This window comes from Mesorhizobium sp. WSM4817, from assembly GCF_055811135.1.
Genome location: NZ_JBVVQQ010000002.1, coordinates 186,749 through 416,954, shown reverse-complemented (window position 1 = coordinate 416,954; position 230,206 = coordinate 186,749). Strand labels below are relative to the sequence as shown.

The window sequence follows — 230,206 nt, the reverse complement described above, 5'->3', positions numbered from 1 at the left end:
CCCGGCCGGCGCGGCTGCCGATATTCGGCGCGCTCAGGCGTCCTCAGTCAGGCATCCTGCCATGGCGTGTGCAGGATATCGGCGCCCGGCTGCTCGTCGAAAAGGACCGCGCAGCCGCGCGCCCACGCCACCGGCGACAGTGCGTTGGCCACGATTTCGTCCGGCGAGATGAAATCACCGGTCAGCACCCGCAACTCTTCGACGGCTTTGGCCATCGACACCAATCGCCCTGCGGCGCGGTCGGTGGTGCAGGCGTCGATGACGGAAACGAGATCGATCATTTGGAACTGGCCCATCATAGGCCTCCGCAAACAGCATCCCTTCGCAGCTATGAACGTCGCAACGATCTACAATGTTCCCGGCCGGCCGAACGCATCGGCACTAAGCCTGGTCTATCGCGTCCTGGAGCTTGCTCAGGAATGCCACCAGAGCATCCTCCGGCCGATCGGCCTCGTCGGTCAGCATGTCGATACCCCAGCGTCCGAGGACCGCTTCCTGGACGACGCTCGGTTGCGGCATGAAGACGAACGATTTCGGACGATTCCTTTCATAACCGGACCGGCGCCAGGTTTCCCAAAGCCGATACAGCAACAGACGGATGTTCATGTCGGACATGCTGTAGCCGATGAACAGGACAGTGCGCCCCAGTGCGTCGGCGCGAAACTTCACATCCAACGGCGACTCGAACGACAGCCGCTCGAAATAGTCGGACTCCGCCAGGACGAGAGACGCGTCGTCGTCGAAATCGCCGTGGTATTTGATGATCTGGGTAACCTCGCCGTTCACCTTGGGGATATCCTTGGCATTGGCCACTTTCACGAACGCGCGGTCGTGGACTTCGAACGCAACCTCAAGGTTTCGATCATAGTTGGTGGTGTAGATGATCGGAAAATCGAGTGACACGATCAGCTTGTGGATCGCCGATCCCTTGACTTTTTCCCGCGAGACGCTCCATTCGCGATCCATCCAGCTGCGCAAGGGGCCGAGACTGCCATGCTTCAGCCGGTAATATTCGGCAAGAGCCTGGTAACTGGACTCAGGGCCGGCGACCACGTCTCGATCGAGGCCGAGTTCATCCACCATATGCTCGATGAGCTTCCCCCAGGATGGCAGGCCGACGCTCATCGACACACCCGCCCCAACGAACAAGATCGCTCGTCGCTCTTTCACGGATTGAGCCAGTTGCTCAAGTGCAGACGGCATGGCCAACTCACCAGGCGATGATCCAAACACAACTGCGAAAGCCGCCCTCTGTTCCGCAGAAGCCGGATCAGCGCCAAGTCTGTTCAGAAACCGGGTCTGTTCGGAAAATCGGGTGTGTTCAGCAAATGCGGCGCAGACTGGAACCGCTGAGCCAGATCGAAGTTTGGTGTCAGGGAGACACCATGATGGCCGTCCGACGAGATCAGACCAAAGCGAGAGGCGATATTCAGGCCGGGGCGACACAGGACAAGACCCCGGGGTTCGACCCTGCGGCGGCACCTGAAAAGACCGACGCCGAAGCGGCCGGTATGCCAAATCCTGTCGCCGAGGCTCGTCCACGGCGACAGCCTGAGTTCACGAATGAAGCAAGCTTCGGCGATGCGATGCGGCCGGCAGCAAGCGAGCCTGGTCTTCAGCCTGGCAAGAACTGGCCGGTGCTGGTGATTGCCGCAGTCGTTCTCGTAGCCGCCGCGGCCTTCCTGCTGGCAGCCCTGCTGCGCTAGCGAGATTGGTTTCGAGAGCTTATGGTCCCGAACATGAAACGGGCACAGGCACCCAAGTAAATCGATTCACCAATTCACAAGCCACTCATGATCATTTTCCCGACTGCCAAAAGGCTCGGGTAATAGCCGCTGTACTTGGGCAGGCTACCGGGCACGTCCAGCACACGATGGTGATAGAATATATCCATCCGAACCGGCGGCAGCCGGGCCTCGGGCTCGAAATTGCTGACCGGGATGAACATCACCTTGAGCGGCCCGACGCCGGCAACCTCCACAACCGGCTTGCCGCAGGTCCGGCAGACCCCGCGATTGAAGTTCGGCGGCGGACGGTATTTCTTGAATGAAATATTGCCGGCGTTTTTCAGCACGACACCCTTGGCGCGAACGGCGACCACATCCGCGAACGGTTTGCCGTTGGAAGGCCTGGCAGATCAAACAGTGGCACCGGGAACCTGGCTTTCGGCAACGTATGCACCTCGAACGAGCAAGCGCTGCATTCGCAGGAGCCGCGTAGCGCCAACGATGGGTCGATGGTCATGTGCTGATGCTCCTCGTTGTCATTGGGAAACGGAATTCCAATCGCCGAAGCATCGATGTCCGAAATCGGCATTGATGGCATCTTCGATCGCTTTGCGACGCCCGATGATCGTGACCCTGAACTTGGCCAGATCAGCGCGTCGCTGCGCCAGCGAAGGCGCAGCATCATGCATGAAGGCAGCACGCTGGCCGGCGAGGAGACTGCCTAGCCGATCTGCATCGGTGATTTTTGCGATTGCGTTCATGGTCCACTCCGATGTAGACAGAAGAAACTTACGCCCTGATGTAGTCCCTTAAGTAGCCAGTGTCAACAATGTATTCGCAAGAAACTTTGAGGTAGCATGCAGGACGCACCCAACCGCCCCTATCACCACGGCGATCTCCGCCGTGCGGTTATCGAGACAGCGCTGGATATGCTTCGGGAGGAGAAGGGCTGGCAGTTTACGCTGCGGGAAGTCGCCCGCCGGGCTGGCGTAAGCCACGCGGCACCGTACAAGCACTTCCCCGATAAGTCCGCGCTGCTTGCGGAGATCGCTATGATTGGGTTCGACCGGCTGCGCGTGTCCCTATCGGCGGCGAACGCTGAAGCGCCGAAAACTCTGCGCGAGGAAATTACTCCGATAGCTCGAGCCTACGTCGCGTTCGGAACGGACAACCCGGCTCTCTACCGCCTAATGTTTAGCGCGGAGGAGGGAAAAGCGGTGGGAATGCATCTCAATGAGCGGGCGCTGGCGGTATTCGACGTTCTCCTCGAAATCCTCCGGCGCGGCCAGGCCGCGGGGAGCATTCGCAAGCGGCCGATAGAAGGTCAGGCGGCAGCCGGCTGGGGGCTCATCCACGGCATGACCATGCTTGCGATCGATGGACTCCTGGTGCCCGAGAAGGTGGGATCGGCCCCCTTGGATGCGGCCTTGAGCACACTGTTGGAGGGGCTGGGAAACCCAGCACCACAACAATAGCTGGTGCCATCCCGCTCGCCCCGCCTACCGTATATCTGTGCCCTTTAATGTTCAGGGGCCTTATTCGTAGCCGAGGGCCAGGTCATTGTGAACATCTGTCGCGGCGATCGCAGCCTGGCCGAAGGCGACTGCGATCTGGTTCAGAGCCTTGACCAGGTCGCCGATGGCATACACCCCCTCGACCGAAGTCCGCTGATGCTTGTCGACGATGACATAGCCCTCGTCGCAGCATTTGACGCCCATTGCCAGCGCAAGGTCGGAACGCACCTGGCATCCCATCGCCGGATAGATGACGTCGAAATGGCGCACCTCGCCGTCCTTGAGGATGGCCTGGTAGCCGCTGTCGGTGGGAACAAACTTTTTGAATGCGTCGCAAATAGCAATGTTCTCTTCCGTGGCCACGCGTCGTGTGCTGGCGGAAAAATCTGGAAGATAGCGTGCGATCATTGTGACGTGCTGCGTATACTGCTTGAGGAACAAGGCCTCTCGCAGCACCTGCGCCTCGTGACCGATGACCGCGACCTGACGATCTATGACTTCGTAGCCGTCACAAACCGGGCAAAGGCGTACGCTGCCTTTGGCGATGGCCTCGCGCAGACGCGGAATTGCAGGCACGACATCGACGATACCTGTCGCCAGGAATACCTTTCGGGCGACGATCCGCCCGCCGTTGGTTTCGGCGCCGAACCCGCCTACGGTCGGCTCGACCGATGACGCGTGATCCTGGATCAGTGTCGCTCCGAACTTGGCGGCCTGGGAACGAAGCCGCTGCAGAAGATCGGGGCCGCTGATCCCTTCCGGAAATCCCGGACAGTTGCGGCTTTCCGCAATCAGCCTCGCGCGCGGTTCACCCGCGTCGACCACGACGACCCGATGGCGGAACCTGGCGAGATAGACAGCCGCCGCCAGCCCCGCAGGTCCACCGCCAACGATGAGAACATCCGCTTCAGTCGCGGACGAGGCTGAATGTCGGCGTTTGCGCACGGGTTGATCCATCCGCGCCGAACGCATTCATGGGAAAGATGTTCCAGCGCCGAAATCGAAGCCACGGCATCCAAAGCGCGTCGCAATTTGAACGGATTCATGTGACGCGCTATAAGTTGTTGTTTATGCATGTTGTTGTCGCAAAACCGCTGCGCACCCTCGGTTCAAGCCCGAGGGCATGCTTTCGCGACATGCATTATCGCGGCAAGGCGTCACCACTCGACCGTCGGCCGCGCGATCATCAGCCAGAAAATCCCGAGGACGGCAGCAAAGGCGGGAAAGCCGAAGGCGAACCACAGCCGGAAAAGCCTGGTATACCGGGCCGGCAGCGGCCCCCCCGTTTTGGCGGCTTCGGACGCCAGCTTGCGCATTTCGATCTGCATCCACACCACCGGCAGCCAGAACACGCCGGTGACGATATAGAGCGCGATGGACAGCACGATCCAGCCTTCGGAGAGCGAGTAACCCGCCAGCCAGGCGAGCGCGACACCGGTTATCGGCTGCGCCACGACGGCGGTTGCCGTGAAGAGGAAGTCGGCGACCACGACGATGCGCGCCACTGCCGCAATTGTAGCCGCATTGCCGGTCCTGTGGGCGAGAAGCATGAAGAAGGCGATGCCGGCGCCGGTGCCAAGCAGCACGCTGGCACCGACGACATGCAGGAACTTCAGCACGAAATAGAGCATCAGCGCTCCTCCATGATCGCCAAGGCGACGACGTGAAGGACGATGATCGGCAGGACCTTCAGGAATGGCCCGAGTGGTTCGTTCCACAGGTCCGGGCGCAGGAAAGTGCCCACGACCAGATAGAACAGCGACAGCGCGATGCCGGAGTAGAGACCTTTCCGCGCCGTTGGCCGCCAGGCTACGAGTGCGCCGACGACGATGTCGGCAAGAGCGCCGGCGATCACGGCCGGCGCCGACAACATACCAGCCCCCGTGCTTTCCATGAGGTCGATGCCGTTGCCGTAGCCAGTGGTCAGCGACACAATCCCTGTCATGATCCAGAACAACGGCAGCACGACGAAGATTGCAGGCTTGATGACATAAAGCCCGGCAAACCATTTTTCCTGCACCGTCGCAGGATTGAGCGCGAGGAACTGCGCCAGGCTTTGTGGCCGCATGCCGGTCAGGGAAATCCAGTCCGACGGATCTCCGAGCGCCCCCCGTGCGATCTCCCTGGCAGCGTTGGTGCGCATCGGAGGCCGCCAGCCGAGCGTCGCGGCAAGATCGCCGAGGCGGTAGAGAATCCGCGCACCCCAACCCGGCAAGACCAGCCTGGCTGCAGGAGCCCAGCCGAGCCAGCGGCGGAAAGTACCGACGATCTCATCGATGGTCAGCTGTTCGGGACCGGCAAGTTCCAGCGCCATACGAGATGGACTGCCGGGATTGAGAAAGAAGAGCACCGTCGAGATCACATCCTCGAGCTGCACGACCTGCAGCCGGCCGGTATCTGGCATTGACGGCAGGATCGGCAGCGAGGCCAGACCGCGAAACAATGCACTGGCCCCAAACACAGGCCGGCCGAGCACCACGGAAGGGCGAAGGATTATCCAGTCCAGATCAAGTGCCATGAGCGCCTGATCGCCGGCATATTTCGTCGCCGAGAACGACGAAGGCTGTGCCCGATCCACACCCATTGCCGAGAAGTGGATCACCTTGGCAACGCCTGCCCGCGCGCAGGCGAGAAAAAGAGCCGCCGCCGCATCGCGATGGACTTGCCCGGTCTTTTCGCGCGGGCTGTCCTGCAGAACGCCGGCACAGTTCACCACGGCATCGACGCCAGTCAGATGCGGCAGCCAATCTTCAGGGCGTAGCGCGGCTGCCATATCCAGCACCAATGTCTGGTAATCACGGGCGGCATTTGCCCGCGGGCTACGGGCGATGCCGACCACCTCATGTCCTTGGGAAACGAGGCGGGCGCAGATCGAAGCGCCGATCAAGCCGGTGGCTCCAACAACGAGAATTCTCATCGGACCCCGATCTCCGGCAGCCACGAGATCGTCGCCGTTCTATTCGGCGCGTATCTCCGCCACATCGTCGATGTTTTTCCGGCGCTGCGAAAGCACACGTCTTTCGGCCATCTGCTCAGGGTTGATGATGACCATAGGCGTTCAATCCTCATTCCTGTACTCATGAATGAGAGCAAGGATTTGCGAGCGGACCAACTCGCGAGCCTCGGGCTGAACGAACGGCATCAAGAGTTCGACGCGTTCCTCGACGCTCTCGGGAAGATCCGCAGCAGGATCGACGAGGTCGTTGCCGTGCGCGTAGAGATTTTCCGTCAGTTTTTTATCAAGGTCGGAAAAAATGCCCATTGATCTGCTCCAAACCAGCTCCTCTGCTTAATTGAAGGCTGACGAAAATGTTCCCCGGATGATCGATCACAACAGCTGCTTCTCCGGCCGAAGCGCTGGGACTGGTCCAGCTCCACTTGTCCGGGCGGCAAGGAATTCAGGCAGTATCTTAATGTGGGAGAATTAGAGAGACATTTGCGCGAGGTGCGAAAAAGCAACGCCAATACAGCTGATTAGTGACGACGTAGGTACTCTCGCAGATGTGGTATTGGCCGTCCGGCGATTCCTGCACACGGTCCCGTGGGATGTTGAAATTATGCGGCAAGTAAGTGTAACCACCGTCTATCCTGGACCGTACCGACGACCGAGGTATGGCGCGGCAATCAGAGCCACCGCAACACTTGAATTTCGTCAGTGGGTCAATCCTGTCCTCGTACCAATCATGCGCGCTGGCGGCAGTTGCGGTGGCGATACACATCGTGAAGACGAGGCTTCGCATGGCGTTCCCCAGGTATTTGGCAGGCGCTGCTCGTTCGAGCGTCCATGTATATTAGCGTTCGATTAGAAACACCATTGGCCTCCGACCGACCACGCAGCTCCAGCAAGCGATGCTCGCAACTGGGCGTCGTCTCATTCGTTTCCGTGTCGGCCAGGACGCGGTGAGAATGCGTTGGATTGAGGGCTAAATGCGCGCTCCCGATTATTGCGGTAGGCGATTGCTGCAGGTCCGTTTGTTTGCAGCCCCACATTGAAATCCCGTCACACTTGTAACTCTCACCTCTCCGGCTGCCCGAGATAGCGTCTTTTTATCGAAACCGTGGAAACGGCGAATTCGACCGCAGGACCGGAAATGACGATGTTTGCAGCAAAAGAGAAAGCCACTTCGTTGCTCGGGCAGGCGGTCGGTTTTGCCCGCTGGCTCGGGCTCGTCGCCGCACCGACCTTGCACTGATGGCCTGGATTTCTACTGTCGGCTCGAGCATGACCATGTGCTCTGCCGCCTCGCTTTTCATGCCGATCAACGACATGGCCCTGATGTACCTGGTGATGAGCCTCTTTCACTTATCGCCGTGGCTGAAGCTCTTTTCCGCCCGTTCGCAGTACTGCAACACTTCCGTCGCCAAACCCAAGGAGACTGACAATGCAACACGCTGTTGTTTCACGCGATAACTGGCTGACCGCCCGCCGGGACCTCCTGCGAGCGGAGAAGGAACTCACGCAGCTTCGCGACAAGGTCGCACGCGAGCGGCTCGCGCTGCCATGGGTGCGTATCGACAAGGAATATTTGTTTGACACGCCGGACGGTCCGCGTGCGCTCGCCGACCTCTTCGACGGCCGCTCGCAACTTCTCGTGCAACATTTCATGTTCGCGCCGGGATGGAAGGAAGGCTGCCCAAGTTGCTCGTTCATGGCTGATCACACCGACGGCATGAACAGGCATCTGGCGCATCACGATGTAACCATGATCGCCGTCTCGCGCGCGCCGCTGGCCGATATTGAGCGCTACCGCAGACGTATGGGCTGGCAGTTCCGATGGGTGTCCTCGAACGGCAGTCCGTTCAACTACGATTTCCGGGTCAGTTTCATGCCCGAAGAGGTCGCTACCGGGCACATCGACTACAACTACGGCGAATGGCGGGAAACCGGCGAGGAATGGCCTGGCCTGAGCGCCTTCTACAAGGATGAGGCTGGCACCGTCTTTCACACCTACTCCACCTACGGCCGCGGTGTGGAGGTGATGATGGGCACCTACGCCATGCTCGACCTGATGCCAAAGGGCCGCAACGAAGCTGAGGGAATGGACTGGGTGCGCCGCCACGACCGCTACGCGTAGACCCGCGAATGAGCCCGGACGGAAAACGAGAAATATCCGTCGCATCTACAAGCCGCTGCCCTGGAGCCATCAGCCTGGCTCCTCACGAATTTCCGATATCGCCGCCCTTGGGCCGGCGGGCCGACCAAACACTTCGGCGCTTGCGGCTTCGAGCTCGCTCAGAGACCTGGAGAGGGTCGCGCCCCAGACGACATGGACGGCCAGCATCAGAAGATTTCGGTAGAAGGGGTGCCGCCAGGCTGGCGCGAGGATATGGGCAGCGGGAATCCATCCGAGATAGCTGAGCGCCCACACGCCCAGGCCATAAAGGATGCCGTTGCCACGGCGCGTGGGCAGAAGCGCGAAAATCGAGCCGGTCAGGGCTCCAAAGCCGAAATGGGCAAGCAGCGTGCTGGTTCGCGCGCCCTGCTCGTCACCGGCGGTGGCAACGCGCTCGACGATCTCGCGCGGTGGCAAAGGATAACGGTCCCGGTTGTCGAGCAACGGATGAAGGCGCCGCATGGCGATGGTCATCGCCAGCGTTGCCGCAAATCCCGCCAGAGCTCCTGATACGATCCGCTGCAACACCTCCTCCCACGATGATACTGCCAAACGGCAGTCTGGCGTGATTGTTCCGGACTGCCGCTGCGCGCGAGATCGTGGGCGGCCACTCGCCGCAAGGAAACGCGACGAGACTGGCCGAGGGACAATGCAGGAAAAAGTGATGTTGCCGCCGGCGGGCTACTGCTTAGTCGGCGCCGCGGCGGAGTCGGCGATCGCTTGGCTTGCCAGTTCCGCCTTGATGTCGCGCGCCAGTTGCAGATGCTCGAGCACCGTCGGCAAAGTCTCGGAGGCGAAATGCTGAAGGTCGGCATCCTGTCCCGACCCTATCTCCCATTCAAGCAGCTGCACCGTCTTCTGATGATCGGTGATCTGCCCGCTGATATAGGCAATATCAAACCTCGCCCCGTCGAGCTTTTCAAGCTCGGCCCGTTGCCTCTCGTGCTCCTCGTCGAGCCCTTCCGGCAGCGGGATCTTGTTGGTCTCAGCGAGAGATTTCAGTCTCGCGTTCGCCGCCGAGTGGTCGTCGACCATGCGGCCGGCAAATGCCGTGACGGCGGAGTTGCCGGACTTTTTCGCGAGCTTGCCGAATTCGACCTCGGCTGCGCCGCCGGCGGCGGCCAGTTGCGCGAACAGCCGGTCCTGGTAGTTGGTCTGATGAGGCGCCGGCTGGCCCGGCGCCTCCATCCTGGTATCCGGGGCCATGCCGGCCGGGTTTCCGATCTGGGCCAAAAGGGGCGATACCGAGAGGGGCGAAGCGGAAAGCGCCACCAACCCCAAAACAGTTGCACTAGCACGCATGAGAAACTCCATCGAAGATGTGCCGGGATCGGTCGGCCTGCCGCGATCAAAGCGCGAGCATATAGGCAACGAGGTCATTCTTTTCGTCTTGGGTGAGCTTGGTGCCGAGCACCAGGTTGAAAAACTCCACCGTGTCGGGGAGCGTCATCAGACGGCCGTCATGCAGATAGGGCGGCGTGTCCTTTATGCCGCGCAGCGTAAACGTCTTGATCGGCCCGTCCGGCAATTCCACCATGTCGTTGAAGGTCTGCCCCGGTCTATAGAAGCGCTCCAGCTTCAGATCGTGCATGTTGTTGTCCATGAACGACGTTTGCGGGACATGGCATTGCGCGCAGCGGCCCTTGCCCATGAACACGCGCTCGCCCGCCAGTTCCTGCTCGCTGGCCAAGGCGGGATCGAGCCGGCCGAACGGGTCGAGCTTCGGCGCCGGCGGAAAATCGATGATGTTCTGCATCTGCGCCATCATCGCCACCTGGTTCGTGCGATCGGGCAGGTTGACGCCCTTCCTGGTAGCGCTGACATGATCGCCGTTGAAGTATGCGGTGCGCTGCTCGAACTCGGTAAAATCCTCGACCGAGCGCAGCGCGACCGTTTCGACCCATGGATCTGCTGGTTGAACAGACCGCGCAGGCTGGTCGTGTCAAGACGGAAGCGCGCGGCCTGCGGCCTGACATCGGGCGTCAGATGAAAGGCAGCGTTGGTGTTGAAGTTGGCATGGCAATCGAGGCAGGTTACGCCCAGGCTCTGCGCCGCCACCTGCGGTCCTCGGTCTGATTGAATTCTTCCTGCGGGAATGGCGTCAGGAGTAGCCGCAGCCCTTCCATCTGAACCGGCGTGATGATGCCGTTCATGATTTCATAGTAGTTGCGGATCGTCAGCAACTCGCCGCGGGAAACGTCGCCCAGCTCCGGATGGGTGGTCAGGAATATCGGTGACGGGAACTCTGGCGTAAGGTGATCGGGAAGATCGAAATCGACGTCGAAGCGTCGGAGATCGCGCCCCTCCTGCCGGCCGATCTCACGAATTTCCTGTTCCGGAAAAACCTGTCCTCCGGTCGCCTGTTTGACGTGGGGCAGCGGCAGAAGCCCATGGGGCAGCAGGTTGCGGTCACGTATCTCGCCAGGGCTCATCTCGGCCAGGCCCTGCCAGGTCTGGCCATTCGCCAGCTTGACCCGGACGCCGTCCTGGACAGGTTTTGCCCCGCCCGACATCATTGTGCCTGGCATTGGGCGATCCGACAGGTCGTATCGCTCCTCCAGCAAAGCCCTCTGGCGTGCCGTGACGCGCGGCTTCTGCGCTTCGTCGTCAGCCTTGACAGCGGAGAATGGACGGGCGGGCAATGGTCGGTAGGTTGTATCGGGCGGCAGTGGATCCGACAGTGCGCTGAGGCTGGCGGCAACAACGACAAGAGCGCACGGAATGCCTGCATTCAACACTCTGCGCATTTTTCCCTCCATGGCTGAAGTGCCCCGAACCGCGCTGCGCGTGATTTGTTCCCGCAGCGAGCGGCCCATCCGGATCGACCAGTTCGGTGCATGCGTGCAGTGCCGGAAACTAGCGAGGCTCGCCTGGCGTCTCCCGTTTGCCCCGCCTTGCCAGCGCCAGGCCGCCGATCAGCATCAACGCACCCCAAACCAGGAACCCGATGTCCCAGTAGATCCACTGGTCCGGCGGGACGGTTTCGTTGACATGGTGGATGCCGAGAAGCTGGTGATTGATCACCCCTTCGACCAAATTGAATATACCGAAGCCCATGAGCATCGTCCCAAGCAACATCTTTCCCGACCACCAGAGATGAGATTTGTGAGCGGTGCGCCAGAGCACGGCCAAACCAAGCACGACGAAGATGTATGTGCCGGCGTGGAACAGGCCATCGAAAAGCGTGTTGAACTGAAGGTTCTCAACACTGTCGGCGGGATAGCCGGCGCTGGTCGCTATATGGTGCCACTGGAGCAACTGGTGCAGCACGATTCCATCGAAGAACCCGCCCAGGCCAAGCCCCAGCAGAATACCTGCGGACGTCGGAAAACGGCGATGCTGCGAAGCCGTGGTCGCCATCCCTCGCTCCTTTGGCACTCCCAACTTTGGGCCAGACCATGTGTTCCCTACCCTACCCCGCCTTTGGTATGCGTGGCTCCAGGTCGCAACCACGGCGTAACAATTGTTAGCGCGGGCTCACCGCCTAAACGACTCCAGCGTTTGCGCGCGCCTTCCTCGCGACAGGCTGCATCGCCGGCACCAGACTCCAAGCCTTGGGAGATCACTAAAATCAACATCGGCGCGGATTGTCGACTGCATGGGTGGGGCCGGCTGGACGCGCGGCGAGATCATGCGCTCGCTACCCCGGCTGATCGGTGCCGACAATAAGACCCAAACGGAAAATGCCAGGCTTGAAGACGAGCTTGCAATCGTTCGCGCCTGACGCGCGGCGGCCGGCAGGCTTGACACGCTACGTTGCCAAACGCGTACACTTCACAGGTCGCGCGCACTTACACGGCAAGCTGGCGCTTGATAGCCAACTCAGGTGCTGCCGCCCCATCTAAGCGGGAGACTGAAATGGCACAAACCAATCAGAATTTGGAGTATCGGCTCCAAGTGCGATGTCCTGAATATCCCCAGTGCCGATTGCGGTCACACGCCAGACTACTCGTGAGTGAGCTGACCGAGCATGTCGATTTGGATGCGCTGGACTGGCTTGTGCGCAAGTAGGTCGGGCGAGGCTACGTCCGAATCGCGCCGAAGATCGACCCGACTAGTCCTCCTTCTTCAAATCTTCAGCTTCGTCCTTCAGCCGCTGCCAGTCAGCGCCGTGCTTGCGAAGCAATGCCCGCGCTTGTTTGGGCGTCACGCCTGTCACCTCCGCGAGGTGCTCAACTTCTAGTTCTGCACCCTTCTTAACTCGGCTCGCGTCGCTCGTGCTCTTGTCCGCCATCTGTTGCGTCCTCCTTGGCCCAAGGTCGTTGGCAACGAATGTTGAACGTTGTGGTTCCGTCCCTGTGGAACTAACTGCCGGCCGTGTAGTTCTACCGCCGAAGGAGATCTCAATGCTTCGATTCTTAATCAGTCTTGGCGCGCTGTACGCGGCATTTCAAATTGGCCGTGAGTTCGGCCGCACCGAGTCGGAGGTCATCCAGATTCCACCCGACGATCGTCGTGCGACGGGAAATGGGACAGAGTTCGGCGAGCGGACCTAAGGGTTCTGGTAGCCCCCTAAAGCTTGCGCTATCACGCGACATTGGCGCGAGCAAAACCAGTTACTCGTCGCCGAAATCCAACGAGGACGCGGCCTGCTTCGGAACAACGCCGCGGCGATGTGGTTTTGTAGGATGACCTACAACGAAACGACCAACCCCGTCCTAACCGGTATCAGGGGACGTTGCCCGCGCTGCCAACAGGGGCATCTGTTCAGCACGTATCTCAAGCTGGCGCGGCGTTGCGAGGTATGCGGATTGAATTTCTCGTTCGCCGATCCGGCTGACGGGCCGGCCTTCTTTTCCATGTCAATTGTGGCATTCCCGGCGCTGGCTTTCGCACTATGGTTTCAGCTCACGTATGAGCCGTCCTATTGGATGCATGCGCTCACAACCTTACCCCTCACCGTTGGCGCGTGTGTTGCATTGCTAAGACCCCTCAAAGGCTGGCTAGTTTGCTCGCAGTACTTCCACAAGGCTGAGGAAGGCTCCATCGACCGAGAATGGCATGCAGCCGAAGCCGAGCGCCAACGGCAGCAGCCGCCGAATACGTGAAGTCTATGAGGCCAAGAAACGTATGTAGAGCTGCCGCACCTTTTGGCCCGCCAAATGCTCCCAACTACCTCGGTTCCTATTCGTCGCTGATACCGGCACAGAACTATGTCGGATATGGCCATGTTCGCCGCGGAGGTGCTTTATATGCAGCTTCACCGCCTCTGGCCCACTGCTTCGCCGGCCGTTTCTTCAACTCTTTGGGCGGTAGACCGGCGTTGTCCTGATCGATAATCGCATTCTCGATCTCAAGCTCACTGGCGGCTTCGAATGAGCAGTGTATTTGCGCGCCCAATCTGCATCGGTTTCCCTGAAGACCAGGGTAGGCACGTTCGGAACAAATCCGCGATCCGCCGCTTGGAGAACTCTGGAGCCATCGGCATGGGCTCGCGAGGACCAAACGTGGCGAATTATCTGACACTGCCTACGACTACATCGAAGGATCGGATCAAGGGTGGTCGTGGAAACGCCGCGTGGTACCGAAGCAAAGTTGACGTACAAACCCAAGAAGAAGCTGTTCGAGTATACGCGGCCGCTTCCAGCAGGCCTAGCCTACCCCTACGACTGGAGCTTTCTGCCTTCTACACTGGGCGATGATGGCGATGCCCTCGACGGTCTGGTTATCCATGAGGCAGCCAGCGCTCCCGGTGTTGTCATCAAATGCGATCTGCTGGCGGCCCTTCGTGTCATGCGGACGGAGAACGCCGAGACCGTGAGAAACGATCGCTATGTATTTTGCCCGCACAGGCAAGATGCGCATAGCGGGTCTCTCCTTGGCGAGAATGTTCCGGATCGGTTGCGATCCGAGATTGAGCAGTTTTTCCTCGCGTCAGTGTCCGGCACCGACAAGCAGATCGAATTCGAAGGGTGGCACGATTCCAGCCAAGCTCTCCGGAACATCCATCGGGCCATGAGAACTTTCGAGCGGAAACAGCGAGCGGCCCAATATGAGAGGAATGTAGGCTTGAGAACACAGGCTGCCTGGGGGCCGGTGGCGGGCATTTGCGCCGCCCCTTACCGCAGACAATGCTCTCCCGGAAACTCGCGAGATCGCCAGCTCAGACCTTTTGACCGTCGAGGCTCTGGCAATGCGAACGGGCATAAGCAGTGACCAGGCACAAGAACTGATCGATAGGCTTGGCAATGATCGCGCGGCCATCGAGGAAGCCGCGCGGAGCCTTAAGGCGGCGGGAGGGTGACCTCAGCAGCCAATCCCTGTTATCTCACGGCTCGGAATGTTCGCCGCGCCTTATTCGTCTTGTAGGTAAGCCCAGTTGGTGCCTCAATCGGCGCCGGTCCAAATAAAAAGGACAACAGCCAACCAGGCCACAGGTGGCAAACACCACGACCACCCGGTCCGGCCGCGGGCGGACCATTTCGAGTATTGTCCAGTGTGCGGACAAGACTTCGAGAAGCGCGACCTGGGCCAGCTGGGTCATCGTGCTAAGATCGAGCACCAGTTGCTGCAGCCTGTGAATTAAACTGCGCCTTGCGGAGACCGCCAGGAATGAGTGGAAAGCGCCAGGTGCAGCGTGCCTACTACGACTTCTTCGAATTCCTCTTCGGTGCCGGTGCCCCAGAAAGAGCGGTTTCAGTCCTCAGTCGTCGTTCCCGGAGCCGAGCTGTCTTTGCATCTCGTGCCGCGCGCTCGACCTCGATCAATTCCCGCGCAGCATCCGTCGTACGCTCCTTTCTGTCTCGTTTTTTCTTTTCAGTGAATGCTTGCCTTTGCCGCATTGTTCTCCCCGATCTGACAGCACAGCGCTGTGTTGCCGCACCGAACCATCGTCGCCAGATCGGGTTCCACCCGCACAGCAAAAAGGTTGCCATATCCTTCGGCACGGCGGACTGCATCGCATCGCCAACGACCGCGCCCCGAGGGAATGGGAAGGACGCGGGCTGATCGGAGAGGGTTCAGCACTAGGTCAAAGTGTGCCCGACCCGAACGCATTTGGCTCGGCGGGGTCCCCGAACGAAAGACAAACCGCCTGCTAACAAGCCCCGTCCAACGGTCGTCTCGCAAAGAAGCTCTACTCGTCCGCCCTTCTGCCATGTAATTTGCAACAATCCGAGACGCGAGCACTTCACGTCGTTTTCCAGATTGAGCCTCGACCCTTTGGCCGGTCGAACATGCGGCTCAGTAGCGCCATTCGGGAGGGGCGGGACGCACCCCTCCTTTAGCTTGTCGGTATCGCCACGACACCTGCGCCCTGCCCACCGCCAGAACCTGCCCTCGGTCTATTCAGCCAAGCCTCCTCGACCGTCTCCCCGAATTCCAGGTCGGAAGAATGGACGAGGTCAGCAACCGGGAGCGATCACGGCTGAGTTCTGGAGGAACGAGTTCCAGAACTTCTATCCCGTCCAGACTCCAGCCGTGCCTGCCTGCCACAGCGGCGCTTGGCCTGCCGTTCAGGAACAACAACGCCCAAGCGAAGTTTGGTGGTCCAGGAGGTAACGACAATGCGCATACTGACAACATTCTTTGGATACTTGTGGCGCTCGAACAGCAAGTCGCCGCCCGACCTTGCGCCGCCCGTCGACGCGATTGTTCGGCTGCTGAAAGAAAAGCAAAAACTCCCTACAAAGAAAGGGCTTGGTCGACCAGATCAGACTACTGGCGGCTGACCGCGCTGCGACGCAGGATGTGGCGACGGGGCAGACGGCATCACCCGTCACCCTCTGTAGCTTGGGGGACGGATCGGCATCATGCCCGGCTACGACGGCGACGCCGAGAGAAGGAGATCAGGTTCGCGCCACTTAGCCACCGCTCAATTCCGGCTGGCAGGTCACATGTCTTTACGCGCAAGGCCGCGCGCAGCCTCAAGACCCCGCGGGAAGCCGCTGCGGTCACCGAAATCCTGAGGTTGCCGGCGGCCTCGACCGTGCGGGCGGTTACAGAGGAGTGTTGCGATGTCGAGCCCATCACCGGCTACACGGCTCCAAAGCCCCGGTCACTGAAAATCGGCATCGGCGCGAAGTTGCCTCCCTAGATCCGGCGGACGGCAAGTGCGGCATCTGCGGAGAACGGCGGCACCTCAAGCCTCAGCCAGCCGTCCGAATTCGCCTGCCATTCCGCTGTTTGCCTGCCGGCCGCGGTATCCCAGGCGATGACGCGATAGGTCCCGCGAGCAAACCTCGGCAGCTCCAAGGTGGCCGGAACCGGCGCCGCGCCGGCGCGAAGCATACCGTTTCGCCCGATCGTGTCGCGGCGAACCAGCCAGACCACCGCCTGGGAATCGTCACCGCAGGCAACAGCCGCGGCGTCGGGACTGGAAACCCGCATCTTGTTGCCGAGATGGGCACGCCGGAACGAAATCCAGTCGATCAGAGGGAGGAAATCGGCCAGCGAACGCTGCGCCCGCCGCATGCCGGGGGTAAGCACATGCGGGGTGCGGTTTGGCCACCGCATGCCGCCACCCGCGCCCCCCGCTGCCAGGTGAGCCCATTGCAAATGGCGGAAATATTCGTCGTCGAAAGGTTCGGGGAGTGTGATCTTCTTGTCTTTGAACGAGTGGATCGGGCCGTGCTCGGAATCGAGAAAAGGGCGGCCGTCATGAATTTCACCAAGCGCCTCTCCGACGATTCGCGCCATGCCGAGCGCCGGCCCCACCGTGTCACTGGGGTCGTCAATTGTGCCCTCCTCGTAGAGATGGAGGGAGGCGAAATCGAGGTCGGGGTGGCGGAAGATCGGTGCAGCCAGCGGCATTTGCGGCCGCCAGCGAAGCTCAGGTCCGAACAGCGAAACGGTCTGCGGGTGAGAGCGGCCGTAAAGTGACGTTTCCAGGCGGCGCACAAAATCGCTGAGATCATGGATGAAAGCGCCGAAGCCATCCGCGCTGCCCTGAGCCTGCTCGGGATGGATCTCGTTCCAGAGGTCCCATGCGAAAAGGGCTCCGCTGCCGCTCCATCTGCGAACCACGAATTCCAGTCTCGCCTTGATCGCGCGGCGCGTATCGGCGCAGACTAGGAATCGCGACGGGTGGTCCAGCACGCCTCCGTTGTGGCGGTTGTAGGGATGGTGGCGCCAGTGGAGCCACTGCCAGAACGTATCAAAGGGGGTGAGCAGGATTCTCAAGCCCTGTTTTTCGCACAGACGAAAAAGATCGTCCCACAGCTGCACCATCGCCGGGACGAAGCGGCCCTGCGGCTTCTCGAAGTAGCGGTGGCGAACCTGGGCGTATTCCAGCATCAGCCTAAGACAGGTGACGCCGCTTTCCTTCAGCCAACGGAGATGATCTTCCACGCCGGCCATATCGGCGCGCCGGAACAAACCATTGAGTTCGGGCCAGCTTACCGCATCATTCTGCCCGATCGGCGTCCATGCCTCGCCGTCCTCGGTGACGAAATAGGAACCGGCTATCTTGATCCAAGGCAGGCCCGCAGCCGATCTCGGCGCGGAGTCTTCCACTTCGCCGACCAGCGGTATCGCCAATCTAATGTCGTTCAAGGCATGCTCGAATTTCGTCCGCGGAGCAGTATAACTGCCGTGGTGGCAAAATGTTTCGCCGGGCTTGGCAGGCCAATGCTCCTTTCGCCCCATTTTGCAGTAAATCGATGCCCTGTCTCGACGCAGCGGCGCCTTGCCTCAAGAGCGGCGCGGAGCTGGTGATGTCGACCGATCACCCAGAGAAGTTGCAGGCGCAGAACGCACGCTCGGTTCTGATAGCGATGTGAGAACCCTCGCTGCGAACATGACGAGGGAGCGGAAGTGTCGTGCGTCGCTTCGTCGACAAGGGCAGAATTTCAGGTTGGCGGTCGTCTGCCGACCAGACAAACTTCAGCCGAAGGGGAACCTCACGGTCCCAGGCAAGTTCGGTAGGATTGTGGGGGAGATTGCGTGTGCTTTCATCTCATCAGCTTTATAGTTGTCGTGCGTGCGATCTTCTCCTTCCTCGGATTCCATCATCCAGCCCGACAACGGATTGGCGAGGCGCGGCTTCAGAGCGCCAGTCTTTCATCCTGAGGTCAACGTCTGCTCACCGACAACACCTGGACTCGGCTCCGCTCACGCTTGCTTGGTCAACAGTCTACGCTTGCACGGCATTTACCGCTCAGGGGACGACGTGATGGAGGCCCGAAGGAAATTGTGGCGGTCGAGACTGGCAATGGCCGGCCGCCCGGCGGGAGCGCCGGCGCGAGCCCTGGCCGAGGGGTTGCACGTATGAGCAGCAATCCGGCGCGTCCGCCAGGCGAGTACCGGTCCGTGTTTGCCAGCTTCTTCATGGCTGGTTTCGAGTGCTCATCGCATCGGCGCGGCGACGGAGTGCGCCTCGATTTGATCCGCGCGACTGCACACGACACGCACGCCCTCGGCGACTATCGCAGTTGTGCTGCCCTTGGGCTTCGCACGATTCGCGACGGCTTGCGCTGGCACCTGATTGAAACAGCGCCAGGAGTTTTCGATTGGTCGGGTTGGATATCGATGATCGAAGCAGCTCAGGCCGCCGGTGTGCAGGTCATCTGGGATATCTTTCACTACGGCTCGCCGGATCATGTCGACCAGGGTGGCTCAGGCTTCACCGAGGCCTATGTGCGATTCGCCGCTGAGGCTGTCCGGGTTCACCGCTCAGTTGCAGGGACAGCTCCCCTGGTATGTCCCATCAATGAAATCTCATTCTTTGCATGGGCGATAGAGGTCGGCTATTTCCCGCGCGTGGGGCCGAAGAAGCGGGGATGGTTCAAGCGGCAGCTTGTGAGGGCAGCGGTTGCGGGCGTCAAAGCCATGCGGGATGCCGAACCTGATTGCAGGTTCATCTGGGCTGAACCGCTAATCCATGTCGCTCCTCGCGACCGCACTCGCGCCGAGCAGCGGCGCGCAGAAAGTGTTCGTCAGGGCCAGTTTGAAGCCTATGACATGCTGACGGGCCGTGCCGAGCCCGAACTGGGCGGCAGCGAGGACTGTGTCGACGTCATCGGGCTCAACTTTTATCCGCACAATCAATGGTACTTTCAGGGGCCAACGATACCAATGGGTCACCACGAATACCGGGCACTTTCGGACATGTTGGTCGAGGTCGCTGAGCGCTACAGGAAACCTATGTTTATCGCCGAGACGGGTGCTGAAGGGTCAGGCCGGCCGGCATGGCTCCACTATGTTTGCGATGAGGTCCGCGGCGCGATGAGCCTTGGTACGCCGGTCCAGGGCATATGCCTTTACCCGGTGACCGCGTATCCCGGCTGGGACAATTCGCGCCACGCGGAAGTCGGCTTGTTCTCGACGATACATGCCGATGGTTCGCGCAGTCTTCGCCAGCCGGTTGCAAATGAATTGGAGCGCCAGCGCGCATTGTTCACGGCAGGTGTTTAGTAGCCGTCGAAAAAAAGGCGCGACGTTGGCCACTTCTCGCGGCGGATCGCGGCAAGGCACGCCTTGGCTACCACTATCCGAAATCAGTATAGATGTTCGCCGCGAGCCCTGCCCGATGAATCGAGCGTCGCTCGCTGCGTTGGCAGCTGCGCCACGCCATTTGCCGGCAGGCTTTGTTGAATTCGCGCGAACGTCGCCAAGGCCTGGCCGACGACCTGATCCATGTTGTAATAGCGGTACGTCGCCAGGCGCCCGACGAACCAGACGTCGGGGCACGCGGCAGCCAGTGCTTCATAACGTTTGTATAGCGCCTCGTTTTCCGCCCGTGGCACCGGATAATAGGGATCTCCGATATCGGTTGGATATTCGTAGGTCAGGCTGGTTTTCGGGTTCTGCTGGCCGGTCAGATGCTTGTACTCGGTGATGCGGGTATAGTTTTCCGTCTGCGGATAATTGACTACCGCGACCGGTTGAAACTGCTCGCAGTCAAGCGTCACGTGCTCGAACCGCAGTGACCGATAAGGTAGACGACCAAGGCTCCAGTCGAAATATTCATCGATCGGCCCGGTGTAGATCATGCGCTGAAAGGGGATCGTGTCGCGAATTTCGCGATAGTCGGTTTGCAGCATGATCTTGATCTTTGGCTTGTCCAGCATGCGCTGGAACATGCGTGTATACCCGCCAGCCGGCATACTCTGGAAGATGTCGCCAAAGTAGCGGTCATCGCGGTTGGTTCGGGTAGGAACCCGCGCCGTCACCGACTTGCTCAACTGGGCCGGATCGACACCCCACTGCTTCCTTGTATAGCCGCGAAAGAATTTCTCGTAGAGTTCCCTGCCGACCGTGCTCACAACCACGTCTTCGGCGGTGCGAACTTCTTCGACCGTTTCCCGCCGGGAAACGAAGAACTCCTCCAACTGCTCGGAATTGAATTCAAAGCCGTACAGGCGGTTAATGGTGTCGAGATTTATCGGTATCGGCAGCAGTTTTCCGTCGACCGAAGCCAGTACGCGATGTTCGTAAGGCCTCCATTCGGTGAACTGCGACAGATAGTCGATTATCGATCGGGCGTTGGTGTGGAATATATGCGGCCCATAGCGGTGGATCAGAATTCCCGCCTCATCATAGCAGTCATAAGCGTTGCCGCCGACGTGATTTCGACGGTCGATGAGCAGAACGCTTTCATGCCGTTGCGATGCGATGCGTTCGGCAAGCACGCTGCCGGCGAAGCCGGCGCCGACAATGAGCCAATCGAACATGGTCAGGCTCCCCGGCGCAACGGCACAATGCTCTTCATGGCATAGGCGCGCTGGATGTGGGCAGCCATTGCCTCCCACGTCCGCTCCCACGACATGTTGGCGAGGTAGGCGTCGACTTTGTTCAGCAGGAAGTCGCGCGGGCGCGATAAAACAGACCGAAGCTTGGGTTCGAGATCTTCGGCGTCGACGATATCGACCAGGCCTTCCGCACCATAGGTGCGCACGACATCCACAATCGCCGTGGACACCACCGGCAGTCCGGCCGCCAGGAACTCGGGAGTTTTGGTCGGGCTGATGTAGCGTGTCGCCTCATTGAGCGCGAAGGGCATCCAACCGGCGCTCCAGTGCCTGAGATAGCGAGGCAGATCGGCGTAGGACTTGGCACCCAGCCAATGCAAGTTAGCTGCGCGCGGCAGGCTTAGCGGGTCGATCTTGACCACCGGGCCGAGCATGACGAAATGCACGTCGGACATTGCCGCAGCCGCCTGCGCGATCATCTCGATGTCGAGCCGCTCGTCGATCACGCCGAAGAAGCCAACTCTCGGGTGAGGTATGTCGACCTGATCTACAGGGTCATCGCCGGGCTGTCTTGCCTTGTGAAAATGCGCCACGTCGATGCTGCTTGGGAAGGGAAAGATCGACTTGTGGAGGCATCGTTTGGCCTCGTACAGGCTCAGTCCGCCCGTGAACACGACATCGGCGCGCTGAAACAGCTCCTTTTCCATCTGCGTCAACTCTGCCGGCGCGTTCTTGAAGGCGGAGAGTTCATCCATGCAGTCGTAGACGCACACGTCGCAGCGGAGATGATCGCTGAAACGCAGCGCCATCGGCGTGTAATACCATACGGTAAGCCGGTCGTGCGGGGCTGAGGTGAGGATCTGGTCGACGAACCTGCGCTGGATGGCGTCCGCCTTTGTTGCGGAGATCCCGGCCGGAAGAACCGGGGTTACGGTTCGGATCATCGGCGTCTCATCATTCACCCGCATGAAGGGGTAGTGTCTTTCCTCGAAGACCGGTTCCTCAAAGTAAATTAGCTGCTGCTGTTTTGAAGCGAGCGTCAGAATGTGCTGTGGGCGTTGGTGTACGAAATTCCATCTTAGGTGAGAAAAGCAAAGTAATATTGACGATTTTACGGGTATGTTAGGTGATATTTGCTTGCCGCCCGCCATTTCCATACAAGTTTTTCCTTCGTTATAGTGCGCTATTCACTCGAAGTAACATATGTTAATCGAGGCTCGTTGGACCTGAGGCCCGTAGGCGCACATCTAACTTCCATTGAAGTAAGTTGTTCCACAGAGTTGAACTGCGTGCGTGTCCGAGCAGTGGCGCCGCACTTGCGCGATTGATCCACCGATGAATGGAGCGGCCAGCCACAGATGCCCGAACCATCCTGACCACGCGGGCGCCTCGGCCATGCGTGATCTCAACAAATGTGGCGCATTGCCACAAAACGGTTGAGAACGTTTGGTCGTTCAACAAGCGTTAATCGGGGGAGCTATAAGTTAACGGTCTGTGAATCGATTCGGCCGAGTGGCGCACGGGCCCGCGACCGCCGACGAAACACGCCGTGAGCGAGCCAAGAGATGAAATTCAACTTCGAAACCGACGTCTTTCCGCTGTTTCACCCGCAGGCCGTGGATGATCTGAAGGATCCTTGTCCGGTGTTCGACGGCACGCTTTGGCACGTCTTCGGCTCGAGCGGCACCGTCACGACCGAGAGCTGGAAAATACTACATGCCACGGCTCCGGACCTTTATGGGCCGTGGACTGAGCATGAGGCGCTCGACTTGGCGGTAGCCGGATCGGGCATAGCGGCACCCGGCGTCATTCATGAATGCGGCGTCTTCCATATGTTTATCCAGACCGAATTCATGAAGTCGGGCGGACGTTGCGAACATGCGGTTTCCAATGAGGGTTTCAACTGGGTGGTGCTGAATCCGGCGATATTGTCGCTGCCGGACACCGATGAGGACGGTATCTACGATCCCCATCCGGCGGTTATCGGCGGCAGGCGCTACATCGTCTATTCAGGCATGCCTAAATTCACCAGGGTGCCGCAGCCTGACGTCTATCTGGCGCGCAGCCAATCCGATTCCTGGTTCGGGCCATGGAAACGTCTCGGCAAGATATTGGATCATCTCGACGTTCCCCATCACAATGCGCGCGAGCATCCGGACTACGAATGGGGGATCGAGGGCGCCCAACTGGTCGAATTGCCTGACGGTCGGGTGCTTCTCAACGCCACCTGCTTCCTTCCCGACGGTCCGCGCGGAAGTCGTCAGCGCGTATTCTTCGCCATAGCCGAGGACGTCCAGGGTCCCTACGTCTCGATCGGCCCCGTGCTCGATCCTGGTGAGCCTGGCGAGAACGGCCATTCGACGGTGATGATCGAGGGCGGGAAACTGACCTTGTTCTACCAGAGCAGACGTGAGGCAACGAACCATCGCTGGCGTTTCGGACTCGCTAGATGCGATCTCGATCAGCAAGCCCTTTCGCGAGTCGCCTAACAAGAAGGACGGCACGAGGCGTCGTAGCTGCGCCATGACCATTTACCCGCGTCCCTGTCAGGGCGACGGGGGCTTCTCGTCAGCCAGCTCTTGCTCTCGCCGCTCAAGCTCCTTCTGAAGCTTTTGAGCTAATGCGACAAGCCTCGGCGACAGAGTTTGATCGCCCTCCAGTCCTAATCGCTTGCGCAGGCTCCGACGATTGTCTTTCGAACGGACCAGATCTCGGAAGCCACGATCGCTCTCTCTGGTTGCCATGACGGTCACCTTCAGCTTTAAACGCAACTCGCCGATTACTAAAGGGTTCCATCAGGGGCGGAATATTTCGCTAGAACCTTCCGAGCGGTGATCGGATAACTAAACGGGATTGAGCGGATACTGCTCGTTGTCATCGAAAGCTACGAACAGGCCCAGGGCAGCAGCGACTTCGAGGATAGCTTCGGTCAGATCGTCATTGGATGCGACCAAATCAGGTGCGGCCTGCCGAACCAGGTTTAATGCCGCTTTGACCGAGACGGTATCCCCAAAGCCGGCCCTGTTGAGGACTGCGGCAATTGCCTGATCTAGAATTGGACCGACACTATGGACGATGCTCATCCACCTTCCCCCCCGGGAATGCGAGACAGTATAATAGCGCGTCTGTGGCTGCGATGCAACCGACGCGCGAAATCGCATGGACCAGGGGCTGCTGCTCGGGCGCAACACAGGAGTATCTGGTGGAAATCTCCGAGCGGCGATCGGGTAACCGGCTCGCGCGAGGCCTCTTATTCCATCGAGCGCTTTGATCCGCCTTCTCGCCTCCCGAACTCCTTTGTACCGGCAACGTCCCCTCACCCGCGGTCCCTCGATTCTAGAGCTGCCTCCTATCCGGCCGCCCCACGGCGTGAAGAAGATCATCGAAGAGGCCCTTGGGGCAGCGGGCTTGATACGCCAGAGCAACCGAGCGCAACGCCCGCACTTCATCCTGCTACTTACGGACGTGCCTGCCGGCTATTTGCGCAATTGCTCAAGGCCGGACATGAAGCCAACTGCCTTAGTCGGGTGTCAGCTTGCAGCCGCTGATCGAGTGAAGACGATCGTCACCTTCGTCCCTTTGCTGGCGCTCGAGTCGACCGCGAGCCGCGCCTTGGCGTTCTCGGTCAGCGAGTGCGCGATCAGGGCTCCGAGCTTGCCTGGCTTGGGCCACGTCTCGCCTTCCGGCAGTCCAATTCCGTCGTCAGCCACTATGACCCGGCAGCCGTCGCCATCGACGATGCTGTGCAGCGTTATCGTGCCGCCTTCGCGCCCCTGGAAAGCATGTTTTAGCGAATTGGTCAGCAATTCGTTGACCACCAGTCCAGCCGGCATGGCGACGTTGATTGACACCGGATATGTGTCCACCCTCATATCGAGGCGGATCCCCTCGACTGCATGCGAGCTCATCACCGCGGACGCGATCTGGCTGAGATAGACGCCAAGATCGACCTCTTCCTTCTGCTCGTCGGCCGTCAGCGTCTGGTAGAGGATCGCCAGGGCGTCGACGCGACCGGCGAGCCGTTCAAACCGTCTCCGGTCGGCCTCAGTCGCATTGCGGCTTTCAAGCCGTATCAGGGCGGTGATCATCTGCAGGTTATTCTTCACCCGGTGCTGCAGTTCGCGCAGCAGCGTGTCTTTCTCGCTGACACGCTCCTCCACCGAGGGCTGATCCGCCGCTTCGCCATGGGCGGATACGTCGACCAGCGCCACCAACCGGAAGCAGATCTTGCCGTTGTCGTCCTCGATGACATTGGAATAAACGTCGACGATCGGCAGCTTGTCCTCGTTGTGCTCCAGCCTGTAGGTGCCGACCAAATCGGTCTCCCGGACCACGGCCTCGGCCAGCGGGCGGTCCTTCTGCTGGTAGAGGCCTGTGCCCGAAAGGGCCGACCAGTTTTCTCGAGTTAGCCTAGCGACCGTCAGGCCTGACAGTTTCTCGAACTCCGGATTGGCGTAGACTACACGCTCCTCAGCGGCCAGGTCTGCAACGGCTATGGCGATCGGCACCTGGTCAAGGAATTTCTTGAACTGTTCGCTTTCCAGTGCGGTTGCGAGTTCAGGTGTGTCAAGCAACTGCTCGACCGCATCGGCCTTGTCTGAAGTGGATGTCATTTGCGCGCCTGTTCTGGGCGTACAATATCAATAATGCAGTGCGCCCGCCATCGCCAAAGCTGGAGCTGCATCGCGCCGTGTCAGGCATCTGACCATAAGACGTGCCTCGCGCAACGGTCCTGGGTAAAACGACATCTTCCGATCGGCCGGCTCCGGCATGCTGACGGCGGGCCGCGAAACCCACCGCGCAGCCGGTCCAGCCCGCCGAGTGAATCGGGGTCCCACGTTCTGCTCAGCTATTCGAAGGAATAGGTGAAACCTCCTTCGGAGGCTCCGACCGTCACCTTCGTCATTTTTTCGCCCTCGAGCGACCGGTTCAGCACGCCACGGCTCAATTCGGGCAGAAGCGTGTTTGTCAAAATGGCGTCGATCATTCGGCCGCCGGATTCGATCTCGGTGCAGCGGGCTTTGACCAGATCCATGACACCGTCACCGATCACCAACTCCGCATCGTTGCTCGAGCGCAGGCGGCGGGCGATCTTGGCGAACTGATGGCGGGTGATCGCTTCGATCATCATGTCCGAGAGCGGGTAGTAAGGGATGGTCACCACCCGGCCCAAGAAGGCCGCTGGAAAAACCTTCAGCAGCGGGGCGCGCAATGCTGTGTCGAGATCGTCGAGCCCCGCCCGCACCGTGCCACTGTTGGTCCGGTCCATGATGACTTCGGAGCCAACGTTCGAGGTGAGCAGGATCAGCGTGTTTTTGAAATCGATCCGGCGGCCTTCACTGTCGTCCATCATTCCCTTGTCGAAGACCTGGAAGAAGATTTCATGCACGTCCGGATGCGCCTTCTCGACCTCGTCAAGCAGGATCACCGAGTAGGGCTTGCGCCGGACCGCCTCGGTGAGGATGCCGCCCTTGCCGTAGCCGACATATCCGGGTGGCGCGCCCTTCAAGGTAGAGACGGTGTGCGCCTCCTGGAACTCGGACATGTTGATCGAAATGAGGTTCTGCTCGCCGCCATAGAGCGTCTCGGCCAGGGCCAGCGCGGTTTCGGTCTTGCCGACGCCCGAGGGACCGCAGAGCAGAAAAACCCCCACCGGCTTTTCGGGCGCGCCGAGCCCGGCGCGGCTGGTCTGCACGCGCTTGGCAATCATTTCCATAGCGTGATCCTGACCGACCACGCGCTCGGACAGCGTGACGGCGAGCCGCAGCGCCTTTTCGGTCTGGCTCGACAGCATCCGGCCAGTCGGGATGCCGGTCCAGTCCTGCACCACCGCCGCCACGGCGTTGCGGTCGACCGACGGCAGGATCAGCGGCGTCTCGCCCTGCGCTTCTGCGAGTTCGGCCATCAGCTCGCGCAGCCGCGCGAGATCGGCAGCCGGGTCGGGTGGAGAAGGACCGGCAGCGGCCGTTGCTTCCGCATCGGGTTCGGGCGCATCGGGTTCGGGCGCTTTGATCTCAGATACATCGGCGCCTGCGGTTTCGGCCACCGCCCCCGAAGGCTCCACGGCGTCGAGCGGCACACCCTCGCCGCGCAGCCTGGCGCGCAGTTCGAGTATCTCGCCAACCAGCGCCTTTTCCCGATCCCAGCGTTGCTGCGCGGCAGCAAGCGTGAGTTCGGTCTCGGCAAGCCCGGTTTCGACCCGAGCCTGCCGGTCGGCCACGTCGATGCCAATCGCTGCCTCGCGGCCGATGATGGCGCGCTCGACCTCCAGCCCCTGGCGGCGGCGCATGATGTCCTCGACCTCGGCCGGGGTGGCATGCTGCGAAATGGCGACACGGGCGCAGGCGGTGTCGAGAAGGCTCACGGCCTTGTCGGGCAGTTGCCGTGCCGGGATGTAGCGGTGGGACAGGCTGACCGCCGCCTCGATCGCCTCATCGAGTATCTGCACCTTGTGATGCTGCTCGAGGACACCGGCGACACCACGCAGCATGAGAACGGCGACCGCTTCCGACGGCTCATCTATCTTGACGACCTGGAAGCGACGGGTAAGCGCCGGGTCCTTCTCGATGTGCTGCTTGTATTCGGCCCAGGTCGTCGCCGCGATCGTGCGAAGCTCGCCGCGCGCCAGCGCCGGCTTCAGCAGATTGGCCGCATCACCGGTTCCTGCCGCGCCGCCGGCGCCGATCAAGGTGTGCGCTTCATCGATGAAGAGGATGACCGGCGTTTCCGAGGATTGCACCTCGTCAATGACCGCCTTCAGCCGTTTTTCAAATTCGCCCTTTACGCTGGCGCCCGCCTGCATCAGGCCGACATCGAGCATGCGCACGCTGACGCCCTGCAGCGTCGGCGGCACGTCGCCCTCGGCAATGCGCAAGGCAAAGCCCTCGACGACCGCGGTTTTGCCGACCCCCGCCTCGCCGGTCAGGATCGGGTTGTTTTGCCGGCGCCGCATCAGGATATCGACGATCTGCCTGATCTCGGGATCGCGGCCGACGACCGGATCGATCTTGCCGTCGCGGGCGCGCTGGGTCAGGTCGGTGGCATATTTGGCCAGCGCCGAATCCGCGCCCGGAGCCCGCCGCGGTGTTTCGGCGGCGGCAACCGCAGTCGAGGCGCCGGCTTCGAGCGAACCCTCCATGACGTCCGCGAACCGCGCAATAACGGCCTGCGCATCGATCTTGTCGAATTCGCCGCTGATCTTCGACAGCAGGCCTTCCAGCACCGGCGTCTTCAGGCAGGCGAGCAGAATATGCGCACTTCGCACTTCCTCGACGCTGAATTCCAGTCCCGCCAGGCCCCAGGCCTCCTGGATGGCGTGAAAGATATGATCGGAGAATTCCTCGATCGAAGTGGCGCCGTAAGGCAGCTTGTCGACGGCGCGGGTCATATCGGCCGTGAGCCGGCTCGCATCCACCCCGGCGTCTGCCAGTATCAGCTGCACATCCGATCGCTCTGAAAGCACCAGCTGCTCGATGAAGTGAACGAGCTCGACATAAGGATTGCCGCGCAGCTTGGCGGTGTCGGCCGCAGCCTTGAAGGCGCGCAAACAGATGGGGTTGAGCTTGCCGACCAGTTCCTTGCGTTTAAAGCTCTGCGACGACCGGCGCTGTTCCATCGAACTTGCCCCTCCAATCTGCCAGCCAACAAACTGCCACATAAGCAGCGACTTGACAAAGAGCGTTTATGAGCGGGGCGTCCGGGTGTGCGATTCAGTCGATTTCTTCCGTCCCGGCAGGCGCCGGCGCCATCGGCTGCAACGCCATCGAACGCCCCGCCTGTTGGCGATGCGTTCACCGACAGGGTTCGACAAATCCGCCAGCACTTTTGAGCCCAGCGCGCCGGTTGCAGGCTCGTATTAAGATTGAGCATCAACTAAATTGTGGTAAAGTGTCGCAGTGTGGTAACGTTGGGTCAGGCACGGCCCACGAGCCGCGCGCTGGGGGATGGTGTGCTTGATCTCGCACTCTGGCTGAATCCGCTGGACGGTGAAAATCCGTCAGGGGAGGATTTGCGCAACGATCCAGCCTTTCATGAGCTGGAGCGTCTCACCGAGCCGCAGGTCAAGGTCGTCCATGGCGGCCACAACCAGCCCTCGTCGCAAAGCACCATTCCGGTCGACTGGCCTGCCGTCCTCGACAAGGCGGAGGAATTGCGTGCGCATGGCCGGGATCTGCGCCTGCTCGTCATTGTCACGCGCGCGCTGGCCAATGAGCAGCGGCTCGCCGGGCTCGCACATGGCCTGACCCTTGTTGCGCGGAGCTTCGATCAGCATTGGGAGACCATGCACCCGGCCCTGCGGCCCAGTGCTTCACCCCGCGACGCCGCCTTGCGTCGCATCAACGCCCTGCTCGACCTCCAGAATGGCCAGGACGGGCTGCTGGCGGACTTGCGGCGAATGATTTTCTTCGCGCCGCGCCCTATGGGACCGATCAGCGGACGCGATCTGGAACAAGCCGCACTCGACGAGCGGGTCATGCTTCTGGAAGCGGCTTCGGGATTGAATGCGGCGGAAAAGGCAACGCTGGCCAGCGCGCACGGTCAACTGCTGAACCGGGTTCATAGCGGGTGCAAGGCGCAGGCCGATCAAGCCAATGCGGAGATGATGTCGCTCATTGCCGATGCTCATGCGGCGATCACGGCTCTTGATGCGGTCGAGACGGCTCTCAACGGCCGTCTGCAGGGCGGTGGCGTCGCTGTTCCGGAATTGAAACGGTTTCTGCAGCGTTTGCTGTCGACCCTCGAACGGAATTCGGCAATCGAAACGGCGACGAACGGCGCGGCCGAGCCAGCCCCCACGACTGCAGATCCGGAAATGCCTGCTCGAAACGGTCAAATGCCTGCAAAGGGCCATGGAGCCGATACTATGGCAAGTGTGGCGGGTTACGCGGAACCGAGCACGGGGCTGCCGGAGCGGATTTCCTCGCGCGACGACGTCGTGAAATGCCTCGACCTCGTCGTCGCCTTTTATGACCGCACCGAACCGTCGAGCCCGATCCCGCACCTGGCCCGCCGGGTGCGCCGGATGGTGCATATGGATTTCGTTGAACTGATGGAAGATCTCGCCCCGTCGGGGCTGAAGGAATTCCGGCTGCTTGCCGGCGTTCCCGATGCCAAGAAGACGGCCCAGAAGGATGAAAGGTAACGAGCCATGGCAGCTGAAAGCAAAGCGAAAGTCATCGAACGGAACCGCGCTCCGCGCGTGCAGATCGCCTATGACGTGGAAACCTATGGCAGCCCGACGACGATCGAATTGCCGTTCGTCATGGGCGTGATGGCCGACCTCTCCGGCGCTTCACAGACCAGGGAAGCGATGAAGTCGGTACTGGACCGCTCCTTTGTCGAGACTGACGCCAACCGCTTCCCCCGTTTCATGGAGGCGCTCGGGCCGCGCGTCAAAGCCCGTGTGAAGAATACGCTGCCCCAGGCTGAGGGCGCCGAGCGGGACGAAGAGCTAGCACTCGATCTTACCTTCACCAAAATGGGCGATTTCGCCCCGGACAAGATCGCCGAACAAGTCCCGCAATTGGCCGAGATCCTCAAGATGCGTCGTCAGCTCGAGGAGCTGCTCGGTTTCATGGACGGCCGTGTCGACGCCGAAAAGCGCATCGCGCAACTTCTGAACAACGAGCCGCTTCTCGGCAAGATCGCCAACCAGGCATTATCCGACGACGACAAGGTTCAGGAGTAAATCATGGCCGAACAACAAAAAACCGCAGCCGTCGCCGCTGAGGCGGAAGCCATAGACCTCGGAGAATTCAGCGGGCTCCTCGAGAAGGATTTCAAGGTCAAGAAGGACGACAGCGAGAAGCTGCAGCAGCTCGTCCGTAATCTCGCGCTGGCGGCGCAGTCCCGCTCCGATACCACGACCATCTCGTCCAACGCGATCAAATCGATCAAGTCGCTGATAGCAGGCATCGACAAGATGCTGACTACCCAGGTGAACGAGATTCTGCATGCGCCGGAAGTGCGCGAAATGGAAGGCACATGGCGCGGCCTATGGTATCTCGTCAACAACACCGAGACGGATCAGAAGCTGAAGATCCGGGTGATGAACATTTCCAAGGTTCAGCTTGCCGACACGCTTGAAGACTACGAAGGCCAGATGTGGGATCAAAGCCCGATCTTCAAGAAGGTCTATACGGACGAGTATTCGATGCTGGGTGGCGAGCCGATCGGCTGCCTGATCGGCGCCTACGAATTCTCGAACCATCCGCGTGACGTCGGCCTGTTGCGTAACATCTCGGGCATCTGTGCCTCCGCGCATACGCCGTTCATCGCAGCCGCCGACCCGCGGCTGTTCCGCATGGACAGCTGGCAGGAACTGCCGAACCCGCAGGACCTGCAGATGATCGTCTCCAACCCGGCCTATGCCTCGTGGCAATCGCTGCGCGAGAGCGAGGACGCGCGCTACATCGGCCTGACCATGCCACGTGTTCTGGCGCGACTGCCGTATGGCTCGGAAACCGTTCCGGTGAAGGGCTTCACTTTCGAGGAAGAAGTGCAGGGCGACCACAACAAATATGTCTGGATGAACGCCGCCTTCCCGATGGGCGTCAACATAAACCGCAGTCACAAGCTCTATGGCTGGGGCACGCAGATCCGCGGAGTCGAGAACGGCGGCACAGTGATCAACCTGCCGGTGCACTCCTTCCCCACGGACGACGGATCGATCGCGATGAAATGCCCGACGGAAGTTGCCATCGACGACCGGCGCGAGGCGGAACTGGCCAAGCTCGGCCTGATGCCCATTCTGCACCGCAAGAACACCGATCTCGCAGCCTTTATCGGTGCGCATTCGCTGCAGGACGACGAGACGCGCGCCGGGCGGCTGGTCGATCCCGACGCCCAGTCAAATGAACGGCTGAGCGCCAACCTGCCCTATCTTTTCCCGGTTTCGCGCTTTGCGCACTACCTCAAGGCCATTGCGCGCGACAAGATAGGGTCGTTCAAGGAGCGCTCCGACATGCAGATCTGGTTGACCGAGTGGATCAACCGCTACGTGCTGGCCAACCCGGCCTTTGCCGACGACAAGGCGCGCGCCAAGCGCCCGCTTGCCGCCGCTGAAGTCCAGGTGGACAGCGTCGAGGGGCGGCCGGGCTACTACAACGCCCGCTTCTATCTGCGCCCGCATTACCAATTGGAGGGCATCAACGCCTCGCTTCGACTGGTGTCAGAACTACCGTCCGTAAAGGCTTGATTTTGCAGCAACATCCACCTTGTTTTGTTTTGAAAGCGCTGGAGGAAGACAATGCCCGTGAAAATTGATGGTTTTCTAAAAGTTCCGGATATCAAAGGGCCAAGCGTTCGCGACGGTCATGAGGACGAAATCGAAGTCCACGGGGTCGATTACAAGATAATCGCGCCATACGATCCGAATTCGCTCTCACGCCGCGGTCGCGTGTCGCTGGGGATGATCAAGTTCACCAAGCATTATGACAAGTCATCGCCCTATCTGAAAAAGGCGCTGTTCGACAACAAGGCGCTGGACGAAGTTGTGTTCTCCGCCCGCCGGACCATCGATGGCGAGACCAGCGATTATCTGGTCGTCACCCTCACCGACGCTTCGATCATGGAATACGACATGTCGCAGGCCGAGGACGAGGAAGACCTGATCGAGGAGGAGGTCAGCTTCGCCTACAAGAAGATCAAGTTCGTCTATGACAAGGATGACGAAATCGAAATGGATGTCTATGTCGGCAAGTGAGGCGCGGCGGCCCGGCGCCGACAAGCTGCAGGTAACCGGCAGTTCGCGAGCAAAACGCGAGGCGGTCCAGCCCTCTCTTTGGGACCGCCTCGTCAACGACCTGCCGGGCGTCACCTCCGAGATAGACGGGCTGCGCCAGACCTTGCAGGACGAGTTGGGCGCGGACCGGCTGGACACGCTGCTGGCGGGCAGCGCGCGGCTGATCGACGCCGACGCGGAGCTGACTCCCGATCAGAAGCGGCGTCTGCACCGCCTGGCCTTTCAGACCCAACACCGCGCCGAGATCGAAAGCCGTGGCGTGGTTGTATCGGCCCGCGTCCTCAGGGAGGCGGTGCGGCGCGACATCGAGGCCTTGTTCAACACCGAGCGTTTTGAAGCTGTTCCGCTTCTTTCCGATTTCGAAAGCGAACAGGCCGCAGACAATCCGCCGTCGCTGGCCGATTTTCCGGAGGTGCGCCGAAGTGTGGTCAACTACGGCGTGCCGTCGTTTTCGGGCCGTTCGTCCCGCGACTTTGATCGCGAGACCCTGGCGCGCGAGATCCGCTCGGTCCTTGCCACCTTCGAGCCCCGTCTCAAGGAAAGCGCAACCAAGGTAACGGTGACCCTCGGTGACAAAAGTGTCGGCCTGAAGATCGAGATAGACGCCGTTCTGATCATGACGCCGACGCCGGAACGCATGCGCCTGCGCACCACGATCAATCTCGATAACGGCCTGGCGCGGACCGAATTCAGGGACAGCTGAGATGGATCGGGTCTTCGTAGAATATTACGAGGAGGAACTGACCCATATCCGCGGACTCGCGGCGGAATTTGCCGACATGCATCCGGCGGTGGCGCGCAATCTTTCTCTCGATACCGTCCCGTGCCCGGATCCGTATGTCGAGCGGCTGCTTGACGGCGTCGCTTTCCTCGCTGCACGCACCCGGTTGAAAGTCGACGCCGAGCGTTCGCGGTTTTCACGCAGCGTGCTGGATGTGCTGTATCCCGATCTGGTTACCCCGGCCCCGGCTACGGCAATGGCAGTGCTGAAACCCGGCCAGCAGGTCCAGTCGATGATTGCCGGCCATGTCATCAAGCGGAACACGCGGCTGGTGTCCAGTCTGCAACCCGGCCTGTCGACGCGTTGCACATTCACCACCGCGCAGGAAATCACGCTGTGGCCGATAACCATCAATTCGGTCAGCTATTTCCAGGATCGCAGCGGGTTGGCGGCGGCCGGCATAACACCGATCGGCGGCGCAGGCGGCGAGGCGGCGCTGCGCATCACGCTGGGTCGGACCGGAAAAGGCAAGCTCGGCGAACTGGCGCTCGACCGGCTTGATTTCTATTTTGCCGGGCGCACCAAGGCGCCATTGCTGTTCGACGCGATTTTCGGCGCCTGCTCGGCGGTTGGCGCCCGCGCCGAGGGCAAGGCCAATCCGCTGTCGCGGTTGCCGGAACCCGAAATGGTCGGCATCAGCGACGACGAGGCGTTGATGCCTCGTACCCGGCCGACATTCGAAGGCTACCGCCTGCTGCGTGAATATTTCATGATGCCCGAGCGCTTTCACTACGTGCGGGTTTCAGGACTGCAACCGGTCGTGCGCCGATGCGAGGCCGGGGTCGAGATCATCTTCATGTTCCGGCGCCCGGTGCCCGAGCTTGCCGATGTGACGCCGGCGGATTTCGAACTTTTCGCGACACCGATCATCAACCTGTTCGAGCGTGACTGCAACGTCATCGAACTTGATCCGCGCAGAACGCGGCAGGTGTTGCATGCCGACCGCACGCGGGCGCGCGACTTCGAAATCTATCGGGTGACCCATGTCGAGGACGCCGATGCCGAGGGTCCTGACGCCGAAATTCCAGAACTCTTCAGCCTGGGGCAAAACCGCAGCAATGGCTGGGTCTATTCCACCGAACGGCGCCCTCGCCGGGCCACCGAAGATGAACGGCGCGACGGACTGACCCGCACTTCCTACACCGGAGACGACGTTTTCCTTTCGGTTTCCCGGCCGGCCGGAAGCCCGGCGAACCGGCCGCTGAAGCGGCTCGACATCATGGCGCTTTGCACCAACCGCGATCTGCCGATCCTCGACGACAACCCTACCCTGACGCTGGAGACAGGCGATCCGGTCGAAACGGTCCGGCTTATCGGTGCTTTGCGCCCGCCCCAGCCGGCGATCCCGGCCGCGCTGCCCGCCGGCGCCGAAGGCGAATCTCGAGCCGACAATCTCGCATGGCGGCTGGTGGCGCAGTTGGCCCTCAACTTTCTCAGCCTCGCCAAGGAAGGCCGCGGTGTCGATCCGCTGCATGCGCTGCTCGATCTTTATGCCGACCGGGGAGATCCGAGCCTGGCTCGCAACGTGCACTCGATCGTTCGCATCGACTCGCGATCCGTCATCGAACGGCTGCAGATCGATGGGCCGATGTGCTTCGGACGGGGCACGGAAGTGACATTGCATGTGGACCAGTCGGTCCTGGCCGGGCAAAGCACATTGCTGCTTTCAGCCTTGCTTGCCCGGCTGTTTGCCCGTCACGCCGGGATAAACGGCTTTGTGCGGACCCGCACGCGGTTGCTGCAGAAGCAGGAGGATGTGCCATGGCCGATGACGCCCGGCAATCGCTACCTGATCTAGGCAAGCTCGACCCGGTCTGGGCCGAAGAACTGGATGATACGTTCGACTTCTTCGAACTGTTGCGCCGGCTCGAACAACGGGGCGGGCTGTTTGGCTATTCCGGCCGCGCAGATCGCGAGCCGGCAAGGCTCGGGCAGCATGTGCGTCTTAGCTTTTCCGCCAAGGACGTGGTCGAATTCCGCGAAGCTAAGGACGATTCGCCGGGGAAAGACCGAATGCCGGCCCGGGTCACCGTTGCAAATCTCGGGCTGATGGGACCGGAAGGCCCGATGCCGCTTCATTTGACACGTTGGGTGCTCGATCGTCTGTCGCAGCGCTGGTTCACCGGCGCTGACGCACGGCAGACCAGCGACACGACGTTCGTGGACTTCGTCAATATTCTCCAGCACCGCTTGATCGCCCTGTACTATCGAGCCTGGGCCGACGCGCATCCGGCGGTACAGGTCGAACGTGCGGTCGGCGGCCGAGTAAGGGCCATGCTTGAAGCGATGGCGGGAACCGGACTTCCCGGCACCCAAAATTCCGATCTCGACGCCGTAAAGCTTCGCCAGGCCGCGTCGCTCGCCAGCCAGGTCGACGGCCCGGAGCGGCTGACGCTGTTCCTGGCGGAAGCGTTCAAGGTGCCGGTCGCGATCAAGGAGTTCGTTGCCACCTGGATGACCATACCAGCGACGCTCCAGACCCGGCTTACCCAGGCTTACGCAGTGCTGGGTCGCGGGGCGACGATCGGCCCGCGCGTTTTCAGCCGCCAAAGCAGGATCGAGCTGCGCGTCGGCCCAGTCGGCTATGAGGAGTTCAAGACGTTCCTGCCGGGCGGTCAACGTCTGAAGATGTTCGAGCAGGCGGTTCGCGACATGGTCGGGGAATCGCTCGACGTCGATCTGCGGATCGTGCTGGCGCGTGAAGCGGTGCCGCCGCCGCGTATCGGAGCGGTACAGCTCGGCCGAACCACCTGGCTTGCGCGGCCCACTGAAAGGGGCGATGCTGACGATATGCGGCTGCGGACAATCGTCGGATGGCGGCCGGAAATGGCGGAGGTCGCGGCATGAGTCTGCTGCTGACGCTGGAGCACGGGCCACGCACCCAGGCGGTACGGCAGACCCGGCTGGACGAGGGTGAACTGGTGATCGGCCGTAGCGCGGACGCGGACTGGCAGATCGACGATCCCGACATGTTCGTTTCACGCGCCCATTGCAGGATCAGCGGCGGGCCGGATGGATATTTCGTCACCGACACATCAAGCAGCGGATTGTTCATAAACGATTCCGACAGCCCGCTCGGCACCGGCACGTCGGTCCGTCTTCAGAACGGCATGCGGCTGAGGCTGGGTGACTACATAGTATGCGTCGATCTGCAGACGCCGGTCGCTCACGCACCAGCGGCCAGCCAAACGTTCACAGAGCGGTCACCGCCGGCATCGCGAGCGCCGGTAAGCATCGGCCGCGATGACTTCTTCTCAGCCACGGTCGAAGAAGAGCCGCGCCGGCCGCGTCCCGCCGACCTGCCGAACCCGTTCGAGCAACCCGTTCCAGGAGCGTTCGAGCGCGCCAACCAGCGCAGTTCGCCTGCCTTCGACGACCCGTTCAGCCTCGACCCGGTAGCAACGCCGGCGCCGAATGGCGCCAGCTATTCCGAACCGCGTGGTGCGCCGGACGCCGCAGACCCATTCAGCTTCGATCCGGTGCCTTCCGGTGCAAGCGAGCCCGTTCCAGGCCAGCCCGTTTCAAGCCAGTCTGTTTCAAGAAAGTCGTCCGAATTCGATGACGGTTTCGGTTTCGGGCCGGCCGCGTCGCCCGATTTGAGAAACGGCGCCGGCCCGGCCGGTCAACGCAAACACGTCGCCGGAGAGCCGGCCCATCCCTGGGATTTGCCTGGCCCCGCGGCAGCTATCCCTGCTCAGCCACGTGCTGGCGGTGCCCCCAAACCCGCCCCCTCCCCGGCAGCGGCGCAACCGGCGAACACGGCCTTTCGCACCGCGTTCTTGCGAGGCATGGGTGTTGAGGAAGCCGATTTTCCCGGACGCGACAGCATCGCGGAAATGGAGAAGTTCGGTCGCGAGTATCGGCTGATGATGGAAGGCCTGATGCAGCTGCTGCGCAAGCGGGCCGAGGAAAAAGGCAACGCTCGCGTCGCCCAGACGGTGGTTGGGGCCTCTGAAGTCAATCCGCTAAAATTTCTGCCGACGGTCGACGACGCCATCGTGACCCTCATCGCCGAGCGCAGCCCCGGATTTCTGGCCGGTGAAGCGGCAATCGCCGACGCGGTCCGCGATCTCGCGCAACATCATGTGCGCGCCTGGCGAGGCGTGCAGTCCGCCTTGCGGCGAATGATTGACCGTTTTGACCCGGCAGCGATCGAGGAAGAGCTCAAATCGAGTTCCGCGATCGGCACCGTGCTTTCGGGCGGGCGCCGCGCCAGGCTGTGGGAGCTTTACCAGAAACGCCATCGTGAAATCGCCCAGAGTGCGGAATCGAGCTTTTTGGGCGAAATCGGCGCTGATTTTCGGGATGCATATGAGGAGGAGTGAAACATGATCGATCGCCGCGAATTTATCGTTGCCCTGGGCGCAACCGGGCTGCTTGCTGCTTGCCAGAGCGGTCCGCCAAAACCATCCGCGGTGACCGTCAACCTGACCGGCGCGGCCGGCATGAACCCGGGACCAGGCGGCGGCGACCGGCCGGTGACGGTCCTCGTGATGCGGCTGCGCAGCACCGGCAAATTCAATTCGGCCGATTATTTCGCGCTGCAGGGGGATGCCGGCTCGGCACTCGCAAGCGATCTCATCGGATCCGACCAGATCTCCGTCGGGCCTGGCAAGACCGCATCCAAAACCATCACGGTCGAGCCGGACGCGGCTGCGCTGGGCTTCGTTGCCCTCGTTCGCGAGCCCGGCGGCCGGACCTGGCGTACAACCAAGTCGGTGTCGTCGGGATCAACAGTTACCGTCAACGTCACACTAGGCAGCGGCGGCATTTCCGCCTAGCGGCCAGGGCAAGGGGTGCTCGATGCAGGAAGTAGCGGCATGAGCGATGCAAACAGGGTGCTGTGGTCCGAAGGCCTGTTTCTCCGGACCCAGCATTTTCAGCAGCAGGATCGCTTTTTCGAGGCGACGGTGCGCGGCGCGTTGCAGGCCGGGCAGTTGCATACGTTCGGCTTCCAGCAGCTGACGCTGGACCAGGCAATGCTCGATGCCGGCCAGGTCTCGATCCTGTCGGCACGGGGCATCTTTCCGGATGGAACCCCCTTCTCCATCCCGGACCTGATGGACGCGCCACGACCGCTGCCGGTCACCGCCGATACCGGCGAAGGACCGGTGCTGGTCGCCCTGCCGCTCGAGCCTGCCGGCGGTGTCGGCTTCGATCCGGCGCACGCCGCATCGACAGGCGCACGCTATCATGGGCGGATCGTTTCGGTGCGCGACGCCGTCCAGGGCGGTTCGGATCCTGAAGAAATCGAAATCGCCCGCCCGCAGGCGCTGCTGATTGCACCGGGAAAATCGGTTGGCGGCTACACCGCCCTGCCGATAGCCGACATCAAAGGGGTTCGAGCCGACGGCGGCGTCTCGCTGGACGAGACGTTCCTGCCGCCGACACTGGTTACCGGGGCGGTGGCCTGGTACCGGCAGCTGCTTTTGGAAGTTGTCACCGGACTCGACCAGATCGCCGAGGCGCATGGCAAAATGGTCATGGGCGGGCCAGGGCGCAGCGTCGAAGACCTGCTGATGCTCAATCTCGCCAATGCGGCGCGTCCGCGGCTGGCGCACATGCTGGCTCAGGATGTTTTCCATCCGGCCGAGCTTTACCTGGAGCTTGCCGGTCTTGCCGGCTCGATGGCGACCTATGGCTCGAGCGCGCGACGGCTGAGCGAGTTGCCCGCCTATGATCACATGGCGCCCGCCCCCGCCTATTCGGCGCTGGCCGACGCCTTGCGCTCGCTCATCCTGAGCCTGCGCTACATCGAGCCTAAATCACGCGCGCTGCCGGTCATGCGGCATTCGACCAATGTCTGGAAGATCCGCATCGACAACCCGAAACTGCTGGTGGCCAGCCGGATCGTCATCCGGGTCGGCTCCGAGCTGTCTGAAGATGCCTTGCGCAAGATTTTCGTCAACCAGGCGACCGTCGGTTCGGCCGATCAGTTCGAGGGCCTGTGGAAATCCCGCCTACCCGGCATTCCACTGAAACCGCTTCATTCCCAGCCGCGCGAAATCCCCTACGATGGCGATCGGCTGTGCCTTGAGCTGGATCAGAAAAGCGAGCACTGGGCCTCGCTGCTCGATGCCCCCGGCTTCGTCATCGGCGTGTCGGGCGTGCTGCCGAGCGAGCCGCAGGTCGACTGCTATTCGGTAAACAGGTGAGATGATGAGCCGGGATGATCCTTTCGGACTGTCGGAGGATCGCGAACGCACTCGCATACGGCTGACCGGCGCGCCGATGCCGCGACCGATGACGCCACTGTTGTCGGGCGTGCCAATCAAACGCTCGCGTACGCATCCGAACACGCTGGTCAACGCATTCGCGCCGCTCCTCGAGTTCGCGCCCGAACTTGAAAGCGCGCTGCCGCCGGAAAACCCGGAAGCGTTGCGCACCCGGCTGCTCGACGAGTTGGTTCGGGCACGCGACGCGGCAATGGCGGCGGGGTCCTCTCTGGAGCGCGCCGACCAGGCAGCCTGGGTGGTGGCGGCATTGCTCGATGATCTCGCCCTGAACACGCCATGGGGCGGCGCCAGCGCATGGCCGCGCCAGCCGCTTGTGGTGATGCTGCGAGGCGATGTCGATGCCGGCACGCAGTTCTTCACGCGTCTCGACGAACTGGAGCGGCATCCGAACCGGGATCGCGAATTGCTCGAACTGCAATATCATTGCCTGGCGCTCGGCTTCCGCGGCAAATATCGTGTTCCGGGCCGGTCGGGCGACCGCTCCATCAATGCGGTTCGCGTTGCTGCGGCGCGCTTTCTGCGCGATGCCGATGCCGACGGCGCGCCGCTGTCGCCGAACTGGAAAGGCGTGATCGCATCCGACGAGCCGCAGCGCTTCATCGTGCCGATCTGGGTGATGGGGCTCGGCGCGGCGGTTCTCGCCACGGCAATCTATCTCGGGCTGTCGATGGGACTGAGCAGTCAGGCGGTCGAGCTTTCGACGCTGGTTCGTGCTTTGCCGCCGCCGGAGCGCGGCGATATCAGCCGGACATCGCCACAGGTCGACGCACCGCCGCCGGAGGCAGTGGATTTCGCGCTGGTGCCGGAGTTTCAGGCCGGAGCGCCGGCCAATCTCAGAGCCGCGCTCAGCGGCACCGAGAGCGTTTCGCTGGCCAGGCTGATCATTCAGGCCACCAACCCCGAACTGTTCCAGTCGTCGCGGCCGACACTGACGGAAGGCTTCGAACCGCTGATCGGTTCAATCGCCAAAGTGATCCTGGCCAATCAGGAACTGATCGGAAACATCACCGTGGTCGGCCATACCGACAGTATTCCCTTGCAACGGTCCAATCCGCTTTCCACCAACCAGCGGCTGTCCGAAGCGCGCGCCGCAACCATTACCGAGATGCTGGTCCAGAACGGTGTGCCGCAGGACCGCATTCGCTTCGAAGGACGTGCAGCTACCGATCCAGTGGCCGACGACAGCACCCGCGCGGGACGGGCCTTGAACCGCCGCGTCGAGGTGCTGGTCGAAAAGAGGCTGTGAGATGTTCATCCTGCGCTTCCTCTGGGCGGTTCTGACATCGCGCTGGCTGTGGACGCTGATCGGCATCACGCTGCTTTCCCTGGTTATCTGGGTGTTCGGCCCGATCGTCAGGGTCGGTGCTTACGAACCCTTCGCCTCGGAAAATGTCCGTATCGTCATCATTGCGCTGCTGGTCATCTTCTGGCTGATCTGGCTGATCGTCGCGCAGCGCCGGGCGATCCGGGCCAACCGCATGTTCGTCGCCGAAATCGCTGCGCCCGTGGTGGAAAAACCGCTGAGCCCCGGCGAAGAGAACGTCGCCGCCGTCGGCGCCAAGTTCGCCGAGGTTATGGTCGAACTGAAGCGCCGCAAACTCGGCGGACGCAAGTTCCTGCGCGAGATGCCCTGGTATGTGATCGTCGGGCCGCCGGCCACCGGCAAGACCACGGCCTTGCGCCAGTCCGGCCTGAACTTTCCGATCGACCTCACCGACGATCTGCAGGGGGTTGGCGGAACGCGCAACTGCGACTGGTTTTTCTCCGAGAACGCGGTTCTGATCGACACGGCGGGCCGCTATGTGCAGCAGGAGAGCCAGCCCGACGTCGATGCGGCGGAATGGCTGGGCTTCCTCGACCTCTTGAAAAAGCATCGCGGCCGCCGGGCGCTCAACGGCGTGATCGTCGCGCTTTCGATCGATGCGCTTTCAGAGGGCGACGAAGCCATCAAGGCGCATGGCCGCAAGATCCGTCGGCGCCTGGCAGAGCTCAACGACCGGCTCGAAATCCGCCTTCCGGTCTATCTGATGCTGACCAAGGCCGATCTGATCAAGGGTTTCGAGGCTTTCTTCGGCGGCCTGTCGACGGCCTCGCGCGAGCAGGTCTGGGGGACAACCTTCGCGCTGGATGCGCGTGTCGACGCAAAGACCATAGAACGGGAAATCGCAACCCTTGCGACGCAACTCGAGCGGCGGCTAGTGCCGCGCCTGGAAGACGAGGACAAACTCGCCGTCCGCGCCGAGATTTTCAGGTTTCCCGCCCAGCTGACGAGCCTGTCCGAGCCGATCCAGGTGCTGGTCGAGGCGATGTTCGGCGAAAGCCGCTACGAAGAAGCCGCCTGGCTGCGCGGCGTCTATCTGACGTCGGCGACCCAGGAAGGGGCGCCCATCGACCGGCTGACCGCGGCGCTGTCGTCATCCTTCGGCCTTCCGCCGCGACGGGCCATGCCGGCGCCGCGCGTTGAAAAACGCAGCTTTTTCCTGAAGAACCTGCTGACCGAGGTCATTTTCAGGGAAGCCGGCCTGGGGACGTTCGATCCGCTGGCGCAGCGCCGCCGCGCCTGGGTCTGGCGTGGCGCCGCGGCCGCCTGTGCCGCCGCAGCCCTGTTGGCCGGTGCGATGTTCACCTGGTCCTACTATGACAACCGCAATGCGATCGCAGCGCAGGCGGGCCAGTTCGAAGCGCTGCAGGCGCCGCTGACCGCGGCAGCCGCGAGCCCGGCATCGGTGGAGCAGCCCGCCATCGACAGCGCGCTCTATGCGATGGCCGAGGTCGCAAACGCCCGTACCCCACCGCCGAGCAGCGCCCAGGACCTGCTCGGGCCGTCGGCGTCGGCAGAGCTGCTGCGGGCGCAGGCCGACACTTACGACCACGCTTTGCGCAACGTCCTCGAGCCGCACATGGTCGCTCTGCTCGAGGCGACCATGTGGCGGCAGATCCGCGACCCGGATTTCATGCTGGGGGCGCTGAAGACCTATCGCATGATGACCGGCCTGTCGCAGATGGACGCCGATTACGTTGAGAATTGGTGGGTCAACGACTTGCCGGAATTCGCACCGGCGGCGCCTTTTCCGACCGCCGACGCGGAAGAGCACCAGCTTGCCGCGATCCGTCGCATGACGGTCGACGACAGCTACATATCAGCGGATCAGGCTTTGGTCGCCGAGGCGCTGAAGACGGTTTGCACGATTTCGCTGCCGGCGCGTGCCTACAGGCAGTTGCTGGCCGACCCGGCGGTGGCCGGGCTCAAGGAATGGATCCCGGCGAATTTCGCCGGCCCCAACGGCGCCAAGGTCTTTGCACGGCGCTCCGACAAGACGCTGCGCGTCGGCATATCGGGCGCGTTCACCTATGCTGGCTTCCACGATGCCATTCTCGAACGGGTCGAGGACGTCGCCGCCCAGGCCGCACTCGATCGGGCGGTCTTTGCCGGAGGCTGTTCGGAAAATTCCGAAACCTCGGTCTCGGCGCTGTCTGAGGATATCCTGAAACTCTATTACGAAGACTACATCGCGCAATGGGACAGCATCCTGCGCGATATCAGGCTCGCGCCATTGGCCGACCTGAATGTCGCCAGCGAGAACCTCAAGGACCTTTCGAGCGCCGACTCCGCGCTGAAGCGCCTGCTTACGGCGGTGGTTCAGGAGACCGAGCTAACCCGATCCGATGAAGCGCCGGCCGCCGACAACAAGGCGGCATCCAAGGGCACATCGAAACTGCTCGGCAAGCTGGGGAAGCTTGGAAAGATCGTAAAGACAGGGGCAAAACTGCTGCCGCGCGCAGGCTCCGCCAACGAGGTGGATCTTACCGGCACTCTGGTGGCCGAACACTTCAAGCCGCTCAAGGGGGCGATCGCCGAGGTCGACGGCCAGCCGCCGGCACTCGACGCCGCGGTGGTGGCGCTAACCGCACTTTCGAACGTGCTGCAGACGGTCACGGCCAATCCCGACCCGCAGGACGCCATCAAGAAGCAGGGTGGGCTGGCCGAACTGACGGGAGCGGTCGCCAGGCAAGCGCAGATCCTGCCCGATCCGGTCGACGACTGGCTCGGCGGCATCGCCGGCGACACCAGCGGCCTAACCCAGAAGGCGGTCACCTCGGAACTCAACGCCATCTGGCGCGCCGACATCCTGCCGTTCTGCCAGGCGGCGCTGAACGACCGCTATCCGTTCAGCCCCGAAAGCGCGGTCGACGTCAATGTCCGCGATTTCGCCCGCCTGTTCGGGCCGGCCGGGATGATCGACGCCTTCATCAACGACCATTTGATCAGCTATGTCGACACCGCCAGCCAGCCATGGAAATGGCGCGCCGACTTTGGCCTCGACGCGGCGGCTCTGGCGGCGTTCGAACAGGCCAGGCGGATCCGCGACGATCTGTTTCCAGGCGGTACCGGCCCGGTGATGAGTTTTACGCTGCAACCGACGGACCTGTCGCCCAACGTCACGCGGGTGACGCTCAATCTCGATGGCCAGAACCTCGTCTATTACAACAACGCGACGCGACCGCAACCGATGACCTGGCCCGGCAAGGACGGCACCGGCGTCATCTCGCTCGCCTTCCAGCCGATAGACGGCTCGCCCGAAGTCATGTTGAACGAAACCGGCAGCTGGGCGTGGCTGAGGCTGCTGCGCAGCGGCCGCTTCACCGGCACCTCTTTGTCCGACGTCTACAGCCTGAGACTGGGCACGCAAGGCATGTACGCCGATTTCGAGCTCAAGGCAGCCAGCGTCGAAAATCCCTACAATTTGCAAATGTTCAAGAAATTCTCATGTCCGCCGCAGATATGATCCTGCCCGGCTTTTACGGCAAAATGCCCGCCACCGGCGATTTCGTCTCGCGGCGGCTGCCGGGGGATTTTGTGCGCATCTGGGACCGCTGGCTGGCGCAGCACATCGTTCCGCTGATCGGCATGGAAACCTGGCCGCGCCCCACCGCGCTACGCTTTTTAGCCGGCCCGGCTTCTTTCGGCCCATCGGCGGGCATTATTCTGCAGAGCGCCGACAGGGTCGGCCGGCAGTTCCCTCTGAGCGTTGTGGCGCAGCTTGCTGACGCTTCCATTCAACTGGCTCGCGCCGACGCGTGGTTTTCCAGGATTGAAGAGGCGGCCATCGCCGCCCAGCGTGGCGAGACGACGCCCGATGAACTGGATGCCGCGCTGGGCGCGCTGCCGGTGCCGCCGGTCCAGCCGGGCGAAGAGGTCATCAGCGATATGGTGATGTGGACTGCACACTCCGACATTTTCGATGTTGATCCGCTGTCACCGCAAGCGACGCTGGAGCAGATTTTTGCCGCCAGCTGGGAGACCAGCTGATGCAGGCGAATTTGACGACATCTAATAGTTGGTACGGACGCGGAGGCCGCGTCCGTAGGTTATTTCCAAGACTCAGGTTCCAAGACAGTTGAAGGCTCGCCGTTTCACCATCGCGTAAGGATGCGTGGTTCCAAATGTGGATACTGTCCAATGAGACGCCATTTGCCGCCCAGGAAAGCTGGACGCGTGACGAGCGCGGACATGAGGTCTGGCTGATCGCGATCAAGGCGTCGTTCGAGATCGATCCCGACGGCAAACAGCGGCTCCTGAAGGATCAGACGCCGGTGAATCTGGCACCCGTTCACGGTGCGGATCCGAACGAGCTTCTCGACGAGACGGACCTCAATCTGGAGAAGAAGCATACGGACGTTCTGGTCGAAGGACATGTCTATACGCCCGGCGGACGTCCGAACATTGAGAGCGCGGCGCGCATAAAAATCGGCGACGTGGACAAGACTGTCAATGTCGTGGGCGACCGTGTGTTCATGCCGGGCGCGGTGTCGGTGCGGATGAGCCGGGCGGAACCATTCACGAAAATGCCTGTCAGCTGGCGCCGGACCTACGGCGGCACGGATATGGAAGCATCGACACCGAACTGGGACCAGCGCAATCCGGTCGGTACGGGATTTGCAGTCGACCCGCAGCGGCTGATCAGCAAGACTGGGCCCAACTTTGAGTATCCCGACGCGCCCTATCGCGACCACAGAAGCGGCACGCCGGCCGGATTCGGTCCGGTGGCGCGGCACTGGCAGCCGCGCATGAAATATGCCGGCACCTATGGTGAGGAATGGGAGAAAACGCGCGATCCACTTTTGCCACACGATTTCAGCCGTATGTATTACCAGTGTGCGCCAGAGGACCAGCAAACCAAGACGCCGCTGCTCGGCTATGAAGAGGTGCGGCTAGGCAATTTCACTGCCGATGGCTTCCTGCATTTTCTCCTGCCGCGCATCACCTTCGACATGACCACCGAGTTCTACAACCGCCCGGATCGCAAGAACGGCGAAGCCACCATCCACACGCTGCGTATCAAGCCCGATCTCCGGCAGTTCTCGATCACCTGGATGTCGACCCTGGCAGTGCCCTACGACGAGGAGCGCCTGAAGATGACGACCCTTAGCGTCCGCAAGCGCACCGGCATTTCACCAACCATCGCGGCGACCGGCGTCTGGCTGGTGGACGAAGGCGAATGATGGCCAAGGCAGACACGATTGTTGTCGTCGGCGTGGGGGCGCGTACGCCGCTTGGTTTCGACGCAGCGTCGAGCGCCGCGGCGGTCCGCGCCGGGATCTCCGCCATTCAGGACCATCCCTACATGATCGACCGGTTCGGCGAGCGGATGAAAGTTACTCGTGACATTGGCGTCGATGTGGCCATTACCGGCCCGGACCGTGCAGTGGAAATCGCACTCTCGCCGGCACTGGACGCGTTGCGGCCCTTGCACGCTGCGCGGCAGGCAACTGGGGTTTCGCTCATCCTCTCGACCGGCGAAGCCCGACCGGGACAGGCGGCGGGTTTCGCCGCACAGGTTAACGCCAAATTGCGCAGCCGACTGGCCCAGCGCGTCGTTCTCGACGGTGGTGGGTCCACTGCAGGCGGTCACGCCGGAGGACTGCTTGCCATTTACCATGCCTGCAAAATGTTGCGTGATGGCAAAGCCGAATTCTGCCTGGCAGGCGGGGTCGATACCTATCTTGAGCCGGAAACCCTGGAGTGGCTAGACGAAAACGAACAGCTCCATTCCGAGGGCAACATTTACGGCTTTTGCCCTGGGGAGGCGGCAGGATTCTGTCTGCTGACGATGTTGACCACGGCACGGGCGTATGGGCTGCAACCGCTCCTTGAGGTCGTTGGCGCTTCCACGGCGAGCGAAGAGAACAGGATCAAGACCGAGACGGTTGTGCTCGGCGAAGGGTTGGGCGCGGCCTTCCGCTTTCTGTTCGAGGATGCGCCGAAAGATCCGGTCGGTCGGATCATCTGCGACATGAACGGTGAGCGCTACCGCGGCAACGAGTACGGGTTTGCTGTTATTCGCAATCCTGGTCGTTTCAGGGATGCGGCGGACTTCGAAACACCAGCCGACTGTTGGGGCGATGTCGGCGCGGCGTCCGGCCCGTTGTTCGTTAGCTTGATAACCGAGGCCGAAGCGCGCAACTACCAGGACGCGCCGCTGTCGCTGATCTGGGCGAGTTCCGAAAATGGCGCCCGTGCCGCCGTGTTGCTGGGTGGGCCGAGGAGGGCCGCCTGATGCCCAGCCACATCGTCGTCAACGGCCTCGGCTTGACCTACAAGAGTACGATAGGCCTATCGATCGCGACCATACCAGACGTTTGCAAGACGCCTAGCCCCGGCGGGCCGATCCCGTTGCCTTACCCGAATATCGCCTCGCAAAGCACGCTCAAGGACGGCACTACAACTGTCTTCGCCAAGGGCGGCAAGATGATCGCCGTCAAGGGCTCGCAATATGGGATGAGTTCCGGTGATGAGCCAGGCACCGTTGGCGGCGTCAAGTCGAACGTCTTCAAAAAGGCAACGGACTGGATCACCTATTCGTTCGACGTGAAAATGGACGGCAAGAATGCCTGCCGGCACACGGACAAGAAGTTTCACAACGATAAAAACACGGTGAATTTGGCGGGGGATCTCGATCCGCTGAATCCAGCCACTGGCCTCAAAGAGATCGCGGACAAATGTAACAAAGACGTCAACAACAATGAGAAAAAACCGGACGGAACAAAAAAGTTTTGTCCACCTCCTCCAAGCGGCACTGACTGTACTGCATTAGGAACGAAGAAGCATAAATGTTGCGAAAATGAGATAAAAAAATGGAAGGAAAAGAACCCCGATGCTGACCCAACAATCGACAGTGAGGTGCCCTACGATCGCAATGGAAACCCGTGCAGCCCCGATGTTGACTCGAATGCCCGGTCAGCCGCAAACAATGCGTACAATGACGCAAAGGCTGCAGGTGCGAGCACTGAGGGCGTATGGAAAGACGCATACTTCTCGAACGGCGGCGCAGGCTTCAAAGCCGACGTCGTCGTGAGCAGTCCGCCTCCACCGCCAGGGCCGCACAACGCCGTGGAAGCTTATGACTTCAAATTCAACTGCGAGGCCACCTATGACACGCATAAAAGGGGTCCAGCCAGAGGGAAGCCAAAACCTCTCAGTAGATTTCTAAGCGACGGACAGGCAGACAAATATATAAATGCTGTTGGATGCGAACCCAAAGTAATCCACAAGGACGGTCGGGCATGTTGAATGATGTGGCCAGGGCGCTAGCTTCCTCCGATAGTAGTGCGGAATACGCTCGCCTGAACGTTGTCTTCGCCCTGTTTTGCAAATGCAAATCCGAGGATATGATCGAGCCTGGGCTTTGGCTCCTGGACAAATGGAACAGCTATGCTGGCAAAGCGCTGGCGTGGGCGCTGATCGGCAAAAATGCCTCGACAATCGCCAAAGTGAACAGATCCACGATGGAGAGGTTGCAGCGGGAAATTCGTTCGACGACCGAAGTCGGGCTCACCGGCTTCCGATATCAGGGACCGGAACCGTATGCTCCCGAATATAGAATGAGATGGCTAGTCAACCGAGAAGCGGCCAACTCCGCCAACACAAAGACAAACTTGGTCGAACTGATGGCACCGGTGCCTGATGATGCTCAGGGCTGGCGATCTATGGCTGAAACCTTTCGTCAGATTTCCGAGCGTTTTCCCTACGACACTGGTTACGCAGCTCCCGGACTGGTGTTCGGCGACGACGCGGCCAAGGTCGAAGCCGGTGCAATCATCGGTCCGCTGGCGATGCGCCATAAGGGCTTCGATGTCCCTAACAACGCAACCACAAGCTATTTCGTTGGGAAGGGTAGCAGAGGGGCTCGATGGCTTACATTTCTAAGCAAAGAAAAGGCATCGGAGATTAGGGTTCCATCCGCTAATGAGCTTCCACGAGGTGTCATGATCGTTCCCACCAAAAACGGCATGATGATCATCGCTTCTGACATTCCAGAAGTTGGAGACACGAATAGAGGGATTGAAGCTACCAACCTTCCGTGGTTAGCCAAACTATTGGAGCCAATAACGTTCTTCGGCGACCGAAATCTCAAGATGCTTCTTTCGGACCGACTGGACTTTGTCGAACGTTGGGAGCGCCGCTTCCTGGATGCTCCTGCCGGAACGGGCAGCCCATGATCGCGACCCGATATGCACTGCCATACGCAGTGTATCACAGCCCCTTGCCGGTGATGAGCCTTGGTCTGGACGTCTTCGTTACGCTATCATTCTCGAGTGAAATCAGCGCTAAAGGGATGGAGGCCAAAGGGATAGAGAATGCAGAATCATTGATAGCGGCGTTTTTTCATTTGACCGGCTCAGGAGCGTTGTCAGGGGCCACTATCGCGCCTTGGGACTCGACAGCGTCCAGTGTCGATTTTGTTGGGGGCCCAGCTTCGAACGCAACCTGGAAGGTGTCGAACATCCGAGCGGACGAAAGGTCTATCCCCATTCTCGCTCAGCTTTTCCTGATCACGCATTCAGATTTTCCTATCACTAAGATCATGATCAGGGGTGGACTAGGTGAACGAACGCTTGTTGCCCTGCCAGCTACCGATAAGGATCTGGGTATTTACCCAACCGTGTTCACCAAGCTCGCTTCAAGAGTAGGGATTTCGCCCGACCTGTCCGCTGATGTATTTGTTGTTGCACATTTTGCTTCCGACCCAACCATCGCGCAAAAGGAGGCCATTCGTCTGAAGATCGAAGATTGGATCGCCGCATCAGCAATAGGCTGCTATCCTGCGCCGCCACATCGCCCAGATTTCTGCAGCCTTGAATACGATGGTACGCTGGACTTTTTCCAAGCCGAGTTGCAGATCGGATTTCGCAATTTCTACTGTCATCGCGAAGCACTGTATGGGCTCTGCAACTCTTTGTTCGCTGTTAAAGACAATGCGCCGGAAGTCATGCGTATCGTAATTATGTGAGAAGCTGCTTGCCCCTCATCCAATCCTTCACCTTGTCAGCGAACGGCACCTTCGCGACATCGCTCCCGAAGTGATCTTCAAACACCTTGCCCGCTTGACTCGGCTCAGTGGTGAAGAGATCCGCCCCGCGCGCCTCCGGAAACAGCTCCATCAATGCCGCTCCCGCCGCAACTGCCAGTGCCGGATTGCGCATCTGGTGGACCAGCCAATGCAGGATCGCCGGGTCACCTAGCATGCCGGCGCCGCGAACGGCTAAAGGCGCGGTTTCGGGCGATCTGAGCAACGTGCCCATCCATGTGCGCACTTCTTTATCGGGTGCGGCTTTGACTGCCGCGCGCAGCGCCGTCAGCGCGTCGGGGCCGCCACCAACCGCCACTTTCCGCAATTCGCGACTGGCCAAGTCGCCTGAGCCGAGTTCAGTCAGCGCCCAGGCAGCCCAGAACCGGGTGATCTCGTCGGCATCGTTCAAGCCGGCTGTCAATTCGTAGACAAGGTCTGCGCGTTTCAGCTTTCCGGCGAGGCGCAGGCTGGTGGCGCGAACACGCGCATCCGGATCGCGCACAAGTCGTGCCAGCAGTTGGTTCGGGTCGACGCCATGCCCGAGGCAGGCCGATACGCCAAGAAACCGCTTGAACGCATCCGGCGCCCTGATCCAATCCCGAACGAGCGGAGCGATCGTTCCAGGCTTGTGCCACGCCAACGCACCGACCAATCCGCGGGCGTCGTCCTCGCTTTGACGGCCGAACTCGACGGCCTCGGCAATGAAGCGACTGTCATTCATCTCGATCGCCATCCATCCGTAGAGGAACAGCTCGCCCTTCTCAGGGAAATCCTCATACGCCGCGACGATGAACTGCCAAGCGGCCGGGCCCGCGATACGCAGGCCATCGAGGTTGGCTTCCAGGCGCCGGTCGACGCCGGCAACTACATCAAGATCCGGCGGATCATCTTCCATCAGCGTGTCGCGCTGCGCCCAGAAGAATGCGGTCTGCTCGGCGTGCTGTCTGACGACATCCGGTACTATTCGCCGCTCCGGCGCGCCTCCCGATTTCGGCTTTTCGGTTGCGGCCGACATCAGTTGAGATCGATCGATCCGCCACGGATACGATTGGCGGCGCTCGCCTGGCTGGTGACAAAGGTGCCGCGAATGGTGATGCGGCCGTCTTTTTCCATGAGGATCGTTGCCTTGCCGCAACGCAGTTCGATGCGCTCTTCGCCGATGATGCGGACGCGCTCGCCGTCGCGCACGACCTGCGGCGTGGCGGTCTTTCGCGCCGGCTCGACGATACGACCGACGATAAGCGGCTTGACGGGATCGCCCTCCTGAAAGAGCAAAGCCACCTCGGAGCCGACCATTTCGGATGTCAGCCCGGTCAGGCTGCGCGCGGGCAACGCTGCCTCGTTCGGATTGCCGGGAAATACCACGAGAGGCGACGCGGCATCGTCGAAGCCGAGAAAGATGCCGATCACCACACCCTCAATGCGCTCGCGAACGTCGCTCATCGCTGTACCCTCAATTCTCGCTGATCTTCGAGCCCTTCATCGTGATGTCGCTCGATGCCTTGATGCTGATCTTGCCCGATCCCTTGACCGAGATGTCCTTACCCTCGATGGCGATGGTGCCGTCCTTCTTCATCATGATCTTGGCCGAGCCCGTTTTGATGAGGATTTCGTCACCGGCATCGATGACCAACTTCTTGCCGATTGTGATCGTGCCATTGCCTGTGACCGAAATAGCACTGTCTTTGCCGACGGAAAGCGAATGCGCGCCGGCCACGGATGTCGAATCGTCCTTGCCCACCGAAGCGGTGCGTCCGCCGCCGACCGTGGAGCCTTGATCCTTCGCGATGCTCTCGGTGTGGCCGCCGCCTATGGACACACTCTGGTCGGAAGCGATCTGCCAGCTGTCCGTTGCCCCAATGCTGTGGCTCTGCGCCGCCCCCACCGTCATCGACCGTGTCGCCCCTATCGTATTCGCTTGTGGGCCGCCTACACTTCGGGTTTCAGACGCACCCACTGAATCCACGCGCGCGGCACCGACCGTCACCGTCTGGACGAGAGCGACGGTCTGCGTATGGTTGGCGCCGATCGTCTCCGTTGAGTTCGCCCCGATATTGATCGTCTCGTCCGCGCCCACCGTCAGCGAGCGATTCACCCCCACCGTCTCGGTGTCGTTGTTGCCGATATCCGTGGTCTGGTCGACGCCGACCTTGACCGTTTTGTTGTTGCCGACGTCCTCGTCGAGGTTGTGGCCGACGGAGTGCTTGGCGTCGTGGTCGATGCGGTCGGACTGGTCGTGCTGGACCAGCTTGGTGCGGTCGTTCTTGACCAGAAGGTTGTGGTCCTTCTGCGCCTGGAAATTGACCAGTTCGGAGCCGGCCTTGTCCTCGAACATCAGCTCGTTGTAACCGCCGCCGCCTTTCGAAGAGTCGGATTTCCAGCCGGATTGCGTGGCGTTGCCCGGCAGTCCGTATGGCGGCATCTGCGAGGCGTTGTAGACGCGGCCGGTGATGATCGGCAGATCCGGGTCGCCTTCGATGAAGTCGACGATCACCTCCTGGCCGATGCGCGGGATCTGGATGAAACCCCAGCCGCTGCCGGCCCAGGTCTGCGACACGCGCACGAAGCAGGAGCTGTTCTGGTCCTTCTTGCCGAGACGGTCCCAGTGGAACTGGACTTTTACCCGGGCATATTTATCGGTGAATATTTCCTCGCCGGATGGGCCGACCACCGTCGCCGTCTGCGGGCCGCGCATGATCGGCCGTGTCGTGACCCGCGGCGGGCGATAGGCCAAGGCGGTCGGCGCCACGCCGAGGATCACCTTGAAGTTCTCGCTTTCGACGTCGGCAAGGGCTCTGTAGCCCGGATCGAACAGCCTGTATTCGGCGCTGACCACCAGATATTCCTGGTTCTGGTCTTCCCTTGGGAAGCCGTCCAGCTTGAACGTGCAGCCGGAAAACAGGCCGCGCACGGTGCCGACTGCAGCGATGCGCTGGTGCACGGCCTGGATTTCCTCGCGCCGGATCGCGGCCAGGCTGTCGCCGCGGCCGACGTCGAGATGCGCGCCGGGCTGGCGGTAGTTCTCGCCCGCGGCCAGCTTGTGACTGAACGGCTGGGCGGATTTGGCCATCAGGTCGGCGCCCGGCTTCTCGAAATCATAGTCGGTATGGACATAGGCGCCCGGCCGCACCGAGCTGCCCGGAATCCATTCGGTGATGTATTCGACATCGCGCCGGGAGCCCTGCCCTTCAAAGTGATAGGGTACCTTTTCATAGCCCGGCGCCGGCTTGAGCTTGTTCATGGCATCGGCCAGCACAAGCGTGTGCTTGCCCTCGTCGTGCTCGAAGAAATACAGGATGCCTTCATGCTCGAGCAGCCGCTGCACGAAATCGAGATCGCTCTCGTCATACTGGACGCAGTATTCGCGCGGCGGATAGGACCCTTGCAGGCGCTTCTCGAATTTTGCCGTGCTGTATTTCGAGAAAACCTCCTCGACAATTTCGATGACGCTCATGTTCTGGAAAATACGGCAATCGGTGGTATTGCCGAGAAACCAGAGCCATGGCCTGATGACGGCTTCGTAGTAGGCCAGACGGTCCTCGATCCGGGTCAGCCGAAACTCGGAGACAAGGCCGCTGAACCAGCGTTTGGGATCGGATTCACCCTCGATCGAAACCGCGCCGCCCAGCATCTTCAGCGGATCGATTTCGGGGCTGCTGCTGACGAACCCGACCGTATAGGCCAAACAACGACTGATCTCATCGCGCCCGACAAGATGCGTGAAGGTCAACAGGTCAGCGCCAACCGGCGTCTGCACAACCGTAGCACGTTCGTTCGGCATGGGTCGTGCCCCCTCCCGCCGCTCGTTTCTGCCTGAGCCTAGCACATGTCTTGCACCGACCAAAGGGGACGCTTGGCGGCTGCAGCCTGGTCGCCTGTGGAATCATCGACTTGAACGCTTCTGTGCCGCCGCTCACAAATTGCTGGTATAATGGGGTGTCCTGGGCGAGTTTCCCGACAGGATCGACGGCGATTTTGAATGTTCATCAGGCTGCAGATCAACAATGTCGTCTCCCTGCCCGCCGGTATGTCGACCGGCTACTCCGCTCGTGATCGCAGCTTTGAAATCGGCCGCGAGGCCTGTGATTGGACCTTGCCCGATCCCGACAAGTTCATCTCCGCCAGACACTGCGAAGTGCGTTACCAGGGAGGCGCGTTCTGGCTGCACGATATCTCGCGCAACGGCACATTCATCAATGGATCGACCCAGCGGATGGCCGGCCCTCACCGGCTCGGTCAGGGCGACCGGTTGCTGATCGGCCGCTATGTCGTCCTGGTTTCGATTGATGACGAGCGCGCCGCGACAGGGCTTCCGCGAAGCAGCCACGGTTCGACGCAGCGACAAATGCCGATCACCACCGGCCGGCCGCGGGATTTCGGAGACCAGCCTTTCTTCGAGCCGGTGGAGCAACGGCCCGGGCAGAGAGCACCGGTGTCGACGTCTTCGCCGCCCGCGCCTCTCGCTTCGACGCCCGCGCCTCTCGCTTCGACGAAAGACGAGGTGCTGCGGGACATCGCGATTGCAGCCGGCATCGCACCGGAATTGCTTCAATCGCGTGATCCGCATGAAGTGGCCGCCGAAATCGGCGCGGTGCTGCGGACGGTTGTCGAGGAGCTGGCCCAGCTGCTGAAGGCACGTGCGGCTGCGAAAATACTGGCCAAAAGCACACACCGGACGATGATCAGCGCGGCCGATAACAATCCCCTGAAGTTCGTCCCGGGAACCGAGGACATCCTCGAAATCATGTTTGCGCGGCGCAGATCCGGCTACCTTGATGCCAGGCACAGTGTCGAAGACGCGTTCCGCGATCTCAAGACGCACGAATTTGCCACCTATGCAGCCATGCAAGCTGCGCTCTCCCGGCTGCTTGACGATTTGTCGCCTGAGGCGATCAGCAAAAAACTCCCACCGACGTCGTTCACATCGAAGAAGGGCCTGGCTTGGGACGCCTTCGTCGCCAAATGGCGGACCATGGAGGAAGCGCACGAAAACGGCATGCTGGACATATTCCTGGCCTATTTCAGCGAAGCCTATGCCAAGGCCGACAAGCAAAAGTAGACCGGGAGAACTGAACCTGGCAGGTGCCCCGAAAATCGGATCGGTTGCTGCGCTTAGCTTCGGCTGCGGAGCGGATCACGCACCAGGTGGAATGTATCCTTGGCGAGCCCAAAGATACGGCGCTGTCGTTGGCGAAGAAAAATTCTTTGGCAGCGCTGCATCTGGTTCCAATCGACCGTTTCTAAGCTTACGATCATTTTCGACAGTTCGCCAGCGGGTAAGGCTGATTGACCTGGGGGTCTGCGGCACATGTCATGTTACTGCGGGTTAGAAAGATATAGCCGACCTTCCTCCGGACACTGCCCTCGTCAGCAGCGCCTGCAGTTCCTGCGCCTGCAGTCCCTGAGCCCGGCCGGGGACCGTCTTGCCCTGATGTGGCGCGCATGCGGCACCGACGCGTGCACGGACGATTGGCGATGAGCTCGAAGGACGACCCTTTCGGCCCAGCGGGCAAGACCGTCATTCGCGCACCGCGCCGTGCTGAGAAATCAGCGCCCGATCCCCAGGGGGCCGTTCCCGACGGCGGGCGCCCCGGTCCCTCGCCGGTCAAGGATTCAACGGTTTTCGATCCCGGTCAGCATGCACCGCCGGGCTGGACATCCGGAACCGTGATTTATCAGGGTGCAGAGCCCGGCGCAGCGGCGGCAGCCGGCTCCTTTGCGGCGGCGCCGGGCATTCAGCAGGACATCCTGCTGCATGCCACGGACAGCGTCAGATATTCCGCAGCCAATCAGATCCTCGCCGCGGCCGCGCCTTTGCTGATGCTGTTTGGCCAGCTCAGGCTTATGGCTGTCGAAAGACAGGCGGAGCAACTGGCGGAACATGTCGCCGAGGCGATCGAAAAATTCGACCGGACAATGGAGAAAGCCGGTGTTCCCGAAGAAGATGCACGGATCGCTAAATTTGCTCTCTGCGAAACCGCTGACGACCTCATCGGCAACCTGCCTTGGCCCCAGACAGACGCCTGGGCGCAGCACAGCATGCTGTCACAGTTCTTTCAAGTCGTGCCCACCGGCTCGGGCTTCTACCAAGCGCTGAACAAGATACTGGCTGCGCCGGAGGCACACTACGATTTGCTTGAACTGATGCATGCCTGCCTGTCGCTGGGGTTCGAAGGCCAGTATCGAGGCCTTGCGCGCGAGGACAACAATCTCGAACGCGTTCGACGCGACGTCTACGAGACGCTTCGTTACTTCAGGCCGCGCGCCGACGACGACATCTCGCCGCACTGGCAAAGCCTGGCGGTCTCCAGCCCACAGTCGTCGGCCCGGCTGCCGCTCTGGGTGATTGCGGCGGCTGCGTCGGCGCTGCTGACGGCGGCATTCTTCGCATTGCGGGTCTTTATTACCAACGAGGGCGATGCCCTTGCCGGCAGGCTGCTGGCGCTCGATCCGTCGACGCCGATCGCCATCGAACGCGCCAGCGTGGTGCCGTCGGCTGCGCCGGTGAAAGTCGGCCCGCCTGTCGCCGCCCCTACCCGTTCCCAGATCGATCGCATCCATGCGGCACTGGCCAAGACTATCGCGCGCGGCGGGCTGAGCGTCGGCACGCAGGGCAGGTTCATCATCGTGGAGATCAACAATGTCCTGCTGTTCCCGTCCGGCAGGGCCGAGATAAAACCGGAGTTTGGACCAATCGCCGCGGACATCGCCGCCGCGCTGGAACCGGAGCCTGGACCGATCATGATCGTCGGCCACACAGACAATGTGAAGCCGCGAAAATCGAGCCCGTTCAAATCCAACTTCGACCTTTCCATCGCCCGGGCGAAGGCCGTCGCAGCTGTCATGGCGCCACGGTTCAGCAAGCCTTCCCGGATCACCGTCGACGGCAAGGGTGAAGACGAACCGATCGCCGACAATGCGACGCCGGAAGGCCGCGCCCAGAATCGCCGTGTCGACTTGATGATCCCCAAGGAGGAAACGCTGTGAGCACGGCCATTTGGAAGCGCTCATGATGCGCTGGCTGCTGCGGATATTCAGCGCGATCGCGTTGGCCGGTTTCGCGGCAGCCGTCTGGTTTGCCGGACCATTGATCCGCTTTGCCGACACGCGTCCGCTGGCGCCCGTCTGGCTGCGTGTGACGATCATCGGCGTGATCGTTGCGATCGCGACGCTGGTTTATGGAGTGCGTTTCTGGCAAAAGCGAAAGGCGCAAAAGGCGCTCGAGACGATAGTCGCCCGCAACGACGACAGGGACGACGACTCGCAGGTGCTCGAGACTCGGATGAATGAAGCCATCGCTGCGCTCAAGCGGTCGAGCGGCAAGCGCAATTTCCTCTACGAGGTTCCCTGGTACGTCGTCATCGGCCCGCCTGGTGCCGGCAAGACAACGGCGCTGGTCAATTCGGGCCTGAATTTTCCGCTTGCCGGTTCGGGGGACGCACAGCCGGTGGCCGGCGTTGGCGGCACACGATCCTGCGACTGGTGGTTCACCGACCAGGCGGTGCTGATCGACACCGCCGGGCGCTACACCACGCAGGATTCCAATGCGCAGAGCGACAAGAAGAGCTGGCTCGCCTTCTTGTCGCTGCTCAAGGGATACCGCACAAGGCAACCAATAAACGGGGTTATTCTGGCCATCAGCCTTGCCGATCTCATCAGCCTCGATGATCGGCAGCTTGACGCCCATGTCGTCGAAATACGCAGCCGTCTGCGCGAAATTCACGAAACACTGAAAATCCAGTTCCCGGTGTACCTGCTCTTCACCAAGGCCGACCTTGTCTCCGGTTTCATGGATTATTTTGGCGGCTTCGACGAGCAGCGCCGCCGCAAAGTGTGGGGCGCGACATTCCAGACCGCCGATCGCAGCAAGAACATGGCCGGTGAGGCACCGGCCGAACTCGACGCACTGGCAAAGCGCCTGGCAGAGGAGATGGCCGACCGCCTGCAGGAAGAGGCCGATCCGGTCGCGCGCATAGCCATCTTTGGCTTTCCAGCTCAATTTGACGCGCTAAAAAGCCGTATTTCCGGTTTCGTCGCCGGCATCTTCGATCCGGCCCGCGGCCAGGTGAATGTCAGCCTGCGTGGTCTCTATTTTTCGTCAGGCACGCAGGAGGGCACGCCGATCGACCAGGTGCTGGGCGCAATCGGCCGCAGTTTCGGCAGCGCCTCTCGCGCCCATCTTTCCGGCACCGGCAAGAGCTTCTTCCTGCATGATCTTCTGACCGGCGTCATTTTCGCGGAATCCGGCTGGGTCTCATACGACAAATCGGCTGGAAGGCGTGCAGCGATCGCCAGGTATGGCGGCCTTGGCGCAATAGCATTGATGGCTGCCGCGGCTCTCGGCACCCTGGCCCTGAGCTTTTCAGCCAACAGGTCGCTGATCGCTTCCACCACGCAAGCTGCAGGCCAGTATCGCGAGACGGCGGACCCGCTCCTCAAAAGCACTGAAGTCGCCGATGTCGACCTCGAAAACGTCATCGGCCCGCTCGACCAGTTGCGCGAACTGCCGGCCGGGTTCGACACCAGTGACTTGCCGACCCCGATCCAGGAGACATTCGGCCTCAGTCAGCGGCAAAGACTGCTTTCGGCATCAAAGACAGCTTACCGGCAAGCCCTGGAGCGCATGTTCCGCTCGCGCCTGCTGCTTCAGGCCGAACGGACGATCCAGGCAAAAATGGCTGATCCCACCGCGCTCTACGAACCGCTGAAGATCTACATGATGCTTGGCGGCAAGGCGCCCAAGGTCGACGACGAGCTGATCGTGTCCTGGATGAGGCAGGACTGGGAGCAGAACCGGTATCCGGGTGAAAACAACCGCGAGGGACGGGCGCAACTCGAAAAGCATCTGCGGGCCATGCTTGCGCTGGACGACGCCTATGATCCGGTTTTCGAACTCAACCAGCCACTTGTCGAAGCCGCTCAACGCTCGCTCGGACGCATGAGCCTTGCCGATCGTGCCTCTGCCCTGGTGAAGTCGGCGGTATACGCCGCAGCACTGGACGATTTTTCAGTCTCCGTCAAAGGCGGCCCGGAAGCGCAGCTGTTGTTCGAGCGTGTCGATGGTGGCGATCTGTCAGGCCTTCGCGTGCCCGGTATCTACACCTATAGCGGCTTCAACAACTTCTATCTCGGACAACTCTCGCGCATTGCGCAGATGCTTGTCGATGACCAGTGGGTTCTCGGCGGCGGCGCCGAGCAAGGCGGCATCGACCAGGAATTGCCAAAACTCGGTCCCGAACTTGTCGAGCGCTATGGCAGGGAGTTCGCCGCTGCGTGGAACGGCGTTCTCGAAAAGCTGAAGTTCAAGCCAATGCTGGAGGACAAGCCGGACTATATCGCGCTCTCCGCCGCCGCGTCACCAAGCTCGCCAATCGACCAGCTTTTTACCGCGATAGCCGACGAAACAGCGCTGACGCGAGACGCTCGTTCCAGCGAAGAGCCCGGCTCCGAGGCCGAAGCCGGCATGCTTCAAAACCAGCCGCAAAACGCTGCAGATATCGCCAGCGGATTGGCCCGCATCGGCATTCAAATCGCCGGCGGCAAATCGCAAAGCCGGGCCGGCACGGGGTCCGCTCGCGCGCAAAACCAGTACCCCGGGGCGAACATCGAAGCGCAATTCAGATCATTCCAGGCTTTGGTGAGCGGTCCCACTGGGCGCCGCCCGATCGATGCACTGACCCAGAATTTCCGCGACATCCATCAAAGCCTGCAATTGGCGGCCGATATCCCTTCGCAAACGGAACGCGCCAACATGAATCTGCAGCTGCAGATATCCACGCTTCGCGCCAATGTCTCGCGGCTGCCCAAGCAACTCGCCCGAATGGTTACTGCGACCGCCGACGAGCTTGACGGCAACGTCGCAGAAACCTCGCTGACGAATTTGAATCAGCTGCTCGACCAGACGGTCACGCGCGCCTGCGAGGAGATGGTCGAGGGCCGTTATCCCTTCGCCAGCGATGGCCCGGAGGATATTGCGATGGCGGATTTTGCGAAACTGTTCGCTCCAGGCGGGCTGATGGACCGGTTCTTCGCACAGAATCTCGCATCGCTGATCGACATGACCGGCCAGGACTGGAACTGGAAGCAGGATGCGCGTTTCGGGCGCGACCTGTCGAAGTCGACCTTGAAAAACTTCCAGCTGGCGGCGGAAATCCGCAACGCCTTCTTTCCTTCAGGTGGTTCGGTGCCGTCGGTCAGTGTCACCTTTACACCGTTTTCACTGCATGGCGATGCCGATACGGCGGTACTCGACGTCGATGGCCAGATCGTCCAAAGCAACCAGGCCGGCAACGCGCCAAGCACGGTGACCTGGCCGAGCGGCATGGCTTCCGCGTCGGCGAGCCTGAGCCTCATTCCCGAAATGCCGGGCCGTGAGTCCGCGATCAAGTTCGACGGTCCGTGGGCACTGAAGCGCCTGCTGGACAAGGCCGATATCACCAGCACCGGCGGCAACACGCAAGCCCGCTTCGTGATCGGCGGACGCGATGTCGCCTATACGGTCCAGGCCAGTTCGGACCAAAACCCTCTCTTCCTTCCTGCGCTTTCCGGGTTCAGCTGTCCAAAGGCGTTTTGAGATGATTTTTGAATTTCCCAACACGGTGCGGCTGTCCATCGGCAACAGATGGGCGGACGTTTATTTCGATACTCTAACGTTCGAGCCTGTGGCAAACTGGCGCGAGCGAGCACCTGACGGGGCGCCGCAGAGGACGCTTGAGAAGCGCTTGGTGGCAAAGTGAACACTGTCGCCCTTCCCTTTGAAAGCTTCGGCGTTAGCCACAGAGGCTGTGTCCGTGAGCTCAACGAAGACAGCTATCTGGTCGAGCCGGAAACCGGCCTGTGGGTGGTGGCCGATGGAATGGGTGGCCATGATGCCGGGGAAGTCGCTTCGGCCAGCATCGTCGATCATCTGGCAACGATCGGCATTGCAAGCTCTGCACCGGATCTGCGCGCGCGCTTCGAGGACCGGCTGAGCCGGGCCAACGCCGAAATCCGCAGGATATCGCAATCCCGTGGGGTAACCATTGGCTCCACTGTCGCCGCCCTGCTGGCGATGGATGGGCGGTTTGCCTGCCTGTGGGCAGGCGACAGTCGCGTCTACCTGATCCGCAACGGCTCGATCTCGCAGATTTCGAAGGACCATACCGAAGTCCAGGAACTTCTCGACAAGGGCATGATCAGCGCAGCCGAAGCACTCGCCTGGCCGCGCCGCAACGTCATCACCCATGCGGTCGGCGTCAGCGACGAGATCGTGATCGATTTCCAGCAAGGCGAAATCATGCCGGGCGACATATTCGTGTTGAGCACCGACGGGCTGACAGCGCATGTCACAGACGCCGAGATCGAGGCGGCGGCGGTGTCGGCGACACCTCAGGCGGCCTGCGAAAACCTGCTGCAGATGGTGCTGGCGCGCGGGGGAACGGACAATGTCACGATCGTGCTCGTCAAGATCGGAGACGGGCGCAATGGGGCCTATCCCGGTCCTTCCAGAGCGGAAGGCTGAGGCCGATGAGCGCCGACGACAAGACGCGGATATCGCCTGACGTGGCCACCACAGCGGTCGGCACGCAACTCAGCGGCATCTATGAACTGGACGAGCGAATCGCATTCGGTGGCATGGGCGAAGTCTACCGTGGCCACAACATCCAGACCGGCGACCATGTCGCCATCAAGATCGTATTGCCCGAGTTCGCCCGTGACCAGACGATCCTGTCGCTGTTCCGCAAGGAAGCGACGATCCTCAATCATTTGTCGCACGACGCGGTCGTGCGATATCACGTCTTCACGATCGACCCGGGTATTGGTCGCCCCTACCTCGCCATGGAGTTCGTCGACGGCCAATCGCTGTTCGATATCATGGGACGTGGCCCGATGCCGACGGAAGACGTGCGCAAGCTCTGCCATCGTCTGGCTTCCGGCTTGAGCGCCGTGCACCAGGCCGGAGCGATACACCGCGACCTCTCCCCGGATAATATCATCCTGCCAGGAGGCCGGGTCGATCGCGCAAAGATCATCGATTTTGGCATCGCGCGATCGGCGACCGTCGGCGGCGAGACGCTGATCGGCGGAAAGTTCGCGGGAAAGTACAATTACGTTTCTCCCGAGCAACTCGGGCTGTACAGCGGCGATGTCAGCGAGCAATCCGACATCTACAGCCTGGGCCTGGTGCTGGCCGCTGCTCTGCGCGGGAAACCGATCGACATGAGCGGCTCCCAGTTCGAGATCGTGGAAAAACGCCGAACCGTTCCGGACCTCTCCGACATCGACGCCGATTTTCGTGGAATTGTCGAGGCCATGCTGCAGCCGGATCCACAAGACCGGCCGATCAGCATGGCCGATATCGCCAGGGCGACACGTGACGACACGGACGAGGAGACAAGGCCGCCAGCGTCGATCACACCGCGCGACCGGACGCCGCGAACGGGGGGAACCGCCGCGCCTGGCCCCAGGCTTCCCGGCCCCAGGCTTGCCGGCCCCAAGATGGCAAGTCAGCCTCCGGCGGCTGCCGGTGAGCAGCGCTTCGTTCCGCATGTCCGGCCCGCACTTCTGTCCGAGCCCAGGCCTGCGCCGGTTGCCGGTCCTGCTCGGGCGGTTTTGCCAAAGGTCCCGGCAAAGTCGGCCAGGACCCGATCGATCGCGATCGCTGCGTTGGCGATATTGGCTGTCGCGTCGGGTGCAGGCGTTTACCTGGGCGGCATGATGACGCCTTCCACGCCGACCGCCGGCGACACATCGCTTTTGTCGCCAAAAGCATCCAAACCGGCCCCGACGGACAGCGCCGCAAATTCGCCGGGCGATGAGCCGGCAAAGGCAGTTCCACCCGATCAGTCACAAACAGAAGCCACTGCGCCGCCAGCCGAAAGTCAGGCAGGTGCGGATCAAAAGTTGGAGCCGGCACGGCCCGCCGAAGTCCTCTCACCATCCGAGGAAGCCCCGGAGCGGTTGGCATCGGAAGAAAGCTCGGAGCCGGCGGCAGCCGCGGAAAGATCGGAGCCGGCGGCAGCCGAAGCGCAGCCGCCAGGTGAAAGTCAGGCAGATGCCGGGGCGGATCAAAGCTTGCAGCCGACGCGGCCCGCCGAAGTCCTCTCGCCAACCGAGGACACCTCGGAGCCAGCGGCAGCCGAGGACATTTCGCAGCCGGCGACAGCCGAGGCGCCGTCGCCAGCTGAAAATCGGGCAGATGCCGCGGCTGATCAAAAGTTGGAGCCGACACGGCCAGCCGAAGTCCTTTCGCCAGCCGAGGAAAGCCCGGTCCCGCCGCGCATCCAGGTCGCGCCAATGCCACCGGCCGACAAGGCCTCGCCGCCCGCAGCGGTCCGGCCCGAAATTATGGAGAGCCGGAGGCCCGATCAGCCGGCCAGCCAGCACGCGCGGGCCGAAAGCCAGACGGATGATGCGAACGCAAAACGGCAGCAGGACGAGCCGGCGGCAGGCAAACAGCCGGGCGAAGCCACTGTTGCCTTGAACGTGCCGAAACCGGACCTGGAACTGCCGCCAAAAAATGCCCTCGACCCCGCTGCGCAACGGGTCTCCTGGGTGCGGGACTTCAACGGCGGCGACTGTTTCTATGCGACGTTGACGTCGGCAACCGAGGCCGCCGCCGCCATCGAAGGATTGGGCACGGAGGTCCAGCCGTTCGAACGAATGCTGTCCGATTTCCAGGCAAGATTCCGTGTCGAACCGGACATCAGCGTCCGCCTCATTGAGCCGGCTCAATGCGAAGTCACCAACTTTCTGCGCTTTCTGGACCAGATGCCGGCTGACAAGCCGCAGCTTGTTCTCGATCGAACGACGGTGCCGAGCGGCTCGCCGATCGGCGGCACGCTGGTGACGCAGGGCGGCCTGATTTCCAGCGTGCTGCTGATCGACCACAGGGGCATGGCATTCAGCCTCGACGATCTTATGCTGGCGCAAGCCGGCAAGGCCACCTTCAACATCCCGATCGATCTCGGCGCAGCCGACAAGGCGGCCGGCAAGGTCGTGCCGCAGATCATAATGGTGATCACGGGCCCACAGGATATTCAGGCTGCGGCGTTCTCTGCGCCGACACCAGCCGCGCTGCTGTTGCCCAAAATTCTCGACGAGATCGACGCCAACCGAGCTGAGTACTCCGCAACGGCAAAGTATTTTCGGCTCGGCGGGTAGCATGGACGCCGATGGCCCACCGCCGCTCGCGCTTTTCCTTCCTGCCCGCTGTGCCGCCCAACAATCAGCGTGACCGGCTTCGCGGCCTGCTTGCCCTGACAGGCCGTATCAGACTTGCGGTCATATTGGGCGCGACATTGCTGGCTCTCCTGTCGCCTCACGAAGCGCGCGCCGAATTCACCGTCTGCAATCAGACGCTCGACGTCGTCAATCTCGCTGTCGGCCAAAAAGTCGACAATGCCGACCAGACCGATGGCTGGTGGACCATCGGCGCAAATCAGTGCGTCAACGTCATCCGCGAGGAACTTTCGAACCGCTACATCTACATCTATGCAACGGACGTCTTTGGCCATGCGACCCTGACCGGGTCGACCGAAATGTGCATCGACCGGCGGCGTTTCTCGATACGCGGCATCGATGAATGCTGGCAGCGCGGCCATATCGCCGCACGATTTCTCGAAGTCGATACGCTTGAACAGGCGCGGTGGACCTTCTTTCTGACCGGAAGCAATCCGTGACGCACAGTATCGACACAAGCTTCAAGTTGAAAAAGCAGGCCCGCGCCGCCCTGCGCAGGCGCAGGCTCTGGCGCAGGCTGCTTGCCGGGCTTGCTGTGGTTGCCCTGTTGTCGATCGCTGCCGGCTTCTATCTCACCGCGGATTATTGGTCGTTTGGCGACGAAGATGAGGAGTTGCATGCCGTCGAGGGAACCGACGATGTGCCGGCCGACGCATCTGTCTATGTGCCTGCCATCATCGATCTCGCAGGCGACCCGATGTGGATCACCCTTGCGCCCGACACCGGCGGCGCAACAAAAAGCCAGGTGATCCCGCGGCCGGCAGAACTCGACCAGGCCGGCGTTTCTCCGCAGATCGAGATTCTGTCCGACGTGATGCTTAGCGCCAGCGAAAAGTTCATGACAACGATACCGTCGACGCAAGAAGATTTCGCATTCTTCCAGGCGCAGCGACAGACCGCGCCGGCGCCATCCAACGAGCTGCAAAACGATGTTCAGCCACCGCCCGTACTAAACGAGGCTCCGGTTGCTTCGGACCCGCAGGGGGATACCGATGATGCCGAAGCAGGTTGGGGCGAAACAATCGATTCAGGCGAGGCAGCCCTTCCCGCGTTCCAGAAAACCCAGATCGAAAACAACACAAGCGTTGCAAATGTCATCAGTGAACATCAACGATACGAGGCTACCGAGGACATTTTCGTAAAGATCCTCAACGACCGCAGCCTGGACAGCGTTGCCCTGGATGCGCATTTCTCCGCCGAGGATGCCAGGCTGGCAGGCGAGGCCCTGAAGGCGCTTTTCAATCGGGAGAGCCTTGAGCCAGGTCATGTCGTCGCCATGCGCGGTTTCAGGCCGACGCGCGAGACGACAACCATGTCCCTCATGCAGGTTTCGATCTACGCCAGGAACGTATTTGTCGGCACGCTGACGCGCAATGCCGCCGGTGTGTTTGTGTCTGGTGTCGACCCCTGGGTTCGCGAAGACCTATTCAACTACTCGGGCGCACAGGCGCAAGGCACGCACAAAAGGCAATACCGGTTGCTCGACGCGATCTACTCGACAGCAGCGCGCAACAAAGTCCCGACCGGCGTGATTGGAGAAGCGATCATGTATCTGTCGCGAGGACAGGATCTGGATGCCTTCGCCAGCGAAGACCAGCGTCTGGTCCTGATCTATTCGCAAAAACCGCGTGGCAAGGAAGAGACGGCCGGACGGGTGCTGTATGTTGGCGTCCGGGGTAGCGAAAAAAGCCTTGACTGTTTCGTGTTCCAGCAGACCGACGGCCAGTTTGCATGCGTCAGCGGCGACGATCAGGTTCGCTCGCTGACAGTCGCCAACGGCATGGTCACCCCGGTCAACGGGGTGATGACCTCGACTTTCGGCCCACGCAAGCACCCAATCCTCGGAACCGTTCGTATCCACAAGGGCGTCGATTGGGCGGCGCCTCTGGGCACGCCGATAGCCGCCGCATTCGACGGCGAAATCGTCTTTCAGGGCGATGGAAGTGGTTACGGCAATTTGGTGAAGATCTCGCACGGGGACGGCAGCGAGACGCGCTATGCGCATATGCAGAAATTCGCGGACCAGGGCGGTGTCGGCGCGAAGGTGAAGGCAGGCGATATCATTGGCTATATCGGCACCACCGGTCTTTCGACCGGGCCGCACCTGCATTTCGAACTCTATCGCAATGGGCAGGCGATCGATCCGCTGGGCACGGTTACGGCAATCGCGACGGACGCTTCCGCTGTCGAAACGCTGACCGACCGTATCGTTCAAGTCGAAAGCGGCGGCAAGGCCCGCGCCAAGAACCCGCTTTCTTCGGCGACCGGCGCCGGTCAGTTCATAACCAAGACGTGGATCCGGATGATGAACACCTACCGCCCCGAACTGGCGCGGACACTGTCAACCGCCGACCTGCTCGCTCTGCGTTTTGACGCCACCATCTCGCGCGAGATGGTCAGCAATCTGGCGCGCGAAGGCGAAGCCTATCTTCGGGCACGCGGCCACCAGATCACAGCCGGCCGGCTTTATCTCTGTCATTTCCTGGGAATGGAAGGTGCCCATCAAGTGTTGTCGTCGCCGGGTTCGGCGCAATTGAGCGCCGTGCTCGGATCGGCCGTCATTCAGGCCAACCCGTTTCTCACCGGCAAGTCCGCCAGCTATGTCGTGAGCTGGGCCGAAAGGAAAATGGGGCGGAAGCTGAGCCCGGCGATGGTTGAAGTGAGCCAGACAACGACAACGACGGAAGTCCGGCAGACATCGCCCGAGTTCGAAAAATACAAGCAGGCGATCACGGCTCTCATAGGCTCGATGCAGAATACCCTTTGAACCTGCTTCTCGAGGCGTGCGAGTTTGCCGTTAGTCCATTGGTGTTCCTGCTGCCAAGTGCTACTATAGCCAACTTTTTTCGGGCCTTTGTGAACCAAAACTGTGGTCGAGATCACATACGCCCAGGAGCCATTCTGGCATGCGCAGACATCGATAGTGCGCCCCGGCGGGGCGGAGGGCTGGACCATGAAAGCATTTGCCGTCTTTCTGAGCGGGTTTGTCCTGTTTGTCATCACGTCACTTGGAGCCGAGGCTGCCGCGCCTGATGCCAAACGCGTGGCACTGGTCATCGGCAACAGTAAATATGTCCATGCCGTTGCCTTGCCCAATCCCGCCAACGATGCGCACCTCATCGCATCCACGCTACGCAATGCCGGCTTCCAGGTGATCGAGGGGCTCGATCAAGACAATGCAGGCATGCACAGCCTCATCAGTCGGTTTACCGAGCAATCCTACGATGCCGAGCTCGCCGTCATTTTCTATGCCGGCCACGGCATGCAGGTCGACGGCAAGAATTTCTTGATTCCGATAGACGCCGAACTGACATCGCCCGCTCATCTCAAGACCCGCACCGTTCAGATCGACGACTTCATGGCGGCGTTACCAGCCGAGCCGGCGATCGGCGTCATCATCCTCGATGCCTGCCGCGACAATCCATTGGCCAGGACGCTGGCCGCCTCGATGCCGAAGAGCCGTTCCGCCTCGTTTGGCTCCGGACTGGCGCCGATTGAAGCAAGATCGGACGGCGTTGGAACCGGGGGAGTCTTGATTGCGTATGCAACCGACCCCGGCGCCATCGCTTTCGACGGCAACGGCGTAAACAGTCCCTACTCCGCGGCGCTCGCCAGACACCTGACTGAACCTGGCGTTGAAATCCAGAGCGCGCTGACGCGTGTGCGCGGCCAGGTGACCGAAACGACACAAGGTCGCCAAAGACCCTGGCACAACGCATCACTGGGACGCGAGGTCTTCCTGGGACAGTCCAAAGCGGAAGCGGCGCCTTCCACAAAACCGATCGCTGGTGCGTCCGCCGCGATGACACCGGCGCCTGCCCCGGTGACCAACGAGCCTCCTTCCTGGGAGGTTGAGCAGCGTCTGTGGGACGAAGCTTCCAAGCGCAATTCCATCCCGTTCTACGAAGCCTATCTTGAACAGTTTCCGAGCGGCCGCTTCGCCACGGTGGCACGGCTGAACATCGACCAGTTGAACGAACCGAAGGCCGAAGATCGGCAGGTCGCGGCAGTCGACGAGGACGAGGCCAACGCAATTTCCGGCTCAGCCGTTCGCACCTCGGTTGGAGTTTCGGACGAGGTGAAGCAGGCCCCGGGCACCGAGTTGACGGAAAGCGCGATCGGTCTCGATCGCCAGGGCCGTATCGATCTGCAGTTGCGCATCGAAGCCTTGGGCAACGAGCTTGGCCGTATCGACGGAAACATAGGCCCAAAAACCCGCCAGGCGATCGGCATCTGGCAAGCGAAAAACGGCCTGCCGCAGACGACCTTTTTGACACGCGAGCAACTGACGTTCCTGGTGATCCAGACGGATCCAATGATGGATTCGGTGCGCGCCAGCTACGCTGCCGATCTGGCTCGAGCACAGCCGAAGAAACAGGTGCAGCAGACCCGCACAAAGAAGCCGGTGGCACAGAAGGCCCGCACACAAAAGCCGGTGGTGGCACAGAAGCCCCGCAGGCAGCAGGTCGTGCGGGATGTTCCGCCGCCGGACAACAACGACTTCCTGACCAAGGCGCTGATTTTCGGCACCGGTGTGGCCGTGGGTGGCGTGCTCAACAACAACTGACGAGCCAGTTTCAGGCGTGTCGACGCTGGCCGTGCCTCGGTGGTCGGAGCGGCCCTACTCAGTCCTTATCCGCATTTCCACCCGGCGGTTTACCGGATCGAATGGATTGGGGTTGCGCGGGCTCGCTTCGCCCAGGCCTGTCGCTTTGATGCGGGCAGGATCGATGCCGTTGGAGGTGAGGAAGGTTGTTACCGATCTGGCTCTGCGTTCCGACAGCCCCTCGTTGTAGCGCTCCGAGCCGGATGCATCTGTGTGACCCTCGACAACGAAGTTCAAAGTGCTCAGTCGGCTGTCCTTCAGTGCCTTGGCGAACTCGTCCAGTTCAGCGCGCGCAGTCGCATCGAGTTCCGCAGAATCAAGGCCGAAATTGATCAGCATGTCGAGGCTGGTTTTTTCGGCAGGCGCTGCTTTGTTCTTGCTGTTGCACTCTTCCTCGGTGCCGACGCAAATTCCACGCGGCGGGCCGAGCTCGCTCGCCGCGTCAAAAAACTTCACGATGTCTTCTGATTTCTGAAGTGGATCGGCAAAAGCGTGGGTCGAATAATACGCGACCGTAAACACGAAGGCTAAACTGCCCAACCGCATAACGGTTACTCCTGTCTTGAGCATCGATTTCATCGACTGCGGACAATACCAAATTGCGAAGCGGTTGTCTGTCAATAAACGTCAAGCATACGAGTGGTGGAGGGCAGTTGCATCTTGCCAGGGGCTGGAGACTTGACCCGCCCCGCCCAGGGCTTCAGTGTCGATTGTTCCCTGGGGAAAGCGTGGCGCCATGGCCAATGAGCTTCGATTCAAAACGGCACGGGACCTTTTCATGGCCTGCCCCGCTGTTTCCAGGGACATGGTGGCACTTCCGACCGAACAGCCTTCAATCGAATTTTGCCGCGCCCTGCTGGCCGGGCAGGTGCCAGAGGAGGCGATTACGTTCTGTGCCTATCTGCTTCCCGAACGGGCTGCGGTGTGGTGGGCACATGAATGCCTGAGCCACCTCACCGTTCTGCTCGACAGCAGGGATCAGGAGTTGCTCGCGGTTGTTCGTGACTGGGTCAGCGAACCGGAGAGCCCTCACCATCGCCCGGAAGTGGACAAGGCTGCGGCAATGCCGCCAACAACGCCGGCCGCCTGGATTGCCCTGGCTGCAGGACGGCATGGCAACGGTTCAGCCATGGAGGCGCCAGCGCTATCGGCCTTACCGCCAGCCGCCCGCGCGGTGAGTGCGGGGGTTCTGGCCGGACTGGCACGCGTTGCGTTGGAAGACCGCTTTTCAGTTCTTTCTGCGTTTGTCGAAATGGGCATCCAGTTGGCAGAGACAGAGGCGCTGCGCCAATCAGCGGATGCAAGTTAGATCGTAGCCCGTATCCGCGAGCGGCATACGTTCAATTGAACGAGAATCCGGCTCTATCTGTTTGATTTGGCCGCATTCCTGCGACGCCAAGTGAACCCACTTGGCTGCAGAATGCTCTGAATTAGTTGCCTGGCTTACCTGCAGCCGCCATTCAACGCTATCCTCCCCAGCCGCCTCCTCCTCCGCCGCTCCCTCCCAAAGAAGGAGCAACGATTACGGGAGGTGCGGTAGCAGGCTCGTCCGCGACCGGTTTGACCACTTTCCTGGCGGCCACCGGTTTGGGAGCGGGGTTGACGACCTTCCGCGGCGCCGGGGCTCTGCGAACGACCTTCGGCGCCGGTGCCGGCGTCGCCACCAGCGGCGTCGGCTGAAGGGGCGGCCAGGATGTGCAGCCCATGACCCCCGCCAAGGCTATGGACAGAGTTATCCCGATTGTTGCCTGCTTCAGATTTCTGCCCACCATTGCCTCCTTGTTGATCAGAACAAATCCCGACGCGGATTGGCTTGTTCCCAGACCGCCCTGGCCGCTTTGACCAGTTGCTTGTCGACAGAGCCGCTCAAGGGAATCTTCGACTTGAGTTCCCCACGCAGCTGCTTCAACGCCGCCGCTTTCGGCTTGGCCCCGAATTGCGCCAACGTCGCCCGGGCGTCAGGCAGCTCATTGCGAAGATCGAGCGCAACTGTGAATGCCAGGAAACGCACGGCGACGGCCTGGTCGGCCTTGTCGCCCTTTTGCATCTCGAGAGCCGCGCGGTCGTAGGCGCCGGACTGGTCACCGCGCGAGGTTGCCAGTTCAAACAGACGTTGGGCTTCATCAAGGTTCTGCTCGACGCCAACGCCATCACGGTACATGCGCGCAAGACTGGCCGGCGCATAGGGCTGGCCGAGGTCGATGGCCTTCTGAAAAAGCGCCAGCGCAGCCTTCGGATCCTTTTCGACGCCCCTGCCGCTGAGGTAATTGCGACCGAGCAAGTTCATCGAATACATGTCCTGGCGCTGGACGCCGGCCTCCAGGAAGGCAACCGCGCGGGCCTGATCGGCGGGCACGCCGTTGCGGCCTTCGGTGAAGATCGCCGCGAGATCGTTCATGGCATAGGTGTGCCCCATCGATGCCGCCTTGAGCAGCAGGTCCAGCCCCTTGCCGGTGTCGCTCTCGACGCCGTAGCCATGGAACAGGGCACGGCCCCACGACGTCATCCCGTAGGGATCGCCCTTGTCGGCCGCAGCGGCGTAGAAGGTGTTGGCCTGCTTGCGGTCGACAGCCTGGCCCGTTCCCGTCGCATGGAGGTAGCCGAGTTCGAACACCGCGCGCACATGCCCCCTGTCGGCGGCCTGCTGTATGGCTTTCCTGGCCTGGTCGACCTTGCCGGCTGCAAGCAGCGCGCGGCCCAGTTCATAACGGAAGCGGGCGACATCGGGATACGCCTTCACCGCAGCCTCGCACAGCTTGACCGCGTCGGCGCCGATTTCATTCGGCAGCAGGCCGGGGACCACGCCTTGAAGGTCGAGAGGTTCGCCGGCAGCCAGGTCGCACGGATCGACGCTCGGCGACAGTTTCATTTTGGCGGGTTTGGCTGCTCCGCTGTCCGCCCGAATTTCGAAGGCGATCTCGACCGGTGCGCTGGCGCCGATCTGGGGTTCATAGCGCAGCCCCTCGACTTCGCCGACCGTCAAGCTCGATTCGGGCGACAGGGTCCGATCCGGCAGGGAGAGTGTTCCCGTTGCCGGATAGTTTGTGACTTTCAGGCTGACCGCCGCATCGTCTGTCGGAACGTCGAGGTTCAGGGCAACGGCGCCGACGCCGACCGGAACGTCGACGTCCCGGTTCTCGATCGCCTCGGCCGCACCGGTGACATGAATGCCGCGCTGCAGCACCTGCTGCTTCTGCTCGGCTTCGAGCGAGGCCATCACCTGTTCGCCCTCGGCTCCTTCGCCGCTCTTGACCCGGAACACCAGCATGCCCCTGGCTTCGCCGCCCCAACTGTCGCGTGCGGCATAGGCCAGCATATCCATCTCTTCCGGCTCCCCAGTTCCCTTGGGGACATCCAGTTGCAAACGCGGCAGGTCCTTGCCCTGGATCAGATCTCCGGCCTCGATGACCTTGCCGTCCAGCATCAGGCGTCCCAAGGCGGGTGGTCTTTCGATGCTGACGGTTATCGTCCCGCCATCGACCTGGACCGGTTCCGGGAGGTCCAGATCGATGGGGCCTGCCCCGGACAGCACGACTTTCTCCAAAACCGGCGGCAGCGATGGGCGGCTGATGCGACGCATCAGAACGACTTCGTCGATCAGCGAAGAATTCTCCCAGGGAACCTGCAGGCCCTTGGTAGCCTCAACCACATCCCGGCGGACGGCCGACATGACCGTGCGGATCTCCTGGTTCGGGGCGAGCGCGCGACGAGAAAACGCCGATGAAAAAGGACTGAGGTCGCCGGCGCCGTCATAGGCGACCGCGCCGGGTTCGGTGGCGAAAGCAATTAGTGTGTTCAGTGAGCTTCTTACTTGCGCAAGGCCGGTGCCGCTGGCGGTAAGAAGCTGGTCTCTGAGCCAATAGTCCTTGCGAGGGAATGGATTGTTGCGGCAGGCATCGAGGATGATCACCTGGATCTTCGATTTCGAACGCATCTGCTGCAGCACATCGTTCAGCTTGATTGCCTGGACCTCGACGTCCGCCGCATCTTTCAACGAGGCATCGACAGGGATCAGGAAATTTTCGCCGCCGATCTGAAAGCCGTGGCCGGAATAGTAAACGACAGCCACATCTGCGCCGTCCACGGCGGCAAGATAGTTGCGGAACTGATTTTCAAATTGCAGCTTCGTAAGATTGCTCGCGACGAAAACATCAAAACCAGCCGCTCGAAACGTGTTGGACACGTCCACCACATCCTTGGCCGGGTTCTTGAGGGCCGAGATTTCCTGGTAATCGGAGTTGCCGATTACAAAGGCGACCCTTCGTTCGACTGCAGAAGCGTCGAAAGTCGCGACGCTTGCGAGCATCAAGGCCGCAACGAATCCGCAACGTCGGAGCATGGCAAATCCCTTAACCGTCATTACCTGGCGACCACAAGAACACAGCTTGCAGTGCCAAAGGTCCGTTAGAGAGCATGCTATCTGCCGAGACAGAAAAGAGAGAAAAGCCGTCGCGACAGCGGTATATTCCTCACTTGATCGATCCCTAAATTACATCAGAGGCCGAGTGTCCGCAATGATCGTCAATCGGATTCTCGACCCGGCTATTTTCCGTGGTCGATACGGTCCCCTCGGGCCGCGCGCGGCCGGCATAGCCTTGACTTGCGCATGCATCACGCGTCAGGGCGCCTGAGGTTTTCCACTGCTAATGTCGGCCTGCCCCTGATTTTTCCTAGCCACCATTTCCGCGACTCAATTAGCGTCTGCTTATGGAGCATCGGCACGCCATTCGACGGAACAAGGAAGGGCTTTGGGAGGTCTACGATATAGACGACGATAGGGTGGTCTTCGCAGAAGGGGTGGCTCTGACAGATTTGCTGGATGAGGAGGCGCTCGACGCCCTGGAGTTGCTAAAGGGTGGATTCCTGGTTCCGAGCAGCGCTCCCAAGGCCAGTTGACACTTCCCCAAGGGATACGCCGAGGCGCCGCGAGATGGGGCTGAAGGCGGATCGCCGACACGCAAAAGCGCCGCCGCCTGGCGGGCTCCTGGATGCGTTCGCTCGTAGAGATCTATTTTCGGCCACGTCGCAGCCGCGATACAGACGGCGTGGATCAATTTGCGAGGCTCAGCGCGCCGCAGCGTGGTAAAACGAAAAATTCTCCTTCGTTTGGTTGATGCCGGAACAGTGCTTCGTCCGTAAGTTCGTGCTATATATTAGCAGGAGCTGTTATGAGGTTTTTGCCGGTTCAGGAGCCTACCAACACATGGGCCGTGTTCGACACGACGGTGGATGTGCCGGCGCACTTCGCTGGTATTTGCCTTATCGGCTTGCCGCGGGAGCGGGCAGAGTGGCTCGCAGCAAGGGCCAACCAAGATGCGTTGGCAAGAAGCAGCAGGATCGGTCGGCTCTCGTCTCCGGAGACTGAGCACGCCGTGCTGCCGATACGCAAATGCCAGAAATCGCTTACATCAGCAGGAGGGGTTTCAACGACGGGGGAAGAGGCCGCGGCGTTGGCAGCCGGGTACCAGCAGCCACCGTAAGTCCGATATCACCAGCGATACAGCCATTGGTTCTGGGCAAGACCATCCAGCTTGCCCGGTTCCTGCCGGAAAGATCGCGGTTATTGCTGATCCGGCATCTCGGTATTCTCTTGGGGGTTCTTTTCGATGCCCGCGGCAGGCGAGGTGTCGGCCGGGGCGTTCCCACCCTGGTTTTGCTCCTGGGCTCTTTCGAGTGGCGAGGTGCGCCAGCCCATATCGGCATACAAAAAGCCGATGAGAAAGCCGACGATGATGATCGCTGCTATCACCAGCGAAAGTATGGCGTTACGTCGCTCCATGTCCGGCTCCTTCCTGCGAGCCGAACAGCCAGTATCGAAAATGGTTCCCATCCAGCGGCAGGTCGTGGAACTTCGCACCGTGCCGGCGGTTGACACGCAGGGCTGCGAGCGGTGAACGAAGCCTCCGTTGTTTCCGTCGCAGCAGGAAGGAGACACCATGGCCAACAAGAAAACCGCATCGAAACCGGCAATCCGGCAGGCAAATGCCGCTGGCTTGCGACGTCCAAGGCGGGATGCTGACGATACGGATGCCGGAGCCAGGCCACCGACGCCGAAAAGCGCGGGAGCCTCGAAGCCCTCGACCGCTCCGCTGGACAATCCGGTGGCCAACCGCAATGCCGGCCGGCCGCGCCAGCAAGGCGCCACGCCGCGACCGACCGAAAAGCCGCTGGACTGAAGGGCAAACGAGCTAGGACGTCGGGACCAATTCCGCCAAGGCTCTGAGAATGGTCGCCTGATCTGCCGGCTTGCGAACAAATCTAGCGTTGGCGAACGCGGATGGAACATCGCGCGGCCCAAAGCCGGTCAGGCACGCGAACGGAATATGGCGGGTTTTTAGTTCTTCTGCGATCGCCAGGCTCGTTTCGCCATGCAGTTGAACATCCAGCAGCGCCACGTCGACAGGATTTTCGCCGATAAGACGAAGGGCCGCCGCCACCGAAGGGGCCGGGCCGATCACCTGATGTCCCGAATCGCGCAGACAAGCAGCGATGTCCTCGGCGATGAGCCATTCATCCTCGACCACCAGAACGCGCAGCGGGTCGGTCACGGCGTCTCCTTGCGCAGCATCGGGAATGTGATCTGGACCTCAAGACCGTCACGGTTGAAGGTGGTCTCGACTTTTCCGCCAAGCCGGTAGCCGATCTCACCCTGCAGCAGGGAAAGTCCGAAGCCGCTGACTTCAGGTTTTCTGACCGGCGGCCCGTGTCGCTCGCACCAGGTGAGCGTGAAAACATCGCCGTCGCCAGACCATTTCAGCACGACCCTGCCCTCGGGCGTCGCCAGCGCGCCATATTTGGCGGCGTTGGTCGCCAGTTCATGAATGACCATGCTAAGGGAAAGGCTCTGTTGCGGGCTAAGCTTCACTTCAGCGCCGTCAAGTTTGAACCGGTCAATGCTGAAAGGCTCGAGCTCCTGATGCAGCAGTTCGTTGATCGAAGCTTCTTTCCAGCGCTCCTTCGACAGCAGACCGTAAGCCCGCGACATGGCGTGCAGGCGACCGATCAGCGCTTCGGCGAACTCTTCCTTCGATTCCGAACTTTCACGGGTGCGGTTGGCGATGCTGGCGACCACCGCCAGCATGTTCTTGACGCGGTGGTTCAGCTCCGAAATGAGCACCCGGTTTTGCTCTTCCGTCTCGGCCAATGTGGTGACATCGACCAGCGTGACCACGACGCCCTGGATCCTGTCGTCCTTGTCGCGATATGGATTGATGCGAACCATATAAAACCGGCCCTGGTTGTCGCGCGCCAGATGATGGTTCAGGGTCTCTCCGGTTTCGAAGACGGCATCGATATGCGGTTTCAGCTCGGGATAGTCGAGCTGGCTCGAAAGCTCGGTCAGCGGCCGGCCGACGTCGGAGGGACGCAGGCTGAAGAAGGACGAGGCCGGCGGAGTAAAGGTCCGCACCACCAGATTGCGATCGAGGAAAATGGTTGCGATCTTCGTGCTCTCGAACAGATTGCGCAAATCGCTGTTGGCGCGATCGAGCTCCTCTATCTTGTTGGTCAGTTCCGAATTGATGGTGTTGAGTTCCTCGTTGAGCGACTGCATCTCCTCCTTCGAGGCCTCGAGCTCCTCATTGGTCGACTGCGCCTCCTCGTTGACGGAGACCAGTTCCTCGTTCGAGGATTTCACTTCTTCCAGTGCGGTTTCGTACTCCTCGATCGTCGATTGCAGTCGCTCCCGCGTTTCGCGCAGCTCCCGCTCGAGATCGGCAGTGCCTTCGCTGCTACGGTTTTCGGGCCCAACATCGGACCGCGCCTGCACCGGCCCCGTCGGTTCGAACAGGACGAGATAAAGCCGTTCGCCCTTGCCGCGTTCCGCCAGGGGCTCGACAGTGAGTTTGATCGACAGGGCCTGTTCGTCGTCCTCGTCAACGACGACATTTTCCCGCACGACTGTGCGGCGCGTCGTGGCGGCTTCCCGCAATGCCGCGCGCAGGTCGAGCCTTATCCCGGAGCGGGCCAAAGTCAGCACCTGCCGGCTCGGAATGCCTTGCGGCGCTTCGAGATATCGGCCGGTCCGCGCCGAATAGTAGACGACGTCACCGTCGCCATTCACCACGACATGCGGCGGCGCGAAACGCTCCAGCACCTGTGCCTCGACCGCCTGTCGAAGCGGATAGCTGGCGGTTCGCTTGTTCGGCCCCGTTCCTTCAGGCAGGAAGGCGCCTGAACGGCCATCGCCGATCAGCATCGGCAGCCTAATGTGTGGCGAGGCATGTTCCCGCGCCTGAAAAATGCGCTGCTTCTTGTCGACGGTGGCGAAGAGGTTGTCGTGCTGGCCGACGCTTTCGGACGTGCCGAGGAAAAGATAACCGCCCGGCTTCAGCGCGTAGTGGAAGATCGGAATCACCCGGTTCTGGATGTCCGAGCCGAAATAGATCAGCAGGTTGCGGCATGAAACCATGTCCATGCGTGAAAACGGCGGGTCGCGGACGACGCTGTGAGGGGAAAAGACGCACAGCTCCCGGACCTCGTTGGCAAGCACGTTGCTCTCGCCGTCGCTGCTGAAAAAACGCTGCCTGCGCTCGGGCGAGACGCCCTGCAGCAATGCCGCCGGGTAACGCGCCGCGCGCGCCACCGCAAGCGCGGGCTCATCGATGTCGGTCGCAAATATCTGGACGCGCGGCACAACCGAAAGCGTCTCCATGTGTTCGCGCAACAGCATGCCGATCGAGAACACCTCCTCGCCGGTGGCGCAGCCAGGCACCCAGATCCTGACGGCGTCGCTGGCGGTCTTGCCCTCGAACAGCTGCGGTACGACCTTCTCCTCGAGCAGCTTGAACGCGTCGGGATCACGGAAAAAATCGGTGACGTTGATCAAAAGGTCACGAAAAAGGTTCGCCACCTCGCGAGGGTCCTTCTTCAGCCATTCAACATACTCTTCAATGGAATCAAGCTGTCCGATTTGCATGCGCCGCTTGATGCGCCGCAGGAATGTCTTGGTCTTATAGCCTGAGAAATCGTGGCCGGATTGGCCCTGCAGAATGCCGTAGATCTCGTCGCGGAGCCGACCCAGTTCTGCCGTCTCGTGCTCGCCGTCTCCGGCAACGCCGTTCAGCATGTCGAAGCTGCGGGCGAACCCCTCGAGCTTCGCGCCGATCTCCTCCGCCGGCGCCGCAATGTCGATCAGCCCGCTGGAGATCGCACTTTTCGGCATGTCCGGGTTGCGCGGACCGTAGCCGTCGGGAGCCTGGGCGACCGTCAGTCCGCCACGCTCCTTGATCGCCTTGGCGCCAAGCGTGCCATCGGAATCGCCGCCCGACAAAATGACGCCAACCGCATATTCGCCCTGATCCTCCGCCAACGCGCTAAAAAAGATATCGATCGGCTTGCGCTCGCGGCTGAGCACGTTGGATGGCCGCAGGTGCAGCACTCCCCGCTCGATCGTGAGAACGACGTTTTGCGGCATCACATAGACGTGGTCGGACAGGATAGTGGTGCTGTCCTCGACGACGACAACCGGGAGTTGCGTGTAACGTCCGACGACCTCATGAAGCAGGCTTTCGCGCTCGGGGCTGAGATGGGTGACGATGACGAACGCCATGCCGGGCTGGCCGGTGATGCCTTTGAACAGGCCCTCCATTGCAGGAATGCCGCCGGCCGACGCGCCGACGCCCACAATTGGAAATCTCTTCACCTGAGATGTCACCGCAAGCCCTCGGTTGAACAGCCTAGACGACAAGGCCGCCAAATCGACCCAAAGCCCACTACCGGGCTGAACGCAACGCCCAGCATATAACGTGCGCGAGGGCCGGAACAAGTCCGTGCAGACGGCGTTAAAGTCGGGATTATTGTGGAACTCCAATGTCAAAGCGCACACCTGAGCTGAAGCTGACAAGACGAGCGTCGTTGCGCTTCGAGGATCTGCTGAGTTTGCCGGGAAACGAATCCATTCCGCCGCGCATGCTTGTTTTGGCGAAGCGATTGCAGGCAGCCTTGCAGGAACATTCCGAACAGGCCCGTGCGGACACTTGCAAATCCCGCTCGAAGAAAGGGCGATGAGGTGCGCGATCTCCGAGGAGTGCGCATCCTGATAGTCGAAGACGATTGGGTATTGGCCGGCGATCTTGCAAGATATTTCGGCAATATGGGCGCGGTCGTCCTTGGCCCTGCGGCGACCGTCGAACACGCCTCCATGCATACCGAGGTGGCTGAGGCCGCGATCCTCGACGTCAATCTTAACGGCCGGCGGGTGTTTCCGATCGCCGACGAACTGATGCGCCGCGGCGTTCCCTTTGTCTTTTTCAGCGGTGACGAGGACATCGTCATTCCCGAACGTCTCCGCCACGCCAGCAATCTTCGAAAATCGTCGGATAGCTACGCCGTCTTCGACGCCTTGTTCCCTCCGGAAAAATCCGCCCTTGCCGGTCGCCCTGCCGTGAACTTGTCGGACAACGTGTTTTCACTTCTGCCGAAGCTCAGGCTCGCGGCGCGGCTGCTTCTGGGCGACGTCGGTGCTTCCGATCGGCTGGTCGAGCGAACACTGGAGCGCGCCATCGGTGAGATCGACAGGCGGCGGCCCGGTGTATCGACCGAAGACTGGCTGAACGGCATCATGCGAAACATTGCCGGATCGGGCGGAACCAGCCTGCTGCACTGAGATTGGTTTTCTAACAGTCTGAAAAGTAGGCAAAAACAGCCATCTATAGTTAAGTCCTCTATCAGAACGCGAGGCGCGCCTAAGAGCTACCCGACAGCGCTGAGTTAGCAGCTTCCTCAGCCGTTCTTGCGGTCGATGAATTTGTTGAACCGGCTGTTTTTTCCGGAGCCGGTTTCGTCCTGGTAAAGGAAAGTCAAATCGTTCTCGTCGAAAATCCGGAAGAACTCATCCCATTCGATGGGTTCGAGCTTCTCCTCGGGCTCGCCAAAATCGATCCGCAAGATGCCGCCCTCGCCCCTGGTTCGTACAACCGCCGGTCGGCCACCACGATCTTCGGCCCATTGGCGGATCTCGTCATGATTGGTGGTTGTCTTCGATTCAGACATTGGAACCTCCTTTGATCCAGACCTTGCAGGCGTGTGGCCTTCCTGGCTTGCGCCCACGGGCCGCCCACGGACCGGATGAGCGCCCCTAACACCAAAGAAGCTGCAATGTTCCAGCGCATCGCCCAAGGCTCGTTCGCCATGCGTTCACCTCAGGTTGCAGCCTCGCCAAAACCATCTTTGTTGAAGCAGAGGGAACAAACCTTTTGCCAAACAGTTCGGGGCGCCAAGGCCAACTGCGTAAGGAGTTGTCGTGAAACGCATACTGGTTACAGGAGGGTGCGGTTTCATCGGCCGCCACGTCGTCCAGGAACTCGTTGAACATGGTTATGCCGTCTGCATTCTCGATGCGCTGCTGGAACAGGTGCACGGCAGCGAGGCGATCAGCCTGCCGGCAGGAGCCGAACTGATCAAAGGCGACGTTCGCGATCGCGCCGCCGTCGCCGAGGCGCTGCAGGGCGTCGACGCCACCGTTCATCTCGCCGCCGAGGTCGGCGTCGGCCAGTCCATGTACGAGATCGCCCGCTATGTCGGCGCCAACGACCTCGGCACCGCCACCCTGCTCGAGGCACTGATCAAGCATCCGGTCGAGAGGATCGTCGTCGCCTCCTCGATGAGCGTCTACGGCGAGGGTCTCTATGCCACGCCAGGCGGTCGGCGCGTCGACAATGCACGGCGGCAGGCCAGCGACGTCAAGAGCGGCCAATGGAATCCGCTGTCGGCGGCGGATGAAAGCCTGTCGCCGCTGCCGACAGACGAGGAAAAGCCGGTCGACCTCGCCTCGATCTATGCGCTGACGAAATATGCCCAGGAGCGCGCCGTGCTGATCTTCGGCGATGCCTATGGCGTCGATGCGGTGGCGCTGCGCCTGTTCAACGTGTTCGGCGCCGGACAGGCGCTGTCAAATCCTTACACCGGCGTTCTGGCGAATTTCGCTTCACGCCTCGCTAACGGCCAGCGGCCGATGATTTTCGAAGATGGCGAGCAGAAACGCGATTTCGTGCATGTGCGTGACGTCGCCCGCGCGTTCCGCCTGGCGCTGGAACAACGCCAGGCGCGCGGCCACGTCATCAACATCGGCAGCGGACGGGCCTATGCGATCAGCGAGGTCGCCCGGCTGCTCGCCGACGCCATGGGTGTGCCGGACCATCGGCCTGAAATTCTCGGCAAGGCGCGCGCCGGCGATATCCGCAATTGCTTCGCCGACATCTCGAAGGCGCGCGAACTGCTCGGTTTCGAGCCGCAGCACCGGCTGGAGGAGTCACTCGACGAGTTCGTCGCATGGGTGCGCAACACGGTCGCCATCGACCGCGGCGCCGACATGAAACGGGAACTCGAAGAGCGGGGACTGGTATCATGAGGCCGGACGGTTTTCGTGAAGCGCCGGTTGCCATCGTCGGCGGCAGCGGCTTCATCGGCTCGAACCTCGCCGACAGCCTGTTGTCGGATGGGGTGCCGGTGCTGGTCATCGACAATCTCAGCCGCCCGGGCGTCGACCAGAACCTGGCTTGGCTGACGCAGAAGCACGGCAATCAACTTGCCGTGGAAACCGCTGATGTCCGGGACGAAGACGTGCTGGCGCCGCTTTTGGCGCATGCCAGGGCGATATTCCATCTCGCCGCGCAAACCGCCGTCACCACGAGCCTGGCCCAGCCAAGCGAAGATTTCGACATCAATCTGCGCGGGACCTTCAACGTTTTGGAAGCGGCTCGCCGCAGCGGCAGACGCATTCCCGTGATCTTCGCCAGCACCAACAAGGTCTATGGCGGCCTGCCCGACGTCACAGTGCGCGAAGAGGACGATCGGTGCGTGCCCTGCGATGCCGGCATCCGCGCCAACGGCATAGACGAGGCCTGCGGCCTGGATTTCTGCACCCCCTATGGCTGCTCCAAAGGCGCGGCCGACCAATATGTGCTCGATTATGCCAAGTCGTACGATCTGCCGACCGCGGTCCTGCGTATGAGCTGCATCTACGGGCCGCGCCAGTTCGGCACGGAGGACCAGGGCTGGGTCGCCCATTTTCTGCTCAGCGCGCTTTCCGGCCGGCCGATCACGATCTACGGCAACGGCAAGCAGGTGCGCGATATCCTTCATGTCAGCGACGCCGTTGCGGCCTATCGCGGGGTACTTGCCCGGATCGACGACATCAAGGGCCAGGCATTCAATCTCGGTGGCGGACCGGGCAACGCCGTCAGCCTGCGCATGCTGATCGAGGAGATCGGCGAGCTGACCGGGCGGAACCTCGCGATCCGCTACGACCGGGAACGCACCGGCGACCAACCTTTCTTTGTCGCCGATACCCGCAAGTTAGAAGCGACGCTCGACTGGAAAGCGCATGTCTCCTGGCGCGACGGCGTCCGCGATCTCGCCGACTGGCTCCAGCGTCATCGCCTCGAGCCTGAACCAGCGAGGTACGTGGCATGAAAGTCGCCCTGGTCAATCCGTTCTGGACCTACGAAGACAGCATCTATTTCGGCTGCCGCCAGCCACATCTGCCGCTGGAATTGGGCTACTCGAAAGCCTCGCTGGAGGCCGACGGCCATCAGGTGCTGATGCTGGACGGGCAAATCCAGAAGCTCGACAACGCGGCACTTGCCGATCGCGTCGCCGCTTTCGCACCGGCCATGACCGTCGTCAGCACGGCGCCGACCTATTTGTTTTGGCGCTGCGCGCCGCCCGAGCTGCGTGTACCAGCCGACTTCCTCAACCGCCTCGCCCGGCGGGGCGGCCGCACAGTGGCTGTCGGGCCGCACGGCTCGGCGACGCCGGCGCCGACGCTGCGCAAGCTGGGCGTCGATGTCGTCGTGCGCGGCGAATGCGAAGAGGTCGTCGCAGAACTCGCCCGCCGTCACGATTGGAGCGCCGTGCCACACACCGCCCACCTCGACGAGGGAAAACTTGTCGGCAGCGGCGGCGTTCACGCCAGTTCGTTTGTCGATCATCCGCCGCTCAGCTGGCCGTCCGATTGGATTGCCGCGCATTTGCACCATCACCACCGGTTCGACGACGATCAGGTTGGTTTCGGAGCGGAGGTCGAGGCGTCTCGCGGCTGCCCCTACAATTGCAGCTTCTGCGCCAAGATCGATTTCCGCGACGCCTACCGCCGCAGGAACCACGATGCGATCACCGCGGAAATCGATCGGCTCATCGGGCAAGGCGTCGGATACATCTATTTTATCGACGAGATCTTCCTGCCGCAGAAGGCGCTGCTGGAGGCGCTGGTCGATCGCGACGTCAAGTTCGGCGTGCAGACCCGCATCGATCTTTGGAAGCCGGAGCTCCTCGAACTGCTGGGTGCCGCCGGCTGCGTTTCGATCGAAGCCGGCCTCGAAAGCCTGACGGTGGAAGGCCGGGCCATGCTGGCAAAGCGTTGCCGGCTGGGCACCGAGGAACTGGCCGCCTTGCTGGTCAATGCACGACGTCACGTCCCGTTCGTCCAAGCCAATCTGATCGGCGTCGTCGAGGACGATCCGGCTCTGGTCGATCATTGGCGCAAGCACCTCATTGACCGCGGCGTGTGGGCCAACGAGCCGGTGCCGCTCTATCCCTATCCCAGTTCGCCCAGCTATCGCGAGCTTTGGGGCGAGCCCGACGATCTCGCCTGGGAGCGCGCCCACGAGCATTACCTGGCCTCTTTCCGGACGTTCAGCGACATCCAGGAGAAGCGCCCGCGAGCGCTGGCCGATTTGGAGGCGACATGTTGCAGTCACTGATCCGCCGCCCGCGGCGAATCCTGATGACCGTCGATGCCGTCGGCGGCGTCTGGCGCTACGCGCTCGATCTGGCGCGGGAGTTGGCTCATGGCGGCGACAGCATCGTGCTCGCCGGGCTAGGCCCGGAACCGTCCGAAGAGCAGGCGAAGGAGGCACAGGCTTTCGCTGATTTGGCGTGGCTCAAGACACCGCCGGACTGGATGACCCGCAATGAGGACGATCTGGAAATGTTGCCGCAGGAACTGCGCGCGCTTGTTGGCGATCACGCGATCGACCTCGTCCATCTCAATGCGCCGACACAGGCCGTTGGACTTGATCTGCCCTGCCCGGTCGTGACGGTCTCGCACTCATGCGTCGTGACCTGGCTCCACGCGGTCAGGGGACAGGCTGTGGACGGCGAATGGGCATGGCAGAAGGACCGCAACAGACGCGGTTTCGATGGGGCCAATGCGGTAATCGCGCCCAGCCGCAGCCATGCCGGCATGCTCGAGGCCTGCTACGGGCCGATCGCCGGCCTGAGCGTTGTCAGCAACGGCACACGGCCGGGTCCAAAGGCAGAGCGACGCGAACCGGTGGTTGTCGCCGCCGCGCGCTGGTGGGACGAAGGAAAGAACGCAGCTACGCTGGACCAGGCAGCAGCGCTGACGAAATGGCCAGTCTTCGCTGCCGGGCCGATCGAGGTCGGCGATGGCCAACGCGTCAGTTTCAGCAATGTCGTTGCTCTGGGCTCGGTCTGCCACGACGAGGTGCGTCGCTTGATGGCGCGGGCCGGCATCTTCGTATCGCCCTCCATTTATGAACCATTTGGCCTTGCCGCACTGGAGGCAGCGACGTCGGCGACACCTTTGGTGCTTGCCGACATCCCGACCTATCGCGAATTGTGGAATGGCGCGGCTTTGTTCTACGACGTCCACGATCCAGGCGATCTCGCCAGACGTGTCGATTGTCTCTCTGACGACGCCCAGTACAGGCGCCGGCTCGGCGACGCCGCCGCACTCCGAGCCCGCAGGTTTTCACCAGCAAGGCAAGCGGCGGCCATGCACGACATCTACGATCGGGCCGCCCTGGCCGTTGCGGAACGCTGACAATGCGGTTCCTGTTCTATACCCATTCGGTCGTTTCCGACTGGAACCACGGCAACGCACATTTCCTGCGCGGCATCATGCGGGAGCTTGTTGCACGCGGGCACCAGGCGATCGCGCTGGAGCCAGCAGACGGCTGGAGCCGTTCGAACCTGCTGGCAGAGAAAGGGCCCTACGCGGTCGAGCGCTTCAGAAAAGATTTTCCGGAGCTGATGTCGGTGACCTACGACGCGTCCTTCGACCATGAAGGCTGGATTGCCGACGCCGATGTGGTGATCGTCCACGAATGGACCGACCCGGACCTTGTCGCGCGCATCGGCAGGGCCAGGGCGAATGGAGGCGGTTTCACGCTTCTGTTCCATGACACCCACCATCGCGCCGTCTCGGCGACGCAGGCGATCTCGGCTCTGCGGCTGGAGCAATATGACGGCGTGCTGGCTTTCGGCGAGGCGTTGCGGCAAAGCTATTTGCGCGCCGGCTGGGGCAAACGTGCTTTCACCTGGCACGAGGCGGCGGATGAGCGCCTGTTCAAGCCTCACCCGGAGATCGACCCGACTGCCGATCTGATCTGGATCGGCAACTGGGGCGATGATGAGCGCAGTGCCGAAATCAAGGAATTCCTGATCGATCCAGTCGAAGAACTTGGCCTGCGTGGCACTGTTCATGGCGTGCGCTATCCACGCGAAGCGCTCGCCGATCTTGCCGCCGCCGGCCTGAGTTACGAAGGCTGGATTGCCAATGCCGACGTGCCCAAGGCATTCGCGGCCCACCGCGTTACCGTCCACATCCCGCGGCGCCCATATCGGGAGACCCTGCCCGGCATCCCGACGATCCGCATGTTCGAGGCGCTCGCCTGTGGCATCCCGCTCGTTTCGGCGCCTTGGGCCGATGTCGAACAACTCTTCAGGCCAGGCATCGACTTTCTTTTCGCGCGCGACGGTTCCGAGATGTGCCGCCATCTTCGCGACGTGCTGGACGATGCTGGCCTGGCCGCCTCTCTGGTGAGATCCGGCCTCGAAACCATCGGGAGGCGACACACTTGCCGGCACCGGGCGGACGAGCTGTTCGACGTGCTCGCCGAATGCGGCAACCGCCAAGCCATCGATCGCATCGCCAAAGAGGAGACAGTCGCATGAAGATTGCATTTTATGGATCGAGCCTGCTGTCGTCCTATTGGAACGGCGCGGCGACTTATTACCGCGGATTGCTGAAGGCTCTTTCTCAACTTGGCTACGAGATCACGTTCTATGAACCGGACGTCTACGACCGGCAGAAGAACCGCGATATCGAGGCACCGGACTGGTGCAACGTCGTCATCTACGAGGCGACCCCGCATGCACTGATGCAGGTGGCAGCAAGCGCCGGCAAAGCCGACATCGTCGTCAAGGCGAGTGGAGTGGGCTTCGAGGACGAGGCGCTGCTGCGCGCCGTGCTCGACCACGCCCGTACGGATGCGCTTACAGTGTTCTGGGATGTCGATGCACCGGCCACTCTTGGCCAATTGCGCGACGAGCCGGATCACCCGCTGCACCACGCTTTGCGGGAGATCGACCTTGTCCTCACCTATGGCGGCGGCGACCCGGTCGTCTGGGCCTATCGTGCGCTGGGGGCTGCCGAATGCGTGCCGATCTACAACGCCCTCGATCCCGAAACGCACCATCCGGTCGCGAAGGACAAGCGTTTCGCCTGCGACCTCGCCTTTCTCGGCAACCGCCTGCCGGACCGTGAAGCACGCGTCGAAGCCTTCTTCCTCGATCCGGCCAACCGTTCGGGCGATCAGCGTTTCCTGCTCGGCGGATCTGGTTGGGGTGACAAGCAGCTGCCGGCAAATGTCGCATGGCTCGGCCACGTCGGGACGCGGGACCACAATGCGTTCAACGTCACCCCCAAGGCGGTGCTGAACATCAGCCGCGACAGCATGGCCGCCAACGGCTTTTCGCCTGCCACGCGCGTCTTCGAGGCTGCCGGTGCCGGCGCATGCCTCATCACCGATGCCTGGCTCGGCGTCGAATTGTTCCTGGCCCCCGGGGAAGAGATCCTGGTGGCGCGCGATGGTAATGATGTCACTGAGATCTTGCGCACCCTCACCCCCCAGCGGGCAAGGGCGATCGGCGCATCTGCGCTTCGGCGTGTTCTCGCCGAGCATACCTATGCGTTAAGGGCCGCTGTCGCCGACGCTGTCTTCAGGCGTCATTTCGAGCGCCCCACCGTGGAGGCAGCGGAATGACCCAGCGGCTCGACATCGTCTTTCTTGGCCTGTCGTTGTCCTCTTCATGGGGAAACGGCCATGCCACGACCTTTAGGGGGTTGCTGAAGGGCCTGCACGAGCTCGGCCATCGCGTCACCTTCCTGGAGCGCGACGTGCCGTGGTATGCGAACCATCGCGATCTGCGCGACCCGGATTTCTGCACGTTGCGCTACTACGAAACGACGAACGATCTTCGTCGGACCTATGCCGGCTGTCTGCAACAGGCCGATGTCGTGGTGGTCGGGTCGTTCGTTCCGGAGGGGCGAGCCGTCATTGACATCGTCGCGTCCCTGTGCACGGGCCAGTTCTGCTTCTACGACATCGACACGCCGGTCACGCTGGCCAAGCTCGCCGCGCATGATTGCGATTATCTATGCCGGCGGCAGATCCCGTATTTCGACGTCTATTTCTCGTTCACCGGCGGGCCAACACTCGCCCGATTGGCGGCGGACTTCGGTGCACGGTGCGCCGAGCCGCTCTACTGCTCCGTCGACCCGGAGCGGCATCGCCGAACGGCCGATCCGATCCGCTGGGACCTTGGCTATCTCGGCACTTACAGCTCGGACCGGCAGGCGACGCTGGATGCTCTCCTGCTCGAACCGGCAAGACGCATGCCGGACCGTCGCTTCGTCGTGGCCGGCTCGCAATTCCCGTCCGAGACCGTCTGGCCAAGCAACGTCGATCGCATCGAGCACCTGCCGCCGGCGGACCACGCCTCGTTCTACAGCCGCCAGCGCTATACGTTGAACGTCACGCGCAGCTCCATGATAGCGGCTGGGTGGTCTCCCAGCGTACGCCTCTTCGAGGCGGCTGCCTGTGGCACAGCGATCATCAGCGATCGCTGGACCGGTCTGGACAGCTTCTTTCCGACAGCCACGATCAACACGGCGGGCCAAGCCGAAGACGTGATCGATATCCTGTCCAGCCAATCCGACCGCGTCAGGCTTGCTTTGGCCAAGCGAGCGCGTGCAACGATCCTGGCGGCACATACAAGCGCCGCGAGAGCCCGCGAATTCGTTTCGCTGCTGGCGCGGCCAAGATCGGCACGTCCAGCGCTCGATCTGAACATCGAAAGTGCAGCATGACTGGTAGACAGGAGAAAATAGAGATGCGGCAATCAAAAAGGACACAACGGACCAGAACGGCGCTTGTCGCCGGCGGCGCGGGTTTCCTCGGTTCGCATCTTTGCGAGACACTGCTTCAGGCCGGGTGCCGTGTGATCTGTGTCGACAATTTTCTTACCGGTCGGATGGAAAACATCGTCTCGATGCTGGACAGTCCTCGTTTCCGGCTAATCGAGCAGGATATTTGCCGACCATTGGACCTTGCTGAGCCGGTCGACCGCATTTTCAACCTGGCGTGCGCCGCATCGCCGCCGCGCTACCAGGCTGACCCGATTCACACCACGCGGACCTGCGTGATCGGAACCCTCAATCTGCTTGAGCTTGCCGCCCGAAACAATGCGCGCCTCCTGCAGGCATCGACAAGCGAAGTGTATGGCGATCCGGAACAGCACCCGCAAACGGAAGACTATGTAGGTCACGTGAACTGCACCGGTCCTCGTGCCTGCTATGACGAGGGCAAGCGAACCGCCGAAACCTTGTGCTTCGACTATTTGAGAACCGAAACGGCCGACATCCGGGTCGCGCGCATCTTCAACACCTATGGTCCGCGGATGGATCCCGCCGACGGCCGGATTGTCTCGAACCTGGTGATGCAGGCGCTCGAAAAGAGGCCACTGACGATTTTCGGCGACGGGCTGCAGACCAGGTCGTTCTGCTACGTCTCCGATCTGGTCGACGGTCTGGTCCGCCTCATGGATCTCGATCCCAATCCGCGCCAACCGGTCAATTTGGGCAATCCTGGGGAATTCACCGTTCTCCAACTGGCCGGATTGGTGAGAGATTTGACCCATAGCAACTCGGTCTTCAAATTCCTCCCACTGCCGCAAGACGACCCTCGCCGGCGGCAACCGGACATTTCCCGTGCAAAAGCCCTTCTCGACTGGTCGCCAAAGGTGCCGCTCAAGCAAGGCCTGATGCAAACGATCAGCTATTTTACGGAGCTCGAAGCCAGCCGCAACGAGGATCAAATTTCCCCAATTGCGACAAGCGTGAGGTCCGCTTCAGGCCGACTGCAAAACCTGCCGGCCTGAGGTCAGGGAGAGCTGCCGCCCGCGGGCATGATCATGGTGAGACGGTGACCCTGCCAACAGGCGCTTTCACTTTTTCTCATTATGGGAACATCCGGTCGAGCTCGCCGTTGGGCGAAGATATCGGCGTGGAGGACAGACCCATGCATCGAAAACGATCCGCCAAGGACATCGAGCAAATGGCCGAAAGGGAGACAGCTGCCTTTCTGAAACGTGCCTCGATCACCTACCTCGAATGCTGTGTGAGCCTGATGATGACGCACCTCGAGCTCGAGGAAGTGGCCACCATCCTGGAAAAAGAAGCGGATATGCTGCGCAGGCTCGACTGAGGCTTGCGGCGCTGAGGCGTGGATCGGCTCAGGCAGCGCAAACCAGCGCGCAACTTTGATCCGAATAGAAGTTCGTGATTTTTCCAGGTCGCAAGGAACATTCCCGGCAGTCGACAGTTCGGCGCGAGGAACATACCTTCAACAGCGATGGCGGCAGTTTCGTGGGATCAAAAAAGGTACGGATTGGAATAGTCGGCGTCGGCAATTGCGCATCCTCCCTTGTCCAGGGCCTCTCATATTATCGGGACGCCAGAGGCAATGAGCCGATACCGGGCCTGATGCATGCTGATCTTGGCGGCTATCATGTCGCCGATATCGAGGTGATTTGTGCTTTCGACGTCGCCAAGGGCAAAGTTGGGCGTGATGTGGCGGAAGCCATATACAATGCGCCCAACAATACCTTCCGCTTTGCCGATGTTGCGGCAACCGGCGTTCGCGTCGAGCGCGGACCGACACTTGACGGCATCGGCAAATATCTGCGCGATGAGATCGAGGAGGCAGAAGAACCGGTCGCGAATGTCAGCGCGCTGCTTCGGGAAAGCGGCGCCGACGTACTGGTCTCATATCTGCCGGTCGGCTCCGAAGAAGCCACGCGTTTTTATGCAGAGTGCGCGCTCGAGGCCGGCTGCGCCTTCGTCAACTGCATACCGGTCTTTATCGCATCGCGGCCGGAATGGCGCCGGCGCTTTGAGCAGCGCGGTCTGCCGCTGGTCGGCGACGATATCAAAAGCCAGGTCGGCGCGACGATCGTGCACCGGTTGCTCGCCAATCTGTTCCGCGAGCGCGGCGTCCGCATCGACCGCACCTACCAGCTGAATTTCGGCGGCAACACCGATTTCCTCAACATGCTGGAACGCGAGCGGCTGGAATCGAAGAAAATCTCCAAGACACAATCCGTAGCCAGCCAGTTCGACGTCCCCCTGGAGGCCGGCAACATCCATGTCGGCCCTAGCGACCATGTGCCCTGGCTTACCGATCGAAAATGGGCCTACATCCGCGTTGAAGGCACGACGTTCGGCGGCGTGCCGCTGAATGCAGAGCTCAAACTGGAAGTATGGGATTCGCCCAACTCGGCCGGAGTCGTTATCGACGCTGTCCGCTGCGCCAAACTGGCGCTTGACCGCGGCATCGCGGGGGCGCTGACCGGCCCTTGCAGCTATTTCATGAAGTCGCCGCCCGAGCAGTTCACCGATGCCGAGGCACGCCTGCGCACGCTGTCTTTCATAGCCGGAAGGGACGAGCCGATGCTTGATGCCGCGGAATGACGACGACGTTCTTCTTGATCCGCCATGCGGCGCACGACAAGGTCGGCGACTATCTTGCCGGACGCATGGCTGGAGTTTGCCTCGGCGAAACCGGCAGGGCACAAGCCTCGCGCCTTGCCAGCCACATGGCGCCGCGGCCGCTGGCGGCCATCTGTTGCAGCCCGCGCGAACGAACACTGGAAACCGCAAAACCGATCGCAATCGCCTGCAATCGCGAGAAGATTACAATCCGCCAGGAACTCGATGAGATCGACTTCGGCGCGTGGTCGGGCAAGACCTTCGAAGAGTTGAGCCAGGACGCCGACTGGCTGACGTGGAACAGTCAACGCCAGCAGGCGAGGACGCCCGGCGGCGAGACAATGCTGGACGTCCAGCAACGTGTCGTCTCGCTGATGCAGCAGCTTCGCAAACGCTACCAGAACCAGTGCGTGGCACTGGTCAGCCATGCCGACGTGATCAAAGCCGCCGCCTGCAAGGTGCTCGGCTTGCCGCTGGGAGACTGTTTTCGCTTCGATATCGACCCCGCTTCGATCACCACGGTCGTGTCCGGTGACTGGGGCTCCAAGCTGATCCGACTGAACGAAGCCGCCTGACGAGGACTGCCGGATGCGTATGGTCATTTTCGGTCTCACCGTCACCTCCTCGTGGGGAAACGGACACGCGACGCTGTGGCGCGGGCTGATCCGTGCGCTCGGTCGCCTGGGCTGGTCGGTCAGCTTTTTCGAACGCAATACCCCGTACTATGCCGGCGCACGCGATCTTGACCATCTCGATGGCGGCAATGTCGTTCTCTATCCGGAGTGGGAGGACGTTCGCCATGTCGCGGAACAGGCTATCGGGGAATCCGACGTCGTCATCGTCACGTCCTATTGCCCCGACGCCGTGCAGGCATCGCGCCTGGCGCAGCAGGCCTGTCGCGGGCTGAAGGTTTTCTACGATCTCGACACCCCCGTCACGCTCGCCCGGATAGAACAAGGTCTACGACCGGCCTATTACGGGCCCGAGGGCCTTCACGATTTCGACCTCGCCCTCAGTTATACGGGGGGAACCGCAATCGATGCGCTGAAAACGCTGCTGGGCGCCCGCCGAGTCTTGCCTCTCTATGGCCATGTCGATCCCGACCGACACCGGCCGGCCCAGCCCCGGGCTGAATTCGCCGGGGATTTGTCCTATCTCGGAACGTATGCGGCCGATCGCCAGGCCGGCGTCGAAAAGCTGCTGGTCCGCACGGCAGCGCGCCTGCCGGACCGCCGTTTCGTCATCGGCGGCGCCCAATATCCGCATGAATTTCCGTGGGGCGAAAACATCTTCTTTGTCAGGCACCTTCCGCCTGCGGATCATCCGGCCTTCTTCTGCTCATCGCGCCTGACGCTGAACGTGACGCGCGAGGCGATGGCCAAGAGGGGCTGGTGTCCTTCGGGCAGGCTGTTCGAGGCGGCAGCCTGCGGCGCGGCGATCGTGAGCGACACCTGGCCCGGGCTGAGCAGTTTTTTCCAGCCCGGCAGCGAGATCATCCTGGCGGACAGCACCGACGACGTGGTCGCGGCAGTCGGCTTGCCTGACAGCGAAGTCGACGCCATCCGGCGCCGGGCTCGCGAGCGGGTGTTGGACGAACACACCTCTGCGCAGCGCGCCAGGGAACTGGACCGCCTCCTGTCCGATTCATTGCCGGGCTTGGGACAGGGCTTGGCGGCGGGCGAGCCGTTGAAGGAAGCAATCTGATGTTGGGCATCGTGCCCGCCGCCGGCCGCGGCAGCCGCATTCAACCGCTCGGCTTCTCAAAGGAGCTCCTGCCGGTCGGCAGCCGCATCGACGGCCAGACCGAGCGTCCTTGCGCGGTGAGCGAGTATCTGGTGCGTCGCATGGTGCGCAACGGTGTCGACAAGATCTGCTTCGTCATCGGATCGGGAAAATCAGACATTCTCGAATACTACGCCGCCGGCTACGGCGACGCCGCCGCATTGTTTGTCGTGCAGCCCAACCCCGTCGGTCTTTGCGACGCGATCTTCCGCGCCGCGCCGCTGGTCGCGCCGGACGAGACGGTTCTGGTCGGCCTGCCCGACACGATCTGGTTTCCGGAAGATGGCTTTTGCCGCCTGCCGGACGACCGGCTGTCGTTTTTGCTCTTCCCGGTGGATCACCCGGAACTCTTCGATGCCGTCGTTCTCGACGGGGATGACCGGGTGAAGGAGATCCAGGTCAAGCAACAAGGCGCTGCATCGAACTGGATCTGGGGGGCGTTCAAGATGCCGGGCCGCATACTTCACCAGCTTGCCGCGCTTTGGCGCGAGCGGGATCAAAGCGACGAATATGTCGGCACCCTTATCAACGCCTATCTGGCGGCCGGCGGTGAGGCTTGCGGCGTCAAGGCAGGCACCGCCTATGTCGACGTCGGCACGTTCAACGGCTACCGCACCGCACTTCGGCTGCTCGAGAACAACGACACTACGTTGGAGGACACGAAAAACCTCATGTTCGTGCTGCCGGGGCAAGCGCAGATACCAAGCCATCCAGGCGAAGGAGGCTAGCCATGCTGCATTCGAACGCCGAAATCCGCCGCCGCATCGATGCCCTTGGCCCGTGGTTCCACAACATGGAACTGGCGGGCGTCGAAACCGCCCCCGACCATTTCCTCGGCAATTATCCGCTGATCAAATGGCGCAAGTTCGCCGACGCCATTCCTGCCGATCTGTCCGGCAAGGCCGTGCTCGACATAGGCTGCAACGCCGGCTTCTACTCGATCGAAATGAAGCGACGCGGCGCCGGCCGCGTCCTCGGCATCGACTTCGATGAAGCCTATCTGGCGCAGGCGCGCTTCGCCGCCGAAATCGCTGACTGCGACATCGAATTCCAGCAGCTTTCGGTCTACGACGTTGGCGCCCTGCGGGAGAAATTCGACATCGTCCTGTTCATGGGCGTGCTTTATCACCTGCGCCACCCGCTGCTCGCTCTCGATCTGATCCGGGAGCACGTTGCCGGCGACCTGATGATCTTCCAGTCCATGCAGCGCGGCAGCATCGAACTGCCTGCACTCGATGAGAATTATCCTTTCTGGACCCACGATCTGTTCGACCGGCCGGAGTTTCCGAAGCTGCATTTCGTCGAGCATCGCTATGCCGACGACCCGACCAACTGGTGGATTCCCAATCGCGCCTGCACAGAGGCGATGCTGCGCAGCGCCGGCTTCGAGATCGTGCTGCACCCGGAGCAAGAGGTTTATTTCTGCCGCGCCGCCGGTGAGCCGGCCTGCGGCGGCGCCGTCTACCCGTCGAAAGGACCACTTCATGATTGAAGCCGCGATGATCTGGAACGAGCCGAACAACAAATCCCATTGGGATCCCGAACTCGACCCCGACTGGAGCCGCTTCGCCAACATGGCAATACTGGCCGCCGATGCGATCGCATCGGCAAACCCGGCCGTGACCAGGATACTGGGCGGCATTTCGCCGATCGATGCCGATTTCATGGCGCTCATGAAGCAATACGGGGTGCTCGATCATGTCGATGCCGTCGGTGTGCATGGTTTCCCACTCGACTGGAATCTCTGGCAGATTCAGGAATGGCCGCAGAAGATCGGCGAGATTTCGACCGTTACCGATCTTCCCGTATGGGTCAGCGAAGTTGGCGTGTCGAGCTTCGGGGCGGAGGAGGTGCAGCTCTGGGGTTTGCGTCGGAGCGCCGAACTGCTGCTCGGCAATGCCTCGCGCGTGCAATGGTACAGCCTCTACGATCTTCCGCGCGAATGGGGGGCAACGACGCGTCATCGCGAGGCCGAAGGCTCTTCCTACTATCGCCACTTCTACATGGGCCTGCTCCGCGAAGATGGCACGCCCAAACCCGCGCTCGAAGAATTCCTGCGTTACTTACCCGGGATGGGGCTGGTGCAATGGTTCCACTTTGAAGATCCCCGGCTGGACGACGCCGTCGCCTGGATGAAACGGCTGGGCGTCACCAATCTGCGCACCGGGCTTTCCTGGGCCGACAGTTTCAGGCCGAATGCGCTGGATTGGTACGACCGGCAGATGGAAGCACTTGCCGATTTCGACGTGACCATCACCTTCTGCTTCACGCCGGAGCACCGCGGAGTGATGCCGCATCACACCAGTCCGCCGCTGGTGCCGGAGGAATTTGCGGAGTTTTGCGCGACGATGACCCGCCGCTATGCTCCCGCCATCGCTGCCTCGCCGGTCAGAGCGGTGCGGGCTTCGGCAGCATGAGTGTGTTATGCAACACGCAGCTGACAGGTCCGGACCGCTTGCCGAATTCGCGGCCTTGTTGCTAGGTGCTGCTCCGCACCGCTCAGACGGTGCTGAGATCATGATCGTTGTCGCGCATCCGGACGACGAAACCATCGGCATCGGCGGGCATCTTGCCGGCTTGCGCGGATCTCGCGTCGTTCATGTCACCGATGGCGCGCCGCGAGACCTTGAAGACGCGCGAGCATACGGCTTCGAGACGTGGCAGGACTATGCCGAGGCCCGCCATCGGGAGTTGGAGGCGGTGCTGGCGGCAGCGGGATTGCCATCGACGGCCCTGATCAGCCTCGGTTATCCCGACAAGCAGGCCGCCGGAAATCTTGGCTCGCTCGCACGGGAACTGACCGGCCTTTTGGCCGAGCGCGATGTCAGCTTCGTCTGCACGCATCCTTATGAAGGTGGTCACCCCGATCATGACGCGACCGCCTTTGCCGTCCATGCGGCCTGCCATTTGCTGCGCCGCGACGGACGCCAGGCACCGGCCATCATCGAAATGGCGTTCTATTCGGCCGGGCCTGAGGGTGCGGTCCTTCAGGATTTCAACAGTCATTCCGGCAGCGAGCGCATCGAATTGCACCTTACGGAAGCGGCTTTCGAACGGAAGCAGTGCATGCTGGCCTGCCACCGGACACAGCAACGGACGCTGGCGCCGTTCACGGCGCGCATCGAACGTTTCCGGGTGGCGCCTGCCTATGATTTCCTGGCGCTGCCGAACAGCGGCAGGCTTTATTACGAGGCGCTGCCGCTCGGCTTCGAGCCGGCGGTTTGGCTTCACGCCGCGGCCGCTGCGCATGAGGAGCTTGGGCTCGACCGGCCATGACCCTCACCGTCCTGAACGTCGCCTACCCTCTCGCGCCAGTCGGCCCGGATGCGGTTGGCGGTGCCGAGCAGGTGCTGTCGATGCTCGACCAGGCACTCGTGCGCGCGGGACACGCTTCCATCGTGATCGGTTGCCAGGGCTCGAAAGCGGCGGGCGTGCTCATCGAGACGCCTGCTGAACCAGGTGTGCTCGACGATGCGGCGAAGAAACGGGCACAGTGCTCTCACCGCACCGCGATAGAAGTCGCACGCGCCCGTTGGCCGATCGACGTGGTTCATCTGCACGGCATCGATTTTGATGCCTATCTGCCTGATGATGGCCCGACCCTGGTAAGCCTGCACCTGCCGCTCGACTGGTATCCCGCCGATGCCTTGCGCACGGTCCGCGACGATCTATGGCTTCACGCCGTCTCGATGGCCCAACAGAGGACCGCGCCGCCGGGTGCCAGGCTGCTGGCACCCATTCCAAACGGCGTGGATATCGCTGCGCTGAGCGGTCGGCAGTTCAAGCGCAACTTCGCGCTGGTGCTCAGCCGCATTTGCCCGGAAAAGGGCATCCACCTGGCACTGGACGCGGCCAAACAGGCTGGCGTGCGGCTGATCATCGGCGGCAAGGTCTACCCTTACGAAACGCACACGCTGTACTTTCGTGACGAAGTCCAGCCGCGCCTCGACCAGCGCCGCCGCTTCCTCGGTCCGCTCGGCTTCGTCGCGAAGCGGCACTTTCTCAACGCCGCCCGCTGCCTGGTCATTCCCAGCCTTGCCGCGGAAACCAGCTCGCTTGTCGCGATGGAGGCTCTCGCCTGCGGCACGCCGGTCGTCGCCTTTCCAAACGGTGCGCTGCCGGATGTGGTCGAACACGGCAAGACGGGCTTTCTGGTCAACGACATCCATGAGATGGCGGAGGCCATCGTCGCAGCCTCCGGCCTGAATGCCGAGACATGCCGGGCCGAGGCGCGGCGGCGCTTTTCGCTCGACCAAATGATTTCGTCTTACATGGACGCCTACCAGGCGCTGGCAGGGCTTGGTGCCGGCCGCAGGCGCCTGGCGGCGGTGCGGTGAGCGGCTTTCATGCTCCGCTCCGAGATCATCGACGATCCGGCCGCCTTTGAGGCGCTGGCGCCGCGCTGGCGGGAGCTGTGGGCGCACAGCCGGACAGCGACGCCGTTCCAAAGCCCCGCCTGGCTGGTGCCGTGGTGGCGCGCATTCGCGCCCGGAGAGCTGGCGACGATCGCCGTCTGGCGAGGCGACGATCTGGTGGGATTGGCACCGCTTTACCTGGAACACGCAACTTGCGGGTCGAGACTGCTTCCGGTTGGGATTTCGTTGAGCGACTACCTGGATGTCCTGTGTTGCCCCGGCATCGAAGCGGCTGTCGCCGCCGTCATCGCCGACCGGGTTCTGGCGATCAATTGGTCGCAATGGATCTTACCGGACCTGCCGGCCGGTGCTGCCGGTCTCACCATCGCGCACCCTGCGCTGGAGGCGGATCAACTCGTCGACCACGCCGCTTGTCCCGTGCTGCCGATCGCTGGCGACGATGCGCTCGCGGTCTGCATTCCGGCGCGGCGAAGACGACAGTTGCGCCGCGCGCACAATGCCGCACGCCGGCGCGGCTGCGTCTCCATCATACCGGCGCAGGCCGATTTCAAAGCGTTTTTCGATCACCTGATCCGCCTTCACGGCGCGCGTTGGGCCGGGCGCGGCGACGGCGTCCTGGCCGATCCGGCTGCAGAAGAATTCCATCGGCAGGCGCTTCCCATGCTTGCCGCACAGGGTCTTGTCCGATGCTGGCTTGTTGCCATCGACGATGCGGTCGTCGGCGCCTATTACGGATTTCATCATCGCCACCGCGCCTACGCCTACCTTGGCGGTTTTGATCCGGCCTATGCCGAGGAAAGTCCCGGCGCAATCCTGATCGGTCACGCGATTGCCGAAGCGGCTCGTGAAGGGGCGCGGGAGTTCGATTTTCTGCGCGGCCAGGAGAGCTACAAGTATGGCTGGGGGGCCGTCGACCAATGGACAATGCGAAAGGTCTGGACGCGGAGCATGGCTCGATGAGCGCCACCGGACGAAAGCCATCGCCCCAGGCGGCATCGACCGCAAAAATGCTGATCGAGGAGTGCCTGGCCGACGGCGCCTGCGTCGACGCCATCATTGCCAGACTGGCGCTGCGCTTCGAGACCGGGGTCGATGCCGCAGAATTGGCCGATGTGGCGCTGGAGATGCGTTCAGCCGACCTGCGAAAACGCGACAGACTGGAGCGGATCGCCGATCTGCTTCGTCACAGGCCTGACATCTTCACCACGCTGCGCCAAACAGGTGCCGCCGTCCGCCACGAACGCGATGAATGGGAAACTGACGCCGCGGTCGTCAGGCGGCTGGCCGCCGGCTTTGATGCCGCGGCGACGATTTCCCAGGCGGCGAGCGTTCAACTGTCTTCGCTGGGAGACGAGGAGAAACTCACCGCCGCCACCGACGAGATCGTCGCATGGTTGCAGCGGCAAGGCTTCAGCGGCCCCGACCAGGACATACTGGACATTGGTTGTGGCATCGGCCGCTTCGAAAGCGCACTCTCGGATGCCGCGCACCGGATCGTCGGCATCGACATATCCCTGGAGATGATTTCGGTCGCTCGTCGGCGATGTGCCGGGCTGCGCAATGTGGATCTGCGGCCGACCTTTGGTCTCGATCTCGCCGATTTTACCAACGCAAGCTTCGATTGCGTGCTGGCTGTCGACAGCTTCCCCTACCTGGTGCTGGCTGGCCTGGCGGAGCGGTATTTCGAGGAAATTGCGCGTGTTCTGAAACCGTCAGGCGTGGCAGCACTTCTGAATTACTCCTATCGCGGATCGACGGCGCTGGATCGTGCCGATGTTCACCGCCTCGCCGAAGCCCATGGCATGCAGGTCGTGGCTGACGGCGCGAAGCCGTTCCGGCTGTGGGACGGCAATGCCTTTCTTCTTGTGGCATCCGAGGGAACATTACGGCGCAATGATTGTTCGGGCGTCTAAGAGACGAGGGCGTCAAAGAGACAGGCGCACCACACAGACAGGGCACCTGTGAGTGCCGACAATCCGAAGGAGGACTAGAAGGCATCCGGCGGCAAGATAGACATCACCTCTGCCGTCAAGATAAAGGCTCCGGCGGCCGGCGCGATGACCGATTTGGCCAAGGACAAGGTCAAGGAAACGCGGCTTTGCTTTGTCCAGCAGAGCCTGGGAAGCAGCACACCGAGCAACGCCGGCTCGATGGCAATCGGATCAACTCCGATCAGTATCACGCCGCAGATCGTCTCTCCCAAGACTGACTGCTGCAACCGCAAACGCCAATCATGACCAGTGGCCAGTCGAGGTCACGAGAGTCGAAATGTCGAGCGCACCCGGCAACAGCGCCGGGAGGACCCGAGGGGAAAGCATAGGCTTCCCCGACGAGACCAGCAGCTTCGATACACAATGCTGTGCAAGGGACGGGCTGTGCAAGGGACGGCGCTGACTGTGAGGACGCGCGAATCCTTGCAAACTCTGATTGCCGTCACCACACTGGTGAAGGGACTGATTCGTTAAGAGAACACTATGTCTCGCTCGAGCGACGATAGCATCAGCCCGAAACTCCGGCTGGCAATAGACCGGAAGATTGCATCTCTGCTGACTGCTATCGAGCAGGAAAAGGTCCCCGACCAGCTGACCGACCTTGCGGTTCAATTGCAGAATGCGCTTGTCGAGAAGCGTCGATGCAAAGCAAAGAAACAGGACTAGCTATCGGCGCCTGTCGACTGCGAAGTTTCCCTGTGCTGCTGACAGGTGATTGCGTCGTTCCACCAATGTCTGCAAGGAACTTTCGCCGAGGTATTCCAGCACGCTGGCACGCGCTCGGTTAAGGCGGCTTTTTACCGTTCCAACCGCGCAACCGCATATTTCGGCAGTTTCTTCATAGCTGACGCCAAGGACCCCGATCAGCATCAGGACCTCGCGCTGATGCTCCGGCAACCTCTGGACCGCGTTGGCGACTTCCTTGCTCTGAACGGACCACTCCTGCGTCGCTTCCGTAATCGGGATTGCGGAGGCGCAGTCAAGCAGGCCCGGCTTTTCCCTGTCGGCGGCCTTGATGCGCGTATAATAGCTATTGCGCATGATGGTGAAGAGCCATGACTTCATACGCGTTCCGGGCTCGAACTTGTCGATGTTGGCGAGCCCTTTGGTCAATGTCTCCTGGACCAGGTCGTCGGCATCGTCGGGAACCCGGCAGAAGGTGCGGGCGAAGGCTCGCAAGGCAGGTATCAGGTCAACGATGGAAACGTCATCCGTTTCCTGGTTGGCCAAGGGGTAGCCCCTGGAGGACAATGGTCCAGCTCCCAGCAAGAAAGAGTTGATGAACGCAGACCCTAGCTAAATGCATGAAGGTTTGGATCGTTCCGGACATCGAAATAAGGTTCTGGAAAATCTCGGATTGGGCGGGCGGCCGTCTATGACCGGTCGTTGTTCTTGGCCGCCTCTTCCCGCTGCTTTTTCAGGACTTCGTCAGTCCCGACCAGCTTTTTCGCCCCGCCGGATATCGCTGTGGACACCACCGCCGGCGGGTCGCTCGCGGGAAAAGAATCCTCGAGCCCGGCCTGCAACTGGTCTTCCAGGGTCTTCGGCTCTTCCGACCGACCAGGCGTCCTTCGGGCTTCTGCTCCCTCCAGCGGCTGTTTCATGTCAGGCGAACTACTGACCTCGCGAACGCAGGCGTAAAGCTGTTCGATGGCAAATTCCTTCATTGTCTCGAAATCGGCCTTCTCATCGCGCATTGCCTCGATCTTATCGACCATGGTCTTCTCGAACCGGTCAAGGCTATCGCGTCCGCAAGCCTGGCAAAGACGCAACAATGCTTCGTGGAGCACTTTCGGACCAAAATAAGCAGACGCCTCGAGCTTGAGCCGCTGCAGATGCTCTGGAGTCACCGCCTGAAGTTTTGACATATGCAGCCCCTTTCGCCTGCCGAGCATATCAACGGCGTTGGTCGGCAGATGTTCCAATCACCCGCGACCGGGCTCGCTAAACGGGTCGCTCGGCCACTCAACGCCATGCCGAACGCCAACGCCAACGATAGCGGGCTCTCTCACCTGACATTTGCGTAATGTCTTTTAACCCATTGGTCTTCTTGAAGATTCCGGCTCAAGCTAATTCAAGCCTGGCAATGGCAGTCGGCCACGCCGGTTCAAGAATCCCGGACGGCAAGGCACTACCTGCATCTTGCGAGCGGAGCCTGGCGATCTTCGCCTGGGCTCCGCAAGCCTGTCACCACCAGGAATCAGGCGGCGGCTTGGAGGGCACGTTGGTTGACACCACCCTCGCCCAACCCGGTCAGCGCTTCGTCTGTCGCGACCTCTTCCTTGAGCGTTGCCTTGAGAAGGGCGGCGACATCGGCCTTTCCCATCTGTTCCGCCCAGGCGACAAGAGTGCCGTACCGGGCGATCTCGTAATGTTCGACGGCTTGCGCCGCTGCGACCAGTCCGGCATCGAGCGCAGGAGCACCGTCATAGTCTTCGAGGATCTCGGAGCCTTCTTCAATGATGCCGTCGATCGCCGGGCAGGTCTTGCCGCGTGCCGCCTTGCCAAATTTCTCGAACACCTCCTCGAGCCGGTCGACGTGAACTTCCGTCTCCATGCGATGTTTTTCGAAGGCAGCAGTCACTTTTTCCGACTCCGCGCTTTTGGCCATTTTCGGCAGCGCCCTCAGTATTTTCTTTTCGGCGTAGTAAAGATCTTTCAGCCCGTCGAGGAACAGGTCCTCAAGGCCCTTGGTTGTCGCTTTCGCAGCTTTTTTCGCAGTTGCCATGGTCGTCTCCCGCTGAGGTTTGGAGCTAGCCTCCCTAACTGGGAAGGCGACCGATAACCCCGCCGGCCGGCAACAAGTTCCCTGATGATTCGAGCCGCTGGAAATTTTTCGCCTCAGGCCGCGCAGGTGCTGCAAGGCTTACGCTGGCGAGACGGCGGTGCGAGCAAATGGCTTCGCCAGCAATCGGCTCAATCGATCCGCTTGATACGGCCCTTGTCGAGACGGAACACTCCATCCTGGCCGCCCTGCCTCTCAAAATCGGTAAGCAGATCGTCCCAGGTCCCGAGGAATTCGCCACAGTCGTCGCAAAAGATCCGGTCGTCAGGACCGGCGTCGGCCGGAATCCTCAGCCTTATCGTCAAGCAATAAGGGCATTCCAACTGGTGGTTAAGATACTGTGTGGTCATCGACGACAGCAAGAATGCACTGGAAACGTGGCTCCTGCAACCTACTCGCGCCGGGGCAGGACGCTTGCATTGATTATATGCCGTCTTTGGTCGGAGGCCAGCCAGACTGGGCAGTCGGCGGAATGTTGTCGGAAGTCACCTCACCCCGCTTGAGTTTTCGAATGGCCTCATTGGCTTCGAGTTCATCGAGGCCGGAAAGCGGCATGCCGTCAACCACGACGGCTTCCTCGCTCTCGTCGTCATAGACTTCCCACAGGCCGTCCGAATTCTGTCGTTTGTTGTAGATGGTTGGCATGGCCGCTCCCCTCGATACCGCTATTGAACGCGTGCTACCCACTCCAGAGCCTGGGTCTTTTCGTCCGCCGGGAACACCCGCGCCTCGATCTGCGGGAACAGTGCGCCCGTCATTTCGGTAGCTGCCTTGATCCACTGTTTTTCGGACACCACTGCGGCACGCTGGAAGCGGTGGAGTTCGCCAAGTTTGCTCAAGCCGTACTGCAGATCGCGGCGCAACGCGTCGCCCGTCATGTCCTCCAGATCGGTAAGGTCGGCCAGGATGCCGATCTCTTCATGTTCCCTCAGTTTCACTTCGATGGTCGGGATGATCTTGTCGTAGTCCTCCGCGGTCACGGTACCGGCAACGCGAAATGCGGCGACATTCTCAGGAGCAGAAATAACCTCGATTACTTTTTCCTCCTTCGGATTGGTTTTCGGGATCATGCCGAACAACTCAAGCCGCCGACGGATGTTCCCTGGTCCCAAGCGTTTTTAGACACTAACCCGCCGCTTTCCTTGGCGGCTCCCGGGTCGCATTCGTCACGACGGTGTAGCGCGTGATCGGACCCTCATCGGGGTCTTCTCCCTGAAAGTGAACGTCGGCGTTGTCAGGCAACCGGCTGGTATTGCCGAACGTCTTGACCGCGGACGCACGCACCAGTTGGATGTCCGGGTCCTGCTTCATGATCTTTATTGCCGCAAGCTCGGCCGTGCTGCTGCCGCCAATGCGCCAGCTGGCCTCGAGCACACCGGATCGCCAGATACCCGACGAATCGACACCCTGGCCGATATCGTAGTTGCGCCGCGAGGCGAAAAATCCAGGATACTCAGCCATCGCCGCGTCATAGGCTCTCGCCTGCGCAATTGCCGAAGCCAGTGCGCGGGGAAGCTGAAGGTCTTCGAGAGCTTCCCATCCGCCGCGCACGACAATGAGGTCCGACCCGCCATAAACGGATTGTCCCGCATTATCGGTCGTCGTCGTTTGAGTGCCGTAGTAGGCGACCATGATTTCGTCGATCTCGGTTCTGCCAACACTCAAAGTGACGACGTCACGAAGGTCAGCTTCGAGTACCAGACCGTACTCGTCCAAGTCGGGGGAGCGGTATCGCTCAAGCAGTCTCTCGACGTCAGCGACCGTGCGAACGATGTGCTGGTCCTGGCCTCGCGAGGCAAGCGGTGGCTTGAGCCGGGCCATCCCATGCCTCAGCAGGCGTTGCGCTGCTCGCAGCGCATCGTGCCGCGAAAACACGGTGTAGCCAGGCAATACTGCGGCGGCGACAGTTCTGCCGAAGCCGGTTGACCATTCTTTCGGTCGCTCGGCCAGGTCGTCGACCAGTTGGTGGGTTATCGCCTTGGTCGTCGCGAATCGCCAAGGCACCACGCCGCCGAAGAGGTCTTGCGGCCCGTTGATACCCAGCCGCGCCGCATCGCTGGCAAGCAAACTGTCGTCCGGCACGAAGTACAAGCGCCCGCCATTGCCGCTGCTGTTGCCTAGACCCTGCCGGAAGGCAAACCCCTTGAGCGTGGCAATGGTGCGGGCGACGGCAGCTATGGCTTCCCGCTCGTGAGCGTAGAGAGGCTCGCAGCCCGGCGCGGAGAATGCGATCACGGTGCCTTTTGGCTGGCTTGGCTGAGTGCCTCTGTGCTCGGTCATCTCGCTCGTTCCGGTGCTTCCTCGTCATGGCCATTGGGCGCCGATGTTTGCGGTCGCTACGCGCCCTGCCCCGGGAGAACGCAGCAGATGGCAGAACGTTCAGCCCGGATTGGCAGGCTCGCCGCCTGCTGCGTCTTTTTCGAACGTGGGATCCATGCCGTACCTTGGAGCGCGCTGCGGTGCAGGACCTTTGATCGCCGAGGGACAGCGCCCCCCTCTGTCCTGCCGGACATCTCCCCCACACGGGGGGAGATCGGCAGCTTCGCGGACAGCGTCCCTTTTTTGCACGGTTGGTGGTTGGCGAAATCAGTGATGAAGGCCAATCTCCCCCCTCGTGGGGGAGATGTCCGGCAGGACAGAGGGGGCGCGAAGGATCGGAGCGCTTTTATTCTGAGCCGCTGCATTCTTCGGCTGATTGCCACTGGAACGGCAACAGCCGGATGACCCGCGTTTTAATCATTCGCGTTGAATATCCCGGCTGACCGTTCGCCGCCGTCGGCTTGCAAGGATGGCGGAAAGGGTGACCGGGCGGAAACCCCAGCTGTCGACGCCGGCGTCGTACTGGCGTGTGACAGGGCTCAGCCTGCCGTGGGAATGGCCATGCAGATTGATCGATTTCTTGCCGATCTGATTCCAGGTGCGAAAAGGATAGTGGCAAAGGATCAGCAATCTGCCGTCTATCGTCAGTTCCTTGTAATGCTGTGTGCTGGCCCAACCCGCAGCCTCTATGGTCGCCGCGCCATCGTTGTTGCCGATAGTCAGATGCTTCTCGCCATGAAGAGACGACAGCAGCGATGCAACGAATTCGGCCGATCCCCTGGCAAAGTCGCCGAGATGCCAGATCTGGTCATCCGGGCTGACGGTTTCGTTCCAGAGCGAAATCAGCGCTCGATCGTGTTCGGCCAGCGAACCGAACGGGCGGCGATCGATGCGCAGAATGCGGGGATCGCTGAAATGTGTGTCGGCCGTGAAATAGATCATGGTCGTTCACAGCCTTTGCGGACGTTGTCCGAACCTCGCCTTCCCGCAATTAACATTTGAGGTGGCCAACAAGATCAGACGCGGCTAACATACTCCTCGCTTTGGAGAGTGTCGTGCGCACGAGACGTTTCAGAAAGCCAATTGTCGTTCAACCCGGTCGGATCGATCGTGACAGGGTTGTCTTGTCTGTCTCCGATGCGGCTGAAGTTCTGCTGAAGGACTGGCCGACGCCAGCGTCCAAGACGCGACTGGCTGCAATCGCAGCCTGCCTTGCTGTTATCCGCGGCGATAAGCCGCCAAGGGTCGCGCGCCAGGCGTTCATCGTCGCGGCCAAGGACGCGAGGATCCTGCTCGGCGAACAAATCTAGCCCCGTCAGGCAGAGCCTTGTCAGGCCATTCGATCTCTTCCTTGACCTGCTCCTGCAGATCGTCACGCGCGCTTCGCCTTGCCAGGCGCTGAGGTCGAGTCGGTCAGACAATCGCTCGATCCCAACCGCCATAATGCTGGTCGCTGCGCGTACCGCGCGGCAGGCTGAGCACGATCAGCGCCAGACCGATCGCAACGTCCGCCACCATCGCCAGGGTTTCACCGCCGGCAAGCACGAAGGGGGACACCGCGATCCATGCGCCAAGCACGACATTGAGGAAGCGCAGCGGCCGGACCACTTCGGCCATGGCCGTGACTGCGACCATGATAATGAGACAGCCGACGACGTGATCGCTGAAGTAAAGCGGTGGCTGCGTGCCGAAGAGCAATGGCGTCGTCATCAGCAAGGCGCCGAGCAGCGTGCTTGCTACCAGCGTCCACGGGAAGTTGACACCGCCGGTGACAAATTCCTTCAGCACCTCGAAAACCGGACGGTCGAGGTCGGCCCCAGGCGTCTGGTTCTCAGACAGCGCCGGTCCGCCCATCCAGAAGGTACGCCAGAACGGCTCGCCTGCCCTCGTCGCGCCCCAGAGATACTGGATGGTCGCCAGCACCTCGTCGACGGAGTAAGGGATCAGCACCACCGTGACGGCGGCCTGGAGAATGCAGAGCGTGCACAGCGCGCCAATCAGCGGTGGCTGGATGATGATGAAGGACACACTGACCACGCCAAGCGGAACGATCAGTAGGCCGAACAGGAGCACCATCCACGGCATGGTGCGCCAGCGCCGTCGGTCGCCGATCGCGCCGGCGAGGATATCGAGGCAATAGGCGAAGGCGCCGAGCCCGGCATCGGCGATTAGAAAACCCTTCGAGACCCATGACGTCACCACCGCCTCGCTGCCGTTGCGCACCGGCGCGCCACCGGGGCCGAAGAACGGATCCCACAGCCCATCCGCGTGGCCCATCTGGAAGGCGGCGAGATAGCGCGAGACGAACAGGCCGACGAAGGCTAGCGCCACGATCGGAATCCGCTGCGTGAAGGTCGATGGCGAATAGGTCCAGCCCAGCGGAATGTCGTCGTCGGCCGCCAGCGCGCGGCGGCTGATGCCAGGGGTCGGCGGGATCATTACCGCAAAGGCGACGATCAGCATGCCGACGAGCGTGTCGATGGCATAGGCGGCGGCGCTGGTCGTCCAAAACAGCAATGGCGCCAGCATCACCCAAACTCCGAGCGACGCCGTGATCCACTGCACCCAGCGCCGGCGTCGGGACATGCCCATCAACGCAAAGGCCGTCACCAGCAGGCCGGAAACGATCTCGCTGACGCCGAGGCCTGCGTTGCGCAATTGCGGCTCCGCGACAGCGTGCCCCAGAGCGGGTGGCATTGCGGCTGTGACGGGATCGAACAGGCCAATTGTCATTGGCGAGGTGACCAGCCACAGCCCAAGCGCAGCGTTGGTCATCGGCGCCCAGAGCGTCCTCGACCGATGCCGTTTTGTCGCCGCTTCGACGTCTTCCTTGCTTCGCTCGAGCGGTCCCTTGAGGCGCCTTTCGGCCTGCTCGATCTCGGGGTCCGAAGCCGCGACAACGGGCGGATCGAGCTTGTTGGCCGCATACCAGTCCGTGGGGTCCTGCTTCAGCCGGCGGATCATCTCCGGCAGAGTGTCCAGCAGATTGTGTCTGGGCGCCCAGCCCAGCAGGGTTTTGGCCCGCGAAATGTCGATCTCGTAATGATCGTCCGAGTTCTCGATCATCCACGGTTTGATGTCGGTGTCCTGGTCGAGCACCTCCGTCTGCACCCAGGCGCCCAGCTTCGTCAGCTGCTTCGACAGCGCCAGGGTGCGCCAGTCCTCGCCATGGATAAGCCGGCCGATGCGCTTCTGCATCTCCTCGTATGACGGTGTGTCTTCTTCGCCGATCAGAAGCACGGTCTCGGCCGGAAGTTCGGCACGCCGGTCGACGGTGCGCACCACCGCGTCGACGAGATCGTCCTTGTGCAGATAGGGCTGGCCGGCGGTGATATCGCCGGCGAACAGATACGCGGTCGGCAAGCGCTCGAAGATGCGGGAGATCTGCTGGGCAATAAAGGCCGCCCGGCAGTCTTCGTCATAGACGCCGGCGAGCCGCAGGGTCACCGTCTTGATCTGGCCGCGCTCCCTCGAAATCAGCGCCTCGGTTTCGGCTTTCGATCTTGGGTAGGCCCAGGCCGGGTCAAGCGGCGAGTCCTCATTGATTTTCGCGCCCTTCTCCGGGCTTGGCGCATGGACGAGAAGCGTGCTGGAAAACACGAACTGATCAGTCTCGACCGCCGTCAGCGCCTTCAGCAGCCGACGCGTGCCCTGCACGGTGACGGCGTCATATTTCGGGTTGTCCTCGCCGGTCGTGTCATAATAGGCGGCAAGATGGACGACCGAAGCGATGCGGCCGCCGCTGCGCTGCCATGCCACCTGCACAGCCCTGCTCACGCCCTCATCGGAGGTGAGATCGATCTCGATCGTCTCCATGCCGGCAGGGGCATACTTGGGTTTTGCGACGTCGAGGCCGATGACGCGGTAGCGGTCAATCAAGCCTCGCGCGATCGCCTGCCCCAGGAAGCCGCTGCTGCCGGTGACAAGAACCGTCGGAAGGGTCGTGTCGTTACTCGCCACAGCTCAGGCCTGTTCGCCAAGCCGTCTGGACTTCAGCCCGGCAACCTGCCGGTCCGGATCACGGTTAGCCGCAGTTCCTTTCAGCCGGATGTGGGCGATCTGCAATGTCTTGTCGAAGCTCATCATTGCCTCAAAGAAGGAAGCGCCTCGCGCCCCACTCAGTGAGTAACACCGGCATGGCGGAAATGTTTCCGCGTCAGGTCGGGAAAATTGTTGCTATCCATCCGGAGAGACGGATCTGTTCCGCCTGCCTATTCGGCATTCCATTCCGCCTTGCGTGCCCGCGCTTCCTCGAAGATCAGCTTGAACTCCCGCATCATCGCGCTCTCAATGGCGAATGCACGGCTTGGCACGGCGCCGGGGTCTTCCTGATTGTTCTGGAATTGAAAACGGGCCTCCAGTTCAGCCCATATTCGCTCGGAAGTCGCGTCGAGGCCGGCGAGCAGCGCGACGACCAGCGTCAGAGTCTCTCGCTGGGCATTGAGCCGACCCTCGATCTCTTCATTCGTCAACTCGGACATGTGGGATCGCTTCCGGTTTCAGGCGAAACGGCAGAACCGCGTCCTTGTTCCGGAATTCAGCTCGTCGGCTCGCAGAGAGAGCCTACTGCTCCCTGAAAGCTCGCTGGATCTGATCCGCCAAAGGTTTCACGAGATAGGACAGCATGGTGCGGTTGCCGGTCGAAAAGAACACCTCGACAGGCATGCCTGGCGCCAGGGCCACGCCCTTGAGCCGGCTAAGCTCTGTGCGCGGTAAAGCAACATGCACGGTGTAAAAGCCGGTGCCTGTTTTCTCATCGACATTGAGGTCGGCGGAAATCTTGCTGACCGCACCATTCAGTTCCGGCGTCGTTTGCTGATTGAATGCCGACAGCCGCAGGGTCGCGCCTTGCCCTGGCGTCAACTGATCGATGTCTTGCGGAGCCACGCGCGCCTCGACGGTCAGGTCGTCCGTCACCGGGACAATCAGCATGATGAGCTCGCCTGGAGATATAACGCCACCGACCGTGTGCACGCCGAGCTGATGAACGACACCGTTCTGCGGACTGCGTATGTCGATGCGTTTGAGCTGATCTTCGGCCGAAACCTTGCGCTCGACGGACTCGGAGATCTTTGCCTGGACGTCTCGCAGTTCGCTTGCCACTTCGCTGCGCAAATCCTGGTCGATCTGGATGATCTGCAAACGGATTTCGGAGGTACGACCCCTCGATTGCGCTATGGCCGCAGTCAGTTGCCCGTGCTCGCCTTTAAGCCGCACGGCATCGCGTTCAAGCGCAGTAATACGATCGATCGAAACCAGCTTGCGTTGCCAAAGTCTGCGCATGCCTTCGAGCTCAAAGCCGATCAACTTGATTTCCTGGCTCTTGGCATCTCTTTGCTCGGTCAAGCCGGAAACCTCTTCGGCAAGCTGCGCAATGCGCTCCTGCAACTGAGCCTTCTGACCGGCGCGTGCCTGTCGGCGAAATTCGAACAGAGATTGCTCGCCGGCCATCGCCCGACCAATCTCGGGGGTATCCTGGCGTGACACAAGCGAAGCTGGAAAGACGATGCTTGCCTTGCCGTCGCGCTCGGCCTCAAGGCGAGCCAGCCGCGCCTCGAATTCGTCCAGGCTCTTCGAGACGATCGCCAAATTGGCCCGGGTGATGGTCTCATCGAGGCGGATCAAGACCTTGCCCGATTGCACGGCATCGCCTTCCCGGACGAAGATTTGACCGACAACGCCACCCGTCGGATGCTGCACCTTCTTGACGCTGGAATCGACAACCAGCTTTCCCGAAGCGATGACGGCTCCGGAAATCTCGGTGACGGCGGCCAAGCTCCCCGCCCCGCCAACCAGCAGGATGCAGGTTGCGACACCGCCAAGCAGATAGCGTCGAATGGTGCGATCGGCTGCGAATATCGTGCGTTGCGCCATCAGGATGCCGTCTCTTCAAGTCCGGAAACGACCTTCAAGGGAACGCCCGCTGGGCGGGTTATCTTGTTCAAGATCTCATTCTTCGGGCCAAAGGCCTGAATACGGCCGTTCGCCATCACAAGAACCTGATCCAGGCTGGCCAGCGCGCTCGGCCGATGTGCGACCACGATGGCAATACCGCCTCGAGCGCGAACAGCTTGAATCGCCACCGTCAACGCGGCCTCGCCTTCCGCATCGAGGTTGGAGTTAGGCTCGTCGAGAACAACCAGAAACGGGTCACCGTAGAGAGCCCGGGCAAGCGCCACCCGCTGCCTCTGGCCAGCCGAAAGCGCCGAACCGGCCTCGCCGATGCGCGTCTCGTAGCCTTCCGGCAGGTGGATGACGAGTTCATGAACGCCGGCCGCGCGCGCAGCCGCCAATATCTTGTCGGAAGGCGCTTGCGGCTCGAAGCGCGCGATGTTCTCGGCAATGGTGCCGTCGAACAGTTGCACATCCTGCGGCAGATAGCCGACATGCTTGCCCAGTTCTTCCGGCGACCATTGGTCGAGTGTTGCGCCATCCAGCCTGACGGTGCCGCGAACCGGGAGCCATATGCCGGCAATCGCGCGCACGAGCGATGACTTGCCCGAAGCGCTCGGCCCGACGATGCCGAGGCCGACGCCCTTTTCAAGTGCAAAGGTGGCTTCCTGCACGACCATACGGCGCTCACCCGGCGGTGCGACACTGATACTTTCGACCGAAAGAGCAGATCTCGGAGCAGGCAGCGAGACACTTGTCGCAGTTTCGGGAAGCAGGACCAAAAGCTGGGTCAGCCGGGCCCAGGCCTGGCGGGCGGTGACGAAGCCCTTCCAGTGGGCGATAGCCAGTTCGATAGGTGCGAGCGCCCGGCTCATCATGATCGAACTTGCGATCATGATGCCGCCGGTCGCCTCCTGATGGATGACCAGATAAGCGCCGATCGCCAGGATGCCCGATTGCAGCATCATGCGCAGGATCTTCGCGATCGTTGCGAGCGTCCCGGCAAGGTCGCTGGCCGTTGCATTGGTGTCGAGATAGCCGGCGTTGATCCCTGACCAGCGCTCGGCGATGCGCGAGCCAAAGCCCATGGCCTGCAGAACCTCGGCATTGCGACGTGTCGCTTCGGCAAGTGTATTGCGCGCTGCCGCTTGACTGTTTGCCTTTCTGGCGGGCTCTCTCGTGCGTATTTCGGCAAGCAATGCCAGGCTGAACAGAATGACCACACCGGCCAGCGCCGTCATGCCGATCCAGAAGTGGAACAGGAAGCAGATAAAGAGGTAGAGCGGCATCCACGGCAGGTCGAAAAGCGCGGTCGGACCGGCACTCGACATGAACGATCGCACCTGGTCAAGATCGCGCAAGGATTGAAGGCCGTCGCCTGCGAGCTTGGTTCGCAGCGGCAAACGCATGAGGGCGGCATAGACCTGTCCGCTCAAGCGCGCGTCCAGCGCCATCCCGATGCGCACCAGCAAACGCGACCGGATGAGTTCGAGAACGCCCTGAAAAACGAAAAGTGTGCCGGCAAACACGGCGAGCCCGACGAGCGTCGGCACGCTGCGGCCGGGTATGACACGATCATAGACCTGCAGCATGAAGAACGAGCCGGTCAGCGCCAGGACATTGACGACGCCGCTCATCAACGCAATTCCGGCCAACGCTCGCCGGAAGGAAGCCAAAACCGCCGCGAGTGTCGTTCGCGGCGGCTCGGGTGGAATGGGATGCGACGTCGGCTTCACATCAGTTCCAGTTCGGTCTCAGGCGGCAATGGCCGCGCCCGAAATGATGACGAACGTGTCGGTGCCGAGTCCATCTGTCAAATGTCAGATAACCCAGTCTTGCAACGCATAGGCATGGATGTAGTCGATCTGCATTTCGGCAGGCGTCGCAAGCTCGTCGGCGGGCTCTCCCGCCTGGCCACCGATCCCCATATTCACCAGCATATACATCGGGTCATGCATGTCGGCAGGCGTTGCGGCACGAGCGACTTCGACGTCGTCGAAATACCAGACGAGTTCGTCTTCTGTCCAAAGCACGCCATACGTGTGGAACCCTTCGGTATCCGCGGCATAGGCCGTCGTGCCTACTGTTGTATGCGTTCCCGTCGCGTTCGAGTGGCCTGTCAGGATGAGCTTGTTTGGATCTTTACCGAACATCTCGATGACGTCCAGTTCCGGTGGCCAGGAGCCGTCCGCCGGGAGAAGCCAGAAGGCCGGCCATGCCCCTTGTGTTTCGGGCATGTCGGCGCGAATTTCAAAATAGCCGTAGGTCTGCGCGAAAGATTCGTAGGTCGTCAGCAACCCTGACGTGTATTCGTAGTTATTTATATAGGGACGGATCGCCTCAGGAGCCCGGGCGGCGGTAATGGTGAGAACGCCGTCCTCGATGCTGAACGGATTGACGGAGCGTGTCGGGGCGTAGTCGGTGTCGATGTACCATTGAAGATCATTGTTGCTCGTGAGCGTGCTGCCGTTCTCGGCCCCCCACCAGTAATTCGAATCCCAGGTGCCGCTCGAGCCGTTCCACAGGTCCAACGTATCGAACTCGTCCGAAAAGGTCAGTTCCAGGGCAGACCTGTCCACGGCCAGCTTGAACTGGCTTGCGGTGAAATCGCCGATGGTCTTGTTGGCGAAGACGAGAAACTCGCCGTCGGACAGATTTAGGCGGACGTTGGCTCCCGACTGGACCATGTTGGCGCGCACCTCTTCGAAGGAGGTGAAGCCGTAGCTCCCGACGCGAACCGTATCCGTCGCGCCAAGGTCCAGGATCAGGTCACTGCCGTTGCCGGGGTTGACGACGAAAATGTCCGCCCCGGATCCGCCCTTGAGCACGTCATCGCCCTGCAAGCCGTCGAGCGTCTGTTGGCCGGAGCCGCCGGTAACGATGTTGTTCAGCTCGTTTCCGAAAGCATAGCGCTTGTCGCCGGTGACCGTCAGGTTCTCGAAATTCGCCGGGAGTTTGTAGCTCATCCAGGTCGAGATGGTGTCCACCCCTTCGCCGGACAGCTCGACCGCCTTGTTTTTCGCGGCATACAGATAATAGATGTCGTCGCCCTTGCCGCCACGCATTGTGACGGTGACGGCAGCGTCGCCATACATCGAGTCGTTGTATGTGCTGCCATAAAGTGTCGGGCCGGAATTCGTCGCCGAATACCACCTTACGGAGGATCCGCTGTAGGGAAGTGGAACGCCTTTGGCGTTCAGTACCGTGGCCATCCCGGTCCTTTCTCCTTTGTCTCGCTCGATACCAGCCCTAACATCTATCGAGGGCAAAAGTAGCCAGTACTTTTTCACTTTCCAGTTCGGAAGGTTACCAAATGGTTATCACGTAGTGGGAGCACTTGCAGGGGAGCTTCACTGCCTCGAGTGCATAAGGTTGGGCCACTGCAACATGATCGAAGATGTGGTGAGGCAGATCGAGACCGACTCTCACCGCATTTCGCATCTCGAATAGCATTAACGCTGACCGGTGATGAAGAACTGCTAGTAGACTTTGAAAGCGCCCGCATCGGCTCGTGCATCGACATCGGTGATCAGCATGTGCCCCGGCGATACCGTGATCGAGGTCGCCAGCTCGGCACGAGCAAGTGCATCCTGTGCGGTGATGCTGCTGGCCCAGAATACAGGGACCTCCCCGTCGATGATTTTGACCGCATCGCCCCAGTCGGGAGCCATCAAATCGGCTATTCCGATGACCGTGGGATCTCCGACATGGATGGGAGAGCCGTGGGCATGCGGGAAGCGTGCGGTGAGAGCGCGAACCCTGTCGACATCGCAACGGCTTATCGGACGCATCGAGACGACCATTTCGCCACCAAACGGTCCGACGCGGCACGTCTGAATCCTGGTTCGAAACTTGGGCGAGGCCTTGCCGCAGCCGATGCGGCTCAGTTTCTTTTCGGCAAGTGCAGCTTCGACGGTCAGCGAACTGCCGAGCGCGAAAGCGGCAAAATCATCCTGCCACAGGTCGATGATGTCCGTCCTCCGACGGGTCAGCTCGCCGAAATGATAGATGTTGTACTGGGGGGCATCGGTGCGGATGTCGATGTCGCCCAGCGCTGGGATCAATGGGCTGCCGGCGCGATTAACGCCGACCAATGGACAGGGTTTCGGGTTGCGGATGCAGAACTGGTGGAAATCGCTGGCAAAGCTGCGCGGCACAATCACAACATTGGCCTGGAGCTTGCCGTGCGCCAGCCCCCCCGTATGCCCCTCATAGGCGCCCATTCTGACAAGCCTGCGCAGCCTGTCCGCATCGACCAGTCGCAGGTCCTCGAAGATCGGTGAAGTGGTCAGGCGAGCCATGGCTTCCGGTTCAGAGACAAGTCGGGAGGGCGTAAGATCGTTGGCGGCTCGGCTGCTTGTCAAATTGTCAGAATCTTTCCTCAACGATAAATTGTATTTATTGGCCGGCCAACGATTGCTTCATCTTACGAACGACGCTTGCGCAAACCTTCCTGGTGTCATTAACAGCTGCGGCAGCCGATCGCTTCTATCTGTCGGCCTGCCTCGCGCAGGAAGCCAAGGTCCCGCTCCATGTAGAAGAGCAGGAAAGCAGAATAGAGGACAAAGACGAGGCTAAACACCAGCGTCTTCACGATCAGCGAAAGCGCAAAAACGTTGAGGTGCGGCGAGGCGCGCGCCAAAAAGGCCAGCACAAGGTCGGACAACAGCATGCTGATGATGAGCGGGAAAACCAGGGTCAATGCCATCATCAGAATGCGGTTCAAGAGATCGAGGAAGATGCCGGCTGCATCCTTGCTGAACACCGGCAGAAGCTGGTCGATCGGCCACAGGCCATAGCTGTCGTAGAGGCTGGTCAGGGAAAGTTCGAGGCCGCCGGCGGCCAGGTAGACCGTGACCATGATGACGGCGAGCAAGGTGCCGGTGGCGCTCGTCTCATGGGTCATCATCGGATCGATCAGCGTGCCCATCGTCGAGCCGCGCTGCAGGTCCAGGATATCGCCGGCAGCCTCGGCCGCCCAGAACGGAATGCCCATCGCCAGCCCGAGCGTTACCCCGACGACGACCTCCTTGAGCATGTAGGCGACGATCATCGTCGTCGCGATGTCGGTGTTTGTCAGCTTGTCGACGATCATCGGAAAGACCGGAACCGCCAGCGCCAGGGCAACGCCGTTGCGCAGAAGGCCCGACAGCGGCACGCGCGAAAAGAGCGGCATCAGCAGCATGAACCCGGTCATGCGGGCGAGCGCGAAAGCTCCCGCCAGAAGAAACAACTGAAGCTCCTTGACCGACGCGAAGAAGGGTTCGACCGGCATCCGCGCGCCTCAACGCGTGACGACGGGGAATTCGTCCAGCGCCGTCGAGGCCTGCTCGGCGATCTGCTGGCCAAGCAGCGGGCCGAAGACGATGATGACCAGCAGGATCACGACAAGCTTGATCGTCTGCGGCAGCGACTGGTCCTGAATTTGCGTCAGCGCCTGGGCCAGCCCGACCAGGATCCCAACGGCCAGCGCCGCGACGATCGCCGGGCCTGACGCGAACAGCACCGTCAGGAGCGCGCCCTGGACCTTCGCCAGGATGAAGTCATTGCTCATGCAAACCTCCCAGCGGCGTCAGACGTAACTCAGGATCAGGCCGTGCATCAGCCGCGACCAGCCATCTATGGCGACGAAAAGGAACAGTTTCAGCGGGACCGAAATGAGGACCGGCGAGACCATGATCATGCCGAGCGTCATCAGGATGTTGGCAACGACGATGTCGATGATGAGGAAGGGAAGATAAAGCAGAAAGCCGATTTCAAATGCCCGCGTAAGCTCTGACGCGACAAAGGCAGGAACGAGTATCGAAAGATCGTCGTCCTTCAGATCTTGTCGTGCCTGTTCCGGCCACAGGCGGTTCGTCCCATCGAGAAAGAACTGCCGCTCTTCCGGCTGGGTGAACTTGATCAGGTGCTGCTGCAATGGTTCCCTCACCAGTTGCGTCGCCCTGGCGAGGTCCTCGGTCGTCTGGAACTGAACCTGCCCTTCCTGGAGCCGTCCCGACATCTCGCTCAGCAACGGCGTCGTGACATAGACCGTGAGCACGAGCGCTATGCCGTAGAGCACCAGATTGGGCGGCATCTGCTGGACGCCGAGCGCATTGCGGATGAGGAACAGCACGACCGAGATCTTCAGGAAACCGGTCATGGTGACGACTGCCAGCGGCAGCAGACCGACAAAGCCGACGGCAATCAGGATCCCAAGCAGGTTGGGCGAATTGTCAAGCATTGTCGAACATACGGGCGATCCGCACGCCCAGGCTCTCCCCAATCCGGACGATCTCGCCACGGCCGACGCGTTTGCCATTGGCGATGATGTCGACCGTCTCCTTCGTCACATTGGCGAGCGGAACGATGGCGCCGGGCGCAAGCTGCCTTACCTCGCCGAGAGGCAGCGCCGTGCGGCCGAGTTCGAAGGCAAGCGCAACCGGCAGCTCGTCCAGAGTTGCCTCCTCCAATGCCTGATCGGCGTGCGGCGGCGTGTCTTGGTTCATGGTCCACTCCCATTTCGATCCAGCGATTGCAGTCGGCGCGGCAAGCAGTTGCGGCCCGCTAGCAGTCAGCACCGCCGGGGCATAAAGCCGCTCGGCAATGACCAATGCCGCCTCGTCCTCTTCGTCATCGAAAAGCACCACATCGCCAGGTTGCAGGCTTTGAAGCTCACCAAAGCTGATTGTAAGCGCGTTGCGCCAGAGGCAGACCGGCAACGGGAATTCGGCAGGAACCGGAGGTCTTGCTTTGCCGATCGCGTCGAGAAAGCGCCCGGCCCGCACCGCCAGACCGACGCTGTCGGTGTGCAAGGCGCAACCTATGGTTTCGTCCTTGCCGGCCAGGACGAAAGCCAACGCGGTTTGGTCCAGAACGCTGTCTTCTTGTTCGATCGACGTAATAGCGATCGTCTCGCCCAGCTTGCTCTCGATCCATTCGAGATCTTTTTCGAATTCGGACTCCAGCAGCAGTGCGGCGTGAGCGGGTGCCGGTCGTTTCACGTCGATCAGCTCGTCAGCCTTGGCAAGGCCTCGTTCGACAACAGATAACGGCAAGCGCAATTTGCCCGCCATGTCTCCGAGAGTGAACGCAATCGTGCATATTGGCTGGTCCACAGGGTTTGGCGCCGGCCAGACGGCGGCGATCGCCATGGTTTTCCCGGCAATCGTGATCTGCGCGGCAGCACGACGGCGGTAGAAGGCGTTCAATGCCTCAACCTCCCCAGCCGCAACAGATTCCAATGTCAGCGGCTCGCCAACGCTCGAGCGTGTGCGTCTGACCGGCTCTGCGCGCGCTTTCTTTTTTGCCGACGCCAAGGCCTGAGGCATCACACTTCCATATTCACGATCACGGATTGGACTATCGTTCTGCGGGCAAGCGCATTGGACTGCGCTCGTCTTCCTCGGAAAGCTCGGCAAGCGCGAGGCTGCGACGCGCAGTGCGTTTGGTCAGATGCTCCAAAAGCCCGTCCAGCTTCGTCACCGCCTTCATGCTGGCGCGATGATCGTTGCGGGCGGCCGATAACTCGGTTTTGCTTCGTTGCTCGGTGACGCCGGCCATCTTCTGGTTTTCCCGGAGCTGCTCGGTTTGCCTGGCGGCGTTCTCGAACTGTCCCTGAAGCCGGTAAAGGCTGGCGGCCTTCACCGGTTGCCCAACAAGCGAAGCGAATGCTGCATCCTCAGCGTCGGCTGTGTGCTGCAGGTGTTCGCTGACCGCGGCGGCTGCCTCCCGAACCGCCCCGGCGGCCCGCTGCGCAGCGGCGTATCGCCTTATGACCAATTCGTTTGCGCGCTGTTCACCGTGGCGCCTGAGGTCGCGCAATCGTGCGATCGTGTCACGATCTTTCATTGACGATCCCCCGCATGCGTTCGCGTGTCTGCTCGATTGTCTCGTGGGTGGCGGACGGCTGTCGCAGGAAGGCGTTGATGGCGTCGATCTTCGCCACCGCCTCGTCCGCCACCGCATCGCGGCCCTTTTCGTATTCGCCGACGCGCAGCAGCAATTCGACGTCGGCGTAGCGGGCGAGCAGCTCCCGCAAGCGGCCGGCGTCCGAGCGATGCTCAGCCGGCACCACCGTGTCCATGAGCCGACTGCGGCTGCGCAGCACGTCGATGGCCGGGAAATGATTGCGCTGTGCAAGTTCGTTCGACAGAAAGACGTGGCCGTCGAGAAGCGCCTGGATTTCTTCGGCAACCGGATCCAGCGTGCCATCGCCCTCCAGAAGAACGCTGTAGAGGCTTGTAATGGAGCCGACGCGGCCAGGCCCTGAGCGCTCGAGCAATCGGGGCAGAACTGCAAAAAGCGAAGACGGGAAACCGCGACGCGTCGGCGGCTCGCCTGAAGCGAGGCCAATCTCGCGCTGCGCACGGGCAAACCGCGTGATGTTGTCCATTGCCAGCAACACATGCTTGCCCTGGTCGCGAAAATATTCGGCAATGCTGGTCGCCACATAAGCGGCCTTGACGCGCTCGATCGCCGGCCGGTCGGACGTCGCGACGACGATGACTGCGCGCGCCAGCCCTTCCGGCCCAAGCTGATGCTCGATGAATTCGCGCACTTCACGTCCGCGTTCGCCGACAAGCGCAACCACGGCGACATCTGCGTCGGTGCCGCTGACGATATCCGAAAGCAGGATCGACTTGCCGACGCCAGGCTCGCCGAAGATGCCGACGCGCTGCCCACGCGCGCAGGTGAGAAGCCCATCGAGGGCGCGGATTCCGAGCTGGATAGGCTCGGAAATCAAACTGCGCTCCAGCGGCGACGGCGGATAGGCGTTGACGGGATAGCTGCCGGTAATGCCATCCGGCGCAAGCGGCTTGCCATCCAATGGCTCGCCGAACGCGCTGATCACCCGACCAAGCAGGCCGGGCCCGACAGGCACCGTCTGGGTCTTTCCGGTCGCAATGACCTCGGTGAGGCTTGAAAGGCCGGTGAGATCGCCAAGCGGAACAAGGATCGCCATCTCGTCCATGAGCCCGACGACTTCCGCCTTGGTCGCCGTGCCGGTCCTGGGATCGAGGAGTTCGCAGATCTCGCCGATCCGAACCTCCTCCACGGTCGCGTGAATGACCGTGCCGGTGACCCGCCGTACACGCCCTTTCCTCGGCCGGCTGGCATCTTCACGCAGGCCGGAACGCAGGTTCGGAACGATCGATGCGAGGCGGCTCTCGAGCTTGGTGGCGGGACTTGTCATGCCGCCGCCTCGGCCTTTGATGAAATCGCAGCGGCAATGGCGTTGAGCTGTGCCTCGATGCTGGCGTCGATGACGGCAATGTCGGTCGAGAGGATGCAGGCGCCCGTCGCCAGCGTATCGTCGACATCGATCTCGACCGTCATGCCCAGGTCACTCTCGCGCAGGACCGCGTTCAGTTCGTCGCGAACCCTGTTAACGGAAGCAGGATGAAGTCGGACTTTTAGATATTTGGCGCGGCGAATTTCAGTGACGGCCCGCGCGGCCGCCTTGGCGACCAGCATGCTCGCGTCGAATTCTCCCAGCACTCGCCTGACCACATCGAGAGCCAGATTGATGATTTCGGCTTCCAGCCCACCGAGATAGCGATCTACCTTGACCGCGGTCTCGCTCACCAGACGCGCGGCATCCTCGTCGCCTCGCGCCTTGCCGTCTTCATAACCCTGCGCATATTCGGCCGCATAGGCTCGCCGAGCGGCGTCACGCAACTGCTGCGCATCACGCCTGGCTTCGTCGAGAAAAGCGTGCCCATCCTGCCAGGCGCGTGCCTCGGCGGCGCGCAGGATGCGGGCGACGGGGCGCCTCGGCACGGTAGTGGTCGCTTTGCCTGGTTCGACCATCTCGCTTAACCCATCGCCCGTCGAACAATCGCCGGACCAGCTTCGGCAAATGGTTCGGCTGTCGGCTGGTCCACAAGCGCATGCGGCATCAGCTTGAGACGGACCCGCATGCTCGTTTCGCCCGGCATCGCCTGACACCAGGCGCCAAGGCAACGCAGGCCGTCGGCATGGACACGACCATAAATGTCTTCCAGGGGCTCCAACGGCTGCATTGGACCGGCCAGATCGCGGTTGGCGACTGCGAAAGCGCAGATTTCCGCGCCGAGCGCTGCCTGCAACGCGGCGGCCTGGCGTCCATCGATGACGGCGGCCAGACTGCCGGCCCAGTAGATCGCGCCGGCGCGAAGCGCTAGTTCCTCCAACTCCTCACCCGACGACAAGGCAATCGCCAGGTCTGTCTCATCGGCTGGCTCGTTGGAGACGGCGCCGCTGAGGCCGTAACGCTCAAGCAGAAGCACTGACAATCGCTGATGCAGGCGCTGCGACCGCAACATACGCTCGCAGGCAGCCTCGCCGATCGTGCCGTCAAAGCATTGCGCCAGCCGGGCCGCATCCGCATAGCCTGCGGGATTGGACATGAATGTCTGCCATTCCGGGCTGGCAGTTTGCTTCGAGCCGGTCTGGATCATGTCTTCTTCACCGGCATGGCCGAAGCGTCGAGCGCATAAACACCGGGTCGTCGATACCACTGGACGTAAGCCAGGCGGGCAGCCAGCGCCGCTATAGCCGCCATCATGCCGTAAAACAGCCACATCGCGGCGGCGACGCTGTCGGGATGCAGCCAGAGGCCGAGGAACGTCGTGAAACCTGGCTCGCCGGTTGCGTGCTCGGGAACTGCCGCGGTCACCGGAATGAGCGTGACGGATACATTGTCATAAGTCAGCCCGGCGATGCCTTTGGCCACCAGCATCTTGACCTGAGGGATCAGCTCATTCATCGGAACGGATGCGCGATGGCGGATGAAAACGGAGGCGGACGATGGCACCAGCCGCTGTCTCAGCGGATCGTTTTCGGGCAGGACGAGATGAACGCGCGCGGAAAGCACGCCGTCGATGTCCGAAATCGTCTGCGACAGTTCCTGGCTCAGGCCATAAATCATCGTCGCACGCTCCTCGACCGGCGAGGATACAAGCCCGTCTCGCTTGAACACGTCGCCGAGCGTCTGGAATTCCTGTTTGGGTAACCCGCTTTCGTCGAGAATCGCCATGGCTTCGGCGAAACGGTCCTTCTGTACGGAAACCGTCATTTTGCCGTCCTTGCCCGCCTCGCGTTGGGCCGGGATGCCATGACGCATCAGCGTGGCCACGATCTCGTTGGCCTGCCGCTGGTTGAGGTCGGAATACAGCTCAACCGAGCACGCCTGGAGCACAAGCATGCTCACCACGACGAGCGCGACGCGGCACCGGACGCCGCATCGATCAAATAGTGTCGACCGCCGCGGCAAGGTTATCGTGTGCACGAACACTCCGTAGGCTTACTGTTGCTTGATCAGCGTGCTGGTAGACGACGTAACGGCCGTTACGCTGCTCGTGACCACCTCGAGATTGGCGGCTGCCCACATCACCGAAATCGATCGTTCGAGCAATTGCTCGGCATTTTTTGCGGTGGCGTTTTCGTCTTCCTTGCCTGACGGGGCCTTGCCTGACGGGGCGGTCTTGCCGGCGCCATCCTGCATGGTGGCCGTTTCAGCACTCACGGTGGCATTTGCCTGGGGGGCATTTGCCTGGCCAAGGGCCTTCTGGACCTGCTGCATGGTCCCTTCCAGCGACTGAACCGCAGAACCGAACAATGCAGACGGATCCGTGAGCGCCCCGCCCCCAGCCTTCTCCACCTCGGCCAGATAGTCGAACAGCTTGTGTTCGGCGATCGGCTCGGTCTTTTCCAGTTTGGACGATTGTCCGGCCATCGCCGGATTGGCTCCCGAAGACGACTGCGCCACCTGCTGGCCTGCCCGCGCGGCGACATCACCGCGTTCAGGCATACTGACCTTCGCGGCATCATGTTTTTCCTGATTGGCACCCACCATCCGGTTACCCGGCTGCGCTGTCGTGCCGGCGGTGATCTGCTGCTGCGAAGCCATGCTGGTGGTCAAGTTCGCCAGCGTGGCTTCCAGGGCTCCAATCGGCGCGATTTGCATGAACCTGCCCTCCTGCTTGCTTAGTTCGGTTTGCCGGAGGGAACATTCTGCGCCTCCGCCTGCCTGCCGCGGAAAACGCGGACCGGAACAACTTTGCCAACATCCTGCTTCGTGCTCGGCGCCGCAGGAACTCCCAGTGTTTTCCTGACAAGTTCAACATAGGACGGCGGCCCCGATACCGAGACAACATCGTCTCGCCTGGACACCTTGATCGGAAACTTCGGGTCGACGACCCCCAGCCGCGAAAGCCGATCTTCCGCACCGGCAGCCGTGTTGGCGTCAAGCGCGATCATTTCCGTCCGGACCTCAGCTTCGGTCGCGACGTTCATGACGATGCCATCGAAATGCCAGACCAGCCCGTATCGATCGCAGATCTCCTGCAGGAACTCGCGCGCCGTCCCAACCGGCATGCCGGCGCTTAAACGACCCTTTACGAGTTTGCTGACACGCATCGGCACCCGCATGTTGCGGCCTAGCTCGACCAGCGCGCCGGCCACCGACTGATCGACGGTGATGTATTTGTACGGGCCGGCAGGCCAGCGCGGTTCGGCGGCATTGGCCTGCGACGAGGCAAGGCCGAACGCCAGGATCATCGCAAGACCGCAGGCGACAAAAGCAGCCCTGGCTCCCGAGAACCGATCCGCATGGCAGGTGTCGCGTCCCGTCAACATTGGTCCTATCGCAAAGGGACGCACGAGCGATGGCCCGCGTCGCTGGTTTCATGATTTACCCGCCGATTCACTCTATCGTGCACATTGCAGAATTGGAAGTCCAATTGGATTGCGCACGAGCATTTGGTGCCAAATGTTGCGAACCGCCTGCAAAGCGATATGGTGCGCGCTGGAATCAGGTGATCGTCAGCTGGACGCCTGGATGCAGAAGAGATCGGTCTTGGCGGCAATCATCATCCTGCTTGCGAACCTGCCTGTTCCCGTCAAGGTTGCGGGACGCAAAGTCCGGGTCGCCCCGCGCCTTAACCAGAGGTTGCGTTCATTTCTGATCGCTGCCCTATCGATTGCCGCGATGGCGCCGGCGCAGGCCCAATCGAATAGCGGTTATGACCCACGAAGCTGGACTTACGATCCGGCAAGAAATGTGCTGGTCTCCCCTTCCGCACCCGACCAGACTTCCGATGGAGAAACCCGGAACGACTGGTCAGCAACCCCCAGGAAGATCGTGCATTTCAGTGAGGCTCAACCGAAGGGATCGATCGTTATCAGCACCACGGAGCGGCGGCTTTACTACATTTTGGGCAACGGAAGGGCGCTGCGATACGCGGTGGGCGTTGGAAAGGAGGGCTTGGAGTGGGCCGGCCGCGACACGATTTCGAGCAAGAAGACCTGGCCGGACTGGCGGCCGCCGGCCGAAATGCGATCCAGGGAAGCGTCAAATGGCCGCTTCCTGCCTGCCCATGTCGAGGGAGGACCGAACAATCCATTGGGCGCGCGCGCATTGTATATCGGCAACACGCTTTATCGCGTCCACGGCACCAACCAGCCATGGACCGTCGGACAGGCCAACTCCTCCGGTTGCATTCGCATGACCAATGACGACGTCATCGATCTTTATGACCGCGTGAAGATCGGCAGCCAGATCATTGTGCGGCATTGATGGCCGTTCCCGAAAGCCGCAAATGAGTGATTCCCAGTCGTGATACCTTTCAATATCAAGCAGCTCGAAACCTTTCTCCTGGTGGCGACGTTCGGAAGCTTTCGCAGGGCGGCTGAACGCCTGAACACCACGCAGCCGGCGGTGTCCACCCGAATTGCTGGGCTGGAGGAAGCGCTTGGCGCCAAGCTGTTCGAGCGACAGAGCAGCACGGTCAGGCTCACCGCCGAGGGACAACGGCTGCTGCCGCCTGCCCAACGGGTTCTGCGTGTCGCAGAGCGGCTGCAACTGATGGCCAGCTCTCTTTCAGAGACTTCAGAGACGACGAGGGTGCTGAGGCTTGGGGTCGCCGAAACGATCGTACACACCTGGCTGCCGGATTTCCTCACGGCACTGAAGGCAAACTTTCCGCTTGTCGATACCGATATCGTCGTCGATGCGACGACGACCCTTCGCAACGAACTCATGTCACACCGGCTCGATCTTGCGGTGCTGATGGGCCCTGTCCTGGAGTACAGCATCGAGAATATCGAGATGCCGTCCTTTCCGCTTGTCTGGGTCTGCTCGCCGCAGCTGGAATTGCCTCACCGGCGCAAGGTGACGCTGAACGACCTGATGCAGTTTCCCATCATCAGCTACGCGCGCACCACGCGACCCTATAGCGAACTCTACCGCAAGCTCACCGGCGAATTCGAGGAGACGCCGCGCATCTTTCCGGCCAACTCGCTGGCCGCTTCCATCACGATGACACTCAACGGAATCGGCATAGCCTCGCTGCCCGAGGGCGTCGTCCAGGACTATCTCGCAAGCGGAAAACTGCGCATCGTCGAATGCGAATGGGACCCGTCAGACCTACAGTTCACCGCCTCCTACTCTTCCGAACCCTCCAATCCGATAGCGGAGCGGGCGGCAAAGCTGGCCGGCTGCGTTGCGCATGCCTATGCTGCGAGAACCGACAAGCTCAGGCCCGCGGTTTCTCAGCCGACCAAGGTGGCCGGCAGGTAGATGCGGTCGCCTGAGAAGATCACATCCGGGCTCATTATATGGTCCATGTTGAGCACCACCGTCTCGGCCACATCCGCGGAATGGGTCCTGGCGATCAGGCGAATGCTGTCGCCGTTCTTGACCTCGACCCACTGGTAGCCGTCTTGCTCCAGCGTTGGATTGGTGCGGCCCGCAGGGTTGCTGCTGCCGTCGGCGTGCGCCTCGACATGATCGCCGGAAACCCAGCCACTATGCATTTCGCCGTCCGGCCCGAAACCTTCGACCGGTATCCAGGCCTCCCCTGACTCGTCTGCCGAAGGCGCGGCGGTCTGCTCGACGAAGCTCCCGGGTTGCAGAACCGTCACCACGGTCGAATCCCCGTCAGGCTGGGTCCGCAAGTTCAGGCCGTCATCGGCCAGCACGGCGAGTTGCGGGAAATCCTGCGGCGGGGTTTGCGTCCCGGGATCAGGCTGCTCGGTCTGTTCGTCCGGCGGCGCGCCCTCGACACCGGAAGGATCGTTACCCGGCGCGGTCTGTTCGTCCGGTAGCGCGCCATCGACGCCGGAAGGTGCGTCGCCCGGCGCGGTCGGCTCGGTCGGCGGCGTCTTGCCGGTGTTCCATGGCTGGTCGTCCAGCGTATCCCAGGCAAACAGCAGCATGCCGACGCCGAAGGTCACGCCAAGCGCGATGCGATCGGCGATCCCCCAGCGCGCGTCGGACTTTGCCCGGGCGTCGATCTGCTCTGGCGTCCTCGGCACGGCCCGGCGGTTGAGCAGATCGGTGCGCGCGGCCGACACCCAGAACTCGGCGCTGCCGACGGTGAACAAGGCGCCCGCCGTCGCGGCCAGCGGCGAGTGCAGGTTCTGTGCCGTGTAGAGAAGGGAGCCGAAGACATAACCAGGACCGGCCAGATGCTCGGCCACGTTCCGCAACACCGGCCGTCCGGCGATCGACTGCAGCGCGGATTTCGTGCCGTAGATCACATTGCCCAGCGAGAAGGAGCCGTTCAACCAGACATTGTCGCCGCGCAGCAGCCCGGCGGCCGAGCCTGGAGACGAGAAGATGAACGACGCCCCGCTCGCGGCATTGAGGGCGCGTCCCAGCGGCTTGTGATTTGCCGTGGCGTTCGGAAAGACCGATTGCGCGCTGAAGACGACACCGCGCACGCCGAACGCAACGCCCGCAGCCGTCGCGGCCCAATGCGGTGGCAGTATCTGCCATACCGTGTAGGAGGAGCCGGCCATTGGACCAAAGGTCGCGACCAACTGCGCGTTCTCCTTGATGCGGGCGAGGGTCAGCGCCTGATCGACGGCCGCAGTTTGATCCGGCGTCATGATCTTCTTGTGGGTCGCCCGATAAGTGGTCATCTGCAGCACCGAAAGCGCGTTAGTTTGCTCCGTCGACATCCAAGTAAATTGCCTGGGCGTGAACTTGCGCAACTGGCCGGGGCTCAACTCGCCAAGCTGCTTCGGCGTCAGCGCCGCTATCTGCTGTTTCGTCAGCGCCTCGATCTGATGAATGGTCAGAGCGTCAAGCTGCTCCCGCGTCAGTGCCGAGACGTGGCGTGGAGACAGCTTTGCCATTGTCGCAGGATTGCGTGCCGCGACGAGAGCTGGGTCCAGCGCCGCAAACTGGGTGGCATTGAGATGGCTGAATTGGGCAGGCCGCATGGCGGTGACCTGTTCCGGCGTAAGGGCGTTGCGCTGCTCGTCACTGAGCTTGGCGATCTGGTCGGGCGTCAGCTTGCGCACCTGCTCGATGGTCAATCCGGCGAGTTGCTCTTGCGAGAAGGCCGCGACCTGATCCGGCCGCAAGCCGGTGATCCGGCCAGAGGCAACAGCCTGCAATTTGCTTGGCCTGATCGCCTGGAGCTGTTCGCCACCCAGCGCCCGCAACTGCTTCGGTGGAAGCGCGGCAAGCTGATCGAACGTCAACTGCCGGATCTGCTCGGGGCTCAGCGCAGCCACCTGCTCAAGCGCCAGCTTGGCGATGTTCTCCGGCTTGATGGCGTGCAATTGCGGACCGGTCAGCCCGGCAATCTTATCGGCTGCAAGCGCTCTGACCTCCGGCCCGGTCGGTGCCCGCACAGGTTCGGCAAATCCCGGCTCCGCGGCGAAACTCGCCGGAAGCTCAAGGCTGATGATGTTTCCGCTGACGGGGTTAAAAACCGCCCTGCCCCGGTCAGGCGCCGGCGGCCATGTCGCGGCTGTCGGCGTTTCGGCAGCACTATTCTCTGTCGGCGGCGTTTCGCCGGCCACGGCCGGGGCTTCGTGGCCGACCACCGCGGCCACTGGCGGCGGCGGCGCTTCGGCCTGTTCTGGCGCATCCCAGAACTCGTCGGCCGGCCGCAAGATCACCTGCGGGCGTTTTTGTGTCGATCCGCCAGGCGCGACGGCATCCTCATTGCGCGTGAACTCACCGACGAAATTGCCGTCCGGATCCATCATCCGCCAGCCATGGACCTCGTTCCATGGTATGCTGCCGTCGATTGCAGTCTCGTCGACGCGGGCCATGCTGTCGCTGACCGGCCGGCCCATCGCCTCGAACTCGGTCGGGACGTGGAGGCGCGGTCTACTCGGATTGAGCGTGTAGAGATAGGTATGGCCCTGCTGCCGCGCGGCCCGTGACTCTTCCGAAACGAAAGCCTTGGCGCCCGAGATCGACTGGCTGGTGCCAACGAAACGGCCATGGGTATTGCCCAGCACATAGTTGCTCAGGACGATGCCTTGCGGATTGTCCACCCAGATTCCGGTCGGCGGCGGCGGCGAGAAGCCGCCGGCGTCCCTGATCTCGCTCGGCGCGCGTGTATCGGCGCGGAAAACATAGGGGCCGACATTGCCGCGCAAGGGTCTTGCGGGGTCGCCGGCGCCGTCGACGGGCAGATTGCCTTCCTCGGGAAGGCTCCCCGGCACATGGTCATCGGAAGCCCCACGTATCCAGGGCAGCACCACCGGCTCCCCGGTTTCCGGATCGCGATGCAGAATATGCGACTTGTGAGCCAAGGTCGGGTCGTCGCCGCGGAGTTGCGGACCATCCGCAGGCGGCACATATACGTTCTCCGCGCTCTTGGGCGGCGTCCCGAGATACCTCACGGTGGCCGTTTCGCCATTCTCGTCCACGATCCGAACCGTTTTTTCCGACGACCCCGGGCCCAGTGCCGGAGGGGTGTCATCCGACGGCCCCAGGCCCAGTGGCGGCGGGGTTCCATCCGGCCTGCCCGAGCCCTGTGCCGGCGGGGTCGGCGGCGAATTGTGCAGCACATCCTGTTCGAGCAGCCGGTTGAGGTAATGCGCCTGCGTGGGCGTCAGCTCGCTGCGGGCCTGCTGGTCCAACTGTTGCCGCAACGCTTTCCATGCTGGCCGGCTCCTGCCGTCTGGCCGTCCGCCGGCGAGTTGGTCCGGATATGGCGCCACGCCCAGTTCCGGGAACACATCCAACACGCGCTGACCAGCGAACTTTAAATCGCCGTGCGGCGATGCCGCAACCTCTGCGAGATAGGCGTCGAGATGCTGCAGAACGTCCGGCGTCAGTCGCCCCCCCGAAGTCTCCAGCGCGGAGAAAACCTTTTGCGCGCCTTCGGAGGATCCGGGATGGGCGCGGGCGGTACGGGCATGCGGGACAACATCCTTCCTCACCGAGCCGAGTTCCACCGTCGTTAGCGGCAATGGCCCATAGTTCAGGGCGAGACCGGCGCCGTGGTCCTTGCGGTCCAGGCGGTTGAGCGGCCCGGCGCCCGTCTCGCGCGGGACGCCCTCGAAGGCGGGGGTGCCGCGCCAGGGTTCCTTGCCGCCTCCGAAGGGCGCCATGACGTTGTAGTTGCGGTAGAGGAGACGATCCTCGAAACCCGGCACCTTGCCTTCGGAGCTATAGTGGCTGGCGCCACCTCTCGCCGCCTCCTCCCAGAAAGAGGCTGCCCGTTGACTGAGCGGGCCAGGCTCCCTGTGCGTATATCCCGGCCGGCCGCCTTCGCCGCCGAGATAGCGCAGCGTGCGATTGACGTAGGCCCCGCTCAGAGAGAAGCCAAAGATGGATAGTGAAACGCCAGCGGCTTTTTCGTTCTGGAACGTGTTCTTCGACAGCATCGGCGCCGATGCGACCCACTGGGCGGAGGGAGCCGCCGCCTCATCATAAGCGAAATTCGGCCGGTATCCATTGACGAAGAGTTTCTGGCCCTTCGCATCGTTGGGATGGACCGGGAGCAGGAAGCCTGTGCCGCCGTCGGGGCCGTTGTTCTTCAGGCTGAGTTCGCCATAGACCTGACGGCTGGGCAGCGGCACTTTGAGGCCGATGCCGAGCATCGATCCGCCGAGCGTGATCGTGCGGCCGTCGGGGCCGAGGATCCACCCGGCAGCCAGCAAGGCGCCGTTGGTCACCCCGTCGTTCAGCACGGGGCCGCCCAGGACATTGGCTTCGTGTTCCTGCAGGAACCAGGAGACAGTGGCGCGGTCGGACCGCCAGACCCCTTGTGCATCGGTGAAGAATGTCGGGGCGCGCCACGAACTCGCCTTGTCGGCATCCAGCAACCGCTCCAGCAGGACGGGCACCTCGCTGTTGATCTCGGTCCCGGCCCTGGGCTTGCTTGCAGGCAGCGCGTTCTCCAGCGCGTGCGCGAGCGACTGGACCGCGGGGTCCGCAGATTTCTGCTGGTTGGCGGCGTAACCGCGCATCTCTCGCCAAAGATACGACGTCCAGGTGTCGTGGCCGGACAGGACCTCCTCATTGTAGCGGCCTTCCGGCGAAAGCTTGCCGGCGGGTTTGAACGAAGAGCCCGGCTGAAGCTTCGGACCGAAAACCCACGTGCTGCCACTGTCGGCCGCCAGGACCTGCATGAGCGCATCCTGCTGCGCGGCAGTCACGGCCTTGCCGGGCTTGGTGGCGCGCCCCTTGAAAAACGGCGAGGCGGCATTTGCCGCGGCGGCAAGGTTCGGATCGGTGGAGCCTGATGCAGCCTTGAGGTAATCGCCGACGATGCCACGGCCGGCATCGGTCCAGCCGGCTTTTCTTGGCAGCGCCCCTGCGGTAAGGGACTGCTCCCCGCGGGGCAGCCTGGCGTCGGACGACAGGCTGAGTTGGTCGATCACTTCTCCCGGCGACAGATGCGGCAGCTTGCCCTGTGCGCTGAACACCTGGAGGGTCGTCAGGCCGTTCATCGAAAGCTGGCCCGCCGGCTTGGAGCCGGTGAACGGGCTGTTGTGGTCGGCGTTGAGCATTTCGACAAGCGCATGATGCTGGGCCGGCGTCATGTCCGTGCCGGACTGAGGCAAGGCCCTGCCCCCGAGTTGCACTCTGGTCATGGTCACCGCATCGCGGACGACAGGATCGCTGGAGCGTTCGAGAGAATTGAGGTAATCGCCGACGAGTTGCAGCTGCTCGGGCGTCCATATCGGCGCGGGCGTTGCCGCATCGTCGGGAAGCGCCGGCAAGGTCGTGGCCATGGTTTCGCCGAGCGCCGAGCGACGGCTGACTTCCGGATTCTTGGCAGGATCGAACGCATGGACTTCCCGTGCCGGGGTGTTGACCCTGAGCTGGCCGTTCGGCGTGGTTATCGACCCGCGCTTGGCGCGTTCGACGGTCGGGCCGGAACCCAGGTAGCCGGCATCCGTCGCATGCTCGCCCAATGGGACGATGTCGCGGGTCATGCTCGCCTGCGGGCCGGCGACGACGACCTTGGCCGGCAGGTATTCGCCGCCGGCCTCGACATAGATGTCCTGTCCGGCGGTGACGCCGTCCTGCGGAACCGGCCGGTGATAGATGCTGTCGACCAGTTCGCCGAGCTTCGGATAATCATAGCGAGGCTCGGTGTTCAGGTAACGCGTGCCGATGCGCCGCAGGCCGGCTTTGACTGCAGTGAACGTCTGGCCGAAGCTGTACGGGTTTGACGAGCGATTGTTGATGATCGGCGTGCCGTCGGGCCGAACCGGGCTAGGGTGCTCGGTGTCCGTCACGGGCGGTGGCTCGGTGCGGGCCTTATCGGCTGTCCAGCGGCCATCGGCGCCGAGATAAAGAACCGGCAAGGAAGGGTCGAGCTCGACAGGAGCCGGCACCGGCTCCGGCGCCGCCGTGATCGCCTTGGGTTCGGGTATGGCGACAACCCTCTGGCCTTCCGGCAGGTTGAAATCGACCAGCATCTCGCCGGTATGGCGGTTGCCGAGAGTGTAGCGCATCAACGGGCGGCTGCCTTCCGCCCCGCGTGTTTCCGTTTCGGACTGGAGCAGGACCTCGTCCGGGGTGGCCAGCACGGCCGGGTCGGAAGGGCGTGCGCCGTCGAGGTAGCCCGTCTGCTGCGGATCCTTGCCGCTGGTGTAGACGTATTCCGCGGGATTGGGGCTTGGCATGCCGGTGAACGTCTTGGTCGCCGGGTCCCAGACGAGCCGCAAGCCGCTCTCGGCCGGGCGCGTCGTTCCATCGCCGCGGACCGGCGGAACCACAATCGGATCGCCGTCGGCGGGGACGCGCACATTCTGCTCACGCGCTCCCTGGGCGTCTCGGTCGCTGGCATTCTCGGGATCGCCGCGCTCACCCGGGGCGCTCGGCCGTTCATCGTGGACGTTGATAACCGTCCCCTCGATAACGGAGTGACTGGGATCGTGGAAGACCAGCTTGTCGGTCGGGCGATAGACGCCGTCGGTGCCTTGCTCATGCACAACCATCGGCCTCGATGATTGTCCGTCGCCTGATGGATCACCTTTGCCGCCCGTGGGCGGCGGCGGGTTCGGACCGTCGGACTCGCCGGCCGGCAGCGCCCGTGGACCGGTTGGACCGTCAGCCCCTCCCGTGTTGTCAAACCCGTCCCGGGCGCTGAAACCGGCTCCCTGCTGGCCGGATGTTTCGCCGGCCACATCGCCGTCGATGATGATCTCATCCGGGTCCGGCATGACCTGCTCGCCGGTCGGCCTGTAGACACCGTCAGCGCCCATCTCGTAGACGGCCCGCGGTTGCGGCCCCGAATCCGGAAAAGTTCCGCTCCGGGTACCGCCCGTTCCAGGCATGTTGGACAACAGCGAACGGCCGCCCAGCCCCGTGCCGACAGTGCCGACGCCTATGCCCACGACTGCGTTCGCGAGCTCGAGCAGGGACATCTCGCCGCCATGCGCCGCCAGATCTTCCACCGATTTGCCGAGCAACGGAACACCGGTAACCACGGCGCCGGCATCGAGGCCCCACGCAGCGTTGGTCAGCCTGTTGCCGCTTTGCATGAACTCCGAAACCTTACCAGCATAAGAGGCCTCCTCTACGTTCACCTGGAATCTGCCGATGCCCCAGCTGGCATCCTTCATGCGGGTCATCCCGAAGCCGCCCGCGAAAGCCTGGGATCTGGACAGGCTTGTCTTTGCCAAGCCGAATGTGCGCAGGGCACCCGCGCCCACGGGCAGGAACGCAGTTACGCCGGTGGCGATATTCCAACCCGACTGGCTGTCGAAGTCGCCGCCCTGCAGGAGGTGATCACCCTCTTTGATCAGAGCCTTGCCGCCAAGGATTGAACCGGAGCCGATCGCGATGGGAATCGCCCATTGGCCACCCGGCACGAACGAGACGACGGTGGAGACACCGGCGACGATGCCAAGACCAATGTCGGTAGCTTTGTCCCAGAAATCCACTTTGCGTGCGTCGGCCACTTCCAGTTCGTCGAGCGAAAAACCATCCTCGCCGAGCGACATGTCGCCGCCCTTGGCCATGACCAGATTGCCCTTCTCGCTGAAGATGCGATTCTCGTGCTGGAATTCATCGAAGGTGCTGTAATATTTGCCCAAGCTGTCGACATAGCCGATTTCGTCGCCGCCGCTCTTGATCGCGAACAAAGCCGTCGTCGATTCCTTCCCGCCGTCGAGGGAGAAGATCGGCACGATCTTGACCTCGGCGTCGTCGCCGCCGCGCTCGGTGATTTCTTCGGTGACCTTTTGGACGTCTGCCTCGGGCCCGAGGGTCTGACCAACGGCAGTGCTGAGTTGGTCCGGCGTATATGTCTCGTATTCGCCGGTGAAGCCGGCCTCGTAGAGGTTCTCCAACTGGACCTGATATCCAGCCAGCGCCTGGTCCTTGTGTTCTTCAAAATACTCGTACTTGACTTTCGCCTCATGATCGGCGGAACCGTATTCGAGAAGTTTGGGGTGGCTTGCGGAAAAAGCGTACCAGTCGCGCCCCGCCACCATCGCCGGCCGCACGTTTTCTTCCCAGTCCTCCAATTGGTTCTTTTCGGTCTCCGCTTGGCCTCGATCGATTTCCGCGGCCGCAAGTTCGGGGTGCACCCACAGCTTCTGGCCGTCCATCTCGATCTGGACCCACTTGCCGCTGTCGCCGATCGCGCCCGGCCCCTGCTCTTCATAGGCCGCGGCAACCTCCGGCGCGACCCACAGGTCGCGGCCGTTCACCGTGATCTTCACCGCCGTCTCGCCCGGCTTGAGCGTGCCGGCGGGCGCCTCTACGGTCCCCGGCCCGTAGTCGGTAATCGCCTGGTCGCGTGCCGTCGTCGCATCGGCGAGCGCCGTCTTCGCATCTCTCAGCCCGGCATCAAGCTGGTCGACCTGCACGCCGACAATCTTCGACCTGGCAGCGTCCAGCGCCGATTGCGATCCGTTTGCATTGGCTGTGCATACCGGCGCCGATAGGTCCTGCGTCGAGGCCAGCATCTCCTGCCACTGCTTGTTGAGCGAATCGTTGCGGAAATCTTCCCTGATACCCTCGTCGTTGAGGTCATATGTCAGGGCAGATTTATGTATGTTGGTGTCATCACCGTTCTCGTCGGTGAAAGTGGCGTTCTCATATTCGGTAACGACATAGAGCTGACCGTTCTCCTCAATGATGTCCTGCGATTTTATCTTGCCGGTAAAGTCACCATGTCCATTGGTATAGCCTTCCCAATCGAAATGGTGCGGGTTTCTTTCCTGCGCCTGCGCAAGCAGTTGCTGCTTGAGAGGCTCCATGGTTACGGCAAGATCCGCCGCCTGTGCCTGTGCAACCCCATACTCCTGATATGCCTCGGCCAGGGTCACCTGATTGGCCGCGGCCCCCCGGAGCGTTTGCAGACCTTCAAGCCGCTCTTCGATGGCCGTGTATTCTGGGCTTCCAGGCTTGGCATCGGTAAGCTTCAGCTCCAGCTCGGTCGAGCTGATCATTTGATCGATCGTGGCCTTGTTGCCGTTGGCGGTGTGTAGCGAAACGGTTGTAAAGAGCTCGGCGACCTCCGCGTGCGCGGCCTTTCCTTGTTGGTTGGTTTCCTCGGCACTGGGGCCGTCCGGGCTGCTGACAGCCGTCTGGTTGGGATCGCTGAGCGTCGGCAGGTCTACCTGTTTGTCGATCGCTTCGAGAAGTGACGTCTGGCCCTGCTCGTATTCGGCCCGGGCGGTGCTGGCGCTTTCAAGCGCGTTGTTGGCGAGGATCAACCGGCTTTGCGCATCTGCCAGTGTGCCCTTCGGCTCGGGCGGCTTCCAATCCAGTCCATAAGGCGCCAACGCCTTGTCGAGCGTTGACTCGGCACCGTCCATGGCGTACTTGAATTCAGGGTCCAGCGCATAGACGTCGAGCTGTGCCGCGCTCTGCGCAGCCTTTGCTTCTGCCTCACCGAAGTTCGCAATCGCCACGTTCTCGGCTGCGATCGCCTTGGCCACCTCCGGGTCGAACCATTTCCAGCTCCCGTCGACCAGCAATGGCACCCACTTCCCGCCCGAAGGAGCCGTGGGTGACGGTGGGTTGCCGTAGGGACCAACCGACGTGGGGCCACCGTCGAGAGTCGCGCCGGTTGCGTCCTGTCCCGGACCATACAATTCCATTGCAGCGACCACGGCCTGCTGCTTTTCAAGCGCCTCCGTGGTCAGCTCTGGCGTCGCTCCGCCGAATATGCCGTCCAGTATCGTCTTGAGTATCTGGTCTTCCTTGGCCTGTTGCGGGTCACTGCTGTTCGGGTTGATGTCCAGCAGCAGCTCGGCGAGCGCCTGTTGCGCGGTGCCGGCCGCGATATCGGTGACGGCGCCGGTCGTTGCGTTGGTCAGCGTGATCTTGCCGTCCGGCGACGTGGTCATTGTATAGCCGTTGAACGTCACCTCGACGGTGGTGTTGGTACCGCCCTCGATCACCACGGTTTCCCCGGGATGAATAAGGTCGGGATCGCGCGGAGAGGTGAACAGCTCCGGATTGCTCTCGGCGAGATCCTCCAGCGTCACACCATGCGCCTCGGCGATGTCGCTCAGATTGTCACCGGGTTGGACCTCGTAATCGATCGGCTCGCCATCCCCCAGCGTCTCGACAATGGTCTCGGTGCGCCGGCCGTCCTTGTCGACGACGATCGTCGTTTCGGTGTTGTTCTTAGGGTCGACGATGGTGGTGGTCTGCTCGCCGGTCTCGGTGTTGCGCTCGGTGTGGCTGGTCCTGCCATTGCCGTCGACCGTATCGGTCGTCTCGGTATTCCCCTCGATGGTCGTCACCGAAGTCGAACCGTGTTGGTAGTCGTTGTTGTAGGTGACCGTCTTGCCGGTCTCCGGATCCGTGACGACGATCTGCAGGGTTTCGCCCGGGTCGCCGCCCTGCGTCACCTCGAGGCCGGCGGCGTTCAGCTCGGCGATCACCTGCTCGGGCGTGAGATCGCTCGCCTCGGCGATCTCCTCGATGCTCATGCCCTCGGCAAGCTGCTCCTGGATCGACGCCGCGCCCGAGCCGTCGGCAGTCTGGGTCTGCGCCAGGATTACTTCGTCGCCATCCGGCCCCGTGACCGTGGTTACCGGCAAGGCGACGCTGTTGTTGGGCGTTACCGTCTCAACCTTTGCGCCGTTCGGCAGGGCCTTCTCCACCGTGACGGTACCGTCGGCAGCCGTGTGGGTGGTGGTGGTGATGCCGGTCTGCGGGTTCGACGTGCGTTCGGTGACCGCGCCGTCGCCGAGATCGTCCACGAGCGTCGTCGTGATCGCGCCGGTCTGCGCGTCGACACTGGTGGTTTCCTTGCGGCCGAGATCGTCACGGATCGGCGATGAAGTCGCCTGCATGTCGGGGCCGGTCTCTTCGGTGTAGTAGCCGCCGTGATGATAATCCTGGTTTTCGGTGATCGTGCGGTCTCCAACGGTGATCACCACCGTGCGGGTGTCGCCGTTGGCGTGCTCGGTCGCTACCGCCGTCATGCCGCCGGCATTCAGAGCCGCCACCACATCCTCGGGAGCCATGTGCTGCTCGGCGGCGATGTTGTCGATGCTTTTGCCGCCCTCGATCGCCTTGAGGATGTCGTTCGCCTTGGCGTTCGGCGCCTCGACTTTCGGCGCCTTGACTTCCAGCGCTTTGACTTCCTGCGCCTTGACTTCCGGCGAAACAACGAGGTTTGGCGCGCCGCCGAGATCCTGCGTGAAAAGCGCCGGCGCGGCGGTGGCGCCGCCATTGCCGTTTGCCGTGGTGACCGCGGCAGGCAGCTCCGGTCCTGGCTGCGCCGGGGCGGTCGACTGTGGCGACGGGGCAGTCGGCTGCGCCGTCGTCAGATCCGCATTGACCTGCGTCAGCCGCTGGCGGGCGCCCGCGGCCGCGTCGGCCTCGCCCATCTTGTTGGCGAGCCGGATTTCATTTTGCAATTTCGTGGCTTCCGCCTGCAGCCGCGTAATCTGCTCGGCATTGGCCTTTGGATCGACCCTGGGCGGCGGCGGCGGCTTGACGGTGTTAATCGGGCGGATCATCAAACAACCTCCGGAGCCGGTCCAGTCCTGGTTCAGGCAGTCTGCCTGCCGTCAACGCCCCCGCGCCCGACAGTGGAAGCCCCAGAAGCTTACCGGGGCGGCTTCCAATAAATGCCGAAAGCAGCGAGTTGCTTTTCCGACTGTCTTACTCGTTCGGCAGCATTCACTTCAGACTGCACAGCCGTCAGTGCCGCCAGAATCTCGACGGCGGCGAACGCCGGCGCCATGCTGCGAAAGAACGACTGCGAATTTGCCGTAACGATGATGGTCTCCCGCGCGATCCGGGCCAGCGGCGACACGCTGCTGTCGGTGATTGCCACCACGCCGACACCCTGCCTGGCCGACTGGCGCGCCACGTCGATCGTCGTTCGTTCATAAGGCGACATGCCCACAGCAAGGAGCACGTCGCCGCGTCCCGCGCCCTGCAAGGCATCCAGACCATGTCCGCCCATCTCGCCGACAAGCGTCACCTTGCGGTCGCCGCCAGCCAGAAACGACATGATGTGAACGAAGTGGCTGGCGACCGGATAACCGGAGCGCGCGCCGAGACCAAACAGATTGCGTGATCGTGCAAGGAGGTCTGCGGCGGCGATGAATTGCGAGGCATTGCCGTACTCACCCAGACTTGAAACCTGCGCCGCGAGCGTGTCGGCGACAACCCCTGCAGTCGAATATCCGGGAACGCCACCCTGGTCGGCACCCCGTCGCACCGGCTCACCGGCGCCTGTCTCACGCAGCGCGCGCGCATAAAGACTGCGCATATCCTCATAGCCTTCAAGGCCAAGCCATCGCGCCAACCGCATCATCGTGCTGTGCGAAACGCCGGCCTGATGCGCCTGCTCGCGCATCGACATCAGTGCGACATCCTTAGGATGGTCCAGCACGAAACGCGCGGCGACCCGCAGCTGCGGCGGCATATTCTCGAACCGTTCGACCAACAGCTCCGCCAAAGGACCTTGTTCCATTCTGCCATACCCCATTTACCCCGATGGCAGGTTACTCCTCCAATGGTGGCAATGCAACAGTTGGAACCTAACTGGTTCATATATTCCAAGTGGACTTTCATTTTCGATCACGCTGCCTTAAGCTGCTTTCGCAACCTGCCGGATCGCGTCGACGTGATTCCGGAGTTTGTAACTTGAATGGTCCCTCAAGGAGACAACGATGGCTACCCCTCCCATTACGTCCGGCGCTGCCGGGTCGCCGGAACAGAACCTGGACAAGATGATCAAGCATCAGGAGCGCATGTTTAGCCTCGAGATCACAAAAGAGATCGCGAAGTCCCAACATGACATGCTGATGAGCACCGCGAGGACGCTCGGCCAGTCGGCCGAAAAGGCCTAAGGCGGGATTCTCGAACCATGCGCCGCCGCAAGCACCCGGCGGCGCACGTCCACGGCACGAACGTTTCGATGCCGTTGCCAGGCTGCGTCTGAATTGTCATCAGCGGGAGATGAAGTGGCATGACCGCTCATTCTAACGGCAAAGATTGGGCTAACGGCAAAGATTGGGCTATCGGCCGCACCCCGGCATCGCGACATTCCGTTGCGCTCAGCGTAACGCAGGGATTTCACGCGGGCGCCCAACTTAGTCTGGTCGAGCCTCTGTATACGGTCGGCTCCAGCACGGAGTCCGAAATAGTCCTTAGGGACGCCGGCATCGCGCCGGTCCACGCAAGGTTGCGGCGCAAGGGCAGCCAGATTGAAATCGAAGCCGTCGGCGGCGATGTCACGCTCGCCACCGGCGAGATCATCCGTGAAGGCCAGGGCCGCCGCTGCAAGCTGCCGCTGTCGATGAGCCTCGGCGATGCCCATATCCGGCTGGTTAACCCGGAACGCCCGCCGAATCGCTGGTCTGTTTCCAATCGCCCCCTGCTGGTTGCAGGCAGCGTTCTCTTTGCTGTCTTCGCTGTTTCCGTCGCCGCCAATGGGTTCTCCTTCGCCGAGCCGGACATTGGCAAAAAGCTGTCCGCTCAGGTCGATAAACCGATCACGTTGGCCCTCGCTGGCGAGGCCGGGCAGAGTGTTCTGGACGATTCATCGCCGACACCCAGTGCCGCCGACGCGGAACGCCAGCTCAAGCTGCGCCTCGAGCAATCCGGCATAAGCACATTGACCGTTCAGCAATCACCTGGACGGCTCGTGGTCTCGGGCATGATCGCCAATGACAAGAATGCTGCCTGGACCGAAACGCAATCCTGGTTCGACCAGGCGTTCGGCGCGCACCTCACCCTCGCCTCCAATGTCATGATCGGCAACGCCGAGCAAGCTCCGCGCCTGAGGCTGCAGGCGATCTGGTATGGCGAGCGGCCCTATGTCATCGCCACCGACGGCGCACGCTATCATGAAGGCGCATTCACCAATGACGGCTGGACCGTCAAGCGCATTGGCGAGACGGAACTTCTCCTGACGAAGGGCGGCGCCACGGTCGCGCTGAAATATCCGTGAACCGCCGGCTTGAAGGCCCGCGTTTCGATACGGCAAGGATGGATACAACCGGCCGCGAGGTGCGGCAGGCGGAAGGCGTGCGTGGTCAGGCAATCAGCCGTCGGCGGATGAACGGCGTCGACAAGGCCGCAAGCCGGGCCCCGGGGACGACATCGGCCGCTGGTACGGAAAAGCCAGGAACCGCGGAATTCCAGTCCTCTCGGGGTACGGCGGGCGAATCGCTCGACGAGGCGCTCATCAACTTCGTCATGCCTGGTATTCCCGAGCCTGCAATCCTGCGTCGCTCGGTACCCATTCTCCAGCATTTTGTAACGCATCTGGTTCCCGGCCTTGAGGGAGGCGAGCCACTCAAGACACTTGCCAGAACGCTGATGGAGGATGAAATCGAGCGTCATCGCGATCTGCTTGGCCGGATACAGGAAGGAATCGAAACCTGACTGATCCGCATGACACAGTGCATCTGCTGCATGTCCTGGGCTATCTCTACGGGTGTCACGGGCAGGCAAAGCGGGGCGCGGCATATCTGCTTATCGCGGCGCAGCTGTCGCCGGGAAATGCCGGCGTTCTGCGCACGCTGGCGCATCTGCTCATACTCGATGGCGAAGCGGACAAGGCGCTTGCCACCATTGCCAGGCTGGAGACGCTCGAGGGAATGGACCACCCGACGCTGGCGTTGCTGAAGAGCCGCGCGTTGATTGTGGCCGGCCGCAAGGCCGAGGCGCACAATGCCTTGCGGAGCTTCCTGTCGCATCGAGCCGCCGAATGACGGTATCGGAACGCCTTCTGCAGTTCCTTGCCAAGCTGTCACGCCGTAGCGATCTGGTCATTGCCATCCTGATGCTCGTTGCAGTGGTGATGATGCTCATTCCATTGCCGACCTTCCTCGTCGACATTCTCATCACCGCCAATATCGCCGTCAGCGTGCTTATCCTGCTGGCTTCGTTTTATGTTTCTCATCCGCTCCAGTTCTCGTCGCTGCCATCGGTCATCCTCATCGCCACCTTGTTCCGGCTGGCGATCACGATCACGACCACGCGACTGATCCTCCTCCAGGCCGACGCAGGCGAGATCGTTTCCGCCTTCGGTAGTTTCGTCGTCGGCGGCAGTATTGCCGTGGGCCTGGTGATCTTCCTGATCATCACCGTTGCGCAGTTCATCGTGGTTGCGCGGGGTGCGGAACGCGTTGCCGAAGTTGCCGCGCGCTTTACGCTCGATGCGCTGCCCGGCAAGCAGATGAGCATCGATGCGGAGTTGCGCAACGGAGACATCGATCAGGCGGAGGCACGCCGGCTTCGCCAGCAGCTTGAGCGTGAAAGCCAGTTGTTTGGCGCGATGGATGGCGCCATGAAATTCGTCAAGGGCGACGTCATCGCCGGCATTGTCATCATTCTGGTCAATTTGATCGGCGGTTTCGCGATCGGAACGCTGCAGCACGATATGTCGCTGGGCGACGCCGCCGTTACCTACTCACTGCTCACGGTGGGTGACGGGCTGATCGCGCAGATACCGGCACTGCTTGTCGCCGTGGCCGCCGGCACGATGGTGACGCGTGTCGGCAGCTCGGACGGCACGAGCGACCTTGGCAAGCAAATAACCAGCCAGCTGCTGCGCGACCCCCGTGCACTCGCACTCGCCGCGGTGATCATGGTCGGACTGGCCATAGTGCCGGGTTTTCCGTCCCTTGTGTTCCTGATCCTTGGTGCCTGCTTCGGCGCGGGCGCCTATGCGATCAATCGCCGTACCGCGGGGGAATCCGAGCTCAGCGATATCGGCCAGATCGCGGTGGCCGAACAAGCCGGCAAACCGGCATCGCTTTCATCAACGGCCGTCGGAACACTGCCTTCTTCATCCCGCATCGTCGCACGCTTCGGGACCGAACTCGGACGCTCGGTCCCGGAACCCGAATTCGCCACGCTCGCTGATGGCGTGCGCCGCGAGCTTTTCAGCGATCTCGGTGTCGACGTTCCGGCTATCGGCCTGCAGGTCGACGAGAAGCTTTCAGCGAGAAGCATGCGCATCGATCTGGAGGGCGCACCCATCCTGGATGTTGAAATCCCCGCCGACCGCGTTCTTGTCGAAGCGGACCCAACGCATCTCGATCTGCTCGATGTGACTTACGAAAAGGGCTCTCCGATTGCCGGTCGGCGCAAATTCATGTGGGTCGATGATCGCCACCTTTCGGCGTTGAAGGAAGCCGGCTTCGTCTTCTCCACGCCGGCGCAAACAGCGGCAAAATGGACCGGAAATGCACTTCGGCTCTATGCCGGCCATTTCGTCGGGATCCAGGAAACGCGCAGGCTGTTGTCGGACATGGAGCCGGACTATGCGGATCTGGTCAGACAGGCGCAGGAGATCGTGCCGCTGCAGAAAATCGCGGAGGTGCTTCGGCGACTTGTCGGCGAAAACGTGCCGATCCGCAACCTGCGCCTGATCCTCGAAGCGCTGATCGAATGGGGTCAACGCGAACAGGACGTCGTTCTGCTTACGGAATATATCCGCAAGTCCTTGAAACGCCAGATCAGCTTCCGCTTCGCTGGCCGTAACAACATCATCGCAGCCTATGTTCTGCAGCGCTCGGCCGAGGATATCCTGCGAAACGCGGTGCAAAGCACATCGACCGGCACGTTCCTGAACCTTTCGGATGACGATCTACAGGCATTGATCGCCGAAATCGAACGAGCCTTGTCGCAGAACGCCACCGATGTCTCACCCGTCGTCCTCGCGGCGATGGATGTACGCCGTCATATGCGAAGCCTGCTCACGCACAATGCCATCGAACTTCCGGTTCTGTCCTTCGGGGAAATCGCACAGGAATTCAACGTCCAGCCATTGGCCACGATATCCGGCCGCTCGGGCGTGGCACGCAACGTCTCTCGGTCGCTGCCATCGGCTGAGGCGAAAGCCGGACAAGAGGCAGCCTCATGATGCCAGCCGGGCGGATTGGGACAATTGGGGGAACTACATGCTCAAGAGGGGAACGGCATGACAATTCACGATACCGCAGCAGGCGTTCGATCCGCCACTTTCGCCGGGCGGATGCGCTGGCTCGCTATCGCGACGGTTGGCGTCTTGCTGGCGTTCTTGTTCACACATGCCGACGCGATGGCACAGGATGTGTCGCCATTGCCGAGCCGACCAACGGTCGACCTGCCGGTCGGGCATGGACGCCTGCTGCGTTTCAATGAACCCGTTGAATCCGTCCTGATCGCCGACACCACGATCGCCGACCTTCAGGTCGTGTCGCCGGGGATGGTCTATGTCTTCGGCCTGAAGCCCGGCCTGACCAACCTCATTGCAATCACGGCCAATGAGCGGGTCGAGGCAACGGCCCAGTTCCGCGTCACCCCCGATGTCACGCCTGCCAACGAAGCGAAAGACGCAATGCAGCCGAACTCGGCAACAAATCTCTCGATTTTCGGGACCCGCATTGTTGCGACCGGCGAGGCAGGAGGCGTCGAGGAGGCAACGGATGTCGACAATATCGCCCGCACCTTCTCGCCGCCGGAACAGCCGCCGCTGAACAACATGACCGTGCAGGGGTCGCAGCAGGTCAATATCCGGGTCCGTTTCGCCGAAGTCTCGCGCACTGAGCTGCAGTCCTACGGCGTCGACTGGTCTGTCGGATACAGGAGCGGCGGTTTTGAGTTCAACATGTTCCAGGACAATGGCGTGCCCTCCGGCACCGGCAATCTTGGTTTGAGCATGGACCAGGCGCAGGGCATCAACTTCGACATTCTCATCGAAGCGCTGCAACGCAACGGCGTTGTCAAGATACTGGCCGAACCGAACCTGACAGCGATGACCGGTCAGACCGCGAGCTTTCTTGCCGGCGGCGAAATCCCGGTTCCGATTCCGCAAGGAACGGACGTCGTTACCGTTCAATACAAGTCGTTCGGCGTTTCCCTCGGGTTCACCCCTACGCTGATCGGCCGCGATCGCATTGCGCTCCATGTTCAGCCGGAAGTCAGTTCCTTGTCGGAAGCAGGTTCAGTCAGCGCCAATGGCTTTGCCATGCCGAGTTTCGTCGTGCGCAGGGCTGACACCACGGTCGAAGTGGCGAGCGGCCAGACCTTTGCGATCGCCGGTCTTTTCCAGCAGCGGACCTCGCGTAATCTGGAAAAGTTTCCGGTTCTCGGCGATGTGCCAGTGCTTGGCCCGCTTTTTCAGTCACAGCGCTTCCAGCGCGAGGAGACGGAACTGGTGATCCTGATCACGCCCTATCTGGTCGAGCCGGTGCGCGACAGCCTCGCCACGCCGCTCGATCGTCCGGCGGCCAAGCGCCACAGGAAGCGCGCCAATGACGCATCGGCGATGGGCCTGATCATCAAGTAGCGGGGAACCGGACATGACATTTCGCATCGCATTGTGCTCTGTTCTTCCGGTGCTGCTTCTGGTCGGCTGCGCGAACGGCCGGCAGCAGCCGCAGGAATATTCTCCCGGCTACAGCTATGTTTCGACCGACACCGGCGGCTCGCAGAAGGGCGTCGGCGGCTCCATCCTTGCTCCCAATGCATGTCTGAACCAACCGGTCGATGACGACCGTTCTGCCGCTGCGACCAATCTGACGATCGTCACCGGCGTCGGCTCCCACCTGCCGCCCGGCTGCGCCAACGCCTACAATCTTCAACGCATGGCCGAAAGCCAGCGGGACCTCGTCGAGGGCCGGCGCATGGGGGCGGCGGCGGCCGCGCCGACGGCAAATGCCGCGCGGCGCTACCTCAATGGCGAAGAGGCGCCAATCGGTGGAGCCAACAGCGGGCCGCCGACGCCGCAAACAATGCTGCCAGTCGAGTGAGCCGATGCGGCCTTGCAAAAGCGCGTCGCGTTTGCGCGACATGCATTAGTTTGTCCGGTTGTTTGCGCGTCGGGCTCGACCCGACTTGGCTTTGCGCTATCCGGACCGATGCGCTAGAGCGGTTCATCGTTTCACGGAAACGCCGAACCGCTCTATCTCCTTGTTTTTGCGCAATTCCCAAGGGAAAGCGCTGTGCGCTTTTCCCGGGAAAATCGTTTCACACTTTTCCTGGAATTGCTCTAGCCGAGGATAGAGCCGAGCGCTTTCGCCCTTGCCTGTGTGCTGCCCTTCGACCGGATGGTTCTGGCACGCGCAAGCAAGATATTCACCTCCTTGGTCCCCAGGCCGATCGGCGGCGAGGCCCTGACCTGATCGGCCTGGCCAAGAAGTCCGTAGACCACCACGACGTTGCGCTTGTGATGCAACTGCGCATTGGGTGCGGCGGAGATCTTCTGGACCAGCGGGAGTGCTGTGGCGGAATTGCCTTCGAGCGCCGCGGCCAACGCCATGTTGCTCTCGACGTCGAGATCCCCCGGCGCAAGTTTCAACGCCTGAGCAAAAGTGGTCTGCGCCTCCGCCGTCTGGCCGGCGAATGTCTGCGCCACGCCCAGCCTGATATAGGCGCTGCTGGTGTTGACCAGCGGCGCGGCCTGCGCGAGCGCGCGAATGCCGGCATCGATATCGCCCGTTTCCATCATCGCCGAGCCAAGCCCGAGCATTGCCCCTCCGTCATTGGGCGCTTTTGCCAGCGCGGCCTGATAGGCTCTAGCCGCCTCGGCGGGATAGCCCGCTCGCATATAGGCCTCGCCCGCCTTGACGAAGGCGCTCGGCTTGGCATCCGGCATCGCTGCCGCGCGCTGGTAGAGCGCGATTGCGGTGCCACTGTCTCCCTGCGCATGGATATCGTCCGCAAGCTTGATCAGACGCTCCGATTGCGACGACGGGCCCTGTGCCTTTGCCTGCTCGGTGTCGGTTTTGGTCGTCTGACAACCGGTCACCGCCAGCATGGCGACGACGGGCAAGAACACGACGTGCAGCCGCATATCCACCTCTCCGTATTCAAGCCCGCCGCACCTTACACACGGCCCTGGCCGACTGGAACCACAACAGTGCGATAAGATTGCAACATGGCCGAAGAAGCTGAGGAAAAGAAACTACCGGCGTCCGACAAGAAGCTTCGCGACGCTCGCCGCAAAGGCCAGGTTTCGCAGAGCCGCGACCTGGCCTCCGGCTTCACGCTTTTCGCAGCGCTTGGCTATCTTTATTTCGCCTGGCCGATGCTGTTCGGGCACCTTTCGGAACTCGTGCAGACCGTGACCACCCCCGGCGATTCGTTCGTTGAAGTCAGCCTGCAGGCTATCCGCCATTCGTTGTCATTGCTGATGCTTGCCACCTTGCCGCTGGTCGGAATCGTTGTCGTTCTCGCCGTGGTCTTCGGCATGCTGGGAACGTTCGGGCCGGTCTTCTCGTTTGAGCCGCTCAAGCCGCAATTCGATCACATAAACCCGGCGAAGGGTCTTCAGAAGATCCTGTCGCTGCGCAACGTCGTCGAGTTCACCAAAGGCCTGGCCAAGGTGGTGTTGCTGGCCGGCCTGTTCGCATTCCTTTTGATCGCGTGGCTGCAGCCGCTCTTCGATGCACCGGGATGCGCTCCGTCATGCCTGGAGCCAATTATCAAAGCGGTGCTGACACCGCTTGGAATTGCCGCCGCCCTGGCCTTTGTCGTCATCGGCGTGATCGATGTTCCTATTCAGCGCTGGCTGTTCCTGCGCGACATGCGCATGACGACAACCGAATACAAGCGCGAAAACAAGGACCTCGAAGGCGATCCGTTGATTCGACATGAACAGCAGCGACAGCGGCGTGAGGCCGTGATGCAACCGGCGAAGCTGGGCGTGAAAAACGCGGTCATCGTTTTCGTGTCCGGTGACCGCTCAGTGGCATTGCGTTACGTCAGGGGTGAAACGCCGGTGCCGACGGTCGTCGGCAAGGGCCAGGGCCGAGCGGCTGACGAGATGACGGCTCAAGCACGCCAGGCAGGTATTCCGGTGATCGAGGATGCGGCCGTCGCCGGCCCACTCTTCGAAAATACGAACACCGGAGCTTACATCGGCCAGGAGATGTTCCCACCGGTCGTACGCCATCTTGTCCGGCTCGGGCTCACTTGAGCCATGCGCGAACCGACCTTGCCGCAATGCCTGAGCAGCGCGGCAAGGTCAGCAGCGACAGCCGACTACTTGGCTGAACCCAACAGGACGTCGAGATCGACCGCGTCTGCCATTGCCTTGTATCCCGCGTCGTTGGGATGGAGGTTATCGCCGCAGTCGTAGTCGTCGCGCAGATACCCCGGCTTGGCCGGGTCTTCCATCACCTTGTCGAAGTCGACCACGCCATCGAAGCCGCCGCCGGTGCGGATCCATTCGTTCACCGCGACGCGAATCTTTTCTTTCTCGGGCGTGTAGTAACCCTCGGTGGGAAGTCCTTTGAAGGTTTCGGCGAAGGGGGTCAACGTCGCGCCGACAATGCGTATGCCATGGGCGTGCGCGCGATCGATGAGTTGTTTGTATCCGGTGATGATGTCTTGCGCCGTCGGTTCCTTGTCGTCCGGCGTGATTGCATTTTCGCCGGGCCAGCCGATATCGTTGATGCCCATCATAAGGACGACGGTCGAGACTTTGGGATGGCTCAGTATATCAGAATCGAAACGTCCCAAGGCATTGACACCCATACCGTCGGTCAACACGCGATTGCCCGAAAAGGCTTCGTTGACCACCGCGACCTTGCGGTTGGCCTCCTGCAATCGCTTGGCGATATGGTCCGGCCAGCGATTATTGGCGTCAGGGGTCGAGCAATTCCCATCCGTGATGGAATCCCCGAAAAACACGATCGCCTCGGATTCCGGCACGGCGTCAACCCATATGTCGCTCAGAAACAGGCGCGATTTGAGTGTGCTGTCAGCCTTGAACGCAGCCTCGTTTGTGAAATTGCCCGGGCCGGAGATGTAGGCGGTTTGCACGCCATCCCAATGCACCGACGACAACGCCGTCTTCTTCGGCAGGAAAATGCTGACCGAGATTTCGGAAAGCGCTTCTGCCGAGAGAGCGATGGGGTCGCTGAGGATCGGAGCTCCCGGCGGAACGACCACAGAACTATTGCCGCCCCAGGTCAGAGGCTTCAAGGTCGCCTGATCGACGTTGCCGCCCTTGCCTGCTATTGCGACGCTGCCGGCACCGATGGTCAGCGGCTTTTCGCCGAAAGCATTCGACAGCACGACCCGCACGCTATTGCCGCCAACGCTGATGCGGGCGACCTGGCGGACGGTCTGGTTCTCCAATACCTCCGGCACTCCGAAAGGCGCAGGAAGATCATCCGACCAGCGCGGAGCAGGTGTGGCAGCCCAAGTGGTGATCCAGGCTGCCTTTTCGGCGCCTTGTGCCGAAAAACCTGCAATCGCGGAACCGGCCGCCGCAGCTGCACATATCAGGATGATCTGACGTCGACGCCGTTTCCTCCCTGCGGCGGTAGAAAGCTCCGATGAAACCTTATCCGTGAAAACCAAAGGCCTGTTGAGCCGCATTTTTATCTCCTCCTCGAGACATGCTGGTAATGCCGCCGCCGGGCTCATTATGACGGGCTGCCTAGGGAATGAAATTCGACTTCCGTGGCAATTTTGGACCAGCGTCAGGAGCAAGGATTTGCGAGCGTGGAAACTGGTGCTGCCTTATAGTCAACTCGCGTGCTGAACGTCCGCTGCGCCCTCGCCGGATTCACTGGCGGACATCGATCCTGGGGCCCAATGTCTGGGTCATGACCCGCCGCACGACCTTGCCATCCGCGACATCGAGGCAGACGGTATCGACCAGGTATCGATACGCCACGATGTCGCGAGGCTCCAGCGCCTCAAAAGCGCGGTGCAGGAACGGCATGGAATAATGATGGTGTGGATAGAAGTTATAACCGACCGCAACAGCCGAGCTCGCCAGGTTCACGGCGCGATTGTGCTGGCCAAGAATAAACGGCGCCGGGCGGGCCGCATCGTAGTCAGGCGGCGTGATCGGCTGTTCGACTGGATAGGCGCACTCGTTCGTAAGCTTCATGATCTCGTAGTTGGACGAGGCAATTTCCGACGACTTTGGCTGCACCTTCCTGATCCCGATCTGGCCCCAGGCTGAGGTCGGAACGTGGCCGGATTCACGACGATATTCCTGATAGCCGAAGTGACGGGCATAGAGCAGATAGGAGGCGTCGCGGAAAAAGCTCGGTGCGACCCGCACCCAGTCACCTTCTTTCGTCAGCGCCTCGAAATGTGCTTGCCGGATTTGCCTTGAATCGTACCAGCCGAGCCGCGCGTTATAAAAGACCGCGTCGCCGAATATGGTGACAACAATCCCGGTTACGATGGCAGTCGTGGAAAACGAACTTTCCTTCATTCTCGTCAGAGCCGCGACGATCAGACTGTTCAAGATGATCCAGTGCAGAAAAAGGGCGCCGCTCAGAAGGAAGATCCCGATATGCATGATATCGAAGAACGCGGTCAGCCCGATGAGCCACCGCCTGCGCAAAAAAGCGAGAAAGCATAGAAGCTGCGCAGCAAGGATAACGACATTCATCGGAACCTGGACCGCCCTGACCGCTTCATAAGCATGAGCGAGCAGCGATTCGGAAAAGCCCAGCGGGGCCGCGCCCAACCCGTACCCGGCCAGCATGATGGAACTGGTCGGGTTCTCGAGGATCCAGCTCAACGGCCCTCCGTCAAGCGTGACCTTGGCCATCCCGGACATGAAGTAGTTGCCAAAATGGGCGCCGATCCCAGCCAGCAGCAGTATGCCGGCAGCCTGGGCCGCGAACTCCCTGGTTCCGAGTTCGCCAACGCTGGGCAGGTTCCTGGTGAAGAGCTTCAGCCGGCTCAAACTCTGCAGCAGGCCAAGGGCCAACAGGCCACAGGCCAGGAAGAGACCGACCTCAATCAAGGGCGCATAGTCGTTGCGGCCCAGTTCCGCAGCATCGGAAACTGCCCGCGTGACGTTCTTGTGGAAGGCGAAATAGACCATCGGGAAAATGGCGAAGGATGGCCGCAGGATCGAAAAAAGCGCCGCCACAAGCGCGATCAGGCGAGAATAGACGAGTACATTGCCCAACGCGTCGGCGCGAGCTGCGTTGGCAATGCCGAGTTCGTCTCCAAGCCCGAAGCTGAAGGGGCCCAGCGTTATCGACAGTCCGACGACGATGATGCGCGCAGCCCGCGCCTCGGCGGGATAGCGCACGAATGCAAAAAGGCAGCAAAGCAGAGCCAACCCGATGCCGCTGACCGTGGCGAGGGCAGGATCGTGCCACGCCACGCGGGATGCCGCCTTCTCGTACAACAGGATCGGAACGACCCCGCACAGGACCGGGAAAAAAAGAAGGGCTGCAAGGACATAACGCTCAACGGGTGAACGGTCGATGCCGACTGACGGCCAACGCCGGGCGCTGCCCGCTCCGATGCTCATCCCATGCTTCTCCCGTCTTCCGGAATTTTCGCCTCACCTGTTCGGTTTTCGGTGCTCACCTTCCGGGGGACGGGATGAGCCCTCACGCAACCGCACGTTGCCGCCGGATATGCTGCACTGCAACAGGATGCGTACTACAACCTAAACGCACAGACAACGACGAAAGTTCAAGATGCCTCTGGCTCAATGCGCGCGCACAATTTGTGCCAATTACCGACTAAATGCCCGCGTTAAATTGCCGACCTGTCGCAATTTGGTACAACAACAGCAACAGCGATCGCCGCCCGCGTCACCGTGCCCGGTGTCGAGCCAGGGTATTGCAGGCTCAAAAAAATGTTGCCAATCTACCCAAAGTAGTGGCAAATATTATGTTGCAGTGCCTAAGAGTGCGATGCAACATTGAATTTGTCTCGCTGACCTGCAGAAAACCGATTGCATCGGCGTCAGGTGCAGGGTCAGTGGCTTAAGAGGCCATGGACAATGGTACTCGACACCCGGGCCAAACAGGTCGCCGACGAGCACCATGGTGTCGTCGCGATCGGCGTTGGTTTCAATTCAGCCTTTTTCCTGCACCAGTTCGTCGGACGGAGGAAAGGTCGTGTTCTCGCCCTCGAATGGGGACGCCACAACACGGATGATCGGCAGCTCGAACGCCGCGCAAACAGCAATATCCGGGACAAGGACGCCGGCAGATCGTGGAATTACACGATCGGCCTGGTCGGCGGCACCAACAGCTGGTTCGGGCAGACACCGCGGTTCCTTGCTTACGACTTCGACCGGCCGACCAGCTATGACGATCTCGAGCCTTTCTGCTGCGGCCCAGGCGGTCATGCCCGTGAGCAGCTTTGCCAGGGGGAGAAAATACTATGACCGTGTTCTATGACAGCAGCCGTCCGGACGCTTTCATCGGCGGTGCCGGTTCGGACGCAGTCAATTACGGCGCTTCGCCCCGTGGAGTCATCGCCGATTTGGCTTCCGGCCATGCTTACAAGTTGCTGTCGATACTGCCGCTGGGCGATTCCATTACCTATGGAGTGATCGCGAGCTCTTCCGATACCGAAAGCGGCGGGTATCGGAAGTTCATGCTGGAACAGTTGGCGGCACTCAATGTGAAGATCGACTTCGTCGGTTCCTCGTCCAACGGACCCGCCAGCATGGGCGATCGGGATCACGAGGGTCACCGCAACTGGACGCTCAATCAACTGAACGGCATCGACAACGATGTTGTGGCCGCTACGAAACCGGATGCCGTGCTGCTGATTGCCGGAACAAATGACAGCTCGACCGATAGCGTGCCAACGATGTTGCAGGATCTGCGCAGTCTTTTGCTCAGCCTGACCTCCAGCGATCCCGCCTTGACCGTCTTCGTCGGTTCCTTGCCTCCCGTTCGCGTCGGCCAACAGTCGCAAGCGCGTGCAGACCGTGTCGATGCGTATAATGATGCAATGCCCGGTCTGATCTCTGAACTGGCCGCCCAGGGGCACAAGATCGCCTTTGTCGACATGCGTGATCTGACACCAGATGACATCACCGCGCCGCCGCTTGACAGCGGGCTGCATCCGACTGCCGGGGGCTATGCAAAAATCTCCTCACATTGGATGGCCGCACTGGAACAACATCTCGGCCTGGACGGGACCGGTATCGGAAGCGACCGCGACACCTTCACCAGCATCGAAAATCTTACAGGCTCTTCCTTTGCCGACCAACTCGGCGGAAACGAGGGAGCCAATGTGCTGGATGGGCTGGCTGGCGATGATTTGCTGGAGGGCCGCGGCGGCTCCGACCAACTCATCGGCGGGGTCGGCGCCGACACGCTTGTCGGCGGCACGGGTAACGACGTCTACTATGTCGATAATGCCGGAGACAAAACCATCGAGGCGACCAATGGCGGCGTCGACGAAACGCATGCTTATACAAACTGGACCCTGGCCGACAACGTCGAAAACCTCTTCCTGAGGTCGGCTGCCAATCTGGCGGCAAAAGGCAACGGGCTCGCCAACACCATGGTCGGCAACGGCGCAGCGAATACGCTCGAAGGCCTCGGCGGCGACGATCGGCTGGAGGGCCGCGGCGGGTCGGACCGGCTCGTCGGTGGTCTTGGCGCCGATATCCTCATCGGTGGAACGGGAAACGACAGCTTCGTCTTCGCCGCCGGCCATGGCCACGACACCGTCACCGACTTCGACCTTTCCGGCGATGATCTCCTGGAGATTTCAGGCTACCAAAGATATAGCGAACTCCGGCAGGTCGGGAGCGACACGCTGGTCGTCTTCTCCGACAGCGACACTGTTCTCCTCAAAGGCGTGGCCAGCGCCTCCTTGAGCAGTTTGGATTTCGTCTGGATCGATCCACTCGACGAGCCGCCGCCGGGGTCAATCGTAGGCAACGACGGCAACAATACGCTTACCGGCGGTCCCGGTGCGGACGTCATTTATGGAATGGGCGGCAGCGATATCTTGAACGGAAAAGCGGGCGCCGACACGCTTTTCGGCGGCGCGGGTGATGACGTCTTCCATGTCGACAATGCCGGTGACAAAACCATCGAAGAGAACAATGGCGGCTTCGACGAGACGCATGCTTATATAAACTGGACCCTGGCCGACAACGTCGAAAACCTCTTCCTGAGGTCGGCTGCCAATCTGGCGGGAAAAGGCAACGAACTCGCCAACACCATGGTGGGCAACGGCGCAGCGAACACGCTCGAAGGCCTTGGCGGCGCAGATCGGCTGGAGGGCCGAGGCGGGTCGGACCGGCTCGTCGGTGGTCTTGGCACCGATATCCTCACCGGCGGAACGGGAAACGACAGCTTCGTCTTCGCCGCCGGCCATGGCCACGACACCATCACCGACTTCGACCTTTCCGGCGATGATCTCCTGGAGATTTCAGGATACCAAAGATATAGCGAACTCCGGCAGGTCGGGAGCGACACGCTGGTCGTCTTCTCCAACAGTGACACGCTTTCACTAAACGGTGTCCTCGTCGCAAGCGTCTCGAACAGCGATTTTCTCTTCGTGTAGAGCGGCATCTCCCTACGCTATGTCAAAGACAGTCGCTGACATGCGGTCTCTTCACGCAATTGCCCTTCGTCGTTGGCTAAAGCGCGTCGCGTTTGGCCGGGCCTCATGCGACGCGCTTTAGGTTGTTGTTTTTATGCATGTCGTTATCGCAAAACCGCTGCACACTTTTGCGCGACATGCATTAGACCTCTTTTGCTTTATTCGCCCGTTTCGGTCTCGATCAAGACAAGGCGGTCGGTACCGGACTCCGCGCCCCATACCTCGCCGGAGCGCCCGTTGAGCTGGCGCACGTTGGCGTTGTCGCGGTCGGACGGGAAGCTCGCGAAGGTCTGCGTTTTCCGGGTCGAAGCGGACGATGGCGTTCGCGCTGAAATCGGTGAGCCAGACCGTGTCGCGTTCATCGACATAAACGGCATAGGCCTGGGGCTCGTCTCCGGGCAGCTTCCAGCTGCGCCAGTCATTTGCGGCCGGATCGAAGACGCTAACCTGGCCGGCGTTCCATTCGCTGACCCAGATGCGGCCTTTGGAATCCGACCAGACGCGGCGGGCGCCCTGATCCGCGGTCGGCGGGTCGATGGGGGAAGCCTCGCCGGTCGAAACATCGATTCTGGCGATATGGTTGCCGGCGAGCGAGGCGTAGTAGACCTCACCGGACGGCGTGGTTGTGATCCCGTAGGGGCCGCGACCGCGCGGAGCGTTCCAGACCTCGACCTTGCCGCTCGCCGGATCGAGCCTGCCGTAGATGCCCTCCTGCCCGGTGAACCAGAGCCTCCCGTGTTTGTCGAAGGAACCGGTGTTGAGGTTCGCGTAGCCGTGCCCCTCGGGGAGTGGAAAGGCCTTCACCGCTTCTGTTTCGGCATCAACGCGCACGATGGCGTTGAGGCCGCCGTCGGTCACCCAAGCGGCGCCGTCGGGACCGACGATCACGCCGTGCGGCGCCGAGCCGTCGCCAAGGGTGATGTGCCTGACGGCGCCTGTATCAAGATCGAGCCGCCCAAGCGCGCCCTGTCCCTGGGCGGTGTACCATACGGAGCCATCCGGCGCCGGAGCGACATCATGCGGGCCGGCGCCCTCCGGAACGGGATAGTAGCGGACCTCGTCCGCGGCGGCACGCGCGGCCACCGAGCAGAGCAGCGCGGCGAACAGCGCCGACGCAATCGTACGAAACATGGCGAACTCCTCACATCGCGAGGTTCAATTTGCACAGCGAGCGATCCAAATATCCTTTTCGCGCCACCGCGGCGGCCGAGCCGCAGATGCCGTGCTGGCGTGCCGCTTGCAGATCAAAGTCAGGAGCTAGTGCAGCCCCTGCCCTCGCTAGGCCTGCAAGCCAGAATCGTCGATAAGGCGGTAGCCTCGTGGGAAAAACCTGCATACGGCGACGGGATCGCGGCCAAAGCCAGACTTTTCGGCGGAAGCCGTCAGCTTTGCCCCAAAAGTGCACGCGCCAACTCTTGCCATTCCTCATCAAGCGTCAAGATCGACGGCGCGGCGTTGCAACGACGATACCAATATTCCGCATTCGATTGATCGCCTTCCTTGCGATGCAGGTAGGCATGCACGCGCATACCCGCCGTATCGTCGCGCACCTGTGCGCGCTCGTGCGCCTTATCCCAATCGCCCTTCGCATCCCACCACAGCGCCTGCAGGGCCGGGGTCAGGCCGGCGGGCGGCTGTGATTTCGCAATCGAATTTCTGAAGGCTTGCAGATCCATTCTTCCCCCGACGTGAGGTACATGGGCGGCCGATAATAGTTCCGGATTCCCCAACAGCAAAGTCGCATCGCACAGCAAAGAGGCGGTGCTCGTGTGCGTGCCATTGTCCAATCTCGGGCGCAGTCGACGCAGTCTGCACGGCAGTGAGCGGTGTCTCGTTGCCTGGGAAGGCGCACATGTCCGTTGCGGCGACCTACGACGCCGACGTAAAGGACTTTACCGAGCGATCCGAGCACGACCGCCACCACGTCCGGTTCACTATCTTCCCGGAGGATGGCCTTGGAGATGCCCGAGCATATGGGAAAGGCATCATTGAACGATCAAACGCGAGTAGCCAAGTGCAACAGACTCTAATGCGGTGCGATTGAGAATTGTCAGCGAGCCGCGGTCGTATTGGGTCAGATCCCGCCGTTCCCATTCTCTCAGGCAACGATTCACTTTCGCTCGAGACGCCGGGATCATTGCCGCGAGGTCGGTCTGCGAAATGTGGATGCTCAGAGCTCCATTCACGTTAGCCGTGCTGTGCGGGGTCTCAGTCAATCGCAAGACCGTGCTCGCCAATCGAATGGATAGGGCATTGGACGCACTGTGGATCACTCGCTCTTGCGCGTCGTGCGTTGCTTGGCATAGGTACGGGATCACCTTCAGTGCGAGATCTGGGTGCTTGTCGAAGACACTAGCCATGAAAGCTGCTTCGATTTGGAGCAAGTCGCTGTCCACGACTGACGCAGCGTTCATGTTACTGTGTCGCGCGATGAACAATCTAGTCAAGTCGAAAATGTCACCGGGACCAAGATCGGAAAAGATGAATTCTCGGCCATCTGAGAGGGGGACACTAAGACGAACTTTTCCGCGAATTATATAGTAAATATAACGCGGTATATCCCCAAGGTGAGTTAAGACTTTATTCTTTGGAACCCTCCGTAGGATGGCTGCTTTCGCCATTTCACTAAGAGTATCTTGTCCAAATTGCCGAAATAAGCGTATGTTGTTCAGCTGTTTGACTCGAACCTCAGCGCCATTCTCTGCCATGGCTCCCTCTCTCTGATAGGGTAAGCGCCCCCGGTCCCCTAAAGCATTGCCTTGACCACCTGTTTTGAACGAGTCCGACCTCCAGTCCGTTCGCACGCGAACGCGTTAAGGCAATATTAACACATTAGGATACGATAAAATAGCGACTCGTCTGTGCCCGGGGTAACAGCGACATGTCTCCGAGACATTTAAATCAAATCTAACCGACTGGAAGCCGTTGGGATAACCCCCTCCTTATGGGATGGCGTGTGCCATGACCCAAAGAGGAGAAGGGCTGCAACAGGATTCGGGGGGTCGTCTTATGCGGCATGCACCAACCGAGGCGTCGCGTGCGCTCTGGAAGCGGAGCGTAGAGCCGCTACGGCTCCCCGTGGGAGCAGTTTGCGTGTTTCTCGCAACTGCTGATTTCCTCCTTGGACAGACAATACTTCTTGCGTCAATTGAGCTCTATCATAGGGCCTTCGAGGTGAGGCCGCCGGATATCTGGGATTCGATCTGCCTAAGTGTTACCGCCGGCCTATTGTTGGTCGCATTCATGACCGCCAGGGGCGCCTACACGGTTAGTGGCATCCTGGACGATTACTGCAGGATCAAAACACTCTTTAGCGGCTGGCTGTTTGTTTTCTTTTCAATTCTCTGGCTCGCCTTTCTCACGAAGACGACGTCGACGTTCTCGCGCGGCTCCTTGACGCTGGCGTTTGCGGTCGGATTCCCAATCCTGCTGCCTGGCCACGCGGTTCTAGCGCGCGGGCTGACACGGCTTCTGGCGGCTGAGAAACTCGTGTTGCGCACAGTTTATCTGTTTTACTCTGGCGTTCCTGGGAAGGAACAGGGGATAATTGCCAAGCTTGGGCAACAGGGCATCGCGGTTTGTGGTGTTTCGAACATCGAGAACCATGATGGCACGATCGCAGCACGATCGGTGCATGCCGCCGTCGCAGCTGCACAGGCTGCGTTCCGTAGTGGCTCGTATGGGGCAGTTTATCTCTTTTGCTCTTGGGACCAGCGGAAGTTGATCGAACGCATCCTGGAGGAAATGTCCCGCCTCCCGCTGCCGGTCTATCTTTTCGCCGACGCCTACATAGATAGAATTCTGGCTGGATGCCCGCTGCACACCGGCTGGCAGCGAGCCTTCGAAGTCCAGCGTGTGCCGTTGAGGCCTACCGAACGCCTGCTCAAGCGGCTGTTCGATATTGCTGTTGCATCCCTGCTACTGCTGTTCCTGTGTCCGTTGATGGCCCTGGTCGGATGTGCCATAGCGCTCGAGAACGGTCGCCCTGTGCTGTTCCGGCAGATGCGACGAGGTTTTGGCGGTAAGCCGTTCAATATTTACAAATTCCGATCTATGACGGTGCAGGAGAACGGTACACAAATTCGCCAGGCTCAGCGCAATGATGCGCGGGTTACCCGACTTGGCCGAATATTGCGCCGGTCAAACATCGACGAACTGCCGCAATTATTCAATGTGCTTCGAGGGGAGATGTCCTTGGTTGGGCCTCGACCTCACGCCGTCGCTCATGACGACACCTATACTTTGACCATTGCGAGCTATGCTTATCGCCATCATGTAAAACCCGGTTTGACAGGCTGGGCTCAGATCAATGGCTTTCGAGGGGAAACGAAGGAACTCTGGAGGATGGAAAAACGCGTTGAGCACGACCTCTGGTATATAAAATCCTGGAGCATGCTTCTCGACATTAAAATAATTTGGAAAACTGCTCTATTGATCTTTTCGGATCGTAATGTCTATTGATGTAATAGCAGCTTCTTAGGAAGCTAAATGGATTTATGTAGTCCATCCTCCGACCGATTGAACGGATAATTTTCATTCTGATGCTTCGGGCGATCCCGCCGCAGCGAGTACATCGAGCCTCACAATCGGGTTCGCGCCCGTTCAGTCGCCGGACAGTGGCGCATCTCGCAGGCTGAATTTAGCTCAAATGCGAAAATCAATGCGACGCAGGGAGATGGTCGGAGCAACACATGACGGAACCTCAGCAAAAAGCCGGGGGGCAGTCGGATCTTGCCACACAACGGTTCAGGACGGACCACGGGCTCATTGCGGCGAACGGAAAGCAGGCTTCCTTGGCGGCGCACCCGCCTTCAACACGAGAAATTGTGCAGTCCTATGGGCTTCCGCCCGACGGCATCCGGCTCTTGATTTCCTCTAGAATGTTGGTTGCGCGTGCGATGCGGCTGTACCTGGCCAGAAAGTCTGCCTTCGCCTGCTGACCAATCTGATCCCGAAGCGCCTTGTTCTCGCGCAGGCGCTGAAGAGCTTTGACCCAGTCGGACGGGTTGTCTGGCGACACCAGAACGCTGTTGACGCTATCCCTCAAAACTTCTCGGATAACTGACAGGTCGGAGGACACTATGGGTTTGCCATGCGCCATATATTCGAAGAGCTTGAGCGGCGACATTCCCTCAGCGATATTTCGACCGCCGCCCTGGCCCTCTACATCTCTAAGATAGGGCGCGAGTACAACGTCCATTTCGGCCAAGTAGGCACATGTCGCGGCGTGAGGAACGTAGCCGTGAAACACTGTGTTCGGGCATTTGGCCAGCTTCGATGTCCAATACTCTACATCGCCTGGTGTTCCCCCGACGATGTGAAAAGTCGCCCAGCCGCATCGAGGCGCAATAGCGCTTATTATCTCCATGCCTTTTCCCTTATACAGATGTCCGACATAACCAACCTTGAACGTGCCGCTGAGGCTGCATGGCTCGACATTCGGCGGAACAGGATCCGCGCCATTGGGCGCGATGAAAAACTTTGCGGCATATTGAGGAAAGAGGCGGATGCTGTCGTCCCGCAGACGTTGCGACGTGACGACCAGCATACGGAATGCCTCTAGGCCTATCAGTTTGGCAATGCGCTGACGCTGACGTCTGCTCAAACTGCCAATCGGGTCGTGAAGCTCAAAAACGGTCGTGAACCCGAAAAGTCCGGCAGAAACAAGCGCTACAGTAGCCGAGCGTGTAAAGACGACATGCGGCCGCAGCCAGAGCGCAGCAAGAAGCGCCAACACAGCAAAAAAAAGCTCCCGGCCGGGCACAGGCCAAAAGGGTACAGGGAGAACGCGGAATGGGAACTCGGTACCGAATCCGTATTCGCGCGCGATCTTCTCATAATGATCCCGTGTATTCATGGAGGCGCGTGGAAGCGCTAGTACGACCTCCGCTCCGGCAACCCGAAATGCATGGCACATCCTTGCGACTTGTACAGCATTGGCGGCCGGCGCCGGGACGTGCGCAGAATGTATACAGAGAAGCCGCATCCACAAAGCCTATCTTTCACGCGTCGCGGCTGGTCTGGCTCTTCGCTACTGAGCCGCAAGTTCGGAGATCACGGGCTGGGCAGACGCACCCAAGTCGAACGACAAAGCGCCCTCCGCCCCGGTGGCTCCATGGGTTGCGATAGTACCACTCTCCGGTTGCCTTACCAAAATCGAGTGTTTCGCGAACTGAGGGCAGGCCCAGCGACGGCACACGCCCTTCACGGACAGGTTCTGACCACGGCCGTCATCAAAGCCCCAGCCAGCCAGCAATAATGTTGCGCTGTATCTCAGAAGTTCCGGAATAGAGTTTGCTGCCGATGGCATCACGCACGGCACGTTCGACGTCGAATTCGCTCAAGAAACCATAGCCGCCGAAGACCTGGACGACATCGAGCGTGGTGCGAACTAGCGATTCGCTCACAAAGAGCTTCGAAACGGCGGCGTCGAGGGATACGGACTGGGAGTGCTCAAGGCCCCACGCCGCCTTGTAGACGAGCAGTCGGGCCGCCTCCACCTGCATCTTCATGTCGGCAATCTTATGGGCGACCGCCTGGTGCTTGGAGATGGCCTGGCCGGACTGACGTCGGGTGCGCGTATAGGCCACTGCCTTTTCCAGAAGCCGCTCCATGGTGCCTACGTGACTGGCGAACAGGCACGCCCGCTCCCAGTCCATGCTATGAGCGAACAGCCTGGAGCCGCCGCCCACTCCACCGAGAACAGCGTCCTTCGAAACAAGTACGTCCTCGAAGACAAGCTCCCCGATCGGAGACGTCCGCAGTCCCATTTTTTCGAACTTTTGCGCGACCCGATAGCCGGGCAGCGCGCGGTCCACGAGGAAGCTCGTGATGCCGCCGAAATACCCCTTTGCGCGGTCAGTGACAGCAAAGACGACGGCAACATCTGCCACCGGCCCGTTGCTCACGAAGGTCTTCGTGCCGTTGATTAGAAAGCCGTCGCCATGAGACTCCGCCCGGGTTTGCATCGCAAATGCATCGGAGCCCGACTCCGGTTCGCTCATCGCATTGGCTGCGATCAAAGTGCCATCACAGAGCCCCGGAAGATATCGATTCTTCTGCTCTTCAGTGCCGAACTTCCAAATCGGCACCACGCAGGCCAGAAGGTGGGCGCAGATCGAGAAGACCAAGCCGGAGTCCTCGCAGCCGTAGCCAAGCGCATCGATTGCAATGGCCGTGGACAGGGAATCGAGACCGGGTCCCCCGTAGGCCTGGGGGACTGGCAGGCCGGTCAGGCCCATCTGCGCGCAAGCCCCCCACAACTCGCGCTGGAATACTTGGTCTCGATCGCGCTGCCTGACATCTTTATTGAGCTTATCTTGCGCGAATCGAAGGATCTGGCCACGCAGGATACGCTGCTCCTCGTTCAGCGCGAAATCCACTACTCCATCCTCATCAGATGCTGGTAGTCGATTTTATCTGTCGATGTCTTGGGAAGTAACTGGTGATGCGAGAACCAGTCCGGGGCCATGTAGGCCGGCAAGTTGTGGGCGCAGAACCGCTTCAGCTCGATGAGTGACAGCGCATGGCCGTCGCGCGAGGCATAGAACACCTTTATGGAGACGCCCGACTCCTCCGAGCGAGCGATCGCCGCCACCTCGGAGATCGCTGGATGGCGATAGAGCGCCGTCTCGATCTCGCCGAGTTCGATCCGATATCCCCGTCTCTTCACCATCCGGTCGCGTCGACCGCGAAAGGTGTAGACTCCGCCATCACCTTCGATCACTACATCGCCGGTACGGTACCAGCGACCGCTTGAATCGACATGAAAAGCGGCGCTTGTTCGCTCAGGCATGTTCCAATAGCCCAGCATCACGGGAGCACCGCTGATTGCGAGCTCGCCTTCCTGGCCTCGCGGCACGTTGCGACCATTCGCATCGATCACGCGTGCCTTAACATGCGAGCAGGCGCGCCCGATCGGAAACGGCGCCGAGCGGTCTTCGGCGATCGTCTGCGGGATTTCGTAGTAGGTACAGACGTTGGTTTCGGTTGGGCCATAGAGATTCAGGTAGCGTGCGCGTGGGACCACAGCCTTTAGCCTGCGCAGATGCTTGACCGGAAAAACCTCGCCGGCAAATAGAATGAACCGAAGAGCGTGGTCGTCGCGAGCATCAATGCCGCCGTGCTCGACCAGAAGCGTGAGTACGGAGGGCGTGGAATACCAGACGGTCAACCGCCGCTCGGCGATAACCGACGCCATCCGGGTCGGATTCTTGCCGAGCTCCTCACCGATGAGGAATACGGTCGCGCCGTGCTTCAGCGGTACGAAGATGTCGAGAATAGACAGGTCGAAGTGGAAAGGCGCATGGGAGGAGAAGCGGTCGTTCTCGTCAGGGGCGAGGATTTCGGAACACCAGTCCACGTAGCTCGAGCCATTACAATGCGTCAGCATCACGCCCTTCGGCTGGCCGGTCGAGCCCGAAGTGTAAAGCACGTAAGCGAGGTTGTCCGGCCCCGGCCGCGCCGATTCGTCCTCCACCGCCAAGCCGCCGGCCTCTACGCCAGCCAGGTACGCCGCGAGCGGCGAGGGACCGTCGGACCAGTCGAGCGGTAAGAGACAAGGTTCCGCAGCCAAGCGCGCCAACTCACAGCGCAAAGTTTCGGCTCGGGACGCCTCCACGAAAATCGCGCGCACGCCGCAGTCGTTAAATATAAACGCGTTACGCGCAGGCGGTGCCAGAGAGTCGACGGGCACATAGGCCGCGCCCGCCTTTAAGATGCCGAACAGAACAGCGAGCGAGGCGATCGATTTTGGAAGGCAAATGCCGACGCGGTCCGCCGGCCGGACGCCGATCCGACGCAGATGGTCGCGGACTTGGTCCGACAGCGTATCGAGCTCGCCATAGGTGATCTGCCGCCCAGAGCTCGCCTCGACAGCGGCGCACCTCTGGGGATACCGCCTCGCGCTCTGTTCAAGATACTCGTGTAAGGCAGCGACCGTCATGGCGAGCTCTATGTGGACGCCTGCTTCGACTGGACGAAATTGGCAATTTGGGTGATGGAGTTCAGGTTCTCCGGCACGAGTTCGTCAGGGGCGATTTCGATACCGCAGGATTTTTCCAAGTAGGCAACGAGCTTAAGCGTCGCCAACGAGTCGAGAATGCCGTCGGTTATCAGCTCCGTTGAATCCGTCAGATTCTCCGGCCTTTCACCGGGCAGAAATTCCTTCAATATGAAATCCCTGGCCATCGTCCTGATCTGGATCGCGTTCATTGTTCCTCCTCTTGTGGAGCAACCGCAAGGTTCAGGGGAACTAAATCCTGGTGTTGCTGCAGCACTTCGTAAAGCTTGTCGGCGACGAGCCGATGGCCGGCGGCGTTTGGGTGATCGTCCCAAGGTGCTACAAGAAGTGTCCGCCAGTCATATCCGTCATACACACCGGAAAGATCGAGAACGTTAAAGCCAGCCTCGGCAGCGAGACGCTTCTCCAGCTCGGTACTGGCCCTCTCGTCTGGTCTGGGTAGATAGATCCAAAAGACCCCGACCCCTTCTCGCTTCGCAGCTTCCACGATTCGAGAATAGATCGCACGCAGAAGCCTGTCTCCGTAGGGCGTGAGCTTTCTTTGAATTACCTCGGGGTCGGCACCGGGATCGATCCCGCTCTCGCGTACAATGTCGCGCACGAAGTCGTAGCGATATGCGGAGCCATTCTGGATTGCTTTCCCGAGACGCTTTAGCGTTCTTGGAACAAGCGCGCTGTGCTCGAAGTAAAAGATGTACTTTGGTTTGAATGCGAGCACTCGATCCTCGATGATGGCCAGAATGTCCAGAGGAAGATAACCCCCAACGGCAAAGTTCAGCACCTCGTAGTGTCGATACCCGCTGTCGGCTGCCTGCGCATTCAGCCGTCGCTCCAACAGGCCCTCGAAAGTCTCGTCGTCCGCGACGCCCTCGCCGAAGACATGGGAAGAGCCGACCATTGCGATGCGTGAGGTGTCGGGAGCAGGAATCTTTTCGTAGTCCTGATCTCGCATGCCCCAGCGGTTGATGTGGACCCGCTTTCCCTTGTAGTCTGCTTGGGAGAGTGGTCGCAGATAGGTCGTGGGAAGCGCACCCGTGAACTCGCTCAGCGGCGTCTTGTCCAAATTGTCCCAGCCGTCGTGTCGTCGTTGGCCATAGACAATCCAGAGTTCTGGGTTAAATGCGCCGACATTGACGAGGTTCTCGTAGTAGCCGCGCTCCAGGTTCGCGTTGTCGCGGCTATTGAGATTCGGCGCTCTAATGTCGGCCATTGCGGTACTGACCGTCTCCCCGAGGCGATCGTGAACCACGGGGAGCGAGATGCAAACCGCGATCAACCCGCATACACCGACCGACGCAACCGACCGTCGGAAACTGTACTGGCGGTCGGCGCCGCCGCGCGCGAGCGCAAGCGCAGGAATGCCAATGATAGCTGCCACCGCGACCAGTACGAGGGCGGGCGTCATTTTGCCAGAGGCTTCCACGCCCACAGTATCGAAGACCGACAACCATTGCGGGACCGAGCTCGCGCTCCAAAACGACCAAAGGAGGCAGATGACGACGAATACCCCAATGGTCCGACTCGCAGTTTGCAGCGCACCGTTCCAGCTTAGTGCCCCGCCACGCAGGCGCCGCGTGCGACCGTGCCGCATTTCATAGTGGGCGTTGATCGTCACAAGCACGGCCAGGATCATCCAGAAGAGGAAGTCGTTCCAGGTGAACACCCAGGTGCCACGTAACCAGAACCACTGATAGTTGTGCAGCAGCCAAGTCGCGAGGAACGCGAGGAGGGTCGCGCTGACCAGCGCTACGCTCTCTCCCCAGCGTCGAAAACGAAAATACAACGGATAGTATACAATTTTCATTATGAAATCCTTCCAGTATATATTTATTCGACGCCAGAAATCTGTGAAACTTGAAGAAAGAAAGTACAGATTGTGGGTTTCTGGAAGATTAAATCCAAATAAATGCAAAATCCCAGTGATTATGTGAAAAGTTCCTGAAACCTTCAGATAAAGTAAAAACGGCCATATGATAAATTGCAAAAGCTCAAGCTGATTGTGTACGTCCGCAGCATCGATCACAAACCGCTGGTACACGATACGGTAGCATATTAAATGGATAGCGCCGCGAAACATCCATTGAACACCTGTTTGATAAATATAATGCCGGTCAGCATTGTAGTAGCTGCTACGGAAAGTTCTAAAATCTACGACCGGAAAGAGCGGGAAGCACACGTTCGGCAACATGAAAAAATACGCGAGACGTTCCGAAACCGTCGCCATCCTCTGGTCACGCCGCATTTCGTACGTATAGACAATGAGACGGAACATGAACATTGACGCGAGCACGGGCCAGACGGCGCGCGTCCACGGGATCGCAATCCAGTCCATTCGTGCGGCGGCGAGCCCGCAGCCGGCACCAACCAGCGCCAGCACTCTCCATCCAAAAGCGATCGGTAGGTGGACAATTCCGATCAGTACGAGCCCAATGGCGACGATCCAGGCGGCATCGATGAGGCCCTCAAATCTCCAGTGGTGCCAGTTGGGCCCAAGGTTCGCGAAAACTGCGGCGATAGCCGCGAACGAGAGCAGCACGAAAAACGGCAGCCGGTAACGCTGTGGCAGGAAGTAGTGCACGCACCAGCCGGCGAGGGCAACGAGAAGGACGCGGACTAGCGCAGTAGACTCGAGCCTGAGGAGATAGACCAGCGCGATGAAGAGGGCCAGCTCGCCGGCTATGGCGGACCAAGCCAGGATGCTTCTCGACTCAGTCCCCGAAGGATCCGCCGACCAGGGAAGAGACAATGTCTTGATCGAATGCACGCTCGCGCGCCTCAACCAGCTGCCGGCGGACATCGACAAGAAGTCGCTTTGGGGCACGCGAAAGATCCGCAAGCTGCTGGTCCCCCTCCCATGGCTCCCATCCCTGACGGGCAAAGCGCCCGGTCCTTGGAGCGTTGCCTTGACTTCTTTGAACGAGTCCGGTTCCGCGCAAACGCAGAAGTACCCAAGTGTATCAGAAACAAATCGCTCCGCTGTGCCCGGGGTAACAGCGACCCGTCTCCAGATTGGAAGCCGATTCCGAATGGGATCGCTCTGCCCCACAAGCCGCGCCGCGAGCCGAACGCCGATGGCAGCCGACGCTCTATCTGCCTTGACCATCTTAATCCGGGTACGCTCGAGCACGTTTCGCCGATGCGAGCCAATCGAGACCAAGCGAGCCCTGTCGATCTTGAACCGCCTGTCCCGAGAAACGCTGGAATCTCTCTTTTGAGCCAAAGGCTCACAGCGCCACAGGGAACGCCGCGCGCGTTTTTAGCCGTCGGGGCATCAGCGGGGGCGTCCGCCACCCGTGCGCGGGCTCTGTTGGATCTGCTTGACCTCTGGACAGGAAGCTCCGAGCTGTATCGCGATCATGACCTCATTCGCAAAGCCAACAGGCTCGGAATAATGATGAGCTGCGTCATGAACGCCAGGGAGAAATGGAGTGCTCAGGATCAAAATACCTCACGGCATCCGGGTACACTTCACGCTGTCAAAAAGTCCGATCCATCGCCTTTGTGCGCGTAGTATCTTTCTCCAAACCGCACACTGAGCTTCGCCAGAAACGTACTATTGCGTTCTGCAGGCAAATGGTTGAACGGCTTGAGTTCCGATCCAATCTCAGATGTTTTCCTGAGCATGGCAAGGCCGGTACTACCGAAGTCTACCGTCATCTGAAGCTGGTCTAAATTGTCGTAGAAAATGCTCTGAACTACATAAAAAATCCTTCGGTTAGCGATCTCAATTTGGGGATTGTCCTTCCTTCGCCCTCGCATATATGGGTTCGGATCAATGTCATCGAAGCAGATTGTGCCTCCTTTTCGAACCAGGCTGAACCACGTATACACTTCATTCAACACGTGTTCTGGCGTGTGCAGACTATCGACATAGACTAAATCGATTCCATCCTGCAGAATGGGCGCTTTGTTTAGGATGGTCTTGCGATCTATGGAGTCTGCCTGAACAAAGGTCCAGCGACAGCTAACTGCCGCACTTGAGCAATCCCGGATATCGACCGAGACCAGGTTCCCGCCGTTCTTCTCGCAGGCAGCAAGAATCATTTTAGTGGCCTGCCCCCGATCCGTCCCAAGTTCTAGAAATGTGCCATTCGGTCGCGCAGCCGCTGCGTCGTACAGCCGAACCAATTGCAGGGCTGCAATGGCCGCCTCACCGCACGATTGGGTCCGCTCCTGGGTTGCTCTAAGATATGAGATGACTTCCATTTTTTGTCCTTCCTCGCCAAAGCTGATCGTGTAGTCACAGCGCTACGATCGTTTAAACTGGCGATCCGTTGGACCTTCGCCGCGCAACGAGTCCGGTTCCGCGCAAACGCAGAAGTACCAGTACATAAGCGTATCAGAAATAAATCGCTCTGCTGTGCCCGGGGTAACAGCGACCCCGTCTCTAAGATTGGAAGCCGATTCCGAATGGGATCGATCTGGCCCACAAGCCGCGCCGCGAACCGAACGCCGATGGCAGCCGACGCTCTATCTGCCTTGGCCGCCTCGATCCGGAAAAACGCCCGAGCAACATGATCGATGCGCTCGAGGCAAAGAGCCTTATTGCAGATGATGCACCGACCGGGAAGAAGCTCCGAGTACCCCTTCAAGCGACCGTGACAGTCGTGTGTAGTGTTGCATCGCATTTTCTACAATCACGGGGTTAATAACCTCGCTACCGTCGCGTACGATCTTTTGTATGGCGCCTGGAAATAGAAACAGAAAAAGCAGCTTGTGAATATCCCCGATTCTCCAGAAAAAAGAGGATCGGTTGATACGCTTGTACAAGAGTCTTGTTTTCTCCGCTCCCGAATATGCAATACATGGCACGCCGTAGCTCATTGCAATTACGCCAAAGTGCAGTCGAGTGGTAATCAGCAGATCAAGCGAAGACGCCTCGCCACATGCATCTTCCACGTCAGTTAAAATTTTGCTGCTGCAATTATCTTGTGACAGGTTGGCGCAAAATGCTCCGAAATGCCCATCTTTTTTTGGATTGATTTCATAGAAAATGAAATCAATATCTTTGCGAATTCGTGTTACAAACTGCAGTATGCGTTTTGCCAACCGAGACCGACGGGACGAACCAAGGTAGATATTGAGCCCCACACGTAGACGCGAGCGCCCTTTGTCATATCTACTTCCAGAAATTCTGCGGGAGGTCGTCCATACGACATCATCCAGGAACTCGCCTTCGGTGTTCGCTTGTGCAAGGAGTTTTAGATCCTCGCGATTTCTCAATGTTACATAGTTTAGGCGTCTTATAAGTTCCTGGCGCGCAGCGGGTACAATTTCATCGATGTCTTTTCCCGCGCCTCCTATGGAAAAGGCAAATAGCTTGATAGATTTTTCTTTTGTATATTCTAGAATAAGTCCAAGGTCGTCGTTGAAATCCTGCACAACCTCCGAAGGTTGCTGCCTCGGGATAAGTAGGCCGCCCCCCCCAAATATAACTACATCAACCGACTCGATAAATTCTTTGACATCAGAGCATATCTTAAAACCCCAATCCATTTTGTCGGAGCGCAGCTTCGCATAAACTATTGGATCATGCCCCTCATCTTTTACACACTTGGAAAAAAGATAGGCCATGACATTGTCGCCGAGATTCTGATAGCTGTAAAAGCCAAATATCCCGACCCGGAGAACCGGCGTCATGCTGCGCTCCTCTGAAGTGCTCGGCGCTCGGGCTTATGCTCGAACGGGGAGCGACTACTTTTTTGAACGAGTCTGGTTCCGATCCGATTTTCGCGCACACGCGATAGGGCGGAAGTATTGGTACAAGGTATACCACAAAAAATCACTCCGCTGTGCCCGGGGTAACAGCGGCAGTTCTCTGAGACGTTTAAATCCAACAAGTTAGATCTGATCGACTGGAAGCCGTTGGAATAACCCTCCTTACGGACTGCAAGTGCTGGCCCAAGACGGAAGGGCACACTTGGGACTCGGGGTTCATCTCCATACGGCATGCACCCACCGGGGCGTGGCATGTCACTCCAATGCAGTAGCACCGATATCGGGACACATGGACCAAAAGCGCGGCTGGGCGTGGGAACGCACCCAACGGATAAATTCAGCGCGATCGGTGCGGCGATATGAAAGTACAGGGTGCGGAAGGCAAGATTGAGTTGGGGCGTCGACTGCGTATCGCTCATGTCATCACCCGTCTCATCAATGGCGGTGCTGATGAGAATACTGTCCATTCCTGCAATTGGTCCGCGCAAAGGGGGCATGATGTTGTCCTGCTGCATGGCGAGACGGTCCAGCCGGAAATCATAGCTAAAGTGGACCCGCGGGTGGAACTCATTGGCGTCCCGGGCCTGACTCGGTCCATTTCGCCTGTCTCCGACCTGAGGGCATTGTTGGCGCTCACCCGGAGATTCCGCGCCTTGAATGCCGACATCGTGCATACGCATACCAGCAAGGCAGGCATTCTCGGGCGTCTCGCCGCATGGGCGGCGGGCGTTCCAGCGATCGTTCATGGCGTGCATATCGTGCCTTTTGTCAATGTCGGCGTCGCCGAGCGGTTTGCTTATCTCGCCTTGGAAAGGCTGGCAGCGCCGATCACCAGCGCGTTCATCAGTGTGAGCGAGGGCATCCGCGACTTATGCTTGAGCGCAGGAGTGGGACATCCAGACAAACATTATGTCGTCCAATCCGGATTCGATCTCGATCGTTTTCGCAACGCCGCTCCGCCCGACGGTTGGCGCAATTTGTTGCGCTTGACCCCGGACGCGCCGCGCCCGCCCGTGCTCTTGATGATCGCGGCTTTCGAGCCACGCAAGCGACACACGGAATTTCTGGACGCTTTCAACAAAGTCGCCGCCCGGTTACACGACGCGGTGCTTGTGCTCGCGGGCGACGGGCCGCTTCGCTCGACCGTGGAATCGCGGGCCAAGCGGCTTGGGCTCGAGCGGCAAGTGGTCTTTACCGGTTATCGGGACGACCCCGAGCGGCTGATCGCGCTCGCGGATCTCTGCCTGCTTTGTTCCATGCGGGAGGGATTGCCCCGCGTGGTCATGCAATATCTCGCCGGTGGCAAGCCCTGCGTCGCTTGCGATCTGCCAGGTCTTCGCGAAGTGCTCCGCCCTGGTATCAACGGTGTGATTACACCCCCGGATGATTTGGCAGCCATGGCCGACGCCATTGCCGCCCTCCTGGAGGATCGTGCAAGACTGGCCTGCCTCGCCCAAGGTGCCGCCGCGGCGACGGATCTTTCGAACTGGGACGTCAAGCTGGTGGGCAAGCGGACCGATGCCATTTACCGGGAGGCTCTTGACCAGCATCGGGCAAGCAAGGGAGTGTCAACAACACCTCCTGTCCGAAATGTGGCGCTTCCGCGGTGAACGGTGCAGCCTATGGTTTGACGGTGATCGGGCAGCTTGCCGGATTGGTTAGCGGTGCAAACTTTGCCGATTTCGGAGAGGAGTGCGTCGATCTGGACGACAAGGGGATCGATGCGCTGAAAGGCAGTGAGATGCCAAAGAGGCATCTTCTTTTTTGCACATGGGACGGGGTTGTAATCTTGGTGGCCGCCTTGGCTCCAGGAACGCTATCCGGCGGATTGATATGATTGAAGCAGAAGTTGCCTCCGCTTATCCGACGAAGACCCCGCGAGCCGAAGCTCTTCCCAGCATACGTGTTCTGCTCGTGCTCCCAACCTATTTTCCTGAGTCATATGGCGGCGGCGAACAACAGGCGCGGCGATTTGCTCGGGCGCTGGTTGAAAGCGGCGTTTCCGCAACCATTTTGGCACCCAGACTGTCGCACTCGACCCCGAAACGGTCCGCCATCGACGGGGTCCCTATCCATCGCCTTCGTTTGCGCGCGGCTCCGTATTTGGGCGGGCGCCATATGCTGTCGTTCCTGTCGTGGTGTGTCCAGGTTTTGATCTGGATGCTGCGCCGTCGCGACGAATTCGATGTCGTACATATCATCCATGCCCGACTTCACGCTGTTCCGGCGGCATTGGCAGGAGCCCTCCTGCGCAAACCGGTTCTCGCAAAATTGGCCCGAGGCGGACGGTGTTTCGATCTCGACGTTGTGCGCGAAAAGAAGATCATCGGTCGCTGGGCGTCCGCCTTGATTAAACGTCACGTCACGGCCTTCATGGCCAATAGCCGCCAAATCGCTAATGATCTGAAGAGACACGGCATCGACGCAGATCGCATTCATATGATTCCGAATGGGATCGATCTGCCCCGCAAGCCGCACCGCGACCCGAGCGCCGATGGCAGCCGACGCTTTATCTGCCTTGGCCGTCTCGATCCGGAAAAATGCGTCGAGCACATGATCGATGCGTTCGCGGCACTTCCCGCCGACGCAAAGGCGCAACTCACCATCCTGGGCGATGGCCAGTGCCGCGTCCCTCTCGAGGAACAGGCGGCCCGGTTGGGCCTTTCCGGCAAGGTCACATTCGCCGGGGCGGTCGAAGATGTGTTTCCCTTTCTGTGGGAGGCTGATTTCTATCTTTCCACCTCGGCGTCGGAAGGCATGTCAAACGCACTGCTCGAGGCCATGAGTTGCGGCGTGGTCCCTATCATCACCGATGTCAGCGGTGCGTCCGACGTTGTGGAGCATGAGCGCAGCGGCTTCTTGGCTCGCTCGCAGGTGGAGTATTGGGGACTCCTTCGTCGCGCGCTCGGCCTATCGGAAGCCGAGCGCGATGAGATGGCGCGGCGCGCAGTACAAACAGTCACTGCGCGATTCAGCATGGAAAGCGTCGCAACACGGCAAATGAGGTTGTATGCCACTCTTGTGGGACACTGCCACCCAGATCGTGAGGCGATAGGTTATTAAGGAGCAACCCCGAAGCCGGCCCAGGCAATGACGACTATTGATGCCGGAGAGCGGCGCTGAACGAGATTCTTGATCGCCTACAACGCAGCAAAGAGGCCAAGTAATTAGCCATGACGGTCGACTTTCGCGAAAAGCTGAGCTTCGTGGCCAGGGAAAGTGCCCTGGATGCGGCAGTATCCGCTGCCATAATGACTTAGGTTATGAAGCGATGGAGAAAACGGTGAGCGCCTGAGGGATCCACCCCGCGAGGCCTTGGGCGAGAAAATAGCTCATGAGGTTGGAGCACGCTTGCATGCACTGAAGCGTGGCAGTCCAATTGGACAGTCCGGAGCAGGTCAACTTGGACGAGGTAACTGGACATAAAAACCTGACACGAAGGGCAGCCAACGGCCTCTCGTGGTCGGGTGCCACATTGCTGGCCCGAACCTTTTTGAATGTCCTGGTCACGGCCGTTCTCGCGCGCCTGCTTTCCCCCGAGGAATACGGCGTTGCCGGCGCTGCGCTGATCATCGCAGCCGTCGGCAATAACATTGCCAATCTCGGCATGTCGCAAGTCCTGGTCCAGCGACGGGACGTCGACGAGCGCCATATCGGAACCGTAGTTTTCTTGTCCATGACAATCGCTGCCATTCTCGGCTTGCTTCAATGGGTGTTTGCACCGCAGATTGCCGATTTCCTTCATGTACCGGAATTGGTCCTCATTTCGCGCCTCCTTGCGGTGATGATGATCGCGAACGCGTTCAATCTGACCGCCGGGGCTATTTTGTCGCGGCACCTGAAATTCAGAATATCCTCCACAGCGAGTCTGGTCGCTTGGATTGCTTCCCATGTCGGGCTGGCCATTCCGCTTGCCTATTTTGGACTCAGCTATTGGGCCTTGGTGGTCGCGTATATGGCCGAGGCATCGATCCTGGCCAGCATCTATTTCTTCATCGCCAGGGACTATCTCGTGAGGCCCAGTTTCGACATGCAGTCCTATCGCGATATCCGCAGACAGAGCCTAGGCTATTCGCTGGCTGGCATATCATCCGTCACCGCCAAAAATATCGATAATGTTATTGTCGCGCGATTGATCGGCACTGCAGAGCTGGGAATTTACTCGCGAGCGTATTATCTGATTGCTATGCCAGCAAATCTGTTCGGCAATCTGAACAATAGCGTGATTTTCCCGCTCCTGTCGAAGGTTCATCACGATAAGGCCAGGCTATGCAGCGCTCAGCTCAAGGGGTATGCTTTGACGGCGGCGCTTGCTCTACCAACTAGCGCGTTTCTATGCTGTTTCGCAAAAGAGATTGTTCTGACAATCCTTGGCCAGAAATGGACGGATGCCGTCGCTCCCATTATCATATTCTCTGCAGTAATTTATTTCCGCGTGGGTTACAGAGTGTGCGGAGCCGTGATGCTTGCGACGGGCCAAAGTTACCGAATGGCCTCCATGCAGATCATTTACATGGCCCTTGTCGCTTCATTCGCATTCTTCTCGGCGCCCTACGGCGTGAACGCAGTGGCCTTTTCAGTGTCCGGCGCCATTGCGACGAGTTTCTTCCTTTATGCGGCGATGAGTTGTCGGATAACGGGATTATCGGCTCTGGATTTCGCGCTCGTCCATGTGCCGCCTGTCGCATTCGCCGCTGCGGTGTTCGCCACCGGCTCGGCGGTCAAAATGCTGCTTGCCGGATCGCCCGACTATCTTGTGCTCGCGACCGGGCTTTTCGTTATAGGTACATTGTCCGTTGTCACTGTCTATCTGAGAGCGTCGCTCCTCTTCGGGAAATATGGCGCGGAAGTCCTGCAAACCCTAACATCCAAGAAAACGAAATGATTGGATTTGCATAGCCCCACCGGGCCAGGTTGCAAACACCATGCAGGTCGTGAAGGCATGCAGCGCGTTTCAAGCAACCGGCTGCAGAACCGTTCTCTGCAATTCCCCTCGATCGACCCTGCAGGAGCAAGTGGAGCGAAATCAGGAAGGTCTACAATCCGGAGCGGCGTTTTGGTTTGTGGTGCATACCATTTGACCATATCCAGCCCAATAGCTTGTCTTTGGCGGTGCCGTGTCGTTGCTCGCATAGCTGACGGCGCCCGATGCCGTGATCACACGGTCGATCTCTGTTGCCAGCGTTACGGCTGCAGTGGGCATGCCAACGATGCTGAAGCTGCACAGCCCGGTTGAGGCCGAGCGCCAACGGTGACCACGGCTTCAAAGTCGTGAGCCGCGTGTGATCGCATTATGCGTCCTCGATTGCGGACACGAACCGTTCGGCGTATCTTTGCCCGTCATCGAACCGCGCAAAGTCAGAAATTGTCACCTCCATAATCGAACAATTCCGCAGTTGCGCGGGTGCCTGTCCAAATCCGCTGTCGTGCTGAATGATCGAGGCGGGCAACCGCTCGGGTGTTGACGTCTGGTGCGATGTGATCGGGTGCTTCGTCCAACCTTATCCGCAGCTTTTCGCCAGTCGCGGCGTTTGTGTTCGTCGTCCGCTCCGTCCCAAATGATTTGACCTTAAACCGGATCCTTCCGTCATCCGCTGCTGCTATGCCGAGCGCGTCGTAAAGGCTTTTAACAAAGGTATCCGGTGATTGGATCAAGTCCTCGAATCGAAGCGATAACGCATCACGCTTCCTCGAGGCTTTGAACATCAGGCTAGTCACATCATTGTACCATTTGATCGCGCGCGCCTCGCTGAGACCGCTGCGCATCAGCCCTTCGCACATCGGTAATGGATGCCGCGTAAGCACAAGGTTCCGCGCTTCCATAAAGCCGCGCGCAATTGCGTCGTCGAATGCAATGTAGTAATCCATCACTTTCAAAACGACGTAGCGTGCTTGGGACTTTTCGTTGCGCTCTCCGGGGAGGACCGTTTCGGCAGTCGCTGCGCGCATATGCCGCCAGAGGAAGGGAACAGATGCCCAGTTGATGGCCCCGCCGATATGGCACGCAGCCTTGCGCAGCTTGTAGAAACGTCCGAACACTCCCGCATGCCATTCGTACTTTGGCATCAACACATCCGGCGAACTGCCGATGATATTCCAGACAATGTTTGACCCACCCCGGCCAAAGCAATTCAATAGAAGCGCATTGGGCGGAAGAGCTTTCTCCGGCCTGGTGGGAGGCGAAGCACCGATCCTGTCAGCGGTCTGCATCTGCTTTCTCCGTTATCGCATCAGGCGCGACCCACTTCCCTGGCTGTCGTTGAAAGGCTAAACTGAAACCTATAATATACTGCGGAGCTTGTGAGAAGAAGCGCGATAGTAAGTAACGGGTGTCCATGCGGAGTCTCATCCCGAAACCAGCAATTATTGGCACACGATAATGACCAACCGCATTTCTCGCCGGGATTTGGCACGGGCCGCATGCGCCGCCCTTGTGCTGACGGCATCCGGTCGCCCAGGACGGGACGCTCGCGCCGCCGGTCCGGCGCAAGGCTCGCAGCCGAACGCTCACTCCTGGCATCCTGGTCTGTTCCCGGAAATGATTGTGAAATCCTGGTTTCAGGAGGATCTGGCCGAAGGCGAAGTCTCCTCGTGGCAATCGGGCGGCGTGAAGCCGGTGGCTGCGATGCAAGCCGAGCCCTCCCTGCGCCCGACAAAGCTTCCGAATAACGGCGGCGTTCTCTTCAAGAAGGGCACGAAACAGGCATTGACTTGGCCCGCCGATAACGATGCCCCGTATCTTCACCGCTGGTGGTTGGTGATCGCCCGGTGCAATTCGGCAGTCAACGCCGACGCGAATAACGTTTCCGTTCTTTGCGTCAATGGCGCGGAGGGTGGCCCGGTGCATCGCCAGCCCCAGGTCTGTTTCAAGCCCTCGGCCGGCACATTCGTTTCGCGGCTCCATGACGGCAAGCTCAAGAGCGAGGAAGGGCTATGCTCGACGGATTTTGGCGACTGGAATGTCATGGTCGGGTACCGCCGCGGATTCGCGATGCAGGCCGTGGTGAATGGGGTCAAGACGGCCGGCCAGACGGTTTATGCATTGGCACCCAACCGTGTGAAATCGCAGAGCTTCATGGGCGATGTGAACAATCCAATGAGGGCCGATGTCGCGATCGACTGCGTCATCATCGGACAAAGCGAACTCAATGACTCGCAGATCGACAAGCTGATGGGATGGGGCATGTGGCGCGCCGGCCGGCAAGCCGACTTGCCCGACGATCATCCCTATCGCCAGAGCCCTCCTTCAGCCGTGGATGCGAACGACGAACCGGAACGTTATGCGTTCGATTCAGCCTCGTGGGCGTCCTGGGCAGCCATCGGCGATGAGCGATATGCTCATCGTGGTGAGGCGGCGCCGCCGATCCACGGTTACACAACGGTTTTTCTTGACGACTTCGTCTCCAACACGGTAGTCGATGATTCCAAAGGCGCGCAAGGCAGCATCTGGTATGCGCCGACCCATCTGACGACCGTCGGTGTTGACGCCATTACCCAGCGGATCTCGGCGACGCCCTCCTCATATGTGCACGACGCCACCAGCCACACGCTGGCGCTCCGGCTCTTGCAAAAGGGCCGCCATTGGAGAACAGGTGCCTTCTCTTCCGTGAACAACAATGGCCAGGGGCGGTGTTGGGGAAAGGGGATCTTTGAGATCCGCGCCAGACTGCCGAAGATCGCAGCGCCCCGCCCTGGATTTTTCCCTGCTTTCTGGGCGTATGGGAAGGAGCATCTATTCTGGCGGACGCGCAATCGTCTTGAGACGGACTTTTGGGAATATGACGGTCTCAATGGGGCCTATATCAACATCAGCCAGCACGTGCACAAACCCAGACTCGGCTATGCAGATCCACATATCACGCCACGTGACGTGCGCCGGAAAATCGCCGGCTATCAAGTCGATCCATCAAGTGGTTTTCCCAGCACGATCGACGTATACGATGGCGAATTTCATACTTGGTACGCGCAGATCGAAGATGATTATACTTATTTCGTGATCGACGGCTATGAAGTGGCGCGCGTTCCGACGACAGCGGAACTCGCAGCGAAAAAATACATCATGGTGGATTTCGCTTACGATGAAAAAAAGGGGCGCGCTCAACCGGACCCGTCGCAGACGTATGACATGGTCATTGACTATATAAGGGTCCGGCAGACGGAAACGGACCTGGCTAGGGTCCCGACGGGCTTCAGCGCATTGCCGGCCTTCTCGGGCCAGGCTTCACCGGGCCAGGCGCTGACCGTCGTACCGAACGTTATTGCGTCGCAAATAGAGTGTCTATGGTATCGTGACGGCGTTCCGATCGTGGGCGAAACCGGCACAAGCTATGAGCTCAGTTCGCGGGATGTCGGGCATAAGATTCGCTGCAATGTTCGCGCGGTCTCTGGGCTCGACCAGCCAGAAGCCTGGACCCCGGAGAGCGAGACCGTCGGCTAGGTCATCGACTGCGCGCCGTCAGGATGCGTCATCACTCTCGTCGGACTGCAGTAAGCCTCCCCGCAGCCGAGGAGGGTGAGTTTTCCCAACAGTCGGAAACCACTTCGATATGCGATGCCACAGCGGGCGGAACGATGAGGCCGTCGGCTCGAGCACGGCGATGTCTTTCACCGCCCGCTGGCATTGATACATCCAACAAGTTCTGTCTCCGGGAAAGAGAACATGCTAAAAGGATATCGCGCCGCGAGGGGCTGTGATGCGTTATCTCCTCACATTCGCGATACTGAGCCTCTTCCTGCCAATCAGGCTCGAGACGGGTCTTGTATTGCTGCGTCCGTTCGAGCTGATCGCATTGCTGATGCTCTTTTTTGGCCTGGCGACGGGGCGTTGGCGAAGGTTGGCTTTTTCAGCCGGTTTTCTACTGCTCCTGCCCTTCTTGGGCTGGCACATGGTCTCGGCCTTCAGCGTGGACGCAGAGAACGGCCTGCGCGAGCTGTTGCAGATGTCCACTGTGGGCGCCTTTGCGTTCGCCATCGCACAGGAGGCTAGATGGCTCGAGACGCAGAAGGCCGTCAACATCTTGCTTTTCGGCATGGTGCTGATCCTCACCTATACGATCACCTGGCATGTCGCCCATGGCTACTTGGTCGGTTGGAAGCATCTGGTCGATCCGAGGCTCGCGTTCACCTTCCTTCCAATTGCGCTCGCAGGGCTCCTCCTCTTCGTCAACCGGGGCAAGCGGCGCACCCTTTGGTTGGTATGGGCGGGGATACTTCCCCTGCTCGTGCTATCTGGGGAACGCAAGGCGTTTTTGATCTATCTCTTTCTGACCGCCGCGCTTCTGATGCGCGGACGGCTCGCTGCGATGGTGCCAGCGATCGCCGCTGGCTTCGTGGCACTTTTCGTGCTGTCGACCACGATCAATAACGCCTATGTCGAGAAGCAAATGCAGACCATTCTCGATCCGCTGAGCATGGGGCAATTCGAATATCTGGTCGCGAAGGGGAAATATGCCCCCGGAGACACCCCGAGCAATGTACAGCGCGCGTTTGCTTTCACGCTGTCCAGACAACTCATCTCCGAATATCCACTGATGGGCGTGGGTACGAACCAATTCAAGAATATTATCGAGACGGATTTCAGCGAACTTCCTGACGAGTTGCAGCTTGGGATACATGGCGAGTTTCAACGTATCCTCACCGAGAACGGCATCATTGGGCTCAGCCTCTATGTTCTCATATGGATTGCAGCATGGTTTCGCTTAAGCCGTACTCTAAGCTGGGCGCTTTCTCACGGATTGATCGGAGCGGTCCAGGCACGGCTTCTGCCCCTCGTGCTCCTTGTTCCTTGCGCCTTTTACGTTGGAACAGAAGCCTCCGGCACACGAGCTTTCGTTACGCTGAGTCTTGTCTCGCTCCTGCCTGAATTGACGCGGCACGGGCTTTGCCTATCATTACACAGGATGCGGAGGAGCCACCCCAGGGGCATGAGACATCCTCGATTTCTCGCGAGCCCCTTGCCAGGAAACGCGAGATGAGTGTTTCGGTTATCATGACATGTCACAATGAAGAACGCTTCATCGTGCAGGCAGTGGAAAGCGTGATTAATCAGACCGCGTCGAGCCACATCAAAGAGATCATCATTGTCAATGATGGCTCGAAGGACGGCTCGTCGGAAGCGATTGCATCGCTGGGTCGCAGGGAGCCGCGCGTACATGTCCTGACGACGGCGGGTATCGGGCTTTCATCGGCGAGGAATCTTGCCATCAGACATGCTGCCGGCGATCTTATTGCAATTCTCGACGGCGATGACTTCTGGGCCGAGGACAAGCTTGAGCGTCAATTAGCCGTCTTGGGCAATGGCTGCAAGGCAGGTCTTGTCTATGGCGATTTTGTCGATTTTTCCGCTCCGGATCTGTCCGATGCTCTACACGTCGCCGTGCGCCGCTATCGCGCGGACCAATGCGATACGCTGCGGACATATTTTCTGCTTGATGGGCCTATTATTCCTTCCAGTATGGTTATGCGGCGGGAGATGGTCGAAGATATCGGGTTATTCAACGAGGCATTCAGGGCTGGAGAGGATACAGAGTTTTGTATGCGCGCAGCCGAGCGTTGGACATTTCAACATGTGGCCGGAGCACTCGTCTATAAACGGCGCCATGGCTCAAACATAACCCGCAGACTCGACGCGCTTCTGCCGGTAGGCGAAGGCCTCACGCGAGATTGGGCCATGCGACGGCCGGAGCTAACGCACCTCGCGCGTCGGCGCAACGCGCGTTTGTACGCAAAGGCGGGCAATGATTGCGTGGCTCAAGGCGAAATGAAACGCGGAGCGCGCTTGCTCATTCGCGCGATGTGGCACGATCCATTGTCATGGCGGGTGTACGTTTACTTTTTTCTTTGCGCCCTGCCGAGGGGCATGGATCCGCAGGTGCGCCGTGCAGCCAAGCTACTGTTCTACCGCGCCTTGCGCAGAGACTTTGCTGACGGCTCTTAATGATGCTGGCGGAATGGCGAGAGTTCGAGCATCTGAGGCGGCAGCCCTGCAATCCTTCCGTAGCGATTATTCTGTACCGCGACGGCAGGACCATAACGGAGGCGAATTCAGAGCTCTCCGATGCGCACACGACCGATTATCCGGTTGTGCATGGTCAGCCCGCACTGATCGATTTCTTTTGCAGTCTCGTGCGTCCCGTTGTGCTGACGGCAAGTGGCATCTCATCCATAAAGAGGCGACCAACTGGCTGAGGATCAATAAGGGATGGCCCTTCGGAACTGCAATCTCAGCGCGCAAAACGTTGTCAGCTTTCGCGACCACGTTCTCGGGTACGGCATTGAGTGCCCCTCGTACTCATGATCGGCGCCGGGACCAAGGGCGCGGGGACCGATGGCCTCTATGAGACCGAGGCCGTTCGACAATTGTATTCGACATCTACCATCCGCACACACGCATTTCATCGCGGAGGCGGTCCTCGAGCATGTGATTAATCCGGAACAGGTCGTTTCAGAGATAAGACACCGTTCATGCAGCAAGTGCATGAGGGGGCTTATGATTTCACGCGTTTCACTGAGCTCGGACATCGTTGGCCTGTTCCGGAGGTTCGAGATGATCAGTCGCGGAGTGCTCGGTGAACGTGTATCGGTGCAGCTCGCCGAGCTTGATAAAACTCTCGCCAAACAATCGCTCAAGGATCACGAGCTCTCCGGTTGATAACGATACCGGGCGGACTTCCGTGGTTGCTTCAACAATCCTTTCATCGTTTGGCGATATTCATTGGTTCCCGACTCTGGAAAAGCTGAGCAGCTACTTTGGCCTCGGGCTCAGCCCCATTTCAGCTCCGGAAACGTCGCGCCTGCACAGGTTGCCCAGTCGAAGGTGCGTGCCCGTGATTTGGCAAGAGCACCGTCGCGCTCACGCAGTTCTGCATTGGCCACATAGGTTGCTATCGCGCGGGCCATCGCGTTCACGTCCTCCGGGGGCACCAGCACACCAGTGGAGCCCATGACCTCGGGTATTCCGCCGACGGCCGTCGCTATCGAAGGACATCCTTGCGCACCGGCCTCAACCAACACTAGCCCGAAGCCCTCGATCTTTCCCTGTAGCTCTCGTGCGAACAATGTGTGGCACGCCGCACGGCGGTATAAGCGCTTTAAGTCGTCGTCGGACAGCCTACCGGTAGCGATCACTGGAACACGAACTCGTGCCGCTTCATCCAATATCTTTGAGGCATAGGCCTGATCTTCGGCCCGTCCAGCCATCACAAAGATCGGATTGTCTAATCCGTATTCATCGCGCGCGCTCGCGATAGCCCGGACAGTTTCCAACTGGCCCTTCCGAGGCTCGATACGTCCGACTGCGCAAATGACGCTTGCAGCTTGTGGTACAGCTGCAAGCTGCGGATGTTCAAAATTCCCATGGATTGGCTGAAACCACATGGGATCCACGCCGAGATACGTGACGACACCCTTCCGGGGCATTCCAAAACTTTCGGAAAAGATCCGCAGCGTCGCATGTGAGTTGGCGAAAACGACCTCTGCTCCTTCGTAGGCGCGGCGTACAAACCGAAAAAGGATGGAATCGGTCCTGAATTTGCTGACTTCGCTGCCATGAATCATCGCTCGATACCCTCTACGATGGAACGGTCGTAGCACAAATGTCACAAGTACACTGCGTATGTCGGCGGCCAAAAACAACCTGTCCTTAGGAACGTTGCGCAGAATAGAAAGCGCCCGCAGCGCCCCGAATGGAGAAATTTGATGATGCCGCAGAATGCGATGGGTCCCCGGCTCCTGGGGAACGGCAGGAAGGTCAGGATAGGCAGGTGCTATGACGGTCGCGGCGTGGCCACCAGCACGAACGATGTCGACCAACCGTCCGGCGTATGTTCCGATGCCACCAGGAAATGGATGATATTCGTACGTCATCAGGATGATGCCGAGCGGAGGCTGAGATATCATGGGTCAAGAACTCCCAACGCCGCCCGCCTCGCCTTTAGCCGATATGAGGGGATACTTAGGCGGGCTGCCTGCTCCACAACTAGGCCTGGTAATACCGATGATAACGTTCACTGTAGAATTCGGCACTGCCGAACTTTTGGTACCGCTTGATTCTTTTGATATCGACCTTGTTGAGCAGAACGCCGATGCATTTATCCGCCAGGATCGGGTTGTTATTGAGAATTTCGCGCACGAATGTACGAGCGGTCACACCCCATTCAACAACCAGAACAAGGCCGTCGAGGTGCTGGACAAAGGACCTCACGTCCGCGACTGGAGCCAACGGGGGCAAATCAACGACGACGTAATTGAACATAGGGCCCACCTTGAGCAGAAAGTCGCCCATTTTCTCGATAGGCTGCACGGTGTTTGCGAGCTTTTGTTGGCTCTGGTTCACGCCGGGCAGGAACCTCAATGGCAATGACGGATGGGCCAGCAAATCTCTCGGATTAAGTTCTCCAGCCAACAAGTTGGCCAGGCCTCGTTCCCAACCGTTGGCTAACATAGGGGACAAGCCCGGATTGTGGATATCGGCATCGATCAACAACGTCTTACAACGCTGCATTGCAAGAACCATCGCTAAATTAGCAGCGACCAGAGACTTCCCTTCTCCCGGGAGGCAAGAAACGATGCCGAGCGCCTTGGTGCTCTTCCTTGGTAACTCGACGTCAACAGCGACTTTCACCGTTCGCATCGCTTCAGCGAATTCCGAGCGCGGATGTTGCTCTACCCAGTTGAAAGCGCTGTTCCCCACCTCGATGAATGACGGCTCTCCAGCCGCAGGATCGTGCTTGTTTCGGCGAATTGGCTTCCCGTCCAGTAATGGGATCATTCCGAGCGTCTCAAGTCCGAGCTCATCGCGCACTTGAGCCGACGTGCGGAAAAAGCGCTCCCGGTACTCCCGAATTCCGCCCACACCGGCGCCAACCATGCCGGCAAGCACGACGCAGAACGCCAACGTAAGACTGCTGTTCGGAGAACTCGGTCTGCTGGGGTATGGTGCCTCCGAGATAGTCCGCGCCTCCGTCAACGCCACCGAAAGGTTCTGCAGGCTCGCTTGGTACTGCTGCAGGACCTGTTCATATTGCGTCTTGAGAGAGGACGCCTCAAGTTCGAGCTGGCGCAAGGTAACCAGCGTTTCCTTGGTCAGCGTATTGTCTGTTCGGAACCTGTGGATTGCGAGCTCGGCATCGACCGATCGCTTCCGCACCGTCTCGAGCTCTTCCGCCAGTGCGCTGCGAGCTCGGATAATCGACTCGTCTTTGGCTCCGACTTGGTCAGAGATATAGATTTCTGCATACTTGCTTGCTATTTTTTGCGCCATTTCGGCGCTAGGCGACCGAAATTGGACTTGCAGAATGTAAGAATCCCCTACACGAGCTACCGTTATATTCTGAGCCAGAATGCCAAATGCCTGCCATCGAGGATCGGGTCCTCGCGCGGCACTCGATTTCACCGGCGCTCCGCTTGCTTCGGAACTGCCGATGAAGGGCCACCGAGCGACCGATCCTGTGAGACTGTTGAGCAATGAATATGGCGCTGACAAGAAAGAGCGATCGGTAGCAAGACCGAGGCTGTCAACGACCTTTAGTCCGATGCGGTCGGAAAGCAACAATTCGACCTGACTCAGCATCATCGGGTCAAGCTGTGTGGAGCTTCCGCTCTCTGTTAACTTCGTCACGACGGATGGCTGGTTCTTGTCGATCAGGATTCTGGCGGTCGACTCGTACAAGGGCACCTCGGCCCAAAGATACGCCAGCCCCAGCACAAGTCCTGCGAGCGCGCATGTAACGACTAACCTCAACTGCCGTTGCGCTGCCGCCACGAGTGTTTCGAGATCAATCGTTCCCCACTGAGGATCGCCGAATGTGAAGGCAGAATCCGGGTGCTTTTCAACTTCGCGGAGCATAAGCCTTCACACCCGTGGGATGAGACTGGCAGCGCATTGGTAGTGACAAACAACATACCACATTATCTGACTAAATGTCTGCAAATTCAGTATCGACGCCCGCGGAGCACAGGCGCACCGCCCGGGGCGGGCATCAGCTCTTCGCCAAAGGCGCAACTCCTAACCTCGATGCAATAACCTCACGCGGCCCATCTCCGACTGCCGCAATTCCGCTGCATGTCGTAAGCTCCAATTGAAAGAAGAAATTGAGTCGTATTGCCAAATGGCAAAACATCTGAGCAAGAGATTCCGGGCTCCGGTTGAGCCTGTCCTGCAGGAAAACAGGAATGCCTCGTCGATCACAGACGCGCGATAACAATCACCTCAAGGGTCCTGTGCGCATCTGGCGCCTCGCGGAAAGCCTCTCCGCAGCCCGAATGAGACAGGTTGCAGTGACATTTTGTTTCGTGGTGTGGGGTGTCATCTTGCTGATCGTCCTGCTCTAGCAACCAGAGCCTATAAAGGCGGAGAGTGGCCCGCCTCACTAAGTGGCTCGGCAGTTGCTCCCTTTCGGACTCATCGCGTGATGTGTGACTTCGGAGTCACCGATTCTTTGGAGACCGAGCGCCACACTAGCAGCATGACAGCAACAAAGTACCCAATCTGCATCAAGATCCCACAAATTAACGTTTGGACAAACGTGCCCCAGAGGGAGCCGGTAAGCAAATATATACTGATGGCGAATGCCAACAGTACTATGATAAGACCTCGCAAAAAAAGCAAAAAGGACATCGCCGTCCCACTCGCAGCCGCTGACGTGACGCGCTCCTTGGCTATCCAGGCCTCAGCGCGTTAACCATCATAACATATCGGAACGGGTCAGAGCGACCGATATATATATTAGAAGATGCGAATAAATAAGCCCAACCTGTGCCAGGACGCTTGCTTCCAGGCGCGACCAACTCCCGTTCGGCGGCCAAGAGAGGTTTGCCACACGGACTGGCCATGCCATTGTTCAGAGCGTAAATTCGCCTCAAAAGAATGGCGTTGTGAGAAAGGTCTGCGTCGATGTCATGCTCGAGCATTGCGGGGTGATCGCGAATGTTGAATAGATCGGTGCGCTGGATACGGGCAGGCAGCTGCGCTGCGCTCGCATGCATGTTTCTGTTGTTCGCAAACGCGAATCTGTCGAATGGCCTTGCCCTAGCGGAGGAGTACAATGTCGGCGAGTACCGTCTGCAGACTGGCGACGTGATCGGCTTCGCTGTCATAGGCTATCCCGAAATGCAAAAGCGGGCTGTGATCGACCAAAGCGGTGTAATTGTGTTGCCGGTCTTAGGCGCCCAAAACGTTCTCGGGAAGACAATAGAGGATGTTCGCAAGGAGGTAATCGAGGTTTTAAAACCAAAATCCCTTCCGCAACGATCCGCCGACGGCACTGAGACTTGGACTGGTTTTTACCCGGATCAGATTGTAGTTGATATTGAGGAATACAGACCCGTCTATATTGACGGGGACATTGCCTCTCCTGGGACTCAGGCCTTCAGACCAGGCATGACTGTCCGACAAGCTGTGGCGGCTGGCGGCGGCTACCAGCTCGGTCGCGGTGAGCTTCTAAACCCTGAAATGACAGCAGCGGACCTTGGAGGCCGCCTCCACATTCTGCGCATCAAGTACCAGGAAAGCGAAATCAAGGCTGCTCGCATAGAGGCGCAGCTGAGCGGCGCCAGAGCGATTGAGCTTCCGGACGCAGAACATGACCCGAGCCTCGAACCTCGTCGCGACGAAGCCTTGCAGCAGGAGGGGAAGCATCTTGAAGCTGTCTATGCGGATCAGGAGAAGGAGCGCGCTTCGATTAAGTTGGCCACAACCAAGGCGGCGGAACGAATGGGCTACCTGAAGGAGCAGCAGAAGGCGGATCAAGCGGGCGCAGCCGCCGATGCGGCGGAACTTGTTCGCCTCAAGAAGCTCTTCGAAAAAGGTCTGATCCAGATCACGAGGGTCAACGATGCTCAACGCGCAGTGCTCTTGTCGGCGACCCGCGCGTTGCAAACCAACGCTGAGATCGCTCGACTTGAACGCGACCAAGGGGATTTGCAGCGCAGTCTTGATAAGCTTATCGACCAGGGTCGAATTGACCTGTTGGCTGACTTGCAGACTGAACGCGCGGCGATGACGCAAATGCGCGCTGAGATGGATTCATTGACCAAACAAATCGCCTACGTGATGCAGATGCGCAGCGACCTTGTTGGCGAAGGGGACCGAATTACGATCGGTGTAACCCGCTCCACTGACGGACAAGCAGCGACGACCGAGGCGACTGAAGATACTCTGCTTGCTCCGGGTGACACCATAACAATTACGCTGGAGGCCCCACCAGGAGCGGCGGTCGCGAATTAACTAAATATTGTGTTAGAGCGGCGCGCAGTTACACCGTGTTCTATCGAGATGTGATCCGGGCCAAGAGAGTTCTGGTGGCCGCTCAGGGTCCGGGCAATGACGTGGTTGCCGCGTGCGCCGCCAAAGCCTGGGATCAAGCATCTAGCCTCAACAGCTCCGGCTCGGTGCGCCCGAACAGGGGACGCTCACCTCTCCAGATAAATCTTCCCATAAAGAGACCGAGACTCGGCGTTTCGCATCCGTTTCACTCGAACCTTGATCCAGCGAGGAACCAGCCCCCGGCAGCAGACGTCGACCGTATGAGGCAGACGTGAAATGGCCGTGCCCGGCTCCAGGACAAAGAGCTTCTTCGACAGGTAGTAAGCTGCGGAAGGCCGCCCTTGAACCAAAGCTCTCACGGCAAGCCCATTAATCGTGTCAAGCAGATGGGCATTGAGATCGCTCACAAATTGCGGATATTTCTCGCGAAACTCGGCTAGGACAATTTCATACGAACGAAACATCTGCATGACATCGCTCGACATGTTGCCAATCGTCCTCCGGTAACCCACAAGATGTTGGGGCACGACACGAAACTCGTAATTCTCCGCTATTCTGAGGCACATTAGAAGATCTTCGCAGCCTTGTGCGTTCCTCGCCCTCAGGGAAGGATCAAACTGTCCCGCCCGCTCGAATGCGGAGCGACGTACAAGCATCGAACTTCCGTTACCGACAAAGTTGTTTCTGCACATGCGTTGCAGCACGCGACCATCGGCATCGGGCTGTTTGAATGAAAATATCCGACCGTCCTCGTCGATCTCCGCAAACCAGCAATATGCCAGGCCAGCTGACGAGCCTCCTTCCTGCAGGACGCGCAGTTGCAGTGCGATTTTGGATGGAGCCCAAAGATCATCCGCGTCCACGAACGCTAGAAACTCCGCATCGGTGGCAGCGGCGCCGCTGTTGCGTGCGTGCGCAACACCCGCGTTCGGCTGCCTGAAAAGGCGTATACGCCGATCTTGCTCGGCATAGGCGGCCACGATTGACGCGGACCGGTCCGTCGACCCATCATCCACTACGATAATGTCCAGCGCCTGGTGGTTCTGCTGGCAGATGCTGGTCAGCGTCGGGAGAATGGTTCTCTCGGCATTGAACATGGGCACCACGACGCCTATCACAGTGGCATTGTGCTGGCTCATTTGCCTTCGTCTTCTCTCACGACGTGGTAAAATGGCACATCAGGGCCGGTAGTTCCATCAGATTTCACTACTTTAGCTGATGAGGATTCAACCACGGCGGCCGAGCGGCAAGGCAGAGGCCCCGGCGAGTTCCACTCAGCACTCCTGGAAGCGATAAAGTAGCGGCTTCCGGACTTTAGCTGGATATTTAGGAACCGCTCCCGTCGAGATCGCCGGCTGCCCACGCATGCACGCGATTCAGCCGTTCATCCTTCAATCACCGCGATCCAGGACATACCGATATAGCGGCATGGCATCGGATCTCCAGGGCCGCCGCCGATTTCGACCAGGCGCAAGGCCAAAATTGCCTCCGGTCGCCGTGTGCCACCCGCAACTGGAAACCATGACGGGCGTTGCTGTGACGAACAGGATATAAGCCTGACTGGCAGCAAGCCTGGTTGAAGAAAGCCCGACGGCCATGAAGCCAATGAACGAAGAGCATCTCGCAGTGCTGCGCCGGCACATGGTCGAGATGATTGCAATCCATACCGACCTTGCAAGCGAAGAGCTCGGCAAGGCGGCGCTCGATGAACGGGTGATGGCATCGATGCAGCGGGTGCCGCGCCATCTGTTCGTGCCAAGCTCGGTCGCGCCTTATGCCTACCAGGACATGCCATTGCCGATCGGCTTCGACAAAACCGTCTCGCAGCCGTTCATCGTCGCACTCATGACCGATCTCCTTGCTCTCCAACCGCACGAGGCGGTGCTCGAGATCGGCACCGGCCTCGGCTACCAGACCGCAATCCTCGCGGAACTCGCCGGGCAGGTTTGGAGCGTCGAAATCATCGAGGAATTCGCAAGCCATGCCGAGGCTCTGCTGCAGGACCTCGGGCTGTCCAATGTCAGCATTCGTGTCGGGGACGGCTCTCGCGGCTGGCCCGAGCACGCTCCATTCGACAAGATCCTGGTCAGCGTCGCGGCGGGGCGGGCGCCGCCGGCTTTGCTCGAGCAGCTCAAGCCGGGGGGCCGCCTGGTTATGCCTGTAGGCCCTGAACAAGGGCAGTTGCTGACGGTCATCGACAAGGATTCGGCAGGACAACTGAAGACCCGCAAAATCATCCCGGTTCGGTTCAGCCGGCTCGAAACGGTCTAACGAGGGGTGCGGACAACAGGCACCAGGCGCCTCATCCTTATGGGATTTCGCCGTCTCACGGCTGCTTCGCGTCGGCTCGTTTGAGCATCGCAAATGCGCGATTGATCCGTTGCAGCGCTGTCGCGTTGGCCACGAGTGCGTACAGCGCGAACCCGCCCGCCAGAATCCAGGGCGAAGCGGCGCCCATGGCGGTCGCCAATCCGTCGGCGACCAACAGCACGCAAATGAACACCAGGCGTTCCATCCGTTCGAAGAAATCCGGCCATGCCTGGTTTTCTATGGGGATTTCGATCGCAGTCCGCGCCTTGGCGTAGCTGGTGAGGAGTCCGCCGGCGAACGCGATCATGGCGATTGCCCACATATCGGCGACCCAGCCTATTGCCGCAAACACGGCGAATTCCTGATAACGGTCGGCCATGGCGTCGAAATAGCCACCCGCCTTGGTGCTCATATGTCTGCGGCGAGCAACCGCCCCGTCGAGCGCGTCGAAGGTGAACGCAAACGCCAGGCAAAGGCCAAAGGCAAGGCTTGACTGGTGGTACAGATAGGCGGCGCACGACAGGGCGACGAGCACCAGCCCGCCTGACGTAACCTGGTTCGGGGTCATGCCGATCCCGATCAGCGGAGAGGCGGCGTGCTCCCATAGCGGGTCGATACGGCGTTTCATGAGACCGGCGATCATGATGACTTGGCTCCTCCGATGATGTCGCCCCGCGACGTTTAACCGGCAAATTGAGGGTTCGTTCCAGCCGGTCGGCGCCGATCGAGGTGGTCAGCGCAATGTCCGTCTGTGTCCGCTGTCGCAAATCGACTGGCGATCTAAGCGTCGCGGCTGAATGGATTCATGCGAGGCGCTTCAAGTTCTTGTTTTTACGCACGTCGTTGTCGCAAAACCGCTGCGCACCCTCGGGTCAGGCCTGCTTTTGCGCGACATGCATTAGCGGCAGTAACCGGAAAGACTGATACAACGCATATTCGCAATTCACCGGGAAGCCGTCCGAAACGCCATGCGTAGATTTCTGCCCAGGTTTGCTTACCTGCTCGCGACCTCTGCCGGCGCGGGATTATCTCCGGTATGGCCAGGCACCGCCGGCGCAGGCGTCGGAGTGGCTGTTGCCGCGGTCCTGATACCTGCATCGCCTTGGCTGATCGTGCTAGCCTATATGGGCTTATTCGCCGTGGGAGTATGGGCGTCGTCGCATGTCGTCTCCCATACCAGGACGGAGGATCCGCAGATCGTCGTCATTGACGAGACCTTCGGCACCGCCGCAACGCTTTCCATGCTGCCGCTAGACCCGGTCTGGTGGGCAGCAGGTTTCCTTGCTTTCCGGTTTTTCGACGTCGCCAAGCCTTGGCCCATCGGCATCGTGCATGAGAAGGTAAGGGGTGGACTCGGCATCATGCTGGACGACGCGGCTGCGGCTGTCTTCGCCGGTGCGTCGCTGCTTTTGCTGAACGATTTGATTCACCGTTTGCCGTAAGGAGGACAACTCAGTCTCCACCTGCCACCCAGCGCGAAGAAAGACCTCCTTCACTAAAATCTGCCGGAGCAGCGCTAGACCGCAGCGTCGCGTGGCCGCGCCAGGTCGTTCGTTCCCTCCGGGTCCGGCGCTTGGCCATAGCTCATCTTCCTCATCTGCTCGATCACCCGCGCCATCTCCTCGTCGGAAAGGACCGGCGGCTCGCCAAGGCTAAGCGCCTGGACATATATGCGCGACAGGGTTTCGACCTCGTTCGCCAGCCACAACGCCGCTTCCATGGTCTTGCCAAGCGAAATCTGGCCGTGCTGGCCGAGCAGGCAGGCGAGGCGATCCTTGAGTGCAACCAAGGCATTGTCGGACAAGGCCTGCGTGCCAAAGGTTGCGTATTCCGCGCAGCGGATGGTGGTGCCGCCCGCCACTCCCGTCATATAGTGGAAGCTCGGGATCGTCTTGTGATGGCAGGCCAGCGTCGTGGCGTAGAGCGAGTGGCAATGCAGCACGACGTCGATCTCCTGCCGCTCCCTCAAAATGTCACGGTGGAAGCGCCACTCCGAGGAGGGCCGTCGGCCGACATAGGTGCCGTCAAAGCCCATCTCGACGATGTCTTCGGGCGTCATCGTTTCGTAGGGCAGCGACGAGGGCGTGATCAGGAAACCGTCGCTAGAGCGCACCGACAAATTGCCGGCATTGCCCTGGTTGATGCCGCTTGAGTTCATCCGGCGGCAAGCATCCACCATCTCGCGGCGCAGAGCGCTGTCATCAGTCATCGATCGTTCCTTTTGCTGGTCTTGGCCCGTTGCAGGTTGTTTCGCTTCGCCAGGTCGCGCCACCGCTGTGCATAGGCTGCGAGCGTCTCACGATCGCCGGCAAAGGCAGTCGGCAGGCTGAGCGCGATCGGAGCCGGCGTGTCACGCGTTTCGTGTTCGCCAAGTAGCGCCGCACCCGAGGCGGTGCCATAGGAGTCGAGGTTGTAGACCGTTTCGGCGTTTGGCCGCAGCGCCGCAACCAGCGTGGCGTAGAGCGGGTCTCGCAGGAAGGTGCCATCCAATGCAACCAGCCCGGTTTCGTTCAGCGCATCGATACATTCTACCGTCAGCAGCGCGGCGTAGAGCACCGCGAGCGCCTTGCGCTCTGCAGGGGGTTCTGCAGGCGGCCCTTCAAACCGGCCGAGCCCAGCGCTGCCTGGAAACAGGCCGTCATCGTCGCCGAACGACGGCAATGCGAAAGTGCCGCGCTCAATCAGCAAGCTGACCAGCGCAGCGTCGGCCGCAGTTCCTTCTTGCCCCTGCCCTGCTACATGACTGAACTCACGTCCGCCCATGGTCAAAACGCCGCCGACCGGGCGTCCTGTCACGTCGCTGTTCAGCACCATTCCGCGATTTTCATGGAGTTGGTCGAGAGGTGTCGCCGCGCACATTCCGACAATCCAGGTTCCGGTAGAGATCACGCAGGCGTCGCGCATGCCTGCCGCCTGGTAGCGGTAGAGGTTCAGGCTGCTGTCGTGGCCGCCTGTCAGGACAGACAGCTCTTCCGGTATGCCGTGCCGGCGCGCCAGATCGTGCCGTATTGGCCCCAGCCTCTCCCAGGCCGGATGGAATGGTGGCATGAGGCGCTGCCATCCCTGCCCCGCCACAATGGGCGACCACTGCTTGCGCACATTGTTCCACAGATGGGATTGTGCCGAGAGGATCGTCGTTTCGGCCGATGGCACGCCTGACAGCCGCCAGGCCCAATATTGAGGCAAGCCCAGATACCAACGAGCCTGAGCGACGCGCTCCGGATCAACCTGCTGCATCCAGTACAGCTGACGCGCCTGGTGAGCGGCCTTTAGCATGATCGCGCTGCCGCGATCGAAGAAATCGCCCGAAAGCGGCACGTAGCCCTCGCGAATTGCAGGCGGCAGATCCTGCTCGTAGTCAATCATCGGCAGGGCACAAGTCTCGTCGGGATCTGCGTTCACCAAGACCCCTGCGGAGCCATGTCCGGTGCCGACCACCTTTTCCAGCGGATGGTGTCGGCACAAAGTGGCGAGCGAGCCGAACAGCCAGTCGGTAATGCCGTTGAGATCGTGCTGCCGCCAAGGTGGACCGGGCCGCACTTCGTTGTGGACAGAGAGGCTCTCCACGAGCACGCCGTCAAGCGTCATTGCGGAGAGCTTTATGTTGGTCTTGCCGACATCGAAGACGGCGATCCTTGCGCCGTCCGCCTTCTGCCCGTCACCCATCGTCTCAGATCAGACCGTATTGGCGAGCCTTGTTGCGCAGGAACGGCAAGCCATTGCCCATCACTTCGGCCTCGTCCTTGGCAACCGGCCGCCAGACCGAGAGGCCGTAGGAGACTTCCGGCGGCATGTTGATGAAGCTTTCCATGGCCAGTCCGCCCTTGAAACCGATCGCCGCCAGCGTCGCGTAAATCTCGTCCCAGGGGCAGTTGCCGGTGCCAGGTGTGCCGCGATCGCTTTCAGACAAGTGGATGTACTTCAGGTGATCGCGGGCGGCCAGAATGCCGTTGGCGGCCCCTTTCTCCTCGATGTTCATATGGTAGGTGTCGAGATGAACAAAGATGTTGTCGGCCCCGACTTTCTCGACCATCCAGACGGCCTGCGCGCCGGTGTTGATCAAATGGTTCTCGTAGCGGTTCACCGCCTCGATTCCGAGCTCGATGCGGCGCTTCTTGGCGTGCTTGGCGGCGACGGTCAGCACGTGGGCGATATTGTCGTATTCCTTTTCGGTCGGTGGCAGGCCGGTGCGTTCGCCGATACCGCCGAAAATCACGCCGGAAAGCGCCAGCGCGCCCATTTCCGCAGTCTTGTCGATCGCCACTTCGAGATGTTCGATGGCAGCATCCGGACGCACCGAGGCCCAGGCGCGCTCCGGCAGGCCAAGCGAGCAAACGGCAGGAAGATTGTGCTTTTCGAGCAAGGCGCGTGTGTGCGCGGCATCGACCGCCGGCGCGTTCAGAAGCGCGATCTCGATAAAGTCCATCCCGTATTTGACGGAAGCCGCGATCGCCTTCTCCGCGCCGGCCCGGTCCCAGTTCATCGTCCACATCGAGGTGTGGACCCCAAAACCATGCATCTAACTCACCCTCTGTTTGTGTTCAGGAATTTGAGGCGCCCGGCAAGCCAGCGCAGGATCATCACCGTGATCATCAGGATGCCCCAGACTGCCGTCGCAAGATGCTGGCTTGCGCCCATCAGATTGAGTCCCGAGGACAGAAGCTGGAGCACGACGAGCGCAACGAAGACCGGGATCACCCGACCGAAGCCGCCGAACGGATTGACCCCGCCAAGGAAGCAGGCAAGCACGGTGATCAGCAGGTAAGACTCGCCGTGGCCGACACGCACCGAATTGAAGCGCGCCAGCATGATGATGCCGGCGACCGCGCACATCGCGCCGGACAATGTGTAGACGAGAACCTGCACCTTGCGCGTATTGATACCGGAATAGCGTGTGGCCTCGATATTGGAGCCTATCATGTAGGTGTTGAAGCCTAGCTTCATGCGCGTTAGCAAGACGTGCCAGATCAGCACGCAAGCGATGAAGATGAGCAACGGCACCGGGATGCCAAAAATCGAACCGTAGCCGATCGGCGCCAGGAAGCCGGGAATGCCGGACACGTCGCCGCCGCGCGTCAGGAATTCGCCGAGACCGCGCAGGAAGATCATCATCGACAGCGAGACCAAGATCGGGTGAGCCTTGGTGTAGGCGATGACGAGCCCCATGATCAGCCCGCTCAGTGCGCCGACCGCGATGGCAAGGACCGAGCCAAGGAGGAAGGCGCCGACGCCCGCTTCGACGCCTCCCTGGCTTTGCAGTACCCAAGCCAACGTCAAGCCGGCCATGTTGGCCGTGAAGGTGATGGCCAGGTTCAGGCCGCCGGTCAGGATCGGCAGCAGCATGGCGAGTGTGAGGAGGCCGAGTTCCGGCAGCTGGAAGGCAACGGATCCAAAGGTAGCGCGGGAAAGAAAGTTCGGCGCGGCAAAACCGAACACGATCATGACAGCTACGAACGCGGCAAACGGACCTGCAAGTTCGGGGCCGAGCGCGTTGCGGACGCGTTCAATCAAAACCGTCATGAAGGCACCCGTCGGCTTTTCAGGAACGGCAGCAGGCGTTCGATGCTGGTATTCGAAAGCGTGATTGCGGCAAGAATGATGGCGCCGACGATCATCTTGAACGCGAAAGGCGACACGCCCATCAAATTAAGCCCGTTCTGGGTAATCGAGACCAACAGAACGCCCAGAATGCAGCCGAGCACGCTGCCCTTGCCGCCGCCGAGCCGCGCACCGCCAAGGACCACCGCTGCCAGGACGTCGAGTTCGCGCCCATAAAGGGCATTCGGCACAACCTCCTGCGCGTAATGCGCCTGGACGAGACCGGCGATACCCGCCATCAGGCCAAGCCAGCCGAAGGCGATAAATTGCATGGCACCGATATTGATGCCGAAGCGGCGCGCGCCCTCCGGGTTGTCGCCAAATGCGTAGAGTTGGCGGCCAGTGGTGGTGCGCGTGATCAACGCCCAGGTAGCGAACACGCATATGGCCATAATGAGCACAGGCAGGGTGATCTCCGCCCAGGTCCCGTCAGCCATCTCTCGCTCGAACAGCACGACGCGGGTGGTGAGCCAGTCCGGCAGGTTGTAGATCGACACGCCGCCTGTGAAAAACATCAGCAAGCCGAAGAAAATGTTGAAAGTCGAAATCGTGGCGACGATCGAGATGATCCTGAACCCGTGGATCAGGAAGGCGTTGATGCAGCCCAACGCGACGCCCAATGCGCCAGCGATGATGAAGCCGACAATCCAATTCCCGCCGCCGATCCAGCCGAGGACGGTCGCGGTCAGATATTGCACAACGGAGGCAGCAACCGCGAAGGAAATGTCAATGCCGCCGGCGATCAGCACGACCAGCAGGCCGACGGCGAAGATGATGTTGACCGAGCTGGTGTTCAGAAGGTCAAACGCGTTGCCGAGGGTGAAGAACCGGTCTGTCGCGAACGAAAGGAAGACGCAGATGACTGCGATAACGCCGAGCAAAGCCAGTTCCGTTGCGTGGGAGCGGACAAACCTACGCATAGACCGCCTCCTCGATCGCCTGGAGGGTCGTAGCGCCCGGCGTAAACTCGCCGACAATGCGCCCCTGAGCCATGTGCAGCACACGGTCCGCGTTGAAATAGACTTCAGGCACCTCGTCCGAGATCAGGATAATGGCCAGGCCGCTGTCCGCCAGCTTGGAAACGATGTCGAAAATGCCGGCGCGCGCGCCGACATCGACGCCGACCGTCGGTGCGTCGAGGATAAGCAGCTTCGGGTCGGTCGCCAGCCATTTTGCAATGGCGACACGTTGCTGATTTCCCCCTGACAGGGTCGAGATCGCGTCGTCCTGCTTTCCGATCCTGACCCCGAGATCCCTTATCCAGCGATTGACCAGAGATCGCTTGCGATCGCTCGAAATGAAACCGCCTGAAAGGATCTTGTCCAGCGAGGCGATGACCATGTTGTCGGCGATTGCCTGGGGCTGAATGAGACCGAGCGACAGCCGGTCTTCCGAAAGATAGGCGACGCCGGCGGCGATCGCGTCACGGTTGGAACCGAATCGGACGGGTTTGCCATCCAGGACGACAGAGCCAGATTTCGGCTTGCGCATGCCAAACAATGTCAGCGCCAATTCCGTGCGCCCTGCCCCGAGCAACCCGGTGATGCCGAGCGTCTCGCCGCGCCGGACTGTCAAGGACACGTCGTCGAATTCGCCGGGCCGCGACAGTCCCTTGACCTCAAGCATGACTGGGCTCCTGCTCAAATCCCGATGCAGGACGGAATAGTCGAAGGTCTTGCCCGTCATCAACTCGGTGATGCGCGACTGGGTCAGGCCTTTGGTTGGATAGACGCCAACCAGGGCGCCGTCGCGCAGCACGGTGACGCGGCTGGAGATTTCAAGAACCTCCGCCAGGCGATGACTGACGAACACAACGGCGACACCCGACGCCGACAGATTGCGCACAACGTCCAGCAGATAGTCGGTTTCGGATTGGGTGAGCGACGCCGTCGGCTCGTCCATGAAGACGAGCTTTGCCTCACCGACGAGGGCGCGGGCGATTGCTACGATCTGCCGCTGTGCGATGGGAAAGTGGTGGAGTGCCAGATCGACATCGAAGGTAACACCAAGACGTTGCAAGGCGTTGATCGCGATACGCCGCATCTCGGCATAGTTCACCAGCCGCGGCCAGCGGCCGATGACGGTCTGGAACGCGATATTCTCGGCGACAGTCATCTCGGGAAACAGGGCGAGGTCCTGCCAGATGATCTGAATTCCGCTGGCCTGCGCCGTAACCGGCGACATATGGGAGTAGCTCTGGCCATCATAGTCGATCACGGCGCCCGCCTCGGGCTTGTACACGCCTGTAATGACCTTGATCAGCGTGCTCTTGCCGGAGCCGTTCTCGCCGGCAAGACAATGCACCTCGCCCGGCAACACCTCAAAGCTGACATTCTTCAGCGCCTTCACGCCGCCGAACGTCATGTTGACGTTGCGGAGCGACAGCAGCGGCCGTGGTGCGGCGCCATCGAGTGCCTGATCAGCCATCGAACGAAACCTGGATCCAATCGCGTTTGCAATCCTGCAGCCGGGCCGGTTCGAGGCCGGGCCCGACTGCCATTAGCCTTGGGAGGCTTTACAGGCCCATCGCCGCGAGATCGTCGACAGTATCCTTGTTGATGGGGACGAGTTGATCGACGATGATGTTACGGTTTTCGAAGTCGGGCTTGACTGTCCCAAGCCCTTCGATCGTATCGCCATCCTTGATCTCTTTGCCCTTCATGAGATGGTCGGCCAGCGTGACGAAAACCTCGCCCGCCTGCTTCGGATTCCACATGAAGCCGCCGGAGATCGCGTCGCTTTTGATGAGCTTCCGGCCTTGGCCTGGCGAGAATGGTCCGAGCACGAAAATTTCGCCCACCTTCCGGCGCTCTTCGATTGCGCGGCCAGCGCCGATCGGGCCTTGGCTGCCGAAGGCGAGGAAGCCCTTCAGGCCGGGATTTGCGGAAATCAGGTCAAGCGCAGTGCTGCGGCTCTTGTCCACATCCTCGGCGACGCCATAACGTTCGCCGACGAGTTTCATGTCGGGATTATTCTTCTTCAGATACTCGATTGCCGCATCGGCCCAGGCATTGTGCAGCGGCACCGTCAACGAGCCGACGAACACTGCATACTCACCCTTGCCGCCCATCTTCTCCGCCAGGAGCTTGGCGTGAGCCTCGCCGAAGCCGGTGGCGGACGCGAGTTCGAAATCCCAGTCGGCGCCCTTCTGGCCAGGCGATTCATGTGTGATGACGATGATGCCGGCGTCCTTGGCCTTCTGCAGGACCGGTTCAAGCACTTTGGCATCATTCGGCACGACGCCGATGACCTTGACGCCCTGCGCGATCAGATCCTCGATGGCGCGAACTTGCAGTGCTGGATCAGCGCTGGTCGGGCCGACCATGAATGCGTCGATCCCGAGCTTCTCGCCGCGCTCCTTGATACCCGCCTCCATTGCGTTGAACCACGGAATGCCGCCGATCTTGACGACGACGCCGACCTTGCCGGCCTGCTGTGCCATCGCAGCGAATGATCCGCCAATCATAAGGGTCACGGCAAGCGCCGCGATCAAGAGCTTTTTCATCTGTACTCCTCCCATAACGTTCCTAGTGGGAACACACTCGAGCCGTCGAACGACGGCGGCCGTTAGAAACCTCCCCGAAAGAGACGGGGCGCTTCCCCATCGATCATCCACCGGTTTTCGCTTGCACAATCGATGGTGCAGAAACTATTGTGCATTGAGAAGCTCTCGTCAAGCGGGATATTGCTCTAAATAGACGCGCCGGAGGCGCCAGATGGATCAGCGGGTCAAGAAGAAGGCGACGATCTATGACCTGTCCGTGCTGTCGGGCAGTTCGCCCTCGACCGTGAGTGCCGTGCTGAACGGCACTTGGCGCAAGCGCCGCATCAAGGAAAGTACGGCGCAAACAATTCTCGGCCTCGCCGAACTCCACCAATACACCACCAATCTGCAAGCGCGAGGCTTGCGACGCTCGCGATCGGGCCTGGTCGGCCTGATGCTGCCCGTCCACGACAATCGCTACTTCTCCTCCATGGCGCAGACGTTTGAGGGGCATGTGCGCAGCCGCGGCCAATGCCCGGTCGTGGTTAGCGCCAGCCGGGACCCCGAAGAGGAACGGCGGACCGCGGAGACGCTGATCTCCTATTCAATCGACCAGCTCTTCATCGTCGGCGCCACCGATCCCGATGGCGTGCACGAGGTCTGCGAACTGGCGGGGCTGAGGCATATCAACATCGACCTGCCGGGAGCGAAGGCGCATTCAGTGATCAGCGACAATTATCAGGGCGCGCGGATGCTGACGGAAGCAATCATCCGCCACTTCGGCAACGACGATCCTCTGCGGCCGGACGAGCTGTTTCTGTTTGGCGGCCGCAACGACCACGCCAGCCGCGAACGCATCGCCGCTTTCCATGCGACCAAGAAGGCGCTGCTGGGCGCCGACCCTGACGATGGTGTGCAGTCCTCCGGCTATTCGCCTGATATAACTTTGCGTGCCTTCGAGGCGTTTTACCAATGCCGTGGCAAGCTGCCGCGCGCGCTGTTCATCAATTCGTCGATCAATATGGAAGGTCTGCTGCGTTTCATGGCCGGCCGGCCGGCGGAAATGTTCAGCGAACTCGTCGTCGGTTGCTACGACTATGACCCCTTCGGCTCCTTCCTGCCCTTCCCCGTAATCATGGTGCGGCAGAATGTTGAGGCGATGATCACGAAGGCATTCGAGCTGATCGATGAACCTCCGACGGCACCGCAGACCTTCCTGATCGCGCCAGAGTTGATCCAGCCCAGGTCTGCATTGAAAGGGCCGCTGGACACGCTGAAGGATATAGCCTGAGGGTGACCCGGCGCTATAGGGCGACACCGCCTTGAGATTTTCAGTGGTTCATCGTGCCGACTCTCACGGGAGTGTCGCCGTCCTCAGCACGAGCCAACTGGGTGAGTGCATAGGCGCCTGTAAAAGGTCTACAGCACCGAGCGTTAGAAGCGACAACGGATTCCAAGGGCGTTCGCATTGGAACCCTCTGTCATATCTCCAAACGTACCATCGGCGCCGGATCTATGGTGGAGTTGGTAGACGAGTTCGACGTTGGGAGCCTGCCTCACTCTGAACGAAAGCTCCGCACCAACGAAGCCGAGGAATGATGCATCGCCATCGTGGACGATTTCGCGTTCGCGCTCGATCTCGGTAGGGCCGGTAACGGCACTGAATCCAGCAGTCAGTGCGGGCGCAATCGCCAAATCACCAATGACCAGGCCGTGGTGGCGCAGTCGCGCTCCGGCCCAAAGTTCGCCAGTCGTATCATCGTCCTCGCCAAATCTTATGGCCGCGCCGGCGACGCCACCAAGAACGAAGCCAGCGCCGATATCGACGAAATCGCGACCGTATGCAGCTCCGATTATATAGTTGTCCGTGTAGTCGGCACCCAAAACATTGATCGCGTCCCCGAAGGCCCCGTGCGCAAAGACGCCACCAAAGACATAAACATCATTCTTGGTCGGCAAACCGTCTGCGAAAGGGTCCTGGGTCGCAAAATAGATAAAGGGAGAATTGTCATCGGCGAGTCCAGAACTGACTGGAATGCCCAAGATCACCGCAGCCAGAGCCACTTGCAGTCCACGCATAGACAAGCTCCGAATCAATCCATTTCCATGGTTGGCAATTGCAATGGGGAAAAACAAGGTACGAATTGTTTTATCGCCAAAATACTGGATGCGGGTGGCTCGAACCATTCTTCAGGCTTTGCCGGGCGCGCGCAGGTGACCTTCGCCACAGGCCGTAACGGCGCAGTCTTCGGCCGCCGGCCTAACAGTAATGGCATCTGCCTATACCAATTCACGTCCGTTGCTGCGTTCGACTGCCCCGATCATCTGCTGAAGTTCCAAAGAAACCACGATTGAAGACCGTAGATCTCGGAACTTTTTCGCGCCGGCGCGGGTTGTCGATGGAGATGCATCGAACGCATGGGACGCCGGTGAAATGGCCATTCTTTCGGGAAAACCGGGAAGCTGTTGGGTGGCGGCAGCCACCGCTACGAACTATCCCCCGCTCGAGGGCTCAATCCATGCCGATGCCGTTGTCGTGGGCGCCGGGATTGTCGGGCTCACGACGGCGCTTCGCCTTTGCGAGGCCGGTCGGTCGGTGATCGTCATCGAAGGCCTGCGGACAGGCGGCCAGGTGACCGGCCGCTCGACGGCCAAGATCACGACGCAGCACGCGCTGATCTATCGCCATCTCATCGACACGTTCGGGCGGGACCTGGCGCAGACCTATGCCGATGCGAATTCCGCCGGCGCCATCCAGATCCGGGAATGGGTTCGCGACCACGCCATCGCCTGCGATCTCGAGGCCAAGGACGCCTATACCTACACCTGCGATGCAAGCCGGCGCGCGGAGATCGTGGCCGAGGCGGAGGCCGCGCGCCAGGTTGGGCTGGACGCCGATGTTTTGGAGCGCGCGCCGCTGCCTTTCGAAACGGCCGCCGCTCTGCGTTTTTCCGACCAGGCGCAGTTCAATCCGGCGATGTATCTGGTTGGCCTGGCTCAAGCAGTGACGGCCCGTGGCGGACGGATTTTCGAAAACAGCCGCGCGATCTCGATCGGCGAGGCAAGCCGCTGGCGCGTCGTTACCGACAGCGGCACCGTTCACGCCGAGCATGTGGTCGTCGCCACCAACATGACGGTGAAGAGCCCCGTCGGCATGGCGAACCGGACCCAGCCGCGCTGCCACACTGCCATGGCGTTTCGGATCGATGACCCTCGTGCTGTCGACGGCATGTTCATCGGCATCGACGATCCGACGCATTCCATCCGCACCGGCCGCGACGCCGAAGGCCCGCTGCTGGTCGCGCTCGGCCCCAAGTTTGACACGGGCCAGGACGGCGACGTGGCGAAACGGTTTGTCGAGCTGGAACAATGGGTAAGAATGAGCCTTCCAGTTGGGGACGTTGCGTGGCGCTGGTGTAATGAGGACTATGATACGGCCGATAGGGTTCCGTATGCCGGCGAGCCCGATCCGGACAAAGCCTCCGGGTTTCATATTGCCACGGGTTTCAACGCCTGGGGCATCACCAATGGAACGGCCGCAGGCATGATGATCGCGGATTTGATCTGCGCGCGGCCGAGCCCATGGCAAAAGCTTTATGATCCGGTGCGGCCTTATCCCGAGGACTTTCACAGGAATGGCCGCAGCCAATCGATTGTCTCAAGCCTTGACGACATCGTGCCCGGCATGGGCGGTGTGATCGTCAGGGCTGACGAAAAGATCGCGGCGTGGAGAGACGCTGAAGGGGTGCTCCACCCGGTTTCGGCGACATGCACCCACAAGGGCTGCACGGTGACCTGGAACAATGCGGACAACACCTGGGATTGTCCTTGCCATGGCTCGATTTTCGCCGCCGACGGTTCGGTCATCCATGGCCCAGCTCGAAAGCCGCTTGCGCCGGCCGCGCTATAAGAGGCAGCGACTGGCGCGGCCCGGTGTTACCGTGCGTAGGTTCCGACCAGCTCAGTCTGCTCCAGCGCATGCTTCTGGGCTTCCTTCCAGACGAGCTGCACGCCCGCCTGTCCCGGCACACTGAGGCTCGGCACGTCGAGCGCGGCCAGCCGGAAATGATAATGATGGACGCCATGTCCCACCGGCGGCTGCGGGCCGTCGTAATAGGCATTGCCGAAATCGTTGGTGCCTTGCCTGAGTGCCGACGGGCCTGGCTTGCCATCCTGCGCCTCGGTGAGTTCGCTCGCATCGGGCGGGATATTGAACACCGCCCAGTGCCCGAAAATCCCGCTCGGCGCGTCGGGATCCTGCACGACAAGAACAAGGCTCTTGGTACCGTTCGGAACACCGGACCATTTTAGCGGTGGTGAGACGTTCTCGCCGTCGCGGGTATACCTTTCAGGGATTTTCCCGGCCGCCGGGAACGCCGGGCTGATAAGGGTGAGTGGCATTTCCATCTCCCCAAGAACAAGCGCTACAGCCAGCTATATCTGCGCTATTTCACGCCGCTTGCTGAGCTTCCGCGACGCGCCTGATTTCTGCTGGCAAGGATTCCCAAACCTTGATCATCTGCCCCTCTCCCACATGGTGAGCGAGAACCTGGGATACGACCCTGAATGCATCCTTGGAATCGACCGGTCGGGTGAATTCCAGCTCCGCCTTGATTTTGGCCAGGAACTCGTCGAGCGACCGCAACTTCTCGGGAGTCTTGGAGGGCTGATATTGGTCGTAGTAGGCGCCGCGCACGAGGATCGGCAGCTGCGAGCCCAGGTGGGCGGCAAGATCCGGCTACATGCGGTCTCGCAGGGCGTGGAGCACCGCTCCAAGCACATGCATGCGACCTGCCGATCCGGTCCAATCTCGGTCATGATCTCGTCGAGCCAGATGTTTGTTATCTGCAGCGTCTTGTCGAATACTTCGAGTCCGGTGGCGCTCATCCAGGCCTCCTTTCAACAGGTTGAATGACTCATTGGACGAAACGGCCTTGGTCGGCTGTTGTTCCCGTCCCTAAAGGCCGCCTCTCGCGAAGGCGGGTGATCTATTCGGCCAAGTTTACGTTCGCCAAACTTAACGCGTTCCCGTCAAGAGTTGGCCCGTCAAGATTTGGCCCGTCAAGATTTGGCCGTGGCCACGGCAACGAAAAGAGATTGCCCTTGCCTGCTGATGCGGAACAACATCGGCTTGTTCAGCTGGCGCGATTTCGCCCACTCCTCTTGGATGTCCGACGGCTGTGTCACATCCCGGTTGTTGGCCGAGACGATCACATCGCCAGGCTGAACGCCGTTTTCGGCGGCGAGGCTGTTTGGAGCCACTTCCTGGACGAACACGCCTGTAGTATCCGGCTGGAGTCCGAGCTGCTGGCGTGCCTCATCCGGGATTGGGCTGAGCGACAATCCAAGACGCGTGTCGGCCGTTTCCGACTTCGGAACGGCGCTGGTCTGTTGCTCCTCATCGTTGCGTTGTCCGATGGTCAGAGCTATTTCCTGTTGGGTGCCTCCGCGGTTCCGTGTCAGCGTCGTTTTTGTTCCCGGCTTTTGGCTCGCAGCCGCGAGCGTCAGATCATGGACGCTCTGGATGTCCTTGCCGTTAAAGCGTGTAATCACGTCTCCCGCCTGTATGCCTGCCTGCTCTGCCGGACTGCCGGGTTCGACCGAGGCGACCAGCGCTCCCTTGCTGCCGGATATTCCAAGCGCCTCGGCAATCGACGGGGTGACCTCCTGGAGACGCACCCCGATGAAACCGCGCTCGATCCGGCCAGTGCGGATCAACTGGTCGACGATGTTCCGGGCGGTGCGGGATGGTACCGCAAAGCCAATCCCTATGCTGCCACCTGTGGGAGATACGATGGCCGTATTGACCCCGATCACTTCGCCGCGCGCATTGAACAGCGGGCCGCCGGAATTGCCGCGATTGATTGAGGCGTCGGTCTGGAGAAAATCGTCGTAAGGACCGGCATTGATGTCGCGCGAACGGGCCGAAAGCACGCCGACGGTAACGGTGCCACCGAGCCCGAACGGACTGCCGATAGCGATCGTCCATGCGCCGGGTTGTACTGCATCGGAGTCACCCCAGGCGGTCGTTGTCATATTGGACCGCGGGTCGATCTTCAGCACCGCGAGGTCGGTTGCCGGATCGCGGCCGACGAGCTGCGCAGGCAACGTTTCCTTGTCGGAGAATACGACATGAATTTCGCTTGCATCGGCAACGACATGGTTGTTGGTGACGATGTACCCCTCGGGGCTGATCACAAAGCCGGAACCAAGGGCCTCTCGCACCTGCGGTTGCGCCGGTCCGAGGCCGGGACTGCCGAAAGGACTAAGAAAGTCGCCCAGCGTCGCCTGGTCCTGGATGATCTGTTTGGTCGTTATTGCGACCACGGCTGGAATTTTCTCGCGCACGATCGCCGTGAAGTCGTTTGGGATTTCCTGAGCTGCGAGCGGAGCAAAGCCGCCGGCCGAGAGCATCAGAGTTCCGGCGATCAGGCCGGCGCAAAGTCTTTTGTTCAATACCGGTAACATGGCCTGCGACTCCTCCAGCGTTCAGTGATCAAGCATGCGACCGCTTCGGCATGAGCCAGCGGTTCACCAGCGGATTACGACAACCCTGTCGTTCCCGTTGGCGAGTTCGACAGCTTCGGTGCCGTCCGGTTTCCGGCTTTCGATCCGGGCACCTTCTACTGTTTCTATGCTGGCAATGTTGGCCGCAAAGGCCTCGTCAATCTCGGCGGCACAGACGAGGGTATCCGGGGGCAGATCCTTCACTTGGTCCATCAACTCGCGAAGCTTCATGGCGAACCTCTTGGCACAGGCCCGGATTCTTTCAGCCGCACATTCCAACCATGTGCCTCCAGAAAAGTTCCCAGACGCGATTGCGGGCATGTCACAGGGACGAGATTCCGCCAACGATGCATCGGTGGTGGCGTGGATCAGGGGCGCGGGCCGTGTTCACATGAATCGAGCTTCCTGCCCCTCCGACAAGGGACCCGGCCATGAGCCTTCGTCCGGCCGCCCTGAATTCAAGGCGTCGGCTCGATCAACACTGCGGCGCCGGCGATGCCACCAGCCTTTTGCCGGCCAGCCGCTAACGAGAACGATCAAGACTTGTCGTCACCGTTCTGGGCTGGCCTCAATGCACAAACCTTGCCCTCAGCCAGGCCAGAAGTCTGTTCCCGGTAATCGTCCGGCGGACTCTGGCGGCAGCCCATCGCGCTTGCATCGTAGCACCAACGTGACAGTGACAGACGATATTGTGCAACTGCCAGTCACTTAGCTCGAAGAAGCGCTTTGCCTCACCGTAGGTATCATCTTTCAGACCCATGGCGCGCAGCACCGGATCCTCATAGGCAACGGTGATCGGCGACCCCGCGCCACGCGCTACGTCACGAGCTTCAGGACTGAGATATTCGGTGCCTGAAAGGGCTCCGAGGCAACGCCGTGGATTTTGTTCGAGAAGCTCTGCCCAACGCTCGATCCGCTGCGTCCGAGTCATGGTCGGGTATGTCGCCGAGGGCTCAACTTTCGCAACTGTCTGCAGTTGGTCGAGTGTTTGGTGTTTCATGGTCGGCTCCTTTCAACAGGTGGAAGTGCCCACGCCCTAACAGAAGATTATTGCGCTGCGACGCGCCGACAAGGCCGGAATTGGCAATGTCAGGAGTTTGCCCCTCGCCCGGTTCGGATCAGGAACCTTCCCGGGGGCCTGCTTGTTTTGGCTAGTGAAAGGAGACGGTCATGAGCACAAAACCACCACCCGTTCCGACAGAGAACCAGAGCCCAAAGGGTCCGGGCGACAAGAAGTCGGTTCCTGTCGACCAGACGCAGCACAGCCATTCCGCCCCAAATCCTGACAAACAGGGCCAGCAGGGCAACACGAAGGTCAATACGACCCATCAAGGCTATCAGCAGGACCGCTAGGTGATTTCATGTCCACGTCGAAGAAGACCCGCGCCAGTATTCGCCATGGCGGTCCTGGCGCATCGCACGAAAACGCCAAGGAGCCGCTGGTGATAGAAAAGCCGCCAGCCGATTCCGATCTGCGCAGCCGCAGCAAGATCTCAGGCGGCGGAGGCGAACGCGACAGCCACCATACTCATGACCCCGAAAAGAAGGGCGGCGGCACCCGGCCGGCAAACAAAGGGCGGTAGAGTGGCTGTGGCCTTCTTTGGCCTACCGCCGCAACTTCCGACTGCGTCAGGCATTTTTGCTGTGATCGCCGTTCCTCCAGGCGGTCCGAGGCTGAGAAAGCCTGTCGCCCGCGGGCTCCCGGCCGTCTCGTCAGCCTAGCGGCTTTTCCCGCGAGACGAGCGACAGCGATGCTACTTCCGGTGGAACAGGAAGCCCCCTCTGGGAGTTCATACCGTCATCAACAGGCGCATGGACGTGCCCTTGTACGGCGCGGCAGCGCACGAATGGGAGAACCACCATGAGCCTCGGAACCATACTCATCATCATTTTGATCCTTATCTTGCTTGGCGGGTTCAGCGGTTTGGGTGGTGGACCGTTCTACGGCACCGGCTATTATGGTGGCGGTGGCCTCGGTCTCGTGCTGCTGATCGTTATTATCCTGGTCCTTCTCGGGCGCATTTAGTACACGATTAGGCGGACAATTTGGCGATGATCCTGTGTCGGCCTGATGCCTTGCCCAGGAATGTCGCCGCGACTCACGTGATTGTCCGGACGGAACCGAAACCGCTCAAGGGCATTATAGCCGCTCAGAAATCCACGAGAACGGCGCCATAAGTGAACTTCGTTGAACAAGCCGATGTCGGCCTCGGAGTTCCGGGCATTCCCACTGCCGATCTGATGCAGGCACTGCCGGTCGCCATCTACACCGTCGACGGGCAGGGACACATCACCTTCTTCAACGAAGCCGCAGCTGAGCTCTGGGGCCATCGTCCTGTTATCGGTCGGGACCTATGGTGCGGCTCGTGGAAGCTTCGTCATCTGGACGGTCGGGATATGGCGCATGGCGAGTGTCCGATGGCCGTGGCGCTGCGCGAAGGGCGGGATGTCTCCTGGGACCAGGCGATTGCGGAGCGGCCGGATGGCGAACTGGTCCCATTCAGGGCTCACCCACGCCTGCTTCGCGACGAAGCGGGCAATGTAGTCGGTGCCATCAACACGCTGCTCGACCTGCGCACGCAGACGCTGGGCGATGAAGCCCGCATGCGTCTTGCCGCCATTGTCGAGTCGTCGATGGACGCCATCGTCTCGAAGGACATGAATGGCATCATTACCAGCTGGAACTATGCTGCAGAACGCCTGTTCGGCTACACGCCTGCCGAGGTGATCGGCCGGCCGGTGACGATGCTCATTCCGCCTGACCGTCTCGACGAGGAAGTCTCGATCATCAGTCGCATCCGCGCCGGCGAACGCGTCCCCTCCTATGAGACGATGCGCCTGCGCAAGGACGGCACGCTCGTTTCGGTCTCGCTCACCGTCTCACCGATCCGCGACGGGATCGGGCGGGTCGTCGGCGCCTCCAAGATCGCGCGCGACATCAGTTCCCACAAGGAGAACGAACGGCGCATCCGACTGCTCATGCGCGAGGTCAACCATCGGGTGAAGAACCAGTATTCGGTCATCATCTCGATGATCCGCGAGACAAGCAAGCTGACGAGCACACCTGAGGCTTTCCTCGGGCAAGTTCGAGAGCGCATCATGGCGCTTTCGGAATCCCATGATCTCCTGGTCAATGCCGAATGGCGCGGCGCGACGGTCGGCGAGCTCATCCAGGCACAGCTCAAGGCCTTCGCAGCGCAGTCCCGCGTGTCGATGGCCGGGCCACTGGTGGTACTGCAGCCGAACGCCGTCCAGTATCTCGGCATAGCCTTTCACGAACTCGCCACCAATTCGGCAAAACATGGAGCGCTGTCGTGCAACGGCGGACGCGTCGAGATCGATTGGCACGTGGTCCCTGCGGGCGACGGCGCTGAGACCTTTCGACTGGTCTGGCGTGAGTTGGACGGGCCAATCCTGGACGCTGTCAGGGGGCGCGGTTTCGGACTGGTCGTGCTCGAGCGAGTGGCGCCGCAGGCTCTCAGCGGCAGCGGGCGGCTGGAGTTCCACGCGCGAGGCATCACCTGGACGCTCGAGGCGCCGCTGCATTTCGTCCAGACATCACTGGCCGAAATCGCGGCCGATTGAAGGAATTTCGCCGCGCTCGTGAAGCTGAGCCCTCCCCGCGACCGACTGTGTTCGGCCAGACCTATTGCGTTTGGTCCGGCGGGCGAAAATAAGGCGAAACAGCCCTGTCCTCCAGAACATCGACGTCGCCTCTTCCAGGCAGGGCATCGCAGCCAAGCGAGTGCCGATCGACGTTACCTGGTTCAAACACGGTCAGGCTGTCGAATTCCATGGCCGCCCCGTAGAACTGGGCGGCTTGCAACACCAGGCATTCGACGTCTTCAAGCGCAACGTTTTCTGCGAGGTTTCGCAGCCGCACAGCCTCGGCCACCGCAGTGACATTGAGTATCCCCTTATCCCGGGCGGCTGCCCAAACCTGGAGGTTGACGTCTTGACACAAATGAGCCGAGTAACCGAAGCGCATTGAAAACCCCCTTTCAGGAGCGGTTTGTCCCTCGTGATCAGCATGTGCCCTATCAATCCGAATAGCAAGCTGAATTAGTAAAATTACCCACACAATCAATGATTTAGCATATGACAAAGACTGCATAATCGACGCCTTCCCGTAGCTGTCAGCCGTTCACACCAATGGCTAATCAACCGGTCTTGACGACCGCTGAGGCATTTCCTAATTCTTAGGCAAATACTAATCTTGAGCGACTGGAGGGCAGAAATGGCCGAACTGGAAAGACCCGAACGACTGCAGATCATGCTAACGTCGGAGGAATTGGCTGCTTTGGAAAACTGGCGCTTCGAAAGGCGCATGCCAAGCCGGTCTGCGGCCGTGAGGGAGTTGCTGCGGCGCGGTCTCCACGCGGACGGATTTTTGACAGCGGCACAAGGTGCCAAGTCGCAGGATTTTGGAATTCTGCCCAGTTCCGGCATTGTCGATGGAGCGTCCCGCGACCAGGGCGGCAGCAAGCTGTAAGGCTGCCCTCGCGGCGCTGGAGATGTTTCGGCGCCGGAGCCTTGCCCATTCTGTGGAACTTCAGGCAATCGTCGCGCGTTCGGTGAGGCATGTTGTGGACTGGAACAAGGCCGGTTGCAGCATCACACAGGCCAGCAAGGATCGAGGCAGTGAGCTTCCTTTACCGCGCGGCAAAAATCGCCGAACAAGCTCATGCGGGGCAGACGGACAAGACCGGACGGCCCTATATCGAGCATTGCCGCCGGGTCGTTGATGCCGTCGAAACGCTCGACCAGAAGGCCGTTGCCTACCTCCACGACGTTGTTGAGAAAAGCGACGATTGGGATCGCGAGCGGCTCGAGGCGGCAGGTTTCGGAACATCCATCGTATCGGCCGTCGATGCGATGACACGCAGGCCGGACGAGGACGACCTCGCTTTCGTGCGCAGAGCAGCAGCCAACCCATTGGCGCTGCCGGTCAAGCGCGCCGATCTTACCGACAATTTATGGCAGGCACAGCAGATTGGCGCGTCGACATCGAAATATGAAGACGGACTGCGGATCCTCAACGAAGAATTCTCCGAATGACTAAAGGATTGTCGCCGGTGGCGTGATCGGCCGATGTGCGACCTTCATGCGAGGCTCTATTCGGGGATGTGAGGCGTATGTCGCTTGTCCTCGGCAGGATCGGCATCGATCCGCGCCTTGCTGGGATCGAAGGCGCCATGGCGGGCGATGGCCAATGCCGGCGTGTCGGGCGTCTCGTAGGCCCACATGAAGTCGTCGGCCGCTCCGCCCACCGCGTGGACCCGCCAGTAACTGGCCGTGCCCTTCAGCGGGGAGTGGGTTGTGGTGTTGGTCTTCTCCAGAAGGTCGAAATAGATATCCTCGAAGGGGATATAGAAGACCGGATCTTGCCCCTCTTCATGGAGCACTTTTGCCCGCTCTGTCGAGGCAATGATCGCGTCGGAGAACCTGACCGTCACGGTTCCATTGAACGGGGTAATCGTCAGCGCGCCGGGACGGCTGGTGGAATTTACGGCTAAGGGCTGCATTCGACTTCTCCGTTGGCTGCCGATCTCCTGGAACGTCGTATCGCCCGTCAGGGTTCCAACCGCGTGAGGCTCATTGGAGCCGCGACATCGGGGGAGCCGGCGACAGATGAAAAACCTCCCGCGGGGCATTCAGATTCAAGGGAACGTTACCGCCGAAGAGTTCGTTTCCTAGATTGACACCGGAACCGGCGGCGGGGCTTCGCAAGTTAAGGGAGATTGCCATGAAGGTCGGCAACTGCATGACGAGGAATGTACAGGTCGCTAACCCCGAACAGTCGATCCGCGAAGTGGCTGAGATGATGGGCAGGCTTGACGCCGGAGGGATGCCCGTGGGCGACCACGACCGGCTGGTCGGGATGATCACCGATCGAGATATCGCGATCCGCGGCGTAGCATTGGGCAAGGGACCTGACACGAAGGTGCGTGTTGTCATGAGCCCGGAGGTCAAATATTGCTTCGATGACGAAGACGTCGAGCATGTGCTTGAAAACATGGGCGACCTGCAGGTACGTCGGCTCCCGGTTCTGAACCGCGACAAGAGGCTCGTCGGCATCATCTCGCTTGGCGATCTCGCGACGAATGGCGAAGCGGCAGAAGCGGGAGAAGCTTTAAGCGACATCTCGAAGCCGGGCGGCGAGCATTCGCAGACTGCTCACTGACTAACGCCGCGACATGTCGGCGCAAGGTCAACATCACTTGTTTCGCGGTGCGTCGGCTAACGCCGGCGCCCCGCCGGAGCCTTCTGCATTTGCGATGTTTTCGGCAAAGGTTCAGGAGCATCCATGACAACGATCCGAAGCACCGTGTCCTTCAGCGCCGAAAAGCGCGGCAGGGCGAAATCATCGTGCAGGCGCGGACGCGTCAGATCACGCGCCGAGACATTCACCCGCTTGTCGTGTCGTGATAAGCTGTTCTTGCGACGGGACCGCGCGACACCGAGGCGGGCATCTCGCGGCCGGGCAGCCCTTAGTCGCAGACGATGAGCTTGAGCACCTGATGTTCTCGAACGATTGCAAGCGTCCTGCCAAACCCTGTTGCGAAGGTGGGGCCTGTTGCCAAGGTCGGGCCTCTCGGAGTGGACGGATTTGGGTTGGTCGCTGAACCTCGGGACGATCGCCGGCACCACCGTGCGCGTTCACTTTACCTTCCTGCTTCTGCTCGTCTGGATCTGGCTGACGCACTATCAGATCGGCGGCACGCCAGCGGCCTGGCAAGGCGTTGCCTTCATCATTGCGGTTTTTGCCTGCGTGGTCCTGCATGAGTTCGGCCACATCGCCGCTGCGCGGTATTTCGGCATCAACACGCCGGACATTACGCTTTTCCCGATCGGCGGCGTCGCCAGGCTCGAACGCATGCCCGAAGAGCCGGGGCAGGAGTTCGTGATCGCGGTCGCGGGGCCGCTGGTCAATGTCGCGATCGCCGCGCTGATCTTCGTCCTGCTCGGCGGGTCGGCGGGCGTCGAACAGATGGCCGGGATCGAGGATCCGCGTATGAGTTTTCTCGCCAGGCTTGCCGGGGTCAATGTCTTCCTGGTCATCTTCAATATGATCCCAGCCTTCCCGATGGATGGCGGCCGTATCCTGCGCGCCGCACTCGCCGCCCGCCTGTCGTGGTCGCGCGCAACCCAGATCGCAGCCATGATCGGGCAAGGATTGGCCTTCGTCTTCGGTTTTGTTGGGCTGTTCTACAATCCGCTACTGATCTTCATCGGCATCTTCGTCTATCTCGCCGCGGCAGCGGAAGCGCAAAACGCACAGATCCGGGAGGTAGCCACAAGCGTCCTTGTCGCGGATGTGATGATCACCGAGTTCGCCCGGCTGGAACGGTCGGCGACGCTCGACCAGGCAATCGAGATGCTGCTCGCGACGACGCAGCACGAATTCCCTGTCGTCGACTCCGCTGGCCATCTTGAAGGATTGGTGACACGCAACGACATGATCCGGACATTGAAGGAAAAGGGACCCGCCGCACCGGTCGCGAGCGCAATGCGGCACGATATCCCGAAAATACATTACCGCAAAACTCTCGAGGAAAGCCTGCGGCTGATGCAGCAGGCAGACGTGCCTGCTGTAGCCGTCGTGGACAGTTCCGACCGGCTGGTCGGGCTCATGACACACGAAACCATAGGCGAGATGCTCATGATCCGCTCAGCCGTGTCGGATGCCTTCCGATTTGGTCGTTTGCGTGGGGCCAAGCCGCGATTCACACGGATCTGAGCACGAGGATTCTTTTCACCGCCGGATCGGGTGAGTGCGCTCTAAATCGTAGCGGAGCGATAAGCAGAAATCGGCCGGAACGAAGGTCGTCCCGGCCCTTTTTCTGTGTCTCAAGCGCCCGGAACGTGAGGCAGAAGTTCAAGCGCACCGCGATAGATCATGTCGCCAGCTACGTAGAGGATGACCACCAGCCCGGCATAGGCGATCCAGCGGTGCTTCTGAAGCAGATTGGCAATGAGGTTTGCAGCGATGCCCATCAGCGCGACGGAGAGGACAAGGCCGAAGATCAGCACGTTCGGATGTTCGCGCGCAGCACCGGCTACCGCCAGAACATTGTCGAGTGACATGGAGACGTCGGCGATGATGATCTGCCAGGTTGCCTGGGCCAGGGTCTTGCGCGGAGCCTTGCCAGCTACGACACCATCGTAGTCGACGTCGCTTTCCGAAAGCGCTTCGATCGCCTGTGCTTCCTGCGCATGGTTTTGCCGGAGTTCGCGCCACATCTTCCAGCAGACCCACAACAGCAAAAGACCGCCGGCGAACAGCAGCCCGACGATCTGCAGGAGCTGGGTTGTCGCGGCCGCAAAGCCGATGCGCAGAACGGCCGCTGCGATTATGCCAACGACGATTGCGTTTCTGCGCTGCTCTTTGGGTAGTCCGGCCGCGGCAAGGCCGATAACGATGGCATTGTCGCCGGCCAGCACCAGGTCGATCATGATGACCTGCATGAGAGCGGTCATTGCTTCGGGACTGAAAAAATCTGTCATACGGCACCCTTGCGTTCAGCTAGGGGTGACGCGGCTTGCGAGTATAACCGTAGAGCAACGCGGACACCGCGTGTGACAAGAGAAATGCCGCTACAGCTGAAGAAAACTCAACGCCAGGCCACCCGGATTGGAATTCCAGTCCGACATCGCAGTCCTGATGGACTGCCAGAGGGGCCCGGCCTGGCAGCACCTAGCTATTGCCCCAAGCGCAAAAACTCAAGGCTTAATTGTGATCCGCATATGCGGCATCGAGTTCGGCAAGCTGGTTAAGCCAGGTCGATCGGCCACGCGGCCATTGAACGGGCCGGCAGCCGCAAGTAGACTGATACAGTGCGCTTCGGTAAATTTCTCCAACACCCGATCTGCGACCGTCGATGGCGATGAAGGAATTCCGTCTTGGCTGCTCATCGACGATCGATCGGCCAATATCTGTTCCCAATCGGCTCCTTGGGCCTGGCCGCACTCATTCATTTCGGCGCCGCGTCGATCGAGCATTCGCCGCTCTCGATCAAAATCCTGGCGTTGATCGTCGTCGCTATCTTCATCTTCGCGACAGTGTTTGTGGTTTTGCATCATGCAGAAGCCGTCGCACTGCGGCTCGGTGAACCATATGGCACGCTGCTGTTGACATTTTCGGTGACGGCCATCGAAGCGTCGGTCATCGTTTCGATGATGCTGCACGGCGAGAACAACCCGACGCTGGCACGCGAATCTGTGTTTTCGACGGTCATGATCGTTTGCGCTGGCGTCGTCGGCGTCTGCCTCACCCTGGGTGGGCTGAAGCATCGATATCAGGACATCAAACGTCAGGGCACCAACGCCTCGCTTGCCGTCATTATGGCGCTGACAGTTCTTACGCTGATCCTTCCAAACTACACGCTTGCAACAAGCCCCGGTACGTTCTCCGCCTCGCAGCTCGCTTTCGTGAGCGTTCTTTCAATCCTCCTCTATGGTGCCTTCGTCTTTGCCCAGATGGTGCGCCATCGGGGCGATTTTATCGAAGACCTGACCTCCAGCGCGGAACATGACAAGCATGTATCTGAGGGTGGGAGAGTGACCACCAATGTGCTCCTCTTATTTGTCGGACTGGCAGGGATCGTTCTTCTGACCGAACAGGTGGCCGGCAACATCGAGAATGGGCTCGAGTTTCTTCATATTACCCAGGCGGACGCCATCGTGGGCTTCTTCGTCGCTGCGCTTGTGCTTATGCCGGAGGCGGTATCGGCGGTTCGGGCAGCACTCAATAATGAACTTCAGCGAGGGCTGAATGTCGCCCTCGGCTCGGCCTGCGCCACAATCGGCCTGACAATCCCGGCGATCGGTGCGGCGAGCCTGCTCACCGGACGAAGCCTGACTCTTGGTCTGGGTCCGGGGGATACCGTGCTTCTCATCCTCGCCCTTGCCATCAGCATCGTGAGCTTTGGGACGGGCCGAACAACGATGCTAACGGGGCTCGTTCATCTCGTCGTGTTTGTCGCGTATCTGTTCCTTATCTTCGTGCCGTAGGTGATCGACCCGCCGTCTTCGGCCATCGCTGCGTCCTGTCGATTTGCGGCGCACATGCCTAGCCTGCAACTACTGGACCTTCGAGCGCAAGCGATCAGTCACGAACTCCATCAACACCACGATGGCGAAGATCACGAGAATGATGGTCGAGGCATTCCTGTATTGGAAAAGATCGAACGCGACCTTCAGCTCCTGTCCGATGCCACCGGCTCCAACGAGGCCGAGAACAACGGACGAGCGCACTGCCTTTTCAAGCGCGAAGAGCGTGGTGTTTATCAGGGACGGCATGGCGTCAGGCAGTACTGCCCCGCACAGAACAGAGAATCGTCCGGCGCCGATTGCAAACAGCGCTTCCTGAGGTCTTTCGTCGGCATCCTCCATTGCCTCGGCGAAGAAGCGCCCGCAAAAGCCGATCGTATCGACGACGATGGTCATGGTGCCGGCAACCGCCCCGAGACCAACGGCTGACACGAAAAGTAGTGCCCAGACCAAATCTGGAACAGTCCTGAACAACGAGACCAGCATCCTGGAGATATGCCGGAACGGGCCGATCGGGGTTATATCCTTGGCCGAGAGCCAGGCAAACGGCAAGCTGAGGACGACACCTATTGCTGTCCCCACGAGCGCTATCTGAAACGTTTCGACCATGCGCCAGAAAACCCTCAGGAGGAACCCTGGCTCGACATTTGGGGGTATCATGCGGCCGACGAGATGGACCATTCGGGGCACCCCGCCTGCCAGTTGTTCCGGCGAAGGTGCGACCTGCCCGGCGGAAACGATCACGAGAGCGGCCAAAGCGACGGCAAAGCTGAAAGTGACGGGCGAGATCGATGGAATCCGGCTCAGCGAAAGGCGGTCATGCATCGAAGACGTCTTTCAGATCAGCGCGGGTCACCTGCGCCGTCGGTCGGTCGAAGAAGACCTTGCCCGCCTTGAGCGCTATCAAGCGGTCGGAGTAGTCGAGAGCATGCTCCATGTCGTGCGTGGTATAGACCAAAGTGATCGCCTGTTCCTGGGTCAGCTCGGAGAAGACGCGCATCACATCATGTCCAGCCGCCGGGTCGAGACTTGCCGCCGGTTCGTCTGCTATCAAAAGCTTCGGACGCCGGATCAACGCACGGGCAATCGCCACCCGCTGCGCCTGCCCTCCAGAAAGCGCGTCGGCGCGGGCGCCCGCCTTGCCGAGAAGCCGCACTTCGGCGAGGGCCTGCATTGCTTCCTCGCGCCAGTGTTGCTTTGCGATGGAATGGTGCCAGCCGCGCCAGCCGCCGGGCAGCCCGAGCTTGCCCTGCAAAACGTTTGTAAGAACCGATTGGCGGCTGACCAGTCCGTGGTGCTGGAAGACAAATCCGATCTGCCTGCGTATGCGCCGCAGCTGGGCGACGGACGGCACCGAGCGGAAGCTCTCGCCGAGGGTGACGACCTCGCCACCGCTCGACGGTAGAAGACCAATGAGGCATTTGAGCAGGGTGGATTTTCCAGCACCGTTCGAGCCAATCAGGGCAACCCGTTCGCGCGATACTATGGTGAGGCCGATACTGGAGAAAATGACCTTTCCGTTCGCATAGCTCTTCGCAAGATCGTGCGCCCGAATGATGGCTGTCATAGTGACCTCTTGGCCCAGACCGAACTGCGAAACAGACGGCGGTTAGCCGCCGGCCTTGTCGCTGAAAAGGAGCGAGCCTCAGTTTACGAAGTCGGTGAGGGTCTCGATTCCGATCGTGCGGTACATCGAGCGGACATAGTCGTAGTCCGAGTCCCTGACATCAGTCAGGAAGAAACCGCCCTTGAATTTCTGGTTGTCCTCGCCGGTCAGGATCGCTTTCATCAGCTCATTGCCATTCTTCGCAAAGGCATCGCGGATCTTGACGAACACGTCATCTGAAATGTCCTTGCGGGCGACAAGAATGTCGTTCGGCAGATCGCGGCCCCGTGCGATGACCGAGAAGGCAACGCCGGGGAATGCTTCCCGGACCGAGTTGAGATAGCCGAAATTCAAGCCGATAGCGGCGATGTCGCCGCGGATGAGAGCCTCAGCCGCGATGTTGCGCGATATGATTACTGGTTCGTAATCGGTGGCATATTTCAGGTTGAAATCGGCCAGCGCCTGCGCGGGGCCGAGGTGCTGGGAGGTCGAGCCGACCGAGCCGAATGCGACCTTCTTGCCCTTCAAGTCTTCGACCGAGCGGATCGGTCCATTCGCCAGCACGGCGATCTGAGCGAAATAGTCGGGGCGCTGCCAGGCGACAACAATCTTCGGCTGGCTTAATTCCTTCATGACGACGTATTCTGCAGGACCGGTCAGGACAAGATCGACCTGCCCGGAATTCATCGCCTCGACGGCGGTGGTCCGCGAACTGACCGGAAACAGCTCGACATCCAGGCCGGTCGCCTCCTCAAGAGCGGTCTGGAAAGCACCGAATTCCTGCTGAAGAGCCTCCAGTCCCTCCATGTCGGTTACCGCGAATTTCACTGGCTCCGCAAACACTGGAACGGCGGAGGCAAGCGTCAGGGCGAGTGCGGTTGCGATGCTGCGGATCATCGTTTTTTCCTTTGCTGTATAGACAGGAAACTGTTACCGGCTAATCCGTATACGCAGCAGATGACGTGCTCGTGACATTTCGCCGGCGCCACCGGCAGCCTTTGCTTTTTTGAGGGATACAGTGAACTGGCACATCCAGGGTGGTCGCATCCTTACCGAACGGGGACTTGAAACCGCGGACCTGAGCGTCACCGGCGGCGCCCTGTCAGAGCTGCGAGCGGCCCATGCCTCCACAATCGATGCCGATGGTCTGCTCGTGCTTCCGGGGATCGTCGATATTCACGGCGACGGCTTCGAGCGCCAGATCATGCCGCGGCCCGGTGTCCGCTTCGACACCGCGCTGGCGCTGAAAGATACGGACCGCCAGCTTGTCGCCAATGGCGTAACCACGGCCTTTCACGGCGTGACGGTGTCGTGGGAGCCTGGACTTCGCTCGCTCGACGCTGCCAAACAGCTGATCGGCGCGGTCTGCGATCTCCGCGATAGCCTTGGCTGCGATACGCGTCTGCATCTGCGCTGGGAGACCTTCGCGCTTGATCAGATGGCGCAGGTCGTACGATGGCTCTCGCTTTCGCCACGGCCGATCATCGCCGTCAACGATCACACGACGGGGTCGGTGCTGAACGGCACGATTGCCCGCAAGATCGGTCAGATGGCGGAGCGGTCTGGCTTGAGCCGCGAGCAATACATGACGTTGCTCGGCCAGATTTGGTCCCGCCGCGCCGAGGTTGAGATCGCGATCGGGAAGCTGGCCGCAGATGCGCGGGTCAATGGCAATGTGCTTCTTGCACATGACGAAGCGTCTCCCGAGGAACGCATGTATTTTCGCGCCCTCGGCGCAAAGGCCTCGGAATTTCCGCTAACGCTCGAAACAGCCAAGGCCGCGCGGCAAATGGGCGAGGACGTGATCCTCGGCGCGCCCAACGTCGTGCGCGGCGGCAGCCATAATGGAGCGCTAAATGCCACCGAGGCCGTCAGAGCCGGACTTTGCACGGTGCTGACCAGCGATTACCACTACCCTTCGCCTCTGCATGCGGCCTTCAGACTGTCTTCGCCAGACGCCGGCGACTTCCCCTCGATCTGGAATCTGGTTTCGGCAAACCCGGCCCGGGTGGCCGGCCTCGACGATCGCGGCTCGCTTGTTGCCGGCCGCCGGGCGGATCTGATCCTGGTCGATGCTGGCGATCCAGAGCATCCGCGTGTGGTGGCCACCATGGTCCATGGACAAATTGTCTATAGCTCCGGGCTCTCCCGCACAGACCGATGGTCTGCACAGCGGTCGCCGGTGGAAAAGGTTTCATGAACTTGGACACAAAAATTTCAACACCACACGAGCGCAATGGCAATCGCCTTCTGGCCTTTGACGGGCTGGTCTTTCGGCCACGCAACGATACGCCAATCTGGCAGCAGATCTACGATCACATCTTCGATCTGATCGAGAGCGGCAGTCTTGCGCCGGGCAGCCAGCTTCCCGGAGAAACGCATCTGGCAGAGAAACTCGCGGTCACCCGCATTACGCTTCGCCGGGCGCTGCAGCAGTTACAGCATGAGGGCCACCTCACCGCCCGCAAGGGCGTCGGTATCTTCGTGCGAAACCTGCCCTCGACATTCACTGTTCGCGACGGACAGCGCTTTCTCGACAATTTCGAAGCCCACGGCCAGGAAATCGGCACCAATACGCTGCTGATCGTCCGGGAACCGGCCGAAGCGGCCGTGGCGGAACGGTTGCGTCTCGCACCTGACACCACCATTATCCGGCTGTGCCGGATCAGAACGTCGGACAAGCAGCCGGTTTACGTCAATACCAAGTTCTTTCCGGCGCATCTCTTCCCCGACTTCGAGCAGAGATACGATGTGCGTCAGTCGGTGACCGATGTTTTCCGCGCGCATGGCATCGACAACTACCGGCGGGCCGGGACGCGCATCAGTGGCGGCTTTGCATCCCCCGATGAAGCGGAAATCCTGCGGCTGACGCCCGGAACGCCAGTATTCCGCATCAATGCTGTCAACGAGGACCGCAGCGGCGTACCAATCGAATGGACCCGCGGCTGCTGGCCGCTGACATCCGTCGAATTCGTCTTCTGATTATGGCGCATGTCAACACGACCAGTTGAGGACGTCAGTCGGGCCATTGGGTCGACCCTTAGACAGACACCACAAGCCGGTCGAGAAAAGGCCGCTGGCCGACAAGCAACTTTTCCCGGGCCATTTCGAGGCCGAACCACCCTGCGCGATCGATCTCAGGAAAAGTCTGCATGCGGCCGCTGCGCGGCGGCCATCGCATCTCGAACATGTTGCTGCGCAAGGTGCCGGCATCGAAATCGCCTTCGGCGCCGAAGGCCGTAACAAGCTTGCCGCCGGGCTGGCGCAGTTCCCCTAGCGGAAGCAGTGCTCCCGAGAGCTCCCAGCCGGTTTCCTCCTCAAATTCGCGACGCGCCGCGGCTTCCGGCTGTTCGTCATCACCATACTCGCCCTTTGCGATCGACCATGCGCCGAGATCGCGGCTTTGCCAGAACGGCCCGCCCGGATGGACAAGCAGCACCTGCAGTTCGTTGGTCGATCTGCGGTAAGGCAGGATGCCCGCACTTCTTTTCGCCATCGCCTCATGCCTCCGGAATCCAGCCTGTCATCGCAGGCAGGCTGAACGGGAATGATGCGCCTGAATGGCAGATGCCGTTAGACTCGAGATACCTCAATTGATACTAGCCGCCGCCGCAAGTCGCTCATTCGGATTGCATTCGACTACCCCAGGCGGTGGTGGCGGCACTTCTGGAAATCCATCCACGCTGGCCATCAGCTCCAGATAGCGCTGAGCCGACGCGGCCCACTGAAATCGCGCCGCCCTGGCGCGACCGCGTGCGATCAATTTGGTTCTGAGGCCTTCTTCGTGGACCAGGCGCATAAAACAATCGAACCACGCATTCTCGTCGCAAGGTGATGCGTACAACACCGCATCGCCGCCGATTTCGGGGAGGCTGGCACGGTCCGACATCACCACCGGACATCCCAGTGTCATGGCCTCGAGGGGCGGCAGCCCGAAACCCTCGACCAAGGAGGGGAACGCGAGGCATAGGCAATCGCGCAGAAGCGCGCCGAGTTCCGCGTCCGGTCTTCTTCCCAGCCAAATGACGTTCGGGGATTTCTGGTCGCCGCTGCTGGCGAAAACGCGGGACGTTGACGCGCCGACAACAACAATCTGCAGCCCCGCCGCGGCAAGTCGCTCGTGCATGCCGATGATCAAGCCGACATTTTTGTGCGGGATGGAACTGCCAAGCACGACGATCGTACGAGGGCCGGCGACTGCCAGTGTTTGTTCTGAATGGCAAGGAGCCCATCGCAACGCATGTTCATGCCCATTTCCTACGATTTCGACCTTTGTCGCCGGGCACACGCCATAGCGCGCCAGTTCACCGGCAGAGTATTTCGACACCGTCGTAATTTTATGCGTGGCCCGGCCCAAGGCCGGAACCAGGGTGCGGTAGAGAAGCCTGAATTGCAATGAATAGCTCTGCGGGGCTACCCGTGTATTGACGTCGTGAATGCACAGCACCTGCCGACGAACCGTCACAGGGCCGGTATTGCAGAGGCTAAGCAGCCCTCCGCGAAGATGGGCCGGAAGCGCAGCCTGTTCCCATAAATGCCCCCCAACACTGCCGACGGTCCGGACACGGATCGCTGCCAGGGGCAATTTTTCAAGCGCCCCCGGCGGGACCAGCAACTCAACCGTCAAATCCCGTGTCAAGGCAGCCTGGTCCACGATCAAGGCGTCCAGCGCCGAAACGATCTCGCGTGCGTAGCGCTGAACTCCGGTGGTCGGCTGCGCGAGAAAACGGCCGTTGATTGTCCAGTGTCGTGTCATCACAGGGTTTTTGGTCACCAGCGCCATGCCTCAGTTGCACGACTTTGGACGACCAGGGCAGCAGGGTCATCCTGGCCTTTGGGACGTACCCGATCGTTTGCCCGAAAAGGCTTCCCGGCAGCTCTCATCCGAATGGCGAGGCCAATCATCGGCGTTTACGCCAAATGTGTGAGGTTCTGCGTGGCGCGGTTTTGCTAGACTGCGTCGGGCAGCGCGGCAGATCTCGATCGTCGTGCACGGATGGATGTCAGGCGAGTTGAGCGAGTGGAGTGATGCCGCATGATGTCTGGCGCAAAACAGGCAAGTTCGCGCTGATGCAGCGGCCGACCAGTCCATTGCAACAAAATTCCGTTGGACGGGCCGTCGCCGCGACCAGGCGTCTTTGGACAACCTTGGCATGCCTGCTGGGCATGACAGCTTCGGGCGCAGCCGATCTGCTCTGGGGGGTGAACGGCCATCCCTTCAACGCCTATCCCGGGATATCGATCGAACAGCAACTCGACTATGTCAGCGACCTCGGCATGAAGTCGTATCGCGTCAACATTTCCAGCGCCGACAGCGCCACCAAGCTTGCCGAACTGGTCAAGGCGGGCAAGCAGCGCGGAGTCGAAATCCTGCCGGTAATCACGCCCGACCTGGACCTCGACAACAAATCCGTCGATGACCTCTATGCGCAAGCCTACGATCTCGCGTCGACACTGGTATCCCGCTTCAAGGACGACATCCGCGTTTGGGAGCTTGGCAACGAGATGGAGAACTACGCCATCCTGATGCCCTGCGAGATGCAGGACAACGGAATCCAATACAACTGCTCCTGGGGCCCTGCCGGCGGCACCGAGACGTCCGACTATTTCAGTCCGCGCTGGGCAAAGGCAAGCGCAGTGCTGCGCGGCCTGTCGGATGCAACCGTCGCAGTGGATCCGACCATACGAAAAGCAATGGGAACGGCCGGCTGGGGTCACCGCGCAGCGTTCACCCGCATGCTGCAGGACGGCATCAGATGGGATATATCGGTCTGGCATCTTTACGAGGGCGATCCCGAGGAAGCATTCAAGTTCTTGGCCACTCTCGGTCGTCCAATCTGGCTAACCGAATTCAACTACGCCGGGGGCAGCCAACGAGGGGAAAAGCAGCAGGCGGATGGTCTGGTCCAGGCGATGACGCTATTGCGCCGATATCAATCTCGATATGGATTGGAAGCTGCCCATATCTACGAACTGCTCGACGAGCCGTACTGGGCGCCAAGCTACGAGGCCTTTATGGGCCTCGTGCGCCTGAAGAAGCGCGGCGAAGGGCTATGGGCGCCGAGCGGGCGAAAGCCGGCATACGATGCCGTAAAGAGGACCATTGCGAACGGCAATGCAGGCTCGAGCTCGTCAATGGCCGCGACGGAGAGCTTGCCGCCTGCTGACCAGATGTCGGTGCCCCGCGTTCCCGGCATCGGGGCATTTCACCCCTGTTCGCTTGATGCGTTCGACAAGTCTGTCTTCAACCACGCCAACCAGATTGCATATGCTTACTGCCTGGTCCTGCGTCGCATGCCGTCTCCGGCCGAGCAGTGGCGCGAGGTCATCGCGATGAAGAAGGATCCATCGATCGTTCCATTACTGACGAAGATGTTGCTTTCGGTCGAATTCAGGACTGACAATCAGCCGGTTGGGCTTGGAAACGCGCAATACGTGGCCCTTCTCTATCGGACATTGCTGGGACGGGAGCCAGACGGCCAGGGACTTTCTGCTTACGTGTCGAAACTGGACAGCGACAAGGCGAGTGGAGAACAGATCGTGGCCGAATTGATCCATTCGTATGAGTTTCGCTCCAGACACACGGTTCTGTTTGCCAACGAGCCTTAGCTGGCGGTCCAATGATTTTTTTCGGCCGACAGGTCGTGACTGGCGCTGTTTGGGCCGCAGTCGATAGCTGGGGCCGACAGATCGCTATGCTCGGTGTATTTGTGGTGCTGGCGCGGCACCTTGGCCCCGAGGCGTTCGGGATTGCGGCGCTCGCCATGGTGGTGCCCAATATTCTGGCTGCTCCGGTAAACGAGGGGTCTACCTGACGCCATTATCCAGCGGGAGGAAATCGATCCCATGCACCTTGATTCGGCTTTCTGCCTCCTTGCGGCGACAGGCGTTGTGATTACTGCACAATCTGGATATCCGCCGGTGCCATCGCGGCCGCGTTGGACAAACTGCATTTGGAGACGCTCGTAAAAATGGACCAGCGCCATAGGCTGCGGGCTCGATGAAAGTCGTAATCCTGAGCTAGCCTTTTGACACGGTCACGCCCCTGGCCGCGGTCGCCGTTGGTGGCACAAAGTCTCTACGCATTCGACTTTCTCGCCCAAGCCATTCGGACAATACGCCGTCTATCGCCCGACGTGGTCCACACCCAGAATTTTCCGCATGCCCGCCATTCGATAGGGGGCGCCGCAAGCAGCAATCGTGTTGCACATGCATTGTGACTGGCTTGCAGAACTTGACCGCCACGCGATGAACCGAGCCCTCGCGCCAGCGATCTCACCGTCGGTGCTCAGAACATGTCGTGACGGCGGCGCACGTGCTTTGCTGAAATGGGCACAATTTTCGCAGTCCTGCCGAATGGAGCGCCCCCGCGAACCAGGACGTCGCCGTAGCGCGAATACCAGGAAAAGTATTATTCGTTGGCCGTGTGTCGCCCGAAAAGGCATTCACACGCTGATTGAAGCTTGGCAGACCGTTATCGCGGCCTGTCCTGAAGTCCCGCCGCGAGATCGTCGGCCCCATCGGCAACGCTTCCTCGTGAGTTCCTGATTGACCTGAGTGGACCGCGAAGTCTGCGATCTCGCTCGCTTCTACCACAACGGTAGCGCATACCCCGGTCCCTACTATGCCGCGCTGCGCGTGATCCCACTCTGAGCTTCGTTGGCACCCTGCCCTACGAAGAATGGCCGCGCGATATGCCGAAGCAACGCTTCTGATAATCCATCTCTCAGCGAGTCCTTCGGAATGAGCCTGTCGAGGCGCTGTCGAATGGTACTCCTCTCGTAGCCACTCGCGTCAGCGGCATGACCGAAATCGTGGAATCGACTGGCGATGGCGTTGTGGTTGAAAAGAATGACCCGGAAGCGCTTGCAGCCCATATCATCGGCCTTTCTTGATATGCAGGCGGGCGGCGAACCTGGGACGCCAGGAAGCCGCGCGGGTCGCCGATCTCTATTCGGGGGAAAAAATAGCCCAGTCGACCCGGGACCTGTACGATGAGGCCGTCGTCATCCAACCGTTCATGGCTTGGAAAGCGAAACCGCTCTTTCGCTCAGCGCCGGGCCTTGAACGACGTGAACACCGAGCCCGTGTCATCTCCCCACTCCCAGTTGACGGCGAGTCCGACCCGCAAAATTTGAAGGGCGGCATCGTCGGGATAGATATCGGTGAGGCTTCGCTGCATCACCAGTTCGTCGTCGATCAAGATTGCAAACCGATTTCCGTCGAACGCAACGCGCATGCGAAAAGGTTTTCCCCAAACGACCTTGTCCGCCACATTTGTCCAAACCGCGTCATAAAGTTCCTCAAAGCCGAGCCGCTTGATGAACACCGAAATCGATGCACCCTGGTAGACGTCGTCGAGCCAAGTCGTGACACAAACGTAGTTGTCGCTGTCTTGCCAGAAAAGCAGTCCTGCCCGGCCGCGCTGATCTTGTCCTCGGCGCTCCCCAGGAGGCTCGATTGTGGCCTCGAGATCGGCGAATCCCGGTAGGTCCCATGGCAGCGAATAAAATGTTCGACCTGGGTTCGGTCTGTCTACGCTCGCGCGCACACGCGCGCTGCCCAGCCCATCAACGTCAATGACACCGGTGCCCAGTGTTCTGGCCCATTGCCCGTCGCCCAGCTCCGACGTGCGGCGATCTAGTTCGCCGGCAGTACCGGTAAAACCGTCTGCATAGGACAGGGTTGCTCCGAGTTGGTTCCAAGGTGCCCCCAGAGGCGCCATAAATGGGATGGGAACTTCGCAAGGATGAGCCTCGAAATTATGCCAGCGCGGCTCGCTATCGAAGCTTTTCCATATACCTACTCCGGTAGCGTTCTCGACCGAATCGGCATTGACAGACGCTTCGAAAAGGCGAACCCCGTCAAGAAAGCAGCTCACCTGACCGTTCCAGTCAAGAATCTGGACCGAATGGGTAGAACAGCTGCGCAAAGCGTGTTCCGTGCCGGTCGCGATCGTAATCTCTTTGCCCGATTGCTTGCGCACCAAGGTCCATCCGAGCGTCGACAGTTTCAGCACCCAGAAATTGTCGTTGTCCCGAAACCGACAAACAAGACCACACACATCCGAGACGGCGCCAATTGCCAGCAGCCCGTGGATCAATCCTGAAGGGCGACCAGGATCGACGACGGATAGGTTATCGCCAGCGTCCTGCGAAAAATGCCACCGCCCCCCGATTGCAGCGATTTGCCCCGGCCAGCCTTCGACGAGTGCATCGGCGGCGTGGGCGGTGCCAAACAGCGTCGAAAATTGAGGTATCCGCCCGACTTGGACCGCTTGGACGCGTGTGTCGACCCGAAAACCGATCTGGCCAAGTGCCGACTGATGAACACCCGCAAACAGCTTTTCGTCCTTGTTGAAAGGATCGATCGCGATCGGACGCATCATCGGAAAAGCGGCAAGACCGTGGGCTTTTTGGTCGGCGGCCGCATAATAGACAGCGCCCTGCTCTCGCAACGCCACGACATAATAGACATGAACATTCTTTAGGCGCCGAAACGCACTCAGGCATTGCTTTCCTACACGAGCCCACAGCTCGCCGTTTTCGCCTTCTGCGGCATGCACGACAAAGCCGCAGCCCTCTTCCACGGGATTAATCGGCGCCTCACTGGGGAACCAGCCGACAGCCAGGTTCTCGTCGATGTTCGATCCCCGGTAGGTTCTGGAGGTGCTAAGCGTCCACCACCAAAAACGGCGAAGGGTGAGCCTCTTTCGTGGCGCACGTATCAGGGCAACCAGTCGGCCGGGCCATGGGTCAATGCCGGGTCCTCGCAACCAACGGTAGAGCCGCCTGGCGAGGTCATCAGGCAATGGCGATCCCTGCGATGTGTTGTGGCCGTTGGTGATCGAGACCAATAGCACCAGACCAGCCTCTCGCTGAAAGGGACCATAGGAGATCCCTTGCCGGCCCCAACCTGGCCTGACGAGCGGCTGGAAACGAAGTGCGCCGTGATCGATCGCGATCTGGCGTTCGATGTCACGTCCTCGCCTGACACCTCCCTTGACTGCCAAGGTGCCAATTACCGCACCGCGGGCGCGTTTATCTTGAAAATCGTCTGCGACAAGAACCTCCGGCCGGGCAACGCCGGACCCAGCCTCTTCAGCAGTTTCTACCCAGTCATGACGGTGCAACAACAAGACCCTCCTCACGTCGTCGTACGAGATTCTTCAAGGCATCAATGACGTTTCGCAGTCCTGGGCAGAAGTCGCGCACTGCCTCGCTTGTCCCATTGATCAGGCTTGCTGTCTCGCATGACGCCCGCGAAGATAGTTCTTAAGCGCCCACCGGCCGCGCCAAGACGTGTTCGACCCGCCATTCCCCATTGCCATAGGAGGCTGGCAGCGGTTTTAATGCGTAGCCTGCAGCAGTCAGGAGTTCCGCGATCTGTCGGGCCTTGCGGTCGAGCCCCTCGCGCGTTGCATCGTCTACCTCATAAATCACCTTCGGACGGTGTCGCCGCAGTGTTTCCGTCATACCGCCCAGGACGTCAATTTCGGCGCCTTCCACGTCGATCTTGACCAGCGAGGGCGGCCTGAGGCCTCGCTGGGCGATGGCATCGTCGACGGCGACTATGCTGACCTCCAGGCGGCCGCTGATGTCCGGCGGTGCTCCCGCCGAGGCAAGCGCGGCGCCGCCGATGTGATGGGCGAGCAGAAGCTGGCCACGGCCGGATGTGGCGCCCGCAGCTTCGGCGAACACCCGTATTGTGTCGAACCCGCTAAGCCGTGCACTCTCTGCGACAGCTGCGGCATTGCGGGGAACAGGTTCGAACGCATAGACTTGACCGCGCGGCCCGACGCGGCGCGCGGCGATGAGGCTGAAGAAACCTATATTCGCGCCGATGTCGAAAAAGGCGTCCCCAGGCGCCAGGTTTGCCGCGATCGCCTGTTGGATGGGCGGCTCGTAGGTGCCGCGAACAAAGTTCGGGTCGGCGCTCTTCGCCACCAGTTTGAGACCGGCGGCCTCTCCCTTGGCTATGACGCGCGCGTCGCTGAACACGCTGAGGAACCTTGCCGTCAATGTCACGCGCTCTTTCCCATTCTTCGACGCCTCGGGGACGGGGCCAGCCCGTGCCGCTCGCCGCGAAGGTGACAGATTGCGCGCCCGGGATCGAGCCCGACAACCGGTTGGCCGGCTCCTACCTCCTCCGACTGATCGCTACTCCGATTGTGGGCCATATCTCATCTTGGGGGTACCTGCCCGGCCTCCCGGTCCGATGGAACGGTGGCATCGTTGCGCGAGACATGGATGGCCTGGGGAGCATCCCACCCCTTCGAAACGATCTCACGATCGCCGTCGCCGTCGAGGTCGACCGTGCGGGCGCCGAGATGACTCTCGACGCCCTCGCCGACCAATTGCTCGATGAACCGCCCGCCTCCCAGATTGCGCCAGAGCGAAAGGCGCAGGGCGCCGCGGTGCTCGCCCATGACGAGGTCCGGCCGGCCATCGTCATTCATATCGGCCACCGAAAGACTGTTGAGCGAGCCGCGCGAGGTGATCTCCTGCTGCTCCAGTTTTGCTTGATGTCGCCGGGATTGCGCCACCAATAGGCCTTTGCGTGGTCGGCCTGCCCGTTTTCTTCACTCACGACGATGTCGGTTCGTCCCTCGCCGTCCAGATCGGCGACCGCCACGCGGTCCGGATAGACCATGTTGGGGACATTGGCGACGTCGCGGCGCTGCCAGTCGGCAGAGCCATCCCCCGGATTGCCCCACCATGCGATCTCCTTTGCGTTGCCGGTAGTGGCCGCAAGGTCAAGCAGGATGTCGCCGTCGATATAGGCGAACGCGATCCCTCGTCAGAGGCCTCAGGGCAAATGCGGGTTAGCGGCCCCCCGCCGCCGTGTCGCCGGGGATGGGAAAGTAGAACACTCCGAGACCGCTTGCGACCGCAAGCTCGGCCGGCCCCCTTCGACGATCTGCGACGGTGCATGGCCCTGCCCCGAGATCGTGGCTGGCGGCGGGAACCTCGCCGATCTCATGTTCCTCAAAGCCCCGCGCTGACGCCTGCTGCGCCTGAAGCCACGCCAGGTTCAGTGTCTCGCCCCCGCCGCGCTGGGCGATCACTTCCCCGCGTCCGTCGTCGTCAACATCGATTGCCGCGATCGCATCCACTCCCTCGCCGAGCCGGCCTGTTCCCATTCACCTTGCCAGGGATCGGCCGGCCGGCGATACCAGAACGGACCCGAGGCTCCGTCTTGGATGGGACGGCGGTTCATCCAAAACGGGCGGCAAGTAAAGTCGCAGAGGGATCGAAGCCGCACCGCAGCTTTGGCTCGAACCCCGAAGAGGTCATGGCCGCCCCGCCGACTTCCTCCCGAGACGCTTCAGGCCGCCTATGTTCACGCATTAAGCTCGTATCGCGTGAATATCTCGTGCTCGCTCAGCAGCCGATTCAGAAAATCGCCCCCACCTACATCCGCCAGGATAGGCCAGTCGTCGAGTCCCGCTGGCCGCTCCATCTGGGACCGGTGAGCTGCCAGCGCGTGACGTTTTGCATCTATCACGTCGCCGATAAAAGCGTGGGAGTTGAACATCTTAACGCCGCGCAAGCCGGCAAGGGTCCGGACCGTCTGCCGCAATGCGGTGCGATTGAATCCAAGCACTCGATCGTGCAGACGAACCCAGGGCCACTGATACCAGTACCAGACGGGATATTCGAACACGGTCACGCGCCGGCCATACAGTTGCAGCGCGCCTCGGGCGCCAAGATTGGTGGCAACATGGTCCGCGGGCGGCTCTTTTGCATGGGTGACGAACACGCTCTGCGGTTGCCAAACGAAAAGCAACTCAGCGATCGCCTCTGCGATCTTGCCGATGTGATGCTTTGCCGTGCCGTCGGGAACACGCAGGAATCTCACCCGATCGGCCGACCCTCCCAACCGGCAAACCGCCTCGATCGCTTCGTCCTCGCGGGCGATCCGCAGCGCCTCCCTGTCAACCCGATTTGCATGGGATGCCGAACCGTCGGTGACAAAAATAAACCGGACATCGGCGCCCGAGCTAAACTTCTTGCTGGCAACCCCTCCACATCCCAGCGTTTCATCATCGGGATGGGGTGCAATGATGACCGCCGACGCCTGCCAGTCTGCTACATCGAAAGGATGAGACCGGTTACGCATCGCTCTATCGAGCATAGCGCCAATCGTATGCCTGACGTCATGCATCGATGCTTCCGATCATCCCTTCTTCGGTGTGGTTCAACCCGACCTGCGCATGGTAGCAAAACACTGTAGGCGATTGGGGTGAGAAAACAATGAAGGTAGGAATTCTTGCTGGCGGACTGGGAACGCGGCTAGCGGAAGAAACCGAGATCCGGCCGAAACCAATGGTCGAAATCGGAGCAAAGCCGATCCTTTGGCATATTATGATGCATTACTATGCCTACGGCCACCGCGAGTTCGCCGTCGCGTTGGGGTACAAAGGCGAATACATCAAACGCTGGTTCAGCGACTATGTCGCATTCGATGGCAGCTTGACTGTCAATGCTGCATCGGGAAGCGTCAAGCGCCACTCGAACTCGCTGCCTGACTGGTCCGTCGATCTTGTGGAGACGGGACTGAATACGCTGACGGGCGGCCGCATAAAACGCCTGATCGACTGGATGGGCGACGAGACATTCATGCTCACTTGGGGAGATGGCGTTTCGGACGTCAACCTTGATAAACTGATCGCCTTTCACAAATCGCATGGCAAGCTTGCAACGATGACGGCGGTGCGTCCGCCAGCACGCTACGGGCACATCGAATTCGATGGCCATCGCGTTGTCGACTTCACGGAAAAGCCACAGGCCTCGGAGGGTTGGATCAATGGCGCCTTCTTCGTGCTCGAGCCGGGTATAAAGGACTATATCGACGGCGACGATGTCATGTTCGAACACGCGCCAATGCAGCGGCTCGCGACTGACGGCCAACTGATGGCATATCGCCACGAATCCTTCTGGCAATGCATGGACACCATCCGCGAAAAGCATCTCCTTCAGAAATTGTGGGACAGCGGGCAAGCGCCCTGGAAAACATGGGAATTGATCGATGAAAGTTCTGGTTACAGGCCACCTCGGTTACATCGGTTCCGTCCTGACTCCGATGCTGCTTGAACGCGGCCATGACGTCACGGGCCTGGACAGCGACATCTTCCGGTCATGCACTTTCGTAGGAACGTTGGCCGAAGTGCCGACGATCGAGAAAGACATCCGCGACATTGAAATCGACGACGTCGCCGGCTTCGACGCGATCATCCATCTCGCCGGACTGTCAAACGATCCGTTGGGGGACTACCGACCCCTGCTTACCGAGGAAATCAACTGCGGCGCTTCGGTCAGGCTCGCGCAACTCGCCAAGGCCGCCGGCGTCCAGCGGTTCGTGTATGCTTCCTCTTGCAGCAATTACGGCGCGGCCGGCGACAGCTTTCTAACTGAAGATGCTCCCTTCAACCCGGTTACGCCTTACGGCGCCTCGAAGGCGAATGTGGAGCGAGCGGTCGCCCCGATGGCGGATCAATCGTTCAGCCCGACGTTCCTGCGTGCGTCGACTGCATACGGCCTGTCGCCTCGCATCCGCTTCGATCTCGTGGTCAACAACCTGACCGCCTGGGCCTACACGACCGGCCTGGTCTACCTCAAGAGCGACGGCTCGCCATGGCGGCCGATCGTCCACGTGGAGGACATCGCGCTGGCCTATATCGCGGTACTCGAAGCCGAGCGAGAGCTGGTCCACAACGAGGCATTCAATGTCGGCTTGACCACGGAAAACTATCAGATTCGAGAGATCGCGGAGTTGGTGCAAAGGATCGTTCCCGATAGCCGGGTGAAGTTCGCGCCCGACGCCGGGCCTGACAGACGGTGCTATCGCGTCGACTGCACCTATATTGGTCGCCGCCTGCACGGGTTTAAGCCGCAATGGACAGCGCGGCGCGGTATCGAACAGCTCTATCACACATTTCGAGCGGAAGGCCTTGCACTTGGGGATTTCGAGGGCGAGCGGTTCAAGCGCATCGCCCATGTGCAGAAGCTGATCCAAGATGGTGAACTGGATACCGATCTGCGTCGCACGCCGCAATTAGCGGTAGCGGTTTGAACAAACACAGCCGGGAGCCATGGCCATGATGATTGCTGGTGCAGCCTCTGTAACCGAGCAGGTTTGCCGCTCCTGCGGCGGAAGTCACATCGACACTTTCCTGAAGCTCGGCACGACGCCCTTTGCCGATCGGCTTTCCCTCAAGGTCGACGACGGCGAGGACGAGCCTGTCTTTCCGCTCAGTGTGGTCGTGGTCGAGTAGGTCAGCAATTCGGCTTTCGCCCTCAGAGATCCGGGCGTGCGGCTTTCCCGAAGCCGGCTCTTCCCGACCCGCGCGCCGTCAGGGTCTCGAACTCCGACCAGCCATACGCCGGCTTTCGCCGGTTTTCTGGATGCGTCGCGCAAAATCCGGTCGCCGCGTCGCGTTACGATCCCGACGCCATCGCCTCGCCACCAGCATGTGTTGCGAATTGATCCTTTGTCGGAACGGAAAGAAGTCTTGCAGTCGTCTGCGTCAGATGGCAGCGAAGATGCTGCGCCGCCGCGTCCATTTCACCCCAACATCCTGCTCTTGGCTCAACGCCGTCGAGGGCTTCTTCGCCAGACCCACCCGGCGCAGGCTCAAGCACGGCGTCTTCCATTCCGTTGTCGATCTTCAGGCCGCCATTAACCGCTTCATCTGCGAATACAATGCCGAGAACCCGCGACCATTCATCTGGAAAGCCAACCCCGATGACATCATCGCCGCCCGAAACCGCAGGTTCCAAACGTTGGAATCAATCCACTAGGTCGTGAGGCACGTACCTTCGAAAGGATGAATTCGGCTCTCAAAGGACGAACTTACAATGCCCATCGGCGGCCTCTAAGCTCACTTTGACGCGCTCTGCCCAAAAACTGGTCTCCTTGCTGAGATCGCAATGCCCGACGCAAGAGATCACTTCTCGAAGGCTATCAAATGAGTGATTTCGACTTACGAAGGCCCAACACTCTGAGCTTCTTCCGGCTATTCTTTGCGTCGCTTGTTATTATATCCCACTCGCCGGAACTTATAGATGGGAACTCGAATCGCGAGGTGCTGAAGAACATCTTCGGTACATTGACCTCCGGCCAGGTAGCTGTTTACGGATTTTTCTTCATTAGTGGATTCCTCGTGCTCGACAGCGCGATGCGAAGCAGCATCTACGCCTTCATGTCCAGACGTGTACTTCGTATAGTTCCTGGATTTGTTGTGGCATACTTGATCAGCATTAGTCTGGTATTCTGGCTGGGAGGCGGTGACTTTGATGAACTATCTCCGAGCCAGTGGGCGGCTAAGCTTTCCAAAATGGCGCTCTTGCTGAATCCGGCGCAGGTAGGATCGGCGTTTGCCGGGTCCCATGCACCAGATGTTAATGGATCACTATGGACTATTGCATACGAGTTTCGCTGTTATGTGCTTGTGGCAATTGTGGTATTCTGTCTCGGTCGCGTTACGCTTGTCTTTTCGATCATGTCAATGTCACTGGCCATAATCCTCGTTAGTTCCATTTCGCAGGGTGTTTACTTTCGCTACGACCTTGGAAACTTTGAGCCCATCGGTAACGTGGACGATGCCGTACGTTTTACGATGATATTTTCCATTGGGGCGTTGTTTCAGCTGCTCAAGGAGAATGTGAGGAGGAGCAATCGGGTAGCGCTTTTGTGCTGTTTCCTTCTCATAGGCGGGATGTGCTCGGAACGGCTAGCGCCCCTCGCAGTGGGCGTGTTTGGAGGTTATCTGGTCCTGTATTTGGCGTTTCTAAACGAGAACAGCGTCTTAAATTCGATTAACC

205 protein-coding genes and 6 pseudogenes (1 of these 211 only partly in view) are annotated in these 230,206 nt (G+C 60.7%); 109 read left to right on the top strand and 102 right to left on the bottom strand.

Features of this window, described 5'->3' with window-relative positions; genetic code table 11:
- Window positions 1-47 precede the first annotated feature (47 nt).
- Both AC0L2K_RS04610 and AC0L2K_RS04605 read right to left on the bottom strand, forming a co-directional pair.
- A complete protein-coding gene (locus AC0L2K_RS04610; RefSeq protein WP_287228727.1) occupies window positions 48-296 on the bottom strand; it encodes a hypothetical protein in 249 nt (82 codons plus the stop codon).
- A gap of 85 nt (window positions 297-381) precedes the next feature.
- Window positions 382-1,203 (bottom strand): SIR2 family NAD-dependent protein deacylase, encoded by an 822-nt coding sequence (locus AC0L2K_RS04605; protein ID WP_473530735.1) that lies wholly within the window; start codon window positions 1,201-1,203, stop codon window positions 382-384.
- Window positions 1,204-1,388: 185 nt separating this feature from the next.
- On the opposite strand from AC0L2K_RS04605, the gene AC0L2K_RS04600 reads away from it, so the two are divergent.
- Window positions 1,389-1,706, top strand: a complete 318-nt coding sequence (locus AC0L2K_RS04600) for a hypothetical protein (protein WP_473477171.1) — start codon at window positions 1,389-1,391, stop codon at window positions 1,704-1,706.
- A 74-nt stretch (window positions 1,707-1,780) separates the two neighbouring features.
- On the opposite strand, the gene AC0L2K_RS04595 is transcribed toward AC0L2K_RS04600, so the two are convergent.
- A complete protein-coding gene (locus AC0L2K_RS04595; RefSeq protein WP_473530734.1) occupies window positions 1,781-2,074 on the bottom strand; it encodes a hypothetical protein in 294 nt (97 codons plus the stop codon).
- A 225-nt stretch (window positions 2,075-2,299) separates the two neighbouring features.
- Between AC0L2K_RS04595 and AC0L2K_RS04590 the strand changes: the two genes are divergently transcribed.
- Both AC0L2K_RS04590 and AC0L2K_RS04585 read left to right on the top strand, forming a co-directional pair.
- Window positions 2,300-2,452: a hypothetical protein gene (locus AC0L2K_RS04590; RefSeq protein WP_473530733.1), complete on the top strand. Its 153-nt coding sequence runs from the start codon at window positions 2,300-2,302 to the stop codon at window positions 2,450-2,452.
- A gap of 132 nt (window positions 2,453-2,584) precedes the next feature.
- On the top strand, window positions 2,585-3,202 hold the full coding sequence (locus AC0L2K_RS04585) for a TetR/AcrR family transcriptional regulator (RefSeq protein ID WP_473477166.1): 618 nt from the start codon (window positions 2,585-2,587) through the stop codon (window positions 3,200-3,202).
- A 60-nt stretch (window positions 3,203-3,262) separates the two neighbouring features.
- Here the strand turns inward: AC0L2K_RS04585 and AC0L2K_RS04580 are convergent, their stop codons facing one another.
- The 4 genes from AC0L2K_RS04580 to AC0L2K_RS04565 form a co-directional block, all read right to left on the bottom strand.
- Window positions 3,263-4,186 (bottom strand): NAD(P)/FAD-dependent oxidoreductase, encoded by a 924-nt coding sequence (locus AC0L2K_RS04580; RefSeq protein ID WP_473530732.1) that lies wholly within the window; start codon window positions 4,184-4,186, stop codon window positions 3,263-3,265.
- Between the two features lie 212 nt (window positions 4,187-4,398).
- On the bottom strand, window positions 4,399-4,872 hold the full coding sequence (locus AC0L2K_RS04575; RefSeq protein WP_473530731.1) for a DUF2269 family protein: 474 nt from the start codon (window positions 4,870-4,872) through the stop codon (window positions 4,399-4,401).
- On the bottom strand, window positions 4,872-6,158 hold the full coding sequence (locus AC0L2K_RS04570) for an SDR family oxidoreductase (protein WP_473530730.1): 1,287 nt from the start codon (window positions 6,156-6,158) through the stop codon (window positions 4,872-4,874). Before AC0L2K_RS04570 ends, AC0L2K_RS04575 begins: the two co-directional genes overlap by 1 nt.
- Before the next feature lie 141 nt (window positions 6,159-6,299).
- The gene (locus AC0L2K_RS04565; protein WP_473530729.1) at window positions 6,300-6,503 is read right to left on the bottom strand and encodes a hypothetical protein; all 204 of its coding nucleotides are present in this window, start codon (window positions 6,501-6,503) and stop codon (window positions 6,300-6,302) included.
- Between the two features lie 1,120 nt (window positions 6,504-7,623).
- Here AC0L2K_RS04565 and AC0L2K_RS04560 point away from each other — a divergent pair.
- A complete protein-coding gene (locus AC0L2K_RS04560) occupies window positions 7,624-8,316 on the top strand; it encodes a DUF899 domain-containing protein (RefSeq protein ID WP_473530728.1) in 693 nt (230 codons plus the stop codon).
- A gap of 69 nt (window positions 8,317-8,385) precedes the next feature.
- On the opposite strand, the gene AC0L2K_RS04555 is transcribed toward AC0L2K_RS04560, so the two are convergent.
- The 5 genes and pseudogenes from AC0L2K_RS04555 to AC0L2K_RS04535 form a co-directional block, all read right to left on the bottom strand.
- Window positions 8,386-8,880, bottom strand: coding sequence for a hypothetical protein (locus AC0L2K_RS04555; protein WP_473530727.1), 495 nt, complete (start codon window positions 8,878-8,880; stop codon window positions 8,386-8,388).
- A gap of 156 nt (window positions 8,881-9,036) precedes the next feature.
- The gene (locus tag AC0L2K_RS04550; RefSeq protein ID WP_473530726.1) at window positions 9,037-9,657 is read right to left on the bottom strand and encodes a DUF4142 domain-containing protein; all 621 of its coding nucleotides are present in this window, start codon (window positions 9,655-9,657) and stop codon (window positions 9,037-9,039) included.
- 46 nt (window positions 9,658-9,703) lie between these two features.
- A pseudogene (locus AC0L2K_RS04545) lies at window positions 9,704-11,102 on the bottom strand (cytochrome B6).
- Between the two features lie 109 nt (window positions 11,103-11,211).
- Complete coding sequence (locus AC0L2K_RS04540; protein ID WP_473530725.1) at window positions 11,212-11,715, bottom strand: DUF2243 domain-containing protein; 504 nt, start codon at window positions 11,713-11,715, stop codon at window positions 11,212-11,214.
- A 694-nt stretch (window positions 11,716-12,409) separates the two neighbouring features.
- Window positions 12,410-12,589 carry a DUF3606 domain-containing protein gene (locus AC0L2K_RS04535; RefSeq protein ID WP_027154098.1) on the bottom strand — a complete coding sequence of 60 codons (180 nt, stop codon included), beginning with the start codon at window positions 12,587-12,589 and terminating at the stop codon, window positions 12,410-12,412.
- A 112-nt stretch (window positions 12,590-12,701) separates the two neighbouring features.
- On the opposite strand from AC0L2K_RS04535, the gene AC0L2K_RS04530 reads away from it, so the two are divergent.
- The 5 genes and pseudogenes from AC0L2K_RS04530 (at window position 12,702) to AC0L2K_RS04510 (ending at window position 15,303) form a co-directional block, all read left to right on the top strand.
- Window positions 12,702-12,851 carry a hypothetical protein gene (locus AC0L2K_RS04530; protein WP_287176796.1) on the top strand — a complete coding sequence of 50 codons (150 nt, stop codon included), beginning with the start codon at window positions 12,702-12,704 and terminating at the stop codon, window positions 12,849-12,851.
- Between the two features lie 132 nt (window positions 12,852-12,983).
- Window positions 12,984-13,403: a DUF983 domain-containing protein gene (locus AC0L2K_RS04525; protein ID WP_287281617.1), complete on the top strand. Its 420-nt coding sequence runs from the start codon at window positions 12,984-12,986 to the stop codon at window positions 13,401-13,403.
- A 451-nt stretch (window positions 13,404-13,854) separates the two neighbouring features.
- Window positions 13,855-14,310: pseudogene (locus AC0L2K_RS04520) on the top strand (inorganic diphosphatase); the annotation flags it as partial.
- A 91-nt stretch (window positions 14,311-14,401) separates the two neighbouring features.
- Window positions 14,402-14,599 (top strand): annotated as a pseudogene (locus AC0L2K_RS04515) (DUF2934 domain-containing protein); the annotation flags it as partial.
- Window positions 14,600-14,907: 308 nt separating this feature from the next.
- Window positions 14,908-15,303: a hypothetical protein gene (locus AC0L2K_RS04510; protein WP_473530724.1), complete on the top strand. Its 396-nt coding sequence runs from the start codon at window positions 14,908-14,910 to the stop codon at window positions 15,301-15,303.
- A gap of 346 nt (window positions 15,304-15,649) precedes the next feature.
- Here the strand turns inward: AC0L2K_RS04510 and AC0L2K_RS04505 are convergent.
- Window positions 15,650-15,792: pseudogene (locus AC0L2K_RS04505) on the bottom strand (ATPase domain-containing protein); the annotation flags it as partial.
- Between the two features lie 68 nt (window positions 15,793-15,860).
- On the opposite strand from AC0L2K_RS04505, the gene AC0L2K_RS04500 reads away from it, so the two are divergent.
- On the top strand, window positions 15,861-16,025 hold the full coding sequence (locus tag AC0L2K_RS04500; RefSeq protein ID WP_287244436.1) for a hypothetical protein: 165 nt from the start codon (window positions 15,861-15,863) through the stop codon (window positions 16,023-16,025).
- A gap of 361 nt (window positions 16,026-16,386) precedes the next feature.
- Here the strand turns inward: AC0L2K_RS04500 and AC0L2K_RS04495 are convergent, their stop codons facing one another.
- Window positions 16,387-17,847 (bottom strand): glycoside hydrolase 5 family protein, encoded by a 1,461-nt coding sequence (locus AC0L2K_RS04495; protein ID WP_473530723.1) that lies wholly within the window; start codon window positions 17,845-17,847, stop codon window positions 16,387-16,389.
- A gap of 714 nt (window positions 17,848-18,561) precedes the next feature.
- Between AC0L2K_RS04495 and AC0L2K_RS04490 the strand changes: the two genes are divergently transcribed.
- Window positions 18,562-19,707 (top strand): glycoside hydrolase family 1 protein, encoded by a 1,146-nt coding sequence (locus tag AC0L2K_RS04490; RefSeq protein ID WP_128245409.1) that lies wholly within the window; start codon window positions 18,562-18,564, stop codon window positions 19,705-19,707.
- A gap of 83 nt (window positions 19,708-19,790) precedes the next feature.
- Here the strand turns inward: AC0L2K_RS04490 and glf are convergent, their stop codons facing one another.
- Both glf and AC0L2K_RS04480 read right to left on the bottom strand, forming a co-directional pair.
- Complete coding sequence (glf, locus tag AC0L2K_RS04485; protein WP_473530722.1) at window positions 19,791-20,966, bottom strand: UDP-galactopyranose mutase; 1,176 nt, start codon at window positions 20,964-20,966, stop codon at window positions 19,791-19,793.
- 2 nt (window positions 20,967-20,968) lie between these two features.
- Entirely contained in the window at window positions 20,969-22,141 is a 1,173-nt protein-coding gene (locus AC0L2K_RS04480) for a glycosyltransferase (protein WP_473530721.1), read from the bottom strand.
- A gap of 408 nt (window positions 22,142-22,549) precedes the next feature.
- On the opposite strand from AC0L2K_RS04480, the gene AC0L2K_RS04475 reads away from it, so the two are divergent.
- The gene (locus AC0L2K_RS04475; protein ID WP_473530720.1) at window positions 22,550-23,473 is read left to right on the top strand and encodes a glycoside hydrolase family protein; all 924 of its coding nucleotides are present in this window, start codon (window positions 22,550-22,552) and stop codon (window positions 23,471-23,473) included.
- A gap of 354 nt (window positions 23,474-23,827) precedes the next feature.
- On the opposite strand, the gene AC0L2K_RS04470 is transcribed toward AC0L2K_RS04475, so the two are convergent.
- From AC0L2K_RS04470 to tssH, 3 genes are all read right to left on the bottom strand, one after another.
- Window positions 23,828-24,067, bottom strand: coding sequence for a hypothetical protein (locus tag AC0L2K_RS04470; RefSeq protein WP_287052245.1), 240 nt, complete (start codon window positions 24,065-24,067; stop codon window positions 23,828-23,830).
- Window positions 24,068-24,514: 447 nt separating this feature from the next.
- Window positions 24,515-25,597 (bottom strand): sensor histidine kinase, encoded by a 1,083-nt coding sequence (locus AC0L2K_RS04465; RefSeq protein ID WP_287067601.1) that lies wholly within the window; start codon window positions 25,595-25,597, stop codon window positions 24,515-24,517.
- 236 nt (window positions 25,598-25,833) lie between these two features.
- The gene (tssH, locus tag AC0L2K_RS04460; protein ID WP_473530719.1) at window positions 25,834-28,599 is read right to left on the bottom strand and encodes a type VI secretion system ATPase TssH; all 2,766 of its coding nucleotides are present in this window, start codon (window positions 28,597-28,599) and stop codon (window positions 25,834-25,836) included.
- Between the two features lie 333 nt (window positions 28,600-28,932).
- Between tssH and tssA the strand changes: the two genes are divergently transcribed.
- The 18 genes from tssA to AC0L2K_RS04370 all read left to right on the top strand — a co-directional run bounded on the left by tssA (window position 28,933) and on the right by AC0L2K_RS04370 (window position 50,036).
- Entirely contained in the window at window positions 28,933-30,126 is a 1,194-nt protein-coding gene (gene tssA / locus AC0L2K_RS04455; protein ID WP_473530718.1) for a type VI secretion system protein TssA, read from the top strand.
- 6 nt (window positions 30,127-30,132) lie between these two features.
- A complete protein-coding gene (gene tssB, locus AC0L2K_RS04450) occupies window positions 30,133-30,672 on the top strand; it encodes a type VI secretion system contractile sheath small subunit (protein ID WP_023801313.1) in 540 nt (179 codons plus the stop codon).
- 3 nt (window positions 30,673-30,675) lie between these two features.
- Window positions 30,676-32,181, top strand: a complete 1,506-nt coding sequence (gene tssC / locus AC0L2K_RS04445) for a type VI secretion system contractile sheath large subunit (protein ID WP_023801312.1) — start codon at window positions 30,676-30,678, stop codon at window positions 32,179-32,181.
- A 51-nt stretch (window positions 32,182-32,232) separates the two neighbouring features.
- Complete coding sequence (locus AC0L2K_RS04440; RefSeq protein WP_023801311.1) at window positions 32,233-32,688, top strand: Hcp family type VI secretion system effector; 456 nt, start codon at window positions 32,233-32,235, stop codon at window positions 32,686-32,688.
- Window positions 32,675-33,430: a type VI secretion system baseplate subunit TssE gene (gene tssE, locus AC0L2K_RS04435; RefSeq protein WP_023801310.1), complete on the top strand. Its 756-nt coding sequence runs from the start codon at window positions 32,675-32,677 to the stop codon at window positions 33,428-33,430. The genes AC0L2K_RS04440 and tssE overlap by 14 nt, the downstream gene beginning before the upstream one ends.
- A 1-nt stretch (window position 33,431) precedes the next feature.
- On the top strand, window positions 33,432-35,306 hold the full coding sequence (tssF, locus tag AC0L2K_RS04430) for a type VI secretion system baseplate subunit TssF (protein WP_023801309.1): 1,875 nt from the start codon (window positions 33,432-33,434) through the stop codon (window positions 35,304-35,306).
- A complete protein-coding gene (tssG, locus tag AC0L2K_RS04425) occupies window positions 35,270-36,355 on the top strand; it encodes a type VI secretion system baseplate subunit TssG (RefSeq protein WP_287174453.1) in 1,086 nt (361 codons plus the stop codon). The genes tssF and tssG overlap by 37 nt, the downstream gene beginning before the upstream one ends.
- Entirely contained in the window at window positions 36,352-37,833 is a 1,482-nt protein-coding gene (tagH, locus tag AC0L2K_RS04420) for a type VI secretion system-associated FHA domain protein TagH (protein ID WP_287364638.1), read from the top strand. The genes tssG and tagH (AC0L2K_RS04420) overlap by 4 nt, the downstream gene beginning before the upstream one ends.
- Before the next feature lie 3 nt (window positions 37,834-37,836).
- Window positions 37,837-38,289, top strand: coding sequence for a type VI secretion system lipoprotein TssJ (tssJ, locus tag AC0L2K_RS04415; RefSeq protein ID WP_473530717.1), 453 nt, complete (start codon window positions 37,837-37,839; stop codon window positions 38,287-38,289).
- A 39-nt stretch (window positions 38,290-38,328) separates the two neighbouring features.
- Window positions 38,329-39,663 carry a type VI secretion system baseplate subunit TssK gene (gene tssK, locus AC0L2K_RS04410; RefSeq protein ID WP_473530716.1) on the top strand — a complete coding sequence of 445 codons (1,335 nt, stop codon included), beginning with the start codon at window positions 38,329-38,331 and terminating at the stop codon, window positions 39,661-39,663.
- A 4-nt stretch (window positions 39,664-39,667) separates the two neighbouring features.
- The gene (icmH, locus tag AC0L2K_RS04405; protein ID WP_473530715.1) at window positions 39,668-40,990 is read left to right on the top strand and encodes a type IVB secretion system protein IcmH/DotU; all 1,323 of its coding nucleotides are present in this window, start codon (window positions 39,668-39,670) and stop codon (window positions 40,988-40,990) included.
- A 1-nt stretch (window position 40,991) separates the two neighbouring features.
- Window positions 40,992-44,531: a type VI secretion system membrane subunit TssM gene (gene tssM / locus AC0L2K_RS04400; RefSeq protein ID WP_473530714.1), complete on the top strand. Its 3,540-nt coding sequence runs from the start codon at window positions 40,992-40,994 to the stop codon at window positions 44,529-44,531.
- Complete coding sequence (gene tagF, locus AC0L2K_RS04395) at window positions 44,513-45,055, top strand: type VI secretion system-associated protein TagF (RefSeq protein WP_473530713.1); 543 nt, start codon at window positions 44,513-44,515, stop codon at window positions 45,053-45,055. Before tssM (AC0L2K_RS04400) ends, tagF begins: the two co-directional genes overlap by 19 nt.
- Before the next feature lie 134 nt (window positions 45,056-45,189).
- Complete coding sequence (locus AC0L2K_RS04390) at window positions 45,190-46,248, top strand: DUF2169 family type VI secretion system accessory protein (RefSeq protein WP_473530712.1); 1,059 nt, start codon at window positions 45,190-45,192, stop codon at window positions 46,246-46,248.
- Complete coding sequence (locus AC0L2K_RS04385) at window positions 46,245-47,303, top strand: beta-ketoacyl synthase N-terminal-like domain-containing protein (RefSeq protein ID WP_473530711.1); 1,059 nt, start codon at window positions 46,245-46,247, stop codon at window positions 47,301-47,303. Before AC0L2K_RS04390 ends, AC0L2K_RS04385 begins: the two co-directional genes overlap by 4 nt.
- Entirely contained in the window at window positions 47,303-48,316 is a 1,014-nt protein-coding gene (locus AC0L2K_RS04380; protein ID WP_473530710.1) for a DUF4150 domain-containing protein, read from the top strand. The genes AC0L2K_RS04385 and AC0L2K_RS04380 overlap by 1 nt, the downstream gene beginning before the upstream one ends.
- A complete protein-coding gene (locus AC0L2K_RS04375) occupies window positions 48,310-49,245 on the top strand; it encodes a type VI immunity family protein (RefSeq protein ID WP_473530709.1) in 936 nt (311 codons plus the stop codon). Before AC0L2K_RS04380 ends, AC0L2K_RS04375 begins: the two co-directional genes overlap by 7 nt.
- Window positions 49,242-50,036, top strand: a complete 795-nt coding sequence (locus AC0L2K_RS04370; RefSeq protein ID WP_473530708.1) for a hypothetical protein — start codon at window positions 49,242-49,244, stop codon at window positions 50,034-50,036. The genes AC0L2K_RS04375 and AC0L2K_RS04370 overlap by 4 nt, the downstream gene beginning before the upstream one ends.
- Here AC0L2K_RS04370 and AC0L2K_RS04365 read toward each other — a convergent pair.
- Genes AC0L2K_RS04365 through AC0L2K_RS04355 form a run of 3 tightly spaced genes read right to left on the bottom strand, consistent with a single transcriptional unit; the run spans window position 50,029 to window position 53,877 of the window.
- Window positions 50,029-51,111: a HEAT repeat domain-containing protein gene (locus AC0L2K_RS04365; RefSeq protein ID WP_473530707.1), complete on the bottom strand. Its 1,083-nt coding sequence runs from the start codon at window positions 51,109-51,111 to the stop codon at window positions 50,029-50,031. The two genes, AC0L2K_RS04370 and AC0L2K_RS04365, sit on opposite strands and share 8 nt — an antisense overlap.
- Complete coding sequence (locus AC0L2K_RS04360; protein WP_419696492.1) at window positions 51,111-51,539, bottom strand: DUF6484 domain-containing protein; 429 nt, start codon at window positions 51,537-51,539, stop codon at window positions 51,111-51,113. Before AC0L2K_RS04360 ends, AC0L2K_RS04365 begins: the two co-directional genes overlap by 1 nt.
- 10 nt (window positions 51,540-51,549) lie before the next feature.
- Window positions 51,550-53,877, bottom strand: coding sequence for a type VI secretion system Vgr family protein (locus AC0L2K_RS04355; RefSeq protein ID WP_473530706.1), 2,328 nt, complete (start codon window positions 53,875-53,877; stop codon window positions 51,550-51,552).
- Window positions 53,878-54,075: 198 nt separating this feature from the next.
- On the opposite strand from AC0L2K_RS04355, the gene tagH (AC0L2K_RS04350) reads away from it, so the two are divergent.
- The 8 genes from tagH (AC0L2K_RS04350) to AC0L2K_RS04315 all read left to right on the top strand — a co-directional run bounded on the left by tagH (AC0L2K_RS04350) (window position 54,076) and on the right by AC0L2K_RS04315 (window position 68,883).
- Window positions 54,076-55,155 (top strand): type VI secretion system-associated FHA domain protein TagH, encoded by a 1,080-nt coding sequence (tagH, locus tag AC0L2K_RS04350; protein ID WP_419696490.1) that lies wholly within the window; start codon window positions 54,076-54,078, stop codon window positions 55,153-55,155.
- Window positions 55,156-55,571: 416 nt separating this feature from the next.
- Entirely contained in the window at window positions 55,572-57,083 is a 1,512-nt protein-coding gene (gene tssL / locus AC0L2K_RS04345; protein ID WP_419696489.1) for a type VI secretion system protein TssL, long form, read from the top strand.
- 22 nt (window positions 57,084-57,105) lie between these two features.
- Window positions 57,106-60,669 (top strand): type VI secretion system membrane subunit TssM, encoded by a 3,564-nt coding sequence (gene tssM, locus AC0L2K_RS04340; RefSeq protein ID WP_473530705.1) that lies wholly within the window; start codon window positions 57,106-57,108, stop codon window positions 60,667-60,669.
- 159 nt (window positions 60,670-60,828) lie between these two features.
- The gene (locus AC0L2K_RS04335) at window positions 60,829-61,596 is read left to right on the top strand and encodes a PP2C family protein-serine/threonine phosphatase (protein ID WP_128172598.1); all 768 of its coding nucleotides are present in this window, start codon (window positions 60,829-60,831) and stop codon (window positions 61,594-61,596) included.
- A 5-nt stretch (window positions 61,597-61,601) separates the two neighbouring features.
- On the top strand, window positions 61,602-64,238 hold the full coding sequence (locus tag AC0L2K_RS04330) for a serine/threonine-protein kinase (protein ID WP_473530704.1): 2,637 nt from the start codon (window positions 61,602-61,604) through the stop codon (window positions 64,236-64,238).
- Between the two features lie 11 nt (window positions 64,239-64,249).
- The gene (locus tag AC0L2K_RS04325; RefSeq protein ID WP_473530703.1) at window positions 64,250-64,756 is read left to right on the top strand and encodes a DUF1036 domain-containing protein; all 507 of its coding nucleotides are present in this window, start codon (window positions 64,250-64,252) and stop codon (window positions 64,754-64,756) included.
- Entirely contained in the window at window positions 64,753-67,083 is a 2,331-nt protein-coding gene (locus AC0L2K_RS04320; RefSeq protein WP_473530702.1) for a M23 family metallopeptidase, read from the top strand. Before AC0L2K_RS04325 ends, AC0L2K_RS04320 begins: the two co-directional genes overlap by 4 nt.
- Window positions 67,084-67,269: 186 nt before the next feature.
- Window positions 67,270-68,883 (top strand): caspase family protein, encoded by a 1,614-nt coding sequence (locus AC0L2K_RS04315; RefSeq protein WP_473530701.1) that lies wholly within the window; start codon window positions 67,270-67,272, stop codon window positions 68,881-68,883.
- 54 nt (window positions 68,884-68,937) lie between these two features.
- Here AC0L2K_RS04315 and AC0L2K_RS04310 read toward each other — a convergent pair whose 3' ends face one another.
- Entirely contained in the window at window positions 68,938-69,468 is a 531-nt protein-coding gene (locus AC0L2K_RS04310) for an OmpA family protein (protein ID WP_473496075.1), read from the bottom strand.
- Window positions 69,469-69,658: 190 nt separating this feature from the next.
- On the opposite strand from AC0L2K_RS04310, the gene AC0L2K_RS04305 reads away from it, so the two are divergent.
- The gene (locus AC0L2K_RS04305; protein ID WP_473530700.1) at window positions 69,659-70,231 is read left to right on the top strand and encodes a DUF6931 family protein; all 573 of its coding nucleotides are present in this window, start codon (window positions 69,659-69,661) and stop codon (window positions 70,229-70,231) included.
- A 477-nt stretch (window positions 70,232-70,708) separates the two neighbouring features.
- On the opposite strand, the gene AC0L2K_RS04300 is transcribed toward AC0L2K_RS04305, so the two are convergent.
- A complete protein-coding gene (locus AC0L2K_RS04300) occupies window positions 70,709-73,228 on the bottom strand; it encodes a caspase family protein (RefSeq protein WP_473530699.1) in 2,520 nt (839 codons plus the stop codon).
- 1,254 nt (window positions 73,229-74,482) lie between these two features.
- Window positions 74,483-74,752: a hypothetical protein gene (locus tag AC0L2K_RS04295; RefSeq protein WP_287217046.1), complete on the bottom strand. Its 270-nt coding sequence runs from the start codon at window positions 74,750-74,752 to the stop codon at window positions 74,483-74,485.
- Window positions 74,753-74,858: 106 nt separating this feature from the next.
- Here AC0L2K_RS04295 and AC0L2K_RS04290 point away from each other — a divergent pair, with 106 nt between their 5' ends.
- Window positions 74,859-75,098, top strand: a complete 240-nt coding sequence (locus tag AC0L2K_RS04290; protein ID WP_287374509.1) for a hypothetical protein — start codon at window positions 74,859-74,861, stop codon at window positions 75,096-75,098.
- 12 nt (window positions 75,099-75,110) lie between these two features.
- Here the strand turns inward: AC0L2K_RS04290 and AC0L2K_RS04285 are convergent, their stop codons facing one another.
- A complete protein-coding gene (locus AC0L2K_RS04285; RefSeq protein WP_287258440.1) occupies window positions 75,111-75,470 on the bottom strand; it encodes a response regulator in 360 nt (119 codons plus the stop codon).
- Complete coding sequence (locus AC0L2K_RS04280; protein ID WP_473530698.1) at window positions 75,467-78,565, bottom strand: CheR family methyltransferase; 3,099 nt, start codon at window positions 78,563-78,565, stop codon at window positions 75,467-75,469. The genes AC0L2K_RS04285 and AC0L2K_RS04280 overlap by 4 nt, the downstream gene beginning before the upstream one ends.
- A 167-nt stretch (window positions 78,566-78,732) precedes the next feature.
- Between AC0L2K_RS04280 and AC0L2K_RS04275 the strand changes: the two genes are divergently transcribed.
- Both AC0L2K_RS04275 and AC0L2K_RS04270 read left to right on the top strand, forming a co-directional pair.
- The gene (locus tag AC0L2K_RS04275; protein WP_023801270.1) at window positions 78,733-78,930 is read left to right on the top strand and encodes a hypothetical protein; all 198 of its coding nucleotides are present in this window, start codon (window positions 78,733-78,735) and stop codon (window positions 78,928-78,930) included.
- 1 nt (window position 78,931) lies between these two features.
- Entirely contained in the window at window positions 78,932-79,528 is a 597-nt protein-coding gene (locus tag AC0L2K_RS04270) for a response regulator (protein ID WP_287050427.1), read from the top strand.
- Between the two features lie 116 nt (window positions 79,529-79,644).
- Here AC0L2K_RS04270 and AC0L2K_RS04265 read toward each other — a convergent pair whose 3' ends face one another.
- Window positions 79,645-79,914: a hypothetical protein gene (locus AC0L2K_RS04265; RefSeq protein WP_027153502.1), complete on the bottom strand. Its 270-nt coding sequence runs from the start codon at window positions 79,912-79,914 to the stop codon at window positions 79,645-79,647.
- Window positions 79,915-80,164: 250 nt separating this feature from the next.
- Here AC0L2K_RS04265 and AC0L2K_RS04260 point away from each other — a divergent pair, with 250 nt between their 5' ends.
- The 19 genes from AC0L2K_RS04260 (at window position 80,165) to AC0L2K_RS04170 (ending at window position 98,789) form a co-directional block, all read left to right on the top strand.
- Window positions 80,165-81,271, top strand: coding sequence for an NAD-dependent epimerase/dehydratase family protein (locus AC0L2K_RS04260; RefSeq protein WP_287066498.1), 1,107 nt, complete (start codon window positions 80,165-80,167; stop codon window positions 81,269-81,271).
- Window positions 81,268-82,335, top strand: a complete 1,068-nt coding sequence (locus tag AC0L2K_RS04255) for an NAD-dependent epimerase/dehydratase family protein (RefSeq protein WP_287066497.1) — start codon at window positions 81,268-81,270, stop codon at window positions 82,333-82,335. The genes AC0L2K_RS04260 and AC0L2K_RS04255 overlap by 4 nt, the downstream gene beginning before the upstream one ends.
- The gene (locus AC0L2K_RS04250; RefSeq protein ID WP_287119929.1) at window positions 82,332-83,624 is read left to right on the top strand and encodes a TIGR04295 family B12-binding domain-containing radical SAM protein; all 1,293 of its coding nucleotides are present in this window, start codon (window positions 82,332-82,334) and stop codon (window positions 83,622-83,624) included. The genes AC0L2K_RS04255 and AC0L2K_RS04250 overlap by 4 nt, the downstream gene beginning before the upstream one ends.
- Window positions 83,609-84,709, top strand: coding sequence for a glycosyltransferase family 4 protein (locus AC0L2K_RS04245; RefSeq protein WP_473530697.1), 1,101 nt, complete (start codon window positions 83,609-83,611; stop codon window positions 84,707-84,709). Before AC0L2K_RS04250 ends, AC0L2K_RS04245 begins: the two co-directional genes overlap by 16 nt.
- 2 nt (window positions 84,710-84,711) lie before the next feature.
- Window positions 84,712-85,842 (top strand): CgeB family protein, encoded by a 1,131-nt coding sequence (locus AC0L2K_RS04240; protein ID WP_128245351.1) that lies wholly within the window; start codon window positions 84,712-84,714, stop codon window positions 85,840-85,842.
- Window positions 85,839-86,933 carry a CgeB family protein gene (locus tag AC0L2K_RS04235; RefSeq protein WP_128245350.1) on the top strand — a complete coding sequence of 365 codons (1,095 nt, stop codon included), beginning with the start codon at window positions 85,839-85,841 and terminating at the stop codon, window positions 86,931-86,933. The genes AC0L2K_RS04240 and AC0L2K_RS04235 overlap by 4 nt, the downstream gene beginning before the upstream one ends.
- The gene (locus tag AC0L2K_RS04230; RefSeq protein ID WP_128245349.1) at window positions 86,930-88,039 is read left to right on the top strand and encodes a CgeB family protein; all 1,110 of its coding nucleotides are present in this window, start codon (window positions 86,930-86,932) and stop codon (window positions 88,037-88,039) included. The genes AC0L2K_RS04235 and AC0L2K_RS04230 overlap by 4 nt, the downstream gene beginning before the upstream one ends.
- A 23-nt stretch (window positions 88,040-88,062) precedes the next feature.
- Window positions 88,063-89,109 (top strand): UDP-glucuronic acid decarboxylase family protein, encoded by a 1,047-nt coding sequence (locus tag AC0L2K_RS04225; RefSeq protein ID WP_473530696.1) that lies wholly within the window; start codon window positions 88,063-88,065, stop codon window positions 89,107-89,109.
- A gap of 107 nt (window positions 89,110-89,216) precedes the next feature.
- Window positions 89,217-89,435, top strand: a complete 219-nt coding sequence (locus AC0L2K_RS04220; protein ID WP_473530695.1) for a hypothetical protein — start codon at window positions 89,217-89,219, stop codon at window positions 89,433-89,435.
- Window positions 89,436-89,596: 161 nt separating this feature from the next.
- Window positions 89,597-90,700, top strand: coding sequence for an inositol-3-phosphate synthase (locus AC0L2K_RS04215; RefSeq protein ID WP_473530694.1), 1,104 nt, complete (start codon window positions 89,597-89,599; stop codon window positions 90,698-90,700).
- Window positions 90,697-91,293: a histidine phosphatase family protein gene (locus tag AC0L2K_RS04210; RefSeq protein WP_128245347.1), complete on the top strand. Its 597-nt coding sequence runs from the start codon at window positions 90,697-90,699 to the stop codon at window positions 91,291-91,293. Before AC0L2K_RS04215 ends, AC0L2K_RS04210 begins: the two co-directional genes overlap by 4 nt.
- 13 nt (window positions 91,294-91,306) lie before the next feature.
- A complete protein-coding gene (locus AC0L2K_RS04205) occupies window positions 91,307-92,422 on the top strand; it encodes a CgeB family protein (protein ID WP_287175496.1) in 1,116 nt (371 codons plus the stop codon).
- The gene (locus AC0L2K_RS04200; RefSeq protein WP_027153514.1) at window positions 92,422-93,228 is read left to right on the top strand and encodes a sugar phosphate nucleotidyltransferase; all 807 of its coding nucleotides are present in this window, start codon (window positions 92,422-92,424) and stop codon (window positions 93,226-93,228) included. The genes AC0L2K_RS04205 and AC0L2K_RS04200 overlap by 1 nt, the downstream gene beginning before the upstream one ends.
- A gap of 2 nt (window positions 93,229-93,230) precedes the next feature.
- The gene (locus AC0L2K_RS04195; protein WP_027153515.1) at window positions 93,231-93,992 is read left to right on the top strand and encodes a TIGR04290 family methyltransferase; all 762 of its coding nucleotides are present in this window, start codon (window positions 93,231-93,233) and stop codon (window positions 93,990-93,992) included.
- Window positions 93,985-94,917, top strand: a complete 933-nt coding sequence (locus AC0L2K_RS04190) for a glycoside hydrolase 5 family protein (protein ID WP_128245345.1) — start codon at window positions 93,985-93,987, stop codon at window positions 94,915-94,917. Before AC0L2K_RS04195 ends, AC0L2K_RS04190 begins: the two co-directional genes overlap by 8 nt.
- Before the next feature lie 7 nt (window positions 94,918-94,924).
- Window positions 94,925-95,776 carry a PIG-L deacetylase family protein gene (locus AC0L2K_RS04185; RefSeq protein WP_287237164.1) on the top strand — a complete coding sequence of 284 codons (852 nt, stop codon included), beginning with the start codon at window positions 94,925-94,927 and terminating at the stop codon, window positions 95,774-95,776.
- Window positions 95,773-96,837, top strand: coding sequence for a glycosyltransferase (locus AC0L2K_RS04180; RefSeq protein WP_473530693.1), 1,065 nt, complete (start codon window positions 95,773-95,775; stop codon window positions 96,835-96,837). Before AC0L2K_RS04185 ends, AC0L2K_RS04180 begins: the two co-directional genes overlap by 4 nt.
- Window positions 96,838-96,846: 9 nt before the next feature.
- Entirely contained in the window at window positions 96,847-97,836 is a 990-nt protein-coding gene (locus AC0L2K_RS04175) for a GNAT family N-acetyltransferase (protein WP_128245342.1), read from the top strand.
- Window positions 97,794-98,789, top strand: a complete 996-nt coding sequence (locus AC0L2K_RS04170) for a class I SAM-dependent DNA methyltransferase (RefSeq protein WP_473530692.1) — start codon at window positions 97,794-97,796, stop codon at window positions 98,787-98,789. The genes AC0L2K_RS04175 and AC0L2K_RS04170 overlap by 43 nt, the downstream gene beginning before the upstream one ends.
- 74 nt (window positions 98,790-98,863) lie before the next feature.
- On the opposite strand, the gene AC0L2K_RS04165 is transcribed toward AC0L2K_RS04170, so the two are convergent.
- A complete protein-coding gene (locus tag AC0L2K_RS04165; protein ID WP_027153519.1) occupies window positions 98,864-99,079 on the bottom strand; it encodes a hypothetical protein in 216 nt (71 codons plus the stop codon).
- 271 nt (window positions 99,080-99,350) lie between these two features.
- On the opposite strand from AC0L2K_RS04165, the gene AC0L2K_RS04160 reads away from it, so the two are divergent.
- Window positions 99,351-99,533, top strand: coding sequence for a hypothetical protein (locus AC0L2K_RS04160; RefSeq protein ID WP_023801247.1), 183 nt, complete (start codon window positions 99,351-99,353; stop codon window positions 99,531-99,533).
- On the opposite strand, the gene AC0L2K_RS04155 is transcribed toward AC0L2K_RS04160, so the two are convergent.
- From AC0L2K_RS04155 to AC0L2K_RS04120, 8 genes are all read right to left on the bottom strand, one after another.
- Window positions 99,534-100,097, bottom strand: coding sequence for a sigma-70 family RNA polymerase sigma factor (locus tag AC0L2K_RS04155; RefSeq protein WP_128245339.1), 564 nt, complete (start codon window positions 100,095-100,097; stop codon window positions 99,534-99,536).
- A gap of 143 nt (window positions 100,098-100,240) precedes the next feature.
- Window positions 100,241-100,792 carry a hypothetical protein gene (locus tag AC0L2K_RS04150; RefSeq protein ID WP_245277670.1) on the bottom strand — a complete coding sequence of 184 codons (552 nt, stop codon included), beginning with the start codon at window positions 100,790-100,792 and terminating at the stop codon, window positions 100,241-100,243.
- 275 nt (window positions 100,793-101,067) lie between these two features.
- Entirely contained in the window at window positions 101,068-101,595 is a 528-nt protein-coding gene (locus AC0L2K_RS04145; RefSeq protein ID WP_023799488.1) for a YciE/YciF ferroxidase family protein, read from the bottom strand.
- 188 nt (window positions 101,596-101,783) lie between these two features.
- Window positions 101,784-101,957 carry a hypothetical protein gene (locus AC0L2K_RS04140; RefSeq protein WP_245268652.1) on the bottom strand — a complete coding sequence of 58 codons (174 nt, stop codon included), beginning with the start codon at window positions 101,955-101,957 and terminating at the stop codon, window positions 101,784-101,786.
- A 118-nt stretch (window positions 101,958-102,075) separates the two neighbouring features.
- Window positions 102,076-102,297 carry a hypothetical protein gene (locus AC0L2K_RS04135; RefSeq protein WP_023799490.1) on the bottom strand — a complete coding sequence of 74 codons (222 nt, stop codon included), beginning with the start codon at window positions 102,295-102,297 and terminating at the stop codon, window positions 102,076-102,078.
- A gap of 20 nt (window positions 102,298-102,317) precedes the next feature.
- A complete protein-coding gene (locus AC0L2K_RS04130; RefSeq protein WP_287175505.1) occupies window positions 102,318-102,722 on the bottom strand; it encodes a SpoIIAA family protein in 405 nt (134 codons plus the stop codon).
- Window positions 102,723-102,777: 55 nt separating this feature from the next.
- The gene (locus tag AC0L2K_RS04125) at window positions 102,778-103,887 is read right to left on the bottom strand and encodes a DUF3182 family protein (RefSeq protein ID WP_287237160.1); all 1,110 of its coding nucleotides are present in this window, start codon (window positions 103,885-103,887) and stop codon (window positions 102,778-102,780) included.
- 501 nt (window positions 103,888-104,388) lie between these two features.
- Window positions 104,389-104,913 carry a metallophosphoesterase family protein gene (locus AC0L2K_RS04120; protein WP_473530691.1) on the bottom strand — a complete coding sequence of 175 codons (525 nt, stop codon included), beginning with the start codon at window positions 104,911-104,913 and terminating at the stop codon, window positions 104,389-104,391.
- 113 nt (window positions 104,914-105,026) lie between these two features.
- Between AC0L2K_RS04120 and AC0L2K_RS04115 the strand changes: the two genes are divergently transcribed.
- Complete coding sequence (locus AC0L2K_RS04115; RefSeq protein WP_023799494.1) at window positions 105,027-105,281, top strand: DUF982 domain-containing protein; 255 nt, start codon at window positions 105,027-105,029, stop codon at window positions 105,279-105,281.
- A gap of 103 nt (window positions 105,282-105,384) precedes the next feature.
- Here the strand turns inward: AC0L2K_RS04115 and AC0L2K_RS04110 are convergent, their stop codons facing one another.
- The 17 genes from AC0L2K_RS04110 to AC0L2K_RS04030 form a co-directional block, all read right to left on the bottom strand.
- Window positions 105,385-107,931, bottom strand: a complete 2,547-nt coding sequence (locus AC0L2K_RS04110; RefSeq protein WP_473530690.1) for an NAD-dependent epimerase/dehydratase family protein — start codon at window positions 107,929-107,931, stop codon at window positions 105,385-105,387.
- 251 nt (window positions 107,932-108,182) lie between these two features.
- The gene (locus tag AC0L2K_RS04105; RefSeq protein ID WP_287237158.1) at window positions 108,183-108,452 is read right to left on the bottom strand and encodes a hypothetical protein; all 270 of its coding nucleotides are present in this window, start codon (window positions 108,450-108,452) and stop codon (window positions 108,183-108,185) included.
- A gap of 82 nt (window positions 108,453-108,534) precedes the next feature.
- Window positions 108,535-109,845: an HlyD family type I secretion periplasmic adaptor subunit gene (locus tag AC0L2K_RS04100; RefSeq protein ID WP_473530689.1), complete on the bottom strand. Its 1,311-nt coding sequence runs from the start codon at window positions 109,843-109,845 to the stop codon at window positions 108,535-108,537.
- Window positions 109,845-111,599 carry a type I secretion system permease/ATPase gene (locus AC0L2K_RS04095; RefSeq protein WP_287374520.1) on the bottom strand — a complete coding sequence of 585 codons (1,755 nt, stop codon included), beginning with the start codon at window positions 111,597-111,599 and terminating at the stop codon, window positions 109,845-109,847. Before AC0L2K_RS04095 ends, AC0L2K_RS04100 begins: the two co-directional genes overlap by 1 nt.
- An 84-nt stretch (window positions 111,600-111,683) precedes the next feature.
- Complete coding sequence (gene eglC / locus AC0L2K_RS04090) at window positions 111,684-113,075, bottom strand: endo-1,3-1,4-beta-glycanase EglC (protein ID WP_023799500.1); 1,392 nt, start codon at window positions 113,073-113,075, stop codon at window positions 111,684-111,686.
- Between the two features lie 267 nt (window positions 113,076-113,342).
- Window positions 113,343-114,164, bottom strand: a complete 822-nt coding sequence (locus AC0L2K_RS04085; protein WP_128245333.1) for a D-glutamate cyclase family protein — start codon at window positions 114,162-114,164, stop codon at window positions 113,343-113,345.
- Window positions 114,165-114,325: 161 nt separating this feature from the next.
- Window positions 114,326-115,138 carry a type III secretion system export apparatus subunit SctT gene (gene sctT / locus AC0L2K_RS04080; protein ID WP_128245332.1) on the bottom strand — a complete coding sequence of 271 codons (813 nt, stop codon included), beginning with the start codon at window positions 115,136-115,138 and terminating at the stop codon, window positions 114,326-114,328.
- A 9-nt stretch (window positions 115,139-115,147) separates the two neighbouring features.
- The gene (locus AC0L2K_RS04075; RefSeq protein WP_023799503.1) at window positions 115,148-115,417 is read right to left on the bottom strand and encodes an EscS/YscS/HrcS family type III secretion system export apparatus protein; all 270 of its coding nucleotides are present in this window, start codon (window positions 115,415-115,417) and stop codon (window positions 115,148-115,150) included.
- Window positions 115,418-115,435: 18 nt separating this feature from the next.
- A complete protein-coding gene (gene sctR, locus AC0L2K_RS04070; RefSeq protein WP_128245331.1) occupies window positions 115,436-116,089 on the bottom strand; it encodes a type III secretion system export apparatus subunit SctR in 654 nt (217 codons plus the stop codon).
- On the bottom strand, window positions 116,082-117,056 hold the full coding sequence (gene sctQ / locus AC0L2K_RS04065) for a type III secretion system cytoplasmic ring protein SctQ (RefSeq protein ID WP_287258411.1): 975 nt from the start codon (window positions 117,054-117,056) through the stop codon (window positions 116,082-116,084). Before sctQ ends, sctR begins: the two co-directional genes overlap by 8 nt.
- A gap of 151 nt (window positions 117,057-117,207) precedes the next feature.
- The gene (locus tag AC0L2K_RS04060) at window positions 117,208-117,696 is read right to left on the bottom strand and encodes a hypothetical protein (RefSeq protein WP_473530688.1); all 489 of its coding nucleotides are present in this window, start codon (window positions 117,694-117,696) and stop codon (window positions 117,208-117,210) included.
- A complete protein-coding gene (locus tag AC0L2K_RS04055; RefSeq protein WP_473530687.1) occupies window positions 117,683-119,041 on the bottom strand; it encodes a FliI/YscN family ATPase in 1,359 nt (452 codons plus the stop codon). Before AC0L2K_RS04055 ends, AC0L2K_RS04060 begins: the two co-directional genes overlap by 14 nt.
- Window positions 119,038-119,658 carry a type III secretion system stator protein SctL gene (gene sctL / locus AC0L2K_RS04050; RefSeq protein WP_473530686.1) on the bottom strand — a complete coding sequence of 207 codons (621 nt, stop codon included), beginning with the start codon at window positions 119,656-119,658 and terminating at the stop codon, window positions 119,038-119,040. Before sctL ends, AC0L2K_RS04055 begins: the two co-directional genes overlap by 4 nt.
- A 5-nt stretch (window positions 119,659-119,663) precedes the next feature.
- A complete protein-coding gene (locus AC0L2K_RS04045) occupies window positions 119,664-120,236 on the bottom strand; it encodes a SctK family type III secretion system sorting platform protein (protein ID WP_473530685.1) in 573 nt (190 codons plus the stop codon).
- Between the two features lie 47 nt (window positions 120,237-120,283).
- A complete protein-coding gene (gene sctJ / locus AC0L2K_RS04040; protein ID WP_287179639.1) occupies window positions 120,284-121,117 on the bottom strand; it encodes a type III secretion system inner membrane ring lipoprotein SctJ in 834 nt (277 codons plus the stop codon).
- 15 nt (window positions 121,118-121,132) lie between these two features.
- Window positions 121,133-121,795, bottom strand: coding sequence for a hypothetical protein (locus AC0L2K_RS04035; RefSeq protein ID WP_473530684.1), 663 nt, complete (start codon window positions 121,793-121,795; stop codon window positions 121,133-121,135).
- 20 nt (window positions 121,796-121,815) lie between these two features.
- Window positions 121,816-122,466, bottom strand: coding sequence for a type III secretion protein (locus AC0L2K_RS04030; protein ID WP_473530683.1), 651 nt, complete (start codon window positions 122,464-122,466; stop codon window positions 121,816-121,818).
- Here AC0L2K_RS04030 and AC0L2K_RS04025 point away from each other — a divergent pair.
- A complete protein-coding gene (locus AC0L2K_RS04025; RefSeq protein WP_473530682.1) occupies window positions 122,447-123,406 on the top strand; it encodes a L,D-transpeptidase in 960 nt (319 codons plus the stop codon). The two genes, AC0L2K_RS04030 and AC0L2K_RS04025, sit on opposite strands and share 20 nt — an antisense overlap.
- Before the next feature lie 39 nt (window positions 123,407-123,445).
- Window positions 123,446-124,408 carry a LysR family transcriptional regulator gene (locus AC0L2K_RS04020; protein ID WP_473530681.1) on the top strand — a complete coding sequence of 321 codons (963 nt, stop codon included), beginning with the start codon at window positions 123,446-123,448 and terminating at the stop codon, window positions 124,406-124,408.
- Here the strand turns inward: AC0L2K_RS04020 and AC0L2K_RS04015 are convergent.
- Both AC0L2K_RS04015 and AC0L2K_RS04010 read right to left on the bottom strand, forming a co-directional pair.
- Window positions 124,381-136,032 (bottom strand): LysM peptidoglycan-binding domain-containing protein, encoded by an 11,652-nt coding sequence (locus tag AC0L2K_RS04015; RefSeq protein ID WP_473530680.1) that lies wholly within the window; start codon window positions 136,030-136,032, stop codon window positions 124,381-124,383. The genes AC0L2K_RS04020 and AC0L2K_RS04015 overlap by 28 nt on opposite strands.
- 89 nt (window positions 136,033-136,121) lie before the next feature.
- Window positions 136,122-136,982, bottom strand: coding sequence for a MurR/RpiR family transcriptional regulator (locus AC0L2K_RS04010; RefSeq protein WP_128172198.1), 861 nt, complete (start codon window positions 136,980-136,982; stop codon window positions 136,122-136,124).
- Window positions 136,983-137,196: 214 nt separating this feature from the next.
- On the opposite strand from AC0L2K_RS04010, the gene AC0L2K_RS04005 reads away from it, so the two are divergent.
- The 7 genes from AC0L2K_RS04005 (at window position 137,197) to AC0L2K_RS03975 (ending at window position 143,274) form a co-directional block, all read left to right on the top strand.
- Window positions 137,197-137,376 (top strand): hypothetical protein, encoded by a 180-nt coding sequence (locus tag AC0L2K_RS04005; RefSeq protein ID WP_023799517.1) that lies wholly within the window; start codon window positions 137,197-137,199, stop codon window positions 137,374-137,376.
- A 119-nt stretch (window positions 137,377-137,495) separates the two neighbouring features.
- Window positions 137,496-138,479, top strand: a complete 984-nt coding sequence (locus tag AC0L2K_RS04000; protein ID WP_287345905.1) for a SctD/MshK family protein — start codon at window positions 137,496-137,498, stop codon at window positions 138,477-138,479.
- Window positions 138,480-138,517: 38 nt separating this feature from the next.
- Window positions 138,518-138,916: a hypothetical protein gene (locus tag AC0L2K_RS03995; RefSeq protein ID WP_473530679.1), complete on the top strand. Its 399-nt coding sequence runs from the start codon at window positions 138,518-138,520 to the stop codon at window positions 138,914-138,916.
- A gap of 17 nt (window positions 138,917-138,933) precedes the next feature.
- Window positions 138,934-139,245 carry a tetratricopeptide repeat protein gene (locus AC0L2K_RS03990; RefSeq protein WP_287171961.1) on the top strand — a complete coding sequence of 104 codons (312 nt, stop codon included), beginning with the start codon at window positions 138,934-138,936 and terminating at the stop codon, window positions 139,243-139,245.
- The gene (sctV, locus tag AC0L2K_RS03985) at window positions 139,242-141,404 is read left to right on the top strand and encodes a type III secretion system export apparatus subunit SctV (protein WP_473530678.1); all 2,163 of its coding nucleotides are present in this window, start codon (window positions 139,242-139,244) and stop codon (window positions 141,402-141,404) included. The genes AC0L2K_RS03990 and sctV overlap by 4 nt, the downstream gene beginning before the upstream one ends.
- A gap of 57 nt (window positions 141,405-141,461) precedes the next feature.
- Entirely contained in the window at window positions 141,462-142,811 is a 1,350-nt protein-coding gene (locus AC0L2K_RS03980; protein ID WP_473530677.1) for a type II and III secretion system protein family protein, read from the top strand.
- 13 nt (window positions 142,812-142,824) lie between these two features.
- A complete protein-coding gene (locus AC0L2K_RS03975) occupies window positions 142,825-143,274 on the top strand; it encodes a hypothetical protein (protein ID WP_473530676.1) in 450 nt (149 codons plus the stop codon).
- Between the two features lie 239 nt (window positions 143,275-143,513).
- Here AC0L2K_RS03975 and AC0L2K_RS03970 read toward each other — a convergent pair whose 3' ends face one another.
- Complete coding sequence (locus AC0L2K_RS03970) at window positions 143,514-144,317, bottom strand: tetratricopeptide repeat protein (protein WP_473530675.1); 804 nt, start codon at window positions 144,315-144,317, stop codon at window positions 143,514-143,516.
- Between the two features lie 84 nt (window positions 144,318-144,401).
- Between AC0L2K_RS03970 and AC0L2K_RS03965 the strand changes: the two genes are divergently transcribed.
- Window positions 144,402-145,442 carry an EscU/YscU/HrcU family type III secretion system export apparatus switch protein gene (locus AC0L2K_RS03965; protein ID WP_091590137.1) on the top strand — a complete coding sequence of 347 codons (1,041 nt, stop codon included), beginning with the start codon at window positions 144,402-144,404 and terminating at the stop codon, window positions 145,440-145,442.
- Between the two features lie 65 nt (window positions 145,443-145,507).
- Here the strand turns inward: AC0L2K_RS03965 and AC0L2K_RS03960 are convergent, their stop codons facing one another.
- The gene (locus AC0L2K_RS03960) at window positions 145,508-146,851 is read right to left on the bottom strand and encodes an SGNH/GDSL hydrolase family protein (RefSeq protein ID WP_473530674.1); all 1,344 of its coding nucleotides are present in this window, start codon (window positions 146,849-146,851) and stop codon (window positions 145,508-145,510) included.
- 190 nt (window positions 146,852-147,041) lie between these two features.
- Window positions 147,042-148,046: a hypothetical protein gene (locus AC0L2K_RS03955; RefSeq protein WP_287258398.1), complete on the bottom strand. Its 1,005-nt coding sequence runs from the start codon at window positions 148,044-148,046 to the stop codon at window positions 147,042-147,044.
- 24 nt (window positions 148,047-148,070) lie between these two features.
- On the opposite strand from AC0L2K_RS03955, the gene AC0L2K_RS03950 reads away from it, so the two are divergent.
- The 3 genes from AC0L2K_RS03950 to AC0L2K_RS03940 all read left to right on the top strand — a co-directional run bounded on the left by AC0L2K_RS03950 (window position 148,071) and on the right by AC0L2K_RS03940 (window position 151,780).
- Window positions 148,071-148,709, top strand: a complete 639-nt coding sequence (locus tag AC0L2K_RS03950) for a hypothetical protein (protein WP_473530673.1) — start codon at window positions 148,071-148,073, stop codon at window positions 148,707-148,709.
- 534 nt (window positions 148,710-149,243) lie between these two features.
- Window positions 149,244-149,633 carry a hypothetical protein gene (locus AC0L2K_RS03945; protein ID WP_473530672.1) on the top strand — a complete coding sequence of 130 codons (390 nt, stop codon included), beginning with the start codon at window positions 149,244-149,246 and terminating at the stop codon, window positions 149,631-149,633.
- On the top strand, window positions 149,630-151,780 hold the full coding sequence (locus AC0L2K_RS03940) for a GDSL-type esterase/lipase family protein (RefSeq protein ID WP_473530671.1): 2,151 nt from the start codon (window positions 149,630-149,632) through the stop codon (window positions 151,778-151,780). Before AC0L2K_RS03945 ends, AC0L2K_RS03940 begins: the two co-directional genes overlap by 4 nt.
- Before the next feature lie 117 nt (window positions 151,781-151,897).
- Here the strand turns inward: AC0L2K_RS03940 and AC0L2K_RS03935 are convergent, their stop codons facing one another.
- The 3 genes from AC0L2K_RS03935 to AC0L2K_RS03925 all read right to left on the bottom strand — a co-directional run bounded on the left by AC0L2K_RS03935 (window position 151,898) and on the right by AC0L2K_RS03925 (window position 154,527).
- Window positions 151,898-152,950, bottom strand: coding sequence for a Vgb family protein (locus AC0L2K_RS03935; protein WP_473530670.1), 1,053 nt, complete (start codon window positions 152,948-152,950; stop codon window positions 151,898-151,900).
- Window positions 152,951-153,201: 251 nt separating this feature from the next.
- The gene (locus AC0L2K_RS03930; RefSeq protein WP_473530669.1) at window positions 153,202-153,495 is read right to left on the bottom strand and encodes a hypothetical protein; all 294 of its coding nucleotides are present in this window, start codon (window positions 153,493-153,495) and stop codon (window positions 153,202-153,204) included.
- 309 nt (window positions 153,496-153,804) lie between these two features.
- Entirely contained in the window at window positions 153,805-154,527 is a 723-nt protein-coding gene (locus AC0L2K_RS03925) for a Crp/Fnr family transcriptional regulator (protein WP_473530668.1), read from the bottom strand.
- 241 nt (window positions 154,528-154,768) lie between these two features.
- Between AC0L2K_RS03925 and AC0L2K_RS03920 the strand changes: the two genes are divergently transcribed.
- On the top strand, window positions 154,769-156,280 hold the full coding sequence (locus AC0L2K_RS03920; RefSeq protein ID WP_473530667.1) for an exopolysaccharide biosynthesis polyprenyl glycosylphosphotransferase: 1,512 nt from the start codon (window positions 154,769-154,771) through the stop codon (window positions 156,278-156,280).
- Between the two features lie 373 nt (window positions 156,281-156,653).
- Here AC0L2K_RS03920 and AC0L2K_RS03915 read toward each other — a convergent pair whose 3' ends face one another.
- The 7 genes from AC0L2K_RS03915 to AC0L2K_RS03885 all read right to left on the bottom strand — a co-directional run bounded on the left by AC0L2K_RS03915 (window position 156,654) and on the right by AC0L2K_RS03885 (window position 166,481).
- Window positions 156,654-157,805, bottom strand: coding sequence for a glycosyltransferase (locus AC0L2K_RS03915; RefSeq protein ID WP_473530666.1), 1,152 nt, complete (start codon window positions 157,803-157,805; stop codon window positions 156,654-156,656).
- A gap of 247 nt (window positions 157,806-158,052) precedes the next feature.
- On the bottom strand, window positions 158,053-159,201 hold the full coding sequence (locus AC0L2K_RS03910) for an acyl-CoA dehydrogenase family protein (RefSeq protein WP_473530665.1): 1,149 nt from the start codon (window positions 159,199-159,201) through the stop codon (window positions 158,053-158,055).
- Window positions 159,201-160,763, bottom strand: a complete 1,563-nt coding sequence (locus AC0L2K_RS03905; protein ID WP_473530664.1) for an amino acid adenylation domain-containing protein — start codon at window positions 160,761-160,763, stop codon at window positions 159,201-159,203. The genes AC0L2K_RS03910 and AC0L2K_RS03905 overlap by 1 nt, the downstream gene beginning before the upstream one ends.
- An 8-nt stretch (window positions 160,764-160,771) precedes the next feature.
- On the bottom strand, window positions 160,772-161,032 hold the full coding sequence (locus tag AC0L2K_RS03900; protein ID WP_065006930.1) for an acyl carrier protein: 261 nt from the start codon (window positions 161,030-161,032) through the stop codon (window positions 160,772-160,774).
- The gene (locus AC0L2K_RS03895; protein WP_473530663.1) at window positions 161,029-163,605 is read right to left on the bottom strand and encodes an SGNH/GDSL hydrolase family protein; all 2,577 of its coding nucleotides are present in this window, start codon (window positions 163,603-163,605) and stop codon (window positions 161,029-161,031) included. Before AC0L2K_RS03895 ends, AC0L2K_RS03900 begins: the two co-directional genes overlap by 4 nt.
- Before the next feature lie 704 nt (window positions 163,606-164,309).
- The gene (locus tag AC0L2K_RS03890; protein WP_473530662.1) at window positions 164,310-165,047 is read right to left on the bottom strand and encodes a class I SAM-dependent methyltransferase; all 738 of its coding nucleotides are present in this window, start codon (window positions 165,045-165,047) and stop codon (window positions 164,310-164,312) included.
- Window positions 165,048-165,383: 336 nt separating this feature from the next.
- On the bottom strand, window positions 165,384-166,481 hold the full coding sequence (locus AC0L2K_RS03885) for a polysaccharide pyruvyl transferase family protein (RefSeq protein WP_473530661.1): 1,098 nt from the start codon (window positions 166,479-166,481) through the stop codon (window positions 165,384-165,386).
- A 437-nt stretch (window positions 166,482-166,918) separates the two neighbouring features.
- Between AC0L2K_RS03885 and AC0L2K_RS03880 the strand changes: the two genes are divergently transcribed.
- The 4 genes from AC0L2K_RS03880 to AC0L2K_RS03865 all read left to right on the top strand — a co-directional run bounded on the left by AC0L2K_RS03880 (window position 166,919) and on the right by AC0L2K_RS03865 (window position 171,444).
- Window positions 166,919-168,169 (top strand): glycosyltransferase, encoded by a 1,251-nt coding sequence (locus tag AC0L2K_RS03880; RefSeq protein ID WP_473530660.1) that lies wholly within the window; start codon window positions 166,919-166,921, stop codon window positions 168,167-168,169.
- Window positions 168,166-168,396, top strand: coding sequence for a hypothetical protein (locus AC0L2K_RS03875; protein ID WP_473530659.1), 231 nt, complete (start codon window positions 168,166-168,168; stop codon window positions 168,394-168,396). The genes AC0L2K_RS03880 and AC0L2K_RS03875 overlap by 4 nt, the downstream gene beginning before the upstream one ends.
- Window positions 168,393-169,622 carry a glycosyltransferase gene (locus tag AC0L2K_RS03870; RefSeq protein WP_473530658.1) on the top strand — a complete coding sequence of 410 codons (1,230 nt, stop codon included), beginning with the start codon at window positions 168,393-168,395 and terminating at the stop codon, window positions 169,620-169,622. The genes AC0L2K_RS03875 and AC0L2K_RS03870 overlap by 4 nt, the downstream gene beginning before the upstream one ends.
- Window positions 169,623-169,962: 340 nt before the next feature.
- The gene (locus AC0L2K_RS03865; protein WP_473530657.1) at window positions 169,963-171,444 is read left to right on the top strand and encodes a lipopolysaccharide biosynthesis protein; all 1,482 of its coding nucleotides are present in this window, start codon (window positions 169,963-169,965) and stop codon (window positions 171,442-171,444) included.
- A gap of 473 nt (window positions 171,445-171,917) precedes the next feature.
- Here AC0L2K_RS03865 and AC0L2K_RS03860 read toward each other — a convergent pair whose 3' ends face one another.
- Entirely contained in the window at window positions 171,918-172,769 is an 852-nt protein-coding gene (locus AC0L2K_RS03860) for a sulfotransferase (RefSeq protein WP_473530656.1), read from the bottom strand.
- 169 nt (window positions 172,770-172,938) lie between these two features.
- On the opposite strand from AC0L2K_RS03860, the gene AC0L2K_RS03855 reads away from it, so the two are divergent.
- From AC0L2K_RS03855 to AC0L2K_RS03840, 4 genes are all read left to right on the top strand, one after another.
- On the top strand, window positions 172,939-174,996 hold the full coding sequence (locus AC0L2K_RS03855) for a hypothetical protein (protein WP_473530655.1): 2,058 nt from the start codon (window positions 172,939-172,941) through the stop codon (window positions 174,994-174,996).
- Window positions 174,997-175,252: 256 nt separating this feature from the next.
- Complete coding sequence (locus AC0L2K_RS03850; protein WP_473530654.1) at window positions 175,253-176,533, top strand: O-antigen ligase family protein; 1,281 nt, start codon at window positions 175,253-175,255, stop codon at window positions 176,531-176,533.
- Window positions 176,530-177,495 (top strand): glycosyltransferase family 2 protein, encoded by a 966-nt coding sequence (locus tag AC0L2K_RS03845; protein WP_473530653.1) that lies wholly within the window; start codon window positions 176,530-176,532, stop codon window positions 177,493-177,495. The genes AC0L2K_RS03850 and AC0L2K_RS03845 overlap by 4 nt, the downstream gene beginning before the upstream one ends.
- A 552-nt stretch (window positions 177,496-178,047) precedes the next feature.
- A complete protein-coding gene (locus tag AC0L2K_RS03840; RefSeq protein WP_473530652.1) occupies window positions 178,048-178,209 on the top strand; it encodes a hypothetical protein in 162 nt (53 codons plus the stop codon).
- Between the two features lie 110 nt (window positions 178,210-178,319).
- On the opposite strand, the gene AC0L2K_RS03835 is transcribed toward AC0L2K_RS03840, so the two are convergent.
- From AC0L2K_RS03835 to AC0L2K_RS03825, 3 genes are all read right to left on the bottom strand, one after another.
- A complete protein-coding gene (locus tag AC0L2K_RS03835) occupies window positions 178,320-179,456 on the bottom strand; it encodes a glycosyltransferase family 4 protein (protein ID WP_473530651.1) in 1,137 nt (378 codons plus the stop codon).
- Window positions 179,457-179,535: 79 nt separating this feature from the next.
- Window positions 179,536-181,404 carry a Wzz/FepE/Etk N-terminal domain-containing protein gene (locus AC0L2K_RS03830; protein WP_473530650.1) on the bottom strand — a complete coding sequence of 623 codons (1,869 nt, stop codon included), beginning with the start codon at window positions 181,402-181,404 and terminating at the stop codon, window positions 179,536-179,538.
- A gap of 555 nt (window positions 181,405-181,959) precedes the next feature.
- Window positions 181,960-182,175 (bottom strand): exopolysaccharide production repressor protein, encoded by a 216-nt coding sequence (locus AC0L2K_RS03825; protein ID WP_473530649.1) that lies wholly within the window; start codon window positions 182,173-182,175, stop codon window positions 181,960-181,962.
- Window positions 182,176-182,541: 366 nt separating this feature from the next.
- Here AC0L2K_RS03825 and AC0L2K_RS03820 point away from each other — a divergent pair, with 366 nt between their 5' ends.
- Entirely contained in the window at window positions 182,542-183,783 is a 1,242-nt protein-coding gene (locus AC0L2K_RS03820; RefSeq protein WP_473530648.1) for a polysaccharide biosynthesis/export family protein, read from the top strand.
- A 185-nt stretch (window positions 183,784-183,968) separates the two neighbouring features.
- On the opposite strand, the gene AC0L2K_RS03815 is transcribed toward AC0L2K_RS03820, so the two are convergent.
- Window positions 183,969-184,961, bottom strand: a complete 993-nt coding sequence (locus AC0L2K_RS03815) for a glycosyltransferase family 2 protein (RefSeq protein WP_473530647.1) — start codon at window positions 184,959-184,961, stop codon at window positions 183,969-183,971.
- Window positions 184,962-185,418: 457 nt separating this feature from the next.
- Here AC0L2K_RS03815 and AC0L2K_RS03810 point away from each other — a divergent pair, with 457 nt between their 5' ends.
- Complete coding sequence (locus AC0L2K_RS03810; RefSeq protein ID WP_287227079.1) at window positions 185,419-186,093, top strand: protein-L-isoaspartate(D-aspartate) O-methyltransferase; 675 nt, start codon at window positions 185,419-185,421, stop codon at window positions 186,091-186,093.
- 55 nt (window positions 186,094-186,148) lie between these two features.
- Here the strand turns inward: AC0L2K_RS03810 and AC0L2K_RS03805 are convergent, their stop codons facing one another.
- Complete coding sequence (locus AC0L2K_RS03805; RefSeq protein WP_353682297.1) at window positions 186,149-186,775, bottom strand: CDP-alcohol phosphatidyltransferase family protein; 627 nt, start codon at window positions 186,773-186,775, stop codon at window positions 186,149-186,151.
- A gap of 325 nt (window positions 186,776-187,100) precedes the next feature.
- On the opposite strand from AC0L2K_RS03805, the gene AC0L2K_RS03800 reads away from it, so the two are divergent.
- Window positions 187,101-187,574 carry a phosphatidylglycerophosphatase A family protein gene (locus AC0L2K_RS03800; protein ID WP_287175328.1) on the top strand — a complete coding sequence of 158 codons (474 nt, stop codon included), beginning with the start codon at window positions 187,101-187,103 and terminating at the stop codon, window positions 187,572-187,574.
- 74 nt (window positions 187,575-187,648) lie between these two features.
- On the opposite strand, the gene AC0L2K_RS03795 is transcribed toward AC0L2K_RS03800, so the two are convergent.
- From AC0L2K_RS03795 to AC0L2K_RS03765, 7 genes are all read right to left on the bottom strand, one after another.
- A complete protein-coding gene (locus tag AC0L2K_RS03795) occupies window positions 187,649-188,341 on the bottom strand; it encodes a class II aldolase/adducin family protein (protein WP_473530646.1) in 693 nt (230 codons plus the stop codon).
- Entirely contained in the window at window positions 188,338-189,798 is a 1,461-nt protein-coding gene (locus tag AC0L2K_RS03790; protein WP_473530645.1) for an FGGY family carbohydrate kinase, read from the bottom strand. The genes AC0L2K_RS03795 and AC0L2K_RS03790 overlap by 4 nt, the downstream gene beginning before the upstream one ends.
- A gap of 4 nt (window positions 189,799-189,802) precedes the next feature.
- Window positions 189,803-190,651 carry a sugar phosphate isomerase/epimerase family protein gene (locus AC0L2K_RS03785; protein ID WP_473530644.1) on the bottom strand — a complete coding sequence of 283 codons (849 nt, stop codon included), beginning with the start codon at window positions 190,649-190,651 and terminating at the stop codon, window positions 189,803-189,805.
- A 5-nt stretch (window positions 190,652-190,656) separates the two neighbouring features.
- Window positions 190,657-191,652, bottom strand: coding sequence for an ABC transporter permease (locus tag AC0L2K_RS03780; protein ID WP_473530643.1), 996 nt, complete (start codon window positions 191,650-191,652; stop codon window positions 190,657-190,659).
- Window positions 191,649-192,650, bottom strand: coding sequence for an ABC transporter permease (locus AC0L2K_RS03775; RefSeq protein ID WP_473530642.1), 1,002 nt, complete (start codon window positions 192,648-192,650; stop codon window positions 191,649-191,651). Before AC0L2K_RS03775 ends, AC0L2K_RS03780 begins: the two co-directional genes overlap by 4 nt.
- Entirely contained in the window at window positions 192,643-194,157 is a 1,515-nt protein-coding gene (locus tag AC0L2K_RS03770) for a sugar ABC transporter ATP-binding protein (RefSeq protein ID WP_473530641.1), read from the bottom strand. Before AC0L2K_RS03770 ends, AC0L2K_RS03775 begins: the two co-directional genes overlap by 8 nt.
- Window positions 194,158-194,245: 88 nt before the next feature.
- Complete coding sequence (locus AC0L2K_RS03765) at window positions 194,246-195,235, bottom strand: autoinducer 2 ABC transporter substrate-binding protein (RefSeq protein ID WP_023799541.1); 990 nt, start codon at window positions 195,233-195,235, stop codon at window positions 194,246-194,248.
- 211 nt (window positions 195,236-195,446) lie between these two features.
- Here AC0L2K_RS03765 and AC0L2K_RS03760 point away from each other — a divergent pair, with 211 nt between their 5' ends.
- Window positions 195,447-196,505 (top strand): LacI family DNA-binding transcriptional regulator, encoded by a 1,059-nt coding sequence (locus tag AC0L2K_RS03760; protein WP_128167811.1) that lies wholly within the window; start codon window positions 195,447-195,449, stop codon window positions 196,503-196,505.
- 143 nt (window positions 196,506-196,648) lie between these two features.
- On the opposite strand, the gene AC0L2K_RS03755 is transcribed toward AC0L2K_RS03760, so the two are convergent.
- Complete coding sequence (locus AC0L2K_RS03755; RefSeq protein WP_473530640.1) at window positions 196,649-197,401, bottom strand: hypothetical protein; 753 nt, start codon at window positions 197,399-197,401, stop codon at window positions 196,649-196,651.
- 247 nt (window positions 197,402-197,648) lie between these two features.
- Between AC0L2K_RS03755 and AC0L2K_RS03750 the strand changes: the two genes are divergently transcribed.
- Window positions 197,649-199,124, top strand: a complete 1,476-nt coding sequence (locus tag AC0L2K_RS03750) for an FAD-dependent oxidoreductase (RefSeq protein WP_473530639.1) — start codon at window positions 197,649-197,651, stop codon at window positions 199,122-199,124.
- A 26-nt stretch (window positions 199,125-199,150) separates the two neighbouring features.
- On the opposite strand, the gene AC0L2K_RS03745 is transcribed toward AC0L2K_RS03750, so the two are convergent.
- From AC0L2K_RS03745 to AC0L2K_RS03725, 5 genes and pseudogenes are all read right to left on the bottom strand, one after another.
- The gene (locus tag AC0L2K_RS03745) at window positions 199,151-199,615 is read right to left on the bottom strand and encodes a YbhB/YbcL family Raf kinase inhibitor-like protein (protein ID WP_287227103.1); all 465 of its coding nucleotides are present in this window, start codon (window positions 199,613-199,615) and stop codon (window positions 199,151-199,153) included.
- A gap of 49 nt (window positions 199,616-199,664) precedes the next feature.
- A pseudogene (locus tag AC0L2K_RS03740) lies at window positions 199,665-200,101 on the bottom strand (DUF2267 domain-containing protein).
- 174 nt (window positions 200,102-200,275) lie between these two features.
- Window positions 200,276-201,628 carry a Do family serine endopeptidase gene (locus tag AC0L2K_RS03735; protein ID WP_473530768.1) on the bottom strand — a complete coding sequence of 451 codons (1,353 nt, stop codon included), beginning with the start codon at window positions 201,626-201,628 and terminating at the stop codon, window positions 200,276-200,278.
- A gap of 117 nt (window positions 201,629-201,745) precedes the next feature.
- Window positions 201,746-201,952 (bottom strand): sugar phosphorylase, encoded by a 207-nt coding sequence (locus AC0L2K_RS03730; protein WP_473530638.1) that lies wholly within the window; start codon window positions 201,950-201,952, stop codon window positions 201,746-201,748.
- A 337-nt stretch (window positions 201,953-202,289) separates the two neighbouring features.
- On the bottom strand, window positions 202,290-202,721 hold the full coding sequence (locus AC0L2K_RS03725) for a hypothetical protein (RefSeq protein WP_287171983.1): 432 nt from the start codon (window positions 202,719-202,721) through the stop codon (window positions 202,290-202,292).
- A gap of 170 nt (window positions 202,722-202,891) precedes the next feature.
- On the opposite strand from AC0L2K_RS03725, the gene AC0L2K_RS03720 reads away from it, so the two are divergent.
- The 4 genes from AC0L2K_RS03720 (at window position 202,892) to AC0L2K_RS03705 (ending at window position 205,306) form a co-directional block, all read left to right on the top strand.
- Complete coding sequence (locus AC0L2K_RS03720; RefSeq protein ID WP_128172175.1) at window positions 202,892-203,074, top strand: hypothetical protein; 183 nt, start codon at window positions 202,892-202,894, stop codon at window positions 203,072-203,074.
- 8 nt (window positions 203,075-203,082) lie between these two features.
- On the top strand, window positions 203,083-203,304 hold the full coding sequence (locus tag AC0L2K_RS03715) for a hypothetical protein (RefSeq protein WP_023799552.1): 222 nt from the start codon (window positions 203,083-203,085) through the stop codon (window positions 203,302-203,304).
- Between the two features lie 278 nt (window positions 203,305-203,582).
- On the top strand, window positions 203,583-203,747 hold the full coding sequence (locus tag AC0L2K_RS03710; protein ID WP_023799553.1) for a DUF3309 family protein: 165 nt from the start codon (window positions 203,583-203,585) through the stop codon (window positions 203,745-203,747).
- A 152-nt stretch (window positions 203,748-203,899) separates the two neighbouring features.
- A complete protein-coding gene (locus tag AC0L2K_RS03705; RefSeq protein ID WP_473530637.1) occupies window positions 203,900-205,306 on the top strand; it encodes a PAS domain S-box protein in 1,407 nt (468 codons plus the stop codon).
- A gap of 61 nt (window positions 205,307-205,367) precedes the next feature.
- Here AC0L2K_RS03705 and AC0L2K_RS03700 read toward each other — a convergent pair whose 3' ends face one another.
- Complete coding sequence (locus tag AC0L2K_RS03700) at window positions 205,368-205,835, bottom strand: hypothetical protein (RefSeq protein ID WP_473530636.1); 468 nt, start codon at window positions 205,833-205,835, stop codon at window positions 205,368-205,370.
- A 123-nt stretch (window positions 205,836-205,958) separates the two neighbouring features.
- On the opposite strand from AC0L2K_RS03700, the gene AC0L2K_RS03695 reads away from it, so the two are divergent.
- Together AC0L2K_RS03695 and AC0L2K_RS03690 are read left to right on the top strand one after the other, a co-directional pair.
- Entirely contained in the window at window positions 205,959-206,213 is a 255-nt protein-coding gene (locus tag AC0L2K_RS03695) for a hypothetical protein (RefSeq protein WP_023799556.1), read from the top strand.
- A gap of 149 nt (window positions 206,214-206,362) precedes the next feature.
- On the top strand, window positions 206,363-206,779 hold the full coding sequence (locus AC0L2K_RS03690; RefSeq protein WP_473530635.1) for an HD domain-containing protein: 417 nt from the start codon (window positions 206,363-206,365) through the stop codon (window positions 206,777-206,779).
- A 56-nt stretch (window positions 206,780-206,835) separates the two neighbouring features.
- Here the strand turns inward: AC0L2K_RS03690 and AC0L2K_RS03685 are convergent, their stop codons facing one another.
- Window positions 206,836-207,246, bottom strand: a complete 411-nt coding sequence (locus AC0L2K_RS03685; protein ID WP_023799558.1) for a DUF427 domain-containing protein — start codon at window positions 207,244-207,246, stop codon at window positions 206,836-206,838.
- 221 nt (window positions 207,247-207,467) lie between these two features.
- Between AC0L2K_RS03685 and AC0L2K_RS03680 the strand changes: the two genes are divergently transcribed.
- Together AC0L2K_RS03680 and AC0L2K_RS03675 are read left to right on the top strand one after the other, a co-directional pair.
- A complete protein-coding gene (locus tag AC0L2K_RS03680; protein WP_473530634.1) occupies window positions 207,468-207,905 on the top strand; it encodes a CBS domain-containing protein in 438 nt (145 codons plus the stop codon).
- 426 nt (window positions 207,906-208,331) lie between these two features.
- Entirely contained in the window at window positions 208,332-209,462 is a 1,131-nt protein-coding gene (locus AC0L2K_RS03675; RefSeq protein WP_473530633.1) for a site-2 protease family protein, read from the top strand.
- Between the two features lie 110 nt (window positions 209,463-209,572).
- Here AC0L2K_RS03675 and AC0L2K_RS03670 read toward each other — a convergent pair whose 3' ends face one another.
- Window positions 209,573-210,229 carry a TerC family protein gene (locus tag AC0L2K_RS03670; RefSeq protein ID WP_473530632.1) on the bottom strand — a complete coding sequence of 219 codons (657 nt, stop codon included), beginning with the start codon at window positions 210,227-210,229 and terminating at the stop codon, window positions 209,573-209,575.
- A gap of 396 nt (window positions 210,230-210,625) precedes the next feature.
- Here AC0L2K_RS03670 and AC0L2K_RS03665 point away from each other — a divergent pair, with 396 nt between their 5' ends.
- Window positions 210,626-211,735: a calcium:cation antiporter gene (locus tag AC0L2K_RS03665; RefSeq protein WP_287217221.1), complete on the top strand. Its 1,110-nt coding sequence runs from the start codon at window positions 210,626-210,628 to the stop codon at window positions 211,733-211,735.
- A gap of 69 nt (window positions 211,736-211,804) precedes the next feature.
- Here AC0L2K_RS03665 and phnE read toward each other — a convergent pair whose 3' ends face one another.
- The 3 genes from phnE to AC0L2K_RS03650 all read right to left on the bottom strand — a co-directional run bounded on the left by phnE (window position 211,805) and on the right by AC0L2K_RS03650 (window position 214,277).
- Window positions 211,805-212,599, bottom strand: a complete 795-nt coding sequence (phnE, locus tag AC0L2K_RS03660) for a phosphonate ABC transporter, permease protein PhnE (protein WP_287171988.1) — start codon at window positions 212,597-212,599, stop codon at window positions 211,805-211,807.
- Complete coding sequence (locus AC0L2K_RS03655; RefSeq protein ID WP_473530631.1) at window positions 212,592-213,341, bottom strand: phosphonate ABC transporter ATP-binding protein; 750 nt, start codon at window positions 213,339-213,341, stop codon at window positions 212,592-212,594. The genes phnE and AC0L2K_RS03655 overlap by 8 nt, the downstream gene beginning before the upstream one ends.
- Before the next feature lie 78 nt (window positions 213,342-213,419).
- Window positions 213,420-214,277, bottom strand: a complete 858-nt coding sequence (locus AC0L2K_RS03650; protein WP_128172168.1) for a PhnD/SsuA/transferrin family substrate-binding protein — start codon at window positions 214,275-214,277, stop codon at window positions 213,420-213,422.
- A 121-nt stretch (window positions 214,278-214,398) separates the two neighbouring features.
- Here AC0L2K_RS03650 and AC0L2K_RS03645 point away from each other — a divergent pair, with 121 nt between their 5' ends.
- Together AC0L2K_RS03645 and phnF are read left to right on the top strand one after the other, a co-directional pair.
- Window positions 214,399-215,580 carry an alpha-D-ribose 1-methylphosphonate 5-triphosphate diphosphatase gene (locus tag AC0L2K_RS03645; protein WP_473530630.1) on the top strand — a complete coding sequence of 394 codons (1,182 nt, stop codon included), beginning with the start codon at window positions 214,399-214,401 and terminating at the stop codon, window positions 215,578-215,580.
- Window positions 215,577-216,362, top strand: coding sequence for a phosphonate metabolism transcriptional regulator PhnF (gene phnF, locus AC0L2K_RS03640; RefSeq protein WP_473530629.1), 786 nt, complete (start codon window positions 215,577-215,579; stop codon window positions 216,360-216,362). Before AC0L2K_RS03645 ends, phnF begins: the two co-directional genes overlap by 4 nt.
- A 58-nt stretch (window positions 216,363-216,420) precedes the next feature.
- Here phnF and AC0L2K_RS03635 read toward each other — a convergent pair whose 3' ends face one another.
- Both AC0L2K_RS03635 and AC0L2K_RS03630 read right to left on the bottom strand, forming a co-directional pair.
- Window positions 216,421-216,876, bottom strand: a complete 456-nt coding sequence (locus tag AC0L2K_RS03635; protein WP_023799568.1) for an NUDIX hydrolase — start codon at window positions 216,874-216,876, stop codon at window positions 216,421-216,423.
- Window positions 216,877-216,969: 93 nt separating this feature from the next.
- Entirely contained in the window at window positions 216,970-218,136 is a 1,167-nt protein-coding gene (locus AC0L2K_RS03630; protein ID WP_473530767.1) for a glycosyltransferase family 4 protein, read from the bottom strand.
- Window positions 218,137-218,546: 410 nt separating this feature from the next.
- On the opposite strand from AC0L2K_RS03630, the gene AC0L2K_RS03625 reads away from it, so the two are divergent.
- From AC0L2K_RS03625 to AC0L2K_RS03615, 3 genes are all read left to right on the top strand, one after another.
- On the top strand, window positions 218,547-219,989 hold the full coding sequence (locus AC0L2K_RS03625) for a DUF4214 domain-containing protein (protein WP_473530628.1): 1,443 nt from the start codon (window positions 218,547-218,549) through the stop codon (window positions 219,987-219,989).
- 11 nt (window positions 219,990-220,000) lie between these two features.
- Window positions 220,001-220,195: a hypothetical protein gene (locus AC0L2K_RS03620; RefSeq protein WP_287327481.1), complete on the top strand. Its 195-nt coding sequence runs from the start codon at window positions 220,001-220,003 to the stop codon at window positions 220,193-220,195.
- 906 nt (window positions 220,196-221,101) lie between these two features.
- The gene (locus tag AC0L2K_RS03615) at window positions 221,102-221,275 is read left to right on the top strand and encodes a glycosyltransferase (RefSeq protein ID WP_473530766.1); all 174 of its coding nucleotides are present in this window, start codon (window positions 221,102-221,104) and stop codon (window positions 221,273-221,275) included.
- A 155-nt stretch (window positions 221,276-221,430) separates the two neighbouring features.
- Here AC0L2K_RS03615 and AC0L2K_RS03610 read toward each other — a convergent pair whose 3' ends face one another.
- From AC0L2K_RS03610 to AC0L2K_RS03585, 6 genes are all read right to left on the bottom strand, one after another.
- A complete protein-coding gene (locus AC0L2K_RS03610; protein ID WP_473530627.1) occupies window positions 221,431-223,515 on the bottom strand; it encodes an oxidoreductase in 2,085 nt (694 codons plus the stop codon).
- A 139-nt stretch (window positions 223,516-223,654) separates the two neighbouring features.
- Window positions 223,655-224,407, bottom strand: coding sequence for an FkbM family methyltransferase (locus tag AC0L2K_RS03605; RefSeq protein WP_473530626.1), 753 nt, complete (start codon window positions 224,405-224,407; stop codon window positions 223,655-223,657).
- Window positions 224,408-224,562: 155 nt separating this feature from the next.
- On the bottom strand, window positions 224,563-224,925 hold the full coding sequence (locus tag AC0L2K_RS03600; protein ID WP_473530625.1) for an FG-GAP repeat domain-containing protein: 363 nt from the start codon (window positions 224,923-224,925) through the stop codon (window positions 224,563-224,565).
- Window positions 224,835-225,104, bottom strand: coding sequence for a hypothetical protein (locus AC0L2K_RS03595; RefSeq protein ID WP_473530765.1), 270 nt, complete (start codon window positions 225,102-225,104; stop codon window positions 224,835-224,837). The genes AC0L2K_RS03600 and AC0L2K_RS03595 overlap by 91 nt, the downstream gene beginning before the upstream one ends.
- 100 nt (window positions 225,105-225,204) lie before the next feature.
- The gene (locus AC0L2K_RS03590) at window positions 225,205-225,522 is read right to left on the bottom strand and encodes a hypothetical protein (protein ID WP_473530624.1); all 318 of its coding nucleotides are present in this window, start codon (window positions 225,520-225,522) and stop codon (window positions 225,205-225,207) included.
- 200 nt (window positions 225,523-225,722) lie between these two features.
- The gene (locus AC0L2K_RS03585) at window positions 225,723-226,547 is read right to left on the bottom strand and encodes a PIG-L deacetylase family protein (RefSeq protein ID WP_128245272.1); all 825 of its coding nucleotides are present in this window, start codon (window positions 226,545-226,547) and stop codon (window positions 225,723-225,725) included.
- An 89-nt stretch (window positions 226,548-226,636) separates the two neighbouring features.
- Here AC0L2K_RS03585 and rfbF point away from each other — a divergent pair, with 89 nt between their 5' ends.
- The 5 genes and pseudogenes from rfbF to AC0L2K_RS03560 all read left to right on the top strand — a co-directional run.
- A complete protein-coding gene (gene rfbF / locus AC0L2K_RS03580; protein WP_077381112.1) occupies window positions 226,637-227,476 on the top strand; it encodes a glucose-1-phosphate cytidylyltransferase in 840 nt (279 codons plus the stop codon).
- Complete coding sequence (locus AC0L2K_RS03575; RefSeq protein ID WP_473530623.1) at window positions 227,412-228,455, top strand: NAD-dependent epimerase/dehydratase family protein; 1,044 nt, start codon at window positions 227,412-227,414, stop codon at window positions 228,453-228,455. Before rfbF ends, AC0L2K_RS03575 begins: the two co-directional genes overlap by 65 nt.
- 25 nt (window positions 228,456-228,480) lie before the next feature.
- The gene (locus AC0L2K_RS03570; protein ID WP_128245269.1) at window positions 228,481-228,657 is read left to right on the top strand and encodes a hypothetical protein; all 177 of its coding nucleotides are present in this window, start codon (window positions 228,481-228,483) and stop codon (window positions 228,655-228,657) included.
- 280 nt (window positions 228,658-228,937) lie between these two features.
- Window positions 228,938-229,183 (top strand): annotated as a pseudogene (locus AC0L2K_RS03565) (IS630 family transposase); the annotation flags it as partial.
- A gap of 167 nt (window positions 229,184-229,350) precedes the next feature.
- Window positions 229,351-230,206 carry the 5' portion of an acyltransferase family protein gene (locus tag AC0L2K_RS03560; protein ID WP_473530622.1) on the top strand. Its footprint extends 200 nt past the window's final position, so only the first 856 of its 1,056 coding nucleotides appear in the window; it begins with the start codon at window positions 229,351-229,353; its stop codon lies beyond the right edge, outside the window.

Coding starts and splice junctions, on each gene's coding strand:
- AC0L2K_RS03825 (WP_473530649.1), bottom strand. CDS start 182,175: ATGTCCTTTTTGCTTTTTTTGCGAGGTCTTATCATAGTACTGTTGGCA.
- AC0L2K_RS04230 (WP_128245349.1), top strand. CDS start 86,930: ATGACCCAGCGGCTCGACATCGTCTTTCTTGGCCTGTCGTTGTCCTCT.
- tssG (WP_287174453.1), top strand. CDS start 35,270: ATGGCCGATGACGCCCGGCAATCGCTACCTGATCTAGGCAAGCTCGAC.
- AC0L2K_RS04275 (WP_023801270.1), top strand. CDS start 78,733: ATGTCAAAGCGCACACCTGAGCTGAAGCTGACAAGACGAGCGTCGTTG.
- AC0L2K_RS03700 (WP_473530636.1), bottom strand. CDS start 205,835: ATGCAGTCTTTGTCATATGCTAAATCATTGATTGTGTGGGTAATTTTA.
- tssE (WP_023801310.1), top strand. CDS start 32,675: ATGTCGGCAAGTGAGGCGCGGCGGCCCGGCGCCGACAAGCTGCAGGTA.
- AC0L2K_RS03930 (WP_473530669.1), bottom strand. CDS start 153,495: ATGGATCTGCAAGCCTTCAGAAATTCGATTGCGAAATCACAGCCGCCC.
- AC0L2K_RS03715 (WP_023799552.1), top strand. CDS start 203,083: ATGTCCACGTCGAAGAAGACCCGCGCCAGTATTCGCCATGGCGGTCCT.
- AC0L2K_RS04305 (WP_473530700.1), top strand. CDS start 69,659: ATGGCCAATGAGCTTCGATTCAAAACGGCACGGGACCTTTTCATGGCC.
- AC0L2K_RS03590 (WP_473530624.1), bottom strand. CDS start 225,522: ATGGGAACAGGCCGGCTCGGCGAGGGAGTGGATGCGATCGCGGCAATC.
- AC0L2K_RS03905 (WP_473530664.1), bottom strand. CDS start 160,763: ATGACGGTCGCTGCCTTACACGAGTATCTTGAACAGAGCGCGAGGCGG.
- AC0L2K_RS04035 (WP_473530684.1), bottom strand. CDS start 121,795: ATGCAAATCGCGCCGATTGGAGCCCTGGAAGCCACGCTGGCGAACTTG.
- AC0L2K_RS04300 (WP_473530699.1), bottom strand. CDS start 73,228: ATGCTCGCAAGCGTCGCGACTTTCGACGCTTCTGCAGTCGAACGAAGG.
- AC0L2K_RS03685 (WP_023799558.1), bottom strand. CDS start 207,246: ATGCAGCCCTTAGCCGTAAATTCCACCAGCCGTCCCGGCGCGCTGACG.
- AC0L2K_RS04200 (WP_027153514.1), top strand. CDS start 92,422: ATGTTGGGCATCGTGCCCGCCGCCGGCCGCGGCAGCCGCATTCAACCG.
- AC0L2K_RS04000 (WP_287345905.1), top strand. CDS start 137,496: ATGACCGCTCATTCTAACGGCAAAGATTGGGCTAACGGCAAAGATTGG.
- tssB (WP_023801313.1), top strand. CDS start 30,133: ATGGCAGCTGAAAGCAAAGCGAAAGTCATCGAACGGAACCGCGCTCCG.
- AC0L2K_RS04190 (WP_128245345.1), top strand. CDS start 93,985: ATGATTGAAGCCGCGATGATCTGGAACGAGCCGAACAACAAATCCCAT.
- AC0L2K_RS03790 (WP_473530645.1), bottom strand. CDS start 189,798: ATGGGTGACGGGCAGAAGGCGGACGGCGCAAGGATCGCCGTCTTCGAT.
- AC0L2K_RS04185 (WP_287237164.1), top strand. CDS start 94,925: ATGCAACACGCAGCTGACAGGTCCGGACCGCTTGCCGAATTCGCGGCC.
- AC0L2K_RS03855 (WP_473530655.1), top strand. CDS start 172,939: ATGACCAACCGCATTTCTCGCCGGGATTTGGCACGGGCCGCATGCGCC.
- AC0L2K_RS04535 (WP_027154098.1), bottom strand. CDS start 12,589: ATGGCGGACAAGAGCACGAGCGACGCGAGCCGAGTTAAGAAGGGTGCA.
- AC0L2K_RS04130 (WP_287175505.1), bottom strand. CDS start 102,722: ATGATCCCGAAAACCAATCCGAAGGAGGAAAAAGTAATCGAGGTTATT.
- AC0L2K_RS03745 (WP_287227103.1), bottom strand. CDS start 199,615: ATGCCACTCACCCTTATCAGCCCGGCGTTCCCGGCGGCCGGGAAAATC.
- AC0L2K_RS03920 (WP_473530667.1), top strand. CDS start 154,769: ATGGCGTGTGCCATGACCCAAAGAGGAGAAGGGCTGCAACAGGATTCG.
- AC0L2K_RS03695 (WP_023799556.1), top strand. CDS start 205,959: ATGGCCGAACTGGAAAGACCCGAACGACTGCAGATCATGCTAACGTCG.
- AC0L2K_RS04005 (WP_023799517.1), top strand. CDS start 137,197: ATGGCTACCCCTCCCATTACGTCCGGCGCTGCCGGGTCGCCGGAACAG.
- AC0L2K_RS04030 (WP_473530683.1), bottom strand. CDS start 122,466: ATGTTGACGGGACGCGACACCTGCCATGCGGATCGGTTCTCGGGAGCC.
- AC0L2K_RS03775 (WP_473530642.1), bottom strand. CDS start 192,650: ATGCGTAGGTTTGTCCGCTCCCACGCAACGGAACTGGCTTTGCTCGGC.
- AC0L2K_RS03885 (WP_473530661.1), bottom strand. CDS start 166,481: ATGACGCCGGTTCTCCGGGTCGGGATATTTGGCTTTTACAGCTATCAG.
- AC0L2K_RS03845 (WP_473530653.1), top strand. CDS start 176,530: ATGAGTGTTTCGGTTATCATGACATGTCACAATGAAGAACGCTTCATC.
- AC0L2K_RS04565 (WP_473530729.1), bottom strand. CDS start 6,503: ATGGGCATTTTTTCCGACCTTGATAAAAAACTGACGGAAAATCTCTAC.
- tssK (WP_473530716.1), top strand. CDS start 38,329: ATGAGCGATGCAAACAGGGTGCTGTGGTCCGAAGGCCTGTTTCTCCGG.
- sctV (WP_473530678.1), top strand. CDS start 139,242: ATGACGGTATCGGAACGCCTTCTGCAGTTCCTTGCCAAGCTGTCACGC.
- AC0L2K_RS04325 (WP_473530703.1), top strand. CDS start 64,250: ATGGCCCACCGCCGCTCGCGCTTTTCCTTCCTGCCCGCTGTGCCGCCC.
- AC0L2K_RS04480 (WP_473530721.1), bottom strand. CDS start 22,141: ATGGAAATGGCGGGCGGCAAGCAAATATCACCTAACATACCCGTAAAA.
- AC0L2K_RS04600 (WP_473477171.1), top strand. CDS start 1,389: ATGGCCGTCCGACGAGATCAGACCAAAGCGAGAGGCGATATTCAGGCC.
- AC0L2K_RS03945 (WP_473530672.1), top strand. CDS start 149,244: ATGGTACTCGACACCCGGGCCAAACAGGTCGCCGACGAGCACCATGGT.
- AC0L2K_RS03635 (WP_023799568.1), bottom strand. CDS start 216,876: ATGGCGAAAAGAAGTGCGGGCATCCTGCCTTACCGCAGATCGACCAAC.
- AC0L2K_RS04585 (WP_473477166.1), top strand. CDS start 2,585: ATGCAGGACGCACCCAACCGCCCCTATCACCACGGCGATCTCCGCCGT.
- AC0L2K_RS04370 (WP_473530708.1), top strand. CDS start 49,242: ATGATCGCGACCCGATATGCACTGCCATACGCAGTGTATCACAGCCCC.
- AC0L2K_RS04085 (WP_128245333.1), bottom strand. CDS start 114,164: ATGGCTCGCCTGACCACTTCACCGATCTTCGAGGACCTGCGACTGGTC.
- AC0L2K_RS03960 (WP_473530674.1), bottom strand. CDS start 146,851: ATGCGGCTCAACAGGCCTTTGGTTTTCACGGATAAGGTTTCATCGGAG.
- tssM (WP_473530705.1), top strand. CDS start 57,106: ATGATGCGCTGGCTGCTGCGGATATTCAGCGCGATCGCGTTGGCCGGT.
- tagH (WP_419696490.1), top strand. CDS start 54,076: ATGTTCATCAGGCTGCAGATCAACAATGTCGTCTCCCTGCCCGCCGGT.
- AC0L2K_RS04470 (WP_287052245.1), bottom strand. CDS start 24,067: ATGAGCATCGTCCATAGTGTCGGTCCAATTCTAGATCAGGCAATTGCC.
- AC0L2K_RS03625 (WP_473530628.1), top strand. CDS start 218,547: ATGACAGCTTCGGGCGCAGCCGATCTGCTCTGGGGGGTGAACGGCCAT.
- AC0L2K_RS03670 (WP_473530632.1), bottom strand. CDS start 210,229: ATGACAGATTTTTTCAGTCCCGAAGCAATGACCGCTCTCATGCAGGTC.
- AC0L2K_RS03980 (WP_473530677.1), top strand. CDS start 141,462: ATGACAATTCACGATACCGCAGCAGGCGTTCGATCCGCCACTTTCGCC.
- AC0L2K_RS03585 (WP_128245272.1), bottom strand. CDS start 226,547: ATGCATGACGTCAGGCATACGATTGGCGCTATGCTCGATAGAGCGATG.
- AC0L2K_RS04310 (WP_473496075.1), bottom strand. CDS start 69,468: ATGCGGTTGGGCAGTTTAGCCTTCGTGTTTACGGTCGCGTATTATTCG.
- AC0L2K_RS03940 (WP_473530671.1), top strand. CDS start 149,630: ATGACCGTGTTCTATGACAGCAGCCGTCCGGACGCTTTCATCGGCGGT.
- AC0L2K_RS04365 (WP_473530707.1), bottom strand. CDS start 51,111: ATGTCGGCCGCAACCGAAAAGCCGAAATCGGGAGGCGCGCCGGAGCGG.
- AC0L2K_RS03935 (WP_473530670.1), bottom strand. CDS start 152,950: ATGTTTCGTACGATTGCGTCGGCGCTGTTCGCCGCGCTGCTCTGCTCG.
- AC0L2K_RS03835 (WP_473530651.1), bottom strand. CDS start 179,456: ATGATATCTCAGCCTCCGCTCGGCATCATCCTGATGACGTACGAATAT.
- AC0L2K_RS04575 (WP_473530731.1), bottom strand. CDS start 4,872: ATGCTCTATTTCGTGCTGAAGTTCCTGCATGTCGTCGGTGCCAGCGTG.
- AC0L2K_RS04560 (WP_473530728.1), top strand. CDS start 7,624: ATGCAACACGCTGTTGTTTCACGCGATAACTGGCTGACCGCCCGCCGG.
- AC0L2K_RS03570 (WP_128245269.1), top strand. CDS start 228,481: ATGATGATTGCTGGTGCAGCCTCTGTAACCGAGCAGGTTTGCCGCTCC.
- AC0L2K_RS03880 (WP_473530660.1), top strand. CDS start 166,919: ATGAAAGTACAGGGTGCGGAAGGCAAGATTGAGTTGGGGCGTCGACTG.
- AC0L2K_RS04390 (WP_473530712.1), top strand. CDS start 45,190: ATGTGGATACTGTCCAATGAGACGCCATTTGCCGCCCAGGAAAGCTGG.
- AC0L2K_RS04055 (WP_473530687.1), bottom strand. CDS start 119,041: ATGACAAGTCCCGCCACCAAGCTCGAGAGCCGCCTCGCATCGATCGTT.
- AC0L2K_RS03950 (WP_473530673.1), top strand. CDS start 148,071: ATGGGCGCCGATCCCAGCCAGCAGCAGTATGCCGGCAGCCTGGGCCGC.
- AC0L2K_RS03805 (WP_353682297.1), bottom strand. CDS start 186,775: ATGATCGCCGGTCTCATGAAACGCCGTATCGACCCGCTATGGGAGCAC.
- AC0L2K_RS03830 (WP_473530650.1), bottom strand. CDS start 181,404: ATGCTCCGCGAAGTTGAAAAGCACCCGGATTCTGCCTTCACATTCGGC.
- AC0L2K_RS04355 (WP_473530706.1), bottom strand. CDS start 53,877: ATGCCGAACGAACGTGCTACGGTTGTGCAGACGCCGGTTGGCGCTGAC.
- AC0L2K_RS04075 (WP_023799503.1), bottom strand. CDS start 115,417: ATGAGCAATGACTTCATCCTGGCGAAGGTCCAGGGCGCGCTCCTGACG.
- sctL (WP_473530686.1), bottom strand. CDS start 119,658: ATGGTCGAACCAGGCAAAGCGACCACTACCGTGCCGAGGCGCCCCGTC.
- AC0L2K_RS03820 (WP_473530648.1), top strand. CDS start 182,542: ATGTTTCTGTTGTTCGCAAACGCGAATCTGTCGAATGGCCTTGCCCTA.
- AC0L2K_RS04315 (WP_473530701.1), top strand. CDS start 67,270: ATGAAAGCATTTGCCGTCTTTCTGAGCGGGTTTGTCCTGTTTGTCATC.
- AC0L2K_RS03850 (WP_473530654.1), top strand. CDS start 175,253: ATGCGTTATCTCCTCACATTCGCGATACTGAGCCTCTTCCTGCCAATC.
- AC0L2K_RS04225 (WP_473530696.1), top strand. CDS start 88,063: ATGCGGCAATCAAAAAGGACACAACGGACCAGAACGGCGCTTGTCGCC.
- AC0L2K_RS04245 (WP_473530697.1), top strand. CDS start 83,609: ATGTTGCAGTCACTGATCCGCCGCCCGCGGCGAATCCTGATGACCGTC.
- tssJ (WP_473530717.1), top strand. CDS start 37,837: ATGATCGATCGCCGCGAATTTATCGTTGCCCTGGGCGCAACCGGGCTG.
- tagF (WP_473530713.1), top strand. CDS start 44,513: ATGTCCGCCGCAGATATGATCCTGCCCGGCTTTTACGGCAAAATGCCC.
- AC0L2K_RS04590 (WP_473530733.1), top strand. CDS start 2,300: ATGTCCGAAATCGGCATTGATGGCATCTTCGATCGCTTTGCGACGCCC.
- AC0L2K_RS04475 (WP_473530720.1), top strand. CDS start 22,550: ATGAAATTCAACTTCGAAACCGACGTCTTTCCGCTGTTTCACCCGCAG.
- AC0L2K_RS04530 (WP_287176796.1), top strand. CDS start 12,702: ATGCTTCGATTCTTAATCAGTCTTGGCGCGCTGTACGCGGCATTTCAA.
- AC0L2K_RS03975 (WP_473530676.1), top strand. CDS start 142,825: ATGACATTTCGCATCGCATTGTGCTCTGTTCTTCCGGTGCTGCTTCTG.
- AC0L2K_RS03970 (WP_473530675.1), bottom strand. CDS start 144,317: ATGCGGCTGCACGTCGTGTTCTTGCCCGTCGTCGCCATGCTGGCGGTG.
- AC0L2K_RS04490 (WP_128245409.1), top strand. CDS start 18,562: ATGAGCAGCAATCCGGCGCGTCCGCCAGGCGAGTACCGGTCCGTGTTT.
- AC0L2K_RS04060 (WP_473530688.1), bottom strand. CDS start 117,696: ATGAAAGATCGTGACACGATCGCACGATTGCGCGACCTCAGGCGCCAC.
- AC0L2K_RS04295 (WP_287217046.1), bottom strand. CDS start 74,752: ATGGGAACCATTTTCGATACTGGCTGTTCGGCTCGCAGGAAGGAGCCG.
- sctT (WP_128245332.1), bottom strand. CDS start 115,138: ATGCCGGTCGAACCCTTCTTCGCGTCGGTCAAGGAGCTTCAGTTGTTT.
- AC0L2K_RS04385 (WP_473530711.1), top strand. CDS start 46,245: ATGATGGCCAAGGCAGACACGATTGTTGTCGTCGGCGTGGGGGCGCGT.
- AC0L2K_RS04120 (WP_473530691.1), bottom strand. CDS start 104,913: ATGATCTATTTCACGGCCGACACACATTTCAGCGATCCCCGCATTCTG.
- AC0L2K_RS03630 (WP_473530767.1), bottom strand. CDS start 218,136: ATGACACGACACTGGACAATCAACGGCCGTTTTCTCGCGCAGCCGACC.
- AC0L2K_RS03735 (WP_473530768.1), bottom strand. CDS start 201,628: ATGCTCTCGGCCGGCGGCTTTGCTCCGCTCGCAGCTCAGGAAATCCCA.
- AC0L2K_RS03750 (WP_473530639.1), top strand. CDS start 197,649: ATGGCCATTCTTTCGGGAAAACCGGGAAGCTGTTGGGTGGCGGCAGCC.
- AC0L2K_RS04465 (WP_287067601.1), bottom strand. CDS start 25,597: ATGACATCCACTTCAGACAAGGCCGATGCGGTCGAGCAGTTGCTTGAC.
- AC0L2K_RS04540 (WP_473530725.1), bottom strand. CDS start 11,715: ATGGCGACCACGGCTTCGCAGCATCGCCGTTTTCCGACGTCCGCAGGT.
- AC0L2K_RS03890 (WP_473530662.1), bottom strand. CDS start 165,047: ATGGAAGTCATCTCATATCTTAGAGCAACCCAGGAGCGGACCCAATCG.
- AC0L2K_RS03810 (WP_287227079.1), top strand. CDS start 185,419: ATGAAGCCAATGAACGAAGAGCATCTCGCAGTGCTGCGCCGGCACATG.
- AC0L2K_RS04570 (WP_473530730.1), bottom strand. CDS start 6,158: ATGAGAATTCTCGTTGTTGGAGCCACCGGCTTGATCGGCGCTTCGATC.
- AC0L2K_RS03575 (WP_473530623.1), top strand. CDS start 227,412: ATGAAAGTTCTGGTTACAGGCCACCTCGGTTACATCGGTTCCGTCCTG.
- AC0L2K_RS03765 (WP_023799541.1), bottom strand. CDS start 195,235: ATGAAAAAGCTCTTGATCGCGGCGCTTGCCGTGACCCTTATGATTGGC.
- AC0L2K_RS03800 (WP_287175328.1), top strand. CDS start 187,101: ATGCGTAGATTTCTGCCCAGGTTTGCTTACCTGCTCGCGACCTCTGCC.
- AC0L2K_RS04205 (WP_287175496.1), top strand. CDS start 91,307: ATGCGTATGGTCATTTTCGGTCTCACCGTCACCTCCTCGTGGGGAAAC.
- tssF (WP_023801309.1), top strand. CDS start 33,432: ATGGATCGGGTCTTCGTAGAATATTACGAGGAGGAACTGACCCATATC.
- AC0L2K_RS04100 (WP_473530689.1), bottom strand. CDS start 109,845: ATGGCGCAACGCACGATATTCGCAGCCGATCGCACCATTCGACGCTAT.
- AC0L2K_RS04195 (WP_027153515.1), top strand. CDS start 93,231: ATGCTGCATTCGAACGCCGAAATCCGCCGCCGCATCGATGCCCTTGGC.
- eglC (WP_023799500.1), bottom strand. CDS start 113,075: ATGGCCACGGTACTGAACGCCAAAGGCGTTCCACTTCCCTACAGCGGA.
- AC0L2K_RS04105 (WP_287237158.1), bottom strand. CDS start 108,452: ATGTCCGAGTTGACGAATGAAGAGATCGAGGGTCGGCTCAATGCCCAG.
- AC0L2K_RS03995 (WP_473530679.1), top strand. CDS start 138,518: ATGGATACAACCGGCCGCGAGGTGCGGCAGGCGGAAGGCGTGCGTGGT.
- AC0L2K_RS03840 (WP_473530652.1), top strand. CDS start 178,048: ATGATTTCACGCGTTTCACTGAGCTCGGACATCGTTGGCCTGTTCCGG.
- AC0L2K_RS04380 (WP_473530710.1), top strand. CDS start 47,303: ATGCCCAGCCACATCGTCGTCAACGGCCTCGGCTTGACCTACAAGAGT.
- AC0L2K_RS03815 (WP_473530647.1), bottom strand. CDS start 184,961: ATGAGCCAGCACAATGCCACTGTGATAGGCGTCGTGGTGCCCATGTTC.
- AC0L2K_RS04045 (WP_473530685.1), bottom strand. CDS start 120,236: ATGTCCAATCCCGCAGGCTATGCGGATGCGGCCCGGCTGGCGCAATGC.
- AC0L2K_RS03725 (WP_287171983.1), bottom strand. CDS start 202,721: ATGAAACACCAAACACTCGACCAACTGCAGACAGTTGCGAAAGTTGAG.
- tssC (WP_023801312.1), top strand. CDS start 30,676: ATGGCCGAACAACAAAAAACCGCAGCCGTCGCCGCTGAGGCGGAAGCC.
- AC0L2K_RS04360 (WP_419696492.1), bottom strand. CDS start 51,539: ATGAGCGACGTTCGCGAGCGCATTGAGGGTGTGGTGATCGGCATCTTT.
- AC0L2K_RS04500 (WP_287244436.1), top strand. CDS start 15,861: ATGCGCATACTGACAACATTCTTTGGATACTTGTGGCGCTCGAACAGC.
- tagH (WP_287364638.1), top strand. CDS start 36,352: ATGAGTCTGCTGCTGACGCTGGAGCACGGGCCACGCACCCAGGCGGTA.
- AC0L2K_RS04210 (WP_128245347.1), top strand. CDS start 90,697: ATGACGACGACGTTCTTCTTGATCCGCCATGCGGCGCACGACAAGGTC.
- AC0L2K_RS04290 (WP_287374509.1), top strand. CDS start 74,859: ATGGCCAACAAGAAAACCGCATCGAAACCGGCAATCCGGCAGGCAAAT.
- AC0L2K_RS03710 (WP_023799553.1), top strand. CDS start 203,583: ATGAGCCTCGGAACCATACTCATCATCATTTTGATCCTTATCTTGCTT.
- AC0L2K_RS03655 (WP_473530631.1), bottom strand. CDS start 213,341: ATGACAGCCATCATTCGGGCGCACGATCTTGCGAAGAGCTATGCGAAC.
- AC0L2K_RS04550 (WP_473530726.1), bottom strand. CDS start 9,657: ATGCGTGCTAGTGCAACTGTTTTGGGGTTGGTGGCGCTTTCCGCTTCG.
- AC0L2K_RS03870 (WP_473530658.1), top strand. CDS start 168,393: ATGATTGAAGCAGAAGTTGCCTCCGCTTATCCGACGAAGACCCCGCGA.
- AC0L2K_RS03795 (WP_473530646.1), bottom strand. CDS start 188,341: ATGACTGATGACAGCGCTCTGCGCCGCGAGATGGTGGATGCTTGCCGC.
- AC0L2K_RS03955 (WP_287258398.1), bottom strand. CDS start 148,046: ATGGCCAAGGTCACGCTTGACGGAGGGCCGTTGAGCTGGATCCTCGAG.
- AC0L2K_RS04235 (WP_128245350.1), top strand. CDS start 85,839: ATGAAGATTGCATTTTATGGATCGAGCCTGCTGTCGTCCTATTGGAAC.
- AC0L2K_RS04180 (WP_473530693.1), top strand. CDS start 95,773: ATGACCCTCACCGTCCTGAACGTCGCCTACCCTCTCGCGCCAGTCGGC.
- AC0L2K_RS03770 (WP_473530641.1), bottom strand. CDS start 194,157: ATGGCTGATCAGGCACTCGATGGCGCCGCACCACGGCCGCTGCTGTCG.
- AC0L2K_RS04330 (WP_473530704.1), top strand. CDS start 61,602: ATGAGCGCCGACGACAAGACGCGGATATCGCCTGACGTGGCCACCACA.
- AC0L2K_RS04525 (WP_287281617.1), top strand. CDS start 12,984: ATGACCTACAACGAAACGACCAACCCCGTCCTAACCGGTATCAGGGGA.
- AC0L2K_RS04375 (WP_473530709.1), top strand. CDS start 48,310: ATGTTGAATGATGTGGCCAGGGCGCTAGCTTCCTCCGATAGTAGTGCG.
- AC0L2K_RS03650 (WP_128172168.1), bottom strand. CDS start 214,277: ATGATCCGCAGCATCGCAACCGCACTCGCCCTGACGCTTGCCTCCGCC.
- AC0L2K_RS03620 (WP_287327481.1), top strand. CDS start 220,001: ATGATTTTTTTCGGCCGACAGGTCGTGACTGGCGCTGTTTGGGCCGCA.
- AC0L2K_RS04135 (WP_023799490.1), bottom strand. CDS start 102,297: ATGCCAACCATCTACAACAAACGACAGAATTCGGACGGCCTGTGGGAA.
- AC0L2K_RS03860 (WP_473530656.1), bottom strand. CDS start 172,769: ATGCAGACCGCTGACAGGATCGGTGCTTCGCCTCCCACCAGGCCGGAG.
- phnF (WP_473530629.1), top strand. CDS start 215,577: ATGAACTTGGACACAAAAATTTCAACACCACACGAGCGCAATGGCAAT.
- AC0L2K_RS04255 (WP_287066497.1), top strand. CDS start 81,268: ATGAGGCCGGACGGTTTTCGTGAAGCGCCGGTTGCCATCGTCGGCGGC.
- AC0L2K_RS03965 (WP_091590137.1), top strand. CDS start 144,402: ATGGCCGAAGAAGCTGAGGAAAAGAAACTACCGGCGTCCGACAAGAAG.
- tssL (WP_419696489.1), top strand. CDS start 55,572: ATGAGCTCGAAGGACGACCCTTTCGGCCCAGCGGGCAAGACCGTCATT.
- AC0L2K_RS03760 (WP_128167811.1), top strand. CDS start 195,447: ATGGATCAGCGGGTCAAGAAGAAGGCGACGATCTATGACCTGTCCGTG.
- AC0L2K_RS04440 (WP_023801311.1), top strand. CDS start 32,233: ATGCCCGTGAAAATTGATGGTTTTCTAAAAGTTCCGGATATCAAAGGG.
- tssH (WP_473530719.1), bottom strand. CDS start 28,599: ATGGAACAGCGCCGGTCGTCGCAGAGCTTTAAACGCAAGGAACTGGTC.
- tssM (WP_473530714.1), top strand. CDS start 40,992: ATGTTCATCCTGCGCTTCCTCTGGGCGGTTCTGACATCGCGCTGGCTG.
- AC0L2K_RS03730 (WP_473530638.1), bottom strand. CDS start 201,952: ATGAAGCTTCGCGAGTTGATGGACCAAGTGAAGGATCTGCCCCCGGAT.
- AC0L2K_RS03915 (WP_473530666.1), bottom strand. CDS start 157,805: ATGCGGCTTCTCTGTATACATTCTGCGCACGTCCCGGCGCCGGCCGCC.
- AC0L2K_RS03785 (WP_473530644.1), bottom strand. CDS start 190,651: ATGCATGGTTTTGGGGTCCACACCTCGATGTGGACGATGAACTGGGAC.
- AC0L2K_RS04170 (WP_473530692.1), top strand. CDS start 97,794: ATGGACAATGCGAAAGGTCTGGACGCGGAGCATGGCTCGATGAGCGCC.
- AC0L2K_RS04175 (WP_128245342.1), top strand. CDS start 96,847: ATGCTCCGCTCCGAGATCATCGACGATCCGGCCGCCTTTGAGGCGCTG.
- AC0L2K_RS04250 (WP_287119929.1), top strand. CDS start 82,332: ATGAAAGTCGCCCTGGTCAATCCGTTCTGGACCTACGAAGACAGCATC.
- phnE (WP_287171988.1), bottom strand. CDS start 212,599: ATGCATGACCGCCTTTCGCTGAGCCGGATTCCATCGATCTCGCCCGTC.
- AC0L2K_RS03780 (WP_473530643.1), bottom strand. CDS start 191,652: ATGACGGTTTTGATTGAACGCGTCCGCAACGCGCTCGGCCCCGAACTT.
- AC0L2K_RS04240 (WP_128245351.1), top strand. CDS start 84,712: ATGCGGTTCCTGTTCTATACCCATTCGGTCGTTTCCGACTGGAACCAC.
- AC0L2K_RS04265 (WP_027153502.1), bottom strand. CDS start 79,914: ATGTCTGAATCGAAGACAACCACCAATCATGACGAGATCCGCCAATGG.
- AC0L2K_RS04605 (WP_473530735.1), bottom strand. CDS start 1,203: ATGCCGTCTGCACTTGAGCAACTGGCTCAATCCGTGAAAGAGCGACGA.
- AC0L2K_RS03720 (WP_128172175.1), top strand. CDS start 202,892: ATGAGCACAAAACCACCACCCGTTCCGACAGAGAACCAGAGCCCAAAG.
- AC0L2K_RS04510 (WP_473530724.1), top strand. CDS start 14,908: ATGAGTGGAAAGCGCCAGGTGCAGCGTGCCTACTACGACTTCTTCGAA.
- AC0L2K_RS03900 (WP_065006930.1), bottom strand. CDS start 161,032: ATGAACGCGATCCAGATCAGGACGATGGCCAGGGATTTCATATTGAAG.
- glf (WP_473530722.1), bottom strand. CDS start 20,966: ATGTTCGATTGGCTCATTGTCGGCGCCGGCTTCGCCGGCAGCGTGCTT.
- rfbF (WP_077381112.1), top strand. CDS start 226,637: ATGAAGGTAGGAATTCTTGCTGGCGGACTGGGAACGCGGCTAGCGGAA.
- sctR (WP_128245331.1), bottom strand. CDS start 116,089: ATGCTTGACAATTCGCCCAACCTGCTTGGGATCCTGATTGCCGTCGGC.
- AC0L2K_RS04145 (WP_023799488.1), bottom strand. CDS start 101,595: ATGGCAACTGCGAAAAAAGCTGCGAAAGCGACAACCAAGGGCCTTGAG.
- AC0L2K_RS04160 (WP_023801247.1), top strand. CDS start 99,351: ATGTCTCGCTCGAGCGACGATAGCATCAGCCCGAAACTCCGGCTGGCA.
- icmH (WP_473530715.1), top strand. CDS start 39,668: ATGAGCCGGGATGATCCTTTCGGACTGTCGGAGGATCGCGAACGCACT.
- AC0L2K_RS03925 (WP_473530668.1), bottom strand. CDS start 154,527: ATGGCAGAGAATGGCGCTGAGGTTCGAGTCAAACAGCTGAACAACATA.
- AC0L2K_RS04610 (WP_287228727.1), bottom strand. CDS start 296: ATGGGCCAGTTCCAAATGATCGATCTCGTTTCCGTCATCGACGCCTGC.
- AC0L2K_RS04015 (WP_473530680.1), bottom strand. CDS start 136,032: ATGATCCGCCCGATTAACACCGTCAAGCCGCCGCCGCCGCCCAGGGTC.
- AC0L2K_RS03680 (WP_473530634.1), top strand. CDS start 207,468: ATGAAGGTCGGCAACTGCATGACGAGGAATGTACAGGTCGCTAACCCC.
- AC0L2K_RS03755 (WP_473530640.1), bottom strand. CDS start 197,401: ATGGTTCGAGCCACCCGCATCCAGTATTTTGGCGATAAAACAATTCGT.